189 protein-coding genes, 1 tRNA gene and 11 pseudogenes (1 of these 201 only partly in view) are annotated in these 224,980 nt (G+C 67.4%); 102 read left to right on the forward strand and 99 right to left on the reverse strand.

Annotated features, from left to right (window positions below; translation table 11 throughout):
* Both ASD25_RS30725 and ASD25_RS30730 read left to right on the forward strand, forming a co-directional pair.
* Nucleotides 1-836, forward strand: partial view of a hypothetical protein gene (locus tag ASD25_RS30725; RefSeq protein ID WP_156389438.1) — the 3' portion only. 280 nt of this gene lie to the left of the window's left edge; only the last 836 of its 1,116 coding nucleotides appear in the window; the start codon falls outside the window, past its left edge; the stop codon is at nt 834-836.
* 287 nt (nt 837-1,123) lie between these two features.
* Nucleotides 1,124-1,276, forward strand: a complete 153-nt coding sequence (locus ASD25_RS30730; RefSeq protein WP_156389439.1) for a hypothetical protein — start codon at nt 1,124-1,126, stop codon at nt 1,274-1,276.
* A gap of 228 nt (nt 1,277-1,504) precedes the next feature.
* Here the strand turns inward: ASD25_RS30730 and ASD25_RS23565 are convergent, their stop codons facing one another.
* The 3 genes from ASD25_RS23565 to ASD25_RS23575 all read right to left on the reverse strand — a co-directional run bounded on the left by ASD25_RS23565 (nt 1,505) and on the right by ASD25_RS23575 (nt 9,034).
* Nucleotides 1,505-1,894: a hypothetical protein gene (locus tag ASD25_RS23565; RefSeq protein ID WP_235562855.1), complete on the reverse strand. Its 390-nt coding sequence runs from the start codon at nt 1,892-1,894 to the stop codon at nt 1,505-1,507.
* 14 nt (nt 1,895-1,908) lie between these two features.
* Nucleotides 1,909-2,376, reverse strand: a complete 468-nt coding sequence (locus ASD25_RS23570; RefSeq protein WP_156389440.1) for a hypothetical protein — start codon at nt 2,374-2,376, stop codon at nt 1,909-1,911.
* A 229-nt stretch (nt 2,377-2,605) separates the two neighbouring features.
* Nucleotides 2,606-9,034, reverse strand: a complete 6,429-nt coding sequence (locus ASD25_RS23575) for a putative Ig domain-containing protein (RefSeq protein WP_082572587.1) — start codon at nt 9,032-9,034, stop codon at nt 2,606-2,608.
* Nucleotides 9,035-9,276: 242 nt separating this feature from the next.
* On the opposite strand from ASD25_RS23575, the gene ASD25_RS23580 reads away from it, so the two are divergent.
* Nucleotides 9,277-10,380 carry a helix-turn-helix transcriptional regulator gene (locus ASD25_RS23580; RefSeq protein WP_056621004.1) on the forward strand — a complete coding sequence of 368 codons (1,104 nt, stop codon included), beginning with the start codon at nt 9,277-9,279 and terminating at the stop codon, nt 10,378-10,380.
* Between the two features lie 192 nt (nt 10,381-10,572).
* Here ASD25_RS23580 and ASD25_RS29765 read toward each other — a convergent pair whose 3' ends face one another.
* The 5 genes from ASD25_RS29765 to ASD25_RS23600 form a co-directional block, all read right to left on the reverse strand.
* Nucleotides 10,573-10,953 (reverse strand): RidA family protein, encoded by a 381-nt coding sequence (locus ASD25_RS29765; protein WP_082572588.1) that lies wholly within the window; start codon nt 10,951-10,953, stop codon nt 10,573-10,575.
* A 451-nt stretch (nt 10,954-11,404) separates the two neighbouring features.
* Nucleotides 11,405-12,814 (reverse strand): TolC family protein, encoded by a 1,410-nt coding sequence (locus ASD25_RS23585; RefSeq protein WP_082572589.1) that lies wholly within the window; start codon nt 12,812-12,814, stop codon nt 11,405-11,407.
* A gap of 100 nt (nt 12,815-12,914) precedes the next feature.
* Nucleotides 12,915-13,694 (reverse strand): hypothetical protein, encoded by a 780-nt coding sequence (locus tag ASD25_RS23590; RefSeq protein ID WP_056621010.1) that lies wholly within the window; start codon nt 13,692-13,694, stop codon nt 12,915-12,917.
* A gap of 89 nt (nt 13,695-13,783) precedes the next feature.
* Nucleotides 13,784-14,470, reverse strand: a complete 687-nt coding sequence (locus ASD25_RS23595; protein WP_056621012.1) for a response regulator transcription factor — start codon at nt 14,468-14,470, stop codon at nt 13,784-13,786.
* Complete coding sequence (locus ASD25_RS23600; protein ID WP_056621015.1) at nt 14,467-14,862, reverse strand: LysR family transcriptional regulator; 396 nt, start codon at nt 14,860-14,862, stop codon at nt 14,467-14,469. Before ASD25_RS23600 ends, ASD25_RS23595 begins: the two co-directional genes overlap by 4 nt.
* Before the next feature lie 194 nt (nt 14,863-15,056).
* Here ASD25_RS23600 and ASD25_RS23605 point away from each other — a divergent pair, with 194 nt between their 5' ends.
* Complete coding sequence (locus ASD25_RS23605) at nt 15,057-15,455, forward strand: hypothetical protein (RefSeq protein ID WP_156389441.1); 399 nt, start codon at nt 15,057-15,059, stop codon at nt 15,453-15,455.
* Here ASD25_RS23605 and ASD25_RS23610 read toward each other — a convergent pair.
* The 12 genes from ASD25_RS23610 to ASD25_RS23665 all read right to left on the reverse strand — a co-directional run bounded on the left by ASD25_RS23610 (nt 15,450) and on the right by ASD25_RS23665 (nt 26,103).
* A complete protein-coding gene (locus tag ASD25_RS23610) occupies nt 15,450-16,436 on the reverse strand; it encodes a hypothetical protein (protein WP_056621021.1) in 987 nt (328 codons plus the stop codon). The genes ASD25_RS23605 and ASD25_RS23610 overlap by 6 nt on opposite strands.
* Before the next feature lie 2 nt (nt 16,437-16,438).
* Nucleotides 16,439-18,871: a fimbrial biogenesis outer membrane usher protein gene (locus ASD25_RS23615; RefSeq protein ID WP_056621023.1), complete on the reverse strand. Its 2,433-nt coding sequence runs from the start codon at nt 18,869-18,871 to the stop codon at nt 16,439-16,441.
* A gap of 70 nt (nt 18,872-18,941) precedes the next feature.
* Nucleotides 18,942-19,712 carry a fimbria/pilus periplasmic chaperone gene (locus tag ASD25_RS23620; protein ID WP_200943700.1) on the reverse strand — a complete coding sequence of 257 codons (771 nt, stop codon included), beginning with the start codon at nt 19,710-19,712 and terminating at the stop codon, nt 18,942-18,944.
* Nucleotides 19,713-19,738: 26 nt separating this feature from the next.
* Nucleotides 19,739-20,299: a hypothetical protein gene (locus ASD25_RS23625; RefSeq protein WP_056621029.1), complete on the reverse strand. Its 561-nt coding sequence runs from the start codon at nt 20,297-20,299 to the stop codon at nt 19,739-19,741.
* Nucleotides 20,299-20,880, reverse strand: a complete 582-nt coding sequence (locus tag ASD25_RS23630; protein ID WP_056621032.1) for a hypothetical protein — start codon at nt 20,878-20,880, stop codon at nt 20,299-20,301. Before ASD25_RS23630 ends, ASD25_RS23625 begins: the two co-directional genes overlap by 1 nt.
* Before the next feature lie 10 nt (nt 20,881-20,890).
* Nucleotides 20,891-21,445, reverse strand: a complete 555-nt coding sequence (locus ASD25_RS23635) for a hypothetical protein (RefSeq protein ID WP_056621035.1) — start codon at nt 21,443-21,445, stop codon at nt 20,891-20,893.
* Nucleotides 21,445-22,008: a hypothetical protein gene (locus tag ASD25_RS23640; protein WP_056621037.1), complete on the reverse strand. Its 564-nt coding sequence runs from the start codon at nt 22,006-22,008 to the stop codon at nt 21,445-21,447. The genes ASD25_RS23635 and ASD25_RS23640 overlap by 1 nt, the downstream gene beginning before the upstream one ends.
* Before the next feature lie 2 nt (nt 22,009-22,010).
* A complete protein-coding gene (locus ASD25_RS23645; protein WP_056621040.1) occupies nt 22,011-22,526 on the reverse strand; it encodes a hypothetical protein in 516 nt (171 codons plus the stop codon).
* A gap of 47 nt (nt 22,527-22,573) precedes the next feature.
* On the reverse strand, nt 22,574-23,173 hold the full coding sequence (locus ASD25_RS23650; protein WP_056621042.1) for a hypothetical protein: 600 nt from the start codon (nt 23,171-23,173) through the stop codon (nt 22,574-22,576).
* Between the two features lie 38 nt (nt 23,174-23,211).
* Complete coding sequence (locus tag ASD25_RS23655) at nt 23,212-23,808, reverse strand: hypothetical protein (protein WP_156389442.1); 597 nt, start codon at nt 23,806-23,808, stop codon at nt 23,212-23,214.
* A 225-nt stretch (nt 23,809-24,033) separates the two neighbouring features.
* A complete protein-coding gene (locus ASD25_RS23660; RefSeq protein ID WP_056621045.1) occupies nt 24,034-24,708 on the reverse strand; it encodes a response regulator transcription factor in 675 nt (224 codons plus the stop codon).
* Nucleotides 24,709-24,711: 3 nt separating this feature from the next.
* On the reverse strand, nt 24,712-26,103 hold the full coding sequence (locus ASD25_RS23665; protein WP_056621047.1) for an ATP-binding protein: 1,392 nt from the start codon (nt 26,101-26,103) through the stop codon (nt 24,712-24,714).
* A gap of 43 nt (nt 26,104-26,146) precedes the next feature.
* Between ASD25_RS23665 and ASD25_RS30735 the strand changes: the two genes are divergently transcribed.
* On the forward strand, nt 26,147-26,512 hold the full coding sequence (locus tag ASD25_RS30735; protein WP_156389443.1) for a hypothetical protein: 366 nt from the start codon (nt 26,147-26,149) through the stop codon (nt 26,510-26,512).
* Between the two features lie 101 nt (nt 26,513-26,613).
* Complete coding sequence (locus tag ASD25_RS30740) at nt 26,614-26,877, forward strand: hypothetical protein (protein WP_156389444.1); 264 nt, start codon at nt 26,614-26,616, stop codon at nt 26,875-26,877.
* A 17-nt stretch (nt 26,878-26,894) separates the two neighbouring features.
* On the opposite strand, the gene ASD25_RS31070 is transcribed toward ASD25_RS30740, so the two are convergent.
* A complete protein-coding gene (locus ASD25_RS31070; RefSeq protein WP_056621049.1) occupies nt 26,895-27,311 on the reverse strand; it encodes a BLUF domain-containing protein in 417 nt (138 codons plus the stop codon).
* A 322-nt stretch (nt 27,312-27,633) separates the two neighbouring features.
* Here ASD25_RS31070 and ASD25_RS23675 point away from each other — a divergent pair, with 322 nt between their 5' ends.
* Entirely contained in the window at nt 27,634-28,431 is a 798-nt protein-coding gene (locus ASD25_RS23675; RefSeq protein ID WP_056621051.1) for a M48 family metallopeptidase, read from the forward strand.
* On the opposite strand, the gene ASD25_RS23680 is transcribed toward ASD25_RS23675, so the two are convergent.
* The 5 genes from ASD25_RS23680 to ASD25_RS23700 all read right to left on the reverse strand — a co-directional run bounded on the left by ASD25_RS23680 (nt 28,428) and on the right by ASD25_RS23700 (nt 33,116).
* The gene (locus ASD25_RS23680) at nt 28,428-28,832 is read right to left on the reverse strand and encodes a hypothetical protein (RefSeq protein ID WP_156389445.1); all 405 of its coding nucleotides are present in this window, start codon (nt 28,830-28,832) and stop codon (nt 28,428-28,430) included. The genes ASD25_RS23675 and ASD25_RS23680 overlap by 4 nt on opposite strands.
* A gap of 726 nt (nt 28,833-29,558) precedes the next feature.
* On the reverse strand, nt 29,559-30,305 hold the full coding sequence (locus ASD25_RS23685; protein WP_056621055.1) for an SDR family oxidoreductase: 747 nt from the start codon (nt 30,303-30,305) through the stop codon (nt 29,559-29,561).
* A complete protein-coding gene (locus ASD25_RS23690) occupies nt 30,302-30,817 on the reverse strand; it encodes a cupin domain-containing protein (protein ID WP_235562856.1) in 516 nt (171 codons plus the stop codon). The genes ASD25_RS23685 and ASD25_RS23690 overlap by 4 nt, the downstream gene beginning before the upstream one ends.
* On the reverse strand, nt 30,814-31,893 hold the full coding sequence (locus tag ASD25_RS23695) for an alpha/beta hydrolase (RefSeq protein WP_200943701.1): 1,080 nt from the start codon (nt 31,891-31,893) through the stop codon (nt 30,814-30,816). Before ASD25_RS23695 ends, ASD25_RS23690 begins: the two co-directional genes overlap by 4 nt.
* Nucleotides 31,894-31,907: 14 nt before the next feature.
* On the reverse strand, nt 31,908-33,116 hold the full coding sequence (locus ASD25_RS23700; RefSeq protein ID WP_056621058.1) for an MFS transporter: 1,209 nt from the start codon (nt 33,114-33,116) through the stop codon (nt 31,908-31,910).
* Nucleotides 33,117-33,236: 120 nt separating this feature from the next.
* Here ASD25_RS23700 and ASD25_RS23705 point away from each other — a divergent pair, with 120 nt between their 5' ends.
* Nucleotides 33,237-34,133 (forward strand): LysR family transcriptional regulator, encoded by an 897-nt coding sequence (locus tag ASD25_RS23705; RefSeq protein ID WP_056621061.1) that lies wholly within the window; start codon nt 33,237-33,239, stop codon nt 34,131-34,133.
* Between the two features lie 79 nt (nt 34,134-34,212).
* On the opposite strand, the gene ASD25_RS23710 is transcribed toward ASD25_RS23705, so the two are convergent.
* A complete protein-coding gene (locus ASD25_RS23710) occupies nt 34,213-35,106 on the reverse strand; it encodes a LysR family transcriptional regulator (RefSeq protein ID WP_056621062.1) in 894 nt (297 codons plus the stop codon).
* A 174-nt stretch (nt 35,107-35,280) separates the two neighbouring features.
* On the opposite strand from ASD25_RS23710, the gene ASD25_RS32395 reads away from it, so the two are divergent.
* A complete protein-coding gene (locus ASD25_RS32395; RefSeq protein ID WP_235562857.1) occupies nt 35,281-35,943 on the forward strand; it encodes an alpha/beta hydrolase in 663 nt (220 codons plus the stop codon).
* Nucleotides 35,944-36,508: 565 nt separating this feature from the next.
* Here ASD25_RS32395 and ASD25_RS32400 read toward each other — a convergent pair.
* The 8 genes and pseudogenes from ASD25_RS32400 to ASD25_RS23745 form a co-directional block, all read right to left on the reverse strand.
* Nucleotides 36,509-37,345: pseudogene (locus ASD25_RS32400) on the reverse strand (recombinase family protein); the annotation flags it as partial.
* Nucleotides 37,332-37,760 (reverse strand): DUF2924 domain-containing protein, encoded by a 429-nt coding sequence (locus tag ASD25_RS29780; protein WP_082572592.1) that lies wholly within the window; start codon nt 37,758-37,760, stop codon nt 37,332-37,334. The pseudogene ASD25_RS32400 and the gene ASD25_RS29780, both read right to left, overlap by 14 nt.
* 187 nt (nt 37,761-37,947) lie before the next feature.
* A complete protein-coding gene (locus ASD25_RS23725) occupies nt 37,948-38,856 on the reverse strand; it encodes an ROK family protein (protein WP_056621068.1) in 909 nt (302 codons plus the stop codon).
* Between the two features lie 18 nt (nt 38,857-38,874).
* Entirely contained in the window at nt 38,875-39,027 is a 153-nt protein-coding gene (locus ASD25_RS29785) for an SDR family oxidoreductase (protein ID WP_082572594.1), read from the reverse strand.
* A 54-nt stretch (nt 39,028-39,081) separates the two neighbouring features.
* Nucleotides 39,082-41,430 carry a glycoside hydrolase N-terminal domain-containing protein gene (locus tag ASD25_RS23730; protein ID WP_056621071.1) on the reverse strand — a complete coding sequence of 783 codons (2,349 nt, stop codon included), beginning with the start codon at nt 41,428-41,430 and terminating at the stop codon, nt 39,082-39,084.
* 7 nt (nt 41,431-41,437) lie between these two features.
* On the reverse strand, nt 41,438-43,060 hold the full coding sequence (locus tag ASD25_RS23735; RefSeq protein ID WP_056621073.1) for a family 43 glycosylhydrolase: 1,623 nt from the start codon (nt 43,058-43,060) through the stop codon (nt 41,438-41,440).
* Between the two features lie 39 nt (nt 43,061-43,099).
* Nucleotides 43,100-44,224: a glycoside hydrolase family 43 protein gene (locus ASD25_RS23740; protein WP_056621075.1), complete on the reverse strand. Its 1,125-nt coding sequence runs from the start codon at nt 44,222-44,224 to the stop codon at nt 43,100-43,102.
* Nucleotides 44,221-45,870 (reverse strand): pectate lyase, encoded by a 1,650-nt coding sequence (locus ASD25_RS23745; protein ID WP_235562858.1) that lies wholly within the window; start codon nt 45,868-45,870, stop codon nt 44,221-44,223. The genes ASD25_RS23740 and ASD25_RS23745 overlap by 4 nt, the downstream gene beginning before the upstream one ends.
* A gap of 59 nt (nt 45,871-45,929) precedes the next feature.
* On the opposite strand from ASD25_RS23745, the gene ASD25_RS23750 reads away from it, so the two are divergent.
* The 10 genes from ASD25_RS23750 (at nt 45,930) to ASD25_RS23795 (ending at nt 58,666) form a co-directional block, all read left to right on the forward strand.
* Nucleotides 45,930-48,923 carry a DUF6298 domain-containing protein gene (locus ASD25_RS23750; RefSeq protein WP_156389446.1) on the forward strand — a complete coding sequence of 998 codons (2,994 nt, stop codon included), beginning with the start codon at nt 45,930-45,932 and terminating at the stop codon, nt 48,921-48,923.
* A 75-nt stretch (nt 48,924-48,998) separates the two neighbouring features.
* A complete protein-coding gene (locus ASD25_RS23755) occupies nt 48,999-50,003 on the forward strand; it encodes a LacI family DNA-binding transcriptional regulator (RefSeq protein ID WP_056621082.1) in 1,005 nt (334 codons plus the stop codon).
* A 64-nt stretch (nt 50,004-50,067) separates the two neighbouring features.
* Complete coding sequence (locus tag ASD25_RS23760; protein ID WP_156389447.1) at nt 50,068-51,198, forward strand: fumarylacetoacetate hydrolase family protein; 1,131 nt, start codon at nt 50,068-50,070, stop codon at nt 51,196-51,198.
* Nucleotides 51,195-51,953: an SDR family NAD(P)-dependent oxidoreductase gene (locus ASD25_RS23765; protein WP_056621083.1), complete on the forward strand. Its 759-nt coding sequence runs from the start codon at nt 51,195-51,197 to the stop codon at nt 51,951-51,953. The genes ASD25_RS23760 and ASD25_RS23765 overlap by 4 nt, the downstream gene beginning before the upstream one ends.
* 50 nt (nt 51,954-52,003) lie before the next feature.
* Entirely contained in the window at nt 52,004-53,437 is a 1,434-nt protein-coding gene (locus ASD25_RS23770) for a sugar porter family MFS transporter (protein WP_056621085.1), read from the forward strand.
* Between the two features lie 66 nt (nt 53,438-53,503).
* Nucleotides 53,504-54,946, forward strand: coding sequence for an aldehyde dehydrogenase family protein (locus ASD25_RS23775; protein WP_056621087.1), 1,443 nt, complete (start codon nt 53,504-53,506; stop codon nt 54,944-54,946).
* Nucleotides 54,947-54,948: 2 nt separating this feature from the next.
* The gene (locus ASD25_RS23780; protein ID WP_056621088.1) at nt 54,949-55,803 is read left to right on the forward strand and encodes an SMP-30/gluconolactonase/LRE family protein; all 855 of its coding nucleotides are present in this window, start codon (nt 54,949-54,951) and stop codon (nt 55,801-55,803) included.
* 26 nt (nt 55,804-55,829) lie between these two features.
* A complete protein-coding gene (locus tag ASD25_RS23785) occupies nt 55,830-56,684 on the forward strand; it encodes an aldose 1-epimerase (protein WP_235562859.1) in 855 nt (284 codons plus the stop codon).
* Nucleotides 56,681-57,748: a pectate lyase gene (gene pelA / locus ASD25_RS23790; RefSeq protein WP_056621093.1), complete on the forward strand. Its 1,068-nt coding sequence runs from the start codon at nt 56,681-56,683 to the stop codon at nt 57,746-57,748. Before ASD25_RS23785 ends, pelA begins: the two co-directional genes overlap by 4 nt.
* 39 nt (nt 57,749-57,787) lie before the next feature.
* Complete coding sequence (locus tag ASD25_RS23795) at nt 57,788-58,666, forward strand: rhamnogalacturonan acetylesterase (protein WP_056621095.1); 879 nt, start codon at nt 57,788-57,790, stop codon at nt 58,664-58,666.
* A gap of 15 nt (nt 58,667-58,681) precedes the next feature.
* Here ASD25_RS23795 and ASD25_RS23800 read toward each other — a convergent pair whose 3' ends face one another.
* Together ASD25_RS23800 and ASD25_RS23805 are read right to left on the reverse strand one after the other, a co-directional pair.
* Nucleotides 58,682-59,401, reverse strand: a complete 720-nt coding sequence (locus ASD25_RS23800) for a FadR/GntR family transcriptional regulator (protein WP_235562860.1) — start codon at nt 59,399-59,401, stop codon at nt 58,682-58,684.
* A gap of 140 nt (nt 59,402-59,541) precedes the next feature.
* Complete coding sequence (locus ASD25_RS23805) at nt 59,542-62,913, reverse strand: TonB-dependent receptor (RefSeq protein ID WP_056621102.1); 3,372 nt, start codon at nt 62,911-62,913, stop codon at nt 59,542-59,544.
* Nucleotides 62,914-63,146: 233 nt separating this feature from the next.
* Here ASD25_RS23805 and ASD25_RS23810 point away from each other — a divergent pair, with 233 nt between their 5' ends.
* Together ASD25_RS23810 and ASD25_RS23815 are read left to right on the forward strand one after the other, a co-directional pair.
* Nucleotides 63,147-64,943 (forward strand): IlvD/Edd family dehydratase, encoded by a 1,797-nt coding sequence (locus ASD25_RS23810; RefSeq protein ID WP_255356194.1) that lies wholly within the window; start codon nt 63,147-63,149, stop codon nt 64,941-64,943.
* 257 nt (nt 64,944-65,200) lie between these two features.
* Nucleotides 65,201-66,175: a YeiH family protein gene (locus tag ASD25_RS23815; protein ID WP_200943703.1), complete on the forward strand. Its 975-nt coding sequence runs from the start codon at nt 65,201-65,203 to the stop codon at nt 66,173-66,175.
* Nucleotides 66,176-66,198: 23 nt separating this feature from the next.
* Here ASD25_RS23815 and ASD25_RS23820 read toward each other — a convergent pair whose 3' ends face one another.
* Complete coding sequence (locus ASD25_RS23820; RefSeq protein ID WP_056621108.1) at nt 66,199-66,585, reverse strand: MarR family winged helix-turn-helix transcriptional regulator; 387 nt, start codon at nt 66,583-66,585, stop codon at nt 66,199-66,201.
* Between the two features lie 28 nt (nt 66,586-66,613).
* Complete coding sequence (locus tag ASD25_RS23825; protein ID WP_056621110.1) at nt 66,614-66,853, reverse strand: hypothetical protein; 240 nt, start codon at nt 66,851-66,853, stop codon at nt 66,614-66,616.
* Nucleotides 66,854-67,289: 436 nt separating this feature from the next.
* Between ASD25_RS23825 and ASD25_RS23830 the strand changes: the two genes are divergently transcribed.
* Nucleotides 67,290-67,736: a hypothetical protein gene (locus ASD25_RS23830; RefSeq protein WP_056621112.1), complete on the forward strand. Its 447-nt coding sequence runs from the start codon at nt 67,290-67,292 to the stop codon at nt 67,734-67,736.
* A 133-nt stretch (nt 67,737-67,869) separates the two neighbouring features.
* Here the strand turns inward: ASD25_RS23830 and ASD25_RS23835 are convergent, their stop codons facing one another.
* From ASD25_RS23835 to ASD25_RS23845, 3 genes are all read right to left on the reverse strand, one after another.
* Entirely contained in the window at nt 67,870-68,670 is an 801-nt protein-coding gene (locus tag ASD25_RS23835; RefSeq protein WP_200943704.1) for a LytTR family DNA-binding domain-containing protein, read from the reverse strand.
* Nucleotides 68,667-69,800 (reverse strand): sensor histidine kinase, encoded by a 1,134-nt coding sequence (locus ASD25_RS23840; RefSeq protein WP_082572596.1) that lies wholly within the window; start codon nt 69,798-69,800, stop codon nt 68,667-68,669. Before ASD25_RS23840 ends, ASD25_RS23835 begins: the two co-directional genes overlap by 4 nt.
* 103 nt (nt 69,801-69,903) lie before the next feature.
* The gene (locus ASD25_RS23845; RefSeq protein ID WP_162252097.1) at nt 69,904-70,569 is read right to left on the reverse strand and encodes a response regulator transcription factor; all 666 of its coding nucleotides are present in this window, start codon (nt 70,567-70,569) and stop codon (nt 69,904-69,906) included.
* A gap of 420 nt (nt 70,570-70,989) precedes the next feature.
* On the opposite strand from ASD25_RS23845, the gene ASD25_RS23850 reads away from it, so the two are divergent.
* The 12 genes from ASD25_RS23850 (at nt 70,990) to ASD25_RS23905 (ending at nt 85,202) form a co-directional block, all read left to right on the forward strand.
* A complete protein-coding gene (locus ASD25_RS23850; RefSeq protein ID WP_162252098.1) occupies nt 70,990-72,081 on the forward strand; it encodes a sensor histidine kinase in 1,092 nt (363 codons plus the stop codon).
* Between the two features lie 110 nt (nt 72,082-72,191).
* Nucleotides 72,192-73,607, forward strand: a complete 1,416-nt coding sequence (gene uxaC / locus ASD25_RS23855) for a glucuronate isomerase (protein WP_200943705.1) — start codon at nt 72,192-72,194, stop codon at nt 73,605-73,607.
* On the forward strand, nt 73,604-75,085 hold the full coding sequence (locus tag ASD25_RS23860) for a mannitol dehydrogenase family protein (protein ID WP_056621121.1): 1,482 nt from the start codon (nt 73,604-73,606) through the stop codon (nt 75,083-75,085). Before uxaC ends, ASD25_RS23860 begins: the two co-directional genes overlap by 4 nt.
* Entirely contained in the window at nt 75,082-76,581 is a 1,500-nt protein-coding gene (locus ASD25_RS23865; protein ID WP_056621122.1) for a UxaA family hydrolase, read from the forward strand. The genes ASD25_RS23860 and ASD25_RS23865 overlap by 4 nt, the downstream gene beginning before the upstream one ends.
* A 118-nt stretch (nt 76,582-76,699) precedes the next feature.
* Complete coding sequence (locus tag ASD25_RS23870; RefSeq protein ID WP_056621123.1) at nt 76,700-78,001, forward strand: MFS transporter; 1,302 nt, start codon at nt 76,700-76,702, stop codon at nt 77,999-78,001.
* Between the two features lie 140 nt (nt 78,002-78,141).
* Nucleotides 78,142-79,578 carry an aldehyde dehydrogenase family protein gene (locus ASD25_RS23875; protein WP_056621125.1) on the forward strand — a complete coding sequence of 479 codons (1,437 nt, stop codon included), beginning with the start codon at nt 78,142-78,144 and terminating at the stop codon, nt 79,576-79,578.
* A gap of 105 nt (nt 79,579-79,683) precedes the next feature.
* Nucleotides 79,684-80,073: a hypothetical protein gene (locus ASD25_RS23880; protein WP_056621126.1), complete on the forward strand. Its 390-nt coding sequence runs from the start codon at nt 79,684-79,686 to the stop codon at nt 80,071-80,073.
* A gap of 36 nt (nt 80,074-80,109) precedes the next feature.
* A complete protein-coding gene (locus ASD25_RS23885) occupies nt 80,110-80,919 on the forward strand; it encodes a hypothetical protein (RefSeq protein WP_056621130.1) in 810 nt (269 codons plus the stop codon).
* 140 nt (nt 80,920-81,059) lie between these two features.
* Entirely contained in the window at nt 81,060-81,548 is a 489-nt protein-coding gene (locus ASD25_RS23890) for a hypothetical protein (RefSeq protein WP_056621131.1), read from the forward strand.
* A 163-nt stretch (nt 81,549-81,711) separates the two neighbouring features.
* Nucleotides 81,712-82,761 carry an HlyD family secretion protein gene (locus ASD25_RS23895; protein ID WP_162252099.1) on the forward strand — a complete coding sequence of 350 codons (1,050 nt, stop codon included), beginning with the start codon at nt 81,712-81,714 and terminating at the stop codon, nt 82,759-82,761.
* 1 nt (nt 82,762) lies between these two features.
* Nucleotides 82,763-83,836 carry a DUF2955 domain-containing protein gene (locus tag ASD25_RS23900; RefSeq protein ID WP_056621136.1) on the forward strand — a complete coding sequence of 358 codons (1,074 nt, stop codon included), beginning with the start codon at nt 82,763-82,765 and terminating at the stop codon, nt 83,834-83,836.
* 97 nt (nt 83,837-83,933) lie between these two features.
* Nucleotides 83,934-85,202, forward strand: a complete 1,269-nt coding sequence (locus ASD25_RS23905; RefSeq protein ID WP_200943706.1) for a patatin-like phospholipase family protein — start codon at nt 83,934-83,936, stop codon at nt 85,200-85,202.
* A 62-nt stretch (nt 85,203-85,264) separates the two neighbouring features.
* On the opposite strand, the gene ASD25_RS23910 is transcribed toward ASD25_RS23905, so the two are convergent.
* The gene (locus ASD25_RS23910) at nt 85,265-86,101 is read right to left on the reverse strand and encodes a hypothetical protein (protein ID WP_056621140.1); all 837 of its coding nucleotides are present in this window, start codon (nt 86,099-86,101) and stop codon (nt 85,265-85,267) included.
* A gap of 404 nt (nt 86,102-86,505) precedes the next feature.
* Here ASD25_RS23910 and ASD25_RS23915 point away from each other — a divergent pair, with 404 nt between their 5' ends.
* Both ASD25_RS23915 and ASD25_RS23920 read left to right on the forward strand, forming a co-directional pair.
* Nucleotides 86,506-87,549 carry an AI-2E family transporter gene (locus ASD25_RS23915; protein ID WP_200943707.1) on the forward strand — a complete coding sequence of 348 codons (1,044 nt, stop codon included), beginning with the start codon at nt 86,506-86,508 and terminating at the stop codon, nt 87,547-87,549.
* The gene (locus ASD25_RS23920; protein WP_056621142.1) at nt 87,546-87,989 is read left to right on the forward strand and encodes a potassium channel family protein; all 444 of its coding nucleotides are present in this window, start codon (nt 87,546-87,548) and stop codon (nt 87,987-87,989) included. Before ASD25_RS23915 ends, ASD25_RS23920 begins: the two co-directional genes overlap by 4 nt.
* Nucleotides 87,990-88,275: 286 nt before the next feature.
* Here the strand turns inward: ASD25_RS23920 and ASD25_RS23925 are convergent, their stop codons facing one another.
* Nucleotides 88,276-88,911, reverse strand: coding sequence for a response regulator transcription factor (locus tag ASD25_RS23925; protein ID WP_056621144.1), 636 nt, complete (start codon nt 88,909-88,911; stop codon nt 88,276-88,278).
* Nucleotides 88,912-89,236: 325 nt separating this feature from the next.
* Between ASD25_RS23925 and ASD25_RS23930 the strand changes: the two genes are divergently transcribed.
* The 4 genes from ASD25_RS23930 (at nt 89,237) to ASD25_RS23945 (ending at nt 93,203) form a co-directional block, all read left to right on the forward strand.
* Nucleotides 89,237-89,872: a response regulator transcription factor gene (locus ASD25_RS23930; protein ID WP_056621146.1), complete on the forward strand. Its 636-nt coding sequence runs from the start codon at nt 89,237-89,239 to the stop codon at nt 89,870-89,872.
* A 229-nt stretch (nt 89,873-90,101) separates the two neighbouring features.
* Nucleotides 90,102-90,899, forward strand: coding sequence for a DUF2092 domain-containing protein (locus ASD25_RS23935; protein WP_056621151.1), 798 nt, complete (start codon nt 90,102-90,104; stop codon nt 90,897-90,899).
* An 8-nt stretch (nt 90,900-90,907) separates the two neighbouring features.
* The gene (locus tag ASD25_RS23940; RefSeq protein ID WP_056621152.1) at nt 90,908-91,639 is read left to right on the forward strand and encodes a hypothetical protein; all 732 of its coding nucleotides are present in this window, start codon (nt 90,908-90,910) and stop codon (nt 91,637-91,639) included.
* An 85-nt stretch (nt 91,640-91,724) separates the two neighbouring features.
* Nucleotides 91,725-93,203, forward strand: a complete 1,479-nt coding sequence (locus ASD25_RS23945) for a TolC family outer membrane protein (protein ID WP_056621153.1) — start codon at nt 91,725-91,727, stop codon at nt 93,201-93,203.
* A 109-nt stretch (nt 93,204-93,312) separates the two neighbouring features.
* Here ASD25_RS23945 and ASD25_RS23950 read toward each other — a convergent pair whose 3' ends face one another.
* Nucleotides 93,313-93,942, reverse strand: a complete 630-nt coding sequence (locus ASD25_RS23950; RefSeq protein ID WP_162252100.1) for an OmpA family protein — start codon at nt 93,940-93,942, stop codon at nt 93,313-93,315.
* 52 nt (nt 93,943-93,994) lie between these two features.
* Between ASD25_RS23950 and ASD25_RS31075 the strand changes: the two genes are divergently transcribed.
* Together ASD25_RS31075 and ASD25_RS31080 are read left to right on the forward strand one after the other, a co-directional pair.
* The gene (locus ASD25_RS31075; protein WP_162252101.1) at nt 93,995-94,219 is read left to right on the forward strand and encodes a hypothetical protein; all 225 of its coding nucleotides are present in this window, start codon (nt 93,995-93,997) and stop codon (nt 94,217-94,219) included.
* A 369-nt stretch (nt 94,220-94,588) separates the two neighbouring features.
* The gene (locus tag ASD25_RS31080; RefSeq protein ID WP_056621156.1) at nt 94,589-95,023 is read left to right on the forward strand and encodes a putative quinol monooxygenase; all 435 of its coding nucleotides are present in this window, start codon (nt 94,589-94,591) and stop codon (nt 95,021-95,023) included.
* A 9-nt stretch (nt 95,024-95,032) separates the two neighbouring features.
* On the opposite strand, the gene ASD25_RS23960 is transcribed toward ASD25_RS31080, so the two are convergent.
* The 4 genes from ASD25_RS23960 to kduD form a co-directional block, all read right to left on the reverse strand.
* On the reverse strand, nt 95,033-96,592 hold the full coding sequence (locus ASD25_RS23960; protein WP_056621157.1) for a carboxylesterase/lipase family protein: 1,560 nt from the start codon (nt 96,590-96,592) through the stop codon (nt 95,033-95,035).
* The gene (locus ASD25_RS23965; RefSeq protein WP_056621158.1) at nt 96,592-97,698 is read right to left on the reverse strand and encodes a sugar kinase; all 1,107 of its coding nucleotides are present in this window, start codon (nt 97,696-97,698) and stop codon (nt 96,592-96,594) included. Before ASD25_RS23965 ends, ASD25_RS23960 begins: the two co-directional genes overlap by 1 nt.
* 100 nt (nt 97,699-97,798) lie before the next feature.
* On the reverse strand, nt 97,799-100,768 hold the full coding sequence (locus ASD25_RS23970; RefSeq protein WP_082572620.1) for a TonB-dependent receptor: 2,970 nt from the start codon (nt 100,766-100,768) through the stop codon (nt 97,799-97,801).
* Nucleotides 100,769-101,067: 299 nt separating this feature from the next.
* The gene (gene kduD / locus ASD25_RS23975; protein ID WP_056621166.1) at nt 101,068-101,811 is read right to left on the reverse strand and encodes a 2-dehydro-3-deoxy-D-gluconate 5-dehydrogenase KduD; all 744 of its coding nucleotides are present in this window, start codon (nt 101,809-101,811) and stop codon (nt 101,068-101,070) included.
* A 234-nt stretch (nt 101,812-102,045) separates the two neighbouring features.
* On the opposite strand from kduD, the gene ASD25_RS23980 reads away from it, so the two are divergent.
* Nucleotides 102,046-102,708: an RpiB/LacA/LacB family sugar-phosphate isomerase gene (locus ASD25_RS23980; RefSeq protein WP_056621167.1), complete on the forward strand. Its 663-nt coding sequence runs from the start codon at nt 102,046-102,048 to the stop codon at nt 102,706-102,708.
* A 41-nt stretch (nt 102,709-102,749) separates the two neighbouring features.
* Here ASD25_RS23980 and ASD25_RS23985 read toward each other — a convergent pair whose 3' ends face one another.
* Nucleotides 102,750-103,529 (reverse strand): LytTR family DNA-binding domain-containing protein, encoded by a 780-nt coding sequence (locus tag ASD25_RS23985; RefSeq protein WP_056621168.1) that lies wholly within the window; start codon nt 103,527-103,529, stop codon nt 102,750-102,752.
* A 147-nt stretch (nt 103,530-103,676) separates the two neighbouring features.
* Between ASD25_RS23985 and ASD25_RS23990 the strand changes: the two genes are divergently transcribed.
* Nucleotides 103,677-104,606 carry a hypothetical protein gene (locus ASD25_RS23990; RefSeq protein WP_056621169.1) on the forward strand — a complete coding sequence of 310 codons (930 nt, stop codon included), beginning with the start codon at nt 103,677-103,679 and terminating at the stop codon, nt 104,604-104,606.
* 24 nt (nt 104,607-104,630) lie between these two features.
* Here ASD25_RS23990 and ASD25_RS30745 read toward each other — a convergent pair whose 3' ends face one another.
* Together ASD25_RS30745 and ASD25_RS23995 are read right to left on the reverse strand one after the other, a co-directional pair.
* Nucleotides 104,631-104,807 carry a hypothetical protein gene (locus ASD25_RS30745; protein ID WP_156389449.1) on the reverse strand — a complete coding sequence of 59 codons (177 nt, stop codon included), beginning with the start codon at nt 104,805-104,807 and terminating at the stop codon, nt 104,631-104,633.
* A gap of 151 nt (nt 104,808-104,958) precedes the next feature.
* The gene (locus ASD25_RS23995) at nt 104,959-106,002 is read right to left on the reverse strand and encodes a LacI family DNA-binding transcriptional regulator (RefSeq protein WP_056621171.1); all 1,044 of its coding nucleotides are present in this window, start codon (nt 106,000-106,002) and stop codon (nt 104,959-104,961) included.
* Between the two features lie 170 nt (nt 106,003-106,172).
* Here ASD25_RS23995 and ASD25_RS24000 point away from each other — a divergent pair, with 170 nt between their 5' ends.
* Together ASD25_RS24000 and ASD25_RS24005 are read left to right on the forward strand one after the other, a co-directional pair.
* Nucleotides 106,173-106,982, forward strand: a complete 810-nt coding sequence (locus ASD25_RS24000; protein WP_056621174.1) for a 2-keto-4-pentenoate hydratase — start codon at nt 106,173-106,175, stop codon at nt 106,980-106,982.
* Between the two features lie 59 nt (nt 106,983-107,041).
* Nucleotides 107,042-110,674, forward strand: coding sequence for a hydantoinase B/oxoprolinase family protein (locus ASD25_RS24005; protein ID WP_056621176.1), 3,633 nt, complete (start codon nt 107,042-107,044; stop codon nt 110,672-110,674).
* Here ASD25_RS24005 and map read toward each other — a convergent pair.
* Both map and ASD25_RS24015 read right to left on the reverse strand, forming a co-directional pair.
* Entirely contained in the window at nt 110,671-111,438 is a 768-nt protein-coding gene (gene map / locus ASD25_RS24010; RefSeq protein WP_056621178.1) for a type I methionyl aminopeptidase, read from the reverse strand. The genes ASD25_RS24005 and map overlap by 4 nt on opposite strands.
* The gene (locus tag ASD25_RS24015) at nt 111,435-111,647 is read right to left on the reverse strand and encodes a ParD-like family protein (protein WP_056621181.1); all 213 of its coding nucleotides are present in this window, start codon (nt 111,645-111,647) and stop codon (nt 111,435-111,437) included. Before ASD25_RS24015 ends, map begins: the two co-directional genes overlap by 4 nt.
* A gap of 155 nt (nt 111,648-111,802) precedes the next feature.
* Between ASD25_RS24015 and ASD25_RS24020 the strand changes: the two genes are divergently transcribed.
* The 3 genes from ASD25_RS24020 to ASD25_RS24030 are packed head-to-tail and all read left to right on the forward strand — an operon-like array spanning nt 111,803 to nt 114,499.
* Complete coding sequence (locus tag ASD25_RS24020) at nt 111,803-112,531, forward strand: DUF969 domain-containing protein (protein WP_056621184.1); 729 nt, start codon at nt 111,803-111,805, stop codon at nt 112,529-112,531.
* A complete protein-coding gene (locus ASD25_RS24025; RefSeq protein WP_056621186.1) occupies nt 112,528-113,493 on the forward strand; it encodes a DUF979 domain-containing protein in 966 nt (321 codons plus the stop codon). The genes ASD25_RS24020 and ASD25_RS24025 overlap by 4 nt, the downstream gene beginning before the upstream one ends.
* A gap of 1 nt (nt 113,494) precedes the next feature.
* Nucleotides 113,495-114,499, forward strand: coding sequence for a DUF2891 domain-containing protein (locus ASD25_RS24030; RefSeq protein ID WP_056621188.1), 1,005 nt, complete (start codon nt 113,495-113,497; stop codon nt 114,497-114,499).
* Here ASD25_RS24030 and ASD25_RS24035 read toward each other — a convergent pair.
* Nucleotides 114,496-114,849, reverse strand: coding sequence for a DMT family protein (locus ASD25_RS24035; RefSeq protein ID WP_056621192.1), 354 nt, complete (start codon nt 114,847-114,849; stop codon nt 114,496-114,498). The genes ASD25_RS24030 and ASD25_RS24035 overlap by 4 nt on opposite strands.
* A gap of 128 nt (nt 114,850-114,977) precedes the next feature.
* On the opposite strand from ASD25_RS24035, the gene ASD25_RS30750 reads away from it, so the two are divergent.
* Together ASD25_RS30750 and ASD25_RS24045 are read left to right on the forward strand one after the other, a co-directional pair.
* A complete protein-coding gene (locus ASD25_RS30750) occupies nt 114,978-115,145 on the forward strand; it encodes a hypothetical protein (protein WP_156389450.1) in 168 nt (55 codons plus the stop codon).
* A gap of 12,857 nt (nt 115,146-128,002) precedes the next feature.
* On the forward strand, nt 128,003-128,233 hold the full coding sequence (locus ASD25_RS24045; protein WP_056621196.1) for a hypothetical protein: 231 nt from the start codon (nt 128,003-128,005) through the stop codon (nt 128,231-128,233).
* Between the two features lie 98 nt (nt 128,234-128,331).
* On the opposite strand, the gene ASD25_RS24050 is transcribed toward ASD25_RS24045, so the two are convergent.
* The gene (locus ASD25_RS24050) at nt 128,332-129,312 is read right to left on the reverse strand and encodes a helix-turn-helix domain-containing protein (RefSeq protein ID WP_082572601.1); all 981 of its coding nucleotides are present in this window, start codon (nt 129,310-129,312) and stop codon (nt 128,332-128,334) included.
* Nucleotides 129,313-129,447: 135 nt separating this feature from the next.
* Here ASD25_RS24050 and ASD25_RS24055 point away from each other — a divergent pair, with 135 nt between their 5' ends.
* From ASD25_RS24055 to ASD25_RS24090, 9 genes and pseudogenes are all read left to right on the forward strand, one after another.
* Entirely contained in the window at nt 129,448-131,748 is a 2,301-nt protein-coding gene (locus tag ASD25_RS24055; RefSeq protein ID WP_056621198.1) for a bifunctional salicylyl-CoA 5-hydroxylase/oxidoreductase, read from the forward strand.
* Nucleotides 131,745-132,506, forward strand: coding sequence for an SDR family NAD(P)-dependent oxidoreductase (locus ASD25_RS24060; RefSeq protein ID WP_056621200.1), 762 nt, complete (start codon nt 131,745-131,747; stop codon nt 132,504-132,506). The genes ASD25_RS24055 and ASD25_RS24060 overlap by 4 nt, the downstream gene beginning before the upstream one ends.
* Nucleotides 132,503-133,000 (forward strand): MarR family winged helix-turn-helix transcriptional regulator, encoded by a 498-nt coding sequence (locus tag ASD25_RS24065; RefSeq protein ID WP_056621203.1) that lies wholly within the window; start codon nt 132,503-132,505, stop codon nt 132,998-133,000. The genes ASD25_RS24060 and ASD25_RS24065 overlap by 4 nt, the downstream gene beginning before the upstream one ends.
* On the forward strand, nt 132,997-133,809 hold the full coding sequence (locus ASD25_RS24070; protein ID WP_056621205.1) for an enoyl-CoA hydratase family protein: 813 nt from the start codon (nt 132,997-132,999) through the stop codon (nt 133,807-133,809). Before ASD25_RS24065 ends, ASD25_RS24070 begins: the two co-directional genes overlap by 4 nt.
* A gap of 3 nt (nt 133,810-133,812) precedes the next feature.
* On the forward strand, nt 133,813-134,919 hold the full coding sequence (locus tag ASD25_RS24075) for an acyl-CoA dehydrogenase family protein (protein WP_056621208.1): 1,107 nt from the start codon (nt 133,813-133,815) through the stop codon (nt 134,917-134,919).
* Nucleotides 134,919-135,988 (forward strand): annotated as a pseudogene (locus tag ASD25_RS31375) (AMP-binding protein); the annotation flags it as partial. The gene ASD25_RS24075 and the pseudogene ASD25_RS31375, both read left to right, overlap by 1 nt.
* 183 nt (nt 135,989-136,171) lie before the next feature.
* Nucleotides 136,172-136,477 carry a hypothetical protein gene (locus tag ASD25_RS31385; protein ID WP_200943713.1) on the forward strand — a complete coding sequence of 102 codons (306 nt, stop codon included), beginning with the start codon at nt 136,172-136,174 and terminating at the stop codon, nt 136,475-136,477.
* Complete coding sequence (locus tag ASD25_RS24085; protein WP_056621210.1) at nt 136,474-136,896, forward strand: thioesterase family protein; 423 nt, start codon at nt 136,474-136,476, stop codon at nt 136,894-136,896. The genes ASD25_RS31385 and ASD25_RS24085 overlap by 4 nt, the downstream gene beginning before the upstream one ends.
* Entirely contained in the window at nt 136,893-137,291 is a 399-nt protein-coding gene (locus ASD25_RS24090) for a RidA family protein (RefSeq protein ID WP_056621213.1), read from the forward strand. Before ASD25_RS24085 ends, ASD25_RS24090 begins: the two co-directional genes overlap by 4 nt.
* Here ASD25_RS24090 and ASD25_RS24095 read toward each other — a convergent pair.
* The 4 genes from ASD25_RS24095 to ASD25_RS24110 are packed head-to-tail and all read right to left on the reverse strand — an operon-like array spanning nt 137,284 to nt 141,879.
* Nucleotides 137,284-137,544: a SemiSWEET family sugar transporter gene (locus ASD25_RS24095; protein ID WP_056621215.1), complete on the reverse strand. Its 261-nt coding sequence runs from the start codon at nt 137,542-137,544 to the stop codon at nt 137,284-137,286. The two genes, ASD25_RS24090 and ASD25_RS24095, sit on opposite strands and share 8 nt — an antisense overlap.
* Nucleotides 137,541-138,044, reverse strand: coding sequence for a low affinity iron permease family protein (locus ASD25_RS24100; protein WP_056621220.1), 504 nt, complete (start codon nt 138,042-138,044; stop codon nt 137,541-137,543). Before ASD25_RS24100 ends, ASD25_RS24095 begins: the two co-directional genes overlap by 4 nt.
* Nucleotides 138,045-138,082: 38 nt before the next feature.
* The gene (locus tag ASD25_RS24105; RefSeq protein WP_082572602.1) at nt 138,083-139,687 is read right to left on the reverse strand and encodes an amidase; all 1,605 of its coding nucleotides are present in this window, start codon (nt 139,685-139,687) and stop codon (nt 138,083-138,085) included.
* Nucleotides 139,621-141,879, reverse strand: a complete 2,259-nt coding sequence (locus ASD25_RS24110) for a S9 family peptidase (protein WP_056621221.1) — start codon at nt 141,877-141,879, stop codon at nt 139,621-139,623. Before ASD25_RS24110 ends, ASD25_RS24105 begins: the two co-directional genes overlap by 67 nt.
* 106 nt (nt 141,880-141,985) lie before the next feature.
* Here ASD25_RS24110 and ASD25_RS24115 point away from each other — a divergent pair, with 106 nt between their 5' ends.
* Together ASD25_RS24115 and ASD25_RS24120 are read left to right on the forward strand one after the other, a co-directional pair.
* Nucleotides 141,986-142,801 carry a ferredoxin--NADP reductase gene (locus ASD25_RS24115; RefSeq protein WP_056621222.1) on the forward strand — a complete coding sequence of 272 codons (816 nt, stop codon included), beginning with the start codon at nt 141,986-141,988 and terminating at the stop codon, nt 142,799-142,801.
* Nucleotides 142,773-143,117 (forward strand): chorismate mutase, encoded by a 345-nt coding sequence (locus ASD25_RS24120; RefSeq protein ID WP_056621224.1) that lies wholly within the window; start codon nt 142,773-142,775, stop codon nt 143,115-143,117. Before ASD25_RS24115 ends, ASD25_RS24120 begins: the two co-directional genes overlap by 29 nt.
* On the opposite strand, the gene ASD25_RS24125 is transcribed toward ASD25_RS24120, so the two are convergent.
* On the reverse strand, nt 143,114-143,467 hold the full coding sequence (locus ASD25_RS24125) for an Hpt domain-containing protein (RefSeq protein WP_056621225.1): 354 nt from the start codon (nt 143,465-143,467) through the stop codon (nt 143,114-143,116). The two genes, ASD25_RS24120 and ASD25_RS24125, sit on opposite strands and share 4 nt — an antisense overlap.
* Entirely contained in the window at nt 143,467-144,918 is a 1,452-nt protein-coding gene (locus tag ASD25_RS24130) for an amino acid permease (RefSeq protein ID WP_056621227.1), read from the reverse strand. The genes ASD25_RS24125 and ASD25_RS24130 overlap by 1 nt, the downstream gene beginning before the upstream one ends.
* 149 nt (nt 144,919-145,067) lie before the next feature.
* Between ASD25_RS24130 and ASD25_RS24135 the strand changes: the two genes are divergently transcribed.
* From ASD25_RS24135 to ASD25_RS24150, 4 genes are all read left to right on the forward strand, one after another.
* Nucleotides 145,068-146,696 (forward strand): pectate lyase, encoded by a 1,629-nt coding sequence (locus ASD25_RS24135; protein ID WP_056621229.1) that lies wholly within the window; start codon nt 145,068-145,070, stop codon nt 146,694-146,696.
* Nucleotides 146,697-146,846: 150 nt separating this feature from the next.
* Nucleotides 146,847-146,922, forward strand: a tRNA-Lys gene (locus ASD25_RS24140).
* 218 nt (nt 146,923-147,140) lie between these two features.
* Nucleotides 147,141-148,919 carry a type I secretion system permease/ATPase gene (locus ASD25_RS24145; RefSeq protein ID WP_235562862.1) on the forward strand — a complete coding sequence of 593 codons (1,779 nt, stop codon included), beginning with the start codon at nt 147,141-147,143 and terminating at the stop codon, nt 148,917-148,919.
* Complete coding sequence (locus ASD25_RS24150) at nt 148,916-150,283, forward strand: HlyD family type I secretion periplasmic adaptor subunit (RefSeq protein WP_056621234.1); 1,368 nt, start codon at nt 148,916-148,918, stop codon at nt 150,281-150,283. The genes ASD25_RS24145 and ASD25_RS24150 overlap by 4 nt, the downstream gene beginning before the upstream one ends.
* Before the next feature lie 100 nt (nt 150,284-150,383).
* On the opposite strand, the gene ASD25_RS33390 is transcribed toward ASD25_RS24150, so the two are convergent.
* The 4 genes and pseudogenes from ASD25_RS33390 to ASD25_RS33405 all read right to left on the reverse strand — a co-directional run.
* Nucleotides 150,384-150,941 (reverse strand): calcium-binding protein, encoded by a 558-nt coding sequence (locus ASD25_RS33390; protein ID WP_369816684.1) that lies wholly within the window; start codon nt 150,939-150,941, stop codon nt 150,384-150,386.
* Between the two features lie 14 nt (nt 150,942-150,955).
* Nucleotides 150,956-151,170, reverse strand: a pseudogene (locus ASD25_RS33395) (calcium-binding protein); the annotation flags it as partial.
* A gap of 22 nt (nt 151,171-151,192) precedes the next feature.
* Nucleotides 151,193-152,047: pseudogene (locus tag ASD25_RS33400) on the reverse strand (cadherin domain-containing protein); the annotation flags it as partial.
* Nucleotide 152,048: 1 nt separating this feature from the next.
* Nucleotides 152,049-156,267 (reverse strand): annotated as a pseudogene (locus ASD25_RS33405) (cadherin domain-containing protein); the annotation flags it as partial.
* Between the two features lie 323 nt (nt 156,268-156,590).
* On the opposite strand from ASD25_RS33405, the gene ASD25_RS24165 reads away from it, so the two are divergent.
* The 3 genes and pseudogenes from ASD25_RS24165 (at nt 156,591) to ASD25_RS24170 (ending at nt 159,566) form a co-directional block, all read left to right on the forward strand.
* Nucleotides 156,591-157,049, forward strand: a complete 459-nt coding sequence (locus tag ASD25_RS24165; protein ID WP_056621239.1) for a hypothetical protein — start codon at nt 156,591-156,593, stop codon at nt 157,047-157,049.
* A 69-nt stretch (nt 157,050-157,118) separates the two neighbouring features.
* Nucleotides 157,119-157,795: pseudogene (locus ASD25_RS32410) on the forward strand (glycoside hydrolase family 92 protein); the annotation flags it as partial.
* Nucleotides 157,796-157,835: 40 nt separating this feature from the next.
* The gene (locus ASD25_RS24170) at nt 157,836-159,566 is read left to right on the forward strand and encodes a GH92 family glycosyl hydrolase (protein WP_235562881.1); all 1,731 of its coding nucleotides are present in this window, start codon (nt 157,836-157,838) and stop codon (nt 159,564-159,566) included.
* Nucleotides 159,567-159,570: 4 nt separating this feature from the next.
* Here the strand turns inward: ASD25_RS24170 and ASD25_RS24175 are convergent.
* From ASD25_RS24175 to ASD25_RS24240, 14 genes and pseudogenes are all read right to left on the reverse strand, one after another.
* Nucleotides 159,571-160,894 (reverse strand): annotated as a pseudogene (locus ASD25_RS24175) (glycoside hydrolase family 47 protein).
* A gap of 175 nt (nt 160,895-161,069) precedes the next feature.
* Nucleotides 161,070-161,846, reverse strand: a complete 777-nt coding sequence (locus ASD25_RS24180; protein WP_235562864.1) for a peptidase — start codon at nt 161,844-161,846, stop codon at nt 161,070-161,072.
* Between the two features lie 69 nt (nt 161,847-161,915).
* Entirely contained in the window at nt 161,916-162,743 is an 828-nt protein-coding gene (locus ASD25_RS24185; protein ID WP_056621242.1) for a transglutaminase family protein, read from the reverse strand.
* A gap of 2 nt (nt 162,744-162,745) precedes the next feature.
* On the reverse strand, nt 162,746-163,678 hold the full coding sequence (locus tag ASD25_RS24190; protein ID WP_056621244.1) for an alpha-E domain-containing protein: 933 nt from the start codon (nt 163,676-163,678) through the stop codon (nt 162,746-162,748).
* Nucleotides 163,678-165,090 carry a circularly permuted type 2 ATP-grasp protein gene (locus ASD25_RS24195; protein ID WP_056621246.1) on the reverse strand — a complete coding sequence of 471 codons (1,413 nt, stop codon included), beginning with the start codon at nt 165,088-165,090 and terminating at the stop codon, nt 163,678-163,680. The genes ASD25_RS24190 and ASD25_RS24195 overlap by 1 nt, the downstream gene beginning before the upstream one ends.
* Nucleotides 165,091-165,181: 91 nt before the next feature.
* The gene (locus ASD25_RS24200; protein ID WP_056621248.1) at nt 165,182-167,629 is read right to left on the reverse strand and encodes a prolyl oligopeptidase family serine peptidase; all 2,448 of its coding nucleotides are present in this window, start codon (nt 167,627-167,629) and stop codon (nt 165,182-165,184) included.
* Between the two features lie 67 nt (nt 167,630-167,696).
* Complete coding sequence (locus tag ASD25_RS31390; RefSeq protein ID WP_082572603.1) at nt 167,697-168,503, reverse strand: hypothetical protein; 807 nt, start codon at nt 168,501-168,503, stop codon at nt 167,697-167,699.
* Nucleotides 168,500-169,825 (reverse strand): tyrosinase family protein, encoded by a 1,326-nt coding sequence (locus ASD25_RS30765; RefSeq protein WP_056621253.1) that lies wholly within the window; start codon nt 169,823-169,825, stop codon nt 168,500-168,502. The genes ASD25_RS31390 and ASD25_RS30765 overlap by 4 nt, the downstream gene beginning before the upstream one ends.
* A gap of 43 nt (nt 169,826-169,868) precedes the next feature.
* Entirely contained in the window at nt 169,869-170,384 is a 516-nt protein-coding gene (locus ASD25_RS24215) for a hypothetical protein (RefSeq protein ID WP_056621255.1), read from the reverse strand.
* A 26-nt stretch (nt 170,385-170,410) separates the two neighbouring features.
* Entirely contained in the window at nt 170,411-171,349 is a 939-nt protein-coding gene (locus tag ASD25_RS24220; protein ID WP_235562865.1) for an MBOAT family protein, read from the reverse strand.
* Entirely contained in the window at nt 171,340-172,608 is a 1,269-nt protein-coding gene (locus ASD25_RS32415) for a GDSL-type esterase/lipase family protein (RefSeq protein WP_235562866.1), read from the reverse strand. Before ASD25_RS32415 ends, ASD25_RS24220 begins: the two co-directional genes overlap by 10 nt.
* 2 nt (nt 172,609-172,610) lie before the next feature.
* Nucleotides 172,611-173,510 carry a DUF459 domain-containing protein gene (locus ASD25_RS24230; protein WP_056621259.1) on the reverse strand — a complete coding sequence of 300 codons (900 nt, stop codon included), beginning with the start codon at nt 173,508-173,510 and terminating at the stop codon, nt 172,611-172,613.
* A gap of 92 nt (nt 173,511-173,602) precedes the next feature.
* Complete coding sequence (locus ASD25_RS24235) at nt 173,603-174,016, reverse strand: DUF2177 family protein (RefSeq protein ID WP_056621261.1); 414 nt, start codon at nt 174,014-174,016, stop codon at nt 173,603-173,605.
* A 13-nt stretch (nt 174,017-174,029) separates the two neighbouring features.
* Nucleotides 174,030-175,067: a cyclopropane-fatty-acyl-phospholipid synthase family protein gene (locus tag ASD25_RS24240; protein WP_056621263.1), complete on the reverse strand. Its 1,038-nt coding sequence runs from the start codon at nt 175,065-175,067 to the stop codon at nt 174,030-174,032.
* A gap of 117 nt (nt 175,068-175,184) precedes the next feature.
* Between ASD25_RS24240 and ASD25_RS24245 the strand changes: the two genes are divergently transcribed.
* The 6 genes from ASD25_RS24245 to ASD25_RS24270 all read left to right on the forward strand — a co-directional run bounded on the left by ASD25_RS24245 (nt 175,185) and on the right by ASD25_RS24270 (nt 179,611).
* Nucleotides 175,185-176,555 carry an NAD(P)/FAD-dependent oxidoreductase gene (locus tag ASD25_RS24245; RefSeq protein WP_056621265.1) on the forward strand — a complete coding sequence of 457 codons (1,371 nt, stop codon included), beginning with the start codon at nt 175,185-175,187 and terminating at the stop codon, nt 176,553-176,555.
* Between the two features lie 51 nt (nt 176,556-176,606).
* Nucleotides 176,607-176,954: a GIY-YIG nuclease family protein gene (locus ASD25_RS24250; RefSeq protein ID WP_235562867.1), complete on the forward strand. Its 348-nt coding sequence runs from the start codon at nt 176,607-176,609 to the stop codon at nt 176,952-176,954.
* A 136-nt stretch (nt 176,955-177,090) separates the two neighbouring features.
* A complete protein-coding gene (locus ASD25_RS24255; protein WP_056621424.1) occupies nt 177,091-177,879 on the forward strand; it encodes a DUF1365 domain-containing protein in 789 nt (262 codons plus the stop codon).
* 171 nt (nt 177,880-178,050) lie between these two features.
* Nucleotides 178,051-178,755, forward strand: a complete 705-nt coding sequence (locus ASD25_RS24260) for a CoA transferase subunit A (RefSeq protein WP_056621268.1) — start codon at nt 178,051-178,053, stop codon at nt 178,753-178,755.
* The gene (locus ASD25_RS24265; RefSeq protein ID WP_056621269.1) at nt 178,755-178,982 is read left to right on the forward strand and encodes a hypothetical protein; all 228 of its coding nucleotides are present in this window, start codon (nt 178,755-178,757) and stop codon (nt 178,980-178,982) included. Before ASD25_RS24260 ends, ASD25_RS24265 begins: the two co-directional genes overlap by 1 nt.
* Nucleotides 178,982-179,611: a 3-oxoacid CoA-transferase subunit B gene (locus ASD25_RS24270; RefSeq protein ID WP_056621270.1), complete on the forward strand. Its 630-nt coding sequence runs from the start codon at nt 178,982-178,984 to the stop codon at nt 179,609-179,611. Before ASD25_RS24265 ends, ASD25_RS24270 begins: the two co-directional genes overlap by 1 nt.
* Here the strand turns inward: ASD25_RS24270 and ASD25_RS24275 are convergent, their stop codons facing one another.
* Entirely contained in the window at nt 179,612-180,784 is a 1,173-nt protein-coding gene (locus ASD25_RS24275; RefSeq protein WP_162252102.1) for a DUF418 domain-containing protein, read from the reverse strand. It lies immediately after the preceding gene.
* 255 nt (nt 180,785-181,039) lie between these two features.
* Here ASD25_RS24275 and ASD25_RS24280 point away from each other — a divergent pair, with 255 nt between their 5' ends.
* Nucleotides 181,040-181,891, forward strand: a complete 852-nt coding sequence (locus ASD25_RS24280; protein WP_056621275.1) for a hypothetical protein — start codon at nt 181,040-181,042, stop codon at nt 181,889-181,891.
* Here ASD25_RS24280 and ASD25_RS24285 read toward each other — a convergent pair.
* The 8 genes from ASD25_RS24285 to flgK all read right to left on the reverse strand — a co-directional run bounded on the left by ASD25_RS24285 (nt 181,888) and on the right by flgK (nt 191,262).
* A complete protein-coding gene (locus ASD25_RS24285; protein ID WP_056621278.1) occupies nt 181,888-182,502 on the reverse strand; it encodes an ABC-type transport auxiliary lipoprotein family protein in 615 nt (204 codons plus the stop codon). The two genes, ASD25_RS24280 and ASD25_RS24285, sit on opposite strands and share 4 nt — an antisense overlap.
* The gene (locus tag ASD25_RS24290; RefSeq protein ID WP_056621280.1) at nt 182,499-183,437 is read right to left on the reverse strand and encodes an MlaD family protein; all 939 of its coding nucleotides are present in this window, start codon (nt 183,435-183,437) and stop codon (nt 182,499-182,501) included. The genes ASD25_RS24285 and ASD25_RS24290 overlap by 4 nt, the downstream gene beginning before the upstream one ends.
* A gap of 13 nt (nt 183,438-183,450) precedes the next feature.
* Nucleotides 183,451-184,251 carry an ABC transporter ATP-binding protein gene (locus ASD25_RS24295; protein ID WP_056621285.1) on the reverse strand — a complete coding sequence of 267 codons (801 nt, stop codon included), beginning with the start codon at nt 184,249-184,251 and terminating at the stop codon, nt 183,451-183,453.
* Nucleotides 184,248-185,363 carry an MlaE family lipid ABC transporter permease subunit gene (locus ASD25_RS24300; RefSeq protein WP_056621288.1) on the reverse strand — a complete coding sequence of 372 codons (1,116 nt, stop codon included), beginning with the start codon at nt 185,361-185,363 and terminating at the stop codon, nt 184,248-184,250. The genes ASD25_RS24295 and ASD25_RS24300 overlap by 4 nt, the downstream gene beginning before the upstream one ends.
* Nucleotides 185,364-185,481: 118 nt before the next feature.
* Nucleotides 185,482-186,912 carry a UdgX family uracil-DNA binding protein gene (locus ASD25_RS24305; protein ID WP_056621289.1) on the reverse strand — a complete coding sequence of 477 codons (1,431 nt, stop codon included), beginning with the start codon at nt 186,910-186,912 and terminating at the stop codon, nt 185,482-185,484.
* Nucleotides 186,913-188,154 carry a putative DNA modification/repair radical SAM protein gene (locus tag ASD25_RS24310; protein ID WP_056621291.1) on the reverse strand — a complete coding sequence of 414 codons (1,242 nt, stop codon included), beginning with the start codon at nt 188,152-188,154 and terminating at the stop codon, nt 186,913-186,915.
* 64 nt (nt 188,155-188,218) lie between these two features.
* Entirely contained in the window at nt 188,219-189,148 is a 930-nt protein-coding gene (locus ASD25_RS24315; RefSeq protein ID WP_056621293.1) for a flagellin, read from the reverse strand.
* Nucleotides 189,148-191,262, reverse strand: a complete 2,115-nt coding sequence (gene flgK / locus ASD25_RS24320) for a flagellar hook-associated protein FlgK (protein WP_056621296.1) — start codon at nt 191,260-191,262, stop codon at nt 189,148-189,150. Before flgK ends, ASD25_RS24315 begins: the two co-directional genes overlap by 1 nt.
* Nucleotides 191,263-191,656: 394 nt before the next feature.
* Between flgK and ASD25_RS32420 the strand changes: the two genes are divergently transcribed.
* The 6 genes from ASD25_RS32420 (at nt 191,657) to ASD25_RS24350 (ending at nt 197,663) form a co-directional block, all read left to right on the forward strand.
* Nucleotides 191,657-193,129 (forward strand): flagellar hook-length control protein FliK, encoded by a 1,473-nt coding sequence (locus tag ASD25_RS32420; protein ID WP_235562869.1) that lies wholly within the window; start codon nt 191,657-191,659, stop codon nt 193,127-193,129.
* Between the two features lie 3 nt (nt 193,130-193,132).
* Entirely contained in the window at nt 193,133-193,816 is a 684-nt protein-coding gene (locus tag ASD25_RS24330) for a flagellar hook assembly protein FlgD (protein ID WP_056621297.1), read from the forward strand.
* A 49-nt stretch (nt 193,817-193,865) separates the two neighbouring features.
* On the forward strand, nt 193,866-195,323 hold the full coding sequence (gene flgE, locus ASD25_RS24335; protein ID WP_056621298.1) for a flagellar hook protein FlgE: 1,458 nt from the start codon (nt 193,866-193,868) through the stop codon (nt 195,321-195,323).
* Nucleotides 195,324-195,486: 163 nt separating this feature from the next.
* The gene (locus ASD25_RS24340) at nt 195,487-195,774 is read left to right on the forward strand and encodes a DUF1153 domain-containing protein (protein WP_055831520.1); all 288 of its coding nucleotides are present in this window, start codon (nt 195,487-195,489) and stop codon (nt 195,772-195,774) included.
* Nucleotides 195,775-195,889: 115 nt separating this feature from the next.
* Entirely contained in the window at nt 195,890-197,101 is a 1,212-nt protein-coding gene (gene mnmA, locus ASD25_RS24345) for a tRNA 2-thiouridine(34) synthase MnmA (protein WP_056621299.1), read from the forward strand.
* Nucleotides 197,094-197,663, forward strand: a complete 570-nt coding sequence (locus ASD25_RS24350) for a hemerythrin domain-containing protein (protein WP_056621300.1) — start codon at nt 197,094-197,096, stop codon at nt 197,661-197,663. The genes mnmA and ASD25_RS24350 overlap by 8 nt, the downstream gene beginning before the upstream one ends.
* 146 nt (nt 197,664-197,809) lie before the next feature.
* Here the strand turns inward: ASD25_RS24350 and ASD25_RS24355 are convergent, their stop codons facing one another.
* Nucleotides 197,810-198,643 carry an acyl-CoA thioesterase II gene (locus tag ASD25_RS24355; RefSeq protein ID WP_056621302.1) on the reverse strand — a complete coding sequence of 278 codons (834 nt, stop codon included), beginning with the start codon at nt 198,641-198,643 and terminating at the stop codon, nt 197,810-197,812.
* A gap of 167 nt (nt 198,644-198,810) precedes the next feature.
* Between ASD25_RS24355 and ASD25_RS24360 the strand changes: the two genes are divergently transcribed.
* The 4 genes from ASD25_RS24360 to ASD25_RS24375 all read left to right on the forward strand — a co-directional run bounded on the left by ASD25_RS24360 (nt 198,811) and on the right by ASD25_RS24375 (nt 202,396).
* Nucleotides 198,811-199,308 (forward strand): helix-turn-helix domain-containing protein, encoded by a 498-nt coding sequence (locus ASD25_RS24360; protein WP_056621305.1) that lies wholly within the window; start codon nt 198,811-198,813, stop codon nt 199,306-199,308.
* Nucleotides 199,309-199,311: 3 nt separating this feature from the next.
* Nucleotides 199,312-200,061, forward strand: coding sequence for a glutathione S-transferase family protein (locus tag ASD25_RS24365; protein ID WP_056621307.1), 750 nt, complete (start codon nt 199,312-199,314; stop codon nt 200,059-200,061).
* A 79-nt stretch (nt 200,062-200,140) separates the two neighbouring features.
* Nucleotides 200,141-201,322, forward strand: a complete 1,182-nt coding sequence (locus ASD25_RS24370; protein WP_056621309.1) for an acetyl-CoA C-acyltransferase — start codon at nt 200,141-200,143, stop codon at nt 201,320-201,322.
* A gap of 72 nt (nt 201,323-201,394) precedes the next feature.
* Nucleotides 201,395-202,396 (forward strand): alpha/beta hydrolase, encoded by a 1,002-nt coding sequence (locus ASD25_RS24375; RefSeq protein ID WP_056621311.1) that lies wholly within the window; start codon nt 201,395-201,397, stop codon nt 202,394-202,396.
* A gap of 175 nt (nt 202,397-202,571) precedes the next feature.
* On the opposite strand, the gene ASD25_RS30775 is transcribed toward ASD25_RS24375, so the two are convergent.
* From ASD25_RS30775 to thiE, 3 genes are all read right to left on the reverse strand, one after another.
* Nucleotides 202,572-203,483 (reverse strand): hypothetical protein, encoded by a 912-nt coding sequence (locus tag ASD25_RS30775; protein WP_156389452.1) that lies wholly within the window; start codon nt 203,481-203,483, stop codon nt 202,572-202,574.
* 62 nt (nt 203,484-203,545) lie between these two features.
* Nucleotides 203,546-205,222, reverse strand: a complete 1,677-nt coding sequence (locus tag ASD25_RS24385; RefSeq protein ID WP_235562870.1) for a HAMP domain-containing sensor histidine kinase — start codon at nt 205,220-205,222, stop codon at nt 203,546-203,548.
* A 74-nt stretch (nt 205,223-205,296) separates the two neighbouring features.
* Nucleotides 205,297-205,956 (reverse strand): thiamine phosphate synthase, encoded by a 660-nt coding sequence (thiE, locus tag ASD25_RS24390; protein WP_056621316.1) that lies wholly within the window; start codon nt 205,954-205,956, stop codon nt 205,297-205,299.
* Between the two features lie 118 nt (nt 205,957-206,074).
* Here thiE and ASD25_RS24395 point away from each other — a divergent pair, with 118 nt between their 5' ends.
* Both ASD25_RS24395 and bfr read left to right on the forward strand, forming a co-directional pair.
* On the forward strand, nt 206,075-206,260 hold the full coding sequence (locus tag ASD25_RS24395; RefSeq protein WP_056621319.1) for a bacterioferritin-associated ferredoxin: 186 nt from the start codon (nt 206,075-206,077) through the stop codon (nt 206,258-206,260).
* A 159-nt stretch (nt 206,261-206,419) separates the two neighbouring features.
* Nucleotides 206,420-206,920 (forward strand): bacterioferritin, encoded by a 501-nt coding sequence (gene bfr, locus ASD25_RS24400; protein WP_056621321.1) that lies wholly within the window; start codon nt 206,420-206,422, stop codon nt 206,918-206,920.
* Here the strand turns inward: bfr and ASD25_RS24405 are convergent.
* From ASD25_RS24405 to ASD25_RS24415, 3 genes are all read right to left on the reverse strand, one after another.
* On the reverse strand, nt 206,917-207,807 hold the full coding sequence (locus ASD25_RS24405; protein WP_056621323.1) for a CPBP family intramembrane glutamic endopeptidase: 891 nt from the start codon (nt 207,805-207,807) through the stop codon (nt 206,917-206,919). The genes bfr and ASD25_RS24405 overlap by 4 nt on opposite strands.
* Before the next feature lie 83 nt (nt 207,808-207,890).
* Nucleotides 207,891-208,622 (reverse strand): ABC transporter permease, encoded by a 732-nt coding sequence (locus tag ASD25_RS24410; RefSeq protein ID WP_056621325.1) that lies wholly within the window; start codon nt 208,620-208,622, stop codon nt 207,891-207,893.
* A complete protein-coding gene (locus ASD25_RS24415; RefSeq protein ID WP_056621326.1) occupies nt 208,622-209,572 on the reverse strand; it encodes an ABC transporter ATP-binding protein in 951 nt (316 codons plus the stop codon). The genes ASD25_RS24410 and ASD25_RS24415 overlap by 1 nt, the downstream gene beginning before the upstream one ends.
* 107 nt (nt 209,573-209,679) lie before the next feature.
* Here ASD25_RS24415 and ASD25_RS24420 point away from each other — a divergent pair, with 107 nt between their 5' ends.
* From ASD25_RS24420 to ASD25_RS24440, 5 genes and pseudogenes are all read left to right on the forward strand, one after another.
* The gene (locus tag ASD25_RS24420) at nt 209,680-210,180 is read left to right on the forward strand and encodes a DUF2975 domain-containing protein (protein ID WP_056621327.1); all 501 of its coding nucleotides are present in this window, start codon (nt 209,680-209,682) and stop codon (nt 210,178-210,180) included.
* On the forward strand, nt 210,180-210,422 hold the full coding sequence (locus tag ASD25_RS24425; protein WP_056621328.1) for a helix-turn-helix transcriptional regulator: 243 nt from the start codon (nt 210,180-210,182) through the stop codon (nt 210,420-210,422). The genes ASD25_RS24420 and ASD25_RS24425 overlap by 1 nt, the downstream gene beginning before the upstream one ends.
* Before the next feature lie 55 nt (nt 210,423-210,477).
* Complete coding sequence (locus ASD25_RS24430; protein ID WP_056621330.1) at nt 210,478-211,026, forward strand: tryptophan-rich sensory protein; 549 nt, start codon at nt 210,478-210,480, stop codon at nt 211,024-211,026.
* 91 nt (nt 211,027-211,117) lie between these two features.
* On the forward strand, nt 211,118-211,651 hold the full coding sequence (gene efp / locus ASD25_RS24435; protein ID WP_056621332.1) for an elongation factor P: 534 nt from the start codon (nt 211,118-211,120) through the stop codon (nt 211,649-211,651).
* A gap of 104 nt (nt 211,652-211,755) precedes the next feature.
* Nucleotides 211,756-212,501 (forward strand): annotated as a pseudogene (locus ASD25_RS24440) (inositol monophosphatase).
* A 13-nt stretch (nt 212,502-212,514) separates the two neighbouring features.
* Here the strand turns inward: ASD25_RS24440 and ASD25_RS24445 are convergent.
* The 3 genes from ASD25_RS24445 to ASD25_RS24455 form a co-directional block, all read right to left on the reverse strand.
* A complete protein-coding gene (locus ASD25_RS24445; protein ID WP_082572606.1) occupies nt 212,515-213,360 on the reverse strand; it encodes a 2OG-Fe(II) oxygenase in 846 nt (281 codons plus the stop codon).
* Between the two features lie 61 nt (nt 213,361-213,421).
* Nucleotides 213,422-215,122, reverse strand: coding sequence for a DNA repair protein RecN (gene recN / locus ASD25_RS24450; RefSeq protein ID WP_056621335.1), 1,701 nt, complete (start codon nt 215,120-215,122; stop codon nt 213,422-213,424).
* Nucleotides 215,123-215,266: 144 nt separating this feature from the next.
* Nucleotides 215,267-216,124, reverse strand: coding sequence for an outer membrane protein assembly factor BamD (locus ASD25_RS24455; protein ID WP_056621337.1), 858 nt, complete (start codon nt 216,122-216,124; stop codon nt 215,267-215,269).
* 206 nt (nt 216,125-216,330) lie between these two features.
* Here ASD25_RS24455 and ASD25_RS24460 point away from each other — a divergent pair.
* The 9 genes and pseudogenes from ASD25_RS24460 to ASD25_RS24495 all read left to right on the forward strand — a co-directional run.
* Nucleotides 216,331-217,271: pseudogene (locus ASD25_RS24460) on the forward strand (ribose-phosphate pyrophosphokinase).
* Between the two features lie 69 nt (nt 217,272-217,340).
* Nucleotides 217,341-218,561, forward strand: a complete 1,221-nt coding sequence (locus ASD25_RS24465; RefSeq protein ID WP_200943709.1) for a hypothetical protein — start codon at nt 217,341-217,343, stop codon at nt 218,559-218,561.
* A 122-nt stretch (nt 218,562-218,683) separates the two neighbouring features.
* On the forward strand, nt 218,684-219,769 hold the full coding sequence (locus ASD25_RS24470) for a hypothetical protein (RefSeq protein ID WP_056621339.1): 1,086 nt from the start codon (nt 218,684-218,686) through the stop codon (nt 219,767-219,769).
* Between the two features lie 141 nt (nt 219,770-219,910).
* Nucleotides 219,911-220,403: pseudogene (locus tag ASD25_RS24475) on the forward strand (50S ribosomal protein L25/general stress protein Ctc); the annotation flags it as partial.
* 215 nt (nt 220,404-220,618) lie between these two features.
* Entirely contained in the window at nt 220,619-221,179 is a 561-nt protein-coding gene (pth, locus tag ASD25_RS24480) for an aminoacyl-tRNA hydrolase (RefSeq protein WP_056621341.1), read from the forward strand.
* A gap of 41 nt (nt 221,180-221,220) precedes the next feature.
* On the forward strand, nt 221,221-221,607 hold the full coding sequence (locus tag ASD25_RS29805; RefSeq protein WP_082572607.1) for a DUF2946 family protein: 387 nt from the start codon (nt 221,221-221,223) through the stop codon (nt 221,605-221,607).
* A 75-nt stretch (nt 221,608-221,682) separates the two neighbouring features.
* Nucleotides 221,683-223,743: a TonB-dependent receptor domain-containing protein gene (locus tag ASD25_RS24485; RefSeq protein ID WP_056621343.1), complete on the forward strand. Its 2,061-nt coding sequence runs from the start codon at nt 221,683-221,685 to the stop codon at nt 223,741-223,743.
* A 6-nt stretch (nt 223,744-223,749) separates the two neighbouring features.
* Entirely contained in the window at nt 223,750-224,235 is a 486-nt protein-coding gene (locus ASD25_RS24490) for a copper chaperone PCu(A)C (RefSeq protein WP_156389453.1), read from the forward strand.
* A gap of 124 nt (nt 224,236-224,359) precedes the next feature.
* Nucleotides 224,360-224,980: pseudogene (locus ASD25_RS24495) on the forward strand (GTPase); the annotation flags it as partial.

Below are 224,980 nucleotides of genomic sequence, written 5' to 3' on the forward strand. Positions count from 1 at the left end.
TGTGCCCGCGAACAGGAGAGAATTGCTATGATCTGTATCTTTGGCGTGGGCGCTGGGCATCGGCGGAAGGCCACGGACTGCTGCACGCGACACGGCACGGTAGCCGACTGGACCGACGTCGGGCGAAGCTTCAGAGCATCAATGCGAGACTTGAGGGGCTGGAGGGTCTGCCAAAGGCGCGCGGGGCCACCCGCGCGCGCCTCGTGGACCGGGCTCTCACAGTCCCCTACGCCACCCACCTTGTAGGGGACCTACAGTCCTCCTGCGCGTCTGAAGACCGCAAACGTCAGAAGGCAGCCGCCCGCCGTTTCCGATCCACCCGCAAGCGGGGGCCGTGTTCTACCGAAGCCGCCGCGGCAGGCGGCGAAGCACAGCCCTACCGGGGCGTCTGTTCAAACGATCCAAGAGGAATGCTGGCGATCATTCGAGGGCACCGGCACCAGGCCCCCGACCGTGCAGCACTGTCTGCACGTCCGCTTCTCAGGCTGGAAGATCGACCCGCGTTGGATGCGCGCGTCGTGAGCAGGACCTGGGCAACTGCGAAATCTACGCTCACCACACTGGTATGGCCGATGAGCATGGAGGGCGCTCGGCAGTTCGTGCTCGCCGCGGACTTCTCCGACCCGTCAGCACCGTCAGTAGGTCTCTGCAGACTGTCGCCAGACGGTCCCGGCTTCCAATCACTCACTGTCGAGGCAGCCGGGCCCTACAAGCCTGGCAACTGGGTATTCGTGTGCCCCGTCTTGGGAACGCGGCACGACATGCTCTTCCTTCGGGATGGGCTTTTCGCTTCGGCCAAGGCCCAGCGATTGGTCCACGCATCACAGCGCCGCTGATCCGTCGAGGTCCCAGTAATCTTCACGGAGCTCAGGAATGAACTTCGCGAACTCCCGCATACGCCGAGCCGCCTCTGCCTCATCCACCTTGTTGCAAGCAGCGCGACTGTGGCCATACCCCCGTTCCGCCCCGAAGCGCTCCAGCCACCAGAAGCACGCTTTGGTGTCGCCCGCCGTCACACGCCGAATGACGGCGCCGAGCGCCTGGTCTGTAATGCCTTCCAGGATGTGGAACTGCGTAAGTCGCAGGTCCGGGTTGGCGCACCAAGCCGATGGAGGAGGAGCAGTTGATCTACGTCACCCACCTCATCCTGCCCAACCGCATCGCCAAATACGTGGAGCAGCTGCTCCTCGACCTGTACGACTTCCCCTACAACAAGCGAGAGAACTACGGCTCAAAACGACTGTGCACCCACCTCGACCAATTCGAGGTGGACTGACGTCTCCATGAATCCGCGGCGCGAGAGAAAGCCAAAGAGCTCAGCCGTCAGAGAACGGGCCGATGGAACTCTCCGGGTCAAACGGACGCCCGATTGCTGCTGCGCGCCAGAAGCGGACATTCGTGCCGCGCCCGGGAGCAGACCTTGGCGGCTGATTGGCTGAGGTCTGCTACGTCCCGCGGACAATCCCTCAAGCTGCCGTTTCACGCCTGCAGCGGCTCTACTGGCTCATTGCTGATACGGATCAGTGGGTGCGGGGATACAGAAGCGCCGCAGCCCGGTCCCGATCCCGCTCGGCACTACGATATCCTTCGAAATGCCCCCGGCCCGCTCGCATTCCTCCCCAGGCGCCAAGTCGTAGTGCACGATTCGCTTTGTGTAGTTTGGACAGACATCCGAGCAGGTGTAGCTCACGATCACAGGCACACCGTGATGCGTTCCGAGCGCCCGCGGCCACCTCGCTTCGTCGCTCATCGGATCGAAGGGTCGCCGGACGAAGTCGATCAGTTTCGCGTCGTTTAAAGGATTGAGCGCCTGTCGGACGCCTAGCTCCGGCCGCGCTGGCGTCACTTCCCCAGGTCGTTGCAGCGCGACCACCAGAGCCAGTACGATCTCCATCATTACACCGTCCCCTACCAGCCGCTCTGATGGCCGGCGTAGGTGAGGCAGGCCGCCGCTTGATGCAGGACCTCGCTTTCGCCGTCGCGGTAAAGGTCCGCAAGGGGTCCCAAGGCTACCGACTGCCGCGACCCCGTGAAGGGCCTCCCGCTCTTGCCGACGCACAGCCAATGCAGAATGCCATCCCTTTCCCAAAACGCCAGAATGACTTCCCCGGTCTGCGCCCCGGCCCGGTCCAGGGCACGCGCCAAGCAGGCTTCGGTCGCCGGCTGCTGCGTCCAGCAACGGCCAAAATCTTCCGTCGGAAGTGTGCTCGGCCGGACCACCAGATATGCAGGCTGAAGCTTGTCGAGGATCGTCCGGGTCGCCATGCGGCCTTCAACCGACACATTATCTCCGGGCAGCTGGATAAGTGTGATTTGCGGCGGCGGCGGAGCGAGCTGCACGATGACAGCCGTCAGAACGGTTGCGAAAAAGGTCATGCCCAACTCCATCGGCGGCTGGATGAGTCCTGGATCAAGGGTCGGTGTCCAATGCAAGGGCGGCAGGTTGTTGAGACCCTGCGGACCTCGCCGACCTCGCGCTGCCTGCAGCCCCTTCGCGCCAACGCCGGACATTCGGGTCGATCCCTGAAGCGGACCCCAATATGGGCGAGTCGGATGCCCCGCCTCCACGAAGAAGCGGTGGCCCGCCTTCGCGGGCCGCCGCTGATCAGAAGAGCTTCATCAGCCTGAGTTTCAGGCCCTGGCTCGAGAGATCCGAACCCAGCTGGCCCTGGTAGTCGGCGCCGAAGGTCCAGCCGGACACCCCTCTCCACTGGAGGCCGAGGCCGAGGCTGACGCTGTCCCGAGCCCAGCGTTCCAGCCCGACGACATAGTCGGGGCTCGCCAGCCAGTCCGCGTAGGAGACGATCTGGTCCTGCGAACCCTCGAACTCGTGCCGCCATTCCATGCGGAGGCTGGGCGCGAGGACGCCGTCGCGACGCTCAAGGGTCCAGTCGAAGCTGGCCCCCAGGGTCGAGGCCAGCATATCCGTCTCCAACGCCTCGTACCGCAGGGCAAAGACGTCGGACCCGGTCTCGGTAAACCCATCCAGCTCAACCGAACCGAAGCTCAACCGGGCGTAGGGCGACCAGCTGAGACTGCGGCGCGTGCGCTCCAGCGCTACCGAGACTGAACCGAAGAGCATCGACCCCGAACGCTCGCCGAACAGATAGTCGCCCTCGTCCGAGGACCAGCGGCGGCTGTTGTATTCAAGCGAGCCGTAGCCGAGCACGCCGTCGAGGACGAGGCCCTCGGCCGCGCGCCAGCTGCCGTAGACGGCGCCGAGATAGCTGTCCGCCTCGGACAGGGTCGCGTTGTCGCCGACCTTGGTCCGATCTTGGCCATAGCCGACGCCCGCACCCAGCACCACGCCGTCAGAAACCGCCGCATCCAACCCGGCGCTCAGGCCGGAGGTGGTGAAACGATAGTCGCGCTGCCCGTCGGCGTCGCGGCGCCCCCAATCGACCGCGCCGGCGGTCCAGACGCCGACGGGGCCGGGCTTGTCCTGGCCGCTGGCAGGCGGGGCTTCAGTAGTGGTCGGCATCGGCGCCAGGGGGGCGGCGCCCAAAACGGGTTCCTCGGTGAACGGCGATGCTTCGTCCGAACGTTGGCCGAGCTGCTGGCGCAAGGCTTCGCGCGGATCGGCGCTCAAGGGGTCGGCGCCGAAGTTGAGGCTGACGCTATTGCTGACGCCGCCTGAACCCCCGCGGCGCACCTGCTCCAGACGACGATGGAAGTTGTCCGTCTGCGCGCGTGTGAAACGACGGGCCGTATCGACCTGCGCCGAGACGAGACCCCGCACCTCCGGGTCCGCCGACGGGTCGGGGCGCGCGTTGACCGTGACGACCAACTGCCCCTGCGTCGCCCCGCCGGCATTCGACAGGGTGTAGGTGACGACCGCGACCCCCGTGAAGTCGCCGCTCGGGGTGAAGGTCAGGTCGTAGGTGCGCGGGCCGGTCGCGCCGCCCTGCTGGATCGTGGCGGATCCGCCCTCCGATACGCTCACCACAGCCGCGCCTGTGAAGGGCCCGCGCGTGGCGGTGTCGGTGAGAGAGACGGTTACCGGGCGGCCGGCGAGCGTCGCGGCCGTCAGCGGCGTCAGCTCCGGCGTTGTCTCGACGGCGTTGACCGCGATGGCGCCAGGCTGGGACTGGCCGAAGGGTAGCACCACGACGTACTCGATAGACGATCGCCCCACCGCGCTTGGAGAGGCGGCGGAGGCGGCGCGCAGGCGCGTGGGCGCCGTGGCGTCGCGGGTGTACACAATCGTCAGACCGACGACCTCGGCCGATCCGATCTCCGGCTGTTTGATGATCACCAGACCTTGGAACGGGCCGCCGACCAGGCCGGCTGTCGGTTCGAAGGTGAGCGTCTCGCCATCGGTGGATGTCCCCTCCAGATCCGGAGCCTTGCCCCGGACGCGGAAGGTGAACTGCGCCGGCGCGGAGTCGCCGCCGGGACCCTCGGCGACGAGAGTGACGTGGTCTTCACCCATGAAATTGGGAGCCGGCGTGTAGGCCAGGCGCCAGCCCGTCGTTCCCCCTGCGGGCGGAACAAGGGAAACCGACCCGCCCGAAGGCGCGTCTTCGACCCGGAAGTCTGTAACCACGCCCGAACTGATCGCCGAGAGATCGACCGAGGTCGTCCCGGGCCCCTCCGTCGGTTCGACGACGACCGGAGCTGGCGCGTCCACCACCGGCGGGGGCGGCGTGGCGACCGTCAGGCCGACGGCGGCCGGCGACGAGGTTCCGCCAGGACCGGTCGCGGTATAGGTGAAGCTGTCCGCGCCGTAGTAGTCGGACGCCGGCGTGTAGGTGATCACATCGCCCGCGATGCTGGCCGTCCCATGCAGCGGGGCCGTCGCTACCGCGATCGACGAATGGACTCCGCTGATCGAAGGCGACAGATCGATGGCCATGCCCGCGCTGCCGTAGGCGACAGCGATGCCAGAGCGATCCGAGACGGTCGGGGCCGTCGGCGCGGCGACGGTCAGCGACACCGTAGCCGGAGCCGAGGTTCCGCCCGGGCCGGTCGCCGTCCAGGTGAAGCTGTCGGCCCCATAGTAGGTCGCCGCCGGCATGTAGGTGACCACGTCGCCGGCCACCATGACCGTCCCGTGCGCCGGGGCCGTTCCGATGGCGATCGAGGTATGGACGCCGCTGATGGACGCCGCCAGATCGATCGCGGTTCCGGCGCTGCCATAGGCCACGGCCACGCCCGTGCGATTCGAGACCGTCGGCGCGCCCGGAGCCTCCACCGTCAGGCCGACCGTAGCCGGAGCCGAGGTTCCGCCCGGGCCCGTGGCGACATAGGTGAAGCTGTCGGCCCCGAAATAGCCGGCGGCGGGGGTGTAGGTGACCACGTCGCCCGCCGCCGTGACCGTTCCGTGCGCCGGAGCGGCGACGATGGTGATCGAAGTATGGGCGCCGCCGGTCAGCGCGGCGGACAGATCGATGGCGGTCCCTGCACTGTTGTACGGGATGCTCACCCCCGGCACGTCCGCCGCAACCGGCGGATTCGCGGCGACGGCGAAGCTCTGCTGCACCTGGGCCGCGGCGGTCCAGTTGGAATCGCCGGGCTGGTTCGCGTTGATGACGCAGGTTCCGGGGCTGGTGAAGGTCACCGTTGCGCCCGCGATTGCGCAGCCCGTGCTGGCTCCATCGAGCGTGAAGACGGGAACCAGCCCCGAACTCGCCGTCGCCTCGACCGTGTAGGCCGGGCCGGCGACAACGGCGGATGGCGCGGTCGAGGTGAAGCCGAGGGTCTGGGAGCCCTTGCCGATGGTGACCGTGGTCACCGGGGTGTCGGCCGTGAAGGGCGTCGACTGACCGTCGCTGGCGCGGACGATGTAGCTGAAGGCGCCCGCCACGGTCGGCGTGCCAGAAACCACGCCCGTCGCCGCGTCCAGCGTGGTGCCGGGTGGGAACGCGCCCGCCGCCAGGGCGTAGCTGTAGGGCGCCAGGCCGCCCGAGGCGGTATTGGCTTGGCTATAGCTCGCTCCGACCGTGGTTCCCGCCGCCGCGCCCGCCGCGACGGTCAGGTTGGCCGGGGTGACGGTGAAGCTGCGTGAGATCGAGGGAGCAGCCGCCCAGGTCGAGTCTCCCGCCTGTTCGGCGCGGATGGTACAGGTCCCTGTCTGCAGCAAATTCAGGGTGACGCCCGAGACCGAACAGACAGCGGTCGTGTCCGAGAAGAAGGTGACGGTCAGGCCCGAGTCCGTCGTCGCGGACAGCGTCAAGGGCGAGGCCGAAAGGGAGGCGTCCGGTAGGGCGTTGAAGGTGATCGCTTGGGCGCCGAGCCCAATGGTGACGGCATAGGCGCGGGAGGCCATGAACGGCGCCCCTGCCCCGGTCGAACTGTCCGTGGCTGTCAGAGTGAAGTTGAAGGTTCCGGTCGTCGTCGGCGTGCCGCTGATCGTCCCGTTGGCGCTGTCCAAGGTCAGGCCCGGCGGCAAGGCGCCCGCCGTGTGCGAATAGCCGTAGGGCGTGGTGCCACCCGATGCCGTTACGGTCGTCGAATAGCCGGCGCCTACCGAGCCATTGGGCAAGGCCACAGGCGCCAGCGCCACTGCCGGCGCACTGACAGTAAAGTTGTAGTTACTGCCGACTCCGTAGGGAGACCCAGGCCCGCCGGTGGTGTCGCGGGCTATGACGGTGAAGTTGAACGTCCCGGCCGCCGTAGGCGTGCCCGAAAGAAGGCCGTTGGACGCCAAGGTCATCCCGGGAGGCAGCGTTCCGAACGACCGGACATAGGTATACGGCGCCGTGCCACCGCCGGCGGCGAAGGACCCCGCATAGGCCTGCCCCACCGTGGCCGGCAGGGTCGGCGGCGTCAGGGTGAAGTTGGGCGAACCCGTGATGACCGTGAAGCTGCGGCTGCCGCTGTAGGGCGCGCTGGTTCCGGTGGAGCTATCGGTAGCGGTGATGGTGAAGGTGTAGGAGTCCGACGAGGTGGCCGTGCCGGTCAGGGCGCCCGTCGAGGACAGGGTCCAGCCCGGCGGCAGGGCGCCCGCAGTGACCGCGAAGCTATAGGGACCGGTTCCCCCGGAGGCAGTCAGTGTCTGGCTGTAGGCCGTGCCCGCGGCGCCGTTCGGCAGGTTTGTCGGGGCCACGACCACGACCGCCGGAGCGACCGTCAGCACGTAGCCCCGGCTGCCGGTGAACGGCGCGCCGGCTCCGGTCGAGCTGTCGGTGGCGGTGGCGGTGAAATTGAACGTCCCGCCGGCCGTCGGCGTGCCAGTGATCGTCCCTGTCGCAGAGAGACTGAGGCCCGCCGGCAGAGATCCAGCCGTGATGGTGTAGGCATACCCCGCCGTGCCCCCGCTGGAGGTGATGGCGGCGTTGTAGGCGACGCCGACCGTGGCACCCGTCAGGCTCGGGCTGAGCGTGATGGTCGGCGCGCCGATGGTGACCGAATAGGCTTGGCTGCCGGTGTAGGGTGCGCCCGGCCCCGCCGTGGCGTCCGCCGCAGTGACGGTGAAGTTGAAGGTTCCCGCCCCCGTCGGCGTGCCGGAGAACGAGCCGTTGGCGGCCAGCGTCACCCCCGTGGGCAGAGCCCCGGCGGTGACCGCGTAGCTATAGGCGCCCGTGCCTCCGCTGGCGGCGACGGTCGGCGTATAGGCGGTCCCGATCGTTCCGTTCGCCAAGGTCGGGCTTAGCGCGATGACGGGCGGACTGACGGTGACGGAATAGGCGTTCGCCACCGTGTACGGCCCGCCGCTGCCGGCGGTGGAACTGTCCGTCGCGGTGATCGTGAAATTGAACGTGCCGACGGCGGTCGGCGTCCCCGACAGCGTCCCGCCTGTCAGCGTGAGTCCCGGCGGCAAGGCGCCGGCGGTGAGGCTGTAGTTGTAGGGCGCCGTGGCCGCGCCGGCCGTGAAGCTCTGCGAATAGGCCGCCCCGGCGGTGGCGCCCGGCAGGGCGCCCGACGCGGGCGACAGGCTGACCGTCGGCGCCGCGATCACGAGCGTCACGGTGCCGCTCGCGGCTGTGTAGGGCCCTGCCCCTGTCGAACTGTCCGTGACGTTGACGGTGAAGTTGAACGTCCCGCTGGCGCTTGGCGTGCCGGTGATCGTGCAATTGGAATTGATCGAAACGCCGGCCGGCAGGGCGCCAGAGGCGACCGAGGCGGCGCAACTATACGGCGCCTTGCCATCGCTGACGTTGATCTGGACGCCGGACAACGCCGCGCCGCGCGTGCCCGAGCCTGTCACCCAGGTCGACAGAGTTGGGTTGCCGATAGTGACGGTTGTCGTCGCCGGCGATGAGGTGCCATAGGCGTTGGTCGCGGTCCAGGTGAAGCTGTCGTTGCCACCGCGGAAGCCGACCGGCGGCGCATAGGTCGCCTGCCCGGCGTTGTTTACGCTGACTGAACCGCCTTGGGCGGTTGTAGCGCTGCCGACGGCGTAGGAGGTCGGATTGCCGGTGGTAGAGAATGACAGGTTCAGATTGGTCGTCTGGTTCGAACCTTCGTTGTAGGCGACGACCGAGCCATAGGTGAAGCTGGTGGCCACGGGCGGGCCCAGCACCTGCAGCGGCGACGACGTCGTCGCCGTCACGCCGGTATAAGTCACGCCGCCCGCCACGGCGGAGACGATGCCGCCGGTAAAGCTATAAGAACCGGTGGTCGAGGCCGTTACCGTCAGCGACAGATTGCACATCCCATCCGCTGGGAGAGTGGCTCCGCTCAATGAGATACGTCGGGTGCCCGCGTTGTAGCTCGGCGTTCCGCCGCAGGTCGAAGTAGGGTTGGAGCCCGTCAGACCGACCGGAAGCTGCGCGCTCGTGATCGTCAGCCCGGTCATGGCGACGGAACTGTTGTTGTTGAAGATGTTCATTCCCAACTGCGTCGATTGACCGACGGTCACAGTGCTCGGCGAGAACCAGGCATTGTACCAGGGCGCCTGCGTCTGGGCGGCGGCGGGCCCCGCCCAGCCGAGCGCCATCACCATGAGACAGACGATCGCCGAACCCGCGCCAGCGCGCCGTTGCACCCCCGGCAGCGCCGGATAGCCGCGTTCCAACCTCGCCGGAATGCCCATGAGCGAACTGTTCAGGTCCCGCAAAAGCGCCCGCACGCGATTGATCGACATACTCATCCCCCGCTCCGGGCACACCCGGATCCCATTGCCGCCCTACCGATCAGGCGGTCTGAACGCGCGGAATTCCCCCTCGGAGAGATCCGTCGAGTTCCGCGCCACGTTCACCTATCCGCAACCTGTTTTTGCCGCATCTACAATATTGTAGAGAGGGAGGCAGCGCGGGTGCGTCGGGGAGGACGAGCCTGCCGGGGAGGATTCATGATGCAAGTGTCGTGCATCTGCGGCGCTCCGGAGCGCCCTTGACCGAGGACGACGTTGCCCAGGTCGTGGCCAGCTTTCAGGCGGCGGGCCTGGGGGAAAACTCGTGGCTTTCCGCCTTGGATGATCTCGCGCGGGTCACGGGCTCGAAGGGCGGCGAACTCATCGGCCTCGGGGCCCAGGCGGCAGTTCCGTTTAACTGGATGACGGGCGTGGCGCCTGAAGCACCCGCGGAATTCGTCGCGGCGGGCGGCGGCGATCCCCGGGTCAACTCCCGCGTCCGCATTGGCATGGCGGCGCCTGAACTGGCGGTGCTGGACGAAAGCGCCTTCACCAGTGCGGAAGACGCGGTCCGCCATCCGGAATACGGGGCGTGGCTGCGCCGTCACGACCTCGGCTTCATCTGCCTGTCGCCGCTTCTGCGCCAGGACAGCTTGCTGGTGGGCCTGGCTCTTATGCGAGGCGAGGCCCAGGGCAATGTGACGACCGAGCAGCGCCGGGCGTTCGAGGTCGTTGCCCCCCATGTTCGCGCCGCCGTGCGGACGCAGATGGCATTCGACAGTCGGGCGCTGGGCTTGGCGTCTGACCTGTTGGACGCCCTGTCCAGCGCGCTGTTCGTTTGTGATCCGCAGGGGCGCGTTCTGTCGCTTTCGCCCGCGGCCGAAGCCATTGCCGTGTCCGGCAGCCCCCTGAGTATGGCGCGGGGGGTCCTGGCCGCATCCCGCGAGGCCGAAACCGCCCTCCTCCGCGCGGCGATCGCGCAGGCGGCGGCCAGTTGCGGATCGATCCGGGTGCCTCCTCGCCCGGTGGTGGTTCGGGACGGCGACGGTCAGCGCCCGGTGCTGGTCGAGGTCTGCGCCGCCCCAGGCGAATACGCCTTGCGCTTCGGGTCCGCCGCATTGGTCATCGTGCGCAGTCCAGCCCCTGATGATGCGCGCCTCGCCGAAGCCGCGCGAGCCCTGTTCCGCCTCACACCGGCCGAAGCCCACGTCGCCGCCAAGCTCGCCGCCGGACTGGGCCCACAGGCGATCGCCGAGGCCACCGGCGTCGCCGTCGGCACTGTTCGGACTCATGTGCGCCGCATCTTCGAGAAATCCGGCGTACGCACCCAGGTCGAATTAGTGGCTTTTCTGGCGCGACTCTGACTTGCCGGCACAAGCGCAGAGGAAACATGCAGCGCCTTCGACCGACCCGGCTTTGGCCCTGGTCACGCCGCTCCCGACGGGAACTCGAACGGGACCAAAGCGCCAGCAGCGGACATTGGCCTGCCGCCAGACTGATGACATTCGCTGCGAATGGATCGCTGGCGCGTGAATCTATGGGACGCACCCCGGGGCTCATGCCTCGGCGATCATAGCTATCGACACCCTCAGGCCGGGGATGCGGGCAGGCAGCTTGGCTCCCTGGCGCGCCGGCGGGTTGGTTGGAAACCACTTCAGCCATTCTTCGTTGACGCTTGCAAAGTCGCTCTCTTCGGAAAGGATTACGGTGGCGCTTAGCGCCTTATCGAGCCCTGACCCGGCCGCCTCAAGAATGGCTCGGATGTTTCGCAAACACTGCGCTGTTTGCTCGGCCGCTCCCCCTTCCACAAAACGGCCAGTGGCTGGATCGGTAGGGGCCGTGCCGGAGACGAACACCAGACCAGCGGCTTTAACTGCCTGGCTATAGGTGGGTGGCGGTTCCGGCGCCTCGGGCGTGTAAACTATCTCGCGCGGCATTCTTCACCCTTCAAGTCAGCAGATAACGGCTCACTGCAATGCGAGCCGTCAAGTCTGACGCTGAGCCAAGATGAGAGATTAGCTCGCTTTTAGAGCCGCTCTGCGCCAAGAGCGGACTTTGACCTTTGGCTGGGAAGCGGACGTTGGGGCGGATCTAAACCAGCCATAGGATTCGCGTCACATGCATTGGGCAATCAATGCTCACTGCCCGCTCCGACCCGTGCCGGCCTCCGTGGCGTCACGAGCGGACGCCGGAAGGCGTGGACATTCAGCCGGCTTGATCAGCGGGCCGCTCAGCTCCCACGGAAAACCTAAAGCAGGCTCTTGGGATCGCTCATCGGCGATCCGAGACCGCTGCTTGGAGCGTCCCTCATTGCACAGGACCTGTTGGAGTTCCGCCATTCGAGACTCGCATCGTGAGAGCCATTGGCGGTCCTGCGAGGCCCGTCGGTCAACTTATAGGTTCGAGGCCATCACTCCCGACAGCTCGCTGAAGGCGGTAGTAGCTCGTATAAAAATCAGTGAGCGCATCATTGCGACTGACGACAGCGGATCTCCAGTTCTGTCGCGCGTTGGTGACCTGTGCCACCAGACTCGGAGCATCGACGGCCGGCGCATTCAGGAGGAGTTCCTCGACCCGCCTGAGACCCAGCAGCGCCTGATCCGCGTCCGGAAGACTGCTCAGGCGCTGACGGGCGCGTATGAGGCTGATCATCACCTGATTGATTTCATTGGCCGCGCGCTCGATGCCTTCCTGACGATCCGCCACGGCCTGCTCGGCCTGGATTTCGGTGATCCGGCGCTGCTGCTGCAGGAAGCCGCCGTCATAGTAGGCGAGCGGAATCGTCGCACTGACGATGACCCCGCCGCTGGTGGTGCGGCCCTGCTGATCGTCATTGAAAAGCGGGGTCTCGGCGTTCAGGCGCTGCGAGCCGTAGGCCGTAAGCCGGAGGCTGGGTCGACGCGAGTCGCCGGCCTGAATCGCCSCCAGCCGGGCCTGACGCAGCCGGATGTCGGCCTGCTTCAGATCGATCCGATTCTGATCGGCGAGATCCAGCAGCGTTTCCGTGGCCGGAATCGGCGGCGGCGGTGGCAGCGTCGTCGTCAGAACAAGCGTGACTTCCCGACCCAGCCTGAGCAGTTGCAGAAGGCTAGATACCGCGAGGTCGCGGGATGTGCTGGTGCTGGCCAGCGACTGCAGGGCGTTGGCGCGTTCCGTCTGCAGAAACGGCACGACCGAGGGTTGCCGCGAGCGCGCATCGCCGATCAATTCGTCGAGCAGATCGAGATAGACCTGATCTGCATTGACCTGCTCCTGCGCCCGCAGCGCCGCCACATAGCTGGTCCGCACCTCGGTCGAGACATCGATTTCAGCCTGCCGCTGATCCAGCGTGATCAGGTCGTGCGAAAACTCGGATTGTTCGACCTGCCGCCTCGTCACGCCGGAAATATCGATCGGCAGGGAGGCCGAGGCGTAGGCATCGACGTAGAACTGGGGCTCGGCGCGGTTGAACTGGAGCGCCGTGCCCTCGAACTCATAATAGGACTGGTTCTGACTGGCGTTAATCGACAGATCGAAGCGCGGCCGGAGGTTGGCGCGAACGCCGCGAACGCGCGCTTCGGCGATATCCTCGTTCCGATTGCTTCGCTGCATCCGGAAGTTTTGTTGCAGGGCGCGCGAGACTGCGTCGTCGATGCCCAGAGCAAGGCTTGGCGGGCGCGCCATAACATCCGCGCTGTCCGGTGATGAGGTTTGCTGCGCCTGCGCACTGCTGAAAAAAACCGGCGGTTCGGCGTAGCCCGCCGGGAGCCCGGTCGTCGCCGGCGACGCGACCGCAACAAACGCCAAAAACAGATACATACGTCCCCCCCGGGACTCACTCTCGTTACTCAATCGAACATCCCCGACAGCTATCTGCGATAGCCGTCGGGGACGCCGATGACGGGATGTTCAGACCGGGCTAGATCGAGCCGTCCGAGTTTTCGGGGTCGGTCTCGGTGACGGTCGGCGGCAGGCTGAAGCCGCTCGCGCCGCCCGTGCTGTGATCGGCCTGGGCGTTGATGGGCGGCAGGCCGGGCACCGAGTTGGTGTGGACGAAGGCCGTGCCGAGCGACAGGTAACGCTCGGTCGAGCAAACGCCACCGTAGCCGTTCTGGGCGCGCCATTCGCCGCGCTTGCTTCCCGGCGAGATGCAGATCGCGCCCTCGGTGAAATAGTCCGTCGTCACGTTGGGCGCGCTGACGCTTTCATACTCGGTGCGCGTGACATTGGTGACGACGAAGAACAGGCCGGTCACCTGCAGGCCCGGAGGCGTGGTGATGTTGCCGTTCGGCTGGGTGCGCGTAACCAGGCAGCCATAGTTGTTGGTGGTGTCCTGGGCGTAGACGACCGTTTGCGAGAGCGAACCGCCGGAATAGGTGGCCGTGCTCTTGAACTCGCCATGGATGTTCGGGCTGCCGCCGTTGCGGCCTTCGCTGCCCGGGACGAACTGCGCGGGCGTCGTGCCCAGCAGGACGCCGCCCGGAGTGCTGGCCGTGGTGGTCCGGCTTTGCTCGTACTCAGGGCCGGTCGACGCGATAATGGCGGTCGGCACGCTGGTGTAGGTCGAGTTGGGATTGGGGTTGACGATGTTGATCGCGGAGCAGGTCGCGACGGGATCAGACTGGGCGCTGGCCGACGTTGCGACGGCGCAGACAGAGATCGCGGCAAGAAGAGCGGATGCGAGAATTTGGTGTTTCATTTGAAGGCCCCTAAACAGATGCCACCGTTATATGACCGCTCGAAAATGGCCGACAGTTACTCGTCGTGGCATTCGTCATATAACTTTAGTTACATCCGGGCTGGCGGCTCGATTTGACGATCAGGATCTGTCCCCGACTTGGCTTCGTCTGACAGTGAACTATCCCGCATCAACATCGCCAGTTCGACGCGATTGTCGATGTTGAGCTTGGTGAACATCCGGTTGAGCGTCACCTTCACCGTGCCTTCGACAATACCCAGTTCCTCGCCGATTTCGCGGTTCCGGAGCCCCCGCGTCACAAGGTAGGCGACGGCCCGCTCGCGCAGCGTAAGGCCACTGTTTCGCATCGGCTTCGTTTCGCCGGCGCGGGCGATGGAGAAGGCGCGTTGCATCAGCGACCTCTCGATCCATTGCCGTCCTTGACTGACTTCTTTCAGACAGGACATCAACAGGAGGTGCTCGCCCTCCTTGGGAACCAACCCCTGTACCTTCAGATCCAGGGCCTCCAGCATTTCCGCATCGGTGATGCCAGCGGTCAGCAGAACAACGCAGCGGCCATCGTCCCTCGACCGCAGGGATCTCACCACCTCGATTCCCGAGCGAAGCGGAAGCGCGGCGTCGAGAACCACAATGTCCGGCTGTCGAGATTTGACGGCCGCCATGGCGGCGATGCCATCACGGACCTTGCCCACGATTTCGAAGTCGCTGCCGCGCAACAGCGCTTCAATTCCCAGAATCACGAGCGGGTGACTGTCCGCGATCAGGACCCTGGTCATGATCCGGCGCTCATCGTCGCGCCGTGCGGCTCCACGCCGGCAGAGCGACGTGCTTCTAAACATGCGGGCTCCGCCGCGTCGCCAAACCCGACGGCGACATCCTTCATCACCCGCTCCAGAACGCCGATGGCATTGCGGCTGCCGGCGAACAGGACCTTTCCCGGCTCGGTGAGGCGCATTTTCCCACTCGTTCTTTCGAAGAGAACGACACCCAGATCATCTTCCAGCTCGAAAACCCGTCTCGACAGGGTGGATTTGGATCTGCCGGTCGCCCGGCTCGCCGCCCCCAGGCCGCCGGACCGGACAATCAGGCCAAAGTCGTAGAGCGCATCAAGACGCATCCCGCCCTCCCCGCATGGGCCATCCGACGCATTGCCGTGCTCGCGCGTCATGGGTTCTCGAGCACGCCGCCCCCCCGCTGGGCGACCAGAGCTTCAGGATCTGCGCAGCGCCGGGAGAGTTACTAATCATAAAGGATAACCGATGAGAGAGCGTTCACTCTGTCTCGTGACGAAATGTTCGGGCCTTTCGCAGAAGATGTACTCAACAAGAGGAACTCGTCATGCGAATAGCTGTAGCAATCTCTGTGTCGGCCCTTCTCTCGCTTTGCTCCACATCTGCGTTCAGCGGTGGCGCAGTTGGTGTATCCGATGAATATACTTTGGCTATTCGCGGCTATGTTCCGGTAATCTGCCGGGCATCTGTCGAAGCCAACAATGTCGTCCCCGTCCGGGGCCAGGCGTCGCTCGGCCGGCTGCGGGAGTTCTGCAACAGCCCGAACGGCTATGAAGTCTGGCTGGATCACACACCCGGCCTGGCGGGCGCGGCGATGGTCGTCGACGGCGAGCGGGTCGAGTTTTCCCCCGGCTCGGCGACGCTGCTGAGCAAATCCACGCACGCCGCCGTCGCCAGCCGGAATCTCGCAATGGAGATGCCGCGGGACGGAATGGCTGGGCATATGAGCATCCGCGTCGTCGCCCTATAGGGCGGGACAGTTCTGGGCGGCTCCCGCGACGACCAGAGGCGTCACGGTCACGCTCAGGGTGTCTGAATAGTTTGGCGCGGGGATTTTCGCGGCGCCGCCTTCCTGCAGCCTGACGCTGAGGGGAAGGTTGACGCCCGAGATCCCCGCCCGGACACATTGCGTCGTACCGAACGAGGGCGACGCCGGCGACCGGGTCTGTCCGAGGAAGGTCGCCTGATACGCCACGGTGCTGGCGCCCGGTGCGGTCAGCACGTAGTTGTTCGCCGACGCCAGGGCGACGCTGTACGGACCCGAACTGGCGACACGGACATTGCCCGAACGGGTATAGGTCGCCGGAGCGCCCTGCACGGTCGGCGTGTCGATCGTTCCGACTTCACCAAAGTTGAGGGCCGGCCCCGAATAGCTCGCCTGCAGCGCGCTCAGCACCGTCACGTTCAGGGAGAACGCGTTCGGGATCGTCTGGGCCGTCGTCACGTTCGACAGACCGCCCGTCCCCTTGCAGACGTAGCGGATGTCGAAGGGGATGGTCCCGCCGGCCGAAAGGTCGGCCCCGGCCGGGACGGTGACCGTGAAGTTCACCGTCAGCGTGTCCGGCGCCGCGGCGCCGCCGAAGTTGACATAGACGAGGCCCGCCGCCTGGCTGGCGTTGTTCACGTTCAGGCTCGGAGCGCCAGCGTAGGTCGGCGCTTCGTAGAGGACGTTCGATCCGTTGTAGAGGATCTGGTAGGCGGGCGACCCCGCAGGCTTGGTGAAGTAGAAATTCACGTCCTGCGTTTTCTTGCCGCCCGTGCCTACGACGCGAGTCAGGGTGACGGAGGTGGTCACGCTGCTGATCGCGCTGGGGCTGAACGGATCGTAGTTGCCGATGGAGACTGAGTTGGTCCCGGTGACTCCGCAATTCTGGGCGGCGGCCTGTCCCGCGAAGAGCGCAGCAGCCAGCGCCAGAACGCCGCCGATAAAGCCGGATCGGATACGTGTCATCTCTACTCTCCCGCCACGGGGCGCAGGCCCTCAAGGCGGAGGACGCCGTCGGCATCCTCCGGTACGTCAATCAGGTAGGTCGCCGGGTTTTCACCGGTCATCTGCAGCTGCCAGCGGCCGGGCCGGAGCCCGACGAGGCTGAACCGCCCCACCCTGTTGGTGAAGATCACCGTCGGCTCGCTTTCGGCCGTCGCACCCAACTCGGTCAGCACGCCCGAGACCAGGCTCAGCGGCGCCCCGGTCTCGTCGAGCAGAGAACCCACGGCGCTGATGTTGTAGGCCGAGCCGACCTCGAGCAGATATCCACCGCGATACGGCGGGAAGACCCGGAACGAGCCCTGCCCCAGATCCGCGCCCATCGGCGCCTCGGGCGCATCGATGGTGATGGTCTGCTCGCTGTAGGCCGGCAGGTTGGGGGCGATCGCCGAACCGAACCGTCCGGTTTCCGCCAGATAGGAGTCCGGGGTCGGCTCGAGAATGACCGACGCGCCCTTGAGCGACTTGTGCGGCCGGACCAGCGCGAAGGCGTCGGTAATCGGCCTGCCGACCGAGACGGCGCCGTCGGCGATGGCCAGGGCGGCGCCAAGCCTTAGCGAGCTTCGCTCGTCGAGCGCCGAACCGAACATGTCTTCATAGGCGCCGAAGTGCGAGAAGCCGACCTCGGCCCGGTTGCCGATCCAGTTGCCCGAGGCGTTCAGGCCGCTTCCGCTGTCGGAGCGTTCCATATCGAAGGCGCCGCTGAAGGCATTGACGCCTTGGCCCCGGATGGTCTGGACGCCGACGCGCGCACGATTGTCGCGGGTGTCGTACTCGGCCCGGCCGCTGCTGAACTGGCCGAAGCGGACGTTGAGGGAAACAAGGCCCGACATGGACGAGCCGGTTGGCCCGTCTTCGTAGATGATGTCCGTGGTCAGGCTGGTCGACGGCGTCAGTCTCCAGCCGACAGTGCCTCGCGCTGTCGTATAGGACGGCAGGATGTCCCGCCCCTTGGAGAAGCGGACATCGAAGCCGGCGTAGACCTCGTCGCTGAACGCGTGGGTGTAGGCGGCGCCGGTCTCGTATTCGAACGGGTTGTTCGGAAGCACGCCGGCCGCCGCAAAGCTTTCCGACCGATGCTCGAAGAACATGTTGAAGGCGTCGGCCTGACCGTTCTCCCGCTGGATGACACGCTGGAAGGTCACGGTCGCGGCGGTTCCGAGGTCGGCATAGTCAGAATCCGAAACGCCGAACTGAAGCCCCACCGTACCCAGCGAGGTGCCGATCACCGCTTCGCCGCCCAGCATTCCCGAGCGCTCGTCCAGCTGGAAGTTGGCCCCCAGCGTCAGGCTGTCAGAGACACCGGCGCGATAGAAGCCGGTTGCGATCAGGTCGTCGGAGTAATCCGGGCCCGACACGTCGAGGCTGGATTTCACGCCGGCGTAGAAGCCGAATTCCGACAGGCCCTGCGCCAGTTGAGTCTGGTCGAAGAAGACGTTGAACCGTACGACTTCGGTTCGGCCCGCATCGTCTGTTATGGCGAGGCGCACATCGTTTGCGCCCTGGATGAACGGGAAATCGCTCAGGTCGTAGTTGCCGGGATTCAGCTGGAGGCGGCGAACGATCTGGCCGTTGATATAGACCTCGACCGTCGACGGCCGTTCCAGGGAGAAGCTTCTCGCGCCGCGAGGACGCGAGACGAGTTGCGGCTGCAACTGGCTGTAGGTGCGCAGAAGCGACAGGCCTGCGACGTTAGGAGACCCTTGGTAGCCGCGCACGACCGGACGCAGATCGCCGGCCGACCATCTGACGAGGTTGACCGTGTCGTCCCAGACCAGCCGCGTGTCCTGCCGCTGGAACTCGGTCTGGGCTCCGCCCGGCGACCAGATCCCCTGGCTCTCGAGCACGACCCCGCCCATGCGGGCGGCGAAGTCGAGGAACAGCAGAGGATCAACGAAGCCGTCGTTCACGCCCTCGTGGATGTATTCGAGGTTGGTCCTCGCGTTCAGATAGGCGGAGAAGCCGGCCGGCGTCGCGAAGTCACCGACCGTGTTGCGATCGAGGTTGGCGATGGAAACGCCCTGGGCAGCCCGGAACTCGGACGGGATCTGGAAGACGAGTTCCAGAACCTGCGGATTATAGACCGCGGAAATGCCCACGCGCTCGAGATCGGCCGGGGTGATCGAGGCCCGACCGGCGAATGACGCTCTCAGCGTCTCAAGCTGCACCGGCGCCAGGATGTTGGCCAGAAGGTCCAGAGTCCGGTCCGTGGCGAATGAAATTTCGTCGCGAGCCGAGATGTTGAGGATCAGGTCGCCGAGATACAGCGGCCCGTCCTTTGCCGGGACGGTCAGGGTGACGTCACGCCCGGTGGCGTTGAGCTGGACAGTCTGAGGATCAGCTTCGCCGATGGTGATGCTGCGCGGCGGCGTCTGGGGAATGACCCCGGCCTGCGCCATGCACAGCGTCGGAACGGTTGCAAAAACGCCCGCGGCCCCGGCCATCAGCCAGGCCCGTGCCGGGCGGGCCCTACCTCTGGGGCTCAGGTGTGAACTGCGCTTCAACGCGGACCCCCCCCTCAGGAAGTTCTAGCGGCATGACGATCCGGCGGGTTTGTTCCGCGCCGATGAGACCGAAGCCGATGGTTTGCTGGAGTTCCGGTCCCGGGATGGTCCGCCTCCAGACCTCCCGACCGGCAGTGTCGCGCGCGATCAGGCGCAGACGTCCCTTGGACACGTAGCCATGAGCCACGGAGCTGTTGCTGAACGTCACGGCGGGGAAGGACTTGCCGTCCTCGGACACGACATCCGAGCTGACGACGCGGATATCGGGACGCGCGCCGGCGGGCGCCACGCTCACCAGAACCTGGAAATTGTACAGGATCTGGATCGCAGACTCGCCTTCCGGCAACTGCACCGGCAGCTGCGCCACGGTGACGTAGTAGTGCTTGCTGCGCGCAAGCGCCGGATCGCCGACGTACTGGACGCGGAAAGACTGGGTCTGACCGGGCTGGATCAGGCTTTGCGGCGGGAAGACAAGGAGATCCCCCGCATCCACTCCCGTGCCTTTGACCCCGCCGTCGGCCCAGGCAAGATCTTCAACCCTCAGTTCCACCGGAAGGGGATTGGCGAAGGTGTTCTCGACCGTGATCACGCTGCTGCTGCCGCGGCCGCTTGCCGCGAGATCGACGACCACCGGCTGGACGGTCATCGCCCATGCGATCGACGCAGCCAGAACGACCATCAGGGCAAGCCCGAATACAAGAAGGCGCGCGACAGGCGCGCCGAGAACGCGACGCACGGCCGCGCCTTCGAAATACTGAGGCATTAGCTGGCCACCCGAAGCTCGATAACGACCTGATCCGAATAGGCGCCCGCGACGAGCGGGTCCCCTCCGGCCGGTATGGTGATGTTGAGTTGGACGCTGCCGGCCGCAGGGCCGGGGCGATTGATGGTGACGCCGGACGAGGTGCTCGACTGGGTCGATGCGGAGCCATCCCAGCTGACCGCCATGTCATAGGGGACCTGGTTCCGGAAACCGGGGGCGAGCGGCGCAACGGCGCCCTCACGGACCAGTCCACCCCGCGAGGTTCGCACGATGACCGCATGGCCCGCGTTGCAGACGACCGGCAAGGCCACGCTGATGGTTGTCGGAAGCACCTGCGCCGTCAGAGGGTCGACCAGTTGGACGATCCGCACCTGGCCGCTTCCGCCGCCAGCCGAAAAGGCGGCGTTCTGGCCGCTGGCCGCCGGGCTGCCGGTAATCACGCAGGCGTTCGGAGCTTCACCGGAGATCACCGTCTGGCTGCGGCCTTCCTGGGCGGTCTGGGCGGACGCGGCCGAAGCGAAGCTTCCGACCAGCGCTAGAATGAGGACAGAGGTTCTCATCACTGCGGCTCCAGCGTCACGGTAAGGATGTCGGAGTAGGCGCCGGCCAGCAGCGGGGCGTTGGCGTAGAGGTTCGATGCGCCCGGCTCGATGACCACCAGAAGGGTGAGGTCGCCGACGACCGGCTTGTCGATCAGGGTCGACCGTTGCCTCGGACCGCGAGACAGGGCGTCGACATCCAGCCGGTCGCGCACGTCGCCCCATTCGACATCGACCCGATAGGGCACGGCGCTTGTAAAGCCTGCGCCGCCGTTGACCGCGCCGCCCTGGGCGCGCCACAGGCCGTTGTTGCGGGACTGCACCGTCAGGCGATGCGGAACGGTGCAGACCGCCGTGAGGTTCAGCTCTGCGGTGGCCGCCGTGGTGGCCAGCGACTGGGGATTGACCAGGGATACGATCCGGATGCTCGAGCCGTCGAAGGCCTGAACATTCGAGACGCGATCGCCGAGGGTCGGGCTTTCGATGTTGCACACCTGGGGCGCCGATCCGACGACGTCGAACCCGCGGGACTGGGCTGACGCCTGTCCGGTGGAGACGGCCAGGACGAACCCGGCGATTGTCAGACTTGCGACCCGGTTCACGACATCGCTCCTAGTTGGCGGCCGCGAGCGTCACGGTGACGGTGCCGCGGTATTCCGGATCGGCGACAAGCCGCAGGGGCCCGCCCGCCGGAGCGAAGTTCGACAGCGAGACAACGATGTCTCCTGCGAAGGCCGTATCGCGGAGCTGGTTGGCTCCGGGGTTGGTTCCGGTCCCGGTGCTGGTGGCCGCAGCCGTCGGCGTCCACCCGCTGGCTGTGGCCGTGAAGTTCACAGCGTTGGTGAAGCCGGCCGGAGGCGTCGCCCCGGACGATTGCGCCGTCATCCGCGTGGCGGCGATCGCGATCGTGCTGCGGGTGTTGCAGAACGAGCCCGACAGGGTCTTTGCCGGCACCGACAGGGTGTTCAGCAGGAACCCCGTGCTCGTGTCGACCAGAACGCCGACCCCGAAAACGTTGCTGCCGCCGCTGATGGCGCCAGCGGTGCATACCGACGGCACATTGCCTGTAATCGGAAGCGGACCGGCGACTGCGGTCGTGCTTTGCGCAAACGCCGGCGCGCCGAACGAGGAGGCGACGGCAAGTGCAATAAACAGCGAACGCGTCATCACAGGCCTCCCACCGGTCCGAGCGTGATCGTGATCTGGCCGGCGTAGGCGCCGGACGTCAGAAGCGCATCGCTGGGAACGGAGAAACTATTCAGGCTCAGCGTCAGATCTCCGAGACGCGGAGTGGGTTGAACGCCGCCCGCAGCCGAGGCGGTTGGCGAGCCCCCGTTGGCCGTGGCCGAGGTGGCGACGGTGGTCGGGGCGCTGGCCCAGCCCGCGACGCCGGCCACATAGTTGACCGCCCGGGAGAAGCCGGGCTGTACGGCAGAGCCATCCGTGTTGATCACGGCCGTAGCCGAAACGCTGACGCTGGAGCCGGCGAAGTTGCAGAACGAGTTCGGCAGCGAGACGGACTGCGCGGGGATGGCTGCAAGCCGCCCCACACGCACGCCGCTCGTGTTGATCAGCTGACCGAGCGCGATCGACGCCTGGCTCGGCGCGCCGAGCGAACAGACCTGGGCGACGGTGCCCGTGATCGGAACGTCTGCGTCGTCAGAACTCTGGGCCATGGCCGGCGCCGCGAACGCGGCGGCGACCAGGGCGAAGGCGGCGATCGCTTTCATGATCAGGCCGCCGGAGCCAGGGTGACGACGACGTTGCCGGTGTACGAGCCGGCGATCAGCTTGCCGCCGTTGGTGCCCGAGGCCGACAGGGCGACGGTGATGTTGTTGCTGAACAGACCAACAGTCGCGGCGGGAGCGGCGGCGGCGACGGTGCTGTCCGTGACGGAAACCGAGCCGCCGGCAGCCGGGGCCACCGAAGCGGTCGCCGTGTACTGAATGGCGTCGGTGAAGCCGGGTTGAACGGCCGGTCCGCCCTGCAGGGTAATCGCCGTAGCGACGACGCTGATGGTCGAGGCGGCGCCGTTGCACCAGGCGTTCAGAGTGGCGGACTTGCCGTCGGCAGCGAGATTGTAGAGGCCGTCGGCGTCAGCCAACTCGTTCAGCGTGATGGTGGCCGAGGAGGCGATCACGCATTTGGCGGCGACCGAGCCGTTGATGTTGACGGTGCCGTCCTGGGCGAAAGCCGCGGCCGGCAGAAGCAGGGCCATGGCGGTCCCGGCGAGGAGATACTTGGTCATTGGTTTAGTCCTGAGATGAAGTGGAAACTTGACGGTTGTGGAAATGATCAGGTCGGAGACACGGTGATGATGATCCGGCCCTGGTAGGGGCCCGCGACCATGATCGCGCCGGTCGGCGTGGCGAAGCCGTAGGCCGAAGCCCGCAGATTGGCCGTGCTGTTGGCGAGGAAGTTGGAAGGTCCGGCCGAGGCCGTCGTCGCTCCGGCGACCGAAGAGCTGTCGTCGAGATTGAGCGTGCTGGTTCCGGCGGCCGGAGAAACCAGATCGAGCGAAACCCGGCCTGTGAACTCCGCGGCGCGGGTGTAACCGGCGGGCGCGGTCGCCACAGTGGTGTTGCCCAGCGTCTGCGCCTCGATCGAGACGCCGAAGTTCGAACCTGTGCAGGTCAGGCTGTACGACCGGCTGAAGGCCGGCGCGACCGCCGAACTCCCCGAGAGAGCGGTTTCCAGCAAGCCGTTGGCGTTGGCCAGTTCGCCAAGGCCGACGGTCTCCCCGAAGGTGGAGCCGTTGCCCGGCGTCGTGCCGCAGCGGGCGCTGACCGAGCCGTTGATGACGATTGTCCCGGTCGTGGACTGGGCGGCGGCGGGAACGGCTGACGCGGCGAGCAGGAGCCCGGAAGCGGCGGCCACGGCAAACAGACGTTGCATGGGCGATCTCTCCATTGAGACAGGCGACGGGAGCAGGGTCACAGCGAGGCTCCCAGGGTGACGATGAGGGTGTCGGTGTAGGCGGTGGAGGCCATCGGGACGGCTCCGCCAGCAAAGGCCGGGGCCGAGACGCGGATCCGTGAGCCGCCCTGGGCGACCGAGGCGCTGCCCAGTCGCAGACCGGTGGTCAGGCTGGCTGTGCCGCGGAATGAGCAGGGAGCGGCCGAGGCGGTCGTCAGGGACTCTGCCAGGCAGACCGCCGACGCAATGTCGCCGTTGGTGGCCGCCATCGTGACATCAACGCTGTAGGGCAGCGTCAGTGTATAGCCCGCGGGCGCCTGGCCCGCAGCGACGAGGCCGCCGTTCTGTGAAACCACCGCGATGCGCGACGGTCCGCTGCAGTTCAGCGTGAAGGCCGTGTCGCGAAGGAAGCCCTGATCGGCGTCCGCTACGGCGTGGACGGCGTTGGGCGCGGCGTTGGTCTCAAATCCACACGAACCGCCGATCGACGCAGTGACGGGAATGGCCAGCACGATGTTGTTCGGCGACCCCTGCCCCGCCGCAAATGCGGTGGTCTGGGCCTCGGCGGTTCCTGCGATCGCGCAGATCGACAGGCCGGCCAGAAGCCAATGCACGCGCTTGTTGTCCCCCACGTCGAAAGTCCCCCGAAAAATCTTGCAGGGGATCTCTATTCGCGCCGGGAGCCTGGCGTCTTTAATGCTTTCTTAATAATTTACACAATCTTCAGTATTAACTCTCATTTAGGTTTAACAGGGGGCCAACATGGTTATTTCGGGCGCGCGAAATCCCCTGACGCGAGAGTTTCCGTCCCGTCAGCGCATCTGTTAACTTGTGGAGGTCTAGTTTTCGAGTTGACCGTTCAAACTGTTGGTCAGCCGATAACCTATCCCGCGCTCGGACATTATGAAGTTCGGCCTCTCAAAATCGGGCTCGATCTTCTGGCGTAACTGGGAAATGAGCACCCGGAGCGCAGCAGCATCCTTGCCAGGCCCCTCCCAGACTTCGGCAATGAGCCGTTCATAGGTGACGGGGCGGTCGTACATATGAAGGAGCGCGCGGTAGAGCCGCGCCTCGAGCTTTGAGAGATGGATACGCTCCCGGCCGAGATACAGGCACCGGGCTTCACTATCGAACTGAAGCGGGAAGGTCCCGTTGTCGGGGGCCGCCACAGGCCGGACAACGGCCTTCATGCGCGCCAGCAGCTCTCCGACACGGAACGGTTTGCGTATGAAGTCACGCGCGCCGAGGTCGAGCAACTCCACGACATCAGCCTCTTCACCCAGGGCGGACAGCACGATCACCGGCGGGAGCCGGTGACCGGGATGGAGCAGGGAGCGGCCGTCACCGTCGGGGAGATGAAGGTCCAGCAGAACCAGATCGTAACGGGCTCCGACCAGGGCCCGCCGCGCGCCGGCCAGATCGCCGGCCCAGTTGACCTCCATGCCCGCCGCCGTGAGTGATGTCGCAATGACATCCGCCAATGGAGCCTCGTCCTCGACCAGTAGAACACGCATAGGTCAGGCTACTCCGATTGCGTGGACGGGAAACTGGGCGGTGACACGCAACCCGCCCCCCGGCCGATTGGCGGCGTCGACGGCGCCGCCCATTGCATTTATGTTGAACCGCGCAACGGTCAGACCGATCCCGTAGCCGTTCCGGCCCTTGCCCGGGCCGGCCTGAAAATACTGATCGAATATGCGGTCCAGATCGGCCTTCGGCACACCGGGTCCCCGGTCGTCGACAACGACATGGATTTTGTCTCCGACCCGACGCGCCCGCACCTTGACCGTCTCGTCCACGGGACTGTGCTTCACCGCGTTTTCGATGATGTTCGCAAAAGCCTGTGAGAAAAGGGCCTCCCTGACGGAAAGGCGGCACTTGGTTCCCGCGACCTCGACCTGCGCTCTCAGCAGGGGTGAGTTGAAGCGGTCAGCGAGGATCTGCAGCTGGGCGACGACCTCGAGCGGCTCGGTTTCGCGGGCCTCGGCATTGTCGTTGCGCATTGCGCCAAGAAGTTGATTTACAAACCGGTCGAGCCGCTCGGCCTCGTCTCTCGCTGAAGAGATCAGGCGCAGGCGGGTGCTCGAACTGAGCTGGTCATCGAGGTCGATCAACGACGACGTGGCGGCGATGATGGTCGCCAGCGGGCTGCGGAAATCATGGGATACCGACGCTAGAAGCAGTGTGCGGACGCGTTCCGTCTTCAGCCGATCAGCCAGATCGCGGCTTCGGATCACGCCAATCAGAACCGCGAGCCGATCAGCGAGGAGTTCCACAAAGCTGTCGAAATCCTTCGCGCCTGAACACCAGGAGAGAACCCCGACGACTTCCCCATCCGTAACCACTTCCCGCGTCAGCCGGCCGACCCTCGCGACTTCTGAGGCCGCAGGCGGCGCCTTTGGCGACCAAAGTTCGAACGCGAGAGATGGAAGGACCTCCCGGACCGTCTTCTCGACATTGGTCAGAAGCGACTCCTCGACCACGGCCGCGTCGCCCATTCGCTCTACAAGCAGCAGCGTCTTGAGAATATCCGCCCTCCGGGTGGCGGACTTTCGCGCGGTCCTCAACCGGGCGGTGAGCATTCCCGTCAGCACAGCCGCCGCGACGAACAACGCCATGTTGTAGAGTTCGTCATCCGTCGGGAACTGGAAACCGGTGCGGTTGCCGACAAGAAAATAATTATAGGACAGCGTACCGACCAGCGCCGCGAAGAGGCCTCCGGTCAGCCCGCGCGCCGCTCCCGACAACATCACCGCCGTGAGGAACAGAACGCCGACCCGGGGCGTGGCGAGAAAGACCGACAGGCCCGACGCCATGAGAGTCGCGATCGTCAGAATGACCAGCGGCACCAAAAGGTCGAGCGCCAGTCGTTCGCTTGAAGCAAGCGAGACCCGGAAGGGAAGCCGCATTAACTCACCCGGCTTTCAACCTGGAACGCTTCGTACAAGCAGCGTGACAAAACCTCTGCACACGAACCTTGTTTGCATCAAGGTCGTTGCCTGGTTGCGACGCAAGATGTCCGAAAGGCATGAAACTGATGTAACCGGGCATCTGCCCCCTCCCACGCCCGACGATACGGGTTCCCGGGGCGGGCGGATGATGCGCGGGATAGCCGCCGCTTGTCCGACAGACAGATCCATCGGCGTCGATATAGCCGAAAGCACCCCGACGCCCCCGCCGAATCCAGGGCGCAGTTTTATCGGCGCCGTCGCTGAAATCCTTTATGAAAACTTAACAATCATCGCTGCATGGCGTTCGCCAACCTCGCTCAACGGCTTTACCAAGGCGATAATTGCGGCGCTCAGTTATCGGTTCTGAGGTACATCCGGCAGAAATAACCTTTTGTTGCCAACAAGATACAACCAACACCAACAATGGCCATTTTAGCGGCTGATCGGCAACCGTGTTACCCGTTCGCCATGCAGCTTTATCTTGAAACCCTGCGGTCGGGGGGACCGGTTTATTCTGTCGAGCCGACTGCACGCGGGTTTTCCATCACCCGCCGCCAAACGGCTGATCCTGCGGATTTCAACTGGCTGGCCTCTGGCGTTATGGAAGCTGCGGGCGAAGCGTTTGTCGCCCTGCCCGAGCTTGACCAGGATTCGAATTATTTCCGGGTCCACATCACCGTTTGCGAGAAAGACCCGAGCTCGCTCCATGACGCTCACGACGACTTGCCCTAGGCTGACGGCAGGGCACGTCATCTAGAAGGTTGATCACCACTTACGAGGCGCAGAAGCGCGGCCGTGGCATCCACCGGCGAAGTCCGGCACTCGTTAATCAAGGTCCGCAGATCATCTGCGATGTCTGGTGTTACACGGGCGCTCTTCATCGACCAGCTTCCGAACAGTCGAGCAGCGACTCTGCTTCGGGCAAGAACGATCAGATCCTTGTGCCTGCGATCGGTCTCCAGCCGCCGCAACAATGCGTCCAGGGCGTCGGGTCGGCCTTCCAGCACCTGGAGGAACCAACCCTCACTGATGGCCAGAGCTCCGGTGACGCCGTCCCGGTCATTGTTGCGCTGGGACACGCTGAGGATGTCGGCGATCATCACGAGCGAGTCGGTCGGGACCGCGGCCGTGCTGCAGTAGACAAGCCGCTCCAGGTTTTCGGTCACGTGATCCTCCTCAACCCGTGCGTAAGTCTCGCATAACGGTGACGTTCCAAGAGCTGGACAAATAGGTCGCTGACTGCGCCAGAGTGCTGCATGGCTTACGACGACGCCCCGATCTATCCGCTGCTTGGTTTCACGGCAGGCATCCTTGAAGGGGCGGTGGCCTTGAGGTTCGACTTCGCGACTTGCAAGGCGGACTATGCGTCGGGGAAGAGCGAGAGCCAGCAGTTCGTCATGACCCCGGAGGCCGCAATCGAGATCGGCAAAGCGCTCCAGGACCGTGGCGTTTTGGCGCTTGGTGCAGCACCTACGCTGAGGCCCACTGATGGGCGTCGTCCGCATCGGCCAGACCGAGGTCGCCTACGAGCTTCGGCGTTCCGCCACCGCCTCGGAGCGACGGATCACGGTCACGCCCGGCCATGTGGAAGTGCTGGCCCTGACGACCGACGACGAGGCCGAGATCGACGCCTTCCTGACCCGCAAGCGGCAGTGGCTGTTCAACACCCTTCGCGAACTTGAGGCCAGGACCGCCAAGCGCGCCGTGGTGCCCCGGTTCATGACCGGTTCGAAGATTCCGTATCGTGGCCGGATGGCTCGCCTGACCGTGCGGCGCCACGACGGTCCCCATGTCGAGATCGACTACCGCAACGGCTTTCTCGTCGATCTTCCGTCATGGGTGCGCGACGAGGACCTGGACGGCATCGTCGCCACCGAGATCAAGCTCTGGCTCAAACGGCGGGTGCGCCGCGACGTGATGGAGATCGCGGCGGCCTACCGGAAGCGGTTTGACCTGAAGCCGCGCACGATCCGGGTCGCCGACATGAAGACCGGCTGGGGGTCATGCGGGCCGACCGGCGCGGTGCTGATCAACTGGACGCTCGTGCTCGCGCCAAAGGCGGTGCTGGAATATGTCGTGGCCCACGAACTGGCCCACCTGAAGGTGCGTTCGCACGGGCCGGAGTTCTGGGCGTATCTCGCGACGCTGATGCCGGACCACGAGCGGCCCAAAGGCTGGCTTGACAAGCACCAAGGATCGCTTGACCCGGGTTTTCTGCAGTTCGCCCCGGCGGTCCCCTCCGATTGCAAAGGAAGACCATCCAAACGGACGCTTCGTCCCACTTAAAGATCCAACGCACTCCTGCCGGCGATGCGCGCCATGTCCGGCCCGAAATCTGCGAGGTCCCGGTAGAGGTCAGTACCGTTGATATTCACGGCATGATGATCGTGGCCTTTGCCGGTCACCTCGGTCATCACGGCGTGCAGCGTGGTCGCCGGCATGTAGATGGCTGAAAAACCCATCCGCTTGTAAAGCGCCATCCGGCTGGGGCTCCAGAATTCCTCGGGTTCGTCGAAGAAGCCATACCCTACGCCCTCAATCGCGTTCGACGAGTAGAGCAGTCGCTCGCGCGCCTTCTCGCTCTTCACCGAGATGACCACATTTGTTGGCGCGCATGGCACGAGAATGTCGCCAAAGGCCTTGTGGGCTCGCATCCTGCCTTCGTTCAGTAGGATGTGGCCCGGCATCTTCCACACAGGCCAGCCCGCCCCGGGTCCGGCGGGCGCGGGCTCCATCCTTGCTACCCCAGCGGACACGAGCGCCTCGCTGCAGAGCATCTCCATGACGCCGCCACCATCGCTGCAATGCTTCAGGGGCTCGTACTTGAACGAAGGTCCCTTTTTCGGGTGCTGAACGAGGAAGGCGTCTGCGCGTTGGCTGAATCGATTTGAGCCCCCAGAGTCAGCTCGCACAGGTGCACGGTCGCCCTGGTCGTCGTGGGGACGTTTGTGTGTGGCGCCATTTGGGTAACAAGGCACGGACACCGCGCAATCAGGCGCCTCAACAAGGCGACATTGGTCGTAGGCGGTGGCGTCGGCCGGGCGTTCAGCCCGGGGGACAATGGGCCGAAACCCGTGCGCAGATTGGACAGCAGGGAGGCGCCCGCGGCGCCGCTTACGCCCAACGCGTGGACGACCAGAGCCCAGTCTCCAGTGATGGGCTGCATCGGGCAGTAGGGGTGCTGGCAGAACATCCCTGACCTTGGCCCGGACGGGCCAACGCTGGCAATGTGTCCCACCATCCGCGCTCACGCACGCAAGCGATGTTCCCGTCCCGTTCGCGAAATGCGCATAATCGGCATTCCTAGAACCGAAGGTCTGCTCGTGACCTCTCTGCGGCGGTTTGGCAGGTCCGCTCTCGGAGTACGGCATTGGGTGGTCCCGCGACTAACCGGCAACGCCTACTTTTGAAGCTCACAGTTCCTGGGCTGTCGGCCTGAAAAGGATCTCGTTGATGCCGACGTCCTCCGGTTCGTTGATGGCGAAGGCGACCAATCGGGCCAGCGTTTCCGCAGGTACGCCGACCGCGCCGACATAGTCCTGATTGGCCTGCTGGACGTCCTTCTCACTGATATGGTCGAGCAGTTCGGTCTTGACCGCGCCGGGCGAGATAATCGTGGTTCGGATGTTATGGGGGGCCATCTCCTGACGCAGGCCTTCGGACAGGGCGCGCACCGCGAACTTCGTCGCGGAATAGACGGCGGAGCCGCCGAACAGCTTATGTCCCGCCACCGACGAGACGTTGATGATGTGACCGGATTTCTGCGCGATCATGTGAGGGAGCGCAGCGGCGATGCCGTAGAGCACGCCCTTAAGGTTGACGTCGATCATCTGGTCCCACTCGTCGACCTTTACCCGTTCCAGGGGAGACAGCGGCATGATGCCGGCGTTGTTGAGGAGCACATCGATCCGCCCGTAGGCTGTGATCGCCGCCTCGGCCAGACGTTGCAGGTCGTCCCGCTTCGTGACGTCCGTCTCCACGGCGATGGCCTTGCCGCCGGCTTCGGTGATCTCGCTTACCAATGCCTCGATGCGGTCGGTGCGCCGAGCGCCGAGAACAACGGCCGCGCCTTTGGCGGCTAGGTGACGAGCAGCGGCGGCACCCATGCCGCTGGATGCGCCGGTGATTACGATGGTCTTGCCTGCGATGTTGTCGCTCATTGGTCTGCCTCTGCTTCGGTGGCCGACGGACCGGCCAGATATTGTTCGTCGGTCACATGCTCCATCCAGGTCACAGGCGATCCGTTCTGGCTTTCCTGAATGGCGATGTGGGTCATCGCTTCGTGCGGCGTCGCCCCGTGCCAGTGCTTGTGTTCAGGCGGGCACCACAGGACGTCGCCCGCGTGAAACTCGAGCTTCGGGCCGCCCTCGATCTGCGTCCAACCGACACCCTCGGTGACGATCAGGGTCTGACCGAGCGGATGGACGTGCCAGGCGGTGCGTGCGCCGGGCTCGAAGTGGACGATTGCTCCGCTCACGCGGGACGGGGCCTCGCGCTGGAACTGGCCAGTGATCGTGACCCGGCCGGTGAAGTATTCGGCGGGACCGTCAACGGTTTTCAGATCAGCCTTGCGGGTGATTTCCATAATCGGACCCCTGTGTTGCGCGTTTGCAGGAGCGGCGAGTAGGGCGAGCGCGGCCAAGGCCGCGCCTGCGGCTTGTGAGATGATCATGCCGTCAATGCTCCATTGAAGAACCCGGTCAGCCGATCGAACGGAATGAGCTCAACCCGGTCATACAGGTCGATGTGGCGGGCACCGGGGACGACGATCAGTTCGCTGCGCGGCGCCTGCTGGTGGATGGTCTCGCTCATGTAGCGGCTGTGCGCTTGGTCGCCGGTGATCACGAGCACCGGGCGTGGCGCGAGGTCGGCAAGGTGGCGCATCTGGCCGAAGTTGATGTGCGACATGCCGCTGGTGAGGGTGAACCCGCCGATCGACCGCGGATGATGGCCGCGCGCCTCGACGTAGTATTCCCAGAACTCGCGCGTGATCGGGTCAGGACCCGTGGCAGGCATGGTCGCCGGGAAGGTCGGCTGAAGTTGTGGGGAGCCCCGATCGACGTCGGCCCAACGTTGCGCGGCGAGGTCCTCCAGCGACTTGCGACGGTCTGCCTCGCTGGCGCTGTCTTCCCAGCCGTTCCGCATGACCCGGCTGATGTCGTACAAGGCGCTGGTCGCCACGGCCTTGATGCGGGTGTCGACAGCGGCTTGGCTGAGGGCGAAGCCGCCGCTGCCGCAGATGCCGATGACACCAATCCGGTCGCGATCCACCTCGGGCAGCGTCCCGAGGAAATCGGCGCCAGCGCTGAAGTCTTCGGCGAACAGTTCAGGCGAGGTTACGTGGCGCGGCTCACCGCCACTTTGGCCATTGTAGGAGGGGTCGAACGCCACGGCGACGAAGCCGCGCTTCGCCATCTCCTGAGCATAGATGCCGGCGCCCTGTTCCTTGACGCCGCCGTGGGGCGGGCCGACGACCAGCGCGCGGTGCTTTGTCGAGGTGTTCAGGTTCTTCGCCCGGTAGAGGTCGCCCGCGATCTCGATGCCGTAGCGGTTGCGATAACGGACGGGGGTCCGCGTCACATCGGCGGACAGAGGGAAGGTATAGCCGTCGTCTTGAAGAGGCATGATGACGCTCCGGTCGGTGGAATGGGTGGCCTGCGCGAACAGCGGCTGCGGCAGGAGGGTGGCGGCGAGGCCCGCGCCCAGAAGAGTCCGGCGCGTGCTGACGAGATTGGGTCTGTCGGTCATGACGATCCTTTGGGTCAGGTCGAGGGGATGGAGAGTGAGGTAGGCTTGAGAAGGCGACGGCCATTGCCGGTCAGGCCCACCGCTGCGACGGCCAGAGCCACGCTGCCCACGAAGGTTGCGGTGATCGAAAGCTGGTCGAGCAGCAGTCCGCCGATAACTGCCCCGAGGAGGATCGAGGCTTGGATGGCCGCGACCATCAGACTGCCGGCGGCTTCAGGCGCGTCGTCGGCATTCTGGGACATCCAAGTCATCCAGATCACCGACATGGCCGTGTTCATCGCGCCCCAGAGGGCCAGGAAGAGACCGGCCGCCACAGCTGAGCCGCCAAGGAACAGGAGGGCCAGGGTGCAGCCGCCCATCAGCAGGGCGGGCAAGCGCAGGAGCGGGCCTACATTGCCTTTGAGGAAGCGGCCCGAGGCCCAGGTGCCGATGAAGCCGGCGCAGCCCAGCACGAGCAGGAGGACCGACAGCAGGGTGACGTCCGCCCCCGTGACGCGCTCGAGGAACGGCCGCAGGTAGGTGAACATCGTGAAGGCTGAGCCCCACGACAGCATCGACGCCACAAGGCCGGTCAGAAAATAGCGTCGCTTCAGCAGCTCGATCATCACGCCGAGACCCTGCGCCTGACGTGCGGGCAGAGAGGGCAGCGCCATCACGAGCCAGACCAAGTTGATGGCGACGAGCGGAGTCAGCGCCCAGAACACCTCGCGCCAGCCGAACAGACCCCCGAGATAGCTGCCGATCGGCGCGGCGAAGGCGGCGGCGATGGCTTGTCCGCCATACATCAGTGACAAGGCGCGCGGCACGTCAGCGGCGGGGACCAGACGCATGATGACGGCGGTGGCCAAGGCCCAGAAGCCGCCGATGGAGACGCCCAGCAGGGCGCGGCCGACCATGAGGACAGAGAAGTTCGGCGCGGCGGCGACCAGCACCAGCGACGCCAGCATGGCGGCGGTCATGCCGACGAGGACCCATTTTCGGTTCAACCTGCCGGCAGCGGTGGTGATGATCATGCTGGCCGCGACCGCGAACAGGCCGCTGATCGAAATGGCTTGCCCCGTCTGTCCGACCGCCGCGCCGAGGCCCTCGGCCATGGGCGTCAGCAGGCTGACCGGCATGAACTCCGACGCGATCAGCAGAGCAACGCAGAGCGCCATCGACAGCACCGCGCCCCAGGCCGCGACTGGCGTCTGTTCTGCATCGCTCAGGGTCATCGCCTGCATCGTTCACACTCCTCGGGATCGTTGGAGGCGAAGTTAGAGGCCGGGCGACAAAACGATTAGCCATCCAGATCGGCATGAACTAATCGATCAGGACGAATAATCCGGAGGGAAGCGACAGCAATGCCGGCACCTGATCTGAACCAGTTGACGTGGTTCCAGGCCGTCGCCGAGGAGCGCAGCTTCACAAAGGCGGCGGCCCGGATCGGGGTAGCGCAGTCGACGCTCAGCCATGCGATCCGGCAGCTGGAGACCCGAATGGGCGTCCGGCTTCTGACACGCACGACACGCAGCGTCGCCCCCACGGCCGCCGGTGAACGGTTGTTGCAGACGATCACGCCCCGGATTGCCGAGATCCAGGAGGAGATCGCGCAGCTCACCAGCTTCGGCGAGAAGCCTGCCGGCTCGATCCGGCTGACCCTGTCGGATCACGCGCTGGAGAGTGTTGTCTGGCCGAAACTGAAGCCGGTGCTTAGCGCCTATCCCGACATCAGGGTCGAACTGGTCCTCGACAGCACCTTCCGCAACATCGTGGAGGAGCGCTTCGACGCGGGGGTGCGGCTGGGCGAGAGCGTCGAGAAGGACATGATCGCGGTGCGGATCGGACCGGACTGGCGGCTCGTGGCGGTCGCCTCACCCGCCTATTTCGCCGAGCGGGGCAAACCCGAGCATCCGCAGGACCTGATCCGGCACCGATGCATCAACATGCGCCATGAGACTTTCGGAGGGCTCTACGCTTGGGAGTTCGAAAAGGACGGGCAGGCGCTGCGCGTGCGGGTGGACGGCCAACTGACCTTCAACAACTCCTACGCCATGATAGACGCGGCCGTGAGCGGGCTCGGCGTTGCGTATGTGCCGGAAGACATCGTTGCAGCGAAGATTGAGTCAGGCGCTCTTGAACTGGCCCTCGACGACTGGTCGCCGCTGTTTGACGGCTATTTCCTCTACTACCCTAGCCGCCGGCACAATCTTCCGGCGTTCCAAGTGATCGTCGACGCCTTGCGGTTTCACAATCGCTGACGGCGCATTGTCGGGACGGCCCCGTATTCGCTTCTGCGCGTTCCCGACCCCGGGCGAAGGTGACCGTCAGTGGGCAGATCTATGCCCGATAACGAAGTGCTTCGACAAACAGGCCGAAGGCCCGCGCTGGCTGTCTCCGGCTTGGATAGTAGAGGTGATAGCCGGACGACGGAGGCGACCAGTCTGCGAGAACGCGCACCAAGCGCCCGACGGCGATATCTTCGCGAACGAGGTCTTCCGGGAGATAAGCGAGACCAACCCCAGTCAGGGCCATGTAGTGGCTCAGGCTGATGGTGTTGGCAGCGACCGGCCCGTCCGTCCGAACCTTCAGCTCCCGACCGTCCTTTGCGAACGGCCACGGCCACAAGCCCCCGGAAGTGGGTAGGCGAAGGTTGATACAGGCATGTGCCATAAGGTCGTGCGGCGTCACGAGTGGAGGGTGCGCCGCCAGGTACGCGGGTGAACCCACTACGGCCATGTCGAAATCCGGACCGATCCGGACGGCGATCATGTCTTGGTCAACCGACTCGCCCAGCCGAACCCCTGCATCGAATCGCTCAGCGACAATGTCCGTCAGCCGGTAGTCGTTGATGATCTCGACCTTCAGACCCGGATAGTCTGGCAACAGCTTGGCTAGTGCAGGAGCCAGGATCGTCATCGAGGCATGCTCCACCGAGGTGACCCGTATGCTTCCAGTTGGTTTGCCCCTCTGGTCGCTGAGCGCATCGAGGCTGTCGTCGAGACTGCGAAGCGCAGGAGACAGGGTCGCCAGTAGGCGCTCCCCGGCCTCGGTAGGGGCGACGCTACGGGTCGTCCGCACGAGAAGCGGCATGCCCAGGCTCTTTTCGAGCCGCCTGACGATCTGACTAAGCGCCGACTGGGACATCCCCATCTTTGCGGCCGCTTTGGTGAAGCTGCGCTCTTCTGCGACCACCACGAAGGCGGTCAGGTCAGCCATTTGCTCGCGCTTCATTCAGTTCTCCCTGTAATAAGTCCATGCAGAACTCAGCATCTAATCGCTGGCGTCCGCAAGCCCTACCTTGGTCTCGGAGGCGACTGAGCGAGCGCCTCGATCACAAGGGCGACCGGTATGCGAACTGAAACGAGCAAGTCAGCCGAAGTCAGCATGCCCCGTCGGAGGCTGCTGATGACCGGGGCGGTCGTCGCCGCGTCATCGGCCTTGCCGGGATGGGCCGCAGCCGCCGCCCGCACCCTGACACCCCAAGAAACAGGAGCGCCGACCATGCGCAGCGTGGAGTTCGACAACAACGGGATCACCATGGCGGGAAACATCTACTTCCCAGCTGGCTTCGACCAAGCTCGCCGGTATCCGGCGATTATCAGCATCCACCCCGGTGGTGGCGTGAAGGAACAGACGGCGGGGCTTTACGCGCAGCGTCTGGCCGAACAGGGGTTCGTCACGCTTGCATTTGACGCATCCCACCAAGGCGCGAGCGGCGGGATGCCGCGCTTCCTCGATGACCCGATGCGGCGGGTGGGGGACGTTTACAGCGCGGTCGATTACCTGACGACGCTGCCCTACATCGACGCCGGTCGGATCGGGGCGCTCGGCATCTGCGCGGGCAGCGGAGCCGCCATCAAGGCGTCGTCCACAGAACGCCGGATCAAGGCTGTCGCCACGGTCAGCGCGGTCGATGTCGGAGCTGCGAGCCGAAAAGGCTGGGACGGCAAGGGGAAGGCTTCGGACCAGATTGCGGGCCTCGAAGCGGCGGCTGCTCAACGCACCGCCGAGGCGGCGGGGGCGGCTCCCGTCTACGTCCCCTATCATGAGCCGCTCGAAGTCGCTTGATCGCATCCAGCCTTACGGCCTTGGCCTTGATGCCCGCTGTGGCTTCGCGATCTTCGAACCAGGTTCTGCCACCGCGCAATTTCATGCGGACCGGTATGGAGATGCGGACGTGGTTCAGGCGCGAAGTCTCGGCCACAACCCTGTCGCCCAATTGTAGCCTGGCCTCCAACTCGTTGACGTCCCTCAAACTCGCGTTGAGACGCCTGAGCTCGCTGAGCCTGAGAACCGCCTGGACCGCGTCGCTGTGAACCTCGACCCGCGTCACCACCTCTCTCAACATGCTCGTCGAGACTATTTCAGAATCCACGCCAGTCAGATCGATCAGCCGTCGACGAACCAGATCGTCCAACGGCCGACAGGGCACCCGCGTGAGCGAGTCGGTCGGTCCCGCGCCCGCCAGGCCAAGCGTGAGCTTGGGCGCTACGTAGTAGCCGTAGAGCCGGCCCTTTCGCCGGGCGAAGACCGGCTTCATGCCCTGTCCCAACCCATCAAAAAGCCGACCCTGCAGCGGCGCCCGTTCCAAGTCCGGAGCCCGTCGCTTCCAAGCCGCACTTCGATGACTGAGAAGCGCCTGGACGGCGTCGAATGTGGCACGATCAACGATAGCCTCGTGGCGGCCCTCGTAGGTCGTGCCCTTGTGGCAGATGAGCCCGAGGTAGGTCTTGTTCTGGAGGAGGTGACGCAGGGCGCCGCGACTGAACGGCACGCCTGCCCTCACAGCACCGCCGCGCGTTCGCCGGGACTTTGACCGGACGCCGTCTTCCATCAGCTGCTGCTGGAGGTCGTAAAACGACCGGCACTGTATGAGCCGCTCGAAGATCGAGCGCACCGCGACGGCCTCGGCCTCGTTCACCCGTAGTCTTCGATCACCAGAGTCGTCCGGCGGATCGTAGCCGAGCGGCACGACCCCACCCATCCACATCCCCTTGGCCTTGGAGGCCGCGATCTTGTCGCGGATCCGCTCGCCGGTCACGTCGCGTTCGAACTGAGCGAAAGACAGAAGGACGTTGAGCGTCAGTCGGCCCATTGAACTGTTGGTGTTGAACGCCTGGGTTACGCTCACGAATGCGACGCCCTGTTTGTCGAGCCGCTCCAGGATGCGAGCGAAGTCGGCCAACGATCGGGTCAGTCGATCAACCTTGTAGACGACGACGGCATCGATGAGTTTCGCACCAATGTCGGCTAGAAGCCTCTCGAGGCCGGGCCGTGCCATGCTGGCGCCAGAAAACCCGCCGTCCTCGTATCGCTGCCGAACAACCCTCCACCCCTCCCCGCCTTGGGACTTGATATAGGCTTCGCAGTATTCTCGCTGTGCGTGGAGCGAGTTGAAGGACTGGTTCAGCCCCTCCTCCGAGCTCTTACGTGTGTAGACGGCGCAACGGACCCGATTACGGTGCTCCATGGTCGGCACCTGTTCGAAGGCCAAAGAAGCGCGGCCCGTTCCAGCGCACCCCGGTGATCTCGCGCGCGATGGCGGAGAGGCTTCGATACTGGCGCTCGCGATATCGGAACCCGTCGCGTTCGGCGACCACCTCATGGATCACGCCGAGATATTCACGCGCGACACGGCTGCCTTCCTTGAGAGTTTGAAGGGTCGGCAGCGAGGCCGATTTTAAACGCCTTCGATCATCCCAAGTGAGGTCGCCGTATTCGGCGGCCTGAAGACGCCACGCGATCAAATGGCGGAGAAGGCGCGAGGATCGCAGCGCGTGGGGTGGTAGCCCCCATCGCTTTCGCCACTCAGCACGAAGCTCCACCAGCGGCATCGTCTCAAGGCGGACCAGAAACGACTCCAGCTCATCGTTGGCAGGCGTCATCACACTCTCCCGAGGGGGCAGAGGCACTTCGTTCTGACGACTAAACTATCACAAATGTCCAGTCATAAAATCCATATTTTGCAGATACTTACACTACAAAACTGGAGACTAGTTGTCGGATGACTGCCTGCACCGCCACCGACCGCCCGCTGCCGTCCTCCGGCGTCAGACCTTTCATCAAGACCTGTCAGATCGCTTGAGTCACCGCATCCTGCGCCAGCGCGATTGCGCCGAGCGGACCCGCGCGATCGCCGAGGGCCGGGGCTGTCACGAACCCGGTGTCGGCGTCGGTGACGCCTTGAGCCACGCCGTATCCGCCAAGGCTTTCGACAAGCGCCGACCGCACGCGCGGAAGCAGGAAGGGCCGTCCGCTGACCACGCCCCCGCCCATCAGGATTCTCTGCGGCGCGACGGTCAGGACGAGATTGTGCAGGAGCGCCCCCAAGGCGTGCACCACCTCGTCCCACGCCGGGTCGGAGGCCTCGAGTTGATCCCCCGGCCGACCTGCCCTCGCCTGGATGGCCGGCCCGGACGCCAGACCTTCGACGCAGTCGCCGTGAAAGGGACAGACCCCGGCCCAGCTCTGACCCGCCATGCGCGGAATGCGCAGATGCCCGGCCTCGGAATGGCCGAGACCGCGAACGGTCAGGCCGCGAACCACGGATCCGACGCCGACGCCGGTTCCGACGGTAATGTAGGCATAGCTGTCCAGACCACGCGCCCCGCCCCAACGCCCTTCGGCCAGCGCCGCGCCGTTGACGTCCGTGTCGAACCCGATCGACACGCCGAACGTTCGAAGCGGCGCCAGAATATCCGCTCCGCTCCAGAGCGGCTTGGACGTATTGACGATGCAACCGTACTGCGCTGACCGCGGATCGAGCTCCAGCGGCCCGAAACTGGCCACGCCGATGGCGGCGAACCCATGGTGCGCATGCCAGCGCGCCAGCACCTCACGGATCGCGGCGAGGGTTTCAGCCGGCGTGGTGGTGTCGATCCGGACCTGCTCCCGGATATCGTCGGGTCCGGACGCCAGCAGACAGACACATTTGGTGCCTCCCAGTTCGACGCCGGCCAGCAACGGCTGTTCCACTGACATCAAGTCCCCTTCAGTCCGTCACCAGCAGGAGGTGTAGCCGCCGTCCACGACCACCACGTCGCCGGTCATCAGACTGGCGGCGTCCGAGGCCAGGAACAACACCGCCGAAGCGACTTCCTCCGGCTCGCCCGGCCGCTCCATCGGCGTGGAATCGATCCACCGCTTGTACATCGGCGCGTCCCGATCGGCGAAGGGGGTCCGCCCTCGTTTACGGACGCGCCGTTCTCAGGAGGCGAATGGAGCCTGAACGAACGAGGCCGGGGTCAACGTCAGCCGCCCGCCTCGGGCGAGGTTCAGCCCGAGCGTAAGATCGCCGTAGCGGACCAAGCAGGGTTCTCCCAGATCGCTGACCAGGTCGGCCTGGACGAGACGGCCTTCCGCCCACCGAATCGACAGACCGAACCCGCCGCGGCACCGCAGGCCGCTGATCGCGCCGGACGGCCAGGCAGCCGGCAAGGACGGCAGCAGGATTATCTCGCCCGAATGGTCCTGCATCAGCATCTCGGTCATGCCCGAAACGCCGCCGAAATTGCCGTCGATCTGGAACGGGGGATGGGCGTCGAATAGATTGGGATAGGTGCGGTCCGGGCTGAGCAGATGCATCAGTATCCGATGCGCCCGGTCCCCGTCACCCAGCCGCGCCCATAGATTGAGCCGCCATGCGATGGCCCAGCCCGTCGAGATGTCGCCCCGCAGGCTCAAGGACATTTTCGCCGCTTCGGCGAGGGCGGGTGTCCTGCGCGTTGTGATCTGGTCCGATGGATACACGCCGTAAAGGTGGCTGACATGCCGGTGATGCAGGTCGTTGGCCTGGAGGTCCCAATCCTCGCGCCACTCCTTCAGCAGGCCCGTCGAGCCGATCTCGTTCGGAGCCAGATGGGCGCGCGCGGCCAGAATCTCGTCGCGCAGGGCGGGATCGACCTGCAGATGTTCGGCCGCCCGCGCTGTGTTGGCAAACAGGTCGCGGATGATCTGCTGGTCCATCGTCGGGCCCGCGCACAGCGACACTCCACCCGCGTGGGTGTTCTCGGGCGAGATCGACGGAGAGGAGATCAAATAGCCGGAGCCGGCCTCGACCTGCAGGGTGTCGAGGAAGAACAGACTGGCCCCCTTCAGCACCGGATAGATGTCAGCCAGATAGGCCGGATCGCGGTGATAGTCCCATCGGTCCCACAGGTGTTTGCACAGCCAGGCTCCGCCCGTCGGCCAGACGCCGTATTGCGAGCCGTCGATGGGCGCGGTCGCCCGCCAGACGTCGGTGTTATGGTGGCAGACCCAGCCGCGCGCGCCATACATCACCCGCGCCGTCCGGGCCCCCGTGATCGCCAGATCCTTGACCATGGCCACCAGCGGCTCGACGCATTCGCCCAGACCGGTGGGTTCGGCGGGCCAGTAGTTCATCTCCGTATTGATATTGATCGTGTATTTGCCGCCCCAAGGCGGCGAGTTATTTTCGTTCCAGACCCCCTGGAGGTTGGCCGGCTGGGTTCCGGGCCGCGAACTCGAGATCAGCAGATAGCGGCCGTACTGGTAGTACAGGGACGCCAGCGCCGGATCGTTCGAACTCTGGGACGTCGCGACCCGTTCGTCCGTCGGTCGGTCCGCCGCGTCAGTGCGGCCGATATCGAACGCCACCTTTCGGAACAGGCGGCGATGCTCGCGATGATGGTCGGCCTTCAGGGCGTCCCATCCCTTACCCAAGGCCCGGGCTATGGCCTGACGGGTCTTCGCGGCCGGGTCGCCGGATACATCCCGGAAGCTGCGATAGCTGGTTGCGGCGGCGATCAGCAGGATCGCTTCATCCGCCCCGGTGACGACTAGCCTGCCCCCATCGACCGATGTCCGTCCGCCCCTGCGGATGATGCGGAGCCGGCTCTCGTACTTCAGAGCGCCGTCCACGCCGTGCTGCGCCCCGTTGCGGCCGGCGAACACGAGGGTGTCGGTTCCTTCGGCCGTCGCGACAGCCGAAGCGCGCGGGGGATTGTCGAACCCGGCCGTGAAGCTCAGCCCACCGGGACCTGCCACGAGCCGCATCGCCACCACCTGATCGATGGCCGACACAAAGGCTTCGCGGACGTGGGGCCTCCCGCCCGCCTCGAAGGTCACCGAGGTCACGGCGCCGTCCAGGTCCAGTTCGCGCCGATAGTTCGCGGCCCCCTCGACGCCTGTGAAATCCAGATACAGATCGCCCAGGCTGTTGAACGACATCTGCCGGACCGGGGTCGCCATGATGGAGACGGTGGCGAAATCCCGCGCCTCGACCCAGCGTTCCTCGGCGATCAGCTGGCGAACCCGCGGTATGCCTTCCAGCGCCTTGGGATTGGCCGGATCGTAGGGGCCGCCGCCCCAAAGGGTGTCTTCATTGAGCTGGAGCCGCTCGCGCCCGACCCCGCCGAACACCATAGCCGCCAGCCGGCCGTTGCCGATCGGCAGGGCCTCGACCCACGTCGTCGCGGGCTGTCGGTACCAGAGCCTGAGATCGGGGAAGCCGGGCTCCGCGCCGGCGCGCGTCGCCGCGGCGCCGGCGAGGCCGACGCCGACCCCCGCCGCCATGGCTTCCCGTCGGGTCAGCATGCCGACGTCAGAGCGCGCGATAGGTGAAGTTGCGGAACCGGGCCTCGCCCTCGCCCGCCGCATAGAGGGCCGGACGCAGCATCATGAAGCCGCCGCGGACGTTCTGGTTATAGCCGGACACCTCCATCCCGCGGTCGAACCGCTTCCAGTTCACGCCGTCGCTCGAAGTGTCGAAATAGACGTTCTGGAAGGCGTTCGTCAGCCGCAGGTGCATCTTCGCGCCGTAGGCGTGAGCCGGGCGGCCGCGCTCGATCCCGTACTGGTGGGTGACGAATTTCTCCGGGTCGAAGCCCAGACCCGCATAGAGCTGTCGGTCGTAGAACAGGATGATCCCCGCGACCGCGCCCGGATCGATCTCGATCTCGCATTCCAGCACATAGCCCTGATCGCCCTGGACGAAGGTCAGCGGCGAACAGTTGCTGGGCGCCGTGCCCTTGGCCCGCATGTGGAGCACGCCGCCGGCGCGGCGCAGCCTCGCCTTCTCGTCCGCCTGCGGATCGTAGAAGCTCCACTGGATGCCGAATTTGTCGGTCGAGAAATCATCCGACAGCGCCATGCCGTGAGGCACGGCTTCACCACCCCGAGGCATCGGCAGGGGCGTCGCCAGATCGCCGCCGGTGGCGCGGAACCAGCCGTCTTCGGTCCATTCGACCGGGTCCAGCAGGGTCTGGCGACCGAGGCTCCAGTAGGCGTTCTCATAGCCGTGATAGACCATGTACCAGTCGCCGGCGGGGCCCTCGACGAGCGTCGCATGGCCGCGCGACCACCATTTCTCGGCGCCCGAGACGGTGCGCACGATCGGATTGTGCGGGCAGTTTTCCCACGGTCCATGGACGGAACGCGAGCGGGCCGCGATCACCATATGGCCCGTCGGCGGTCCGGCCGTGCCGCCCACGGCCGTGATCATGTAGAAATATTCGCCCCGCTTCATCAGCTTGGGGCCCTCGGGCGCAAAGCCTTCGACGATCCAGTCGTCCGGATAGCGCCAGGGGTCGTAGACGTGCTCCAGCGCGCCGTCGGTCGCCAGACCGTCGTCGGTCAGCCGGACCCGGTCGCCGCCGCTCATGAACAGATAGCGTTTGCCGTCCTCGCCGACGATGTGGCCCGGGTCGATCCGGTTCGGCAGTTTCAGATCGATCGGCTCGGACCACGGCCCCTCGATCCGGTCGGCCCAGATGACATAGCTGGAGCGATAGTCGGGGAAACGGGCGGGAATGTAGACGTAATACCGGTCGCCGTGCTTGCAGAGCTCGGGCGCCCAGACCGAGCCGATATTGGTGGTCAGGGCCGCGACCACCGGTCGCCAGTTCACCAGATCCCTCGAATGCCAGATGTGGATGCCCGGCACGGATTCGAACGACGAGAAGGTCATGTAGTAGTCGTCGCCGTCCTTGAGGATCGACGGATCGGGGTGATCGCCCGACATGATCGGGTTCAGGAAGGTCCCGTTGCCGAGGTCCGCCTTCCTCTGGTTCTCGATGCCCCGCGCCCAGCGCATATGCGCCCATTCGCGGCCCAGGGGCGCCGCCGCCTCATTGGACTGGGCCCGGACGGACCGGCCCCCGAGGGCGGCCAGGGCGACCCCGCCCAGAAGGCTGGAGAGAGCGGCGCGGCGGTGGATGGACTGCATGACGAACCTCGACGGATGAACGACTGAAGACGAAGGTGGCTAGCGGATGAAGGGGTCGATGGTCTGGATCGCGCCGTCCGGGTTGTGGACGAGATCGACGACCTTGGCGCTGCGGAAATTGTTGCGGTTCGACAGCTGGGTGTCGTGGAAAAAGAGCCGCCATTGGCCGTCGACCTCGACGATCGACTGGTGCGTGGTCCAGCCCTGCACCGGCAGCAGGATGTTTCCGCGCCAGGTGAACGGCCCGTACGGCGTGGCGGACGTCGCATAGGCCACATGGTGCGTGTCGCCGGTGGAGTAGCTCAGATAATAGAGCCCGCCGTGCCTGTGCATCCACGCCGCCTCGAAGAAGCGGCGGTCATGGTCGCCTCCGAGGATGGACGCTCCTGCCTCGTCGACGATCCGCAGCTCACGCGGCGGCTCGGCGAACTGCAGCATGTCGGCACTCATGCGCGCGATACGGGGCGACAGCGCCGGGGCGTCCGGTTGTTGCAGGTCGGTGTCGCCGGCCGAGGGATCGTAGGCGCCCGTCGCCCAGCGCTGCAACTGCCCGCCATGTATGCCGCCGAACAGCATGTACGCCTCACCGTCTTCGTCGACGAAGACTGCGGGGTCGATGCTGTACGCGTCCCGAATCGGTTCGGCCTCCGGCGTGAACGGACCTTCGGGCCGGTCGCCGGTCGCGACGCCGATGCGGAAGACGCCGCGAGCGTCCTTCGCGGGGAAATACAGGTAGTACCGGCCGTTCCGCCGGGCCGCGTCCGGGGCCCATAGCTGCCGGTCGGCCCACGGCACGTCGGCGAGCGCCAGAGCGACCGGATGGACCGTGACGGGTCCGCCGATTCGATCCATCGACAGAACGCGGTAGTCGTTCATCACATAGCCCTTGCCCGGCTGGTCATCCGCAGGCGGGCCGTCGATGTCGTGCGAGCCGTAGACATAGATCCGCCCGTCGAAGACGTGCGCGGCCGGGTCGGCGAGGAATATCTCGGTGGTCAGGGGCTGAGCCCGGTAAGCCAGACCTTGCGGCGACCGGTCCGGCGCCGGCAACGAGGGCGTATCGGCGGGGGACGCCGGCGGAACGGTCTGAGCCGCAGCGCAGCCGGTCGCCAGCAGGCCGAGGGCGACAGCGAAGGCGGGGCCATGACGCGTCCGGATTCTCACGCTTCCGTCTCACGCAGATAGCCGATCAGCCGGCTCATATTGTTGATGTAGGCGCCGGTGGAAATCCCGACGGGGCCGGACGGCAGGGTGAAGGGCGACGTGTCCCATGCGTCGCCGACCTGGCCCGGATCGACGAAGCCGGGCGGCGGTTCCGCCGGGCCGGGGCCCCGGTAGGGATGGCTGGTCGTCCGCAGTTCCTGCGGCCAGTAGCCCTCTTCGTTGAGCGCCCCGACCAGCTCCGCCGCCTGCATCTCGCGCGCCCGGGCCGCAGTCACATTCAGATCGGAGCCCCCGACGGCCCGGGTCACCACGAACTGCGGCAGGAGCGACGGACCGCGTCCCTGCAGGGGCGACGCCGCCGTGGCCTCATCCGGCGAGAGCGCCGAAAGCCGGTCATGACGCTGTCGCAACCGTCCCACATCGATGCGCTTCTCGGCGCGTTCGCCCGTCATGTCGTAGTCGCTGTAGAATTCGCCGTTCCGGGCGTTCGAGCCGCGTCGGTGAACAGCGATGAAGCGGTTGGTTCCGGGCTCGACGTAACGGAAATAGTTGAGCCCGTTTCGATGCGCCTCCGCCGGAGCCTCGACCGCGCGCAGCCAGTCGAGACCCTCCGGGATCCGCGCCAGAAACGTCCGGTCGCCCGTCAGTTCATAGAAATCCATCATCTTCGACAGCGCCGCCGCCGTGGTGTGCGGCGACAGGGCGCGCGGTTCATAGGTCCGGGCGCCGGCGGGCTGTAGATCCGGCGTGTACTGCAGCGCGAACCCCGGCGACGGCTGCGGCTGCTGCAGCCGTTTGTAGCAATCCATCGCCCGGCCGAGCGGCTCGCGGACCCGCTCCTCGTCCAGCTGCTGAAGCACCAGCAGCAGGAAGCCGATATTCTCCTCGGCCACCTCGTCGTTCAGGGTGATGTATCCCGTGTAGTCGGGTCGGCCGTGGTTCTCGAACGTCCCCGTGCGCGGCCAGCGCTGGGGCCAGCCGCCGACCGGATACTGGCTGTCCAGAATGAAGCCTGTCGTCTTGTCGACGGCGGCGCGGAACCGGGGTTCGCCCTTCTCCAGATGCAGCCGAAGCAGGAACCGCCCGCACTCGACCGTCGCGTGGTCGTCGAAGGTCGCATTGCCGTAGTAGTGCTGGAATTCTTCCAGCCGCCACCCGTTGCGGCCGATAGTTTCGTACCAGCGGCGCAGCGAGTCCTCGCCGTCGAAATCGATGATGTAGTTCCAGCCGCCGCTCTCGTGCTGGCCGGCGATCAGAGCGTCTCCGGCCTTTTCGGCGGCCTCATAATAGAGCGCCTCGCCGGTGGCGTGATACGCGTCGAGGAAGATCTGGCCCATCTCCGGCGTGCCCGGCGCCTGGGTCCAGATCATGCCGGGCCAAGCCTCCATCTCGCCCCAGCGGCGGGAAAAGTCGGCGAGGTAGGACCAGACATAGCCGCCCCGCGTCGCCACCTTGTCGGTCATGAAGGCGGTCGCCCGGCGCATGGTCGCGGCGACGGCGTCGCGGCCGACAGCCAGGGGCGACCACGCGCCGACCGCGCCCGCCAGCGGAGCGACCGAAGCGCCGACCAGCCAGGTCCGCCGCGTCAACATGCGAGATATTCTCCACCCTTGTTTGCCGATCTGCGCCGGCTCGAGATCGGGCATGGCCCCGCTCTCCATCGTAATATAATAATACTTTTAGCGTGAAATCTAGGGAGGTCAGGGTGGGACGTTGGGGATGGGCCGTGCTGGCGGCGTGCTGGATGGCGACCGCGGCCGGGGCGCAGACGTCGGATTCCCTGTCCGGCTGGCGTGCGCCGCCGATCGACTTTTCCCACGCCGGCTACCGCGGAGGCGGCGTCCCTCTGCCGCACGCGCCCGCGACGATTCTGGTCGCGCCCGGACCCGGCGACGACACGGACCGGGTCATGGCGGCGGTGAGAATCGTCGAGGGTCTGCCCGCCAGTGAGGAGGGTCAGCGCGGGGTCGTTCAGCTGGATGCGGGCGAGTTCCAGATCGCCGGACAGATCAGGCTCGGCGTCGGGGGCGTGGTCCTGCGGGGCGCCGGAAGCGATGGCGCTGGAACGCGCCTGATCGCGACGGGTCATGATCGCCGCGCCCTCATCCGCATCGACACTCCGACCCGGGAGACGCCCGGTGCGGCGGACGGCCGGCAGGTAGCCGGCGCGGTCCCGGTCGGCTCTTCACGCATTCCACTGGCGACCGTCGAGGGGTTGTCTGTGGGAGACTCCATCGTCGTGCGAAGGCCCAGCACGGCGGCGTGGATCGCGAGTCTGGGCATGGACGCCTTCGTCGGCTGGCGGCCGGAGGGGCGTCTGAACTGGACGCCGGGCTCGCGCGACATCGTCTGGGATCGACGGATCGTGGCCATCGACGGCGCCGCCGTCACCCTGGACGCCCCCCTGACCATGGCGATCGGCGCCGGCGAAGCGGTGCTGTCCCCGGGTCCTTCCGCAATCCGCCTGCGCGAGACCGGCGTGGAGCATCTGCGGCTGATTTCGCAGTCCGACCCCGCGCGACCGTCCGACGAGGATCACAGCTGGTTCGGCATCGCCATCGACAGCGTTGAGGACAGCTGGGTGCGCGACGTGGCGGCGGAGGGCTTCGTCAGCTCCGTCGTCGACCTCGGCGCAGCCAGCCGCCGGATCACCGTGCAGGACGTCTCCGGCTCGGCTCCCGTGTCGGAACTCGGCGGCCTGCGCCGACGGGTGTTCTACTCTGCCGGACAGCAGACCCTGTTCGTTCGCTGTCGCAGCCGGGACGGCATCCATGATTTCGGCCTCGGCCATGCGGCCGCGGGTCCGAACGTCTTGCTCGACTGCCTGTCGGAAGACGCCAACGGCGATAGCGGTACGCTGGAAAGCTGGGCGACCGGCGCGCTGTTCGACAGCGTCAAGGTGCGCGGCGGCGCCCTGAACCTGACCCACCGGGGCCGTGACGGACAGGGCGTCGGCTGGTCGGCGGCGAACTCCGTCCTGTGGAATTGCGAGGCGACCGATGTCGAGGTGAGAAATCCACCGGGTGCAGCGAACGCGGCGATCGGATGCCGGGGCGAACTGACCGGGGACGGCGCGCTGGAGGATTCCCGCGTCGTACCGGGCCGCGACTTCCACCGCGCCCAGCCGCAGACGCCGGCCAGCCTGTATCGCGCGCAGCTCGAGGCGAGGCTGGGGTCGGCGGCGCTCGCCGCGCTGGCGCCCTCGCCGGCGCCCGCCGTTCCCGCTTCGACTCCGAAGCTCTCCGGGGCCGCGCTCGCCGCCTATGTCGAGAGCCGGCGGGTGGCGGTCGAGAGCCACCCCCTCAAGCTGGTCGACGGTCAGTTTGTGATCGACGGGCAACCTGCCCTCCAGCGCCCGATCGGCTTCTCCTTCTTCCAGGCCCAGATGGTGCCCGCGCTGGCCCCGGCGGTCGGGCCGGCGCTGACCCGCTTCGCCCCCGGGCTCGAGGGGATCGGTCTGACGGACGACCTTGAACAGCTGGCGAACAGCCTCAACACCGGCGACTACGTCATTCACAACTATGGACTTTGGTACGACCGGCGCCGCGTCGATCACGACTTCTACGGCTCGCCGATGCATCGCACCGGCGAGGTCTGGGGACCCTTCATGGAGTTGCCCTGGGCGCGCAGCGGGGAAGGCCGGGCCTGGGACGGCCTCAGCAAATACGACCTGACCCGCTTCAATCCGTGGTTCTTCGACCGTCTGTCGACCTTCGCCGATCTGGCCGAACAACGCGGGATCGTGCTGTATCACAAGCTCTATATGCAGCACTGGCTGCTGGAGAGCCGCGCCCACTACGTGGACTTCCCATGGCGGCCCGTGAACGCCCTGCAGGCCACCGGAATGCCTGACGAGGTTCCGGCTTCGGAGACATTCTGGGATGTGTCGGACCCGGTCCGGCGCGACCTGCATCGCCTCTACATCCGGCACACGCTCGACGCCCTGAAAGGGCGCAGCAATGTGATCTACGGGCTCGATCCGGAATACACCGGCCCCCTGCCCTTCGTGCAGTTCTGGCTCGACACGATCGCGGAATGGGAACGCGAGACCGGCCAGTCCGTCCAGGTCGCGCTCGAGGTTCCCAAGGCCGGGATGGACTCCATTCTGGACGATCCCGTTCGCTCGCGGACGGTGGACGCCATCGGATTTCATCACTGGGTCTATCGCCCGGACGGGGCGCTGTTCGCCATCGAGGGCGGTCTGAACAAGGCGCCCCGCCAGCAGGTCGACGCCATCGCGACGGCGGATGATCTCGCGGGCGCGACCGACCCCGGCGCGGTTCGGCGGGCGTTGTGGCGGTCCACGCCGGCCATGCAGTACCGCGCCTGGCGCGAGTATCGCGACCGGGCGCCCGGCGTCGCCATCATCGGCGCTGAAGACGGTTTCCCCGACCTGAGCCGCCAGATCGAGACGGCCCTGTCGGCTGAATACCGCGCGACGCTCCGGCCCGCCTCCAGTCTCCTGAGGCCTACCGGGACCGCATGGGCCCTGTCCACGCCCGACGGAGCCACGCTCATCTTCAGCATGGACGGCCAGCCGCTGGTCTTCGATCAGGCCCCGGGCACGACCCTGACGGCGCGCTGGATCAGCGAGGCCGGAGCGGTCGAACAGACAGAGACGGTGGCGCCCGGGCAGACCCGTTTGTCGCCGCCTGCCCCCATCGCCGGGCGGCCGTGGGCCGTGCTGTTGCGCCCGTAGAAGGCTTGGCGCAGTGAAGCACGCGATCATTTCCGCGACTCGCGCGCTGCAGGATAACGTCCCGGTGGGGGAGCCATGAACGACGACGACCGCAAACCGACGATAGGAGATGTCGCCCGGCTGGCGGGCGTGTCGCCCATGACCGTGTCCCGGGTCATCAACGACAGCGCCAATGTGCGGCCCGAGACCCGCGCCAAGGTGGAAGCCGTCATCACCGCGACCGGATATGCGCCGGACCCGGCGGCGCGGATCCTGGCCCGCGCCGGAGCCGGCCGGATCGGCCTGCTCTACGCCAACCCCAGCAACGCCTATCTGGCCGAGGTTCTGGCGGGCGCCCTTTCCGGCGCGCGGGCGGCAGGCTTGCTGCTCATGATCGAACCATCCCAGGCCGGAGATCCCGCGGCCGAGCGGCTGGCGGTGTCGCGGCTCGTCGCGGGCGGCGCGCAGGGCGTGATCGTTCCCCCTCCGCTGGGCGAGTCGGCCGCGACCCTTGATGCAATCGCCAGAGCCGGCCTTCGCGCCGTCGTTCTCGCCGCTCCCAGCCGGAGCCCCGGGATCGTCAGTCTCAAGGTCGATGACAGGGCGGCGGCGCGCGAGGTGGTCGAATATCTGATCGAACTGGGGCACCGCCGTATCGGCTTCATCGAGGGCCGCGGCGACCAGAGCGCCAGCGCCGAACGCCGGCAGGGCGCCGAGCAGGCAGTGGCCAGCATCCCCGGTGCAAGCCTTTCGGTCGTGGAGGGTGACTTCACCTATCGCTCGGGCCTTGAGGCCGCGCGCCGGTTGCTGGCCGGAACGCCCCGCCCGACCGCCATTTTCGCCAGCAATGACGACATGGCGTCCGGGGCGCTCGCCGCGGTCCACGGCGCGGGACTGGACGCGCCCGGCGACGTATCCGTCGCGGGATTCGACGACACCTATATCGCGGCCAACTCCTGGCCAACGCTGACCACGGTACGGCAACCGGCCGCCGACATGGCCCATGAGGCCGCGATCCGTCTGGCCCGGCCCGGCGCGGAACCCGAGCCGATCCGCCACCACCTGATCACGCGCGACAGCACCGGCCCCGTCCCGCATTGACAGCCGGCTCTCAAGCTGATGATGTTAGCGCTACCACGTCATCAGAACGTGGACGGAGGGGCGCTTGAAACTGATTGACGACATGCCTGCGGATTGGCGCGAGGGCGTATTCCTCGGGCGCCTTCTGCTGCCCGAAGGCCCGACGCCGGTCGTGCTGCGGGGCGGCGAACTGTTCGACATCTCCGCGACCGCGCCGACCACCGCACAGGCCGTCGCGCTGGGCGATCCCGCGTCTTTGACCGGCAAGAGCCTGGGCGCACTCGAAGACCTCGCCTTGCAGGATTCCTCCACCCTTCCCCGCCTGCTCTCGCCGCTTGACCTGCAATGCGTGAAGGCGTCCGGCGTCACCTTCGCGGTCTCGGCCGTCGAGCGCGTCATCGAGGAGCGTGCGCGCGGCGACGCCGGCGCGGCGCAGGCGATCCGCACCGCCCTGGCCGCCCGGGTCGGCGCCGACCTCTCTTCGGTCAAGCCGGGCTCTGCGGAAGCCGGCGCCCTGAAGGTGGTCCTGATCGAGGAAGGCCTGTGGTCCCAGTATCTCGAGGTGGCGATCGGCAAGGACGCCGAGATTTTCACCAAGGCGCCCGTGCTGGCCTCCGTCGGCTGGGGCGACCTCGTCGGCGTGCGGTCCGACAGCGTCTGGAACAACCCCGAGCCGGAAGTCGTGCTGATCTGCGATCCGGCGGGCAAGGCCGTGGGCGCGGCCCTGGGCAATGACGTCAACCTGCGGGACATCGAGGGCCGGTCGGCGCTTCTGCTCGGCAAGGCCAAGGACAACAACGCCTCCGCCGCGGTCGGCCCGTGGATCCGCCTGTTCGACGACGCCTTCAGCATCGACGACGTCCGCAATGCGGTCGTGTCGCTGAGGGTCACCGGTGATGACGGGTTCGAGATGTCGGGCCAGTCGTCGATGCGTCTCATCAGCCGGGATCCGCTCGATCTGGCTGCCCAGACCCTGTCTTCCTCCCACCAGTACCCGGACGGGTTCGCCCTCTATCTCGGCACCATGTTCGCGCCGACCGACGACCGTGACGTGCCCGGTCAGGGCTTCACCCACAAGAGGGGTGACGAGGTCTGCGTGTCCTCGCCAAGGCTGGGCGTCCTGCGCAACCGGGTCGCATCGTGCGAGGAGGCGCCGCCCTGGACCTTCGGCATCTCAAGCCTGATGGCCAACCTCGCCGGAAGGGGTCTGCTATGAGCGGGGCCGTGTATCCCTCTTTGAAAGACCGCCTCGTCGTCGTCACTGGCGGCGGGACCGGCATCGGCGCCGCCTTCACCGAAGCCTTCGCGCGTCAGGGCGCCCGCGTCGTGTTTCTGGATGTCGCGGAAGAGGCGTCGATCGCGCTGGCGGCCAGTCTGTCCGACTGCAGCCCCCCGCCCGTCTTCCGGCCCTGCGATCTGCTGGACCTCGACGTGTTTCGCGGCCACCTGGCGGATGTGATCGCCGAGCATGGCGCCATCGACGTGCTTGTGAACAACGCGGCCAACGATGACCGGCATACCCTGGCCGAGGTGACGCCCGCCTATTGGGACGACCGCATCGGCGTGAACCTGCGCCACCTGTATTTCGCCGCCCAGGCCGTGGCGCCCGGCATGCGCGAGCGCGGCCGAGGCGTGATCCTGAACCTCGGCTCCATCAGCTGGCACCTGGGGCTTCCCGACCTGTCGATCTATGAGACGGCCAAGGCCGGCATCGAGGGGATGACGCGGGCGCTGGCGCGGGAGCTCGGCGTCGACGGCGTGCGGGTCGCCTGTATCGTGCCCGGCAATGTCAAAACGCCCCGGCAGATGAAATGGTACACGCCCGAGGGGGAGGCCGAGATCGTCGACGCCCAGTGCCTGAAGGGCCGGATCGAGCCGTCGGATGTCGCCGCCCTGGCCCTGTTCCTGGCCTCGGACGACGCCCGCTTCATCACCGGACATGAGTATTTCGTGGACGCCGGCTGGCGCTAGCCGGCCGTCACGACAACGGGCCGTCAGAGCCCAACGGAGGAGGATTGAGAATGGCAGGACCGACTGGCGTATCAGGCCCCGACATCGCCGGGGGCGACAAGGTCAACATGGCCTTCATCGCCCTGATCGTCGCCGTGGCGACGATCGGCGGCTTCATGTTCGGCTATGACTCAGGGGTCATCAACGGCACGCAGGACGGGCTGGAGAGCGCGTTCAACCTGTCGGCGCTGGGCACCGGATTCAATGTCGGCGCCATCCTGCTGGGCTGCGCCTTCGGCGCCTTCGCCGCCGGACGGCTGGCCGATCTGATCGGGCGCAAGACCGTCATGCTGATCGCCGCCGCCCTGTTCGTCGTCAGCGCCATCTGGGCCGGCGCCGCGGACTCCTCGGCCCACTTCATCATCGCCCGCTTCATCGGCGGCCTCGGCGTCGGCGCGGCCAGCGTGCTGACGCCCGCCTACATCTCCGAGGTCACGCCCGCCTCGATCCGCGGCCGGCTGTCCAGTGTGCAGCAGATCATGATCATCACCGGCCTGACCGGCGCCTTCGTCGCCAACTATGCGCTGGCGGCGAACGCGGGCGGATCGACAGCCGAGTTCTGGCTGGGGTTTCCCGCCTGGCGCTGGATGTTCTGGCTGCAGGTCGTGCCCGCCGCCATCTATCTGTTCGCCCTGCTGCTGATCCCGGAAAGCCCGCGCTACCTCGTGGTGAAGAACCGCGACGAAAAGGCTCTGGCCGTGCTCACCCGCCTGTTCGGCGCCGAAGCCGGGGCCCGCAAGGTCGCTGAAATCCGCGCCTCGCTGGCCGTGGACCACAAGCCCAGCTTCCGCGACCTGCTGGATCCCCTCACCCGCAAGGTCCGCCCCATCGTCTGGGCCGGCCTGATTCTGGCGGTGTTCCAGCAGCTGGTCGGGATCAACATCGTCTTCTACTACGGCGCCACCCTGTGGCAGTCGGTGGGCTTCTCCGAGAATGACGCCCTGCTGATCAATATCGGCTCGGGCAGCCTGTCGATCCTCGCCTGTCTGGCGGCCGTGGCCGTGATTGACCGGATCGGCCGCAAGCCCCTGCTGCTCATCGGTTCGGCGGGCATGTTCGTCACCCTGGCCGTCGTGGCCTGGTGCTTCTCGCAGGCCCAGACGATCGACGGCGCGGTGCATCTGCCGGGATCGGTCGGCCTGATCGCCCTGGTCGCCGCCAATGCCTATGTCGTCTTTTTCAACCTCAGCTGGGGCCCGGTCATGTGGGTCATGCTGGGCGAGATGTTCCCCAACCAGATGCGCGGCTCGGCGCTGGCGGTGGCAGGCTTCGCCCAGTGGATCGCCAACTTCGCAATCTCGGTCAGCTTCCCCGCCATGGCGGTTGGCCTCGGACTGCCCGTCACCTATGGCTTCTACGCCATCAGCGCACTGGTCTCGTATTTCCTCGTGCAGGCCTGGGTGAAGGAGACCCGGGGCCGCGAGCTGGAAGACATGACCGGCTGATCTGATCGACCTCCTCTTCCCCGGCGACGCTCCCCCGTCGCCGGCGCCATTCTCAAGGACTCCGCCATGACAGAGACACTGAACCTCAGCCACCTGATCGACGGCGAGCGTGTGGATGTGAGCCGGCCATCGGAGAGCCACAACCCCTCCAATACGAACGAGATCGTCGCCCGCACGCCCGACGGCGGTCAGGCCGAGGTCGACGCCGCGGTCGCAGCCGCCAAGGCCGCCTTCCCGTCGTGGTCGGAAGCCAGTCCCGAGGTCCGCTCCGACGTACTCGACCGCGCCGGCACCCTGGTCATGGAGCGCCGTGAACAGCTGGGCCGCCTGCTGTCCCGCGAGGAGGGCAAGACGCTGCCCGAGGGGATCGGCGAGACCGTCCGAGCCGGCCGCATCCTCAAATATTTCGCCGGCGAGGCGCTGCGCCGCCACGGCCAGAACCTCGACAGCGTGCGTCCGGGCGTGGAGATCCAGACCTATCGGCAGGCGGTGGGCGTCTATGGCCTGATCACCCCGTGGAACTTCCCCATCGCCATCCCGGCGTGGAAGGCCGCGCCCGCGCTGGCCTTCGGCAACACCGTGGTCATGAAGCCCGCCGGGCCGACCCCGGCCACGGCCTCGGCCCTGGCCGACATCCTCGTCGAGGCCGGCCTGCCCAAGGGCGTGTTCAACCTCGTCATCGGCCGCGGCGGCGTCGGTCAGGCCATCGTCGATCACCCGGACGTGGACGGCCTGTCGTTCACCGGCTCGCAGGGGGTCGGCGCCGGCGTCGCCCTGGGGGCCATCAAGCGTCAGGCCCGCGTGCAGCTGGAGATGGGCGGCAAGAACCCGCTGATCGTTCTCGACGACGCCGATCTGGACCGGGCGGTGATGATTGCGCTGGACGGCTCCTTCTTCGCCACCGGTCAGCGCTGCACCGCCTCCAGCCGCCTGATCGTGACGGACGCGATCCATGACCGCTTCGTCGCCGCCCTGGCGGAGAAGGTCGCCGCCCTGCGGGTCGGCGACGCCCTCGATCCGAACACCCAGATGGGTCCGGCGGTGTCCGAGGCGCAGATGGAAACCAGCTACAAATACATCGACATTGCGCGCGAGGCCGGCGGCCGCATCGTCACCGGCGGCGAGCGCCTGACGCTGGCCAACCCCGGCTGGTACGTCCAGCCCACCCTGATCGCGGACACCGACCCCTCGATGCGGATCAACGCCGAGGAGGTGTTCGGGCCCGTGGCCTCGACCATCCGGGTCAAGGACTACGAAGAGGCGCTCGCGGTCGCCAACTCGACCGAGTTCGGTCTGTCGGCGGGGATCGTCACCACCAGCCTGAAATACGCCCGCGACTTCCAGCGCCGCGCCCGGGCCGGCATGACCATGGTCAATCTGGCCACCGCCGGGGTGGATTATCACGTGCCCTTCGGCGGTTCGAAATCCTCCAGCTACGGCGCACGCGAACAGGGCTTCGCCGCCGTGGAATTCTACACCCAGACCAAGACCGCATACTCCTGGAGCTGAGGATGCCGGAGCCGGAACTGGTCTGGGACGTGCGGGCGGAACTGGGCGAAGGCCCGGTCTGGGACGCCGCCCGCCGGGCCGTCTGGTTCGTCGACATCAAGGGCCGCAAACTGCACCGCTATGGCGTCGATGACGGCGCAAGAGCCTCTTGGGACACGCCCGACCAGACCGGCTTCGCCCTGCCCGCCGACGACGGTTCGCTGGTCTGCGGCGTGCGGGGCGGGCTGTATCGCTTCGACCCGGACAGCGGCGTTTTCGACCTGATCATCCGCGTTGAGGAGGACCGTCCCCGGAACCGGCTGAACGACGGCTTCGTCGCCCCGGACGGATCGCTGTGGTTCGGCTCGATGGACGACAGCGAAGCGACGATCTCCGGCGCGCTGTATCGTTTTCACCGGGGCGCGGTCGTACGGCACGACGACGGCTATGGCGTCACCAACGGCCCGGCGATGAGCCCCGACGGGCGCACCCTTTATCACCACGACACGATCCGGCGTCGCATCTTCGCCTTCGACCATGCAGACGGCCAACTGACCAACAAGCGTCTGTTCGCCGAGACGACCGACGGGTTCGCCGACGGTCCCTCCGTCGACTCGGACGGGGTCCTGCACGTGGGCCTGTTCAACGGCTGGGGCGTGGCGCAATTCTCGCCCGGCGGCGAGCGGATCGGTACCATCCGGTTTCCCGTTCGGACGGTGACCAAGGCCGCCTTCGCCGGTGACGACCTGCGCGACCTCTATTGCACCACCGCCTGGCTCAACAATTCGGATGACCGTGCGGCATATCCTGCGCTCGGCGGCCTGTTCCGGGTTCGGGTGGAGACGCCGGGCCTGCCGCAGCATCGGGTGAAGCTGTGATCGAACTGGGGCGGGAGGACTGGTCGTTGACTCTGAGGCCCGAACTGGGCGCCGCCGTCACCCGGCTGACCTGGCGGGGCCGCGATATCCTGCGGCCCGCGCCGGACGGCGCGACGCATCCGCTTGAGACGGGCAGCTTTCCGCTGGTCCCCTATGCGAACCGGATCGACCGCGGCGCCTTTGTTTTCCATGGCCGGAGCGTGGCGCTGCCGCCGACGCCAGGGTTCGAACCTCACGCCCTTCACGGGGTTGGCTGGATGCAGGCGTGGACCGTGCTGCAAACCGGGCCGGCGTCCGTGGATCTCGGCCTGGCGGCTTACGCGACCGCCGACTGGCCCTGGGCGTGGACCGCATCGTGCCGTCTGGATCTTGAGGCTGACGGACTCAGGGTCGCGCTGTCGATCACCAATGACGACGCGGAGTCCATGCCGGCAGGCCTTGGCCTGCATCCCTATTTCGCCATCGAGCCCGGAACGGTACTGAGCGTGGCGACCGGGCAGGTCTGGCTGAACGACGACACGGAGATCCCGATGCGGCTCGCACCCGCGTCGACCGTGATGGACTGGGCCGATGGCGCAACGGTCTCGGCCGCGCCCTTCGTGGACAACGCCTACGCAGGCTGGGACGGGAGGGCCCTTCTGCGTCACGCCCGGCACGACGTGACCCTGACCGCATCCGCGAACACCGGCTGGATGCAGGTCTATGCACCGGGCGCGGGCGGCTTCGTCTGCCTGGAACCCGTCACCCACCGCCCGAACGCCCACAATGCGCCGTCGGGCGAAGACACGGGTCTGGCCGTACTCGCACCGGGCCAGACGCTTTCCATGTCCATGCAGATCACCGCGTCGGAACGGATCCCGACACCCGGAGAAGACAGATGATCGATCGCCGCTGGCTCGTCGCCGTTCTCACCGCCGCCCTGTCGCTTGCGTCGCCCGCTCTGGCCCAGACCTCGACGCCCGAATGGAACGGCGAGATCGTGAAGCGGGACGCCGACTGGTACGCCGGCCCGGAAGCCAGACGTATCGCCGACGCGGTCGTGCTGCATCAGTCGACCGAAGGCGGTTGGCCGAAGAACACTTCCCTGCTGGTTCCCCCGGACGCCGCACCGGTGGAGGCCAACCTGAAGAACACCTTCGACAACCAGGCGACGACCCTGCCCATGGCCTTCCTCGCGCGGGTCATCCATGCCGGCGAGCGACCGGGTGACCGCGCCTCATTCGACCGCGGGCTCGACTACATTCTGGCGGCCCAGTACCCGAATGGCGGCTGGCCCCAGTTCTATCCGCTGCGCCGGGGCTACTACACCCACATCACCTTCAACGACGACGCCATGGTCCGCGTGATGACGCTGCTGCGCGAGATCGTGGCCGGCGCCGGCCCCTATGACTTCGTCGATCCCGAGCGACGCGCGCGCGCCGCCGCGGCCGTCTCGAAAGGCGTGGAGGTGATGCTCGCGACGCAGATTCGTCAGGGCGGCGTCCCTACCGTCTGGTGCGCCCAGCACGACGAAACGACGCTCGCTCCCGCATGGGCCCGCGCCTATGAGCCGCCCTCGCTGTCCGGCAGCGAAAGCGTCGGCATCGTGCGCTTCCTGATGGCCATTCCCGATCCCTCGCCCGAGGTCGTCGCGGCTATTCAAGGGGCCATCCGCTGGTTCGAGGCCAGCGCCATCACCGGCGTCCGCTTTGAAACCACCACGGCCGGCGATGGGCGGGCCGACGCCCATGTCGTCGCCGATCCCGATGCGCCGCGGATCTGGGCCCGGTTCTATGAGCTGGAGACCAACCGGCCGATCTTCCTGAGCCGTGACTCGGTCGTCCACTACGACTTCGCCGAAATCGAGCGCGAGCGGCGGACCGGGTATCGCTACTACGGGACGTGGCCGGAACCCCTTCTGCGCGACGACTATCCGGCGTGGCGACGCCGCGTCGGTCTGTCCTGATCCCGTATTCCCCAATCCGATAACGAAAAGGGCCGGTCCATGATCGCATCCATCGCTGCCGCTCTGGCGCTGCAGGTCGCCACCCCCGCCCTGGTTCGGGCGGCCGACACGTCCCCACCTGTCCGGCCGATCTCGGCGTCCAAGATCATACTGATCGGCGACTCCACCACGGCGGTCATCGGAGGATGGGGCCCCAGCTTCTGCGCCGATCACGTGACCTCTTTCGTCGCCTGCGTGAACCTGGCGCGCGGGGGCCGCAGCAGCGGCAGCTATTTCGCCGAGGGGTCCTGGGATCTGGCGCTGGCGGAGATGTCCACGCCCGGGTTCGTCGCCACCTATGTGCTGATCCAGTTCGGCCATAACGACCAGCCGGGCAAACCCGGCCGATCCACCGATCTGGCCACGGAATTTCCGGCCAACCTTCGACGCTATGTCGCCGAAACGCGGGCGCGCGGCGCGATCCCGGTGCTGGTGACGCCGCTGGTGCGGCGCCAGTTCGTGGACGGCCGGCTTCAGAATGACCTCGAGCCATGGGCGGACGCCGTCCGGGCGGTGGCCATCGAAACCGGCGCTCCGCTCGTGGACCTCAACGCCGCCAGCGCCGCCGCCGTACAGGGCATGGGGCCGACGATGGCCGCGCGTTTCGCACAGTCGGCTCCGCCCGCGGACGTTTCGGCGGCGTTGCTGACCGGAACGACCATTCCCGCCAACAGCGGCGCGGCTCCGGCGCCCGCCGCGGGCGCAGCGACGCCGGTGAGCACGACACAGAACAACGCCGCCGTCGAACCTGTCGGGCAGGCCCGGACGTCATTCGACTACACGCATCTGGGACGGGCCGGCGCAGACTTCTTCGCCGCCCTGGTCACTCGGGACCTGATGATCGCCGTGCCGGCGCTGCGTCGCGGTCTCGTCCCCTGACAGACGCTTCGGCGGTCAGGACTTTCCGCCGGCGCGGCCGGGCGTAAGAGCGGCTTCGGTCGCGATGCGGGTCACGCCGGCGTCGATGACCGCCAGCATGGCCGCGGCCGCACCCGGCGCATCTCCGGCCTCGATGCGATCAACGATCCGGGCGTGGGATTCGACGGTTTCGCGATGCAGCTCGGCGCTCCGCACGGGCGGGCTGAGCGTGAAGGCTTCCAGCAAGGCGGTCTCGATCACGCTGGCCATTGACCGGATCATCGGATTTTTCGAGGCCGCGCCGATGGCGATATGCAGGTCCAGATCGGCGCGCGCGAAGCCGATGGCCGAAGCCGTCTGGGCGCGCATCGCTTCCACGCAGGCATGGAGCGCCGCCAGATCTTCCGGGGAACGGCGCGTCGCCGCGAGGCTTGCGGCGGTCGGTTCAAGGGCGCGGCGAACCTCTGTCAGACTCTCACGGAAGGCGGCGTCTGTCCCCGCCTCGACGCGCCAGGCCAGCACGTCGGGGTCGAAATAGTTCCAGCTGGCCGAATCGGCGACACGGGTGCCCACCCGCGTCTTGGCGATCAGAAGCCCTTTGGCTGACAGCGTCTTGATCGCCTCACGAAGCGCGGTTCGGGACACCCCGAACCGTTTGAGCAGATCGGCCTCCAGCGGCAGGTTGTCGCCCGGTCGATGAACGCCGCCCAGTATCTCGGTGCCGAGCGTGCGGACGATGTTGGAGTGTGTCGACATTCGCCCCTTGTTCGCCAGCATCGGAAGCTCTCAGGCTAAAGCGATTGGCGGCGTTTCAACAGAAAAAAGCAGGACGCCGGCCAGCGGCGTCCTGCGGAGTGACGACGGAGTTTCCCTTGGGAGGAGGACTTGCCGTCGGGTCAGAACCTCATGTTCACGCCGAGGAAGAACTGCCGTCCTGTCGACGCGTAGTTGGTGGTCACCGGATCCGCCGCGTAGGCGAAGCGGTCGGATGTCTGGTTGGTCAGGTTCAACGCTTCGGCGCTGAGCGAGAAGTTGTCGTTGATGTTGTAGCGGAACGACGCGTCCACGTTCATCGTCGCCTCGCTGCCGACGAAGTCGTTGACCAGCGGGGAGTCGCAGAAGCCCGGATCACAGGTGCCCGACGCAATCGGATACTGGGTGTAGTACTCGGCGCGATACGAGGTCGAAACGCGCGCGTTCCACTTGCTGGTCTCGTAGAAGACGGTGAAGTTGAACGCGTCGGGCGAGGCTCCGGTAAAGGGTCCCGGCGAGATCAGAAGCGGCTGCGGCGTCAGGATGTAGTTCAGCTCTGATTCCAGGTGGGTGTAGTTGGCCTGGACGCCGAAATTGTCAAACGGGGCCGGGAGGAAGGTCAGGTTCTGCTGATAGTTGACCTCGACACCGCGGATGAAGCCGCCGGGCGCGTCGCGGAACTGGCGAATGGCGAAGGGACTGCCGGCATCGATGTAGGCCAGCGCATTCACATTGGTCTGGGAGGCCCGCAGCTGGGCGATCGCATCGGCGTCGAGGATCGACGACAGCGGCCCTTCGGAGACGATGGTCTGCGGGAACGACGAGATGTCCTTGTCGAAGAAGGCGATCGAGAACAGGGCGTCCTGGGCGAAATACCACTCGAGGCTAAGATCCAGATTGACCGCCCGGAACGGGCTCAACCGGGTATTGCCCAGCGTGATCGATCCGCCCGTGACGGCGCCGGCGCCGGTCGGAACGCTGAAGGCGGTGACGCTGGGCGCCAGGTTGCCCAGCAGAGGCCGCGCCATGACCTTCGACGCGCCGAACCGGATGTAGAAGTCGTCCGAGACCTCCCAGGCGAGGTTGAGGGACGGCAGGGTGTCCAGATAGTCGTGGTCGTTGCTGACAGGACGCGCGGTGTTCGTCAGACCGTTGGCCTCGACATCGGTCCATGCCCAGCGAATGCCCACGTTGCCGCGCAACGGGCGTCCCAACACGTCGCCGTTCAGATCCAGCTGGACGTAGCCGCTGGTGTCTTCCTCGACGACGCTGAACTGGTTGGCGGCGTTGCTGAGTTTCGACAGCCGCCAATCGCCCCACTGGTTGACGCAGTTGCAGTCGAACTCGAACAGCTTCTGGAACGCGGCGAGATCGGGCACGAAGAAGCTGGTCGTCGTGCCGTCCGGCACGTTAAGCCCCTGCCCCCAGTTCACCACCCGGCCCATGTCGGCGATGTTCACCCCGGCCTCGCGCAGGCTGGGGTTCAGGGTCTCGTTGGTCAGACGCTGGGCCTGGCTGGTCGAGAACTCATAGGTCCTCCGGCTGAAGCCGCCCTTGAGGGTGTAGTGCTCGTTGATGTCCCAGGCGAGGTCGGCGCGGCCGCTCTCGTAGGTGTTTTCGACACTGCGCACGAAGTTTCTCAGGGCCGAGTAGTTCTTGACGAAGTCCCATGACGCCGGATTGGCCGCGTCGAACCCGAAGTCCAGCATCGGCATGTCGCCGCCGCCGCGCGCGTCGTAGACGAGGTACCCGTTGCCGGCGACGCCCTGACCCGAATCCAGCCGGATGAAGTCGACCAGCAGCCCCTGGCTGTCGTTCACCGAGCTGGAAAAGCCGTACAGGAAGGTGCCGCGCACGGTGTCGCTGAACTCGTGATCGATATTGATCGAGAACTGCTTGAACTCGGTCGTGTACTGCTGGGCGTCCGTCGCCGACCGCAGGTCCACATTGCCAATGACCAGGTAATCGGCGTTGGCGCCGTTGGCGCTAAGCGCCGCATCGATCAGCCGGGCGGACGGGCGGCCCACGAAGGCGTTCCGCATGTAGAGGCCGGCAGGGTCAAAGCCATACCCGGGAGAAACGGTGGCGTTATAGTAGTCGTACGGGTCAAGATTGAACGGATTGAAGCTGTTCGTCGTCCCCGGGACCAGACCGCCGCCATTCATCTGCTGGCCACAATCGATGGCGTCGCGGATGTCCGTCGCGGTCTGGGCGACGCAGGAGTTATACAGCCCTCGTTTGGTGGCCACGGGCGTCGCCGCGTTGGCGGTGTTCAGACCCGCGTTGGTGTTGTTGCGGTTCAGGCCGACGGTCTGGATTTGCAGGTTGACCGAGTTGTTGTCGAACTTTGAATAGACGCCGTCGACGCTGATGGTAGTCGATTCCCGCGGACGCCACTGGAGGGCCATGGTGGCGCCGAGGCGCTGCTGCTCCAGCTCCTGCTGGTTGAGGGTCGCGAGGGCGGGAATGCGCGCGAGCGGTCCTGCCGCAACCGTCGTCCCCGCCGCCGCAGCGCCCGAGGTGTTGTTGTTGCGCAGCGTCGATCCGATCGGCGTGTGCAGCAGGGCGTAGGCGGCGGGGTTCGACCCGCGCAGGGTGTTGCAGTATGCGGTGTTGGTGATGTTGACGCCGGGAATGACGCCGTTGTTGCAGGCGGTCCCCGCGGGGGCCGCAAAGCCCTGCCGGGTCTGGATAGAGGCGCCGGGCAGCAGGGTGGGCGAGCCCGCGAAGGTGGCCCCGCGATAGGTGTAATCGGACTGACCGGGCGACCGCAGATAGCTGTCGGTCGTCTGGTTGCGTTCGCTGTAGGCCAGCGAGCCCAGGACGCCGAAATCACCCCAGGCTGTATCCCAGCGGTTCGAATACAGGGCGGCGACGCGCGGGTTGTGATTGCCGCCGTTCTCGTAATAGGCGTCGGCCACCGAGAAGGCGACGCGCTGGTCGGAGAAGTCGAAGGGACGGCCGGTCTGAAGGTCGACCGTCGCGCCCAGCGCGCCCTCGTCGGTCACGGCCGAAGCCGTCTTCTGCACCTTGATGGAGTTGAACAGCTCCGAGGCGAAGACGTTGAAATCGAAGCCGCGGCCCCGGTTCGGACTGGTGCCGGAGTCGTTCGAACCGGCCGTCGAGAGGGCTTCCAGCCCGTTCAGACGAACCCGGGTGAAGTCGCCGCCCAGGCCGCGCACCACGATGGTCCGTCCTTCCCCGTTGTCGCGGTCGATCGAGACGCCGGGCAGACGCTGAAGCGATTCAGCAAGGTTGGCGTCAGGGAAGTCCGCGATGTCCTCGGCGTTGATGGCGTCCACCATCACATCGGCATTGCGCTTGGTATTCAACGCGCTGCGCAGGGCGCCCCGGATGCCGGTGACGACAACTTCGTCGACCTCTGTGGGGCTGTCGTTCGCCTGCGGCGCGGTTTGTGCGGACGCGGCCGTAGCGCTCAGGCCCAGAACCAGGGCGAACGTCGAGGTCGCCGTCATCAGAAAACGGGCGCGCGGGCGCCGGGTCGCGTTAATCATGGTCTTCCTCCCCTGAGTGAAACCTTCTGTGGCGCCTGAGCCGGTTTCTACTTCCTGCGACCATTGCGTTGGTCCCCATTAGTATGATCATATTATTTTTGTCCTTGGAAGCCCTTTTGGTAGCGCTACCGCATGCATGCTCATTCACTGGTCTCAGCCGGCCCGACACCGGCCCTCTCCGACGCGCGACCTGAAGGACCGGTGAAGGCCCAGTTGCCATCCAGGGCGGGACGATCGTGGTAAAGGCGCCCAAGCCCCTCCGTTCGCGGGCGTGGTTCGACAACCCCCAAAGCCCTGACATGACCGCGCTATATCTTGAGCGCTATCTGAACTATGGCCTGACCCTTGAAGAGCTACGATCCGGCAAGCCGATCATCGGCATCGCCCAGACCGGCTCCGACCTCAGCCCCTGCAACCGTCACCACATCGAACTGGCCAAACGCGTGCGGGAGGGCATTCGGGAGGCCGGGGGCATCGCCATGGAGTTTCCCGTTCACCCGATCCAGGAAACCGGAAAGCGTCCGACCGCAGGTCTGGATCGGAACCTCGCCTATCTCGGTCTGGTCGAGCTGCTTTACGGCTACCCCATTGACGGGGTCGTGCTGACGATCGGGTGCGACAAGACCACGCCGGCCTGCCTGATGGCCGCCGCGACGGTCGACATTCCGGCCATCGCCCTGTCCGTCGGCCCCATGCTCAACGGCTGGCACAAGGGCGAGCGGATCGGATCCGGCAGCATCATCTGGAAGGCGCGCGAGATGATGGCGGCGGGCGAGATCGACTATGAGGGCTTCATCAACCTGGTGGCCACGTCGGCCCCCTCGGTGGGCTACTGCAACACCATGGGCACGGCCTCGACCATGAACACCCTGACCGAGGCGCTGGGGATGTCCCTGCCCGGCTCGGCGGCGATCCCCGCGCCCTATCGTGAGCGCCCGCAGGTCGCCTATCAGACCGGTCTTCGTATCGTGGAGATGGTCCGGGATGATCTGAAGCCCTCGGACATCCTGACGCGCGAGGCCTTCGAAAACGCCATCGTCGTCAACTCGGCCATCGGCGGATCGACCAACGCCCCGGTGCATCTGACGGCTCTGGCCCGGCATGTCGGCGTGGACCTGCCGCTGCAGGACTGGCAGACCGTCGGTCACAAGGTGCCGCTGCTGGTCAATCTGCAGCCCGCCGGAACCTATCTGGGCGAGGACTTCCACCAGGCCGGCGGCGCTCCGGCCGTGGTCGCCGAACTGATGCGGCACGGGCTGATCCACGCCGACGCGCTGACCGTCAACGGCCGCACGATCGGCGAGAACTGCGCGGGCGCGGAGATCATCCTGCCCGACGTGATCCGCACCTTCGAGACCGCCCTTGTCGAGGACGCGGGCTTCCTGGTGATGACCGGCAATGTCTTCGAGACAGCGATCATGAAGACGAGCGTGATTTCCCCTGAATTCCGACAGCGGTACCTGTCGGATCCCGCCTCGCCGGATGTCATGAACGGCATCGTCACTGTGTTCGACGGGCCGGAAGACTATCATCGCCGCATCGACGATCCTGCCGAGGACATCACCGCGCAAAGCATTCTGGTCATGCGCGGCGCGGGGCCTGTCGGTCACCCCGGCGCGGCCGAGGTCGTCAACATGCGTCCGCCCGACTACCTGATCAAACAGGGCGTCAAGGAACTGCCCTGTGTGGGCGACGGACGGCAATCGGGCACATCGGGTTCTCCTTCCATCCTCAACGCCTCGCCCGAGGCCGCGACAGGAGGAAACATCGCGATCCTCAGAAACGGGGACCGGCTGCGCATCGATCTGGGGCGCGGTCGCGTGGACGTAGACCTGACAGATCAGGAACTCTCCGACCGGCGCCGCGAGCTGGAAAGCGCGGGAGGATACCGCTATCCGGCCTCGCAGACGCCGTGGCAGGAAATCCAGCGCGGTCTGGTCGGCGAACTCCAGACCGGCGCCGTGCTGGAAGGCTCAACCCGCTATTACCGGATCGTCGACACGCTCGGCCTGCCCCGCGACAACCACTGAGGCCCGGTGAGCGCGTGCTGCCCCGCGCTCGTCGATCCGACACCCGATCGAAAAAGATAAAACGCCGCGCGAAATCGCATGACCCCGCGGAGGTGTTCGAACGTGACATCTCCTGATAGGTCCTGTCCCTGGCGCGGCTGTTCACGGCCGCGCCTTCTTTTTGAAGTGACGCGAACCTGAAAGCCGCCCTGCCCTCGTCCGGTTTCCCGCCGCCCCTGGCCTCCGCCCTTGCGTTCGGGCGCAGGGTTCGGGCGGGGGTGCTGCTGTGCCTCGCAGTCACCCTGGCCGCTGTCTGCCTGGCCAGTCTCGAACAGTATCTGGCCGGCGATGTCTGGATAGAGACGCTCGTGCTTGCGATCCTGCTGGGCGCCGGGGTCCGGGCGGTCTGGACGCCCGGGCCGCGCTTCATCCCCGGTATCGCCTTCAGCGCCAGAACCCTGCTGGAAATCGCGGTGGTGCTGTTGGGCGCGTCTGTCAGCGCGGCGACGCTGTCGTCTCTGGGGGTGGCGTTGGTGTTCGGCATTTTCGCCCTTGTCGCGCTGACGATCATCGTCGGCTTCGCCATCGGGCGGCTGCTGGGGCTTAACACGCGCATGGCCCTGCTCATCGCTTGCGGCAACGCCATTTGCGGCAACTCGGCGATCGCCGCCGTCGCTCCGGTGATTGACGCCGACGGCGAGGAGGTCGCGACCTCCATCGCGTTCACGGCGGTGCTGGGCGTGGTGGTGGTGCTGCTGCTCCCGCTGCTGGGCGCCGCGCTGTCCATGACCGACATGCAGTACGGCGTGCTGGCCGGACTGAGCGTCTATGCGGTGCCTCAGGTCCTCGCAGCGGCCGTGCCGTTTGGTCTGACCGCCATCCAGACCGGGACCGTGGTCAAGCTGGTGCGGGTGCTGATGCTGGGGCCGGTGATCATGGCGCTGTCGCTTCTGTTCCGCGACCGCACCCGGCCGGCAGGGCGGCCGGGTCTGCATCGCCTCCTGCCATGGTTCATCGTCGGCTTCGTTCTGATGATCGGCCTGCGCTCGCTCAACCTGATCCCGCAAACCTTCCTGCTGCCGATCGCCGCCGCGTCCAGCCTGCTGACCGTCATCTCGATGGCGGCGCTGGGGCTACAGACGGATATCCGCGCCGTCGCCCGCGCCGGGGGCCGGGCCGCCGCAACGGTGACGCTGTCGCTGGCTGCCCTGATCCTGCTCGGCGTGATGTTGATCTGGCTGCTGAACCTGTAGGTTCGCCTACCGGTCCGGTAAACTCAGGCCGCCGCTACGTCCGATATCCCGCAGTCCGGCGTCAGGCGGGTGTCGAGGGGCACGAGCCGTGCCCGCGACGAATCCGATATCAGCGCGTCGAAGGTCTGGCAGAGGGCCCGGCCAGCCGGCGTCAGAAACACATAGCGGGAGCGATTGTCGTTCGGCGCACGGGCAAGCGTCACGAGGCCGCGCGCGGGGCGCAGCGCGCCCGGCATGTCGCTCGGGGCGAGACGCCGGATGGTTCTGGAGGCGGTGGCCTCGGTGAATCGGCAGACCCGCGCGACGCTGGTGACCGACAAGCCCTCATGCTCGCAGACCGCCAGCAGGGTCGCCAGTTCGTTGAGGCTGAAATCGCCATAGGCCTCGTCGAGCATGTCGACGATGGCCACGAGGGCGTTCCTGGAAGGCGCGAACTGACTAGCCGGCATAGCGGGCGCGGACGATCTCGAAACCGGAAGCCAGCACGGGCGGCGGCGCGGCGCGCGGAGCCCGGCGCGGTCGCCGCGCCTTGATATCCATATGCGCAGCGCCGTGACGCTCCTGCAGATCCGCCAGCAGCGTGTTCAGTTCCTGTCGATGCGCTTCAATGACGTAGGCGTCGGCGGCGTCGATGTTGATGGTGATGATCGCCTGAATCTTGAACGGCTCGGTTTTCATCGCTTGCTCCACCTGAACTGACCCCCCGAGTGCAAGGGAAGAGTCGTCGGATGACCGGTTGGGGCCAAGCCGTCCGACGACTCTGCGGAGACAGGGTCTCCATACTTCTCCGGGGGGGGAAGGCCACCGCCGCCAAGGAGGGAACCCGACGACAGGTGGCGAAGGTATCGAAGCACGAGCTTTCACCCGCGCGGCGGTGTCATCGACGCGACGCATCTTTCCAGCGACGAAATCGTGCTGGCTGCGACGAACTTCGCCATGACGGCGACCAACCGGGTCTCGATGCGGGGAATCACGCTTTTGCCGCCCCGGCGAACCGCCTTTGACGAGGCCTGACCGGCTGGTCGCTGGTCGGAAGGTGTTGATCGCAACGCTATGGATCGCCGTCCCTGACCACGCCACGTTCGGATCATCAGTTTTGCAAGGATGATCCGGCATGCATTTTCGTCTGTTTCTGAGCGCCGCCGTCGCGGCCACGTTAGCCGCGGGCCCGCTGCAGGCGCAGTCGGCGAATAACTATGAAGTCGTGCGTCTGAACGACAACGCCATGACCTGCGAAGCCCTGGTCGGCGAGATCAACGCCCTGTCCAACGAGGTGCGGCAGCAGACGGCGAATGCGGCGCGTGCAAGCCGTAATCGGCAGACGGCCGGCGCGGTCGGACGTGGATTGCTCAGTGGTCTCGCCCAGGGCGTCTCGATGTTCGGCGTCGGCGGCGACGGCATCGGCGGCGCGGTCGCCGCCAGCGCGATTTCGGGCCTCGCAAATCAGGCCGCGTCGGCCGCAGCAACCGCGCCGACCGAACAGCCCGAAGCCGCGCCCCCGTCGCCGCAGGCGGAACGCCTCGCGCATCTGAACAATCTGAACAGAAACCGGGGTTGCTAACCCCGGTATCGGCTTGGCCGCGCGTGATCCCTGAACCTGCCTCGGCCATGTTCGCGGCGGGGGCCGCGCCGCGGGTCAGCCCTGTCTGGACAGTTGCCTGAATCGCAGTCCCGCGAGAACGAACGCCGCCGTGTCAGCGGTGGCCGCGAGCGTTCAGCGCGTTGAGTACGCTCCGCGAATAGTTGGGGCCGACCGTCACCGCCTGGCCGTCGGAGAGGACGACGGCGATCTGGCCCTTGCCGAGGCGCTGGATGCTGGTCACCGCCGCGGGATTGACGAAGGCCGAGCGATGCACCCGCAGTGCTTGCGCGGGATCCAGCCGCTCCTGCATCCGCCCCATGGTTTCCCGGAGGATGAGGCTGCGCGCCGCGGTATGCAGAATGACGTAATCGCGTGCGGCCTCGATCCACACGATCGATGCGGTGGCGACCCGCACCACGCCGTGCAGGCTCGGGACCCACAACTCGCTTTCATACGGCGACGCCGCGTCGGTTCCGGTGCGCGTCTCCGAGCGCAAGGCGTCGACGACGCTCTCCAGCTCCTCAATCCGGGCGCCGGCGTCGCGCGCCGCCCGGCGGCGACGGGCGCGCTCTACAGCGACCCGCAGCCGGTCGAACCGGATTGGCTTCAGCAGATAGTCAGCCGCCTCGATTTCGAAGGCGCTCGGGGCGAACTGCTCATAGGCCGTGACGAAAACGACCTCGGGCGCGTCATCGCCGGTCAAGGTCCGGGCGACCTCCAGGCCGTCACGCAGCGGCATCTTCACATCGAGAATGACGACATCCGGCCGAAGCGAGCCGATCTGGGTCAGCGCCTCGTCGCCGTTCTGGGCGAAACCGACAACCGTGGTGTCGGGGATGTCCCGGAAGCCCACCTCAAGACGCGCCAGCGCCAGGGGTTCATCGTCCACCAGAAGCACGCGCAACGCAGTCATTGGATTTCTGCTCCAGCATAGTCGTCGCCCAGCGGCAGCCGGGCAGTGGCGGTGAACGCGCCGGCGTCGGACACGCCTTCAATCTCGGCCCGTTCGCCATATACGGCGGCCAGTCTGCTGCGCACGGTCGTGAGATCCAGCGGCGGAGGCTCTGACGACCCGGTTCCATCCGCGGCCTCGGCCCGGATAATCACCATCAGCCTGCCGTCCTCGTCCCGTGAGGCGTGAAGACGGACGATCACCCGTCGCCTCGGCGGGCTGACCGCATGCGCGATCGCCTGTTCCGCCAACGGCTGGAGGAGGAAGGTGGGCACCATGGCTTCATGAAGGGTTTCATCGCTGACGACCTCCGCCTCGAGCTGGCCATCGTATCGCAGGCTCTCGATGTCCAGATAGGCGCTCACGGCCGAGAGCTCCGACGCGAGGGACACCAGTTCGGACTCCCCCGGACCAAGCGACGCGCGGAGGAAGTCGGACAGACGCGACAGCATGCGCTCTGCGTCCGCATTGCGGCCGATCAGGATGAGACTGGAGATCGCATTCAGCGTGTTGAACATGAAATGCGGGCTGAGTTGCAGACGAAGCGTCGCCAGCTTCGCCTGATTGGCGGCCGCCCGCGCCTCGACGCTCGCCACCTCCTGCCAGCGGACCTTCATATTGAACTGGCTCAGCGCGCCCAGAGCCGTCACGCCCGCATGCACCCACAGCAGGGTGATGAAGTTCATCAGCACGTACCAATGCAAGGGAGCGGGCGTCATGCGTCCCTTGTCGTCAATGAACATCGCGCCCTTGACGTCCGGCTGGAACACCGACTTCAGGGTGTCGTGGACAACCGCATCGATAGCGGAATGGATCATGGCGACGACGGCCACCGCCGCCACGATCAGGACGAGACGAACCGGGCGTTTCATTCCGTGATCGGTAGCCCCCACGAGCCACAGAAGCGGAGGGGTGAGCACGAAGCCGGACAGGGCGACAAGCCCTTGGGCCAACCAGGCCCAGGCAGGGATCGGATTGGGCGAGGCGAACGACGGCGCCATGATCACCGGCACGCTGACAGACCAGATCACAAGCGCGATGACCAGGGCCTGACGGATTTCCGGCTCACGCAAAGCCTTCAATTGGGGCATGCCGGTTGTATCTCAGCCACGAAAAGGCCCTTTTTAGACGTCGCTGGCCCGTATGCGATCCCCTTTGTCGCGCTGACGGCCGTGTTCGTCGATAAGCGGGGGATCAGGCCGGCACAACCGGGGTGTCGAAAATGTAGCCTTGCGCGTGGACGGTGCGAATCGGATCCTGTCCGGACTCTGCCCGGAGACGACGGCGCAGGCGTGAGACCCTGACCGCCACATTGCGCGAGTTCAACCACTGTTCGCCCTTGCAGGCGGCCCGGATGTCGTCCGGCGACAGGACGCGGCCGGTATTACTCAGAAACAGGTGGAGCAGTTCAAGCTCGGACCGGGACAACGGCACCCGGCCTCCGTCGAGGCGGCGCAAATCGAGTTTCAACAGATCGAGGCGAAAATCGAGGAAGCGCAGGACGTGCGATCCATCGGCGGGACGGGGAGCGCGACGGGCGAGTGCGCGCATGCGCGCGGCCAGCTCGCGGTCGCCGCAACTGGGAGAAACACAGTCGTCGGCGCCCAGCTCCAGCGCCAGAACACGATCGACCTCGTCATCGGTGCCTGTGACCACGAGGACAGAGCCCACCCGAAGGGACGCCAGTCTCCGACAGGCGCCGAAGTCGATCTGGCCGCCATCAAGCACGATCAGATCGGCAGGTCGGTGGGACAGCATGACTTCCGCCGATGCAGCGTCGACGACGCGAACCGCCGCGAACCCGGCCCGCCGCGCAACATCTTCCACACCCGCCATCTCGGATGGCGCCCCGACAAACATGGCCAGCGACTGGCCGTGTTCGACGACAGCCGCGCTGTCACGGCCCGGCGACCGGACGGCCGGTGGAGGCGGGGCCAAGTCTAGGCAGTCCAACATGTCCTGGCATCCTGGCGACGGGGCGGTCCCGATCGGGACCTGACGAAATGAATCCGCGCCGCCCTGGGACGCCGCAGGCGAAAGGTCCGATTCCTGGAGGGTCTTCCGATGACGGGTGTGAGTAGAACCGCCCCTGCGGTCGATCACTGTCGGCGAGATGGGAACCGACGTTGTTGCGACGGAATTCCCGTCCGCGCTGCGAACGCCGCCCGGCTTGCGACCAAACCGGACCGTCGCGGCGTTTGGCTGGTTGAGTTCGCCAGTTTCATGGGGAAAGCTCGACCTCCCCCCCGGATGACGCCGTCCGCCCACCGAGTTCGCTCAATGTCCACCCTGCGCGCAGGCCTCCCTGCGGGACTCCCGACGTTACTCCTGGCCCCCCGGTGGAGCTCGATCATCCTGGCTTCGGCGTTGTGGGGTCTCGTGCTGGTCAGCCATCTGCTGCTGACCCTTTCCGTGAACCCCAGCCCCCTCCTCATGCTGTTTCCTTTCATCTGGACGGCGCACGGCCTCCTTCTGACCTGGCCGATGCACGAGGTCATGCGTCGCACCGAGGGTATGCAGGGCGCCGGACGATGGCTGCTGGCGGGGCTCGCCGTCACCGCCCTCGCAGGGCTCCAGACGCTACTCGATGTGCACATCTCCTCCTGGGTGGCGCGAAATTTTGTGCCGCCGGGCGAGTGGGCCGGCCTCGTTTTTCGAACCCCGCAAGGCGAGTCCGACGCAGGCCCGCGCATCAGTCTGATGATCTATTTCTGGGTGTTCGGCTGCTACGCCATGGCCGACAGCCTGCTGCTGTCCCAGCGCAGGCTGATCCAGGCCCAGGGCGCCGCGCAGCGCGCTGAACTGAATGCCCTGCGGCTGCAGTTGCATCCGCACTTCCTTTTCAACGCTCTGAATTCCGTCTCGGCGCTGATCGTCACCGGGAGGCTTGAGGAGGCGGACGCCACTGCGATGAACCTCGCCGCCTTCCTGCGCGCAGCGCTGCTGGCCGACCACGCCGCCGCTGTCACCCTCGCCGACGAATCCGAAGCGCTGCAGGCCTATCTGGACGTCGAGCGCGTTCGCTTCGGGGATCGCCTTGTCGTTGAGATAGACATTCAGGAGGGTCTTTATGACGTGCCAATGCCCGCCTTCCTCGTGCAGCCGCTGATAGAGAATGCGATCAAACACGCCGTCGCGCCGGTGGCCCGACCGGTCAATGTCACGCTTACGGCGCGCCGATCGGGCGACCATATGAAGCTGTCCGTAAGCGATGACGGCCAGGGCCGCCTGTCCGCCGCAACCGGTACCGGCACCGGCTTGCGCAATATTCGCGAACGTCTGATGGCGACCTACGGCGCCGAAGCCTCGCTGACGACCAGCAGAGGGTCCGAGGGCTTCACCGCGACGATCAGTCTTCCGATACGGCATTAGTTCGGCGCCACGCGCCGCAGAATGGTTGCGAGTCACGGTAACCGGTGTCTTTCTGCATCCGCCGATGCGGAACAGGGATGTTCACCGGCTTCAGTGACCGGGAACCAGACGTGACGCAGCCTCTCCATCTTCACCCCGATCGCCTGTTTCCGGCGGACGCCGAGACGCGCTCAGTTGCTCGACGGCTGCATGCCGAAATCCGCGACCTTCCGATCATCAGCCCTCACGGCCACACCGATCCGTCGTGGTTTGCTGACAACGCCCCGTTCGCCAATCCCGCCGAACTTCTGATCACGCCCGACCACTACGTCTTCCGCATGCTCTTCAGTCAGGGCGTGCCGATGGAGGATCTGGGCGTGCCCCGCGCGGACAGCGGGCCGGTGGAGGCCGACCCTCGCGCGATCTGGCGCCGGTTCGCAGAGAACTATCACCTGTTCCACGGCACCCCGTCCCGCATCTGGCACGACTGGGTCTACGCCGAGGCCTTTGGCATCGACGTTCGTCTGAGCGCCGAAACAGCGGACCACTATTACGACGTCATCGACGCCGCCCTGAAGACCGAGGCCTTTCGCCCGCGCGCCCTGTTCGAGCGTCACAACATCGAGGTCCTGACCACCACCGAAAGCCCGATCGATACGCTGGAGCACCATCAGGCGATCCGGGCGTCGGGCTGGAAGGGACGGGTTCTGACCGCCTATCGCCCGGACCCGGTGCTCGATCCCGACTACGAAGGATTCCACGCCAATCTGGCGACCCTGGCCGAACAGACCGGTCGCGACACACTCAGCTGGGCCGGCTATCTGGACGCGCATCGGGATCGGCGGGCCTTCTTCGCCGGCATGGGCGCCACTTCGACCGATCACGGCCACCCGACGGCCTTCACCGCCGACCTGTCCCGCACGGACGCCGAGGCCCTGTTCGCCCGCGTCGCCAGGGGGCCCGTCAGCGCCGCCGACGCCGAACTGTTCCGCGGCCAGATGCTGACCGAGATGGCGGCCATGAGCGTCGAGGACGGGCTGGTGATGCAGCTGCATCCCGGCAGCTTCCGCAACCACAACGCCGCGGTCTTCCGGCAGTACGGCCGCGACAAGGGCGCGGACATCCCGACCCGCACCGACTATGTCCGCGCGCTGAAGCCCCTGCTGGACCGGTTCGGCTCGGACCCGCGTCTGTCGCTGATCGTCTTCACCCTCGACGAGACGACCTACAGCCGCGAACTGGCCCCGCTGGCGGGCCACTATCCCGCGCTGAAGCTCGGGCCAAGCTGGTGGTTCCACGACAGCCCGGAAGGCATGCGGCGGTTCCGCGAACAGGTCACCGAGACGGCCGGCTTCCGCAACACCGTCGGCTTCAACGACGACACCCGCGCCTTCCTGTCCATTCCCGCCCGGCACGATGTAGCGCGGCGCATGGACTGCGGCTTCCTGGCCAGGCTGGTGGTCGAACACCGGCTGGAGGAGGACGAGGCGCATGACCTCGCCCGCGCCCTGACCTATGATCTGGTCAAGGCGGCCTACAAGCTATGACCCTGAGGCTCAGCTCCGGAACCCTGTCCGCCCTGCCCCCGCAGGTCGCGCGGCCGACGTACGACCGCAGCCGGGTCCGGATCGGCGTGGTGCATCTCGGGATCGGCGCCTTTCACCGGGCGCATCAGGCCGTGGTCTTCGATGACGCGCTGAACGCCGGGGACCTGCGCTGGGGCGTACTGGGCGCCTCGCTGCGGTCGCCCGATGTCCGCAACCAGCTGGCGCCGCAGGACGGGCTCTACACCCTGGTGATCGAGGACGGCGCCACGCAGTCGATGCGGATCATCGGCGCCGTGCAGGGCGTCATGGTCGCGTCCGAAGACCCGGGCGGCCTCGTCGAGGCCATGGCCTCGCCCGACGTCCACATCGTCACCCTGACCGTGACCGAGAAGGGCTATTATCTGGATCCGGCGTCGGGGACGCTCAAGCTGGAGGATCCGTCCGTTGCAGCCGACGTGGCCGACCTGTCGGCGCCGGTCACCGCACCCGGCTTCGTGACCGCCGCGCTTCGCCTGCGCCGCCGCCGGGGCCTGCCGCCCTTCACCGTGATCTCGTGCGACAACCTTCCGCACAACGGCGCGCGCATCCGCTCGGCGGTGCTCGAGATGGCGGGCCGGGTCGACCCGGAGCTGCGCGACTGGATCGCGGCCGAAGGGGCCTTTCCCCAGACCATGATCGACCGCATCGTGCCGGCCACGACGCCCGAAGACATCGCGGCGCTGGCCTCGGAACTGGGGGTCTCCGACCAAGGCATGGTCAAGACCGAGCCCTTCACCCAGTGGATCATAGAGGACCGTTTCGCCGGCGAGCGGCCCGACTTCGCCCGGTTCGGCGTCCAGCTGACGGAGGCCGTCGGTCCTTGGGAAGACGCGAAGTTGCGGCTGCTCAACGGGGCCCATTCGGCCCTCGCTTACCTCGGCGCCCTCGCGGGGCTGGAGTATGTGCATGAAGCCGTCGCCGTCCCCTCCCTGAAGGCCTTTGTCGAGCGGCTCTGGGGCGAGGCGGAAACTACGCTCACCCCCCCGCCCGGTCTCGACATCGCGGCTTATCGCGCCGAGCTGATGGCGCGGTTCTCGAATACGGCTCTGCGCCATCGGACGCGGCAGATTGCGATGGATGGATCCCAGAAGCTGCCGCAACGGCTCCTGGCCACCGCCCAGGCGCGTCTCGGGGCCGGCCAGCCCATTCTCGCCATCGCTCTCGGCATCGCCGCATGGATGCGGTGGCAGGAGGGACGGACCGAGGCCGGCGCGGTCGTCGCCGTCGAGGACCCACTGGCGGCCGAAACCGCACGCCGACTGTCCGCTGCGACTGACGACGCGGGCAAGGTCGCCGCCCTGCTCGATCTGGAGGCGGTGTTCCCGCGCGCCCTGTCCGGCGACCCGACGTTCCGTCGGGCTGTCACCGAGGCCTTCCTCGACCTGCGCCGCCTCGGCGCCGTCGGCGCGGCGTCCGCCCCTGTGGAGATCGCGGCATGACACGCGCCCTGACGCTGAACCCCGCCGACGATGTGGCGATCGTACTGGAGACCCTCGAACCGGGCGCCGTCGTCGAGAGCCTCGGCCTACGGGCCGTCGAAGCCATTCCCACCGGCCACAAGATCGCCCGCCACGCCATCGCCGCGGGTAGCGTGGTGCGCAAATACGGTCAGGTGATCGGCGAGGCGGTCAACGACATCGCCGCCGGCGCCCACGTCCACACCCATAATCTGGCTATGAGCGCGGCCCGGGCCGGCGCCTCGATCGGGGTCGATATTCAGGCCCCCAAAACGCTCTCCGGCGCGACCTTTCAAGGCTACGTCCGCGCGGACGGGTCGGTCGGCACGCGCAACTACATCGGCGTCCTGACCAGCGTGAACTGCTCGGCGACGGTCGCCCGCCGGATCGCCGACGCGTTCCCCGATGCGTCCCTGCCCGACGGCGTCGACGGGGTGGTGGCCTTCACCCATCAGGGCGGCTGCGGAGGCTCGTCCCTGAGCGTGGACACCGCCGTCCTGCAGCGGACCATGGCCGGCTACGCCCGGCATCCGAATTTCGCCGCCGTCCTCGTCGTCGGCCTGGGCTGCGAGGCGAACCAGATTCCCGACTGGCTGGCGAAGGGGGGTCTCCAGCCCGACGCCGACCTGCGCACCCTCACCATCCAGGAGGCCGGCGGAACCAGCCGCGCGATCGAGGCCGGGATCGCTGTCGTCCGCGAGATGATCGCCGACGCAGCGGCCTCGCGGCGCCAGACGGTGTCCGCCGGCCATCTGACTGTCGGCCTGCAATGCGGCGGTTCGGACGGCTGGTCGGGCGTAACGGCCAACCCCGCCCTCGGCGCCGCCGTGGACCTGCTGGTCGCCCATGGCGGCAAGGCCATGCTGTCCGAGACGCCGGAAATCTGGGGAGCCGAGCACCTGCTGCTGCGACGGGCGACGTCGCCCCAGGTCGCGGACCGATTGCTCGCAAGGCTGGACTGGTGGCGCGCCTATGCTGACCGGCACGGCATGGAGCTGAACAACAATCCCTCGCCCGGGAATCTTGCAGGCGGGCTGACGACCATCCTCGAGAAGTCGCTCGGCGCCGTCGCCAAGTCGGGCGCCACGCCGCTCAACGACGTCATCGGCTATGCCCAGCCTGTGACCGCACCGGGTCTCAGCTTCATGGACAGTCCCGGCTACGACCCCTGTTCGGCGACAGGCCAGATCGCCTCGGGCGCCAATCTGCTGGCCTTCACCACCGGGCGAGGCTCGGTCTTCGGGGCCAAGCCGGCGCCGTCGATCAAGCTGGCGTCCAACGCCCGCGTCGCCAGCTGGATGGACGAGGACATAGACATCGACGCCTCGCCGGTTCTGGACGGGGTCTCCCTGACAGCCATGGGCGAGATCATCTTCGCCCGCATGCTGGCGGTCGCCTCGGGCGAACAGTCGAAGTCGGAAGCGCTCGGAATCGGCGACAACGAGTTCGTCCCCTGGCAGGTCGGCGGATACCTGTAGGTTCCGCACGAACAGGCATTGACACCGGTTACCATGCGTCCGCATTCTGCGGTCTGACGTCGCCGACAACCGCCCGGGAACAGGGCGGACCGGCCGGAAACGAACGGGACGAGGGATCATGAGCAACGTTGCAGGGGCAACCGCGAACCAACCTGCGCCCGCGGGCAAGTACCGCTGGGTGGTTGTCTGGCTGCTGTTCGCCGCCATGGTGATCAACTACGTCGACCGTCAGGCGATCGGGGTGCTGAAGCCCACCCTGATGACCGAGTTCAGCTGGACCGAGGGCGACTTCGCCAACATCATCTTCTGGTTCCAGGCGGCCTATGCGGTGTCCTACCTGCTCTGGGGCCGGATCGTGGACCGGATCGGGGCCCGCTGGGGCTTCGGCATCGCCTTCATCATCTGGCAGATCGCCTTCATCGCCCACGCAGGCGTCCGCAGCCTGAACCAGATGATCTTCGCCCGACTGGCCCTCGGCATCGGCGAGGGCGGCGGCTTCCCGGCCGGCATCAAGGCCGTGACCGAGTGGTTCCCGAAGAAGGAACGCGCCTTCGCCGTCGGCCTGTTCAACGCCGGCACCAATATCGGGGCGATCGTCACCCCGTTGATCATCCCGCTGATCGCCTCGGTGTGGCTGGGCACGGCCGAGGATCCGAACTGGCGGATGGCCCTGATCATCGTCGGCGCCGCGGGCCTGATCTGGGTGCCGGTCTGGTTCATGGTCTACAAGCGCCCCGGCGAGCACAAGAAGGTCACGCCTGAAGAACTGGACTACATCGCCCAGGACGCGCCCGATCCCGCCCACAAGATCGGCTGGTTGAAGCTGCTGACGGTCAAGGAAACCTGGGCCTATGCGCTGGGCAAATTCCTGATCGACCCGATCTGGTGGTTCTTCCTCTTCTGGCTGCCCGGTTTCCTCGGGACCCAGTACGACCTCAACCTGCTGACGTTCGGCCCGCCGCTGATCGCGATCTATCTGCTCAGCGACGTGGGCTCGATCGGCGGGGGCTGGCTGTCCAGCCAGTTCCTCAAGCGGGGCATGAGCCTGAATGCGGCGCGCAAGCTCACCATGCTGATCTGCGCCCTCGCCGTCGTCCCGGTGGCCTTCGCCGGCATGGCGTCCAACGTCTGGACCGCCGTCCTGATCATCGGCATCGCCACCGCCGCCCACCAGGGCTTCTCGGCCAATCTCTACGCCATGCCGGGGGATGTCTTCCCGCGCTCGGCGGTGGGTTCGGTCGTCGGCATCGGCGGCATGATCGGCGGCTTCGGCGGCATGGCCATGGCCAAATACGCCGGCTACGTCCTCGACAAGATCGGCAGCTACACGCCCATCTTCGTGGTCGCGGCCTCGGCCTATCTGATCGCCCTGTTCGTCATCCACCTGCTGTCGCCGCGCTACGAGCCGGCCAAGGTCTGATCCGGTCCTGAGGTCGTCCGCCACCGCGCGTGACGACCTCAGTCCGGCGGCCTTCCGTCACGTAACCCTATGAATAACCACGTGCCTGATGCGCGTGCTGCGTTGTAGGCTGGTCGCAATCCCATCCCGGAGCGACCCTCATGCCGACCCTGAAGCCCTCGTATCCGCTGTACCTGGCCAATGAGGCGCTGACCCCCAATCAGGATCTTGCGGTCACCGACAAATACTCGGGCGAGGTGGCGACGCGGGTGGCCATGGCCGACGCCGCGACCATCGACAGGGCCATCGGCGCGGCGGTCGAGGCGACCCGTCCCATGGCCGAGATGGCGGCCTACGAGCGTCAGGCGGTCCTGGCCCACTGCGTCACCCGCTTTCAGGAACGGTCCGACGAACTGGCCTATGCCCTGTGCATTGAGGCGGGCAAGCCGATCAAGGATTCCCGCGGCGAGGTCAGCCGGCTGATCGACACCTTCCGCATCGCCGCCGAGGAGTCGGTGCGCATGACCGGAGAGGTCCAGCCGCTGGATATCTCCGCCCGCGCCAGGGGGTATCAGGGCATGTGGAAGCGGGTCCCGATCGGCCCCTGCTCCTTCATCTCCCCGTTCAACTTCCCGCTCAACCTCGCGGCCCACAAGATCGCTCCGGCGCTGGCCGTGGGCTGCCCGTTCGTGATGAAGCCCGCCTCGCGCACGCCGCTGGGCGCGCTGATCATCGGCGAGGTGCTGGCCGAGACGGACTTGCCCAGGGGGGCCTTCTCCATCCTGCCGGCCACGCGCGACGGGGCGGATCTGTTCACCACCGACGACCGGCTGAAGCTGTTGTCTTTCACGGGCTCGCCGGAAGTGGGCTGGGCGCTCAAGGCGAAGTCCGGGAAGAAGAAGGTGGTGCTGGAGCTCGGCGGCAACGCCGCGGTGATCGTCGACCGGGATACGGATCTGGACGACGCGACCGACCGGATCATCTTCGGGGCCTTCTACCAGTCCGGCCAGTCCTGCATCGGGGTGCAGCGCATCCTGATCCACGACGAGATCTATGACGCCCTGCGCGACCGGCTGGTCGCAAAGACCCGCGCCCTGATCTCCGGCGATCCGCAGGACGAGAACGTCTTCATCGGCCCCATGATCGACGAGGGCGAGGCCCGTCGGCTGGAGGACTGGATCGCCGAGGCGACCGCCGCGGGTGCGACCCTGCTGTGCGGCGGGCGGCGCGACGGCGCGATGCTGGAGGCGACCCTGCTGGAGGGCGTCGGCCGCGGCCTGAAGATCCGCGAAGAGGAGGCGTTCGGCCCCGTCGCCATCCTGTCGCGCTTCTCCGACTTCGAGGCAGCGCTGGAAGAGGTCAACGACAGCCGCTTCGGCCTGCAGGCGGGCATCTTCACCCGCGACATCCACAAGGCCATGCGGGCGTGGGAGGTGCTGGAGGTCGGCGGCGTCCTGATCGGCGACGTGCCCAGCTATCGCGTCGACAACATGCCCTATGGCGGCGTGAAGGACTCCGGTCTGGGCCGCGAGGGAGTCCGGTTCGCCATGGAAGACATGACCGAAATCCGCAATCTGGTGATCAGAAAGCGGCCCTGACGACGCCGCCTTCGCCCCGGCGCCGGATCGCGCCCTACCGGGGAAAGGCCTGATTGCCCGCCCTGCCCGCCCGCCTATCGTCGGCGGCAGGAACGAGGGGCGATCATGCGCATCCATCAAACTCTGTGCGGGGCGGCAGCTGCGTCCCTGCTGGCCTTTCCGGTCCTGGCGCAGGATAGCCAAGCCGCGGAGGCCCAGGGCGGGCAGTACGCCGAGGCCCTGACCCGGATCGTCACCGACGCCCGGACCGGGACCTGCTCCGAACTCATGTCCGCGGGCGTTCAGCTGGCGTGTCAGCGCCGGATCCAGCAGATCGCACTCACTCTTGAGCGTTTCGGCGACATCCAGAAAATCACCCTGCTGAAGGCGGAAGACCGGGGCGGCGTGCTCTACGAAACCTATGAGCTCGGGTTCGTTGACGGGTTCACGATGACCTGGATCATCGGCGGACTGCGCGACGGCCAGTTCAGCACGGCCTTCAGCGAAGACGGCTGAAACCGCCGGACGGGTCTCCGGAGGAGCGAGGTCGCCATGGACGGACTTACGGCCTTCATCAACGACGCCCCCCTGCTCCTCATCGCGGCGCTGCTGTTTCTGGCGCAATGCCTCATGCGGGAAGTCGGCGGCTGGTTGCGACGCCGCGTGTCCGCCGGAGCCGGCGACTCGAACGAGGAGACCTCTGACAAGGGGTTCCTTCTTTCCGGTGTTCTGGGCCTGCTGGCGCTTCTGATCGCCTTCACCTTCGGCCTTTCCGTCGACCGGTTTGAAGGGCGCCGCCATCTGGTGACAGAGGAAGCCAACGCCATCGGCACCGCCGAGATGCGGGTGCAATTGCTTAGCGGTCCGGACGGGGGGCGACTGGCCGACCTGCTGCGGGGCTACGCCCGGACACGCGCGGCCTACGGCCTCGCCGGGGCGGCGGACAGGCCCGCGCTGGCCCGTTCCTCGGCCGTTCAGCGCAGCGCGCTGCAGGCCGCGGCGCTTTCGTCCCTGACCCCGATCGCGCCCACGCCGCTGGCGGCCTTCGTAGGCGCCTCCATCAATTCCGTGCTCGACATCGGCGTCGAGCGGGAAGCGATGAACGATGCACGTGTACCCCTGACGATCCTGAGGGGCCTTGTCCTCTACACCCTGCTGACCGCGGCCGTACTCGGCTACGGGCTGACCGGAGCCCGGGCCCGTCACCGCGCGACCACGGTGATCCTGTTCACCCTGCTGACGCTCGCCATTCTGCTGATCCTCGACCTCGACCGACCGCAGGGCGGGACCATTCGCATCGACCAGACGCCGATGACCCAACTCGTCGCGGGTTTTCCACCGGATGGACGCGCAGGTCCCTAGCGCCTCAGGCCCGGTTCCTCGGCACACGGCGCGCCGCTTCTAGGGGTCAAACCTGATGTCTGGCGCCGTGAACACCCGGATAGATGGCGTCTCTGCTCGCGCGGCTTCGCGTCCGGGCGTCAGTGAACCAGAGGGGCAGCATGACAGCGACGAACGACAGCTTGATGCCAGCCACGGTGGAGGCGCCCTCCGACCGCCAGCGGACGTTCGCCCGCTATTTCACGGGGATGCTGATCGACCTGCTCGTCCTGGGCCTGTTCGACGAGTACTGGGACAAGGTTCACGTCGCCTCCTTCACCGTCATGGTGCTGGCCTCGGTGCTCCTTCAGATACTGCTGAAGGTGACCATCGCGATCGAGCATGTCGTCGCCAAATTCTTCAAGGCGCGCCCGGGCGGCTTCATGAAGTTCATGCGCTTCTTCGGCGCCTGGCTGGTCCTGTTCGGTTCGAAATTCGTAATCCTGGAGGCGCTTTCCCTCGCCTTCGGCGATCAGGTGCATTTCTCGGGAGTTTTCCACGGGATCATCACTCTCATCGTCGTCGTCGTCGTGATGCTGCTGGTGGAGGAGATCATCGTGCGCTTCTACCGCCGGCTCGGCGCGAAATCCGATGGCTCTGCGGCGGCGTGACAATGGCCGTCAGCGCGCGGCCCCTCCGGGTCCATGTGTGAGCGAGGCCTGAGCCATGGATGATGCGGTCAAGGCTCCTGCGCCCAAACCGGAACCGCCGGCGCCCCCGCCCGCGCAGGAGCCGCCCGCGCCCGAAAAGCCGCCGCGTCCGCCGGTGAGCCCCATGCGCAAGGTGACGGTGATCGTGCTTCTCACGGCGATCGTCATCTTCGTCTACGGCCTCTTCGCCGATCGATCGACGCCTTACACCGACCAGAGCGCCGTCCAGTCCAGCGTCATCATGATCGCCCCCGACGTGAGCGGCCGCGTCACCCATATCGGCGTGCGGGACAATCAGCTGGTCCGGGCCGGGGACGTCCTGTTCACGATCGACAACGAGCGATACGAGATCGCGGTCCAGGCGGCGCAGGCGCAGCTTTCCAACGCTGGCCAGTCCGTTGGAGCATCCACGGCGAATGTCGTCGCGGCCGAAGCCCGTCTCGCGGCGTCCGAGGCGACCCTGGTCAATGCGCGAGCACAAAGCGAGCGTGTCTTCGAACTCGTCAGACGGGGCGTCAGCAGCGCCAGCCGCGGCGACGACTCCAGAGCCAGCGTGCGCAACGCCATCGCCGACGTCGCGCGCAGCAGGGCGGAGCTCGAGCAGGCCCGCCAGAGCCTCGGCCCCACAGGCGCCGACAACCCCCAGATCCGTCAGGCCCAGGCCGCGCTGAGCTCCGCCCGCCGGGATATGGCTGACACGGTCGTGCGGGCGCCCTCGAACGGCAGGGTCACCAATCTTCAGCTGGCTCCTGGCCGGTTTGCCGCCGGCGGCCAGGCGGTCATGACGTTCGTGGAAAACGACGCCGTCTGGATCGAGGCCGAGTTCAGGGAAAACTCGCTCGAACACATCAAGGTCGGCGACCCCGTAAGCCTCGTGCTGGATGTGCGGCCGGGCCGTGTCTATCCCGGCAAGGTCGACAGCGTCGGGTGGGGCATCGACAACCGTGACACGGACCCGCAGACCGGCCTCCCCACCGTCACCAACGACAGCGGATGGGTGCGTGATCCCCAGCGGTTCGTGGTGCGCATCCGGCTCGATCCCGCGAAGCGCCCCGCGGACGTCCGCGTCGGATCGCAGGCGAGCGTCATCGTCTACACCGGACAGAACGGGCTGACAGACTTCATCGGCCGCCTGTGGATCTGGCTGGTGTCGTGGCTCGCCTACCTGAACTGACATGACGGCCGCCCAGCCAGGCGATATCGGAGCGGCGAGGACGGGTTTCACCACGACCGACCGCTTCATACTGCGGATGGCGGTCGGGGCGACCCTGGCCTTCGCCCTCTCCCTCATATTCGACCTGCCGCTCAGCTTCTTCGCGCCGTTGCTGGTTGTGAAGACGCTTCCCTCGATGCCGACGTTCCCCAGCCTCCTTCAGGGCGTTCTCATGCCGGTCGTGATGTGGATCGGAACGACCGCCGCCATGCTCATGGTTTCGCTGTTCGCTGACGCTCCGCTGGTGGAGCTGCTCATCATCACCCTCGTGCTCTTCTTCACCTACTACGCAAAGCGACGTGGAGCGCCGGGCGTCATTGTGCTGCTTCTGCAGATCGCCTTCTGCATCGTTCCTCTCTACGGAACGGTCTCGCTCGACATGGCGCACGGCATCGTCGACGTCCTTCAGGAGAGCACCGTCGTCCTGGCGGTGACGCTGTTTCTCAGCCACCTGCTTGTGCCGGCCCTGCCGCTTCCAGTGCAGGTCGCACCCGTCCCGCCGCCGGGTCTGCCGCCGGGCGCCGCCGCGCGTATCGCCCTCGCCGACATGCTGGTGCTGCTTCCGCTTCTGCTGAACCTCCTGCTGTATTCCGCCTTCCACAACTTCGTCATGCTGATGATGACGATCAATATTCTTAGCGATCTCGAACCCTCGCGCAGCCGGATTACCGGCCGGAATATGCTCTTCGGCAACTTCCTCGGCGGGTTGCTGGCCGTCGGAGCCCAGCAGCTCGTCTACCTCGCGGACTCGCTTGTCTTCTTCCTGCTGACGGTCTTTCTGGCGATCCTGTGGTTCGCCCGCGGACTGGCGCGCGGCGGCCTGTCCAACGACTTCTTCCGCATAGGGGCCGGAACCTTCATCCTGATTCTCGGGCTCGCCATCACCCCCGAACACGGAGGGTCGGAGATGTCCTATCTCCAGCGCATTCTCCATATCCTCGTCGCTACGGTTTATGCGTCCGCCGCCCTCCTGATCGTGTCGCCGCTTCGCCGGATCGACCCGGGGCCGGCGAACCCCGCGCCCGTTCAGGGCTGAGTCCCGAGTTCGCCCCACCCCCGTCCTGAGGGTTTTTCCTGATGGCGGCGCCCGTCCGTCACGGCGAGAGTGCGGGGCTCCAAGCGGGAGGATTACCTTGCGACATCTCACAATGGGCAAATCCCCGCCATCACGGGCCGGCGCAGCTCTCGCCGCGACGGCGGCGCTCCAGTTGGTCCTGTCCGCCTGCGCCACGCCGCAACGTCTGGAGGCGGTGCCCAGCGTCGATACCGCGCGGGCGATGACCTCAATCCCCGATGCCCGGTTCTTCCCTGACAGGGACCCGGAAACCTTCGTGCGGATCATGGCCGCCGCCGTCGAGAAGGAGCGTGCTGCACGCGCAAGCTTGCCGCCCGGCACGCCCTTCCCGCCCGTATCCTATCTGGCGGTGTCCGGCGGCGGCGGCGACGGGGCCTTCGGCGCCGGACTGCTTGTCGGATGGACCGAGGCCGGAACGCGCCCGACCTTCAAATACGTCACCGGCATCAGCACCGGCGCCCTGATCGCGCCGTTCGCCTTCCTCGGATCTGACTACGACCCCATCCTGCGGGAAACCTATACCCAGGTGACGGATGACAACATTTTCAAGAAGCGCGACATCACGGCGCTGATGTTCAGCGACGCCATGGCCGACACCGCGCCGATGGCGGAAATGGTCAGCCGGTATGTCACCCGCGACCTGCTCGACCGGATCGCCGCCGAATACGCCAAGGGGCGCATCCTGTTCATCGGCACGACCAATCTCGATGCGCGCGAGGCCGTCTACTGGAACATGGGCGCCATCGCGACCAGCCGGGATCCGGCCGCGCTTGAGCTGTTCCGGCAGATCACACTGGCCTCGGCCGCCATCCCCGGCGCCTTTCCGCCGATCATGATCGACGTCACGGTCGACGGTCAGCGATATCAGGAGATGCACGTCGACGGCGGCGCCAGCCGCCAGGTCTTCCTGTACCCCCCCACGGTTCACGTCGGAGACCTGTCGAGGGATGCGGGACTGATCCGGGACCGGCATCTCTACATCATCCGCAACTCGCGTCTGGACCCAGACTGGGCCAGCGTTGATCGCCGGCTCATGAGCATCGTCAACCGGTCGGTTTCTGCCCTCATCCAGGCGCAGGGCGTCGGCGACCTGAACCGCATGTTCCTGACATCCCGCCGCGACGGCATCGACTACAACCTCGCCTACATCCCGCGTGACTTCACCGTGGTGAAAAACAGCGAGTTCGACAGCCGGTACATGACCGCCCTGTTCGAACGCGGGCGGGCCATGGCGGCGAGCGGCTATGCCTGGGACAAATACCCTCCGGGCTATGCGCCGGAGGATGCCGTACGCGCGCCCCAGGCGGCGGTCAGACAGCCATCATAACGGGCAAGGTCGGACCCGGCGGCGACCGGGCCCGACTTCCGGCGCATGACAGTCTCGGAGCCCTAGAAGCTGATGCGGGCGAAAATCGACGGACCGTTGAAATTGTAATCGATGTCGGCGTTGTATTCGGTCTTCTCGACCTGCAGATCGTAGGCGACATATCGCCAGGCCAGTCCGGCGGAGAAATTCCGGCTGAACCGATAGGCTGCCGACGCCTGCACATTGGTGATGCCGCCGCCGTATTCGTCGACTTCCAGCGACAGGAAATCCACGCGACCGTTGAGGATCACCTTCGGCGAAATCTCATAGGTTCCGTAGACTCCGATGGTCGGCATGGGAGCAAGGAAGGTCCGGTTGCGGGTGACGACCTGGCGGACGGCAGGTCCGATCTGGGCCTCGCCGGTCAGTTCGATATCGAAGTCGGTGGCATGCAAACCGATCGACGCGCCCAGCTCGCTATAGTCGTTGCGAATAAACGAGTATCCGACCGTCGCCCGGTACACGTCCGAGGCAATCCTGGAATCGACACTGACCCCGATTGGATAGGTGGAGCCGTCGAACTCAATGGTCCGCCCCAATGTGACATTGGCTTCCCGATCGAGGGCGTAGAACTCACCCGTGAGAATCCACCGCGGGCTCATCCTCCATCCGGCGTAAACCGCCGGCAGGGTGTCCGTGTCTTCCATGCCAAGGTCGTTCTCGGCATCGATGTCCGTGCCCGGTTGGCCAGGGCGGGACACGTTGATCTTGGTTTCGATACCGGGGAAATACCCGGAGCCTTCCAGCCAGAACCGCTCGTCCAGCGCCTGGGCGCTGGCGGGCGTTGCGGCAAGGGAGGCGACGCCCACGACCGCCAGAGCGGCCAACAGCACGCCCTGATTCCCCACATGATTCGACATCGAGCTCTCCTGTGATGCTGGAGACAGTATTCGGGCCCTGCACCGCGCCTGCCATCGGGTCGAACCCCTAGCGGAGGCTTCCCGGAACGCGACGCTGACGATCGGCGACGGCGACCCGGACAACACCCGTCAGCAGGCGTTTCATCCCCGGTTCGCCAAGGTTTGCGTAAGGCCATTTCGACCGTTGCCTACGGGCTAGGCCTGATGCCGTCCCGACATCGGCCTCATAGGGTTGGCGCTCGCCCTTGCGGAGGGCGCGGTTTCGTCCGGGCGCTTATCCCGTCAGGCGGGACGTCCATCCGCCCCGCTGGCGCAACCCGCCTCTGGATCGGGAGACCCGCATGACCATAGCGTCTTCACAAACAGACCCGTCCGCGCGAACGCGCCTTGGCGTGCTTCAGCTCATGCAGCTGGGCCTGTTGGCGCTGCTCGTCTTTGCTTGCGCGCGCGTCATCGCGCCCTTCGTCGGCATTCTTGCGTGGGCGGCCGTTCTGGCCGTGCTGCTGTATCCGCTGCACCTCTGGCTGGCCCGCAGGATCGGCAAGACATGGTCGGCATGGCTTATCGGCATCGCGGGCGTGGTTCTGGCGGTCGCGCCCATGGTCATGCTCACAGCGTCTTTGTCCGCCGCCATCTCTTCGCTCATCACGGACCTGCAGAACCACACCCTCACCCTCCCGCCGCCGCCCCCGGGCCTTGCGGAGCTGCCGTTTGTCGGCGAGCGGATGTCGGCTTCCTGGGCCACAGCGGCGGAAAACGTTCCGGCGACGCTCGCCCAGCATCGATCGACCGTGCGTTCGTTCACCGCCTCTCTGGTGGCCTTCGCCGGCAAGATGGCGACGGCGGAACTGGCCTTCATCCTGTCGTTCGTAATCGGGACCATCCTGGTCGCCTATGGCGAAAGCGTCACCCGTTTCACCCGACGTCTCGCGCAGATCCTCACCCGCAGCGCCGACCAGGGAAGCCGTCTCGTCGGCCTAACGGTTTCAACGATCAGGGGCGTCGCGCTCGGCATTGTCGGCGTGGCGGCCATCCAGGCGGCGCTGCTCGGCGTCGGCTTCTTCCTGATTGGCCTGCCGGGCGCGATCCTTGTGACGCTTGTCGTTTTCCTGCTGGGGATCGTGCAGGTGCCGGCCGTCATCGTGAGCCTGCCCATCATCGTCTATGTGTTCATGAAGGAGCCGCTCACGCCGGCCCTGATCTTCGGGGTCTGGACCTTCGTCGCCGGACTCAGCGACAACTTCCTCAAGCCATTGCTGCTGGGGCGCGGATCGGAGGTGCCGATGCCGGTGATCCTGATCGGCGTCATCGGCGGCATGGTGGTGGACGGCCTGCTCGGCCTGTTTATCGGGCCGGTTCTGCTGGCCGTCGCCTATATGCTGTTCATGGAGTGGCTCCGGGGACAGCAGGTCCCGTCGTCGATCGACACGGAGAGCGCCCCGTCATGATCATCAGCATCGTCATGGGGCTTCTGGCGATGTCTGCATGTCTGGCCCTGCAGGCGTCGACGCTGACCTATGCCGTGCGGTACTTTGCCTGGGTGGGGACCCGCGACAAGGGCCGGAGCCCGTCGCACGTGGCGTTCATCCAGCTGTCGACCCTGATGGGCTGTCTGATGGTGGGCACCATGATCCAGATCCTGATCTGGGCTGTGCTGTATCGTGTGACCGGCCTGCTCGACGACTTCGAAACCGCCGCCTATTTCTCGGGCGTCACCTTCACGACATTGGGATACGGTGATGTCCTGCTCACAGGCCGGCTGCGATTTCTCGCTCCCTTCCAGGCCGCCAGCGGGGTCATGATGTTCGGACTCTCCACGGCCGCCCTGCTCGCCGCTGTGCAGCGAGAAATCGGAAAAAGGGGCGACGAGTTTCACCCTCTCAAATAGCGCCGTTGAGGTCCCGGGGTCCTGGTCCCTGAGGCCAAGGTGGCCCCGCGCTGTCGGGGGGGCGCAAGCGCGGGGCCGTTGTCGGCGGGTAGGTGGCCCGCTGAGCTCGACAAGTCCCAAGGCCTCTTGCTGAGCAGCCCCAATCTAGAAGAACGGGACCCGTCCGCACATCAGGCTCATGCCCTAGGCGCCCCCCGAACAGCCCCGATCGAGTCTCAACAAACCCGGAGGATTCCTTAAGCCGTTCAGCCCGAAGGGCCGGACAGCCAAGCTCAGGCCGATCCGCTCAGGCCTGGATAAGGTTGTTCCGGATAGCGAAGCGGACGAACTGGCCGGCAGTCCGCACCCCGGCCTTGCGCATGGCCGACGCACGATGGCTCTCGACCGTCTTGACCGCGATGTCGAGCAGGCTCGCCACGTCCCGGTTGGAGGCGCCCTCAGCGATCAACTGGGCGATCTGGAGTTCCCGCGGGGTGAACGCCTCGAGACTCGACCGCTTGCGATCGTTCACCGCGGCTTCCAGCAGCAGTTCCGCGACCACCGGCGAGAAATAGGGTTTCCCGACAGCCAGCGCCGCGAGGGCCGCCTCCAGATGGGGGCAGGTCTCTGACTTGAGGAGATAGCCGCGGGCGCCGGCCACCAGACAATTGCTGACGGTCTCGTCGTCGCTCGTCATGGTGAATATCAGAACGCGCGTGGCGGGCAGCACGCTACGCAGTCGCCGGGTCAGCAGGATGCCGCCCAGCCCCGGCAGGGAGATGTCGAAAATCGCGATGTCCGGACGTTCGCGAATGGCCATATCGAGGGCGGACTGACCATCCGCAGCCTCGCCGCAGACTTCCCAGCCGTCGTGCCCTTCGATGACGTGGCGCACGCCAAGGCGTACGATTTCGTTTTCGTCCGCGATCAAAATTCGCAGCATGCGCCCTCCAGCCGGAGCGGTAGCGGGCAACCTACGAACTCCTGGAAGTGAAAAAATCAGGTCCAGGCCTGAATGGGGCTCAGTGACTCCCTAGCCACCCGGAGCAAAAAATGAGATAGCTTCGCAATCCCGGCATCGAAACTACTCTTATCTATGATCGAATGATCATAGTAAATCGACCATTAACCCGAGAGCGTTACAATATCAGCGTACTTCTCAGGGTTTTTGCTGAGTAAAAAACAGACGTTTTATTTGAGCGGGTTTCTCTGGTTGTCTGATAGGGTTTGTTCAGGGTTGAAACGAACTCTTTAGCTGGGGGGCTGTCATGCTGCGCGTGTTGATTGCGGACGACCATGAGCTGATTCGACGGGGCGTCAGAAACGTCGTGGAGTGCCACCCCGGCTGGGAGGTTTGCGGCGAAGCCGACGACGGCCAGGCAGCCCTCGATCTTGCAATGAAGGAGCGGCCGGACGTTGTTGTCATGGACGTGTCGCTGCCGACCATGAACGGCGTTGGTGTCACGCGCAGACTGCACCAGGATCTCCCGGGCGCCAGCGTCCTCCTCTATACGATGCACGACGAGGACGACACGATCAGCGGCGGCCTGAGCGCCGGCGCGCGCGGCTACCTCCTCAAGACCGACAGTGCGGCCAGTCTTGAAGCCGCGATCTCCTCACTGGGCGCGAGGCGCACCTATTTCTCGTCCGCGGTCTCGGAGTTCCTGCTCGACGCGGCGGTCAACGACCGCAAGCGCTCGCGTCTGGAGAGCTTCACGATGCGCGAGCTTGAGGTGGCGCAGCTGATCGCCGAGGGCAATTCCAACAAGCAGATCGCCCGCAAACTGGTTCGCAGCATCAAGACCGTGGAATGCCACCGCGCCGCGGCGATGAGGAAGGCGGGTGTACGCACGGCCGCCGAGTTCGTGCGCTTCGCGATCAAACAGAACCTCATCCAGGCCTGACCTCGGGCGCGCGCCGGACGCCCGCTTTGGCGTCCGGTCAGGACCCTGTGGCCGATCGGCTCCATGAGGGCTGACGGCCAGCGCCTGCAACGCTTCTTCCCCATCCGCGGGCCTAGGCGCCCCGCGCAAAATCCTTCGGGGTTTCGCCCGATTTGGTTTGTTCGCTGAAAGGTGGAGCCTCTCCAACGGCCGCATTGCAGCGCGCCAATACAGCGTTGGAGATCACGGCATGAGTCCGCTTCGTCTGACCCTCGGCGCCAGCCTGGTGCTTGCGTTGGCGTCCGTCGCCGCCGCGCCCCTGGCGGCGGCCCAGACAGCACCCCCGCCGACGGAGGCCGCGCCATCAGCGCCCGACGTGGCGGTCGAGCCGGCGGCCCTCGAGACTCTCGAGCGCATGAGCAACTACCTGAAAACCCTCACCAGCTTCGAGATCGTAGCGCGCACCAGCCAGGATCTTGTCACCGCAGACGACCAGAAGGTGCAGATCGACGGGGTCAACCGCTACCTCGTCCGGCGCCCTGACGGGTTCAGGGTGGAAGTCGCCACCGACCATCGCGTGCGACAGCTCATCTACGACGGCAAGCAGATGACCCTGTTCGCTCCGGAACGCGGCGTCTACGCCACGGTCGACGCCCCGCCCACGGCGCGCGAGGCGCTCGACCTCGCGGAAGAGAAGTATGGCCTCGCCATCCCCCTGCAGGACCTGTTCGCCTGGACCGATCTGAGCCAGCACACCCGTCCGGGACCGGAAACCGCCTCGGTCATCGGCGTAACCCGGATCGACGGGGTCGACTGCGATCACCTGGCCTTCCGGGAAGGGTCGGTCGACTGGCAGATCTGGATCCAGCGCGGCGACAAGCCCCTGCCCCGCAGGATCGTCATCATCGACCGCGCCCAGACCTCGCTGCCCCGCTACGAAGGCCAGCTGACGTGGAATGAGCCCCCGCAGATTACCGCGGACACCTTCACCTTCACTCCCCCCACCGGCGCCATCCCGATCCGGATCGCGACGGTTGAACCCCTGTGAGAAGCGTCATGAAAACCCGCAAGGTCGCCCACGCCGCCGCGCTGATGATGGTGACCGTCATCGCCACGGTCGTCCCCACGATGGCGGAAGCCCAACGCCGCGGCGGAGGCGGCGGCGCCCGATCCAGTATCGGCGCATCGTCCCGCGGCGGCTTCTCCGGAGGCGGAATGAGCGCACGCTCCCATAGTGGGGGGTCACGATCCAGCAGCATGGGCTCGCGGTCGGCCTCGTCCGGCAATCGCGCGGCGACGAGACCGGGGGGCGGAGGCGCCGGCGTAAGCGACCGATCGGCTGGAGCGGGTAACCGCGCTGGAGCCGGCGATCGCGCAGGAAACCGCCCCGGCTCCGGCGACCGCGCCAACAACAGCGGCAACCGCATCAACAGCGGCGGGGACCGGATCAACGGAGGCGACCGGATCAACGGCGGCGACCGGATCAACACGGGCGACCGCAACAGCGGCAACCGGATCAATACCGGCGACATCAACATCGACGCTGACGGCGGCTGGGGCGATGGCGGCTGGGATTGGGATCACCCCATCGCCGGAGGCATCGCCGTGGGCGCGGCCATCGGCATCGGCGCCCGCATGTTCGCCCTGCCCTACGGCTGCTCGCCCTACTACGTGTCCTACTATTATTGCGGGGGGGTCTACTACCAGCCGCAGTACGAGGGCGACACGGTGGTCTACGTCACGGTCGATGACCCGGCGACGACGACGACGGTGGTGCAGAACCCCTGAAGCCGCGGGCCTTCGCATGGCGTGAGCGGGGAACGCGCAGAGGCGCACGGGGCGGCGCTGGCCGCTGTCATTCGGGACGCTGGTCATGAGGATACGCACACGCGCCCTGGTCTCGCTCGTCGTGGTGGCCATCACAGCGGGCCCGGGCGCGCCGGCGTGGGCGGATACGTTGCGCGAGGCGCTGGCGCTGGCCTACCGGACCAATCCGTCGCTGCTTTACCAGCGGGCCAACCAGCGGGCGCTGGATGAGCTGATCGTGCAGGCCCGCTCCGGTCTGCGGCCCCGGGTCGATGTGTCGGTGGCCGGCGCCTATTCGAAGGTCGAGTCCCCGCTCGGGTCCGAAGACAGCGACAGTGCGTCTGTCAGCATCGGCCTGTCGCAGATCCTGTATTCCGGCGGACGGATCACCCACAGCATCCGGGTCGCCGAAGCGACCATCCTGGCCGGTCGGGAAAGTCTGCGGGACATCGAGCAGCAGGTGCTGGCCTCGGTAATCCAGGCCTATGCGGACATCCTGCGCGACACGGAGATCCTGCGCATCCGGCAGGACAACGTCACGGTCCTGCGCCGCCAGCTGTACGACACCACATCCCGTTTCGAGGTCGGGGAGCTCACGCGAACCGAAGTCGCCCAGAACGAGGCCCGCCTGAGCCAGGCCGAAACCGACTTCACCGACGCGCAGGGACAACTGGGCATATCGCGCGCGGCCTATGCCGCGGTCGTGGGCCAGACACCGGGAGCGCTGGATCCCATGCCGCCGCTGCCCGGCATGCCGACGGACTTCGATCAGGCGCTTGATATCGCCAACCTGGACAATCCCGGGATCCGGGCGGCGGGCTACCAGCTGCAGGCGGCCGAGGCCACGGTCGCGGCGGCCAAGTCCGAGAACATGCCCTCAGCCCGGCTGACCGCGTCCTACGGCGGCGCAAACGACGACTTCGACCAGCTGGGCGACATCATCGACAACACCCAGTTCCTGGCGGGGGCGACCCTGTCCGTTCCCCTGTCGACCGGAGGCCTCAACGGTTCGCGGATCGCCGAAGCCTACGAACGCGCCAACGCGGCACAGATCAATGTGGAACGCGAACGGCGCAATACCCTCCAGCAGGTCAGCTCGGCCTACGCCCAGGCGCTGTCGGCCCGGGCGGCGCTGGGCACCGGCCGGGAGTCGGTGCGCGCGGGGACCGTCGCGGTCGCCGGGGTGCGGGACGAGGCGGATGTCGGTCTTCGAACCACCCTGGACGTGCTCAATCAGGAACTGGAACTGCGCAACGCCGAGATCGGCCTGGTCAGCGCGCGGCGCAACGAATACGTGGCCCAGGCGAACCTGCTGGCCGCCATGGGGCGGCTGGAAGGGCCCGATCTCGATCCCGACCTGATCCCCTATGATCCGGCCGCCAACTATCAGCGTATCCGCGGCCGGGGCGCCCTGCCCTGGGACGGGGCCGTGGAATCCCTCGACCGCATGGCCGCGCCCCCGATCGTGCCGGCGGACGACGCGCCCGATGCGCCGATCGATCAGCGGCTCAAATCCTACACGCCGGGAAGCGATCCACGGACCTGAGACTCCACGCCGCGAGCGCGGCCTCTCCGGAGTGCAAAAGAGGACGCGCGCCTTCAGGCCCGCGTCCTCCAGCCCGGCTCCCGGGCGCGCCGGGAGCCGGTTCGTTCGTTCAGGGCCGCCGGGCGGAGGCGCTTACCGCGAGCGTAACCGTCACGCGGCGGGCTTCGGCGTCGTTCTGCGGAACATCCGGATCATGCGCCACGGGGGCCGAGCCGAGGGCGGCGGGCAGCAGGAACTTGTCCGGGGTGATGCCGGCCGACCGCTCCAGATACCGGATGACGGCCTGGGCCCGGCGCTGGCTCAGACGTTCGTTGGCCGCCGCATTGCCCGTCGGATCCGCCCGACCGACAACGGCGAAGCGGTAGGCGGTGTTGAGCCCGCGGGCCTGTTCCGCGATCGCGTCGAGACTGGCGCGGCCTTCGGCAGAGAGTTCGGCGCTGCCGAGCGCAAAGAAGACCTTCGTCCGGCCCGCCTGGACCAGCTGGCCGATGTTGTCGATGCGCTCGGAATTTTCAGCTACGCGCGCCTCGGTTCCGACCAGTCCGCCGGCGATCGCGCGGGCGGTGCGAAGATCGCCCTCCTTGAACGTGACCTCTGCAGCGGTCAGGTCGGCCCCATCGCGCACGCCTTCGACTGACACCGTAAGGCCGGGGAGGAGATCGGCGGCCGGGTGGTCCTCACCGCGAACGTTCAGCAGGCCGGTCGTGCCGCGAATTCTGGTGGAGCCCGTCAGGTTCACCCGATGGTCTCCTTCGGCATTCCTGATCACAACCGTCGATCCATCGTTCGACGTGACCACGCCTCCGACCTCGGCGGGCTCCTGGGCAAAGGCCGCACCAGCGACGGCGCAGGATGCCGCTGCCGCCACCATCAACGCCGCGAATACATTCCTTGATCTTGTCATCGCCATGTCCTCGTCACGCGAGGCCGAGATGGCTCGCAGACTACCGGCGTACCGAAAGGACCTGAGGCTTGATATCAGGTCCGCACCTTATGATTTCTGGATCAAATCCTGATCCTTGTTACATTCCGACATTGTGGATACTTCGCGAGCGACCGAGCACTGCGGCAAATGCTGCAAGGTTTTGGAAAGCATGGGGTTCGCCGCGTGTCTCTTCGGGTCAATACCCGATGCCCAGACGCCGCCTTTCCGGGACAAATGGGGGCGTTCGGAACCCCTGACCCCGAACATTGGGCCTCACCGCCCAACCGTGGAGACGGCCCTGCGTGCATGCGCAGGGCCGTGGCCATGTCAGGAAGGCGCCTCGCAAATGCCCGCCGAAATAGGGGTTTCGCCCGGTGGTTCGGACTGCCGTTTCGAGGTTTCATGGATGCTTCGACCGGACGCAACTGTCCGGCCCCACGCGAGCCAGCAGAGACCTGCGATGGTCATCGTCACCGGAACGATCGACGTGGCCCCCGAGCGGCGGGAGGCCTTCATACACGACCAGCTGGATCGCATTCGCGAGACCCGCGCCGCCAAGGGCTGCCTGACCTGCGCCTACAGCCCCGACCCCCTCGATCCCGGGCGGGTATTGTTGATCGAGCGATGGGCCAGCCAGGAAGATTTCGACGCCCATGTCGCGTCCGCCCGGCCGTGCCCCCTGACCGTCCCCTCCGAAATCGTGACCAACGTCGTCTCTGTCTCCGTCTATGACGTGGCGAAGGAGCGCTGGCTTGGAGGATGGGACATCGACTTCCCTTCGACACCGGCCCTGCTGGGGCAGAAGCACGGCGGACTGCATATCGATCCGGATGTATGGAGCGCCCCCCTGCGCCGATGGGCGACGAGCGCGTTCGGTCTCCATCCAGCCCGCTAGACCGCGCCGTCAGGTCCCCGGCTGGACGTAGGGCGTTTGCGCGAAGAAACGGCGTTCGGCGCCCCGGGGATCGTTCTCGAGCCGGGTCTGAACGTCGAACACCATGGTCTCGCGGTTCATGAGCCCGTACGGCTTCCAGGCAGGAAGGGCGGGGTGGTTGGGATCGCCCGAGCGCGCGAACGCGATGAAGGCGTCGCTGAGGCGGGCGGCGACCTGCCGGGCGCCGGGGCCCGCGACGCGCGCGCCGGGGGCGTCCACATTGTCGAACGCCAGGGCGATGTCGACCGTGTGGTACGCGCCCGACCGGCCGTTCTCGAGGGTTCCCGGGAAATCCATCTGATAGACCCATGCCGGCGCGCCCTGGACCGCCCTCGCCTCGGCCTCGATGACCGCAGCGCGCCAGGACCGGCCGGCGGTGGAGGCGCCGATCAGCACCTGATCCGGCGTCCAGTCCGGATACAGGCGACGGTATTCGGCGATGACGACTTCCGGGGCCACGTCGATGCGCATGACGTCGGGCGCCATGCGGTCGGGCAGGGATTCCCACGTCAGGCCGGTGTTGGCGGGATTGCCGCCGAGGAAGGCCAGGGTCTCCTCGCGGGTATTGCCGATGATCATCGGCACGCCGGCGGACTGGTCCGGGGCGTCTGGATAGAAGGGGTGACGGAACAGGCTCTGGTGATCCACCACGGGGCCGAAATACAGGCTGCCGTAGCCGAGCACGGGATCGGGCGCGCGGGCGGCTTCAAGCAGGGCCTCGGCCGGCATGTCGAGCAGGTCGCGAACCCTGTCCGGCCCGACCCCGGCCGCCTCCAGCCATGCGCGTGTGCGACGCGTGGCGTTCAGCGGGCCCGACGCCGTCACCTGCTGACCGCTCATGGTGGCGGCGCGATGGAACAGGCCCTTGGCTGACGGCGTGGCCATCAGCGTCGCGATCTTGGCGCCGCCCCCTGACTGACCGAACACCATGACGCGATCGGGATCGCCGCCGAAGGCGGCGATGTTGTCCCGGACCCACTGCAGCGCCTGAATGATATCCAGCTGGCCGGCGTTGCCGGAATGGGGGAAGCCCGCATCGAGGCGGTGCAGATACGCATAGCCGAACAGATTGAGGCGATGGTTCAGCGTGACCACGACCACATCGCCGCGCGCGGCCAGCCGCGATCCGTCATAGATCGGCGAGGAGCCTGAACCGGTCGAATAGGCGCCGCCGTGGATGTAGACCATGACCGGTCGCCGCCCGGCGTCGAGCCCCGGCGTCCAGACGTTGAGGAACAGGCAGTCCTCGGACTGGTTGGCCTCTCCTCCTGACTGGGGCGAAGCAGCGCCGTAATCCAGAGCCTCGACCGGACGTGACCACGAAACGGGTATGCGCGGCGGCTGGAAGCGGTTGGGGCGGGTATCAGCGCCGTAGCGGACACCCTTGAACGACAGGATCCCGTGATCTCTCAAGCCGATGACGGGACCGTGCGCCGTCGTCGGGCGCGGGGACGTCGGCGCTGCACGGGCAGGCGTGGCGGCCAGCGCCGTCGCCGCGAGCGCGCCGAGCGTTTCGCGGCGCGTCAGCATCACCGGATCGAACGCCCGTCGCCGCCCGCCAGCAGGGCCGCGATCTCATCGCGCGACACCATGGAGGCGTCGCCCGGCGTCGTCATCGCCAGCGCCCCGTGCGCCGCGCCCCAGGCGACGGCTTCCTTGACCGAAAGGCCGTTCATCAGCGCCCAGGCGAGACCGGAGACGAAGCTGTCCCCGCCCCCGACGCGGTCGAGGATTTCCAGATCGGCCCAGACCGGGGCCGTATGCAGTTCGCCGCCGCTCCACGCGGCCGCCGACCAGTCGTTTCGACTGGCCGTCGAAGGGCGGCGCAGGGTCGCAGCCACGACCTTCGCCTGGGGGTAGAGACCGCTGAACGCCTCGGCAGCCGCGGCGAATGCCGGCGCCCCGAGGCCTGCGTCGCTCCCGCCCTTCGGCTGTTTCAGGTCGATGCCGAGACAGGTTTCGAAGCCGTACCCGTCGCCGATCATCACATCGACGGCGCCCGCGATGGCGCGGTTGACGCGACGCGCGGCGTCAGGATCCGGATGACTGTCCCACAGGCTGGCGCGGTAGTTGAGGTCATAGGACACGACGACCCCGTGCCGGCGGGCGGCCTCGACCGCCTCGATGGCGACCTCGGCGGTCGAGGTCGACAGGGCCGCGAAGATGCCGCCGGTGTGCAGCCAGCGCACGCCCTCGTCGCCAAACAGCCGATCCCAGTCGATCTCGCCGGGACGCATCTGGCTGGCGGCCGAGTTGGCCCGGTCGGACAGACCGCGCGCGGGCCGGACGCCGAACCCGCGCTCGGTGAAGTTCAGGCCGAGGCGGGTGTTGCGGCCCATGCCGTCGGCTTCGCGCCAGAGGATGTGGCTGCGGTCCACGCCGCCCTGGGCGATCAGGTCGTCGGCCAGCCGACCCAGATCGTTGTCCGGCAAGGCCGTAACGACCGAGCCGCGCATATCGAAGGTCCGCGCCATGGCCCGGACCACATTGTACTCGCCGCCGCCTTCCCAGACGTCGAAGGACCGCGCGTTACGGACGCGGCGCTCACCGGGATCGAACCGAAGCATGACTTCGCCAAGGGCGACCATGTCCCAGCGGCATTGTTCGGGCGGGCGGAGGTTCGGCAGGGCAGACATCCCGAAATCCTATACGCCGCCTTGTCACGGCGGTAGCGGCCAAAGAAAGGGCCGGCGACTTTCGCCGCCGGCCCAAGGTGACGTTCAGGAGAACGCGTTTCTAGAAGCGATAGCGGGCGCCGACGAACACCTGGCGGCCCGTGTGGTGGTAGACCGAGGTGCTTTCCCGATCGAGGCCGTCGCCGACGAACTGGTGGTTCGCCTCGTCGGTCAGGTTCAGGGCCTCCAGCGTGAGCTGGACCTGTTCCGTCAGCTGGTAGGAGGCGGAGGCGTCGAGGTTGAAGGTTTCCTTCTTGCCCTCGATCGCATTGCCGTTCCGGCCCGGGACGTTCTGGAGGTAGGAGTCGCGGATGGCCGCCGAGACCCGCGCCGAGAACTTGTCGTCCTCATAGTACAGGGTGGCGTTGTACGACTGGGGCGACAGGTTGATCAGGTCGGCCGTTACGAAGACCGAGCAGAGCGCGTCGTTGCAATAGTCGATCTCGGACTCGACGTGGGTGTAGTTCAGCTGCACCCCCGTGTTGGCCAGGAGGCCCGGCAGGAAGCGGAAGGGCTGCTGGTAGCTGACCTCGAAGCCGGACAGCGGGCCGCCTTCGGTGTTCACCGCTGCGGTCAGCTGGAAGATGGTCGAGGCCGTGCAGGTGCCGGTGCAGAAGGCCGGCGCGAAGGCGGACGGGTTGAGCAACGTCAGATCCGAATACGGCAGGTCCTGACGCACCAGCTGAATGTAGGTGTCGATGTCCTTGTAGAAGTAGGCGAAGGACAGCAGGCTTTCCGGCGCGAAATACCATTCGATGCTGAAGTCGTAGGTGTCGGCGCGGAACGGCTCCAGCTTCACATTGCCGATCGTGGCGGTGAAGTTGGGGCCGGTGGAAAGGGCCGTCGTCGGGACCAGGAAGTTGGTGCCGGCCAGGTTGTTGTTGATCGGCGGACGGGCCATCACCTTGGCCGCGCCGAAGCGGATGAACAGGTCCTCGACCGGCTCCAGCACAAGGTTCAGCGACGGCAGGGTGTCCGAATATTCGTTCTCGCCGGTCACCAAGGTGCCGCCGCCGGTCGAGCTGTAACCGACCGCTTCAAGCACGGTGTTCGCCTGACGCACGCCGATGTTGCCGCGCAACGGCATGTCGCCCAGCATCGTGTTGAAGTCGGCCTGGAGGTAGAAGGCCAGATCCTGCTCGTAGATCGACCGGTTGCCGCCGCGGGCGTTGCCGTTGGTGATGCTGGTCAGGCGGAAGTCGCCGCCCGGAACGCCGGTGTCGCAGTTGCAGTAGATGTTGAACAGGGTGGCGATCGCGTCCAGATCCGGCCGCAGCCAGCTCGTGTCGGCGCCGGTGGGGACGAGGTCCTTGCCGAAGCCCGTCAGCAGGTTCGAGATGCCGGCGACCGTCGTGCCGGCCGGCAGCTGGGGCACCAGGGTTTCATCGGCGCGGCGCGATTCATAGGAATCGGTGTCGTAGGTCTTGAAGTTGATCCCCGCCTTGATGGTGACGAACTCGCTGGCGTCGAACTCGATGTCGGCCTGGGCGGTCGTGAACAGGGTGTCGACCCCGTTGGGCCGCAGGCGGATTTCCGAACGCGGCAGCGCGCCGAGGCCGGTGCCCAGATTGGCGCCCCGCCACGCCCAGTTGGCCGGGTTCGTGACGTCGAAGCCGTAGCTGATCACCGGAGCATCGGGGTTGCCGCGGAAGTCCCACGAATAGCCCTGGGTGTTCTGGCGATCGAGGGTGACCGTGGTCTGGACCGGGTTCTCGAAATTCGATTCCGCCCGGCCATAGTAGAAGCTGCCGCGCAGACGGTCCGAGAAGTCGTGCTCGGCCGTGAAGCTGATCTGGGTGTACTCGGTCGAGAGCACGTCGAAGCGGCTCTCGGAGCGGATATCGACGTTGTCGAACACGCCGTAGACCAGCATGTTGTTCTCGACCACGGCTTCGCGCACGCCGATCTGCGTCTGGCCGCCGGCCGCGGCGTTGCGGCTGAAGGACAGAGCTTCGAGGAAGTCTTCCTGACGGGTGGCGTCCAGCTTGGAATACAGGATGTCCAGCGAGAACAGGGTAGTCTCGGCCGGCCGGTACTGGAAGGCGCCGGTGACGCCCAGACGTTCCTGCTCGTGGGTCAGGCGGCCGTAACGCGGCAGACGCGGAATGAAGACGCTGGCCTGGTTGGCCGTCGTGTAGGCGGCGTTGTTCGCGGCCGTGTTCGCCGGGCGCGCGACGCCGGTGGCGCAGTTGGCGGCCGTCGTGCCGTTCGCGGCGCTGTTGCCAGGGTTCTGGGGCGCGAAGCCGACCGGCGAGCAGAAGCCGCCGCTGTTCGTCGAGCCCGGCGCCGCGGCGGGCGCCCAGCGGACGGAACTGAAGCCCTCTTCAAGCAGGCTGCGCTCGCTGTAGGCCAGCGAGACCAGCGCGCCGAACTCGTCATTGGCGCCGAAGGTGTTGCTGAGCAGGAAGGCGTAGCGCGGGTTGTACTCTTCCGAGAGGTCGTTGTAGCCGACCTGGGCCGAGGCGGCGGCGGTGAAGCCGCGTCCGTCGAACGGGCGTGTGGCCATCAGGTCGACGGTGGCGCCGAGCGAACCCTCTTCGGTTTCGGCCGCGGCGGTCTTCCGCACGGTGATCGAGTTGAAGAGTTCCGAGGCGAAGACGTTGAAGTCGAAGCCGCGACCGCGGTTTGCCCCGCCCGAGGAGTCGGTGCCGCCGGCGGTGGCCTGGGCTTCCATGCCGTTGATGCGGGTGCGGGTGAAGTCGGGGCCGAGGCCGCGGACCGTAATCGTCCGGCCTTCGCCGGCGTCGCGGTCGATCGACACGCCCGGGACGCGCTGGATCGACTCGGCCAGGTTCAGGTCCGGGAAGTCGGCGATATCCTCGGCGACGATGACGTCCACCATGGTGTTCTCGCGCCGCTTGGCGTCGAGACCGGCGCTCAGGCTGGCGCGGAAGCCGGTGACGATGACCTCGTCGACTTCCGTGGCGTCCTGCGGCGCAGTCTGCGCGGCGGCGGCTCCAACCCCCAGCGAGAGGGCGACGGCCAGGCCGGACGCTCCCGCGAAAAGGCTACGGCGAAGGGCGCGGGTCATCCCCGGCTGAATGGCTTGCATAATATGCCTCCTCCCAATTGGGCATACAGAACGCCGGGGTGACCCCGGTCTATCGATTTTTGCGGGCGAACCTTGCTGGCTCGTCCCGGTTTGACACCGGTGTCATAGTTGCGCGGAACGCTTCCTGACACCGGTATCAATCGAAGCCTACCCCTATGATCCGCGTTTTGGGAAGCCCCCTTCTGCCGACCGGAATGGCAAGCGCGGCCATAACGCGGATCGGCGTGACTTTGGAGGCACACCGATGCGCGCGCCGGGGTCGAGACGCGGGTTGCGGGCTAGCGCGCCAGCCACCCGCCATCGACGGCCAGCACCGTGCCGTGGACATAGCTGGCGGCGTCCGACGACAGGAAGACGGCCGCGCCCGCGAGATCCGAGGGTTTGCCCCAATGGCCCGCGGGAATTCGCGCAAGGATGTCGCGGTTGCGCGTCTCGTCGGCGCGCAGGGCCTCGGTGTTGTTGGTCTCGAAATAGCCGGGCGCGATGCCGTTGACGTTGATGCCCTTCGACGCCCACTCGCACGCCAGAAGTTTGGTCAGACCCGCGAGGCCGCTCTTTGAGGCGGTGTAGGACGGCACCCGGATGCCGCCCTGGAAGGACAGCATCGAACAGATGTTGATGATCTTGCCGCCCCGGCCGTCCCCGACCCAGGTCCGGGCCACGGCCTGGCTGAGGAAGAAGGCTGTCTTCAGATTGGTGTCCATGACCGCGTCCCAGTCGGCCTCGCTGAAGTCGAGGCTGTCGGCGCGGCGGATGATGCCGGCGTTGTTGACGAGGATGTCGACCGGACCCGCCTGCGCCACCACATCCGCGATCGGCGCGATGGAGCCGAGGTCGGCGGAGATCGCCTTGAACGCCCGCCCCATGCCGGTGACCATGGCCTCCGTTTCGGTCGGCGCCGAACGGCCGACGGCGACGATGTCGGCCCCCGCCTGCGCCAAACCGACTGCAATAGCCTGGCCCAGTCCGGTGTTGGCGCCGGTGACGAGGGCCGTGCGGCCGGAAAGATCGAACGGGTTCATTTCAACAGGCCTCGAGATTGGCGAACACATCGCCGGTCCGGAGGATCTCGCATGGACGCGCGCTGGTCGACATGCTTTCCCCTCCCCGGCTTGTTTCATGCGGATTGAACGCATAGGTAACCGGTGTCATAAACTGATGCAAACGATGGGACGGCGACGCGATCGGATGCAGCCGATCAGTCCCCCCGAGGGTTGAACCCTCACGCCCACCATCACCACGCCCTGAGGAACGCCATGAAAATCGCCCTGATCATCGAGAACAGCCAGGCCGCCAAGAGCGAGACGGTCCACGCCGCCCTGACCGCTGTGGCCGAGCCCTTGGGCCACGAGGTTTTCCACTACGGCATGTACACGCCCGAGGACAAAGCGTCGCTGACCTATGTCATGAACGGCCTGCTGACGGGCATCCTGCTCAATTCGGGCGCGGCCGACTTCGTGGTCACGGGCTGCGGCACCGGCACGGGCTCGATGCTGGCCGCCAACGCCATGCCGGGCGTGTTCTGCGGCCTGATCATCGATCCCACCGACGCCTTCCTGTTCGGCCAGATCAACGACGGCAACGCCATCGCCATGCCCTACGCCAAGGGCTTCGGCTGGGCCGCCGAACTGAACCTGCAGGACGTCTATCGCAAGCTGTTCGAGGGCGAACGCGGTCTGGGCTATCCCAAGGAACGCGCCGAGATCATGCGCAAGAACCGGGGCATCCTGAAGGACCTCAAGGCCGTCACCTGCCACGACATGCTGACCGTCCTGAAGACCGTCGATCAGGACCTGCTCAAGGCCGCCGTCGCCGGCGAGCGCTTCCAGGAATACTTCTTCGCCAACGCCACGGACGAAGGCATCCGCGACTACATCAAGGGCCTCGTCGGCAGCCCCCGCGTGCTCGAGAACGCCTGAGCCCACCTCCAGCAACCCTGAAGCGCGGCTGATCACCCGCTTCAGGTCTCGCCGGCGGCCCTGCCATCCAGCCAGCCGGCTGACCGCAGGCGGGCCACGCTGGCGCGCGAAACGGGCGCCTCGATCCCGCCCTTGAGCCGAAGGCGAAGATTGCGGCCGTCCTCGATCACCGCATCGACGGCGCGGCGCGCGACCCACCACGAGCGGTGGACCTGGAGTCCGTCCAGGTCGCCCAGCTCGTCCAGCGCCTGACCCAGCGACATCAGGACCAGCACCGAGCCCCGCTCGGTGTGCAGTCGGACATAGTGGTCCTCCATCGACAGACACAGCAGATCGCTGCCGAGCCGCGGCGGCAGATGACGCAGGATATGCGGCGCCCCCGTCTTGACGGGCTGCGGGGACGCCGGGCTCTCAAGGCGGCGGACGAGGGTGGCGTGCAGGGCGCCGTAGATCAGGATGACCAACACCGTCTGGCCGTACCAGTCGACCGGACTGACGCCCTGACGGATGCCCGGCCAGATGGCGATGGCGATCATGCGGGTGATCCCCGCCAGCGGCAGTCCCAGCGCAAGCACCATCGCCGGCGCCCAGGCCCAGACCGGGACCCCGGCCCGCCGGGCGCGCGGCGCCAGCACGCGAATGGCGAGACGCAGGGTCACGCCGCAGATCAGGAAGACGCTGACCCAATAGGCGATCCTCACGGCAAGGACGTCGTTGAAGAAGCTGCCAAACGGGCCGATCACCCCCATCAGAGCGCCGGTCGCCAGACAGACAGCCAGTTCAATCGCCCAGACGCGGGCCGTGTTCGGTGTGTCGCTCATCGTTCCCCCGGGAGGACTATAGCCGCCCCGGCGATCGACGAAACCGTTGGCCGGGCCGCGAACCCGTTCGCCCGTTGACGAAGTGGCGCTGGCGCGAGCCGCGGCCGGGTCCGATCGAGGGCGCCTCACCGACCCGCAGGACCCGCCATGTCCCATCTTCGCACGTCCATCGCCTTGTTCGTCGCCCTCATCCTTGGGGCCGCCGCCGCATCGACCGCCGCTGCGTCGGCCCAGGATGCAGACCAGACCTTCCGCTTCGCCGATCCCGAAGGCGGAGAGATCGAAGCCGGCGTCTGGCTGCCCGCCGACAGCGACGTCTCCGGCCTCCGCCCCCTGATCGTGATCTCCCACGGAAACGGCGGAGGATTCACGGGTCACCATGACACCGCGGAGGCGCTGGCCGAGGCCGGGTTCGTGGTCGCCGCCCTGACGCATCCGGGCGACAACTGGCGCGACGACAGCCGCCAGACCCGGCTGTCGGATCGCCCGCGCCACATCAGCCTGTTGATCGACCATATGACCCAGGACTGGTCCGGCCCCGTGAGGATCGACACGGCGCGCATCGGCGCCTTCGGCTTCTCGGCCGGCGGCTTCACGGTCACGGCCCTCATCGGCGGGGTCAGCGACCCCCGGCTCATCCAGCGTCATTGCGAGGAGGAGCCGCAGATGTTCGCCTGCCGCCTGATCGCGCAGAGTCCGATCGATGCGGCGACGTGGCGGGCGGTCGGCCGTGATCCGCGCATCAGGGCCGCTGTCATCGCGGCGCCCGGCCTGGGCTATGCCTTTACCGACGAGAGCCTCGCGGCGGTGCGGATTCCGGTCCAGCTCTGGCAGGCGGAGGGAGACGAGATCCTGCCCGCCCCTTTCAATGTCGAGCCGGTCCGCGACCGTCTGGGCCGAACGCCCGAGTATCATCTGGTCGCCGGCGCCGGTCATTTCGACTTCCTGCCGCCCTGCACGGACGGGCTGCGGGCCGCGATACCGGTCCTGTGCCAGTCGCAGCCGGGGTTTGACCGGGCCGCCTTTCATCAGCTGCTCAACCGGGAGGTGGCGCGCTTCTTCCGCGAAACCCTTTGAGACTTCGGCGGGTCCGGCGGTCGGTCAGCCGGCCAGCGCCGAAACGACGGCCGCCATCATCTGGCCGATACCGAGAAACACGCCGGCGACGGCCCCGCCGCCCTTTATGACGACCAGGGCCGCCAGACCGACGATCAAGGAGGTTTCCACAGCATTCGCACGGCTGAGCTTGGAATCGGCGGCGGGCTTTGACGCGTGCATGTCGACAGTCCTTTCCCACATTCCGCGGCAGTGAGCCATGAAAGTTTACGGGCGTAAACCGCCTTGTTGCCGAAGCGGAATGTTCGTCGCTGACGTCAGAGCTGACTTTCGTTCGCGGCCGCCCCGGATCGGGATCGCATGGCGTGCAGATTTACCGCCCCGGGGCCGCCGTCGAATCCCGGACGACAAGAGACGGGTCGACCTCCGGCTGGACCATGGTCGCCGGGTCGAGCCCCCGGCTGCGCGCCGTCAGCTTCTCGGCCGCCATCCGGCCCATGTCGCGGATCGGCAGGCGGACCGTGGTCAGGTTGGGCCAGACGCGCGAAGCCATGGGCAGATCGTCGAAGCCGACGATGGACAGGTCCTCGGGCACGCGCAGCCCGGCGTCGCGGGCGGCCTTCATGACGCCGATGGCCATTTCGTCGTTGCCGGCGAAGATGGCGGTCGGCCGCTGCGGCAGGGCCAGCAGTTCAGTCGCCGCCTCAACCCCGGATTCAAACGTGTAGGCCCCGCGCCGGACGTAGGCCGGGTCTAGCGTCACGCCGTGCTCGGCCAATCCCTCGGCGAACCCCCTGCCCCGCTCGTGTGATGAGCGGAAGGTGTCGGGGCCGGAGATGAAGGCGATCCGCCGGTGGCCGAGCTCGGCCAGATGCCGCGCGGCCCGGGCCCCGCCGCGACTGTCGTTGGTCACGACCATGCGGGCAGGCTCGTCCAGCGAGACCGAAGCGATGCGCACATAGGGGCAATCGGCCTCGCGCAGGATGGCGACGACGCGGTCGTCCTCGGACACCGACGGCGGCATGACCACGCCGAACAGCTTCTGCCGGACGATGAAGGCCTGGACCTCGTGCAGGAATGTGTCCGAGCCGCGGTTGCAGGGGTGGACCAGCAGTTCGAGGCCCGAACCCCGCACGGCGTCCAGCACGCCCTGCTGCATGTTGACGACATAGTTCGGGCTGGGGTTGTCGTAGATCATCCCGACAAGGAACGAGCGCCGGAAGGCCAGCCCCCGGGCTTGGGGATCGGGGCTGTAGCCGTGCTCGGCGATCACGGCCTCGACCCGCTTGCGGGTGTCTTCCTTGACGAAAGGCGAGTTGTTGATGACCCGCGAGACGGTCTTCTTCGACACCTCGGCCAGCCGGGCGATGTCGTTGATCGTGGCGGGCTTTCCGCCTGTCCGTCGGGTTTCGTTCACGTCAGGATTCTCTCTGGCCGAACCTTGTCCTTAGCCTTTGCCGCCCCGTCTGTCAGCGGTCACGTCCCGCGGCGAAGCGCCGGGCGACAGCGCCACAGAACAAGCGTCGCCGGATTCAAATTGACACCGGTTTCCTTCCTGCGCAATGTCCGCGCCAAACGGGAGGCGGCGTGAGCCACGCATTCGATAAATCCAGTCCGTCGCCGATCGCGCGCGCCTTCGTCGATGCGCGGCGGGCGGGACGATTCCTGTCGCCCTATCCCGGTCCGATGCCCGCCACCATGGCCGAGGCCTATGAGATCCAGGACGAGGCGATCGCCGCCTGGCCGGACCGGATCGCAGGCTGGAAGCTGGGCCGGATCAAGGAACCGCTGGACCAGAAATACGGCGCAGGCCGGCTGGCGGGCCCGATCTTCTCGCGCAACGTCTGGCAGGCGGGCGCGGAGCCGACGCGTTTTCCTGTGATCGACAGCGGCTTCGCAGCGGTCGAGGCCGAGTACATCATCCAGATGGGCGTCGACGCGCCTGACCGGGGCGACTGGACGGTTGCGTCGGTGGTCCCGTTGATCGGACAGGTGTTCACCGGCGTCGAGATCGCCGGCAGCCCGTTCGCCGCCATCAACGAACATGGCCCGGCCGTCACGGCGTCGGACTTCGGCAACAACGCCGGGCTTATTCTCGGCGATGAGATCGCCGGCTGGCGGGACCGGCTGGCGGCGCTGACCTGCACGGTCGCGATCGACGGCCAGGTCATCGGCCGGGGCGGCGCCGTGGACATTCCGGGCGGGCCATTGGACTCACTGGCCTTCCTGCTGAACCTGCTGCATGCGCGCGGCCGGCGGCTTGAAGCGGGGCAGTTGATCTCGACCGGCGCGGCGACCGGGGTCCACCAGATCTTCATCGGCCAGTCCGCCGTCGCCGACTTCGGGTCGGACGGACGGATCGCCTGCGAGGCCGTCGCCGCGACGGCGACCGTCTGACGTAGACGGACGGCGCCGTCCCCGGCTATCTGCATCGCTCCTGCCGCCGGAGCGAACCCATGAGCGCGTCACCGATCCCTGCGCCCGCCGGCTGGCGCTTCTGGATCGATCGCGGCGGCACCTTCACCGACATCGTGGCCCGCGCGCCTGACGGTCGGCTGGAGACGCGCAAGCTGCTTTCCGACAACCCGGAACAGTACGCCGACGCGGCTGTGGAGGGGGTGCGCCGCATCCTTGGAGCCGCCCCGGGACTATTGCCCGCGGGTCGGGTCGACGCCATCCGCATGGGCACCACGGTGGCGACCAACGCCCTGCTGGAACGCAAGGGCGAGCCGACGCTGCTGGCAATCACGCGCGGCTTCGGCGACGCCCTGCGCATCGGCTGGCAGAGCCGGCCCGACATCTTCGCCCGCAACATTGTGCTGAACGAACAGCTGTACGACCGGGTCGTAGAGATAGACGAGCGAGTCCGCGCCGACGGGACCGTGGAACAGCCGCTGGACGAGCACCGGGTCCGCATCGATCTGACGGCGGCGCATGCAGCGGGGCTGCGCGCAATCGCCATCGTTCTGGTGCACGGCTGGCGGTTCACGGCGCACGAGACGCGACTGGCGGCGATCGCGCGCGAGGTCGGGTTCGAACAGGTTTCGGTCAGCCACGAGGTCGGGGCGCTGATCAAGCTGATCGGGCGCGGCGATACGACCGTGGCCGACGCATACCTGTCACCGATCCTGCGCGCCTATGTGGACCGGGTCGGCGCCGATCTGGGCGAGGCGACGCCGCTGCTGTTCATGCAGTCCAGCGGCGGACTGACGGCGGCGGGGGCCTTCCGGGGCAAGGACGCCATCCTCTCGGGACCGGCGGGCGGCGTGGTCGGCATGGCGGAGACGGCGCGCGCCGCCGGCTTCGACCGGGTCATCGGCTTCGACATGGGCGGCACCTCGACCGATGTGTCGCATTTCGCCGGGGACTATGAGCGCACTTCCGACGCCGTCGTCGCCGGGGTCCGGCTGCGGGCTCCGATGCTGGGCATCCATACGGTGGCGGCGGGGGGCGGCTCGATCTGCCGGTTCGACGGATCGCGGCTACGGGTCGGGCCGGAGTCGGCGGGGGCCGTGCCCGGACCGGCCGCCTATCGGCGCGGCGGACCGCTGACGGTGACCGACTGCAACGTCATGCTGGGCAAGTTGCGGCCGGACCAGTTCCCCGCCGTCTTCGGGCCGGACGGCGATCAGCCGCTGGACGCCGGGGCCGTGCATGAGAAGTTCGCGGCGCTCGCCGCCGAGGTTGCGACGGCGACGGGCCGCGAGACCACCCCGGAAGCGCTGGCCGAGGGCTTCGTCACCATCGCCGTGCAGAACATGGCCGAGGCGATCAAGTCGGTCTCGATCCAGCGCGGCTATGACGTGACCCGTTATGTGCTGAACTGTTTCGGCGGCGCAGGCGGTCAGCATGCCTGTCTGGTCGCGGATGCGCTGGGGATGACGCGGGTCATGCTGCACCCGTTCGCCGGGGTGCTGTCGGCCTACGGGATGGGGCTGGCCGACGTGCGGGCCATCCGGCAGGCCACGGTGGCGGCGCCGCTGGAAACGACGGGCGACGCAGCCCTGAGCGAACGGGCCGGCGCCCTGACCGCCGATGCGCGCGGCCTGCTGGTCGCGCAGGGGTTTGCTGACAGCGCGATCACCACCGTCGTTCGCGCCGAAATCAAATTCGCCGGGTCGGACACGCCGCTTTCGGTTCCGTTTGGCCCGGCCGATGAGATGCGGGCGGGGTTCGAAGCCCTGCACCGCCTGCGTTTCGGCTTCTTCGCCGAGGACAAGGCTTTGGTCGTGGAGACGCTGGAAGCCGAGGCGGTGGCCGCTTCGGATCAGGCCGCGTCCGCGCCGTTCACGACCGCGCTGCAGGACGCGCCGCCGGTTGTCGCCCGCGTGCCCGTACGGATGGCGGGCGCCGACCATGACACCCCGGTCTATCGCCGCGACGCCTTCGGACCCGACGCCGCCGTCGATGGTCCCGCCGTCATTCTGGAGGAGACCGGCACCACGGTGCTCGAACCCGGCTGGCGCGCCACGGCCGACGAGGCGCTGAACCTGATCCTCGCCCGCGTGACCGCCCTGCCCGCCCGCGCGGCCTTGGGCACCGACGCCGATCCGATCATGCTGGAGGTATTCAACAGCCGCTTCATGGCCGCCGCCGAGCAGATGGGCGAGGCGCTGCGGGCCACGGCCTATTCGGTGAACATCAAGGAGCGGCTGGACTTCTCGTGCGCCGTCTTCGACGCCACCGGCGCCCTGATCGCAAACGCGCCGCATATTCCGGTCCATCTCGGATCGATGGGCGAGAGCATCCGCACCGTGATCCGTTCGCGGGGAGACGCCGCCGACGGCCGGGGCATGCGGCGCGGCGACGTCTACATGCTGAACGCGCCTTACAACGGCGGCACCCACCTGCCCGACATCACCGTCATCATGCCGGTGTTTCTGGAGGCCGACGACGCGCCCGCCTTCTTCGTCGCGGCGCGGGGCCACCATGCGGATGTCGGCGGGACCACGCCGGGATCGATGCCGCCCTCCTCGAAGACGGTCGAGGACGAAGGCGTGCTGATCGACGACTTCCTGCTGATCGATGCCGGGCGGCTGAGGGACGCCGAGACGCGAGCGCTGTTCGCCTCGGGCCGCTATCCCTCGCGCAACGTCGGGCAGAACATGGCCGATCTGAAGGCCCAGGTCGCCTCCTGCGCCCGTGGCGCCGACGAGCTGACGCGGATGGTCGGCGAATTCGGCCGCGAGGTGGTCGCCGCCTATATGAGCCACATACAGGACAATGCCGAAGAAGCGGTCCGGCGCGCCATCGCGGCGCTGAAGCCGGGCGCGTTCGCGCTGGAGATGGACGACGGCGCGGTCATCAGAGTGCGCATCGATGTAGACGCCGCGACCCGCAGCGCGGTCGTCGACTTCACCGGGACCAGCGATCAGCGGCCGAACAATTTCAATTCGCCGCTGTCGATCACCCGCGCCGCCACCCTCTATGTCTTCCGCACGCTCGTGGACGACGCCATTCCTCTGAACGAGGGCTGTCTGAAGCCGATCCGGCTGATCGTGCCGGAGGGGTCGATGCTGAACCCCCGCTACCCCGCCGCCGTCGTCGCCGGCAACGTCGAGACCAGCCAGGCCGTGGTCGACTGCCTGTACGGCGCGCTGGGCGTGCTGGCCGCCAGTCAGGGGACCATGAACAACTTCACCTTCGGCGACGACGCCCGGCAGTATTACGAGACGATCGCCGGCGGCGCCGGAGCCGGGCCGGGCTTTGACGGCGCCTCCGCGGTCCAGACGCACATGACCAACAGCCGCCTGACCGATCCCGAGGTGCTGGAGACCCGATTCCCCGTATTGCTTGAAGAGTTCTCGATCCGGCGAGGCTCAGGCGGAGATGGCGCCAACCGGGGCGGCGACGGGGCCGTGCGGCGGGTGCGGTTCCTCCAGCCCCTGACGGCGGCCATCCTGTCGAACCACCGACGAACCGCGCCCTTCGGCGCCGCGGGAGGCGCGGACGGAGCGACCGGCGTCAACCGGATCGAGCGCGCCGGCGGCGGCCGCGAACTGCTGGCCTCAACCGCCGAGGTGCGTATGGAGCCCGGCGATGTCTTCGTCATCGAGACGCCGGGCGGCGGCGGGTTCGGACCGCGCTAGACCCGGCCGACCTCATCCGGCCGCAACGTCAGCACGCGAACCCCGTCCCGGGTGACGGCCACGGTGTGCTCGAACTGGGCGGAGAGCTTCCCGTCGGCGGTCGCCACGGTCCAGCCGTCGTCCTGCTCCACGACCGCACGGCCGCCCTGGTTGATCATGGGCTCGATCGTGAAGACCATCCCCTCCTTCAGGGTCAGGCCCGTGCCGGGCTTGCCATAGTGGAGCACCTGCGGAGCTTCGTGCATTTCACGACCGATGCCGTGGCCACAGTATTCGCGCACGACGGAATAGCCGGCCTGTCTCGCATGGCGCTCGATGGCATGGCCGATGTCGCCGAGGCGCGCGCCGGGGCGCACCGCGCGGATACCCTTCCACATCGCTTCAGAGGTCGTCCGAACCAGCCGCCGCGCTTGCGGTCCCACTTCGCCTATCAACCAGGTCTTGCTGGAGTCGGCGATAAAGCCGTTCTTCTCGAGGGTGATGTCGAAATTGACGATATCGCCATCCCGCAGCATTTCGCCCGCCGACGGCACGCCATGGCAGACGACGTCATTGCGGGAGCTGTTGAGGACAAAGCCGTAGCCGTACTGGCCCTTGCTAGCGGGCCGCGCCCCCAGCTCGTCGACGATATAGGCCTCCACGGCGTCGTTCACCGCAAGCGTAGTCATGCCCTTGAGGGGCTGTTGATCGAGCCAGCTGAACACCGAGGCAAGCAGACGGCCCGACTCCGCCATCAGCTCGAGTTCCTGCCCTGTCTTGATCATGCCGCCGCGGCCGTGCGCCCCGTCGCCTCGACGCCCGCGGCCCTCAGCTCGCGCGCGACCAGTTCCTGAAAGGTCAGGCCAGGGTTTAGTTCACAGAGCATGCCGAGCCTGATCCAGAAAGCGGCCTGGGCGTTGATCGACCGGCACGACGCCTTGCTGGCGCGGCGCAACTGCTCGTGCAGGTCGTCCTCGATATTGACGATGCCCATAGGTCTCTCCGGCGTATACGTTTCGTAGACGTTGTATATATTTCGGACTGAATCCGGGCAAGGCCGCCGGGCGTTCTGTCGTCGTTCGCCAGCAAGGCCTTTGCGAAGGCGGCGAAGCGCGCAACTCTCCAGCAGAACTTTGGGGGGATCGCCGGATGCTGGTGCTTCTGGGAATCGCGGTCGTGGTCGCGGGCTTTATCGCCCGTATCAATCCGCTGTTGGTCATTCTGCTTGCCGCGATCGTCACCGGCGTGGCGGCGGCGGTCGCTCCGGGGGTCGACGCCCGCGGGCTGGGGCTGGCGGCGGTCAACACGCTGGCCGCCTTCGGGGACGCCTTCAACGACAACCGGTATTTCCACATTACCTGGCTGATCCTGCCGGTCATCGGTCTGCTGGAACGCGCCGGGCTACAGGAGCGGGCGCGGCTCCTGATCGCACAGGTCAAGGCGGCGACCGCAGGCCGGTTGCTGATCAGCTATCTGCTGGTGCGTCAGGCGACCTCGGCCCTGGGCCTGACCTCGCTGGGCGGCCATCCGCAGATGGTCCGGCCTCTGGTGGCGCCGATGGCCGAAGGCGCGGCCGAGGTCCAGGCCGGCGGCTCCCTGCCCGACTCCGTGCGGTTCCGCATCCGCGGCATGTCCGCCGCCACCGACAATGTCGGCCTGTTCTTCGGCGAGGACATCTTCATCGCCATCGGCTCCATAGTCCTGATGGTCGGCTTCCTCGAGCAGGCCGGGATCATCGTCGAGCCGCTACAGATGTCGGTCTGGGCCATCCCGACGGCCATAGCGGCCTTCGCCATTCACGGCGCGCGCCTGCTGCTGTTCGACCGGTCGGTTAAGCGTGACATCGCGGCCGCCGCGGACGCGGGAGCGTCGCAATGATCACCCTGGACCACGCCTATGTGCTGACGGGGCTGATGTTCGCAGCCTTCGCCATCCTGACGCTCGGAGATCGGACGCATCCGACGCGCATTCGCAGCGCGCTCTTCTGGGGCCTGATCGCGGTGTCGATGCTTTTCGGCTCGTGGTTGGGCGGGCTCGGCAACGGCATTCTCGTGCTGGCGCTGGTGGCCGTCGGCGGGCTGAAGAAGCTGGGCGTCGGCCATCCGCCCACCACCACGCTTGAAGAGCGACGCGAGGGCGCGGTTCGATACGGGAACGCCCTGTTCATCCCGGCCCTGATCGTGCCGCTGGTCGCGGTCGGCGGGACGCTGGCGGCCAAGCACACGGGGGCCGGCGCCTGGCTGCTGTCATCGACCCAGACCACGCTGATCGCGCTGGGCCTCGGCTGCGTCATCGCCCTGTTCGCCGCCATGGCGTGGCTGAGGCCGCCGGCGATGGCCCCCGTGCAGGAAGGGCGGAGGCTGATGGACTCCATCGGCTGGGCGGCGGTCCTGCCGCAGATGCTGGCCTCGCTGGGAGCCGTCTTCCTGGCCTCGGACGTCGGAGGCGTGGTGGGCGAACTGGTCAGTCAGGCCGTGCCGCTGACCTCGCCGCTGATTGCGGTCGTCGTCTATTGCCTCGGCATGGCGCTGTTCACCGTGATCATGGGCAACGCCTTCGCCGCCTTCCCGGTGATGACCGCTGCGATCGGCCTGCCGTTCGTGGTCGTCCAGTTCGGCGGCGATCCGGCCATCGTCTGCGCCATCGGCATGCTGGCCGGCTTCTGCGGAACGCTGATGACGCCCATGGCGGCCAACTTCAACGTCGTGCCGGCCAATCTGCTGGAGCTGCCCGACCGGGACGCGGCGCTGAACGGGGTGATCCGGGCCCAGCTGCCGACGGCCCTGATCCTGCTCGTGGTCAATATGGCGCTGATGTACGCCTTCGCCTTCAGGTTCTGAGATGACCCAACGCCTCGACGCCACCACAGCCTCCCGCTTCGCCTCGGCGGCGCTGGGCCATGTGGTCCGCGAATATCCGAACAAGATGGATCACGTCCTGTCCGGACCGGAGGACGTGCAAGGACCGCGCGCCCTGCACCCTATCTTCTTCGGCAGTTTCGACTGGCATTCGTGCGTGCACGGCTGGTGGACGCTGTTCACCCTGCTGCGGCTGTATCCCGACATGCCGGAGGCGGCGCGTATCCGGGCGCTGGCCGATGAAATGTTCACGCCCGCCAACGTCGCGGCCGAGACGGCCTATCTCGACCGTCCCGGAAGCCGCGGCTTCGAGCGACCCTACGGCTGGGCATGGCTGCTGATGCTGGCCGCTGAACTGGAGCGGCACGAGGACGGGCGCGCTAACATGCTGCGCCCTCTAACCGAGGCCTTCGCGAAACGCTTCAGCGACTTCCTGCCGCTGGCGGACTACCCCGTGCGCGTCGGGACCCACTACAACACCGCCTTCGCCCTGCGGCTGACGCTGGACTACGCCGAGGGCGCGGGCGAGGCGGCCCTGACCGCCCTGTGCCGGGAGCGGGCGTTGCGCTGGCATTCGGGCGACCGCGACTGCCCGGCATGGGAGCCGTCGCAGGACGAGTTCCTGTCTCCAGCCCTGATGGAGGCCGTCCTGATGCGGCGGGTCATGACGCCGGACGCCTTCGCCGGCTGGTTCGACGCCTTCCTGCCCCGGCTGGACCGGCGCGAGCCCGTGACCCTGTTCCAGCCGGTCGGCGTCAGCGACCGGTCTGACGGCAAGATCGCTCATCTGGACGGGCTGAACCTGAGCCGGGCCTGGTGCTGGCGCGAGGTCGCGGCAGCCTTGCCGTCACACGATCCTCGCCGGGCCATCGCGCTCAAGGCCGCCGAAGACCACCTCGACGCCGCCATGCCGCATGTCACCGGCGACTATATGGGCGAGCACTGGCTGGCCAGTTTCGCCCTGCTGGCGCTGCTGGCCGAGGCCTAGAGCGGCCCGCGGAACACGAACCAGGCGCCCGCGAGGATCAGGGCGAAGCCGACCGCGTGGTTCATCGTCAGCTTCTCGCCGAGGAAGGTGATCGAGAAGACGGCGAACACGACCAGGGTGATGACCTCCTGCATCGTCTTCAGTTCGGCGGCCGAATAGACCTGATGCCCGATCCGGTTGGCGGGCACGGCCAGGCAGTATTCGAAGAAGGCGATCCCCCAACTGACGATCACCACCAGCCAGAGCGGCTTGGACCCGAACTTCAGGTGGCCGTACCAGGCGAGGGTCATGAAGACGTTGGACGCCGTCAGCATCAGGATCGGCGCGAGGTGGGCGAAGGAGATCGGCATGCAGGACCTGTCGTGGCGTCCCCTCATGCACCAGTCGGCGACAGACCCGTCAAGGTGCGCGGGCCGGCACAGGAACCCGGCGCGGCCTCAGTCCGTTTCCGGCGCAGGTCGCGCGCATGGACGCGCCCATGGATGACGTTGCGATGCGGGCTGTTCGTGAATTCTGGCCGGTTCTGATCGGGGCGGCGATCCTGTCGATCGCGAGCGCATGGGTCGTCGTCAAGCTGGACGGCGACGGCGCCTCGATCCGGCAGGACCGGTACGAGCGCTTCGTCAACGGAACGCGCGGCGTCTGAGGCGATCTCGCGCGGCGGACTACGCCCCCGACCTTGCGGACGGGGGCGCGTACCTGATGCTTACCAGCTGACGTTCAGCTTGATGCCGATCTGGTTGTCCTGGAGCCGTTCGCTGAACAGCCCGCGGTAACCGGCCGAGACCGTCACGCCCTCGCCGGCGCCGATCTCGACGCCGAAGTCCGCGAGCCCGGCCAGCGGCGGGGTTTCGGCGCCCTCGACGGYGAAGGTCCCGAAGCCGATCGGCGCGCCGGTRAAGCGCATGTCGCCCGTGGCCTGACGGTCGCCCGCCATGGCCATGACACCGGCGCCGCCGTAGATCCGGAAGCCGTGGCCGTTGACGCGATAGTCCTGCGTCCCGCGGGCGCTGNAAGCGCATGTCGCCCGTGGCCTGACGGTCGCCCGCCATGGCCATGACACCGGCGCCGCCGTAGATCCGGAAGCCGTGGCCGTTGACGCGATAGTCCTGCGTCCCGCGGGCGCTGAGCTGCAGCGTCTGCCAGTCGCGTTCCTGCCCCGAGGCYTGCAGCGACAGGCCGCCGGCGCCGGTTTCCGTGTAGCCGTCGACCGAGGCGTTGGATGCGGTGCCGATGGCGCCAAGGGCGATCATCGTATTGTCCGACACCTGGAAGCGGCGCGCCACGCTGGCCGAGAGCGCCTGGCCCTCGACATGGGTGTTGCCGATGGCCGTGCCTTTGAACGCGCCGACGGTGACGCCGCGACGGGTGTCCAGATCGCCGCCGTAGAACGCCAGATCGGAAGAGCANGTATTGTCCGACACCTGGAAGCGGCGCGCCACGCTGGCCGAGAGCGCCTGGCCCTCGACATGGGTGTTGCCGATGGCCGTGCCTTTGAACGCGCCGACGGTGACGCCGCGACGGGTGTCCAGATCGCCGCCGTAGAACGCCGCGGTCACGTCCGCGGCCCAGACGCCGTCGTCGTAGGCCACATAGCCCGCGGCGTGCGACAGGTCGCTTTCGTAGTGGCCCTGACGGGCTGCGACGTCGCCTTCCAGACGGGTGACCCCGCCGGCCGCGCCGATGCTCATGGCGCCGATGCGCGAGCCGTAGCCGCCGGCGAAGCCGTTCAGCGTGCTCTCGACCGTGGCCTGGCCCGGCTTGCCGTCCAGGGTCTGGTCTCCGGCGTAGGCCGAGACCCAGCCGCCTGCGCCGCGTTCCGCCGAAGCGGCGGGATCGAAGGCGCCGAGGACATCGCCCAGACGGTCGGCGCTGGTCTCACGACCGCCGACGAAGCTGAGGCGGTCGACGAAGTTCAGCGCCTCGCCGCCATCGTTGCGGCCGCCCATGCCGCCTTCGCGCATGGCGTTCAGGAAGCTGTCGTTGGCGCTGAACATCGAGGTCGTGACGTCCGCCAGCGGCTCTCCACTGATGCTGTCGAGGGCTGCGGCCCGGTCGGCGGCGCTGAGGCCGGCGATCAGGCCGATAACGGCCGCCCAGTCGTCCGAAGCTCCAAGCTGGCCGCCCGACAGGGCCTGACCGACCGCGCGCTGGTTGCCCGTTCCGCTGGAGCCCGGATCGAGGCTGACGAGCTTGCGCAGTTCCAGCACGGCCGCGTTCGGGGCCAGGTCGTAGCGGACCCGCCAGAACAGGCCTTCCTGGGCCGCGGCGGTGAAGGTCGCGCCGTTGGCGAAGGTCCCGACCAGGTTATTGGCCTGCAGGAACAGGTAACGGGTCGCGAAGTCGGTAGCCGCCGTCCCGTGGAAGGTCGGCGCCAGGATGCCCCCGGTCAGGGTCGCGGCGCCGTTGATGCGCAGCTGGTCGATCAGGTTGCCGCCCGATGCGCCCAGGACGTCGATGGCCAGGGTGGCGCCGTTCAGCGTCAGGCCGCCGGCGGTGAAGCCGCCGATGCCGTTTTGAACACCGGCCAGACCAGGTGACAGGACCGCGCCGTTGGAGGCCGTGAGAGCTCCGCCGATCGTGCCCGCTCCGGTCACGCTGCCGCCCGAGGCCGACAGGCTTCCGGTGGTCGTGCCGGCGAAGCGCAGTTCGCCGCCGGTGTTGCTGATCGATGCGATCGTGTGATCGCCCAGCAGGGTGAACAGGCCGCCGGTATGAACCACCGAGCCCGTCCCCGACAGACGCCCGCCGAAGGCCGACTCGACCCCGCCGAAGGTCAGACGACCCGCGCCGACAGCGACATTGCCCATCCCGTACAGGGCGCCGATGCGCTCGTTGAAGCCGTTGAGATTGAAGGTCGCGCCCGCGGCCACCGAGACGGTGGCCGCGTCGGACAGGCGCTCGTTGGCGCCCAGCCGCAGCGTACCGGCGTTGATCTGGACCGCCGAAGCCGCCGCTGTTCCGCTCAGGGTCGAGACCCCGCCGAGGTTGAACAGGGTTCCTGCGCCGAGGTTGGCGTTCACGGTGGCGGCGTTCAGCTGGTACTGGGTCGCCGTCAGCGTGCCGGTGCCCGCCAGCGTGCCGTTAAGCACGGCGAGGTTCACCGTGTCGTTGAAGGCGCCGAGGTTCAGCGTCGAACCCGAGGCGACCGAGACCGAGGCCGTATCGGCCAGTCGGTTGGAAGCGCCGAGCGTCAGCGTGCCCGCGAGAACCTCGACAGTGTGCGCGGCGCTGGTTCCGGTCAGCGTCGAGACGCCGCCGAGGTTAAACAGGCTGCCGGCGCCGAGGTTGGCGTTGATGGTTGCGCCGTTGAGGCCGTACTGGGCGGCGGTCAACGTGCCGGTTCCGGACAGGGCGCCATTCAGCAACGCCAGGCCGACCGTGTCACGGAAGGCGCCGAGGTCGAGCGTCGAACCCGAGGCGACAGCGACCGTGGCCGTATCAGCCAGACGGTTTGACGCCTCCAAGGCCAGCGTGCCCGCCAGCACCTCGACCGTGTTCGCAGCGCTGGTTCCCGTCAGCGTGGAAACGCCGCCGAGGTTGAACAGGCTGCCCGCCCCGAGGTTGGCGTTGATGGTTGCGCCGTTGAGAGCGTACTGGCCGGCCGTCAGCGTGCCGGTTCCGGCCAGGGCGCCGTTCAGCAACGCCAGACCGACCGTATCGCTGAAGGCGCCGAGATCGAGAGTCGAACCCCAGGCGACCGAGACCGTGGCGAAGTCGGCCAGTCGGTCAGAGCCGCCGAGCGTCAGCGTACCGGCCTGCACCCACACATTGGCGGAGCCGCTCGTCCCGTTCAGGGTCGAAACGCCGCTCGTGTTGAACAGATCGCCGGCGCCGAGGTTGGCGTTCACGATGGCGCCGTCGAGGTCGTATTCGCCCGCCGTCAGCGTGCCGGTTCCGGCCAGCGTTCCAGCCAGCGCGGCGACCGCGACGGTGTCGTCGAAGGCGCCGATGTCGAGCGTGGCTCCGCTGGAGACGCCGAGGATCGCCGCATCCGCAATGCGGTCGGATGCGCCCAGTGTCAGGGAGCCGCCGAGCACGGACAGCAGATCGGCGCTGGAAACGCCGTTCAGGGCCGTGTCTCCGCCGACCACATAGACGGAGCCGCCCGCCAGATTGGCGTCGATCATCGCGCCGTCCAGCTGATGCTGGACCGCCGTCAGCGTGCCGGTACCGGCGAGCGTGCCGTAGATTTCGGTCACATTGACCGTCTCGTCGAAGGCGCCGAGGTCGAAGGTTGCGCCCGGCAGGACCTGAAGGTCGGCCGTGTCGAGGATCCGGTTTGATGCGCCCAGCGCCAGCGTGCCGTCCAGAACGGCGACGAGGTTGGCAGCCGACGTTCCGTTCAGCGTCGAGATCCCGTCGATGTTGAACAGCAGGCCCGTCCCGAGGTTGGCGTTCACGGTCGCGTCGGCGAGTCCGTAGACCGAACCCGTCAGCGTACCTGTGCCGGCAAGCGTCCCCTGCAGGATCGCGACATCGACGGTGTCGCTGAACGCGCCGAGATCCAGTGTCGCGCCGAGGCCCACGCCCACGATGGCGGTGTCCGCCAGACGGTTCGAAGCCCCGAGAACCAAGGTTCCGGCGTCAACCGACACCAGATCCGCGCCGATCAGACCGTTCAGCGTCGAGACGCCGCCCAGATTGTACAGGACGCCGGAGCCGAGGTTGGCGTTCACGGTCGCGCCGTCCAGACCGTAGTCGAAGGCCGTCAGCGTGCCCGAGCCGTTCAGCACGCCCTCGATGAAGGCGTTGTCGACCTCTTCGTTGAAGGCCTGCAGGTCGACCGAACCGCCGGCAGCAATCAGCAGGCTCGAGGCGTCGGCCAGAACGTTCGACGCGCCGAGAGTCAGAACGCCGTCCACCACCGTCGCGCCGGTGTAGGTGTTCGCCCCCGTCAGGGTGAGGCCGTGGCCCGCGCCGATCACCAGATCGCCGAAGCCGCTGATGACGCCGGCGTAGAGGCTGTTCTGGGCGCCGCCGAGGGTCAGGACGCTGGAGCCCAGATCCACGGAGCCCGATCCAGCCAGAGACGCGATCGTTTCGTCGTCCAGCAGGGCGAGGGAGCCGCCGCCGGCGATCATCACGCCGGCCGCATCGTTGATGGCCGAACCGCCGGTAACCGCGAGCGTTCCCGAGAGCAGGCTCCAGCCCGCCGTCGAAACGTCAACGCCGGTCAGGGTCCAGACGCCCGCGCCGTTCATGGCGCGGCTTTCGAAGTTCACCACGCTGTCGATGGCCAGCGTTCCGTTGCCCGAACCGTCCAGCACAAAGGCGTCCACGCCGTCGCCGCCATCCAGGATCGAGCTGAAGCTGGCGGTGTCGAACAGGGTGACCGTGTCGGCGCCAGCGCCCGCATTGAGCACGCCGTTCAGCGCACCCGCCAGCGAGACCAGGTCGTCGCCGCCGCTGGTGAGGACCGCGCCGGTCGTGGTCGATCCGGCGAGGAAGGTCAGGCTGTCGTTGAAGACGCCGACGCTTTCGATGGCGTTCACCGTGCCGGAGATCGCGCCCGAGCTGGTGAGGTTGAGCGCGGCTTGCGAACGCACGCCGCTCTGCCCGCCGGTGATATCTCCGGTGTTGGTGATCGTTCCACCGGCCTGCAGCAGAACGCCCTGACCGGACGTGCCGGTAATCGAACCGTCGTTCGTCAAGGTTGCTGAACCGGTGACGATATTCACGCCGTTCGTCACGCCGGTGATCGAGCCGCCCGTCAGGTTGGCGATGGTGGTTCCGCCATTGCCGACAACGCCCGATGCGGTGCTGCCGATGAGGACGCCGTCATTGGTGAGAGAGCCGCCGCCGGTGACGAAGTTCACGGCGTTGCCGCCACGGATCGTGCCCGAGTTGACGACTGTCGCGCCGAGCCCGTCGAGGTACAGGCCCGCGCCCGTGCCGGTCGTCGTGATCTCGCCGCCCGCCAGGTTGGTGACGCTGGAGTTGGCGCCGAACAGCCGCACGGTGGACGCCGCCCCGCCGCCGCGGATCAGGCCGCTGTTGATCAGCGTGCCTGCGCCCTGGGTGTAGATGGCGTTCGACCCGGACGTGATCGTACCGGTATTGGAGATCGTCCCGGTCCCGCCCGCATAGATGCCCGAGCTGTTGAAGGCGGTGTTGGTCGCGGCGATCACGCCGTCATTGGTCAGATCGAGGTTCTGAATGGCGGTGACGGCGAAGACGGCGTTGATCGCGCCGGTCGCCTGGTTGGTCAGCGTCAGCCCGCCGTTCGCGAACACGCCGTTGCTTCCGGCTGTGATCGTTCCCGCATTATTCACCTCGCCGTTGGCTCCCGTCAGGAAGACGCCGGTTCCGTTCTGGCTCTGGATCGTCCCGCCGGCCGTCAGATTGACGACCGAGTTCAGCCCGCCAAAGACGGCGTTGCCGTTGACGATGCTGACGTTCGAGAGGGTCGCAGTCGAACCCGCGCTGACGCCGACGCCGTTGGTCGCGGTGATCGCGCCGCTCAGGGTCACGATCCCGTTGACGTTCACCGTTCCCGTTCCGCTGACGGCGTTGGTGAAATCGTGATCGTCGTTGCGTGCGAACGTAACCGACGCGCCGTTGGCCAGAACCACCGACCCGTCGATCGAACCCGCCGTCGCGCCGTCGCCGATCCGCAGCGTTCCGGCGTTGACGGTCGTGCCGCCCGTGTAGTCGCTGTCGCCCGCCAGAATGAGCGTGCCAAGGTCAGTCTTGACCAGACCGCCGGCGCCGGTCAGGGCCGAGGCAATGGTCGCCGTCCAGCCTGCGCCGGGCGCCGTGCCGTTGCCGACGCGGACGATCGTGCTGGCGCTAACCAGATCGATGGCGTCGCCCTCGATCCGGTAACCGTTGGCTGCGAACTGGATGCCGGTGACGCCGACATCGCCGAGGCTGTTGTCGACGGTCACCGTGCCGCCGGCGCCCTGGAAGATGGCGAAGCCGGGCTGGGGCGTCATGGCGCCGTTCGACAGGCCGCTGGCGTCGGTCCAGTTCGATCCGGCCGCGGTCCACACGCCTGCGCCGCCGTTGACGGCGCCGTTGTCATGCTGGGCGCCGTTGCCGCCGTCCCAGAAGAGCAGCTCGTTGGGGGCATGGACGATGTTGACCTGGCCCGCAACCGAGGTCTGGACCGACATCCGCTGGGTTGCGCCCGGCGTCGTGCCGATGACGAGACCGTTGTCGGTCAGCATGCCGCCGTAGGTCATCAGACCATACACCCCGAAGCCGAACGCTCCGGTGCTGGCGACATTGACCGTGCCGTCGAGGATCAAGGCATCGTCAACTGCGAACAGGGCCGAGCCGCCCGCGCCGCTGAAGGTCGCATTGATCGCCGAGCTCGCACCGAGCAGCAGGTCGCCCATCGTGAGAGTCGAGCCCTGCGCTCCGTTCAGAGAGGCGCCGTTGGCGACGGTGACCGCGCCCTGGACGTATCCGCCACCGCTCAGAGCGGCGCCCGCGGCCACGCTGAGGTCTGAACCGAGAACGCCGTTGACAATCAGCGAGCCGCCGGTGACCGAGGCCCCGCCGGAGAAGCCGGCGGTTCCGGTAAGCGTCAGCGCGCCCGACTGATGCGCGAAGGTCTCGAAGCTGAGCAGGTTGGTCAGATTGATGGAGGCAGACCCGCCGGCGAGGTTCGAGACGAAGCTGTCTGTGCCGCCCGCGCCGTAGACAAGCCCGCTGAACGAACCGCCCTGGTAGGTGAAGGAGTCGGCTCCGTCGCCCAGATCGGCGCTGGTCATCGAACCCGTACTCGCCAGGGTCAGGTTGTCGACGCCCGCGCTCGCAGTGGCCGTATAGGCTCCGTTCAGCACACCCCCGATATTGATGGTCTGCGTTCCGGTGGCCATGGAGACGATCTGGCCGTCGGCGGTCGATCCTGCCAGCAGGTTGACGGTCTTCGATCCCGCGCCGCTCAGCAGGATTGAACCGGTCGCCCCTGAGATTGTGCCGCCCGACTGGTTGGTGATCGTGCCGACGTCCGTCAGTTGCACGCCGTAGCCGACGGAGCCGTCGATCAGGCCGGCATTGGTGATCGTGCCGCCGGCAAACAGGCGCACGCCCGCCGCGCGTCCGGCCACTGCGCCGGCAGCGAGGTTGGTCAGGGAGCCGCCGGCTATGAGGTCCACGCCATAGGCGTTGGCTGCGGCGCCGCTGCGATCGACGCCCGAGAGCGACGTCGCTGCATCCGTTGTGGCGCCGGCCACGATGACGCCGGAGTTGGTGATGCTATGGGCGAAGCTCGAGCCCTGGAGGCCGTTCTGAAGACCGGCGATCACGCCGTTGTTCACGACCGTGCCGAGTCCGCTCTGGAGGGTCACGCCGTTGTATTGACCGGCGATGACGCCGCCGGCGTTGTTGGTGATCGATGAAACGCCGCTCGCCTCTACGCCCGTAGACGCCGCGCCTGCGCCGCTCGCGGAGCGGATGACGCCGCTGTTGGTCAGTGTGAGCGCACCGTTGGAGCTGACGCCATAGGCGGTCGTTCCGAGAATCACGCCGCCGGCGAGGTTGGACACCGTGCCGCCGCCGCCCAGGTGCACGCCGCGGGCTCCGGCGATCGTTCCGCCATTTGAGACGCTGGCTCCCGCAGCGCTTGTGTAGACGCCGCCCGCGGCGCCGAAGATTCCACCGCCCGACTGGTTCACAAGGGTCAGGGCGCCGGCGGTGAACAGGCCGTACCCGTTGACCGTGACGTCGCCCGCAATGTTGCGGCCGATCGTTCCGGCGTTGGTGACGCTGACGGCGCCGGCGGAGCCGCTGACGATGCCGTTGCCGTTGCCGCCGGTGGTGATGTAGCCGCCCGCGAAGTTGTTGACGGTCAGGGCGCCGGTCGAGTTCTCGATGCCATTGTACTGGTCGCCCAGGACCAGACCGTAGTTGTTCACGACCAGAAGCCCGCCGGTCGAGAGGTCGTGGCGAATGCCGGCGTTCCAGCCGCGAATGGTCGATCCGGCGCCGGTGTCGCTGGCTGAGCCGTTGTTGATCGTGATCGTCCCGCTGGTGGCCTGGACGTAGACTGCCGCGCCGATCGCATTGGCGACGCCGCTGTTTGTGACGGAGCCGAGATTGTTCAGGGTCGAGCCCACACCGGTCATGTGGACGCCCAGCTGTCCGCCGCCGACGATCGAGCCGCCGTTGGCGACTCCCAGACTGGCGCCGGAGCCGCTTACAACGACGCCGGTGCCGGTGGCTCCGCTGCGCGAACCTGCGATAACCGCCGCCGCACCATTCAGGACGGAGAACGCGCCGGTGCTCGTGACATTGCCCGCGAAGGTCACGGGAGCCGTCGATCCGATCTGGATTCCGCCCGAGCCCGAAATGTTCTGCGCCACCGTGCCCGCGGTGTTGTTCAGGTAGTAGAGAACGCCGTTGTTGACGATCGATCCGCCGGACAGGCCGTTCACGCCGCCCGATTGAATGAACACGACGGTGTTGTTGTTGACCGTGGTGACGCCGCCCCAGCTGTTGGCGTTATTGGTCAGATAGATATCGCCGCCGTTGAAGGTGACATACTGGTTCGCCCCGCCGACGCCTGCAGTCTCATAGATGCGGCCTGCCAGGGTGATCGAGCCGCCCGCCGTCTTGTTCAGAATCGTCGGGTCCGCCGCCTGCTGTCCGGCTGCCACTTCCAGCGAGATGTCGTTGCTGTAGGTCCCGCCCGCGGCGAAATCGATCTGCGGATCGATCAGGCGGATGACGCCCGTGCCGGCGGCGCTGGTGTGCGCCAGCCGCAGGATGCCCGAGTTGACGATGGTGCCGCCGGTGTAGGTGTTGTTCCCCGAAAGAATGAGCGTGCCCGGCCCGGTGAGGGTCAGGGCGCCAGCGCCGCTGATGACGCCCGACTGGGTCAGGGTCATGCCCGAGGCCACGCCGAGGCCGCCCGCGCCCGCCAAGGCGATGGTCCGGGTGTTGCTCATCGACGCCGTGGTCGTGATCGAACCGTTGTTCATCGTCAGGGCGGTGGCGCCCTGTAGCTGCTGGGTGTTGCCGATCGACAGGGCGGCGCCCCCCGTGATCGACAGGCCTGAGGTGAAGCTGGTCTGGTTGCCCGTGCCGGTGAGCGTCCAGGTTCCGCCCGTGAAGGCGCCGGTGTTCCAGCTGGTCAGGTTGTCGACGCTGAAGGTCCGCGAACCCGATCCGGTGAATGTCAGGGTGTCGGCGCCCGAACCGCCCTCCAGCAGGGTGTAGCCGGTGGCGCTGGTGTTCAGGGTCAGGTTGACGGCGCCGCTGTTGCCGCTGGCGTCGAGATTGCCGCTGAAGAGGCCGGCGAGCGTCACCGTGCGCGCGCCTGTCCCCGACAGATTCATGTTGCCGGTGGTGATGGAGCCGGCCTGAAGGTTGATCGTAGCCGTGCCGCTCGTGGCCGCCTGAATCGAACCGAGCGATCCGCCGGAGAGCGTGGCGCCCGACGCGTTGGTCAGGTTCAGCGAACCACCCGTGGTGTTGACGGCATAGCCGTTGCCGCTGATCGTGCCCCCGGAATTGTTGGCGATGGTGACAGTTCCGGCGGTCTGCGAGACGCCGAAGCCCGTGCCGACGCTCGACCCGTTGATCGAGCCCGTGTTGGTTACGCTGAAGTCGCCGGTCCCGCTCATGACGAAGCCCGCCGCGAGGCCCTCGAGGGACCCGGCGTTTGTCAGGCTGGATCCGCTGGCTCCGGTTCCGGTGTTGTTGAACGAAAGGGCGCTCGCGGTGGCGTTGATCGAGCCGTTGTTGATGATCGCCCCGCTCGTGCCGGCCCAGCCATAGCCCCCGCTGTTGCTGCCCGTCAGCGTCAGCGTGCCGCTGAGGTGACTGTAGGTCTCGAAATTCAACAGGTCGGCAAGGTTGAGAGACCCTGAGCCGCCGGTGCCGAGCACGCTGTTAAACGTGTCGCCCGCACCGGCGCCGCCATCGATCGCACCCCCGATCGAGCCGCCGTTCCAGTTAAAGGTGTCGTTGCCGCCTCCGAGGTTCACGGCGCCGCCGATGGAGCCCGTCGCCGCAAGCGTGAAGCTGTCGACGCCCGTGCCGCCGCCGGCGTTGTAGCCGCCGGTGACCGTACCCGCGAGCGAGACCGCGCGATTGCCGGAGCCGGTGGACAGGATCCCGCCGTTGACGGTCGAGCCCGCATTGAGGTTCAGCGTGGCCTGATCGTCCGAGATCACGCGAATCGCCCGCCCGCTGGCGAGCCCGCTCAGCCCGTTGATCTGCCCGCCGCTGTTGTTGGTGATCGTCGTGGCGCCGTCCTCGACGTTGATCGCATAGCCGAGGGTGGTGTCGGAACCGCCGGTGATCGTGCCGGTGTTGACGATCTGATAGGTCGAGCCCGCGGTGCGGCTCAGATAGACGCCAGCGGCCGTATTCGCGCTGATGGCGGCGCTGTTGGTCAAGGTGCCGGAGGTGTTGGCCCCGGTGAGGTTGATGCCGTCGACGACCCCGTTGATCACGCCGCCGGCGCTGTTGGTGATGTTGGCGGTCGTGGTGGTGTTGTTACCGGTGAGCCCTGTATTGCCGGTGATCGTGCCGCCGGTGTTGTTGACCGTGAACGTGTTGTTGACGTTGAGAATTCCGTGGGCGCCCCCATTGATCGCGCCGGTGTTGTTGACCGTGCCGCCCGACATCCGCACCGCCGCCTCGCTCGCGGCCGCGCCCGTGCCCGTGATCGTGCCCGCGTTGGTGACGGTCGAGTTGCTCGAGTTTAAAATGCCGGTCCGGCCGCTGATGATCCCCGTAGCCGTGTTGGTCGTCGCAGCGCCGCTGGCATTAATGATGCCGGCGTTGCCACTGTTCGCGCCGGTGGAGGTGATCGTGCCCGAGTTGGCCACGGTTGCGAGGCTGCTGTTGGTGAAAAGGCCCGCCGATCCAAAGCCGTGCAGGCCCGTGGTGCTGCTGCTTGTGCCGGTGACGGTCGCGCCTTGCTGAACCGTGTAGTTGGTAGTTCCCGCCGAGAAGCCGTCGACGCCCGTGCCGCCGGTCACGTTCGCACCGATCGTCACCGTGTTGGTGGGCGTTCCGGCCGCGCGGTTGAGCTGAATGCCGGCCGCGGTCCCGGTGACGGCCGCCGTGGTCGTGATCGACATGGCGCCCGTAGAGGTTCCGCTGGCGACGACCTGCACGCCATAGGCCCCTGCCGTGCTGGCCCCGATCGAGGCGCCCACATTGATCGCGATCGGTCCCGCCCCCGACGAGCTGGCGACCGAAATCCCGGTCCCGACGCCCGCCACATTTGCGTTGATCGTGCCGCCGCCGCTGGTCGTGAGGCTGATCGCGCCGCCGGTGGCGTTGATGCCGGTGGCAGCGGTGATCGCCGTCTGCGAGTTGACGTTGGCCTCGCCGCCCACTGCATCCGCGCGGATGCCGGTTCCCGTCGCGCTGATCGAGCCGCCGGTCGACGAAAACAACACATAGCCGCCGCTGGCCTGGGACTGGCTCAGTTGAACGCCGGTCGCGAAACCGCTGACGACAGATGTGCCGAAATAGACTTCGGGGTGCAGCAACGCCTGGACGTCGATCCCGATGAGGGCCGTTCCGTTTCCGGTGATCGTCTGGGTCTGGCCGGTGGAGTTGAAATTGATGAACCCGCCTGCCGCCAGGGCGCGGATGCCGTAGCTGCCCTGGAAGGTGTTGCTGCTGGTCGACAGGTTCACCCCAAGATTGAAGTTGCTCTGGACGTAGAGGCCCGAGCCGCCGCTCACATTTGTGCGGAGTGAGTTGACGCCAATCAGTTCGACGCCGCTGGTGCTCAGAAGACGGACGGCGTCTGCCGTTGGCACGCCGGTCGTGTTCAGAATGGACACGCCGTTGATCGTTGACTGATAGGGGCTGGCGTTCGTGATGCTGACGCCGTCAGAGGCGCCGGGCGTCGTGCTGCTGGCCGATCCCGGGGTGTAGGTGATCGAGCCGCCGCCCGCCGGGTTGACCGTCTGGGCGAAGGCCGGCGAGCAGGCCAGGCCCGCCGCGATCAGGGCCGTCGAGCCCAGCAGGCCCATGCGGATCCGACGCGAAGCGTCCTTGTCCGTCTTCGAGCGAGCAGGCGAACGCGAGCCCGCGACGGGACGCTTGTTGGAAACCGACATCTCTGAACCCACCCCGACCGGTCGGCTGCCGCCGACCCTCAAAATACAAATCACGCGCAGAGGCGGGTACACGTCCCCACTCCAACGACCGCCGGTAATACATTGGCAACCATAACGAAGGAACGACTCACGTAGCGACGTTCGTCCCAAAGTTGGGACAGCTCGCCCGCAGAGGGATTTTTGAAGGTCGTTCAAGGGTTTCCTCCCCGCATCGGCGAGGCGGCACCCCGGTCAAACTGTACAGTGCAAGGTCGATTTTAGACTTAAGGATGTGCAAACAACCTGTGATCGGTACTTGCAGTTGAGCCTTCCACGCCACAGTTCGAACGAATTTCCGCCCGGCGTCACTGGAAGCTGTGGCGCCCGTGCAATAGACGTGAGAGATAGCAGCCTAGCCTTGCAACCAACGCTCCAGCGTGGTGTTGTGTTGGCCGACGCTGTCAAATCATCACGGAGCCGACCCATGAAGAAAACTCTCGCTGCAATCGCCACCGGCGCCCTGCTGATCGCCGGCCAGGCCGTCGCCGCCAACCAGGTCTCGGCCGCACCGAGCGTCGCTGACCGCGTGGGCAGCACCGCTGGCGCCTCCGACGAGTTCGGTGGTTCGATCGCCCCCGGCCTGATCTTCGCCGTTGTGGCCATCGCCGCCTTCGCCGCCGTCACGGCCGCCGACGACGACGCTGAAAGCGACTGAGTCGACCCTCTGGCGTTTTCGTCAGACCAGATATCTACAGGAACGGCGGCTTCTTTCGAGGCCGCCGTTTTCTTTTGTGTGCTGTCAGCCCGTTGCCGTCAGGCGATTTCACCCATCCAGCCCGAGCGTCGCCGGCTGTCCCGCGGATCGCCGCCGGCAGCCGCAACACCGTCGCTGTAGGCCTGGGGCGAGATCTCATAGGCTTCGCTGAACACACGAGCGAGCTGGAATTCGTCCGGGAATCCATAGGCGCGAGCCAGATCCGACAGTCGCCTGTACTCCCCGTTGTCGAGCGCGCGCCGAACGCCCTCCAGTCGCCGCTTCTGGATCAGGCGGGCGACGCCGCCCTGATCCTCGAAAAGACGGTACAGAACGGAGCGGGACATGCCTGTCCTCCGGCTGAGGGACGCCACCGACAGGGACGGATCGGCGAGGTTCTCCAGTATCATCCGCTCGACAGAGTCCCGCCGAATATATTCCCGCTGCCGGGCCTCGTTGCTGGCTCGCACATCCTTGTCCTCGGCCGAGGCGAGGATGTGGATGAAGGCCCGTGAAAGCCCGGGCTGGGTCCCCGTCTGCATCGCATCGCCGTTGCGAGCGAGGGATTGCAGAAAATCAGCCAGAATCAGATTGCGCGGCGCGTTCAGGACAAGGCCGTGCAGGCCGGCCGTGGTCCCCCTCGCGGCCTCGATAATCCCCCGGGGTACGCTGGCGGTCAGCACATGGGCCTCGTCGAACTCGGTGCGCGAGGGGCGGGCGGTGTCGGTCACATAGATGTCGCTGGCGACCGCCTCCTCGAAGCCACTCTCCGGGCCGCCCACGACCCGGCCGGACACCACGAGGCTGAGCACGACGTGGTCAAAGCCGTCGTTCCCCGCCCGGGCGTTCCGGGAATGCACCACGCCGGAGAGACGTCGGTCGAACAACAGGAGGCTCTCAAGCCGCCATGCCCTCACCTCGGCGCGAAACTCTCCGGCGCCGCGCGTGATGTGCAGACCGCCGTCGTAGAGCAGCACATAGGCGGCGAAAGCGTCTTCCGGCGGCAGAGTTTGACTACTGAAGCTAAGACGCTCGGGCATACGGTACTGGGACGCTGCAATTCTGTAATTGTGATCCACAACACTGGGCTGATTGATCCGCGTTCGTCAAGAAATGGCGATTCCTTGGCTCGCCTTTTGATGGACGCTCGCCCGATTTTGCTTTAGGTTTAAAATATGTCTTCAGGCCGGGCTGTCGAAAGCATAGCGATTGCGGGTGCGGGCCCCGGCGGCCTGTACCTCGCCATATCGCTCAAGCTGCGAAATCCGGCGCTGGACGTGGTCGTCCATGAACGCAATCGCCCGGACGACACTTTCGGCTGGGGCGTGGTCTTCTCTGACCAGACCCTGGCGAATCTGAAGGCCAACGATCCCGAAACGGCGGCGATCATCGAGGCGGCCTTTGTTCACTGGGACGACATCGACGTCCATATTCGCGGCCGGACGGTCCGCTCGGGCGGGCACGGCTTCGCGGGCATCGGCCGCCAGAAGCTGCTGACGATCCTGCAGGAACGCGCCCGCTCGCTCGGCGTCGATCTGCGGTTCCAGGACGAGGTCGCCGACATCCGCGCCCTGCCCGCTGACGTGGTCGTGGCCGCCGACGGGCTGAACAGCAGGACCCGGAACGAGGCGCCCGAGGTGTTCGGTGTCGACATCGACGTGCGGACCAACAAATACATCTGGCTGGGTACGAAACAGGCGTTCGACGCCTTCACCTTCGCCTTCGTCGAGACCCCTTGCGGCTGGATCTGGGCCCATGCTTACCAGTTCGAACCGGGCGCCTCGACCTTCATTGTCGAATGCACGGAGGCGACCTGGCGCGGCCTCGGCTTCGACGAAATGGACACCGACCAGACCTGCCGCGCGGCCGAGACCCTGTTCGCCGACTGGCTGGGCGGCCACGCCCTGATGAGCAATGCCAAACACCTGCGCGGCTCGGCCTGGCTGAACTTCCCGCGCGTCGCCTGTTCGAACTGGCGCGACGGCAAGGTGGTGCTGCTGGGCGACGCCGCCCACACCGCCCACTTCTCCATCGGGTCCGGCACCAAACTGGCGTTCGAGGACGCCATCCGCCTGGCCGAGGCGTTGACCGACGGCGGCGACCTCGACAACGCCCTCGCCGCCTATGAGACAGAGCGACGGGTCGAGGTGCTGAAGCTGCAGAGCGCGGCCCGCAACTCCACCGAATGGTTCGAGACCGTCGACCGCTACCTCGGCCTCGACCCGCTGCAGTTCGCCTACAGCCTGCTGACGCGCAGCCAGCGGGTCAGCCACGAAAACCTGCGCCTGCGCGACCGCGACTTCCTGACCGGCGTCGAGCGCTGGTTCGCCGAAAGCGCCGGCGCTCCGCCCACGGACGATCCGCCCGCGCCGATGTTCGCGCCCCTGCGGCTGCGCGGCCTGACCCTGCCCAATCGTGTCGTGGTTTCGCCGATGTGTATGTATTCGGCCGAGGACGGGACGGTCGGCGACTTCCATCTGGTCCATCTGGGCGCGCGCGCGCTGGGCGGCGCCGGCCTGCTCTTCACCGAGATGACCGATGTCTCGGCCGACGCTCGCATCACGCCCGGCTGCGCGGGGATGTACCGGTCCGAACACCGCGACGCCTGGAAGCGGATCGTCGACTTCGTCCACGGCCAGGGATCGCGCATCGCCATCCAGCTGGCTCACGCCGGCCGCAAGGGATCGGTCGAACGGCCGTGGGGTCCGCGCGCCGACCAGCCCCTGACGGAAGGCGGGTGGGAGCTGATCGCCCCCTCCCCCATTCCGTGGTCGGACGAAGATCAGACCCCGCGCGAGATGACCCGCGGCGACATGGACCGCGTCCGCGACGACTTCGTCAGGGCGACCCGCTGGGCCGACGAGGCCGGCTTCGACATGGTCGAGCTGCACTGCGCCCACGGCTATCTGTTGTCGTCCTTCCTGACGCCGGTCTCGAACCATCGCACCGACGAATACGGCGGCTCCGTCGAAAACCGCCTGCGCTTCCCGCTGGAGGTCTTCGCCGCCATGCGCGCCGTCTGGCCCGACGACGGGCCCATGTCCGTCCGCCTGTCCGCCAGCGACTGGGTCGAGGAAGGCCTGACGCCCGAGGATTCCGTCGCCATCGCCCGCGCCTTCGCCGAGGCCGGCTGCGACCTGATCGACGTGTCCGCCGGCCAGACCTCCGAGGATTCGCGCCCCGTCTACGGCCGCATGTTCCAGACCCCGCTGAGCGACCGCATCCGCAACGAGGCGGGCGTCGTCACCATGGCGGTCGGCAACATCTACGAAACCGACCACGTGAACAGCATCCTCGCCGCCGGCCGCGCTGATCTGTGCGCCCTCGCCCGGCCGCATCTGGCCGATCCGAACTGGAGCCTGCGGGCCGCCGCCGAAACGGGCTGGCGCGGCATCCAGCCGCCGGTCCAGTACCGCGCCGGCTTCGCCCAGCTGGCCCGCAACCTCGAACGACAGCAGCAGGCGGGACCCGTATGAGCCTGAGCGGACATCACGCCGTGGTCACCGGCGCCGGCTCCGGCATCGGCCGGGCGACCGCCGAACGGCTGGCCGAGGCCGGCTGTCAGGTCACCCTGATCGGCCGCCACGTCGCGCGCCTGAACGAGACCGCCGACCGCATCGGGGCCCTGGCCTTCGCCGCCCCGGCGGACGTCACCGATCCGGACGCCCTCGCAGCAGCCATCGAGGTCGGCCGCGACCGGTTCGGCCCCGTCGACATCCTGATCAACAACGCCGGCGCCGCAACCTCGGCTCCCTTCCTCAAGACCGACGCCGACGCCTTCCGCGCCATGCTGGCCCTCAATCTGGAAGCCCCGGCGGAGGCCGCGCGGCTGGTCCTGCCCGGCATGCTGACGCGCCGCTGGGGCCGGATCGTCAACGTCGCCTCGACCGCCGGGCTGAAGGGCTACGCCTATGTCTCGGCCTATGTCGCGGCCAAGCACGGCCTCGTCGGCCTGACCCGCGCCATGGCGCTCGAGGTCGCCAGCAAGGGCGTCACGGTCAACGCCGTCTGCCCCGGCTTCACCGAAACCGAACTGGTCGCCCGATCGATCGAGTCGATCACGGCCAAGACCGGCCGCAGCGAGGAGGAGGCCCGCGCCGCCCTTGCCGCCTCCAACCCGCAGGGCCGGCTGATCACGCCGGACGAGGTGGCGATGACCATCGTCTGGCTGTGCGGCGAGGGCGCCTCGGGCGTCAACGGCGCGGCCGTCCCCGTCGCGGGCGGCGAACTGTGAGCCCCGCCGCCCTTCCCGACAGGCTGGGCGGCGCGCCTGACGGGAAGCGGTCGCTGCGCCTCTGGTTGCGCCTGCTGACCTGCTCCACTTGCATCGAGCAGACGGTGGCGCAGCGTCTGCGCGACGAGTTCGACACCACCCTGCCCCGGTTCGACATGCTGTCGGCGCTGGACCGCGCGGGCGAGGCCGGTCTCACCATGGGCGAGGCCGCGGGCATGCTGATGGTGTCCAACGGCAACATCACGGGGCTGGCGACGCGTCTCAAGGCCGACGGCCTGATCGAGGCCATGCCCGGCTCGGACCGACGGGTTCAGCGCGTGCGCCTTACGCCGCTGGGCCATACCCGGTTCGCGGCCATGGCCCGGGCCCACGAACGCTGGATCGAGGCCCTGTTCGCCGACCTCAGCGAGGCCGAGGCTGACGAGCTGACCCGCCTGCTGGAACGGACCAAGCGGTCCCTCCACGTCACCACCCATGAGGAGCTGAACGGATGAAGGCGCGCGACTACAAGGTGGCCCATTTCCTGTGGTCGGTCGACGACGACGGCGTCGCGACCCTGACGCTGAACCGGCCCGAGCGGAAGAATCCGCTGACGTTCGACTCCTACGCCGAGATGCGCGACCTGTTCCGCGCCCTGGTCCACGCCGACGACTGCAAGGTGGTGATCGTCACCGGCGCGGGCGGCAATTTCTCCTCAGGCGGCGACGTGCACGAGATCATCGGCCCGCTGACCGAAATGGACATGCCGGCCCTGCTGAACTTCACCCGCATGACCGGCGATCTGGTCAAGGCCATGCGCGGCTGCCCCCAGCCGGTCATCGCGGCGCTGGACGGCGTCTGTGTCGGCGCCGGGGCCATCATGGCCATGGCCTCGGACCTGCGCATCGCCACGCCGCGGACGAAGACGGCCTTCCTGTTCACCCGTGTGGGTCTGGCGGGCTGCGACATGGGCGCCTGCGCCATCCTGCCCCGCCAGATCGGTCAGGGCCGGGCGTCGGAACTGCTGTTCACCGGCCGGGTCATGACTGCCGACGAGGGCGAGCGCTGGGGCTTCCACAACCGCGTCGTCGAGGGCGAGGCCCTCATGGAGACGGCAATGGAGATGGCCCGGTCGCTGGCCAAGGGGCCGACCTTCGCCCACGGGATCACCAAGAACCAGCTCAACGTCGAATGGGACATGAGCCTGGACGCCGCCATCGAGTCCGAGGCCCAGGCCCAGGCCATCTGCATGCAGACCAACGACTTCCGCCGCGCCTACGAGGCCTTCGCGGCGAAACGCGAGCCGGTGTTCGAGGGGAACTGAGTCATGGCGGACCGCACCTTCCTCGACTGGCCCTTCTTCGACGACCGCCACCGCGCCTTCGCCGCCGACATCGACGCGTGGGCCGAGGCCAACGGTGAGGCGCTGCACCTCCACGGCGACCACGATCTCGATGGCGACTGCCGTACGATCCTGAAGGCGCTGGCCCAGGGCGGCTGGCTGAACAACGCCGTCCCTGACGCGAACGGCAAACTCGACGTCCGCACCCTGTGCCTGACCCGCGAGACCCTCGCCCGCCATTCCGGCCTCGCCGACTTCGTCTTCGCCATGCAGGGCCTCGGCTCGGGGCCCATCAGCCTGTTTGGGACGGACGACCAGAAGGCCCGCTGGCTGCCCGGCGTGGCCTCGGGCCAGACCATCGCCGCCTTCGCCCTGTCCGAACCCGACGCCGGCTCTGACGTCGCCGCCTTGTCCACCAGCGCGCGCCGCGACAGCGACGGCTGGGTTCTGGACGGGACCAAGACCTTCATTTCCAACGGCGGCCTCGCCGACCGCTACACCGTCTTCGCCCGCACCGGCGAGGGGACCGGCGCCAAGGGCATCAGCGCCTTCGTCGTCGACGCCGCAACGCCCGGTTTCGAGATCGTCGAGCGCATCCCCCTGATGGCGGCCCACCCGCTGGCCACGATCCGGTTCAACGCCTGCCGCGTCGACGCCGACCGCATCCTCGGCGCGCCGGGCGACGGCTTCCGCATCGCCATGGCCACGCTGGATGTGTTCCGCTCGACCGTGGCCGCCGCCGCCCTCGGCTTCTCGCGCCGCGCGCTGCAACTGGTGCAGGCCTCGCTGGCCGACATGGCTCTGAAGATCGACGCCTCGGCCCTGCTGATCTACCGCGCCGCCTGGCTGAAGGATCAGGGCGTGCCGCGCGTCACCCGCGAGGCCGCCATGGCCAAACTCTACGCCACCGACGAGGCCCAGCAGGTCATCGATCAGGCCGTCCAGCTGTTCGGCGGCCTCGGCGTCGTCTCGGGCCATCCGGTGGAGCGGCTGTACCGCGAAATCCGCGCCCTGCGCATCTATGAGGGGGCCTCGGAGGTGCAGAAGATCGTCATCGCCCGGCAGGTGCTTGCCGGCATGGGAGGCGCCTGATGGGGAGCAGCGCGCATCTCGACCGGTTCGTGCTCGACCATCTGCCGCCGGCGGATCAACAGCCGGAGCTGGTCTTCGACCTGCCGGAACTGGCCTATCCCGAGCGGTTGAACGCCGGCGTGGAACTGCTGCGCCGCGCCATCGAAGCCGGCGGCCCGGACGGCCGCGCCCTGATCGACTTCGACCACGAATTCTCGTGGTCCCGCGTCGACGCCATCTCGGGCCGGATGGCGCAGGTGCTGGTCGAGGAGATGGGGCTGGTCCCTGGAAACCGCGTCCTGCTGCACGGCCCCAACTCCAGCTGGACCGTCCTTGCATGGTTCGCGATCCTGAAGGCCGGCGGCGTGGTCGTCGCCACCATGCCCATGCTGCGCGCGGCCGAACTGGCCACCGTCATCGACAAGGCGCGGATCAGCCACGCGCTGGTGTACACGGCCCTTGCCGAGGCCGTGACCGAGGCCCGGGCGAGCGCGACCTCGCTGACACATGTGATGGACTCCGGCGCCCTCCAGAAGGCTGCCCAGTCCCTGCCCGCCGGTTTCCGATTCGACGCGGTGGACACGGCCGCCGACGACCCCGCCCTGATCGCCTTCACCTCGGGCACCACGGGCAAGCCCAAGGGCTGCGTCCACTTCCATCGCGACATCCTCGCCATGGCCGACACCTTCGCCAGGCACATCGTCAGCCTGACGAAGGAGGACGTCGTCGTCGGCACCCCGCCCATCGCTTTCACCTTCGGCCTCGGCGGACTGGTGGTCTTCCCGGCCGCTGTCGGAGCCGCCACAGCTTTCGCCAACCGCCCCGGCTTCGACGCCCTGGCCGAGACCGTCGCCCGCCATCGCGCCACCGCCCTGTTCACCGCTCCCACCGGCTACCGCGCCCTGCTGAAGCTGGCCGGCGACCACGACCTGTCCTCCCTGCGCACCTGCGTCTCGGCCGGGGCGTCCGCATCATCGACGGCATCGGCTCGACCGAGATGATCCACGTCTTCATCTCGGCCCGCGGCGACGACATCCGCCCCGGCAGCACCGGCAAGGCCGTGCCCGGCTATCAGGCCCGCATCATCGACGCCGACGGCCGGCCCCTTCCTCCCGGCGAGACCGGCCGCCTCGCCGTGCGCGGCCCGACCGGCTGCCGCTATCTCGATGACGACCGTCAGGCCGCCTATGTCCAGAACGGCTGGAATCTGACGGGCGACGTCTACCGGCTGGATGAGGACGGCTGGTTCTGGTTCGTGGCCCGGTCCGACGACATGATCATCTCGTCCGGCTACAACATCGGCGCGCCCGAGGTGGAGCACGCCCTGCTGCGCCACCCCGCCGTCGCCGAGGCCGCCGTCATCGGCGCGCCCGATCCCGAGCGCGGCCAGATCGTCCAGGCCTTCGTCGTGCTGAACGAGGGCCACACCCCGTCCGACGCCCTGCGCGCCGAGCTCCAGACCTTCGTGAAGGGCGTCATCGCCCCCTACAAATACCCGCGCGGCCTCGATTTCGTGGACGCCCTGCCCAAGACCCAGACCGGCAAGCTGCAGCGCTTCCGGCTGAAGGAGCCGACATGACCGGCCAGGTATTCACGGTCCAGCGACGCGTGCGCTTCGCCGACTGCGACGCGGCGGGGATCGTCTTCTTCCCCCGCTATTTCGAGATGCTGAACGGGGTGGTCGAGGACTGGTTCGCCGGGCCGCTCGAGGCCTCGTTCCGCGAACTGCACGTCGAACGCCACGTCAGCGTCCCCACCGCCGCCGTCGAGGCCCGGTTCATTGCCCCTTCGCGTCTGGAGGACGAACTGACCTTCGAACTGACGGTGACGAAGCTGGGCGGGGCCTCCTGCGGCCTGCGCCATCGCATCAGCGCAGGCGGCGAGCTGCGCTTCGAGGCGACCCAAACCATCGTCTACGTCGGCGCCTCGCTGAAGCCCGAGCCCTGGCCCGAGGCCCTGCGCGCCCGCATCGCCCCCTTCGTGGAGACCGCCCCATGAACCGCGTCCTGCTGCCCGAAGGCTGGCCCCGGCCAAAAGGCTATTCCAACGGCGTCGAGGCCAGCGGCCGGATGGTCTTTGTCGCCGGCCAGATCGGCTGGACGCCCGAGGGTGTGTTCGCCGAGACCGGTTTCGCGGGCCAGTTCCGCCAGACGATCGAAAACACCCTCGCGGTCCTGACCGAGGCCGGAGCCGGGCCTGAACACATCGTCCGCATGACCTGGTACGTGGTCGACAAGGCTGAATACCTGTCCGCCCTGCGCGAGATTGGGGCGGTCTGGCGCGAGCTGATCGGGCCGAACTATCCCGCCATGGCCGTGGTCGAGGTCAAGGGACTGATCGAGGACGCTGCCCGCATCGAGATCGAGACGACCGCCGTCGTTCCTGTCAGCTGAACCGCCACTTCATCGCCAGCACGCCCGACGCCATCACCAGGGCGCAGGCGTTGGCTATGACGATCGGCCAGGCCGTCGTCAGGACACCATAGGCGGTCCACAGGACGAAACAGGTCACCGTCAGGGAATAGGTCTTCAGCGAGACGGAGGAGGCGTCGCGTTCCTTCCAGATCTTGATCATCTGCGGGGCGAAACTGGTGATCGAACACAGGGCGGCTGCTGTGCCGACGATGTTCGCGGCCAGATCGCTCACGCCCGCGCCTTCCGCGCCACCTTGGTCCCTGTCTCGGCACGGGCCTTGGTCCTGACCTTTGGTTTCGGGTCCGGTTGTCGGCGGGCGCCCGAGGTGTCTTCAGCCCGTGTCGCCACGACTGGAAGCGCCTTGGCCCCCTCTCCGTGGATCCGCTCCGCTCGCTGCTCCACCTGCCCGAGAATCTTGTCGAGGTCCTTTTCCGTCAGATGCTCGATGCCGATGAACCGCTCGTCGGCGGCGCGGATGGCGTGGATCAGTTCGTCCAGCTTGGCCTGCATGGCCGCGCCGTCGCGGTTCTGGGTGTTCTGGATAAGGAACACCATCAGGAAGGTGATGATGGTCGTGCCGGTGTTGATGATCAGCTGCCAGGTCTCGCTGAATTTGAAGATCGGTCCGGTCGCGGCCCAGATCAACACGATCAGCACACAGCCGATAAAGGTCCAGGGCTTGCCGGCGATCCTGGCGGTGGCTGTGGCGAAGGAGACGAACAGCTTTTCCATGCCCGCTCCAAACCATCCGCTAGGTCAAAGGTTGCCGCCTACCGAGCCGCCAGCGCGGGCGGCCGCCGCTCATGCGTCCGCTGCTCATAGGCGTAGCCCAGCGACAGGATGCGGGCGTCGTCCCACTTGCCGCCGATGAAGCTGATCCCCACCGGCATGCCGCGGTCGAACCCCATCGGCACGGTGAGGTGCGGATAGCCCGCCACGGCCGCCAGCCGGCTGGCCGAGCCCTGCGCATTGTCGTCATCCTCACGGTCATTGGTCCAGGCCCGCGAGGTTGTCGGCGCGATCAGGGCGACGACGCTGTTGTCCGCCATCATCCTGTCGATGCCCTCGGGCCCGGCGGCGCGCAGGGAGTTTGCGCGCGCCTCGACATACACCGGATCCTCCAGCCCCGTCGTCGCCTCGGCGCGCAGGAAGAGCTCCTGCCCGAACAGCGCCGTCTCGCGCGGCTCGGCCTCGTTGAAGGCGATCAGGTCGGCCAGCGTCCGCGTCGGCACCTGCGCCGGATTCGTCGAGGCCAGATAGGCGTTCAGGTCGTGCTTCAGCTCGCTCATCAGCACCTGGATTTCCCAGCCGCCAAGGGCGCGGAAGTCCTTTGGCGCCTCGGTGATCTCGACCAGTTCGGCCCCGGCGTCCCGCAGGGCCTGCAGCGCCCGCTCGAACTCGGCCTGCGCTTCCGCGGAATAGTTTGAGACGATGAACCGCATCACGCCCAGCCGCGTCCCGCGCAGGCTGTTCGCGTCCAGCGCGGCGCGATAGTCGACCCTGCGGGCATCGGCCTCGACCGTGGCGGGGTCCAGCGGGTCGGAGCCGGCGATGACTGACAGCACGATGGCCGCATCCTCGACCGTCGTCGTGATCGGGCCCGCGGTGTCCTGCGAGTGGCTGATCGGCACGATATGGGTGCGCGACACCAGACCGACGGTGGGCTTGAACCCGACCACGCCGTTGACCGAGGCCGGGCAGGTGATCGAGCCGTCCGTTTCGGTGCCGATCGCCGCCGGCGTCAGGCCGATGGCCACCGCCACCGCGCTGCCCGACGACGAGCCGCACGGCGTGCGCTCGAGGTCATAGGGATTACGGGTCTGGCCGCCGACGGCGCTCCAGCCGCTGATTGAATTGCTCGACCGGATGTTGGCCCACTCGGACAGGTTGGCCTTGCCGAGAATGAAGGCGCCGGCGTCGCGCAGGCGCGTGACCAGCGGCGCATCCCGACCGGGCGCGTTGGCGATCATCGCCAGCGATCCGGCCGTCGTCGGCATGTCGCGGGTCTCGATATTGTCCTTCAGCAGGATCGGCAGGCCGTTCAGACGGCCGGACGGGACGCGGATCTCTTCCTCCAGAGCGACGGGCGTCAGGGCGATGACGGACGCCAGCGGCTGCGCGGCCGCGTTCTGCTCGCTCATCGCCAGCTGGATGGAGCCCTCGATCGCCCGGCGCGCGGGGTAGGTCCCGTCCACGACCGCCCCGGCCGTCGGCGGCTGGTAGATCCGCCCGCCGTCGTCCCCCGGTGTCGTCCAGCTGCCGTCGCCGTTCGGCGTGGCGCAGGCGGCGAGCGAGAGCGCCGCCGCGATCAGTCCCGCGCGGCGGGCGCCCTTGTACCGATCGTCCGGTCGAGGAAGTCCAGATAGGTGCGCCATTGCTGCAGCTGCCTTTCATTGCCCCGCACGCCGTGGCGCTGGCCGGGGAAGAGCATCAGTTCGAACGGGACGGACGAGGCCTGCAGCGCGTCGATGACGCGGGTCGAGTTCTCGAGGATGACGTTGTCGTCGGCCATGCCGTGCATCAGCAGCAGCCGCCCGGTCAGGTTCGGCAGGCGCGGGATGGCGTCCGAGGCCGCATAGCCGTCGGCGTTAGCCTGCGGCGTCGACATGTACCGCTCGGTGTAGTGGGTGTCGTACAGGCTCCACTCGGTCGGCGGCGCGCCGGCGATCGCCGAGGCCAGACCCATGTCCGGCTCGGTCAGCGCCATCAGGCTCATGAAGCCGCCGTACGACCAGCCCATCATGGCGATGCGGCTGTCGTCGACGTACGGCAGCGACCGCAGATAGTTCGCCGCCAGCACCTGATCCTCGATCTCGGGCTGGCCCATCCGCAGATGAAGCGCCTGTTTGAACGCCGCCGACCGGTCGCCCTCGCCGCGGTTGTCCAGCCGGAAGACGATATAGCCCGCCTCGGTCAGCAGCTGGTTCGTGGCTCCTTGCCAGCCGCGTTTGACGCCGCCGCCCGACGGGCCGCCATAGACCTGCATCACCACCGGATAGGTCTTCGACGGATCGAAGCCGGGCGGCGTGGTCATCTGCCAGACGAGGGTCTCGCCATGGCTCGGCAGGGTTCCGAAGGTCACATTCCCGCGGCGCGAGATGTACGGATACATCGGATGACTGGCGTCCAGCCGGTTCTCCTCGATCCACCGCACGAAGGTCCCGTCGGCGCGATACAGGCCCGACTGCGTCGGCGTGCCCAGGTCCGTGTAGTTGCCCACGTAGGCCGTGCCGGTCCTGTTGAGCGAGGCGCTCCACCAGCCGCCCCCCGGGGTCACCGCCACCGGGGCCACGGTCCGGCGCAGCGAGGCGCGGAACATCTGCTGCTCGATCGGCAGCTCTTTCCCGTCGCGCATCGAGGCGGTGAAGAAGACGTCGCCCGTCGTCTGGTTGACGCCGTTCAGCGATTTGACCGGATAGTCCCCGCGCGTGATCGCCCGCAGGCGACGGCCCTCGCGGTTGTAGAGATACAGGTGCTTCCAGCCGGTCTCCTCGGACGACCAGATGAAGTTGCCGTCGTCCAGCGCCTTGAAGTCGTTGTTCAGCGCGACCCAGGCGTTCGAGCGCTGGGTCGAGATCACGCGAGAGGCGCCGGTCGCCGGATCGACGCTCAGCAGGTCCAGCGTCTTCTGGTCCCGGCTTTCGCGCTGGACGTACAGGGTGCGGCCGTCGGCCGACCAGTTCACGCGCGCCAGATAGATGTCGGTGTTGTCGCCCAGATCGACCTTGACCCGGCCGCCGCCGACGATGTCGCGCACATACAGTTCGACCACGGCGTTCGGCCGGCCCGAACGCGGATAGCGCTGCTCGACCACGCTCGCCCCGCCGCCGGTGATGTCCAGCCGCGGCACGATGTCGACGGTGCTTTCGTCGGTGCGCTGCAGGGCGATGTAGCGTTCGTCGGGGCTCCACCAGTAGCCGGTGTCGCGGTCCATCTCCTCCTGGGCGATGAACTCGGCGGTGGCCCAGGTGATCAGGCCCTCGCCGTCGTCGGTGATCGGCGTCTCGGCGCCGCTGGCCAGATCGACCACGACGAGATCCTGATCGCGCACGAAGGAGACATAGCTGCCCTTGGGCGAGACCTTGGCGTCGATCTCGTCGGCCTCGGTCTCGGTCAGGCGGCGCACCGTCCCGCCCTCCCGGCTGGCCAGGAAGATGTCGCCCTCCAGCGGGGCCAGGATATAGCGGCCCTGTTCGTCCCACGAATATTCGACCACGCCGCGGGCGCTGATCCGCATCCGCTCGCGCCGCGCCTTCTCGGCCTCGGACAGTTCTCCGGCGTCGGGAACCAGCGCCCGGGCATCGATCAGCTTGAACGGCTCGCCGGCGCCGATCGGCGCGGCCCACAGGTCCTGAACGTCCACGTCGTCCTCGCGCGACCGCAGGAAGGCGACCAGCTCGCCGTCCGGCGACAGGCTGACCGACTTGGCCACGGGCCCCGACAGGGACGGATTGGCGAACACCCGCTCGGGCGTCAGGATCGCCGGGTCCGGCGTTTGCGCCATCGCGGCGGTGAACGGCGACAACGCCGCAAGGAACAGGGTGGAGGCGAGAAGTTTGTTGCGCATGGCCGGGACGCTAGAGGGAGAAATCGTCGCCGTCATCCCCCCGGGATCGCATCGGAACATCCGCGCGGCTTCCCCCTCGCCGCCGCACCGCCTAATAAGCACCCGAATGACCGACGCCGCCCTCTCCTCCCCGCCCGCCAAGCCGTCCGCCTTCCATGAACTGGAAGTGCTGTGGGTGCGCCACTGGACCGACCAGCTGTTCAGCTTCGCCATCGCCCGCCCCGCCGACTTCCGCTTCCGCTCCGGCGAGTTCGTGATGATCGGTCTTCCCGGCGAGGACGGCGGAAAGCCGATCCTGCGCGCCTATTCCATCGCCAGCCCGCACTGGGACGAGCAGCTGGAGTTCCTGTCGATCAAGGTCCCCGACGGCCCCCTGACCTCGCGCCTGCAGAAGATCCAGCCCGGCGACACGGTGCTGATGGGCAAGAAGCCGACCGGCACCCTGGTGCTGGACGCCCTGACCGGCGGCGAGCGGCTGTGGCTGATCGGGACCGGCACTGGACTGGCGCCGTGGATCAGCGTCGCGCGCGATCCCGACACCTACGCTCGCTTCGGCCAGGTCGTGGTCTGCCACACGGTGCGCAACGTCGCCGACCTGACCTACCGCGACTTCTTCACCTCGGGCATCCACGATGACCCGCTGATCGGCGACGAGGCGAAGGCCCAGCTGGTCTACTACCCCACCGTCACCCGCGAGGCCTTCGAGACCCCGGGCCGGATCACCGACCGCATCAAGTCCGGCGCCCTGTTCGCCGACCTGGGCTTGCCCGCGGGCTTCTCGCCCGAGCGGGACCGGGTGATGCTGTGCGGCTCCATGGCCATGATCAAGGAAACGGGCGAACTGCTCGAAACCTTCGGCATGAAGGAGGGCTCGAACGCCGAGCCGGGCGACTATGTGCTGGAGCGCGCCTTTGTCGGATAGCGTCACGATCGACCCGCGCACCGCGCCGGAAGCCTGCAAGTCCATGGCCGAGGTCCGTCAGGGCGTCGACGCCCTCGACCGCGCGCTGGTGACCCTGCTTGCCGAGCGCCAGCGCTATATGGACGCTGCCGCCCGCATCAAGCCGGACCGCAGCGTCGTGCACGACGACGCCCGCATCGAGGATGTGGTGCAGAAGGTGCTGGCCGCGTCGGGTCCCGCCGGCCTGTCGCCCGCCATCGCCGAGCCTGTCTGGCGCACCCTGATCGACCGCTGCATCGCCCACGAGTTCGAGACCTTCGACCGCACACGCGGCTAGGCCCTGAGCGACCTCAGCATCAGTTCGTGGCGGTAGGCCGCCACGTCGGCGAGGGCCATTTCCAGCGCATCATGCACGCGCTCCAGCAATGGAGAAGCCGAAGCCTTTTCGGCCGTCTCCGCCTTCTCACAGGCTGAAGCCAATGCGCCCGCTCCGATCCCGGCCGCGGCGCCGCGCAGCGTGTGCACGGCGTCGCGCCAGCCCTCGTTCCGCGCATCCAGCATCGGCGACCACAGGGCCGCCTGCTGGGCGAACAGGCCGAGGACCTCCTCGCTGATCCCGTCGTCGCCGCCGGTCGTCGCCTCGAGGACGGCGAAATCGACGGCGCCGGAGAGATCGCGAAGCGCCATCAGCCTTCCTGCTCCTCGCCCTTGGCCAGACGCGAGTTGCGCGAAGACCAGACGAAGTAGATGACCAGGCCGATCACGTTCCAGATCAGGAACCACATCTGGGTCGAAGGCCGCAGGCTGAAGAAGAAGACGACGCAGCCGACGATGGTGATCGCTCCGACCAGCCACCACAGCGGGGCCCGGAACAGTCGCGGCCGGTTGGGATCGCGGACGCGCAGCACGATCAGGCAGACGCCGACCGCCGCGAAGGCCGCCAGCGTCCCGGCGTTGGCCAGCGAGGCCAGCTCGTCCAGCCGCATGACCCCGGCCAGCGCCGCCACCACGATGGCGGTGAAGATGGTCACCACCGCCGGCACGCCGCGGACCGACACCTTGGCCAGACGGCGCGGCAGCAGGCCGTCGCGCGCCATGCCGAGGAAGATCCGGCTCTGGCCGAACAGGAAGGCCAGAAGCACCGTCGGCAAGGCGACCACCGCCGAAACCGCGATCCACTGGGCCGCCGTCCCCTGCCCCATCTCGCGCAGGATCAGGGCCAGGGGCTCGGGGCTCTCGGCGAAGCTGGCCACCGGCCGGGCGCCGATCGCGGCGGCCGCGACGACCAGATACAGTGCCGTGCAGATGACCATCGAGCCGACGATCCCGATGGCCAGATCGCGTTCGGGCCGCTTGGTTTCCTCGGCCGCGGTCGAGATGGCGTCGAAGCCGTAGAAGGCGAAGAAGATGATCGCCGCCGCCGCCATGACCCCGGTCTGGACCACGGGCTGACCGGTGATCTGCCCCATGAACGGCAAGGCCGGCGAGCCGAAGCCGTTGGGCATGAAGGGCGTGAAGTTGGCGCTGTTGAAGCTCGGCAGGGCGATGGCCACGAAGGCGATCAGGGCGACGACCTTGATGACCACCAGCACCGCGTTCAGCGTCGCGCTCTCACGCGTGCCCAGCAGCAGCAGCCCGGTCACCACGGCGATGATGAAGACCGCCGGCAGGTTGATCAGCCCGCCCTCGACGTGGGGTCCCGCCGCCAGCATGGCCGGCAACTCCACGCCCATCCCGGCAAGGAAGCCGGTGGCGTATCCCGACCAGCCCACGGCCACCGCCGACACGACCAGCGAATATTCCAGGATCAGGCTCCAGCCGACGATCCAGGCGATCAGTTCGCCCAGCACGGCGTAGGAATAGGTGTAGGCGCTGCCCGCCGCCGGCATCATGGTCGACAGCTCGGCATAGGCCAGGGCGGCGCAGGCGCAGACCAGACCCGCCAGGGCGAAGCTGATCATCACCGCCGGCCCGGCCAGCCCGGCGCCCACCCCGATCAGGGTCAGGATGCCGGTGCCGACGATGGCCCCGACGCCCAGCGCCATCAGGTGCGGCCAGCTCAGTGTCTTCTTCAGCGCATGTCCGCTGTGCGGGGCCAGCATGGCGTCGATCGAGCGCCGGCGGTTCCAGAAGGCCATGATATGCGTCTCCCCCACGCCGCTCCCCGGCGGCTGATTTGCGCGGAGCCTAGCTTGCCCGCAGACAAACCGGAATGCCCCGTGACGGGAGTGCTTGCGCGCGGCGGTCTTCGTGCAATGATACCGGTGTCATCACCGCAGGAGTTCCCATGTCGATCCAGTTTTCCCGCCGCGGTCTGATGACGGCGGCGGCTGCCGCCGCCCTCGCCGGACCCGTGTTCGCGCAGACCGCTCCGGCCGGCCGCGCTTCGGTGCTGGACACGATGAGGCGGGCGACGCGGTTCATGGTCGACGAGGCCTCCGTGGGCGGCGGCTACGTCTGGTCGGCCCTGCCCGACTTCTCGCGCCGCTGGGGCGAGCTTGAGGCGTCGCCGACCATGATCTGGGTCCAGCCTCCCGGCACGGGCACTATGGGCCACCTGTTCCTCGACGCGTACCACGCCACCCGCGACGAGGCCTATTACGCGGCCGCCGTCAGCGCCGCCCGCGCCCTTGTGCGGGGCCAGCATCCCTCGGGCGGCTGGAACTACGTCATCGACACGGCGGGCGAGGACAGCCTGCGCCGCTGGTACGACACCTACGGCAAGAACGCCTGGCGGATGGAGGAATTCCAGCACTACTACGGCAACGCCACCTTCGACGACGCGGGCACGTCCGAGGCATCCCAGTTCCTGCTGCGGCTCTATCTCGAGAAGCGCGAGCGCGAATGGCGCGCCCCGCTGAACAAGGCCATCCAGTTCGTCCTCGACAGCCAGTATCCGAACGGCGGCTGGCCCCAGCGCTATCCGCTCAGCCACGACGCCGGACTGCACGGACGGCCCGACTACACCGGCTACATCACCTTCAACGACGACGTCGCCGGCGAGAACATCAAGTTTCTGATCTTCTGCTACCAGACCCTCGGAGAGCGGCGCCTGCTGGACCCGATCCGGCGCGCGATGGACTGTTTCCTCGCCTGTCAGCAGCCCGCGCCGCAGGCCGGCTGGGGCCTCCAGCACAATGTGGAAACGCTCAAGCCCTCGGCCGCCCGCACCTATGAGCCCGAGGCCTACGCCACCCACACCACCGCGGCCAACATCGGCCAGCTGTTCAGCTTCTACCGCCTGACCGGCGACCGGAAATACATCGCCCGCGTGCCCGAAGCCCTGGACTGGCTGGAATCCGTCCGCCTGCCGCAACGGCTCCAGCGTGACGGCCGCACTCACCCGACCTTCATCCAGCCGGGCACGAACAAGCCGCTGTACGTCCACCGCCGCGGCTCGAACGTCGTCAACGGCGCCTACTATGTCGACGGCAACCCCGAGGACACGGTCATCCACTACGGCTCGTTCCGCTCGGTGAACGTCGCAGGCATGCGCACTGAATACGACCGGCTGGCCGCCATGACGCCCGAGGCCGTCAGCGAGGGCTCGCCCCTGCTGGCGCGTCAGGGCTCGGTGGGCCTGCCAAAATACTTCACCCTGCAGGACATCTCGGTCTCGGACATGACCAGCGACGGCAACCGCCCGCCGGCCGAGCCCGTGGTCGTCGCCGGCCTGATCTCCGGCCTGAACGCGCGCGGCTACTGGCCCACGCCGCTGCGGGCGATCAGCAACCCGTACATCGGCGACGGCTCACCCGAGGTCGCTCCGGGCGAGTACCGCATCACCCGCGTCGGCGACGCCAGCGACACCTCGCCGTACATCACGGACTTCCCGGTAATGGGCGTCTCGACCGGCGAGTACATCAAGAACATGGGGGTCCTGATCCAGGCCCTGGAGGGCGCGCCCGCCGCCTGATCGCGGGCTGCGGCAAAGCGGCAGATGACGGCAAATCCCCTTGCGCGCGTGGGACATTGCCTTTATGTCCGCCCCCTCGCCGCGCCCGGTCCCTGATCGGCACGGCGAAAACGGCACGAGCCTTGCGTGGCTGTGCCGGACGAATGGTCCGGGTGATTAGCTCAGTTGGTAGAGCAGCTGACTCTTAATCAGCGGGTCGTAGGTTCGAACCCTACATCACCCACCATCGTCCTTCTCACTCAATAGAAATCAGGCCTTTGGCCGGACACGGCTTCGCGTTTCCACATACCCGGAGCCACCAGTCGGGGTTCAGAGATCTATCGCGTCAGCGCGTCGCCAACTTCTCTATCACTTCTGCAAGTGTTGGCCCCCGGTCTATCCTGTATTAACGCGTAGGGGACGATACTCCTGACCTGTGACTAGCGGACGCGTGGCCCGGCCTTGTTGAAACATCTGCTGCCCACCCGGCCGGGAACCGAACCCCTCGCCGACGCCCTGAGGGCATGTCGCCAGCACTTCGTATGGGCGGCGGTGTTTTCGGCGCTGGTGAACCTGCTGTACCTCACGCCGACCCTGTACATGATGCAGGTCTACGACCGGGTGGTCCCGACGGGCGGTCTGGTGACCTTGGCCCTTGTCACCGCTGTCGCGGTCTTCGCCCTGGCGGCGCTGGCGGCGCTCGACTGGCTGCGGGGGCGGCTGATGCTGCGCGCCGGGTTGAGGCTCGACCGGCTGCTCTCGGGAAAGATCCTGGCCCGGGTCGTCGATCTGCAGGCGAGGGCGCCCAACACCCAGGCCTTGCGCGAATTCGATCACGTCCGCGGCGCCATCGGCGGTCAGGGAATGCTGGCGCTGTTCGACGCGCCCTGGACGCCCATCTACCTGCTGTGCTGCTTCCTGCTGCATCCGGCGATAGGTGTTCTGACCCTGCTCGGCGGCGGGGTGCTGTTCACCCTCGCCTGGCTGAACGAGCGCGACACCCGGCCGAGGCTGCAGAAGGCCATGCAGTCGCAGAATTCGGCCTATGCCGCGCAGGAGGGCGTCGCCGGGCAGTCAGAGGTGGTTCGCGCACTGGGCATGCGCCAGGCCTCGATCGCGCGGCAGATCGAGCAGCGCCGTCTGGCGACCGCCGCCCAGGCGGACGCCCAGCTGGCCGGGGGCCGCTATTCCGGGGCGATCAAATTCCTTCGCCTGGTGCTGCAGTCCGCCGCTCTGGGCCTTGCGGCTTGGCTCGCGGTCAGGAGTGAAATCTCGCCGGGCTCGATCATCGCCTCATCCGTGCTGCTCAGCCGCGCCGTGGCTCCGATCGAACTGCTGGTCGGCGTCTGGCCGGCGCTGGTTCAGGCGGTAAGCAGCTGGAAAACCCTGACCGACCTGTTCGCGGGAACCGCCTCGGTCGAGCGGGACCGGACCCTTCTCCCCGACCCCGCCGGCGCGCTTCAGGTCGAAGGCCTGTCGGTGAAATTCCCCGAGACGGAGCAACCCCAGCTGCGCGGCGTGGCCTTCAGCCTCAAACCCGGCCAGACCCTGGGCGTGGTCGGGCCCAGCGGTTCGGGCAAGACCACGCTGGCGCGCGTCATCGCCGGCGCCCTGCAGCCCCAGGCCGGTACGGTCAGGCTCGACGGCGCGGAATACAGCGCGCGGGAAGGCGACGAACTGGCGCGCTGGATCGGCTATCTGCCGCAGGTTCCCAGCCTGTTCGCCGGTTCGATCAAGGACAACATTTCCCGCTTCGCCACCTCGGCCGGCCTGGATCCGGCAGAGGCGGGCCGGGGCGCGGTCAAGGCCGCCATGGCGGCAGGCGCGCATGAGCTGATCCAGCGTCTGCCGCAGGGTTATGACACGGTGCTGGGCCCCTTCGGTCAGGGCCTATCTGCGGGTCAGGCCCAGCGCGTCGCTCTGGCGCGGGCCCTCTACAATGACCCGGTCCTGCTGGTGCTGGACGAGCCCAACTCCAACCTCGACCAGGAGGGTGAAGCGGCCCTGATGCAGGCCATCCTCGCCGCCGCGGGACGCGGAGCCGCCGTGGTCGTCATCGCGCATCGGGCGGGCGTTCTCGCAAGGGTGGACCGCCTGCTGGTGATGCGGGACGGCGCCATTCAGCTTCATGGACCGCGTGAGGAAGTCCTGGCGAAAATGCGCGCGGCGGCAGGCCGGCCCGACGACCTGTCCGCGCCGGCCATGGAAGCGACGCAGGGCAATACCGCGGGACGAAGCCAATGACAGACGCCGTCACCCCGCCCGCCTCCCCGCCTGAACCCGCGTCACCGACGGCGGATCCGCTGCTGGTGCCCGACACGCCTCGCCGGGAACTGATCGTTGGCGGCATCGTCATCGCCGCCTTCTTCGTCATCTTCCTAGGCTGGGCGGCCCTGGCGCCGCTGGACGCGGGAGCCTATGCCCAGGGGCAGATCTCCGTCTCGGGCAACCGTCAGGCGGTGCAGCACCGCGAGGGCGGCGTGGTCAGCGCCCTGCATGTGGCCGAGGGCGACACCGTGCGGCGCGGCGAAATCCTGCTCCAGCTGGCGTCCGGCGAGCTGCGGGCGACCGAGCGCGGCGTCACCGGCCAGGTTTACGCGCTGATCGCACAGCGGGCGCGCCTGACCGCCGAACGCGACCGGCTGGCCGCCATTCCCACGCCGCCCGAGTTCGCGGACCTGACCGGCGCCGACCTGGGCCTCGCGCGCGAGTCCCTGCGGATCCAGCAACTGCAGTTCGGGGCCCGGCGCAGCGGCCGATCGACCGAAACCGGCGTGCTGGGCCAGCGGGTGGCGCAGCTCAACGAACAGATCGCCGGCTATGAGCGGCAGGTCGCCGCCAACCTCGAACAACAACGGCTGATCCAGGAGGAGCTGGCCGGCATGCGCAGCCTGGCCGATCAGGGTTACGCCCCGCTGACCCGGGTCCGGGCGCTGGAACGCACCGCGGCCCAGCTGGATGGCGAACTCGGCTCGCTGCGATCGCAGATCGCCCGCTCCCGCGAAACCATCGGCGAAACCCGCTTGCAGGTCTCCGGCGTGTCCACCCGGATGAACGAGGACGTCGCCGACCAGCTGCGCCAGATCGACGTCCAGCTGAATGAGCTGCGCCCGCGGATGGCCGAGTTGCGGGCCCAGATCGCCCGCACCGAGGTGCGGGCTCCGGCCTCGGGCGCGATCGTGGGCCTGACCATCTTCACGCCCGGCGGCGTCATTCAGCCGGGCCAGACCCTGATGGAAGTGGTTCCGCGCGAGGCGTCGCAGGTCATCGTCGCCCAGATCAATCCCAACGATGTCGACAACCTGCGTGTCGGGCAGATGACCGAGGTGAAATTCCCCGGCCTGCGCGAACGGAACCCGCCGACGATCCATGGGCGCGTGACGCGGATTTCCGCTGACAGCTTCACCGTCGAGCAGACGGGCGCGACCTATTACCGGGCCGAGATTGTCGTTCCGGCGTCCGAACTCAGGACGTTGGGACGCGCGGCGGCTTCGCTGCGGCCGGGCGCGCCGGTGGAGGTGATCATTCTGCTGCGGAAGCGGACAGCGCTGGCCTATCTGCTCGAGCCCCTGACGAACAATCTCTGGCGGTCAGGCAGCGAACAATAGGCGGAGACATGGCCGCGCCGACGCTGGTCCGGGCCGGCGCCGGCGTTCGCCGCCCGCCGCCGCGGGCGGCGCTTTCCGACTCACAGCGCCTGCACCGGGGTCAGCAGACCATGGGCTCATGGGGTTCGATCAGCAGCCCGTGTGGGGACGACCGCTCCCACACCGGCCGGAGATAGTCCTCCAGACTGGGCCCGACCGGGTATTCGACCCCCAGCATGATGATGACGCCGCCGAGATTGGTGACGAGGACCGTATCGAGCACGCCGTCGCCGTTGTTGTCGCCGATCTCGTGGAACAGCACCTCGACGCCCTGGGTGAAGCTGAGGCTGTCCTTGCCCACCTCGAAGTCCAGGATCTTGTCGATGTCGCTGGCGATGCCGAAGACGAAAGTGTCCGCCCCCGCCCCGCCGGTCAGCAGGTCGTTGCCGCCGCCGCCCAGGATGAAGTCGTCGCCCGCGCCGCCCGACAACTGGTCCTGGCCGAGCCCGCCGTTGAGAGAGTCGTCGCCGGCTCCGCCGTCGAGCAGGTCGTCGCCGTTGGCGCCCGTCAGGGTGTCGATGCCGGCGCCGCCATACAGCTTGTCCGTCCCGTTGCCGCCGTCGAGGCGATCGGCCCCGTCGAGGCCGTACAGGATGTCATTGCCGTTCTCTCCGGTGATGACGTCTTCGCCCNTACAGCTTGTCCGTCCCGTTGCCGCCGTCGAGGCGATCGGCCCCGTCGAGGCCGTACAGGATGTCATTGCCGTTCTCTCCGGTGATGACGTCTTCGCCCGCCGTGCCGGTCAGGGTGTCCTTGCCGTTGCCGCCCTTGATCACGCGGCCGTCGGCGACGCCCCTCACGGTGAAGGTCACCGTCGCCGTGCTGGTCTCGCCGCTGGCGTCGGTCACCGTATAGGTGAAGCTGTCCGTNATCACGCGGCCGTCGGCGACGCCCCTCACGGTGAAGGTCACCGTCGCCGTGCTGGTCTCGCCGCTGGCGTCGGTCACCGTATAGGTGAAGCTGTCCGTAGCGGTCGCGCCGGTGGTCAGCAGATCGAACGCGTCCGCGTCCGCGACGTATTTGAGCGTTCGGGTCGCGGCGTCGAACACGATGCTCCCCTTTGTGCCGGTGGTGTTCACCGAGGCGATGGACAGACCCGCGCCGCCGGCGTCGTTGGCCAGCAGGAGCGACCACAGATTGGCCGAGGTCGCGTCCTCATCGATCTGCAAGGGGCCGTCATTGGTTCCGACCGGTCCCTCCTTGACGTCCTCGACGACGATGGCGGCCTCGCGATCGACCCAGGCCCCGGCCGCGTCCGTGGCGCGGATGACGATCCGCAGGCTCGGCGTGGCCTCATGATCGAGGGCGCGGGTCGTGGTGATGCGGCCCGTCGCCGGATCGATGCGGAACCGGCCTTCGGCGTCGTCCGTCAGCGAGAAGACGAGGGCGTCGTCTTCCGGATCCTCGGCCGAGGCCGTTCCGACCACGGCGCCCGCGGCGGCATTCTCCTTCACCCGGTCGCCGTCCAGGGCGATGGTGGCGGGGGCCTCGTTCACATCGCCGACCGTCACAGTCTGGTGGTGATCGACGAACAGCCCGCCGGCGTCCGTGACCCTGACGACAATGTCGAAGGCGGCTTCGGTCTCGTGATCGAACGGCCGTGTGGTGGTCACCACGCCCGTGTCGGGATCGATGACGAACAGGCCGTCCGCGTCGTCGACCAGGCTGTAGACGAGCGCATCGCCGTCGGGATCGGCGGCCGTGACCGTGCCGACCGCCGTCCCGNCGATGACGAACAGGCCGTCCGCGTCGTCGACCAGGCTGTAGACGAGCGCATCGCCGTCGGGATCGGCGGCCGTGACCGTGCCGACCGCCGTCCCGGCCACGGCGTTCTCGGCGACGACGGCATGGTCCATGGCGATGGAATGCGGCGCCTCGTTCACGTCACCGATCTGGATCACCAGGGTGCGCTCGATGTACAGGCCCCCGGCGTCCGTGGCCCGGACGACGAGGCTGATCGACTCTTCTGCTTCGTGATCGAACCCGGCGTCGGTGGTGACCACGCCCGTGGTCGCGTCGATGGAGAAACGCCCGTCCGCGTCGTCGGCCAGCAGATAGGTCACGGCGTCCCCGTCCGGATCGACGGCCGACACCACGCCGACGACGGTTCCGGCGGGCGCGTTCTCGGACACCGTTCCTCCGTCGATCGAGATGGACGTCGGAGCACCATTTTCCGGCTCCGGCTCGGGCGCTTTCGCGAACTTGAAATGCTCGGCCGTGAGGTCCTCGAGCTTCACGCCCTTGAGCGTGATGTAGCTGCGCCGCATGGCGTCCACGGTGATGCGAACATCGCCGGCGGCGTCGGTGCTCAGCCTGAAGGCCTGGAGATATTCGAAATCGAGTCCCTCCTGCCCCGACATGTCGATGACGTCGCCGCCCTCACCGAGATCGAAGTCCTCCACCACCGTCGTGGCCGTCGTGTAACGGGATGCCACAATGGTGTCCCGGCCGGCCCCGCCGGTAATCCGATCCTGTCCTTCGTCCAGCAGGAATCGGTCGTCGCCGTCGCCGCCGTTCAGGATATCGGTTCCCGAACCGCCTGACAGGATGTCGTTACCCGCGCCGCCATCCAGGGTGTCATTGTCGTCGCCGCCCGACAGCAGATCATCGCCGGCCTCGCCGCGCAGTTCGTCGCGGCCTTCGCCGCCGTTGAGATCGTCGTGACCGCCGCGACCCAGGATCAGATCGTCGCCGCCCAGACCGAGGATGGTGTCGTTGCCTTCGGTTCCAACCAGGGTTTCGGCGTCGTCGGTACCGCGGGTCAGTGACGTCCGGCGGGGATCCGCCACGATGCCGCCGAAGTCATCGAGCGTGATATTGGCCGAGGTCAGGGCGCCGGGCGCCACATTGGCCACCGTGACCACCTCGACGGCTTCGCCGGCCCCTTCATAGCCGTCCGCGTCAAAGAGCAGGACCGTATCGGCTCCCCGCGCCTCGAGGCGCATATGGCCGCTGGCGAAGGGATTGGTGTCCCCGTCCCAGCCGCTCATGTCCTGCCAGAAGTCCTGGATCATGATGACGTCGCCGCCAGCGCCGGTCTTCAGGTCCTGGATGACAGCGCCGTCGTCGTTCAGGTCGATGATGAAGGTGTCGGCGCCGGTTCCGCCGATGAGCTGCGAGTTCACGCCGGCGTGGAGGATGTCGTTTCCGTCTCCGCCGTCGAGGACGTCGCCGCCGACCGCGTCAGCTGCGGCGGTCGAAGGTCCGGACAGTCCGCGAGCGGCGGACACCACCGCGTCCTCCGCCATCAGGACGTCATTGCCGCCTTCACCCTTGAGGAGATCGGCGCCGAGCCCGCCGACGAGCAGATCACTTCCGCGCCCCCCGTACAGGGAGTCGTCGCCCTCCTCGCCGTAGAGCGCGTCATCGCCGCCTTCGCCGTCCTCACCGTCTCCATAGAGCAGGTCGTTGTCGGCGCCGCCCTCCAGATAGTCATGGCCGAGGCCGCCGATGAGATTGTCCTCGCCCGCGCCGCCATACAGGTCGTCGTCATCGTCTTCACCTTCAAGACGATCATTACCCCGGCCGCCGGTCAGGGAGTCGTTGCCGGTTCCGCCAGTCAGAAGGTCGTCGCCGCCCGGAGAGTCGCGCCCGGCGACGTCTCCGTAAATCACGTCATCTCCATCCTCGCCGTGGAGGACGTCATTGCCTGCGACAGCTCCAGAATCGTCGCCTTCCAGGAAGTCGTCGCCTTCTCCCCCGCGCAACCCGTCATTGCCTTCGCCGCCGAACAACTGGTCGGCTCCGCCTCCCCCTCTCAGCAGATCATTGCCTGCCTCGCCCCTCAGGACATCGTCCCCGCCGCCAGACCGTCCGCTGACAGCATCGCCGTAAAGATCGTCATCACCAGCGCCGCCCAGAAGGATGTCGTTTCCGGCGACAGAGGCTTCATACGAAGCATCGCCGATCAGGATATCCTCGCCAAAGCCGCCCTTGAGCGTGTCGTCGCCGTCGCCGCCATCGAGCTCGTCATTTCCCTGGCCGCCGTCCAGCAGGTCGTCGCCGGCCTGGCCACGGAGCTGATCATTTCCGCCGCCGAACCCGCCGCCCTTCACATCGCCATAGATCTCGTCGTTGCCGTCTCCGCCCTGAAGATCGTCGTCGCCTGCCTGACCGTGGTAGTCATCGCCCTCAAGGAGATCATCGCCCTCAGCGCCAAAGAGAAAGTCATTTCCATCGCCGCCAAAGAGGCCGTCATCGCCTTCGCCGCCGTTGAGGACGTCATCGCCGTCTTCGCCATTCAGCGAATCGTCGCCGTCGTCCCCTTCCAGCAAGTCGTTGCCCTCCCTGCCGATCAGGATGTCGTCCTCGGTTCCCCCGTACAGACGGTCGTCGCCTTCCCCACCCGTGAGGTGATCGGTTCCCCAGCTTCCGTGGAGGACGTCATTGCCCTTGCCGCCATCCAGAATGTCCCTTCCCGGCTCCAGCGCGCCTCCTTCAATGCCGTCGCCTTCGAGTTCGTCGTCGCCGTCTCCACCTTCGAGAATGTCGTCTCCTGACCAGCCGATGAGCCTGTCGTCGCCGGTTCCGCCGCGCAGGATGTCGTGACCTTCATCGCCGCGGAGATAGTCCTTACCTGCGCCGCCCGTGATCTCGTCATCGCCGTCCAGACCGAGGACAAGATCGTCGCCATCCAGCGCGCTGATGTGGTCATTCGCCGAGGAACCGACCAGTTCGTCGGCAAGCTCGGTGCCGACCATCCAGAGATCTCCGTCCGGATATTCTCCCTCGGTCCCGCCATGGACGACCCCGAGCGGGTTCCTGATCCGGTAGATGTCGGCCGCGCCGTTCGTGTCGCTTTCGATCATCGCAAGGCTGGTGGTGAACGTGATCCACTCGCCGTTCGCGGAGATGTCGATTCCGGTAAAGCCGCCGCCAGACTGGGCTACGGCGAGCGTAACCACCGTGCCGGTGACCATGTCCCACAGATACAGGTTGACGCCGGGCGTATTGACCTGCCCCTCGACATCGAAATCGGAGGTGTAGACGACGAAGCGCCCGTTGGCCGCCAGAACGATCTCCGGCGTCTTGCTATTGGGCGGACCCCGCCAGTCCGGTTGACGTTCGTCCCTGATCTCGGCCAATCGGCCGCCCGGTCCCGAGCCCCGGAGTTCAAACGGTCTGTCGGAGTTGGTCCAGTTGCCGGATCCTTGCTCGACGACATACTGGCCGTCTCCGCTGGTCCAGCGCATTGGGGCCGCATACGGATTGCCAATGCCGCCGCCGGCAGGCGTGTTGTAGCGATGCTCGACGATCCAGTCAGCGCCCGCATAAGGCTGATACACCGCATCCGTCGAATAGCTGGGAATGCCGTTTGCATCGACGGCCCAGACGGCGACGGCCTGGGTGATGCGCGTGTCGTTGCCCGAGGTGTAAATTTTCGTCTGGCCGGTGGTGGTGTCGAATACGAAGACGTCGCGAGCTACGCGGCCAAAAGCGCTTCCATCGTTTGTGTCGGCGTCATCGCTCTTTATGTCGTTCGCTTCACTGATGTAGGCGATGTAGCGCCCGTCCTCGGAGATCGCGCCAACGACCGATCGGCCTGTCGCCGTCGTGCCGTCATGGCCCATCGAGACGAGACGGGTTTCGCCGGTCTCGCGGTCGTAGACGTAGATGTCCGCCTTGTTGTTGTCGTCGATGCCGTCCCGCTGGATGTTCGTCGCCGTCGTGGAATAGGTGACGAACCGTCCGTCGGCCGAGATCTTCGCGCCAAACGACGTGCCGTTGACGGGCGCGCCATTAAAGGCCTTGTCGATCCGCTTGACCACGCCGGTGTCCGTGTCCAGCAGATAGATGCCCGGCCCCTGGCTCGCATGCCCGCCGACGACATCGGTGCCGTCTGAAGAATAGACGATGTAGCGCCCGGTGGCGGAAACGTCGCTCGACGTCGCGTTGCCTTGCGACTGGCCGCCGCCGTAGCTGTTGCTGACGCGTTCGAATGACATGGGGCGCTCCGGATCTGAACCGGACGGCGCCGTCGTCGGCCGCGCCGCCGGGAGTTGCGTTTAAGGACTGACAAGCCTTGCCCTGTCTTCAGCCCGCCGCAGGCCATTTGCGATGTACAGGAGTCAGTACGCGATAAAAACGGACTCGGTTTGACCCACTCGCGTTCGGGGTGATTATTCCCCGCATCGTCCCCTCCCGTGCGGACACCGACGTTTAAGGACTCATCCCTAGGGTCGAGCGTCGGAACGGTGCTGTGCGTCGGAGACGCCGCGGAAGGGACGCAGTGGGCGAGGTTTTCGGTCGGAATGGCTCTGCGCGGCGTGTGACGAGGCCGGGCGCCCGTCTGCGCCTGCTGACGTCCGATGCCCGAGGCAATGTCGCCGTTCGCCTCGCATTGATCATCCCCGGCCTGATCCTGCTGGGCGCAGGGGTCCTCGACCTGTTCGCCGTTCACAACGCCCATAACCACCTGCAGAGGATCGCCGAGGCTGGCGCGCTGGCGGCCGCGCCCGGTCTGGCGACCGACGCAGACGCAGCCCGGACGAGGGCCGCCACGTCCGTCGCCGACGCCATGCGCGACTGGCCGAACGCGCCGACCCTGGAAGACGCCTACGAAATCGTCCGTCATGGCGGCGAACCGGCCATCCGCATCCGGCTCAGGGGACATCGCCCCTCCCTCCTCGGAAACATGCTGCCGCCGGGTGGCTGGACTTTTTCAGGCGAAGCGACCGCCACCTCGCAGGGCCTCGTCCCCACCGACCAAAACCAGGCGCCGGGCTGACACCCCTTCGTCCTTCCCTCCCCCGCCCATCCTGAATAGGCTCCCTCCTTCTTCGCGGAGGGGCGTTTCATGCGACGGATCGGACAGGGGACGATTGTGGCGGCAGTGCTGGCCATCGGGCTGGCGGGATGCGCCACCGCGCAGGAGGCGCCGCCTCCGCTCCCCACGCCGTTCGAAGCCGTCGACCCCTTCATCGGCACCTCCGGCAAGGGGCACACCTTCCCCGGCGCCGTCGCCCCGTTCGGCATGGTCCAGCTGAGCCCGGACACCGACTTCCGCCCCTTCCGCCAGTCCTACGACTGGGCCTCGGGCTACCGCTACGACGATCCGACCATCATGGGCTTCTCCCACACCCATTTCTCGGGCACCGGCCACTCCGATCTCGGCGATGTGCTGATCACCCCGATCTCGGGTGAGGTCCGCTGGGATCCCGGCGCGGCCGACCAGCCCGGCTCGGGCTACCGCTCGCGCTACAGCAAGGCGTCGGAAACCGCCGAGCCCGGCTATTACGCCGTCAGCCTGACCGACTCGGCCGTACGCGCCGAACTGACCGCCGGCGTCCGCGTCGGCCTGCACCGCTACAGCTTCCCGCGCGGCGCCCCGGCGCGCGTCCTGCTCGACTTCCGCAACTCCATCTACGACTACCCGGGCAAGGTGCTGTGGTCGCGCATCCGCCTGCATCCCGACGGCACCGTCACCGGCTTCCGCGAGACGCGCGGCTGGGCCCCCGCCCGCCAGCTTTATTTNCGACATGCAGGGCCGCGACACCGGCGCTACCCGGGCAAGGTGCTGTGGTCGCGCATCCGCCTGCATCCCGACGGCACCGTCACCGGCTTCCGCGAGACGCGCGGCTGGGCCCCCGCCCGCCAGCTTTATTTCGCCATGCGCTTCTCGCGCCCCATGGTCGACCATGAACTGAAGGACCGCGACGAGGCCATCCCCTACAACGGCTTCCGCCAGCCGGGCCGCACCCCCGCCGACCGCGACCAGGTCCAGGGCCGCCAGCTGGAGGCCGCCTTCGACTTCGGCGAGATCGCCGGGCCGCTGCTGGTCAAGGTCGCCGTCTCGTCCGTCGACGAGGACGGGGCCATCCGCAATCTGGAGTCAGAGGGCGGCGATTTCGACTTCGACGGCCTCCGCGCCGCCACCCGCGCCCGATGGGAAGAGGCGCTGAACGTCGTCCAGATCGAGGCCACGCCCGAGATGCGGACAACCCTCTACACCGCCCTGTACCACGCCCTGATCGCCCCCTCGGTCCACGGCGACGCCGACGGCCGCTGGCGCGGGCCGGACCAGCAGGTCCACCAGTCGGACTTCACGGTGCACTCGACCTTCAGCCTGTGGGACACCTTCCGCGCCGAGCATCCGCTGCTGACCCTGGTCGCGCCGCCGAAACGCAACGCCGACATCGTCAACTCGCTGATCGCCGCCCAGCAGGTCAGCCCCTACGGCATCCTGCCCGTCTGGTCGTTCCACGGTCAGGAGACGTGGACCATGATCGGCTATCACGCCGTCCCGGTCATCGCGGATGCGTACCTCAAGGGCGTCCCCGGCATCGACGGCGCCGCGGCCCTGAACGCCATGACGGCCAGCGCCACCTACCGACCCTATGGCGGGCTGGGCGACTATATGGACCTCGGCTACGTCCCCATCGACCGCGAGCCCGAGGCCGCGTGGACCATCGCCCGCATGGCCGAGCGCCTCGGTCGTCGCGACGTGGCGGCGCAGTTCGACCGCCGCGCCGGCAACTGGCGCAACACCTTCGACCGCGACACCGGCTTCGTCCGCGCCCGTCTTGCCGACGGCTCGTATCGCACGCCGTTCGACCCGACCGCCATCAACTACGGATCGGACTACACCGAGGGCAACGCCTGGCAGTATTCGTGGTTCGCGCCGCAGGATCTGGGCGGTCTGGTCAATCTGATGGGCGGCGACGCGGCCACGGTGGCCAAGCTGGACGCCATGTTCGACTTCGACAACACGGGCCTCGACTATTCCCACGCCGAGGACATCGCCGGCCTGATCGGCCAGTACATCCACGGCAACGAGCCCAGCCACCACACCGGCTACATGTACGTCTACGCCGGCGCCCCGTGGAGGACGCAGGCCCGGCTGACGCAGATCGTGACCAGCCAGTACCACGCCCGCCCGGACGGCCTCGCCGGCAACGACGACGTCGGCCAGATGTCGGCCTGGCTGATGTTCACGGCCATGGGCTTCTATCCGGTCACGCCGGGCTCGAACCAGTACGTCATCGGACGGCCGTTTACCGACCGGACGGTGCTGAACCTGCCGGGCGACAAGCGGTTCGCCATCGTCACGGACGGGCTGGCGGACGACCACCCTTACATCCAGGCGGTCATGTTGAACGGCGTACCGCTGGAGCGCACCTGGATCGGGCACGAGGAGATCATGGCAGGCGGGGAGCTGCGGTTCCTCATGGGGCGGGAGCCAAACATGACCTGGGGCGTGGGCGCAGAGGCGCGGCCGTATTCGATGACGGCGTACGCTCCCTGAAGGGTCAGGGGCGCACAAACCCCCTGAGCACATTCGCCTCCGTGCTCAGCACCAGCCGGCTCAGGTCCACCCGCTTCGGCTCGGCGAACATCAGGAAGTAGTATTTCATCTGTGTAGCCGTACGCCGCCTTCGACGTCTCCTTCATCGCCCGGTAGTGCACCGCCGTCAGCGACCGGTATCGCTCGTCCCGGTCGCCCAGCCACAGGTTCAGGCAGGCGTCGGCGAACTCGGGCCGCAGGCCGGTGCGCTTTCCGCGCGCGGTGCCCGTTGTCACCTCGATCGATTCCGGGATGATCATGTAGCGCGCCTGCATCCCGGTATAGCTGGCGAGGAAGTCGTCACCCTCGGCCTTGCGGCCCACCTGACCCAGCAGCCCGGCCAGATAGCCGCCCAGCACCGTCTGCGATGTGCCCGTCACCTCGGCGGTCTCGTAATCCACCATCGGGAACCACAGCCGGCCCTCGTAGCGGCGGCCCTGATGGGCGATCATCGCGCCGGTGCATTCCTCGGCCCAGCGCTTCATGTCGGCGTCGCCGAACATCTCCCAGCTGTCCCAGAGGTATTCGTAGAAGCTGTCGGCATAGACGTCGATCGAGGCATTCCGGCTGGTGAACTGACCTGTCTCGGCGTGGATATTGGCCGCCATCAACCCCTTGTCTGACCGCATGTCGAGCGCGTGCTTCATCGCCCGCTTGGCCGCCGCATAGTATTTCGGTTCGCCCGTCAGCTGGCCCAGCAGGCCGAACTCGGTCGCATAGGTACCGATCTCGGCGAGGTTGGTCATGGGGTCGCGCACCGCCCCCGTCTTCAGGTTCACATAGCGGTACGGCAGGCCGTGCGGCGAGGCGTCAAAGGCCTTCATCAGCCGGTCGGCCAGATCCTTCGCCTTGTCCAGCAGCAACGGATCGCCGCTGGCCAGATGCGCCGACAGCAGGCCGCCGACCAGCCGGATGTTCGTCTCGAACACCTGGGCGAAGCCGTCGATGTCGAAGTCCAGCCTGGTCTTCACCCAGTCGACCCCGGCCTGGAATTCCTCGTCCAGTTCCATGATCCACAGCGTGTCCAGCGCCTCGACCAGCGACAGGCCCAGGTCATGGCCCTCGATGAAGAACGACTGGCTGGTCCCGCTGACCGGATTGATCTCGTCCTTTCCCCAAGCCCGGGCGACATAGTGGTCCCACGCCCATTTGAACTCGGACTTCACGTCGGCGCCCAGGGCGGCCCAGTCCTCCGTCTGCGCCAGCGCGGGCAGGCCGGTCAGTCCGGCGACGGCGGTTCCGCCCATCAGGGACAGGGCGTGGCGGCGGTTCAGGTTCGACAGGGTCATGGGCTGACCCTACCCCGGACGACAGATCACACAACTCCGCTCATCCCGGCGAAAGCCGGGCCCCGGTGCTTTGGGTGTTGCAGCGGAACGGGAGACCCCCACTCGCGCGTCCCGAAACGCCATCGTCAAGCTGGACAGGACTGGGTCCCGGCTTTCGCCGGGATCAGCGGAGAGATCAGCTCGAACTGACCGCCAGCCTCGGCCCGTTCATCCATGGCGGCTCTGGCATCGACCGACGCGCGGTCGTCTGGGCCCGCGTCCAGCGGTCGTGCAGGTCCGAGAAATACGGATCATCACCCTCGATCCGCCGCTGCTCGCCGCTGAGGAAATCCCGCCGCAGTGTGATCAGATCGAACGGCGCCCCGACGCCGACATTCGATCGCATGGTGGTCGAGAACGAGATCAGACCCAGCTTGACCGCCTCGGGAAGCGGACTGTCAAAGGCCAGACCGCTCTCCAGAATGGGCTTGCCGTATTTGGCCTCGCCGATCTGGAGGTAGGGCGTGTCGCGCCCGCATTCGATGAAATTGCCCTGGCTGTAGATCAGGAACAGCGCCATCTCGCCGCCCTTGATCTGGCCGCCCAGCAACATGGAGGCCGAGGTATTCAGGCTGTCGGCCTGCAGCGCCGGGGCGATCGACAGCCGTACGCTGCGCAGGGCGTGGCCGAGGATCTGCGCGCAGCGGAACATGGACGGCGCCGTCTCCAGCGTCTCGGCCGGATCGCCCACATTCAGGTGGACGCCCTCCTTCGCCATGGCGAGCGCGGTCTGGGTCACGGACAGGTTGCCGGCGGTGCACACGGCCAGAACCCGGTCTCCGGGACGGTCGACGACGTGCAGCTTGCGATAGGTCGAGATGCTGTCGACGCCCGCATTCGTGCGGGTGTCGGCGATCATCGCCAGACCCTCCTCGACCAGCATTCCCACGCAATAGGTCATGCGGCGCGCCATTCCCGAACGGCAATCATGACGATGACGGTATCAGATTCGCGCAACCGCGGCGCCCGCATCCGCGCGTCCCTACGCCTGCTGCTGGCTCTGTTGCATGTCCGCATCACGCACGTTCAGCCGCACGGCCAGCCGCTCGCCGCCGCCGCCGTAGCTGGTCCCGCGCACGGGCGCCGCGCCCAGATAGTCCAGCCCCGTCGCGACCCGCACATAACGCTCTGTCGCACAGATGCCGTTGGCGGCGTCGAAGCCGACCCAGCCCAGATCCTCGATCCAGGCCTCGGCCCAGGCGTGGCCTGCCTCCTGATCGTCCATGCCGTCCCGGCGCAGCAGATGGCCCGATACATACCGCGCCGGCACCCCCATCTGGCGGCAGCAGGCGATGAAGACGTGGGCGTGGTCCTGACAGACGCCCCGGCCCAGGGCCAGAACCTCGGCCGCCGTATGCGTCGGCGTGGTCACCCCGACCTCGAACGCCACCGAGCCATGGATGCCCGCCATCAGACGGTGCAGCCGCTCCAGCGGCGGATGGGCCGAGAACTCCGAGGCGAAGACCGAGATCAGCTTGTTCCGCCGGGTCAGCGCTGTGTCCCGCAGGAAGACCAGCGGGGACAGCGTCTCCTGATCGCGCGGCACCACCCCGGCGGTCTCGCTGGTCACCACCTCGCCCGACACCCGCACCGTCAGACTCTGGGTCGGCTGTTCGGTGTACAGGGTGTGGACGATGTTGCCGAAGGCGTCCTCGGACTTGCGCAGCCGGGCGTCGACGTCGGTCTCGACCCGCCAGTGCCGCACCTGCTGGGCCTCCGACGACCGGGGGGACAGCCGCAGCGTCTGGATGATGAACCGCGCCGCCCGGTCGTAGGCGTAGGTGGTCGCGTGATCGATACGAATGCGCACGGCTAACTCAGATACTGTTCGTGGATCGCCTGTCCCAGACGGCCGTTCTCGCCGAGGAAGGCCTGGATATATTCGTGCAGCCCCGACTGGAAGATGTCGTCCATCCGCGAGTTGTCGAAGGCCCGCATCCGGTCGGCCGCCAGCCGCTGCGCCGGTCCGCGCCGGCCATAGTCATTGGCCAGCCGCTCCAGATAGCGCACGATCGACGCCTGACAGCTGGCCAGCGACCGCGGCATCTGCCGGTTCAGCACCAGCAGATCGGCCACCAGCCACGGCTTGACGCTATCGCGGTACACCCACCGGTATGCCGTCAGCGCCGACACCTCGCGAAGCAGGGTGGTCCACTGGAAATAGTCCAGCTGCCCGCCGACCCGCTCGCCCTCGGGCAGCAGCAGGTGGTATTTCACATCCAGCAGCCGCGCCGTGTTGTCGGCCCGCTCGATCGCCGCGCCGAGGCGCAGGAAATAGTAGCCGTCGTTCCTCAGCATGGTCCGGCTGGTCGCGCCCTCGACCGACAGGGTCATGCTCTTCACCCACTCGAGGAAGCGGGCGAAGTCGTCGCGGCGGGTCGGCTGGCCCTGCTCCTCCAGCCCATTCCAGGCGCCGTTGATCGCTTCCCACAGCTCGACCGTCAGGGCCGTGCGCACGGACCGCGCATTGGTCCGCGCCCGGGTGATGCAGGCGGTGATCGACGAGGAATTGTCGGGCGCGAAGGCCAGATATTCCCGCACCGACTTCTCGGTCGGCGACCGGCCCAGCGCCTTGGGCGCGCCGGCCGAGGCCAGCGCGCTGGCCCACACGGTCTCTGCGTCCCCGTCGCCGCGCGTCGGAATGGCGGCCAGCCTCAGCGTGGCCTCCAGAATGCGCGCGAGAAAATCCGCCCGCTCGATATAGCGGCCGGTCCAGTACAGGCTGTCTGCGGTTCTCGAGAGCATCAGACGTCCAGCACCCAGGTGTCCTTGGTTCCGCCGCCCTGGCTGGAGTTCACCACCAGCGAGCCCGGCTTCAGCGCCACCCGCGTCAGCCCGCCCGGCGCCACCTTCACCCCCTGCGGCGACGACAGCACGAACGGCCGCAGGTCTACGTGCCGCCCGTGCAGCTCGCCCTTGTCCAGCGTCGGTGCGGTCGACAGCGCCAGCGTCGGCTGGGCGATGAAATCGTCGGGGTCGTTGACGAGCTTCTTGCGGAAGGCCTCCAGCTCGGTCTTCGACGCCGCCGGTCCCACCAGCATGCCGTAGCCGCCCGATCCGCCGACCTCCTTGACCACCAGCTGATCCAGTTTCGACAACACCTCCTTCAGCGCCTCCGGCTCGCGGCAGCGCCAGGTCGGCACATTCTTCAGGATCGGCTCCTCGCCGGTGAAGAAGCGGATGATCTCGGGGATGTAGGTGTAGACCGCCTTGTCGTCGGCGACGCCCGTGCCGACGGCGTTGGCCAGGGTCACCGTCCCCTCCTGATAGGCGGTCATCAGTCCGGGCACGCCCAGCGCCGAATCCGGCCGGAAGGTCAGGGGATCGAGGAAGTCGTCGTCAATGCGGCGGTAGACGACGTCGACCTGCTGCCGGCCCTGCGTCGTGCGCATGAAGACCTTGCCGTCGTCGACGAACAGATCGCGGCCCTCGACCAGATCCACGCCCAGCTTGTCGGCCAGGAAGCTGTGCTCATAGTAGGCCGAGTTGAACGGTCCGGGCGTCAGCACCACGATCGTCGGATCGCTGCCCGCCGCCTCGGGCGCGCAGGCTCGCAAGGACGCCAGCAGCATGTCCGTATAGGTCTCGACCGGCCGCACCGGATAGTCGGCGAACAGGTCGGGGAAGAGCCGCATCATCATCTCGCGGTTCTCCAGCATGTAGGAGACCCCCGACGGCGTGCGGCAGTTGTCCTCCAGCACGTAGAAGCCGTCCTCGCCCGTCCGCACCAGATCGACGCCGGCTATGTGCACCCACACCCCGCGCGGCGGCCGGCGGCCCTGCATCTCCGGCACGTACTGGGGATTGGTCAGCACCAGCTCCGGCGGCAGGATGCCCGCCTTCAGACACTCCTGCGGCCCGTAGACGTCGGACAGGAACATGTTCATCGCCGTCACGCGCTGGACCAGACCGGCCTCCAGCCCGGCCCATTCCGACGCGCCGATGATGCGCGGCACCACGTCGAACGGGATCAGCCGCTCGCTGGATTCCGCATCGCCATAGACGGCGAAGGTGATGCCCATCCGGCGGAAGAACAGCTCCGCCTGACGCGACCGCGCCTGCAACAGCCCGTCGGGCGCATCCGCCAGCCAGCGGGCGAGCCCGCGATAGCTGTCGCGGACACTTCCGCCGTCACCTGACATCTCGTCGAAGGCCATGCCGCTCCCGTTAGGCTGAAGATTCAGCGTGGCCCCACAAGCGTCGCTGAAGCAACAGGAATGTTGCGGCGCGCCAAGCGTTCCGTCGCCTTCAGGGGGCGGCGGACCGCGGCGGCGCGTTCTTCACATACTGGTCCAGCCAGCGGGTCATCTCCCACAGGGTATGGCCCACGGACTCCCGCGCGCGATAGCCGTGCGCCTCCAGCGGCAGGACGACATAACGCACCGTCGCCCCCTGCCCCTTCAGAGCCGCATAGAACCGCTCGGACTGGATCGGGAAGGTGCCCGAGTTGTCGTCCGCTTCGCCGTGGATCAGCAGGATCGGCTCGTTGACCTTGTTGGCGTAGGTGAAGGGCGACATCTCCGTATAGGTGTCGCCGGCCTCCCAGTAGGTGCGCTGCTCGGCTTGGAAGCCGAACGGCGTCAGGGTCCGGTTATAGGCGCCCGACCGCGCTATGCCGGTCCGGAACAGATCGGTGTGGGCCAGCAGGTTGGCGGTCATGAAGGCGCCGTAGCTGTGCCCGCCGACCGCGATCCGGTCGCGGTCCGCCACGCCCATGCCGACCACCGCCTCGACCGCCGCCTCGGCGCTGGCCTTCAGCTGCTGGATATAGGTGTCGTTCGGCTCGGCCCCGTTGACGCCGACGATCGGCATCGAGGGATCGTCCAGCACGGCGTATCCCTGTGTCAGCAGGAACAGATGGCTGATCCCGCCGGGCCGGGTGAAGCGGTTGGCCGTATCGACCACCTGACCGGCGACGGCGGCGTCGGTGAACTCGGCCGGATAGGCCCACATCACCAGCGGCAACGGACCGTCGCGGTCCTTGTCGTAGCCGGCGGGCAGGTACAGCGTCCCGGACAGGGCCACGCCGTCGGCGCGCGTATAGCTGATCGTCTGCTTGCTGACCCCGGCCAGTTGCGGCGCCGGATCGGGGAAGCTGGTCAGTGCGTTGGGTTGTCCGGCGGTCAGGTCGCGGACAAACAGGTTGGGCGGATCGTTGCGGGTCTCGCGCCGCGTCACCACCCGGCGGCCTTCTTCGTCGAGGAAGCCGACGACGGTCTCATAGTCGCCGCTGGCCGAGGTCCACAGCCGCTCGGACTGGCCATCGGCCAGGTTCATGGCGGCCAGGAACGGATATTCCCCCTCCCGCGTCGCGCCCGGCCCGGTCATCAGCACGCGGCCGTCCCGCGCGAAACGGATGACGGGGAAGCCCTTGTCGTTGGGCTCGGTCACCGGGAAGCCGGGGTCGTTGTACCGGTCCTGATAGTTGCGCTCCAGCAGGACGCGGCCCGATCCGGGGTTGGACGGATCGACGACATACCGGGTCTCGTGCCGGTTGTTGAACCAGCGGCTGTAGACGAGGGCGGTGTCCGCATCGCCCCAGGCCACCCCGGCGTAGCGCTCCTTCAGGTCGACCAGCGGAACCGGCCCGCCGCTGAACGGCGCGGCTAGGGTGAAGACGCGGTCGCGCACCTCGGCGGCCGTGCGCGGATCGCCGCCATCCTGGGCCTCGGTCCAGACGAGGGTCGCAGGGGCATCGGCGCGCCATTGCACCGAGCGCGGGCCGGGCGCCACGGCGTCGAACGGCGTCGGGATGTTGTCCCGCAGCGGCAGGTCGGCCACGCGGTGAACCACGCGACCGTTCAGGTCCGTGACGACCACGTCCGCGGGGAACAGGTTGGCGGGCACCACATAGCTGTAGGGCCGCTTGACCTTCGTCTGCAGCACATGGCGGCCGTCGGGCGACACGCTGGCGCCCAGATACACCGCCGGCTCGCCCAGCGTCCGGGCCGCACCGTTCAGAGGAACCAGCGTTAGCTGCGAGGTGAAATAGTGGTCGAACAGGGCCTCGTCGCCCGGATCGGTCAGCAGATCCTGATAGGTCCGCGCGGGAGCGGCCCGGCCCATGCTCTCGGCCACGGTCGGGCCGGCGGGCGGGCGCGTCACGTCGGGCGCAGCGCCGCGGCCCTCGGGCGTCATCCGCACCAGCAGGCCCGAGCTGTCCGGCAGCCAGTCGAAGGCGCCGCCGCCCGCGGCGTTGACCCGCGCGTCCGTCAGCTTGCGCGCACGGGCGCTGGCGACATCGACGGTCCACAGCTCCAGCCCGGTCGGCGCATCCATCAGCAAGGCGATGGACCGGCCGTTCGGCGACCAGCTCGGCGACAGGAAGCGGGCGCCGGCCGGAAGTTCGACGACGCGCGTGGCGCCGCCCGCGACCGGTTGAAGGCTCAATCCCGTCAGCCAGGTCACCCGGCTGTTGGCCAGGCCGTTGTTGCGCGGATTGATCCGGTAGCCCCCCAGCCGCAGCATCGGCTCGGCCAGCTCGGCGATCGGCGGCAGATTGGCCCGGTCGAACAGGGCCAGCGTCGTGTCGTCAGGCGACAGGCTCGGCGTCGGCGTGGGTTTGGTGTCGAGGATCTCCGCGATCGGCGACGGCGGCTGCTGATAGGTCAGGCCGTCCTGCGCCAGTGCGGGGCCCGCCACGGCGGCCAGCAGAACGAAGGCGGGCAGGGCCCGGGCCAGCAGATGACGACGCATAGTCTATTCCCTGAAACGACCGCCCCCTCCCGGGACGCGGCACGCTAGGGGTCGAAGCGAACAGGGGTCAAGGCCAGCGTCGCATCGTCGCCCCGACCATCGCATAGCAGCTGGCCCGGCTCGGCCGGTCTCCGTATGGCCCGCCATAGGCGGCGCTGATCGAGCAGATGTCGGCGGGGCTGAGCTGCCCTTTCCAACGGTCGGCGTTGCAGTAGTTCATGATCGACGCTGCATCGTAATACGGCTCGTCCTCGGCCTCGGCCTCTGGAGTGCGCTGGCGGGCGAGGCAGGCGGGCGCGCGCGGGCTGACGTGGTCGTGAGAAAAGCCGAGGGCGTGGCCGAGTTCGTGCACGGCGTCGGCGTAGAAGCAGCCCTCGCGCCCGACCGTCCCGCGTCGCCCGCAGATACGATTCGTGACCAGATAGTCGGCGTTCAGCGTGATCTCCCCGCCGCGCACCAGATTGACGCCCAGATGGCTGGATGAGGCGAACAGCTCCGGGTCGTGCTCGATCCGCACGGGAATGCGGCGCGGTCCTGACCCCGGCGGCGGGCAGGCGGCGAGGATGTCGAACTCCACCCGCGCCACGGCCTCCCACGCGTTCGCGGCGTCCATCACCTTCTCCCGCGCCCAGGCGTCGGCTTCGGCCGGAGCCTCGAAACACATCGGAACCCGCCCCCCGGGCCACAGGTCCGCTTCCGCCGGCGGCGGCGCCGCGGGCGGAGGGGGCGGTGGTGGCGGCGGCGGCGGCGGGGGCGGAGGCGGGGGCGGCGCCATCACCGGCGGCGGAAACCGGTCCTGAAACACAGAACAGGCGGCCATCGGAAGGCAAAGCGCCGTCAGCGCCAGCACCAGTACGATCCGGAAACGGTTCATGCCCAGCGGCTTTCGGTCAACGTCAGCGACAGGTCCAGCGCCACGGTCCGCGCCGGCGGACGACCCGCCCCGGGCGCCAGATCCTCGGCCTCGACGGTGACGGTCACGGGGGCGTCGCCCTCTCCGATCAGGTTCAGCACCTCCTCGCCGAAGCGGAAGGGCAGGATGTAGTCGCCCGCATGATGCGTATGCTCGCCCTCCCTCAGGTGCAGGAAGGTCGGCGACGAACCCAGTGATATCCGCCGCCCCGCGCACTGCATGCGGATCTCGATCGACCGGTCCAGCAGCCCCTCGTTCGCGGCGAACGCCACAGAGCCGGACCCTGCGATCATCAGCGTGTCGTCCGCCGCCCGCATACGCGCCACGGCCTCGGCCGGCAGGGTCACCGACAGGCCGCCCTGCCCCTCCGTACCCTCGGCGCGCATCGGATAGACCACGCTGCCCAGCGGCACGCGCCGCGTCGCTCCGGGCGGCCCCATCTCCGGCACGTTGAAGACCGGGAACGGATAGAGGTTGTCATAGCCATAGCCGAGCGGTCGGGTCTCAAGCACGCTGGCCACCCGCCATTCGCCCGTGTCCTCCCCCTGCCCCCCGACGAAGCCGTTCAGCGTCCGTGCGGTCCAGTCGGCGGGATAGACGCTCGCCGCCTGCCCCGCGTGCCATGTCGCCCAGACGCGGTCGACGTTGCAGTGGTGCAGCCAGAAGATCGGATCGCTGGCCGCCGTGGTCAGCCGCTTCATCAGCCCGCCGACCAGTTCGTGGATGTAGTTGTGGCCATAGCCCTCGACCATGCCGGCGCCTGTCGGCAGCTTGCCGGCGAAGGTCTCGAACCCGTCCGAGGTCAGCCGCGACATATAGGGCGACCGCGCCCAGCGGGCGGCGTTGAAATCCAGCGTGTCTACGCCCCGCGCCCGCTGCCGCTCGTACAACAGGGCGTCCTCGTCGGTGATCCACGGCGGCAGGGTCCGGTGCTCCTGCGCGTCCCAATAGGGCATGGCGAATGATGCGTGCCCCGTCAGCCCGGCGATGATCCGCTCCAGATGCAGCAGCTGCAGCCGGTGCCAGGGCAGGAACAGGCCGTTGTTGTGCTGGCCGTTGCGCGAATGGATCGTGTTCTGGCGGGCCCAGGACCGGTCGTCCCGCCGCCGCTTCATCAGCGCCAGACCTTCGCCGAAAGCCACGACATCATCGCTGGTCGCCGACAGGGTCCCCGCGCCGCGGCGTATCCGCTGCGTCTGCGCCCATGCCGACCCGGCCCCCGAAATCGAGCCGAGACCCAGCAGGGCGGCGCCGGTCAGCGCCTGGCGTCTGTCGATTTTCACCCATGCCCCCGCACGTCTTCCCGACGGCGAAGGTTCACCAATCTCAGGCCGGTGTCGACCCCGTGTCGTGCGCCGGCGCCTGGCCGATGAACCTCGCCCGCCGCGCATCGCTCCACATATCGCGCAGGCCCTGACGCGGCATGTCGACGCCGAACACGGCCAGCTGCGCGACCCAGACCTGTGACAGCTGCTCGACAGTTCCCTGCACCCAGCCCGGCGCCTGCTGCCGCGACCAGTTCAGCGGCGACACCGCGTTGAACACCATCAGGAAGGCCACGACGGTCAGAACGGCCCGGCTGGTCCAGCGTCGGTCCCGCGCGGCTACCCCCTCATCGTCCAGCGGGGGCGCGGGCGGAAAGGCGAACCGGCCCAGCGCCGTCAGCGCATTCTCCCGCGTCGGCAGGTCGTGGGCGTCGGCGGTCTCGATCCAGTCGCTGGGCGGATCGGGCGGGACAGGCAGACTCTCGGCCAGCGGCGGGAAGGGCGAATCCCCCTGCCGCTTCGGAAAGGGCTGAAGCGGGAACTTGCCGCCGAACTCTTCCTTGTCGTCGTATCTCATGATCCAGGTCCCTGCATCACAACGCCTCAGAACTGGAAATAGATGAAGGGGGCGACGCCTTCGGGCCGCACCGCCTCGATCAGCAGGAAGGCCGCCCCGACCAGCAGGCCGAGCGTGATCGACGGCGCCGTCTTCAGCCGCTCGGCCAGCCCCTCGACCGCGCGCGGCGGCAACCAGTGCATGGCCAGCCCGCCCACGATCAGCGTCAGCAACAGCGGCGTCAGCACCGTCACCGGCCCGATCCGCCCCAGCCCCTGCAGCATGGCCATGGCCAGCTCGAAATTCTCGGCCCGGAACAGGATCCAGCCCAGGCAAACGATGTGGAAGGTCACCAGCACCCCGACCACCGTCGGAATGACCTTGCGGTCCCCGAACGCCGCCCGTCCCAGCCGCTCGATCACCTGCACCCCGCCATGCAGCGCGCCCCAGGCCAGGAAGGTCCATGCCGCCCCGTGCCACAACCCGCCCAGCACCATGGTGATGAACACATTGATGCAGCTCGAGATCAGCCCCTTACGCCCGCCCCCCAGCGGCACATAGAGATAGTCCCTTAGCCAGCTGGACAGGCTGATATGCCACCGCCGCCAGAAGCTCTGCATCGAACTGGCCCGGTACGGCTGGTCGAAATTGCGGGGGAAGGAATAGCCAAGCAGGGCCGCGATCCCGATCGCCATGTCCGAATAGGCCGAGAAGTCGCAATAGATCTGGACCGCGTATCCATAGACCGCCGCCGCGATGTCGATCCCGCCGTAGGCCGACGGATCGAAGAACACCGGATCGACCAGATTCACCGAAATCTCGGACGCGATCACCGTCTTCTTGAACAGGCCCCAGACGATCAGCAGCAGGCCATGCGTCGCCATCTCCCGCGTCAGCCGCGGCGTCCGGTCGAACTGCGGCAGCAGGTCCGACGCCCGCACGATCGGCCCCGCCACCAGATGCGGGAAGAAGCTCATCAGCAGCATGACGTCCAGCGCGATGCACGTCCACGACGTACGAAATGCCCTGGAAGGTGAAGAACGAAATCCCCACCGGCAGCACGATCTGCAGCAGCGGCAGGTCCCGCTCCCAGCCGAACCGGGTCAGCAGGTCCCCCGCCTGTTCGACAAAGAAGCCGTAGTATTTGAAGAAGCCGAGGATCAGCAGATTGACCGCGACCCCCAGGCCGACCAGCCACGCCTTCCTCGCCCCCGGCTGCCGCGCGATCAGCGCTCCGACGCCCCAGTTCAGCACGGCCGATGCGATCAGCAGCCCGACGAACCGCCAGTCCCACTGGGCATAGAAGAACCAGCTGGCCAGCAGCAGGAACAGCTTCCGCCGCCCGTTCTCGCGATCCAGCGACCAGGCGGTGAAATAGACGAACAGGAAGAAGACGCCGAAGGCCCGCTTCCCGCCCGGCCTTCCAGGCGGCGTAGGCCGCCATCAGGTCGTCGCACAGCACGCCGCCGATCCAGTCAGCGCCGGCCGAGGTGAAATGCACCCGGTCGCCGCGCATGACGGGGTCTTCCCGCAACGCCAGCCGATCCGCCGAACAGTCGCCGCCCATCCGCCCGTGCCAGTCCCAGAACGCCACACCCATGTCGGCGGCGACCCGGCGTTGCACGTCCCGCACCACGGCCAGAGACGGCGGCGGCGCCCGCAGTCCGTCCGCGCTGCAGCCGCCCGCCACGCCGCTGCGCTGGGCGTCGGGCGCGCCGAGGATCAGCAGCGACCGCCCCGCCCCGCGCAGTCGCTCGACCTGCGCCCGCAGCAGGGTTTCATAGGCGGCGGCGTCCAGTCCGTCCTCGAACCCCTCGTTGACGCCGAACGCCAGTATGACGAGATCGGCCTCTGTCAGCCCCGGCGCGCCCGGCCAGTTTGCAAAGGCCTCCAGCGTGGCGCCGACGACCCCGACTTCCGTCAGCGCGACACCCCGCCCCTCCTCTGCGCCGACATAGCCGAACCTTCCCTGAAGGCCCGCGCGAACCCGTCCGGTGACCCGTCCGCCGGCTGTATGGCTGTCCCCGAACTGGACGACGCGCACGGGCCGGACGCGCTGCCCCGACTCGGTATCGGACAGGGAGCCGAAGAACGCCGCCAGCGCGTCAGACTGACACAGTCCGCCGGCGCAGACGGACACGCCGGGGGCCAGCCGCTGAAGCGACAGATACGGAATCTCCTGGGCTTCGACCCCGGTCGAAACCGCCCACAGTCCGGCCGCGATGATCGCCCCCCGGCGCTTCATTCTCAGCGGGCGGAGGCCGGCGCCGCGACCGCTGACACCGCCGGGGACCGGTCCAGCCCGGCGTCACGCTTCAGCCGCGCCGCCACAGGCGCGCTCATGCGCAGATAGCCGGCCATGGACATGTGGATTCCATCATTCGCCCGCATCAGGGTGCGGCGTCCGGTCTCCGTCGGCAGATAGGCCTCGTACCCGCCCTCGCCGTTCGAGGTCAGGGCCGTGGTCTCGATGTACGGCACGCCCAGCGCCGTCATCCGCGCCTCGACCACATCGTTGATCAGGCTCATTTTCGCATCGAACGTCGCCCGCTTCATGCGCGGCAGGCCGACCCAGTAGACGGCCACATCGCGGCTGCGCAGCAGGGCCACCAGATCGTCGACCCGCTTCGCATAGGCGGTCTTCCAGCCGTCCGAGCCGAACGGATGGATCTGCCCGTCCATCTCGATTCCCTGGGCGTCATTGGTGCCGAACAGCATGACGGCCACGTCCACCGGCTGCGCGTCCAGCTGACCGCGGGTCTTCGCCTGGATGTCCACGTAGTCGTACCGGCTGAGCCCCGTCGAAACCTGCGAGAACTTGCTCACCGTCACGTTCGGTGTCTGCTGCAGGTCGCGATACAGGCCCGCGTACAGACCGTCGGCCATCGAATCCCCGAACACGCCGATGCGCAGCGGTCCCGTCGTGATCCGTGCACCCAGCGGCGTCACCGCGGGCAGGACGGGCGCAGACACGGGGACAGCGGCCGGGGCTGCGGGCCCGGGCGCCGGCGGCGCGGAAGCCGCGGCCTTGTCGCCCAGCATGATCGTCGGATGGCGCAGCCACGCCCGGCCGTCGGGCGTCAGCACCAGCCCGGCCAGCACGCCGACCACGAAGGTCGCCGTCAGAGCATTTATGCCAGCGCGCAAACCCGTCCCCCGACTGAACCCTGTTCTGCCGGGTCTTTTACCTTATCGGGACCGGACCGCCACCTCGCGCCCGTGTCACGGGAAGAAAAAGGTTAACCGAAGCGGCCTTCCGCCCACCGCGCGGCGAAATATCCACCCAGCGCCGACACCGTCGTCAGCGTCGTCCCCCAGCACAGATCGATGATCGTCAGCCGCGTCGACCAGACGTTCAGCGTCGCCTGATTGGTCAGGTCGTAGGTCGCATAGGCCACGAACCCCAGCACCGCCCCGTTCAGCGCCGCGCGTTGCCACGCGCCCTCGCGCAACGCCGGCTCCACGGCGAGGAAAACCGTCCCGGCGATCGAGACCAGATAGAAGACCACGGCGGCCCTCATATCCGGCTTCTCCGCCAGGATCGGGCCCAGCACCGGCTTGTACAGCCGGTTCGTCATGGTCGTCAGCCAGACCGCGTCTATGGCCGCGAACGTCAGGCCCGCACCCAGATAGGCGGCGACATATTTGATCATTGTTTCAGCCCCTTCAGACCGGCTTCAGCAGGTAATGGCTGACCGCCCATGTATTTCCGTCGTCGTTTCCGAACAGCCCCGCCGTCGCCAGATAGAACCGGCGCCAGCGCCGCCGCCACAGGACCGCGTCCGCGCCGTAGGTCTCCTGCATCAGCTCCATCACTCTGTCGCCGTTCGCGTCCATGTTCGCCAGCCAGTCGTCGGCAGTGCGCTGGTAGTTGACGCCGCTCCACGTCCATTCGCGCTCCACCGAGACCAGGTCGGGAAACTGCCGGATCAGGTCGTGGCTCGGCATGATGCCGCCGGTGAAGAAATGCTGGGCGATGAAGTCTCCATTGTCGGTGTGGTCGAACCGGTACGGCGCCGCGCGATGGGTGAAGACGTGGATGAACATCCGCCCGTCCGCCTTCAGCCAGTCACGCGCCTTCGTCAGCAGCTCGCGCCAGTTGGCCATATGCTCGAACATCTCGACCGAGACGATCCGGTCATAGCCTTCGCCCATCGGCGTGGGCGCCTGAAAGTCGTTCATGTCGGCGGTGATGACCTTCAGATTGGTCAGCCCCCGTGTCGCCGCCTGCGCCTCGATATGCGCCCTCTGCCCGCGGCTGTTCGAAACCGCGGTGATCGAGGCGCGCGGATACCGTTCGGCCATCCACAGGCTCAGGCTGCCCCAACCGCAGCCCAGTTCAAGGATGCGCTGTCCGTCAGCCAGTCCCGCATGCTCGCAGGTTTCCGCCAGCGCGGCCTCCTCGGCCTCGTCCAGCGTCGTACCGGCGGCGGGGTAGAGGCAGCACGAGTATTTCAGCCGCTTGCCGAGACACAGCTCGAAGAACTCTGCCGGCAGTTCGTAGTGCTGCTCATTGGCGGCCCCTGCGTGCTCGGCGATGGCGCGTTTCGTCATATCGCGGGCAAAGGCCGCGGAGTCGTACGGCCCCTCGCGGTCCAGCCGTTTGCGCGCCTCGCTGACCAGGCTGTCGATCGCCGGCCGCGCGACGACGTCCGGGAACGGCGCGTCCTGAAGCCGGCGGATGGCAGCGGTAATGAGGTTCATGCGGAAGTCCTGACAGGCTGACGAGCCCCTCAGCTACGTTCCACTGTCGCATCCGGATGTACGGCATCCGCCACACGTCCCGGCTCGTAGCTTCGGGCGCGTTTCCCCGGAGCCGGCATGTCCCCTCATCTCGTCGCAGCCTCGTCCCCGCCCGCCGGCAAGCGTATCGCCGTGGTCGGCTCAGGTATTTCGGGCCTGTCCTGCGCGTGGTTGCTGTCGCAGTCGCACGACGTGACCCTGTTCGAGGCCGACGACCGGCTGGGCGGCCACTCCCATACCGTCGACGCCCCGGCCCCCAGCGAGCCCGTCGCCGTCGACACGGGCTTCATCGTCTATAACGAGGCCAACTATCCCAATCTGACGGCCCTGTTCAAACATCTGGACGTGCCGACCAAGCCCGCCATGATGTCCTTCGCCGTCTCCATCGACGACGGCGCCTTCGAATACTGCAGCCAGGGCATCGGCGCCCTGTTCGCCCAGAAGCGGAACTACGCCAGCCCGAAATTCTGGCGCATGATCGGCGACCTGCTGCGCTTCCAGAAACAGGCTCCGCGCGATCTCCCCGACCTTGAGCGGTCCGGCGAGACGCTCGACGCCTACCTGACGCGCGGCGGCTACGGCCCCCTGTTCCGCGAGGCGCATCTGCTGCCGCAGGCCGCCGCCATCTGGTCGTGCACCATGGGGCAGATGGCGGACTATCCGGCCGCCTCCTTCGTGCGCTTCTATATGAACCACAATCTGCTCAAGGTGGATCTGCGCCCGACCTGGCGCACCGTGGACGGCGGCAGCCGGTCCTATGTCGCCCGGCTGACTCACGCGTTCAAAGGCCGGGTCGTCACCAACGCCGGCGTCACCGGCGTCCTGCGCGGCCTCGACGGCGCCGCCTTGCGTTTCGACGATGGACGGCTGGAACGGTTCGACGCCGTTGTTCTTGCGACCCACTCCGATCAGGCCCTCGCCCTGCTCGAAGCGCCTTCCGCCGAGGATCGCCGCCTCCTGGGCGCGATCGAATACCGGCCCAACAAGGTCATCCTGCACCGCGACACGTCCCTGATGCCCAAACGGCGCAAGGCCTGGGCCGCCTGGACCCATCTCGGCTACTCGGACCGCGCGGGCGAAGGCGGCGTCACCTACTGGATGAACGAGCTTCAGAGCCTGCCCGGGCCGCCCTTGTTCGTCAGCCTGAACCCCGCGAAGACGCCCGACGCCGCACTGGTCATCGGCGAATGGGACTATGAGCATCCCGTCTTCGACGCCGCCGCCGTCTCCGCCCAGTCCGAACTCTGGTCGCTTCAGGGTCGCCGGAACGTCTGGTTCGCGGGCGCCTGGTTCGGCTCCGGCTTCCACGAGGACGGCCTGCAGGCCGGTCTCGCCGTAGCCGAACAGCTGGGCGGCGTGCGCCGCCCTTGGTCGGTCGCCAACGAAAGCGGGCGCATCCATGTGCATGCGCCGGCCGGCGCGCCCGATCGCCTGACCGAGGCGGCGTGACGCATTTTCTTCCGTCACCCTCGGGCTTGTCCCGAGGGCCTATCGCGCCGCATGCTCCGGCGTATGGGGAGAGAGCGTCCGCTGATCGCCGTCTACATCATGACCAACGGGCCATACGGCACGTTGTATGTTGGCGTGACGAGCGACCTTTATCAGCGTGTTCACCAGCACCGGGCCGGAACGTTTCCCGGCTTTACCCGCGAGCACGGTCTCAAGCGATTGGTCTGGTTCGAAACCTTCGAGTTCATGACCAGCGCCATAAAACGCGAGAAGGCGATCAAACGGTACCTCCGCGACTGGAAGATCAACCTGATCGAACGCGACAATCCGCACTGGACGGATCTTTCGCTCGACTGGAACCGGCCTGCGGTCTGGAAACACGGCCCAACAGACGAATAAGATCCCGTCACCCTCGGGCTTGGCCCCACGGCCCATCGTTCCGCGTGATGGGCTCTTCTCTTGATGCGGTGCAATGTGTCCGCGGAACAGGCTTGAGGCTCCCATGGGCCCTCGGGACAAGCCCGAGGGTGACGGGATGATAGGAGATTCACTCCAAAGCGCCCTTTACGTCGGCGAGGTCGTGCACCAGCGCGTCCGCACCTTCCGCCACCGCCTGCGCTACCGCCTCTGGATGGTGCTTGCCGACCTTGACGAGCTGGACTGGCTGCAGGACCGCCTGCGCCTGCTCCGCCGCCGCGCCTTCGGCCTGATCACCCTCAGAGCCGCCGACCACGGCGACCGGTCCGGTCGCCCGCTGCGCGTCCAGATCGAGGGCCATCTGGCCGAGGCGGGCGTCGACATCGCCGGCGGCCCCATCCGCCTGCTCACCATGCCGCGTATCCTCGGCTACGGCTTCAACCCGATCAGCGTCTTCTTCTGCCACACGCCCGACGGCGCCCTCGCCGCCCTGCTTTACGAAGTAACCAACACCTTCCACGAACGGCACAGCTATCTTGTGGCGGTGCCCGGCGGCCAGACAGGGCCCTTGCGGCAGACCGTCGAAAAGCAACTCTTCGTCTCGCCCTTCATGGACCGCGACCTGACCTACGACTTCACCGTTCATCCCCCGGGCGAGGGGGTGTCCGTCGTGGTCGCAGTCCGCCGCGGCGACACCCCCATCCTGACGGCCAGTTTCGCCGGCCGTCGCCGCCCGTTGACCGACGGCCAGCTCCTGCGCGCCTTCGTCACCCATCCGCTCCTGACGTGGAAGGTCACCTGCGGCATCCACTGGGAAGCCTTCCTCGGCATCCTTAAGGGGGCCCGCTACCGCGAACGCGGCGCCCCGCCGCCCCGGCCCGTAACTGTCGGCCACGTCCGATTCTGACGCAGGCGCGTGCCATACCGCCTGATCGGACCGGACGGGCGGCCACGGGATGAGACTCATGAGACTCATGAGACTGTTTTTTTCCGCTCGCCTTGCCCGTCCGGCCGCCTCACGTTAGGGACGAACCAAGACCGTCGATATTCATCAGACGGTGAAAATAATGAGGAAGCGATGCGGAAAATCTTCCCCGACGCGAAGGCGGCGCTGGAGGGCCTGACCTTCGACGGCATGACTGTCATGTCCGGCGGCTTCGGCCTGTGCGGCATTCCCGAGCACCTGATCGCGGCCCTGCGCGACAGCGGCGCCAAGGGGCTGACGGTCATCTCCAACAACGCCGGCGTCGACGGCTTCGGCCTCGGCCAGCTGCTGGAAACCCGCCAGATTGCGAAAATGATCTCGTCCTACGTCGGCGAGAACAAGGAGTTCGAGCGCCAGTATCTGGCCGGCGAGCTCCAGCTCGAGTTCAACCCCCAGGGCACGCTCGCCGAACGTATCCGGGCCGGTGGTGCGGGCATCCCCGCCTTCTTCACCGCCACCGGCGTGGGCACCCTCGTCGCCGAGGGCAAAGAGGTCCGCAGCTTCGACGGCCGTGACTACGTCATGGAAACCGGCCTCATCGCCGACCTTGCCATCGTGAAGGCGTGGAAGGCCGACGGCCGCGGCAATCTTCAGTTCCGCAAGACCGCCCGCAACTTCAATCCGATGATGGCCACGGCCGGCAAGGTCACCGTCGTCGAGGTCGAGCACATTGTCCCGACCGGAACCTTCGACCCCGACCAGATCCACACCCCGGGCATCTACGTCGACCGCATCGTCCTGACCGTGCCCCAGAAACGCATCGAACAACGCACTGTGCGTCAAAGGGAAACGGCGTGATGAGCGACAATCCCAAACCCGCACCAAACCGGGATGATTTGCTGAAGAGCATCGACGGCAAGCTCACTTGGGGCGTGATTTTGCTCTTCATAATCATGCTGAACACCTGCTCGGTCAGTGATGACGTGCAGGACGCCATCCGCGACAGCCGGCGCGCGGACCGCGCCGCGCCAGAGGCCGTGACGCCCGCCCCCGTAACCGCGCCCCCCGCTGAGGAACCCGCCTGATGGCCCGCACCCGCGAACAACTGGCCGCCCGCGCCGCGAAAGAGCTGCAGGACGGCTTCTACGTCAACCTCGGCATCGGCATTCCGACCCTTGTGGCGGTCACCCTCCAGTCCGAGAACGGCATGCTGGGCATGGGCCCCTTCCCCTATGAGGACGAGGTCGACGCCGACCTGATCAACGCCGGCAAACAGACCATCACCGAGATCGCCGAAAGCAGCTATTTCAGCTCGGCCGACAGCTTCGCCATGATCCGCGGCGGCCACATCAACCTGTCCATCCTCGGCGCCATGGAAGTGGCCGAGAACGGCGACATCGCCAACTGGATGATCCCGGGCAAGCTGGTGAAGGGCATGGGCGGGGCCATGGATCTGGTCGCCGGCGTCAAGCGCGTGGTCGTTGTCATGGATCACGCCAACAAGCACGGCCAGTCCAAGGTCCTGAAGGCCTGCACCCTGCCCCTGACCGGCACGGGCGTGGTCAGCCGCATCATCACCGACCTGTGCGTCTTCGACGTCAAGCCGGACGGCGCGGGGCTCGAACTGATCGAACTGGCCGAGGGCGTCACCCTCGACGAGGTCGCCAGCAAGACCGAGGCAAGCTACACGATCAGCCCCTCACTCAAGGCCTGATCACGCCGTCGCCGGCGGGTTCTGCTTCACCAGCGGGACCCACTGGCCGTGGGTCATGCACCGCCACAACCATTCGAACGGCCCCATCTCGAACCGCGACAGCCAAAGCGGCGACCAGATGAGTTGCAGGACCCAGACGGCGAACACCATGCCCCAGAGCACCGGCCGGTCCACCTCGCCCATCAGCCCGCCCCGGCCGCCATAGAAGATGCTGGTCATGATCAGCGACTGGGTCAGGTAGTTGGTGAAGGCCATCCGCCCCGCCGCGGCCAGCGGACGCAGCCTCGCGCCCGCCTTCACGATCAGGATCAACACGCTCGCATAGGCCAGTGCGATCACCGGAGCCAACAGTTCCACGGCCGTGTCGCCGCCCAGGACCGGCGCGCCCTCGATGTACGTGCGCCACGAAAGCCACGCCCCTGCCGCCAAAGCCGGAACGCCCGCGAGGATCATCGCTCCGTAGCGCCATGTGGAGGACCTTCCCGCCAGGAAGCCTGACTTGAACAGCGACAGGCCGATCATCATCAGGGCCAGCGTCGGCGCGATGAGGAAGGGGTTGCCCGACAGCAGCCGCAGATACTCCCCGGTGTTGACGCGATAGGCCCCCGCCCAGGATGCCTTCGCCTCGGCGGTCTCGGTCTCCGCCATGGCGCGCAGGGCCTTGATCTGGCCTTCGGGCGGAACCAGCGAAGCGGTCGCCGCGGCGCGCGCCTCGGGCTCGGCGTTCGGCAGAATCGCGGGATCCAGCCCCTTCAGCGCGATGAAGGCGTACAGCGCGACCCCGATGACCAGCAGCGTCCTTGGTCCCAACGAGCGGAAGAACAGCATGATCAGGCCCGTCACGGCATAGAGGGACAGGATGTCGCCCCACCACACTCCGAAACCGTGCAGCAATCCCAAAGCCAGTAGCGCCGCCAGCCGGCGCCACAGCAGCCGGCTCCGCGCCTTGTCAGACCATTCCCCGCCCACGAGGAACAGCGACACGCCGAACAGCATGCCGAACAGGGTCAGGAATTTGTGGTGGAAGAAGGCGTCCATCACCCAGAACGAGATCGCCGTCGCGCCCTCGTTCGGGAACGGCCACGTCGCGGGATTGAGCGCCGCAAACATGGGAACCGCGAAGCCGTCGGCATTCACCGCGAGGATGCCGAGGATGGCTAACCCCCGGATCACGTCCAGCGTCTGAACACGCGTTTTTGGCGGAACAGATCTATCCTCGCCTGTCCCGACCGCCTCCGTCGCAGCACTCATCTCGCGCTCCTGACCATTGCACCCACATAGTTAGGTCGGGCTCCTCGGCACGCAGGCACTATGCGGCGTACTTCGGCCCCCGCGCGACCAAGCCAGCTACACCGTTGCCCGCAAACCGAAGTCGTAGGCATACTCACGGTTAACCGGACGCAGAGCCGGTCTGGTGGGAGCATCGAGATGGCGGACGGAGCCTACCGCTGGCTGGGGAACGCACCCGCGCCCGACACGGCGCGGGTTGAAGGCATCGGCGCGGCATATGACGAGACGACCGCCCACGCCTTCGGCGAGCCCGTCCGCGCCGCGGCCGTCGAACGCATCGACCGCGCCCTGGCCACTGCCCGCGCCGAGGGCCTGGAGGTTGCGACCGCCGCCCTCTCCCAACTCCGCAACCGCATCGAGGCCCTGCGACCGGCTGCGCTCGAACCCCGCCGCGGCCTCCCCGGCCTGTTCGACAGCCGCGGCACACGGCTGAACCGTTTCCGCGAACAGTTCCGTGATGCGGCTGATCGCCTGACCGACAACAGCGCGACGCAAGCCGAACGCATCGAAGCGGCTGCACGTCGCGCGATATCGCTGGACGGCGTCTGGGCCGAGATCCGCGACGCCGTCGCCGACCTCGACGCCCACCTCGCCGCCGCCGCCCGCCGCCTGTCAGGCTACCCTCCCGGCGAAGATGGCGCCGACGATCCGCTGGAGGCCCGAAAGGCGACGCTGGAAGCCTGCCGATCCGCCGCCCTCCAGTCCCTGACACTGATCCGCGGAACCCAGAACACCGACGCCCGCACTTCAGAGGCGCTCAAATCCTGCACAGACGGGCTCGCCGCCTGGCGCGATGACTGGCGCGACGCCCTCGGCCTGTCGGGGAAGCGCCCAAGGCGCATCCGCCCCGACAAGGATCGTCTGGCCCGTAGCCGCGATCAGGCGCTGGCACGCGTCGATCGCACGCTGTCCGAACTGGCCACGCTCGGCGCCCGCCGCGACGATGTGAACCGCCGGCTGACGGCTGTGGGGTCCAGCCTCAAGCCCTAGCGGGCGTTGGCTTCCGTCCAGGCGACGATCTGGGTGTTCAGGTCTCGCGTGGCCATATCAAAGGCCTCGACGATGGCCCCGACGCGGTTTTCGGTCGCTGGCTGTTCGACGCTGAACATCCGCTCGGCCGACACCGTCCGCTCCGGCGAGGTCGTCACCCGCGCCCGCGCCGTGATCACCACGGTCGGAACCGCCCCCGGCGCGTCATAGCGGGCCTCGAAGGCGCGCATGTCGATGTCCAGACTGCGTCCGCTCCGCACAGCTTCTCGCGCCCCGACCAGCCGGACCCGCGTGGCCTGACCGGCGAAGGCGTTCTCGAGACTCTCCATGTAAAGGTCCGCCGCCGGCGAGACCCAGCGCGCGCCCTTGATGTAGGCCGTCTCGGTCCCCGTCACGCCCAGCAGGCGGTCGCCCTCGACCGCCTCCGGAAACTCGACCCGTCGCAGCGAGATCGAGGTCGCGTTCGAGCCAATGCTTTCGGAGACGACCGGGGCCGAACCGCCGAATCGGTAGCTCTGGACCGGCTCCGGCGAGCTGAGCAGGGCGCACCCGGCCAAGGCGGATGCGGCGACGCCGACGGCGGTCAGCCGGGTGAAGAACGAACGGATCACGGCTGGACCTCCATTTCCTTGGTCGGCGCACGGCCGATGAAGTCGCGCGGGCTGCGCCGCACCTCCTCGATCAGGCCTTCGAGGGCCTGGGTGGCGTCTTCCAGCCCCTGAATGGACTGCTGCAGCTGGGGCAGGCCCGTGGTGGCGAAATCGTTCACCGGCCGCTCCAGACCACTGATCGTGCGGTTGGCAGAGGCCGCCGCATCCGCGGCCTGGTCGGCCGCGCGGTTGATGTTGGCGATGGCCTCTCGGCCGTCTCCCTCGACAAGCTGACGCGCGCTGACGCCCAGCGCCTGGTACTCGCCGATGGCGGCGTTTGCCTTGGTCAACGCCTGCTCCAGCTGGGCGAACATTCCCTTGCGGGCCTCGAGCTCGCTGGACAAGGCCTCGACGTTCTTCACACTGGTCGAGAAGGAGCGGATGTTGTCGTCCGACAGCACCCGGTTGATCCGGTTCAGCGCATCCACCGTCTGCGCCAGCACCGTGCCCGAGCCGCTCAGCAGTTCGGCGATCGGCGACGGCTGGCTCTGGATCACCGGCACGACATTGTCCGGATACTGGGTCTTCAGGATCGCGCTCTGCGGATTGCCCGCGGTGATCTGGATATAATTCAGCCCCGTGATGCCCTGCGGCTCCAGCTGGGCGCGCGAGGTCACGCGGACCGGGGTCGTGCCGTCCACGCGGATGCGGGCGATGACCTGATCGCCTTTCTTCGGATCGAGATTCAGGTCGGTCACCTCGCCGACGCGGATGCCGTTGAAGTGCACCTCCCCGCCCTCCGAAAGCCCGCGCACAGGTCCATAGAAGACGATGTCATAGACGTCGTAGTCGTTGTTGAACTGCAGGCGGGCCAGCCAGATCGTGAACACCGCCAGGGCCGCCAGAAGGGCGATGGTGGCGATGCCGACGGCGGCGTAATGGGCGTCTCTTTCCATCTTTCGGCTCTCCTTAAGCCGCCTTGTCCGCAGCGCGACCGCGCGGACCAAGGAAGTATTCTCGTATCCAGGGGTGGTCGGAACGCTCGAGTTCCTGAACCGTGGCCCTGGCGACGACGTGCTTGTCGGCCAGCACCGCGACCTTGTCGGTAATGGCGTAAAGGCTGTCGAGGTCGTGGGTGATCATGAAAACGGTCAGGCCCAGATCGCTCGACAACTGTTTGATCAGCTCGTCGAAGGCGGCGGCCCCGATCGGGTCCAGGCCAGCTGTCGGCTCATCGAGGAACAGCAGTTCCGGATCCAGCGCCAGCGCCCGTGCCAGACCCACCCGTTTGCGCATGCCGCCCGACAACTCGGCCGGCTTCAGATGATGCGCCTCGGGCTTCAGACCGACCATAGCGATCTTCATCTCGGCCAGTTCCCGGATGACGTCGCGGGACAGCTCCGTATGCTCGACCAACGGCGAGGCGACGTTGTCGATAACGCTTAGCGACGAGAAAAGGGCGCCCTGCTGGAAAAGGATTCCGGTGCGCCGTTCGACGTCGGCCTCCTCGTCCTTGGTCATCGTGGCGCGGTCGTAGCCGAGGATGCTGACCGACCCGCCCTCCGGCTCTTTCAGGCCGATGATCGAGTTGAGCAGCACGGTCTTGCCGGTACCCGAACCGCCCACGACGCCGAGCACCTCACCCCGTTCGAGATCGAGATCGAGGTTTTCGTGAATGGTGCGCTCGCCGAACTGGCTCAGCAGGCCGCGCACCTCGATCAGGCGTTCGGGCTTTGCCGTCTTTCCGGTTTTCGGTTCGGCGGCGGTCACAGGTTCAGCTCCAGGAAGATCAGGGCGAAGACCGCATCCAGCAGGATGATGGCGAAGATGGCCTGAACCACCGCAGCCGTAACCCGCCGCCCGAGACTTTCCACGTCGCCGGCGACCGCCATTCCCTGCCGGCACCCGATCGCGGAAATGACGATGGCGAAGATCGGCGCCTTGATCATGCCGACCATCAGGTGCGTGCCCATGTTCGGATCTTCGCTGATGCGCTGGACGAAGAATGAGGGGCCGTAGCTGAGCTGGCTCCACGTCACCAGCAGACCGCCCAGCAGCCCGGCGAGCATGCCGATGAATGTCAGCAGCGGCATCATGACGACCATGGCCGCCAGACGCGGGATGACCAGCGCCTGGAACGGATTGACGCCCATGACCTGCATGGCGTCGACTTCCTGGTTCATCCGCATCGAGCCGATCTCGGCCGCGAACGAGGATGAGGACCGGCCCGCCAGCAGGATGGCCGTGATCAGGACGGCCAGTTCCCGCAGGGTCGCCACCGCCACCAGCTGCACGGTGAAGACGCCGGCCCCGAACTGGGTCAGCAGATTGGCGCCGAGGAAGGCGATCACCGCCCCGATGAAGAAGTTGGTCACCGCCACGATCGGAATGGCGTCCAGCCCGGCGCGTTCGCCCTGACTGAACCAGGCGGGCCACCGAACCCGCCCGGGGTGTTTGAGCGCCGTCCCGACCGAAACGATCAGCCGACCCAGGAAGGCCATGGAAAGGGTGGCCTCCTCGACGATGTCGCCGACCCCGCGCCCGACCTTGGCGAAACCGCGCACCCAGCCGGGAGATTGTTTCGGCGGGTCGGCGCTTTCGCGCTCCAGCTTCTCGACCACCGCATAGGTGCGGCCCGCCTCGGGCCGTTGCGTCCAGGCGGTTTTCGGCAGGACGACCCTCGAGGCCTTGACGATGGCCAGGGCGCCCGCGGTGTCGAACCGTCCCAGTCCGGACAGGTCGACCGCCTCGATCTCGCGTTGATGCAACTCCTCGTCGAGCCGATCCGAGATCCGGCCCAATTCGGTCGCGGTCCAGTCCCCGGTCAGACGCAGGGTCAGACCGGGTTTGCCGTCGTCGATCTGGAAGTCCGCTGCGGCCATGCCCCTACCTAGATTGCGCCGGTCGTTTTGCCTACGCCGCCCGAACGGCAAAGCTGGGGCAGACTTCACAACGCAGCCCGGCCGTATTCGTTCAGCCACGGTTTCAGATGTTTACCGGTCAGAGCAACCTGCGGACGCGTCTCAGGTCGTCGATGAACCGCCCCCGCTCGGACGCACGGCTCGCCTCGTCCGGCAGGCGCAGCAAATACGAGGGATGGACAGTCAGCAGCATCTTCGCTCCATCGGGCTGGGCGATCGCCTCTCCGCGCTCCTTTGTGACCGTGACCTTGCGGTTCAGCACCCCGAGCGCCGCCGTCGCCCCCATCGTCAGGATCACCTTCGGCTTCACCAGTCGCCGCTCGGCGTCCAGCCACCAGCGGCAGGCGCTGACCTCGCTGACCAGCGGCGTCTTGTGAATGCGCCGCTTGCCCCGCGGCTCGTGCTTGAAGTGTTTCACGGCGTTGGTGACGAAGACATCGTCGCGGTCAATGCCCGCTTCCGCCAGCGCAGCGTCCAGCACGCCGCCAGCAGGCCCCACGAAGGGTCTGCCCGCCAGATCCTCCTGATCGCCCGGCTGCTCGCCCACGATCATCAGTCGCGCCTGCCTGGGTCCCTCCCCGCAAACGCCTTGGGTCGCGTGGCGCCACAGCGGGCATCTGCGACAGGCCTGAACCGCCTGGCCCAGTTCCTCCAGCGTTGACGGGACGAAGCCTTCGTCGAACGAGTGATCGCGGTTCATCCGCGACAGCGTCTTCGCCAGACGCTGGTTCGGCTGGGCGGCGGGCGTGGCGACCATGGCGTCTGTCCGAACCGCCGACTGCGCCACCAGTTCCGGGATCAGCGCCGCCTCAGGCAGGTTCTTCCAGTACCGCTTGGGCATTTCGCCCTGCATGGTCTTCGTCTTCAACCGCGCAGGGTTGAAGGTCGATGCATAGTAGGTCTTCCAGAACTCCTCGATCTCGTCCTCGGCCGGCGCCATGTCACGCGTCGCGGGAGGGCCAGCGGTCAGGGCATCTCCGTCCCAGAACGCACTGCCGTCCGGGGTCAGGATGGACCACCGCATGCTGGTGTAGCGTCGGACAAAGAACGGCGCCGTCTTTTCCAGCACCCTGTGGGCGGGCTCGAACCAGGCCACCCACCGTTCGCCGTCGTGATCCTCGACCTGCCGGAACCGGACAAAGGCCTTCATCTTGTGGCTGGCCCGGCTGACATTCTTCGCCCGCTCGAGAGCGTCGGCCACGTCGATATCGGTGACGACCTTCATCAGGTCAGGCTCGTCCCGCAGCCGCCACAGAAGTCGGTACATCAGGTCGAAACGGTCGATCGACCGATGCAGGATCACCTCCCCGGCCAGATCCACAAACGCCTTGGGCACGCCGAACACGGGCTCCACTGCCGACGGAGGCAGAGCGTCGTCGAACAGGCCGCCGCCCGCGTCGCCAACCCGGAACACCGCGTCGCCCGGCGCAACGCCGGCCTGCCGGAAACCGCGCGCCGCCCGACGCCAGCCATCGAAATCCGTTTCGTGGGAAAGGACCGCCGCCTTCATTCAGAACAGGCTCAACTGGACGGGCTTCGGCGCGGGGGTGATCCGGGCGCGCAGGTCCGCCGCGTCGGTCATGCCGCCCGGTGTCCAGTCCAGCGCGGTGATGAAGGGCCGCACCTTGTGGATGCCCCTGCACAGCCGGCCGATGTCCTCCAGCCGGAGTGCTCGCCAGCGGCGCACCTGAAGGATCCGGTCGACCGACTTCACGCCCAGTCCCGGAACGCGCAAAAGCATTTCGCGCGGTCCCGTGTTCACATCGACCGGAAAGGACGCCCGGCTGTTCAACGCCCACGCCAGCTTGGGATCGATGGCCAGATCCAGCATGCCGTCCACGGTCGCCTCGCCTATCTCGGGCGGCGAGAAGCCGTAGAACCGCATCAGCCAGTCGGCCTGGTACAGCCGGTGCTCGCGCATCAGCGGCGGTTTTGACAGCGGCAGGACGCTGGAAGAATCCGGTATGGGGCTGAAGGCCGAATAATAGACCCGGCGCAGGCCGTAACCGCCATACAGCGACGCCGAGCGATCGATGATTTCTGTGTCCGGCGCTCCGTCCGCGCCAACGATCAGTTGGGTGGACTGGCCCGCCGGCGCGAACTTCGGCGGTTTGGCCCGATCCTTCTTCTGCGGCCGCGCAGCCTCCACGCCCAGCCGAACCTGCCCCATGGCCTTCTTGATGACGCCCACGTCCTTCTGCGGAGCCAGCCGCTGCAGGGCCTCATCGCGCGGCAGTTCGATATTGGCCGACAGCCGGTCGGCATAGAGGCCCGCCTCCTCGATCAGCTTCGGATCCGCCTCGGGGATCAGCTTCAGATGGATATAGCCGCGGAAGTCGTGCTGCTCGCGCAGCGTCTTCGCGACCAGCACCAGCTGTTCCATCGTGTAATCGCCCGAGCGAATGATGCCCGACGACAGGAACAGACCCTCGATGTAATTCCGCTTGTAGAAATTCAGCGTCAGCTCGACGACCTCGTCGACACTGAACCGCGCCCGCTGCACGTTCGAGGAGGCGCGGTTGATGCAGTAGGCGCAGTCGTAGATGCAGAAATTCGTCAGCAGAATCTTCAGCAGCGACACGCACCGGCCGTCCGGCGTGTAGGCGTGGCAGATCCCCATGCCTTCCGTCGACCCGACGCCCTTGCCGCCGACCGAGTCACGCTTCGAGGTGCCCGACGACGCGCAACTGGCATCGTATTTGGCCGCATCCGCGAGGATCGACAGTTTTCTGCGAAGGTCGATCTGAGCCATAGGTTCATGTTATGTTCCATGAACCTGCGCGCGTCCAGCGTAGCCATAAAGGCGATTTGTCGCGTCAGCTCAGATAGTTGAGCAGGGAGACCTGTCGTAGCTGGCCGATCACTTGAGCTGATGCCTGAATGGCAATCTGGGATAGCTGGAGATCGGTTACGGCCTTGGCCATGTCCGCGTCCGTCCGGTCCATCACCAGTTCATCCAGCGCATTTTTCTGCGCCGTGTGGCCGGTCGATATGCTTTCGACCTGTTTGGCCAGTGAACCGGTTCTCGCCATCTTGTCGATGACCCCCTGACCGGCCTGTTCCAGACGGGCCAGCTGCGCGCTGAGGAAGGTTTTCTGCGCCTCGGTCAGCTTGCCGTTCAAGGGCCCCTGCCCCGCAGTGGTGTGGAAATTCTGCACGTCGCGCAGGATGCTCAGCACGTCCGTGCCAAGCTCGTCTGCGAGGAAGCCGGTTTCCAGCGTGGTTCCGTCCGCAACGCGGCTGGCGGTCTTCAACGTGTCGTTCTGGAAGACGGACGCCACGCTCGGAGCCGCGGCCAGCTCGGTGAGATTTGTCGGAGTGAGCGGCGCGGTCGTCGTCGAAGCGCCGGCGAACAGATAGCCGCCGTGGTGCCGCGTATTCAGCCCCACCCGAACCGACTGGAACTGCCCCTCCATCTCAAGCATCAGCGAAACGGCGGAATCCGTGGACAAGGCATTGCCGATGGCCTCGCGCATCCTGCTGATGCCATCGTCGACCTGGGACATGGCCAGATCCTGGGTTGTCAGCCGCGAGGTCACCGCTTCGGCCGTGTCGATAAAGCCCTGGATCCGGCTCTGGGCGCCCATCAGCGCGGTCAGTGTCTCGGACTGGCGGCCGAAACCGGTGAGATCGGTCGCGTTCTTCTGGGTCGAGACCCGTTCCTGGGCCTCGGCCGAACGCATCTGGGTGTTCATCAGGTTCAGCAGGGCTGACTGATAGTTTCCAAAGGTGGCGACGCGGGTCATCAGATCATTCCAATCAGCGTGTCGTACATGTCCTTGCACGCCTGGATCAGGCGTGCGGAAGCGTTGAAGGCCTGCTGATAGGTCGTCATCAGCACCAGTTCCTCGTCCAGATTGACGCCTTCGTGCGCCGTCTGGCGCGACGCGGCCTCGGTATAAAGCGCCGCCGACGTCTCGTGACGGTTCTTCGCCGCCGCCGCTCGCCCGCCGATCTCACCGGACAGTTCCGATGCATAGCGCGACACCGAGATCGAACCGCCCGTCGATCCGCCAGCGGGCTGGAAGTTGGATGACCTTTCCCCGGCGTCGGCCAGCAGCAAGGCCCCGCGCCCGTCTCCAATGCTCAGCGCCTGCGCCCCCGCCGGGGCCGACAGATTAAGTTGGGCCAGCGCCAGCCTTGAAGGCGTCTGCCGGATATCCGACCGCAGCGAGAAGCCATCCGCGCGGGAGGAACGCCCCCCTCCGCCGATGCCGAACAGCTCGCTCACCGACACGCCCGACGGAACCTGGGTGGTGGTGTCCGAGAGCACGCTGAGGCTCGGAGCAGGGTTTCCGTAGCCGGTGAAGCTCAGGGTGCCGTCGGACGCCAAAGCGAAACTGCCGAACCGGCCGACGCCCAAAGCCGGATCGTTCAGCTGCGTGAGCAGGTCGCCCACCGTCCCGCCGGCGGGAATCTGGACATCCAGATCCCGCAGCCGCGCGCCGCTCTCGCCCGTGAACCGGAATGTCAGTTGCTCGCCGGGCGTGAAGCCGAGTACGGAATTGGTGGTCAATCCGTTGTCGTAGAAGGCCGGCCGGTCCGTCGAGATCAGGTCGTTCAGGCCGAAATAATGCGAGAAGCCGCGCCCCGTCTTGCTGGAAGGAGCGGCCGCATCATCAGCGATCGCAACGCCGTTCGGCGCTGTGGCGGCGATCGTCAGGCGACCGTTGGTGAAGCTGGCCGTGGCCGCTCCCCCCAGCTGGGTGTTCAGCTCTGTCAGGAAGTTGGCGGGCGTGGTGGTGACGCCATTCACCGTCATCGTCGCGCCCGAGAAGACGATATCCGCCCGGGTCTGGATGACGCCCGCTGCATTGGTGACCGCGACCGTCGTCCGGCCGGTGAAGCCGGCGATAGCGGTCGCGAACGTCTGCCCGACATTGCGGCCGGTCAGGCTGACGGGCGCGGGGACGGACGAGTTGGCGTTGTGGGCCCGGTTCAGTTCATCAGCGACATGGGACACCAGCTCCGCCAGCCGCTCGGCCGCCTCCGGCGCGTCGACATCGCGCAGTTCAACCAGGCCCTTGATCTCGCCCGAGCCGAGGGTGTCCAGCAAGGATCGCTTCTGGCCGCCCGGCTCGGTGATCCAGATTTCGTTGAAGGCGGTCTCGCCCGTGACAGTGCCGGCCCGGTTATACTCCAAAGTCGCCGCACCCTGTCCGGCCAGCAGGGTTCCCGCGCCCGTGCGGATCGACACCCCGCCGACCGCGCGGACCGAAACCCGGATATCGACCAGTTCGGCCAACTGTCCGATCAGGGCCGCCTGGGCCGTTTCCGCGCCCGAGGCGTCGCCGTTCACAGCGGTCGCGCGAGCGATTTCCAGGTTCAGGCTCTCGATCTGCTTGAGCAGGCCGTTGGTCTTTTCCACAGCGCTCTGGATGCGGCCGTCAGCGTCCTCGCGGACCGCCTGGATCTGTTTGCCAATGCGGCTCGCTTCGTCGAACAGGGCCTGGGTCTTGAACAGGGCGTCCTGACGCCGCGGCGACGACGTTGGATCCTCGGCGTTGGCGGCGAAGGCCGAGAACAGGCCGTCGACCTGTGAGAAAAAGCCCTTGTCACTGCCCGGATCGCCGAACAGCGACTGGATACGGTCGTACAATTCATAGCGCACGCCTTCGCGCGCGGCGCCGGCGCCCGCGTTAAGGCTGGCGGCCTGAAGGAACCGGTCCGTCGCAATGCGAATGCGCGAAACCTCGACGCCCGAGCCCATGCCCTGGCCCGTCAGAGTGGTCTGATCCGCGATCTTGCGGACATAGCCGGGCGTGTTGACGTTGGAGACGTTGTCGGAGACGACGCGAAGCTGGGTCTGGGCTGCGGCCAGTCCCGTGGTCGCAGTGTTCATGATGGCGTTCAGCGACATCCGGCGACCTCCATACCCATGGCGCCCGGCAAGCCCTGCCAGCCAATGAGCGTTTTTTGCCCGGCGCGCTGCGAGTGCGTGCTGAGCAAGTCCTTGATTTTACGCGCTATCGCGTTTCGCGCCTGGGCCATGACCGTTCAGGAGCGCAAGGCGCGGGCCATCGGCGTCCCCGCTGCTCCTGCAGGGCTGGCGCCGGGCAAGAAACGTCGGCACGCGGCAAGTTTCGACCGGACATGCCGGGCGTCGCTGAACCGACGCCAGAACTATTTTTCTATGTTTTCCGTATCTTGTGCCGGGCCACCCTCTTGGCCCGCGACTTGCGCGAGGGGGTCCGAATGTCCGGCGCAGCACGCGCCCAAGTCACCATCGCCATCGCGATCATCCCATCGGGACAATGTCCGCCCTCGCCCTGCCGCCCGTCACAGCGCCTGCCCAAGCCAGCGCCCCGCAAGGGTCGAACGGCGCCGCCGACGCGACCGGCTTCGAGAGCCTGTTGGCGGCCTGCCTGGAAGAGGACGCGGCGCCGGCCGAGGCCGAAGGGCCGACCCCTGCGAACGACGATGCAGACGCCGCTTCGGCGATGATCTCTGCGGGCCCACTGGTAGCGCCCCCGTCGCCCGTCGCAATGCCCGCGGCCCTGCCGGAACCCCCCGAAGCAGACGCGGCCGCTCCCACCGCCACTCCGGCGGCAGAGGCCGTGCCGGAGGGCGCCCCGATCCTGCCGCAGGCCGGCGGCGAGGCGTTGTCGGCCCGCCCCCCGGTCGATCCTTCAACGACGCACCAGGCCGAGGGCGACCAGCCGCCTGCCGCGCCCGCCGTCAAAGCCCCTGAAAACAACGGCGCGACGGAAATTGATCCGGCGCTGCTGCGGCAGGCCGCCAAATACACACCGCAGGCCGGCCGGGAGACGGGGGCAACCACGCCTGTCCCGGCGGAGGCCCGGTCGCCCGCCGCCGCCGCGCCCAAGTCGCCGAAGACCGCTACGCCCGCGCCGCCGGTATCCCTCGAAGCGGACACCCCGGCCCCGGAAGTTCCGGCCACGACGGCGACCGAAACGGTCGGCGGGAAAACCGCAACTGCGGAGGCCGTCGCCGGCGCGGCGCCGCCCGTCTCCCAACCCGCTCCCATGCGTGCGCTCGCAGAGCGAACGTCCCGGCCGCTCGACCCGCCTTCGGACAAGACCACGGACAAGGCCGCGCCCGCATCTGGCGTATCAGACGCCGCGGCCGGCGCACCGCAATCCGCAACGCCCGGCTCGCCCGTCGCCGCAGACCGAGTGGCCAGCCAGGCCGAGACCGCGCGGAATGCGGCGAAGGACATCGTCGACTCCGACGCCCCGTCCGTCGACGCCGCGCCGGGGGCGGAACACGCGGCCCCCTCCGTCTCGACCCCCGCACACACCCGGGACACCAGCCTGTCCGGCCTGTCTCGCGCCACGATCGACGCCACGGCCCAGATCGCCGCCCAGATTCTGCGCAAGCTTGACGGCCGTTCGACGCGGTTCGAAATGGCGCTGACCCCCGACGATCTCGGTCGCGTGGACGTCAGGCTGGATATCGACTCCGAAGGCCGCCTGGCCGCCCGACTGGCGTTCGACAACCCCTTGGCGGCCACCGACCTGCGCGGCCGGGTCGATGACCTGCGGCGTGAGCTGGAGGACGCGGGCTTCCAGCTCGCTGACGACGCCTTCGAGTTTGCGGAGCGCGACAGCGGGTCCAGCAGCTTCGACCGCGGTCAGGACGCGCGCAACGGTCAGAACCGCGCCTTCTCCGCCGCCGCCCGTCTGAATGACGAAATCGATGTCGCCCAGCCTCCCCGCTGGATGGCGCTCTCCCTCTCGCCTGCGGGCGTGGATCTGAAGGTCTGATCGATGGTCGACGCCGTCACAACCACCAACAACGCCGATGCCCGCATCAAGAGCGGCACCGGCATGCTGGCCTCCAATTTCGAAACCTTCCTGACCCTGCTGACCTCTCAGTTGAAGAACCAGGATCCGATGTCGCCGGTCGACTCCAACCAGTTCACCGCCCAGCTGACCCAGATGGCCGGCGTGGAGCAGCAGCTGCTGACCAACGACCTGCTTAAGAGTCTGGTCGCGGCCCAGGGCGGCGGCGGGCTGGGTGAGGCCGCGACCTACATCGGCAAGGACGCCACCGCGGCCTGGTCGGCGACCAAGATGGACGACGGCGAGGCGAGCTGGAGCTACGAGCTGGGCGCCAACGCGGCCTCAGCGACGCTGCAGGTGCTGGACGGGACCGGCAAGGTCGTATGGTCTGGCGACGCGCCGGCGAAGACCACCGGCCTGCACGACTTCACCTGGGACGGAAAGGCCACCATCGGCAACGATGGCGAGGACGGCGAGGTCTACTCGCTGAAGATCGTCGCCAAGGACGCGGCCGGCAAAGCCGTGGACGCCCAGGTTCTGACCCGCGGCCGCATCACCGGAGTCGAGATGTACGAAGGCGAGGCCTTCCTGACCATCGGCAAGTCGATCGTGCCGCTCTCCACCGTCATCGCACTTGAAGAATTCGAGGATCCGGCCTCCGCGGCCTGATCCGTCCCCCTGACCCGTTCAAACCGTTTTTCGTAAGGAGCCCCGCGCCATGAGCATCAACAGCGCCCTTCTCGCCGGCGTTTCCGGCCTGACCGCCAACGCCTCCGCCCTCGCGGCGATCTCTCAGAACATCGCGAACGTGAACACCGTCGGCTACAAGCGCACGGCCGGCGAATTCGCGACCGCCGTCAACAGCCAGTCCCAAGGCGCCGGCTATTCCGCCGGCGGCGTGCAGGCCAGCGCGCGCCACTTCACCAGCCAGAACGGACAGCTGCAGCGCACGACCTCCTCGACCGATCTCGGCATCGCCGGACAGGGCTTCTTCGTCGTTACGGAGAAAGCCGAGAATCTGACGCCGACCGACACCCGCCTGTTCACCCGCGCCGGCGCCTTCCGGGTCGACAATCACGGCTTCCTGAAAAACACGGCCGGTCTTTACCTGCAGGGATGGCCGATCGACAGCGAAGGAAACGTCCCCCTGGACCCGTCCGACCTGACGCGCCTGAAGACGATCAACGTCGGCTCCGTGGGCGGCACGGCCGAGGCCACGACGCGGATCGAGCTCAACGCCAACCTGCGCTCCAGCCAGACGATCTCTCCCGAGGCGGCGGACGCCGCCCTCTCGCCGGCCGGGCCGAACGCGTACAACCGCACCACCAACTCCATGTCCATGTGGGACCCCGACACCGGAGCCGGGGTGAAGCCTGACTTCGAACTCACCGTGCCGGTTTCGGACTCCAAGGGCGGTCAGCGCACGGTCGCCATCTCCTTCCTGAAAAGCTCGGTGCCCAATGAATGGTACGCCGAAATCCGCGCCGTGCCGGCCAGCGACGTCGTCACCGGCGCAGGCCTGACCAACGGCCAGCTCCGGACCGGCCGGATCGCCTTCACCCAGGACGGCCGTCTGGATGTCGCCGCCATGCAAGCCATGCCCGCCGGCGAGGCCCTGTTCCCGGACCCGTCCGCGGCGTCGCTGAGCTTCGGCGCCTCCGACGCGGGCGCTCCGGCGGCCGGACAGTTCAACTGGGCGCCCGGTTTGGGCATCGACAACCAGACGGTGTCGTTCGAACTCGGCAACGCCGCCGGCGGCCTGACCCAGTACGACAGCGCCTCGGTCGTTCAGGCGACGCTGACCAACGGCACCGCCTTCGGCAACCTGTCCGAGATCAAGATCGACGAAAAAGGCTACGTCACCGCCATCTTCGATAACGGCGTGACCCGCCAGATCGCCCTGGTCGCCCTTGCCACCTTCACCAGCCCGGACAGCCTGTCCGAGGCCAGCGGCAACGCCTTCCGCGTCACCCAGAGCTCCGGCACCTTCAACCTGAAAGGGGCCGGCAGCGGCGGCGCGGGCCTGATCGGGGCGTCGCAGCTGGAAGCCTCGACCGTCGACCTCTCGGCGGAGTTCACCGGGCTGATCACCACCCAGCGCGCCTACTCGGCATCCTCGAAGATCATCACCACGGCCGACGAGATGCTGGCCGAGCTGATCAGCATCAAACGCTGATCTCTGAGTAACGGGCCGTAAACCTCAATGAATCTTTTATTGAATATTGAGAGTGTGGACGGAGGGCATTTTAGGCTTTCCTTCACCACGACGCTTAAACGGCCCTTAGCCGGCGACCGCTACCGTTCACTCATAGTGGTGGTGGTCAATGAGGCATAAGCCCATGTTGCAAGAGCGACGTCTTAATAGCCGAGGCGAACAGTATGTGGTCGGTCCTACGGGCACGCCCCTGACGATGCACGATCTTCCCCCGGCCAATACGGACCGCTGGGTCATCCGTCGCAAGGCCGAGGTTGTGGCCGCCGTGCGTGGCGGCCTGATCAGCCTGGATGACGCCCTGGCGCGTTATCGTCTGACGGCCGAGGAATTCCTGGCGTGGCAGAAGGCCATCGACAAATGGGGCATGCAGGGTCTGCGCACGACGCGGATCCAGCACTACGGTCGCCCGTAAATCTTCTCCCCGAGCCAAGCGGCCGCTTCCGGAAACGGAGGCGGCCGTTGTCGTTTCCGGAGTCCTTTTCGCCGCGGCCTCGAAATCGAACGGGTTTCGCACTAGATAGCGCGCCATGACGCTCGCCGAGGACATCTGCCCGGTTCCGAACATCGCCCCCATGACCGGCCAGGCCGACATGGACGCGGCGATCGAGTCCGCGCGCGCGGCGGTCGGCCTGCCGGTCGGGTCGCGGGTGGTGGCGGCCATGTCGGGCGGAGTGGACTCCACCGTGGTCGCCGGCCTGCTGCACAAGGCCGGCTATGACGTCGTCGGCGTGACCCTGCAGCTGTACGACCACGGCGCGGCCCTGAAGAAGAAGGGCGCCTGCTGCGCCGGTCAGGACATCCACGACGCCCGGCTGGCCGCCGAGACGCTGGGCATCCCGCACTACGTCCTCGACTACGAAAGCCGGTTCCGGGACGCGGTCATCGACCAGTTCGCCGACAGCTACCTGGCGGGTCAGACGCCCGTGCCCTGCATCCGCTGCAACCAGACGGTCAAATTCCGCGACCTGCTGGATGTCGCCCGGGATCTGGGCGCCGAGGCCATGGCCACGGGACACTACGTCAAGCGCGCGGTCGTCGACGGCCGCTCGCAGATGCGCAAGGCGATCGACCATTCGCGCGACCAGTCCTACTTCCTGTTCGCCACCACGGCGCAGCAGCTGGACTATCTGCGCTTCCCGCTGGCCGATCTGGAGAAGCCGCAGGTCCGGGGCGTCGCCCTTGAGCTGGGCCTGCGCATCGCCGCCAAGCCGGACAGCCAGGACATCTGCTTCGTCCCCAACGGCGACTATCGCACCCTGATCGACAAGCTGCGTCCGCAGGGCCGCGAGGCCGGCGACATCGTGCACATGGACGGCCGGGTGCTGGGCGCGCATTCGGGGATCACCGACTACACCATCGGCCAGCGCCGGGGCCTGAACGTCGCCGTGGGCGAGCCCCTGTTCGTGACGAAGCTGGATCCGGCGAAACGCCACGTCATCGTCGGCCCGCGCGAAGCCCTGCTGACCGCCTCACTGACGCTGGACGAAACGAACTGGCTGGGCGACGAGGCGAGCATCGAGGCGGCGGCTGAAGCCGGGGTCCCGGTGCTGGCGCGCGTGCGCTCGACCCGTCCGCCCTCCCCGGCCCGGCTGGCTATGATGGACGGCGCTGTCGCGGTCCTGTTCGAGACCGGCGAGGAAGGCGTGGCCCCCGGTCAGGCCTGCGCCCTCTACGATCCGGCCGATCCCGACCGCCTGCTGGGCGGCGGCTTCATCAAGACGACCACCGCCGTTGTCTGAGGCCCCGGACGCGCTGGCGCTGACCACGCGCGCCGGCCTGCCGCCCGGGTTTCTGTATCTGCGCGAGGAATTTCCGCGCGACCGCTGGACTGCGAAGCTGGACGAGACGGCGGCCTTCTGGCTGCAGATGCACGCCAGCTTCCGGGGGCATCAGGCGCATATGGACGGGCTGGTCAGCCAGTGGCGCGCCAATGGCGACGCCGCGGCCCTGCATCGTCAGCTGATCCCGGCGCTACAGTCCTTCCTGCAGCATCTCGACGGACACCACCGCGTCGAAAGCGGCCAGTATTTTCCGATGATGCGCCAGATCGAGCCGAAGATCGGCGCGGGGATCGATCTGCTGGACCGGGATCATGACGCCATCCATGAGACGCTGGAGGCGCTGTTCCAAGGCGGGTTGGCCTTCCATCAGGCGGTGAATGCAAAGGCGACCGACGTGGCGGACAAGGCCCACCGGCTGTCCGATCTCATCGACGGAAACGCCCGCCCCCTGCTGCGCCACCTCGAGGACGAGGAGGACATCGTCATTCCCCTGATTCAGTTGCGGGGCCTGCACGGCTGAGGTCGGCCGGGCCGGAAAAAAACAGTCTCATGAGTCTCATGAGTCTCATCCGAGCTCCGGCGCCGTGAAGTTCAATTGTCAAAGACCGGACCCGAGCGGGTTGCGCGCAGGGAAACATGCGCATGCGTCAAATCCGGACGTAGCCGTCAGCGGGTCGGCATCAATTTCCGGCGCTGGCGGACCAGCGCCAGCGGCCGGCCGTCCGGGGCCCACGCCACCCCGTCTTCGACCGCCCAGCCGCTGCCCACGTCCCGGCTGGTGAAGTGGAAATAGGCCCAGCCTTCCGGCGAGGTGTCCGGCGTCAGCTCCGTCAGCAGGTCCGCGCGCAGATCGACGCTGGCGGAGATCGCCGGCGGCGCGGGGAAGGCCGTGAAATAGGTCGGATACAGGCCGTCCAGCAGGAACAGCAGCCGGGCCTCGTCCAGCGGGGCCGCGTCGACGGTTCGCATCCAGCAGCCGAGCTCGGGGCTCTTGCCGGCGTTCTCTCCGAACAGCTTCGGACCGGCGACGAAGCGATGGTCGATATGGCGTGTGAACCAGGGACCGAAGGTCGGGTCCAGCGGCGTCGGCTCAAGCTCCTCGACCGGTCGGGGCGAGGCCGTCAGCGGAGTCAGGACAGGTCCGTCGACATCGCGGCCGTATGTGCCCAGCGCCTGAACCGCCAGACGGTCGCCCTGACCGCCTGTGACCGAGGCGTAGGCGACGTTACGACCGCCGCGGTTCATCGTCGGGGTGAAGATCGCGTCCTCGAACCGCGCGGCGGCGAGGTACTGGATGGTGAGCGTCTGAAGCGGCGCCTCAATGCCCAGCCCCTGACGCATCGCCCCCGCCGCCAGCGCCGCCATGAGGCCGCCGAAGGGCGCGCCGCGTTCCTGCGGGACCGACTGCGGGGCGTTGGAGAAGCCGCCGTCCAGCCGCGCCGCCCAGCCCCCCGCACCATCGTCGGTCAGGGTCAGGGCTTCGGCCAGGGTCTGGGTCATACGTCTTGCTATCGTGGGGAAAGGGCGGGCGGAAGACGGGGAGCCTTCCGCCCGAAGTATCGGGAACGGGAATGCCGCAGCAAATCCGTAGCCAAAGAAGACTGACCCAGTCCGTCCAGATTGGCAACCCTCTTGCCAAAAGGCTGACGCGGGGTCACTTTCCCACCATGGGACGCACCGCAAACTACTCACGCCAGAGCTGTACGATCGCCGCGACGCTGGAAGTCATCGGCGATCCATGGACGTTGCTGGTCATTCGCGACGCTTTCAACGGCGTCAGCCGGTTCGAGCAGTGGCAGGAGCGGCTGGGCGTGGCCCGCAACGTTCTGGCCGCGCGTCTGAAAACCCTGGTCCAGCACGGCGTGCTTGAGCCGCATCTGTATTCCGAACGCCCGCCGCGCAACGAGTATCGCCTGACGGCCAAGGGCAAGGACCTGTACGCCGTGCTGGTCACCCTCCACGCGTGGGGCGCGCGCCATGTCTATGGCGAGACCGATTCCGGCCTGACCATGGTTCACAAGGAGTGCGGCCAGGACCTGTCGCCGCGCATCGCTTGCGGGCACTGCAACGCGATCGTCAAACCGCGGGACATCCAGCTGGTTCACGCAAAGGACTGCCCGACGGTCGGAGAGATGCTGCCCCGGATCGATGAAAAGGCGGCCTGAGTCATGGCCGCCGTCACGCTGATCGGCAGTCCGGTTTCGCCCTACGTCCGCAAGGTGCTGGCCGCCTGCGCCATCAAGGGCGTGGAGGTCGAGCTGGACCCGATCTCGCCGATGTACGGCAATGACGATTTCGAACGGATCAGCCCGCTGCGCCGCGTGCCGGTCTGGATCGAGGGCGATCTGGTGCTGTGCGACTCCAGCGTCATCGTCCAGTACATCGAGGAAACCCGGCCCGGCCCGTCGCTGTGGCCGGCCGATCCTGTGCAGCGGGCGAAGGCGCGCTGGATGGAGGAGTTCGCCGACACGCGCCTGTTCGATGTTCTGGGCTGGCGGCTGTTTTTCCAGATCGCGCTGAAGCCCCGCTTCTTCGGCACGGAAGCGGATCCTGACGTGGTCGAGAAGGCCCGCGACGTCGAACTGCCGCAGATCCTCGACTATCTGGAGAGCCAGACGCCGGAGACGGGCTTCCTGTTCGGCGACCTGTCGATGGCGGACCTCAGCGTCGCCCCGGCCTTCCTCAATGCGGGCGCGGTGCAGATCAACGTCGATCCCGGCCGCTGGCCCCGCGTGGCCGCCTGGCTGGACCGCGTGGACGCGGAAACGCCTCTGGGACCGCTGAACAGGATGGCGCGCACCCTGATGCGGACGCCGCTGGCCGCTCACCGCGATCGACTGTCCGAGTTCGGCGTGGCCCCGGCCAGCCGCAGCTGGATGGGTGAAGCGGCGCGTCGGGGTCCGATGACCCCGCAGTAGCCACGGCGCTTGCCCAACGCGTTCAATCGGCCCATTCACCCCTCCGAATTTCCTTCCCTACCCCTCCCAGGTTTTCGCCATGTCCGATCCCGTCGTCATCGTCTCTTTCGCCCGCACGCCCATGGGCGGCTTCCAGGGCGCCCTGTCCGGCGTGAAGGCCACGGAGCTGGGCGCGACGGCGGTCAAGGCGGCGGTCGAGCGCGCCGGGATCGCGCCGGAGAAGATCGAGCAGATCTATATGGGCTGCGTCCTGCCCGCCGGTCTGGGTCAGGCCCCCGCCCGTCAGGCTGCGATCAACGCCGGCCTCGGCCAGCATGTCGAGGCCACGACGGTCAACAAGATGTGCGGCTCGGGCCTGCAGGCCGTGATGATGGCCTCTGACAGCCTGTCCGCCGGCAGCGCCGACGTCATCGTGGCGGGCGGCATGGAGTCGATGTCCGGCGCCCCCTATCTGATGACCAAGCACCGCGGCGGCGCCCGCATCGGCCACGATGTCATCGTCGACAGCATGTACATGGACGGCCTCGAGGACGCCTACACGCCCGGCAAGCTGATGGGAGCCTTCGCCGAGGACTCGGCCCGCACCTACCAGTTCACCCGTGAAGCGCAGGACGAATACGCGCTGGAGAGCCTGAACCGCGCGCTGGCCGCCATCAGCTCGGGCGCCTTCAAGGCCGAGATCACCCCGGTCGAGGTCACGTCGCGCAAGGGCGTGGTGACGGTCACCGAGGACGAACAGCCCGGCAAGGCCATGCCGGAGAAGATCCCGACGCTGAAGCCCGCCTTCTCGAAGGACGGCACCATCACCGCGGCCAACGCCAGCTCGATCTCGGACGGCGCCGCCGCCCTGGTGATGACGCGCGAGAGCGTGGCGAAGGCCATGGGCCTGCCGATCGTTGCCCGTATCGTCAGCCATGCGGCCCACGCCCATGAGCCGGGCCTGTTCACCACCGCGCCTGTCCCCGCCATGCAGAAGGCGCTGAAGAAGGCCGGCTGGTCGGTCGAGGACGTCGACCTGTGGGAGGTCAACGAGGCCTTCGCCGTCGTCGCCATGATCGCGATGCAGGAGCTGGGCATCGACCACGCGAAACTGAACGTCAATGGCGGCGCGACGGCGCTGGGGCATCCGATCGGCGCCTCGGGCGCGCGGGTCCTGACGACCCTGCTGGCGGCGCTGCAGGCGCGCGGCGGCCGGAAGGGCATGGCCAGCCTGTGCATCGGCGGCGGCGAGGCCGTGGCGGTGGCGGTCGAGCTGGCCTGACGGGGCGGGGTGAGCTGGCGGGGTGACGGGGGCGGCGCCGACCGCTAGCCTGTGGTCACAGGAGCCCATCCCATGCTGTTGAACCGAAGAAGCGCGCTGGGCCTCGCCGCCCTGGCCGCGACGCCCGCCCCCGCTCTCGCAATGACACCGGTGTCGCGACAGGTTGCGCCGCCGGATCCGACCGAGACCATCCGGCTGTGGCCGGGCGCGGCGCCCGGCGGGGCGAACGTCACGGTGACGCCACAGGTGGTTGAACGCTCGACCGACCCGGCCTTCCACGACCGTTTCGCCCAGTACACCACCGACCCGATCCTGACCGTGCTGCGGCCTGAGCGGCCGAACGGCGCGTCGTTGCTGCTGATCCCGGGCGGCGGCTACCGCTGGGCGGTGGTGGATAAGGAAGGGCTGGACTGCGCCCGGCCGTTTGCGGCGGCGGGGGTCACCTGTTTTGTCCTGCGCTACCGCCTGCCTGCCGACGGCTGGGCCGCGGGTCCAGCGGCGCCGCTGCAGGACGCTCAGCGGGCCCTGCGGCTGGTTCGCCGGCAGGCGGCGGCGGAGGGACTCGATCCCGCCCGGGTGGCGGTGCTGGGCGCGTCGGCCGGCGGCCATCTGGCGGGTGCGCTGACCGCGAGCCGGGACGCCGTCTATGAAGCGGTCGACGCCGCCGACGGCCTGTCCTTCAGGCCCGACCTGTCGATCCTCATGTACCCGGTGGCGACCATGCAGGGACCCTTCGTCCACGCCGGATCGCGCGACAATCTGCTGGGCGCGAATCCGTCGCCGGAAGACCTCGCGCGATGGTCGCTGGAGCGGATGGACTGGAACGGCGCGGCGCCGACCTTCCTGCTGCATGCCATGGACGACGCGTCGGTGCCGGTGGAGAACAGCCTGCAGCTGCTGACCGCCATCCGCGCGGCGGGGGTGAAGGCGGAGGCGCATCTGTTCGAGGAAGGCGGCCACGGGTTCGGCGTCCGCCTGATCGCCGGAAAGCCCGCGTCGGTCTGGCCTGAACTGGTTCTGGCCTGGGCGGCGCGAAAGGGCTGGATCAGCCGGGTCGCGTCGTCGGGTTCGTAGGCCGCGATGCTGAAGGGACGGCGGGCCGCCAACGGCGCTCGCCGGCCATCAGGCGGATAAGGCCGGTCTGGCCGACGCCGAGCACGATCATCGCATCGCTCCTGTTTTGCGAACGATTCTCAGAGTTGCTCGTCAGCCGGCGTCTGGCAAGCCTGAAAGGGCGGGCGGCGACGCGTCAGGGCGCCGGACGCACGTCGACGGACTGGGCGATGCTCTCGGCCATGGCCCGGTCGGCGCCGTCCAGGCTCATGGTCCACACGTGGATTTCGCGAGGGGCCTCGGGCCGCTGGAACAGGTGCTCCTGGGCGTGGCGCACCCCGTCCTCGGTCGAGACCACAGACGCGCGGCCGCCCGCCTCGATCATCTGGCCGCTGTAGATGGGGAACTGCGAGGCCGGGCCGGTATAGACCATGACGAACGACTGCTCGCCGCGACGGATCGTATAGATGCGGAAGTCCGGGCCGGGGCGGCCGGTGACGATCTCGAAGCCGGCCGGCAGGGTGACCGTGAACGGCAGGGCCGCGCGGGCGGAGGCGTCCAGAACACTGAGGGTGGACACGGCCGGGGGCGGCGGGGGCGGAGCCGGCGTGGCCACGGGGGCCGCCGCCGGCAGCGACGAGCCGCCCACGGGAGCGGTGGCCAGCGGTTGGGTGCGGGGCGCAGGAGTCGCCGTCGGGGGTGTGATCGGAGCCGTGCGGGGCTGCGGCGCCGGAGCCGCCGGGATGGGCGTTGAGCGCGGCGGCGTCACAGTCGGCGTGGCGACCGGACCGGAAGGCGGCGGCGTTGTCGCCGGGGCGGACCGGACAACCGGAGCCGCCGTGGCCGGAGCCGTCGCGGACGGCGCAGGACGGGGCGTCGCAGTGGCGGGGGCTGCCGTAGCAGGAGCCGCCGTCGCCGGGGCGACAGCCCTCGGCGGAGGCGTCACCACGGGCGCGGGCGCGGGAGCGATATAGGCGGCGGGGACCGGCGGACCGCTATTCAGATCACGGGTCAGGTCGCTGGCCGGTGGGCTGGCCGGCGCCGTCTGGGCGTGGGCGGCGCCGGCCATGGCGAGAACGGCGGCGGCGGTAAACAGGCAGAGTTTCATGGACCGGACCTTCGCGCCTCGGGCTGCGAACAGCAAGGCCCTGAAGCGTCAGGTTTTCGCGATCAGGCGGCCGGGACCTCGACCCAGAAGACCGCGCCCTCGCCCGGCGTCGAGGTCACGCCGATGGACCCGCCCTGCAGCTCGACCAGGCGTTTGGCCAAGGCCAGACCGATGCCGTGGCCCTCGACCGTCGACCGCTCAAGACCCAGCCGGTTGAACGGTTCGAACAGCTGGGCCTGCTTCTCGGGCGAAAGGCCGGGGCCGCGATCGCAGACCTCGATCCGCACGCCGTCGTAGACCTTGCTGGCGCGGAAGGTGACGAGGCCGCCTGCTCCGCCGTACTTGACGGCGTTGGAGGCGAGGTTGGAAATGACCTGGGTCAGGCGTTGGGAATCGGCCAGGGCGATCAGTCCGTCGCCTTCGCTGATCACCTCCAGCCGCACGCCGTCGGACTCGGGGCGCAGGGCGACGGCCCGTTTCACGTCTTCGAGCACGCCGGGAACGTCAGTGGGGCGCAGCTCGACCTTCACGGCGCCGGACTCGGCGCGGGCGACGTCCAGCAGGTCGTGGGCCAGCGCCTCGACCTGACGCGCGGTCTTGACCAGCATTTCGGCCATCTCGCCCTGTGTGGGGGTGATGGGTCCAAGCTGGCCCGTCTTCCACAGCTCGCCGATGCCGATCACGCCGCCGACCGGGCTCTTGATCTCGTGGGCGACGTTGGCCAGCAGGCGGGACTTGGCTTCGGAGGCGCGTTCGGCGCGGACCTGGCCCACCTTTGCGCGATCCGACAACCGGTCCCGCTCTTCCAGCAGGGCCGCGACCAGCATGATCGGCAGGTAGCCGAACAGGATCAGAAGCTGCGCCATCATGGCCCGGTCCGGTCCCTCGAAGGCCGCGCCGTAGGGGCCCAGCCCCCGCATCGCTCCGCCGACGGCGAGGATGGAGATGATGACCAGGGCGGCGGTCACGCCGAGCATGCGGAGCCGGACGGCGATCAGCAGCAACAACGGCATGGTGACGAAGCCGATCGGCAGCTGCTGCGAAAAGACGACGAAGCACAGTCCCGCCAGCAGGCCGAGCAGGACCACCGCCTCGATGGCCCGGGCGGGCGCGCGGAAGCGGACGATCTCGCGTTTGGTGAGGGCCAGGCCGAAGCTGGACAGCACCGCGACGCCAAGGGCGTGGCCGAACCACCAAGTCTGCACGCTGTCGAGGAAGTGAGCCCCGTTCAACCACCACAGCATGGCCCCCGCGAACAGGGCGGCCGGCAGCGGTCCGAGCACGGCGGCGCTGACCAGAAAGCGGCATGCACCCTGAACCGAGGCGAGATTCAGCGTCGGCGCGAAACGGCGCGCCATCAGAACGCAGACATAGATTTCCAGCATGTTGGCGACGGTGAACATCACCGTCAGCCGGGTTGAATTCCCCGCCAGCAGCTCGCCGGCCGCTATTCCCATGGCGACGAGCGCGCCGAAGGACAGATCGTAGAGCGGGCCGCGCGAGGTCCGCAGCCAGACCGCGACGGCCAGACCGCCCGCGCCCCACAGGGCGGCGACCACGCCGGCGGACCGGGCGAAACTGAGAGCCAGGACGACGAGGACCATCACCGCCATCGCGGTGAAGATCGGCGCGAGCGGCGGACCCACTCCGCTTGTCGGACGCGTGCTTTCCCGGACGCGCGGAGCCGCCGGCGGCGTCACGCCGGATGCGGGCTCCGAGGGTTCGAGCGCGCGGCTCATCTGCATATTCGGTCCTGGAAACGACAGCCTTCTACAGGTTCCTTAGGCCCACGCTTCCTAATATCCCCTGAAGGTCAAGCGTTTGTCGTCAACACTTCCTTCAGCTCCCGCACGGCGGCCGCCGGACCGTCGGGATGCGTCCACACCGCCGAACTGACCGCCACGAAGTCGGCTCCGGCGCGCGCCAGCTCGCCGGCGTTCGCCGCGGTGATCCCGCCGATCGCGACACAGGGCACCTCGACCGTCTCCTGCCAGATGGTCAGGATTTCCGGGTCGGGCCGGTGAACCGTTTCCTTGGTCCTGGTCGGGAAGAAGGCCCCGAAGGCGACGTAGTCCGCTCCGGCCTCCGCCGCGTCCATCGCCAGTTCGCGGCTGTCATGGCAGGTGACGCCGATCATGGCGTTGCGCCCCATGACCGCCCGCGCCTCGGCCAGGGACGCGTCCCCCTGCCCCACATGGACGCCGTCGCAGCCCGAGCGGACCGCCAGATCGGGGCGGTCGTTGAGGATCACCGCGACGCCGCGCGCCTGCGCAATCGGCTTCAGCGCCGCGACCGCCGCCAGAACCGTCGCATCATCCACGTCCTTGAGCCGGATCTGCAGCGCCGCGACCTCGCCGGCGTCCAGCGCCGCTTCCAGATCCCGGGCGAACGCCGCCAGGTCGGGAATGGCGGGCGGCGTGATCAGATACAGCTCACATGGGGGACGCGGGGGGGCGGAAGGTTCTCTGGCCATGGCCGCGAAGTGCGACGGACGCGGGCCTGCGTCAACACCGCCGCTGCGAACGACTTGCATTCGCCACGATTGCCTTGTTAAGAAGAACCATTCGCAACAAACCTTTCGGGTTCGGTTCGTGTACGTCTGCAACTGCAACGGCCTTCGCAAACGGGATGTCGCCGCCGCCATCGAGGCTGGCGCCACGCGGCCGCGCGACGTCTTCGCCCGCAACCAGTGCGCCGCCCAGTGCGCCAAATGCGTCTGCGAAATGCGCGAGATGATTCAGGAAAGCCGCGAAACCTTCGCCATGGCGGCCGAATAGGGCCCTGCCCTCCCTCACGGGAGATTCATTCGCATTTTCAATGTCGTGAGAAGTGTTCGCATGTGACCACAAGGCGAGTTTGCGTGTTAAAACAGGCGCTCACAGCCGGCGATTCACGACGGTCGGGCTGACCGCGCGCCGCTGACAGGAAATACGACGATGAAGGGCGATCCCGCGATCATCCGCACGCTCAACGCGGTTCTCACCAACGAACTGACGGCGGTGAACCAGTATTTCCTGCACGCCCGGATGTTCGAGAGCTGGGGCCTGAAGCATCTGGGCCAGATCATCTACGACGAGTCGATCGGCGAGATGAAACACGCCGACAAGCTGATCAAGCGCGTCCTGTTCCTCGACGGCCTGCCGAACCTGCAGGACCTGCACAAGCTGAAGATCGGCGAGAACGTCTTCGAATGCTTCGGCGCCGACCTGTCGCTGGAGCTGGGCGGGCGCGACACCCTGATCGCCGGCATCGCCCAGTGCGAGGCGGCGTCCGACTTCATCAGCCGTCAGATCCTGACCGAGATCCTCGCCGACACGGAAGAGCACATCGACTTCCTCGAGGCCCAGCACAAGCTGATCGAACAGCTGGGCGAGCAGAACTATCTGCAGTCGGCCATGACCGAGATCGCGCCGGACCGGTCGGCGACGGGCAACTAGCCGTAGCTGAGCAAGCCAAATGCGAGGACATTGCCCACGTTCATGATCGCGTGGGTCAGGGCGATGAGCGTGATCGAGCCGGTTCGCAGCCAGAGCAAGCCCAGAACCAGGCCCAGCATTGTCTGCATGATGAACTGCGGCGCGTATTCGAAGGCGACTTGCGGAAGGTAAGCGAAATCACCGTGGAGGGCGGGATCAGCGAGGGCCCCGGGGACGTGCATCAATCCGAATGCGACGCTGGACAGGAACACGGCATTGAAGCGTGAACCGGACCGGTCCAGCAGAGCCGTCAAAAGCAGGACGCGGAAAATTACTTCCTCCAGCGTCGCGCCAATGATTACCGCGCCCATGCTCACGACCAGGTCGAGAACCGGAGGCAGTTCTGACCCGGCGGGAGCGCGTGAATAGGCGGCCCACGTCCATGCCGCCGCGATGCAGAGGGCAAATGCCGAGATGAGGAAAAGCCTGAGCATCCCGGGATAGCCTGATCGCGAGGGCCATGTGATCAGCCCGAACTGCAGGAATGCCGCCGGCACGAGCGTGCCGGCCAGCAGGAAGACGATGTACTGTGAGGCGGGATCAGCTCGGCCCATCTGGTGCAGGATCACGCTGGCAGCCAGCGTCACCGCCAATTCTGCGAGAATCATCCACACGATCGGGCGAACCTGATCGGTGCGCTTCGTGCTCCAGTAGGCCGCCGAGCCGCCGCTTGCGAACCGCAGGACGAGGAAGGCCAAGGCGAAGACGACCAAAACCACTACGGCGAAGGTGACGTGGAGTGCCACCGCGAATTCGGGGTCGATGACGTCAGGTCGCGAAATGAGGACCCACCATGTGAGCACAGCCAGCGCAAGGGCGAGGAACTGCGAAAACCGGCGCAGGGTCATGGACGTCTCCGACAATGGAGGGCCCGGAAACGTGCGCGTCCCCCGACTCACAACCTGATGTAAGCAGCGTCCGGCGCCGGGGGCTAGAGCACCTCGCGCCGGGCCAGATGGGCGATGGCGAGCGCCAGCACCACCAATCCGAGACCGCAGCCCAGACCGAGGGCGGTGGTCACCCGCCACGCCTCGTCCCCGGACGCCAGCATGTTGACCGGCATCTGCCACGGGAAGAAGACGCCCGCGCGGGCCGAGGTGGCGACGACGGAGAAGAAGGTCCCGCCGATGCCGACGACCAGGGCAGGCACAAAACTGGCGAAGCGCAGCGCGATCCATAGCTGGATGGCCGCCATCAGGATGGCCGCAAGGAAGACCTTGCCCATGGTCGTGGCGTAGAGGCCGACCTCCAGCGGTCCGGTGGGTGTCAGGTTCGGCTTTATGGCCGTCGCCAGCATCACCGCGCCCCACGTCATGAGCAGGGTCGCGGCGCTCATGACAGCCACCACCGCCAGCACCATCACCGCCTTCGCCGCATAAAATCGCCAGCGCGGCAGCGGCAAGGCGCGTAGATGGTCCCACGATTTCGGACCGTGCTCCATGTGCGCGACGAGCGCCGTCAAGGCCGTCACGCTCATCGGCAGCATGAAGAAGGACCAGATGCCGATCGCACTGACCATCCACATGTCCCACGGCATCGGCGTCTTGCCGCGCAGCAGGTTGAAGAAGGTGAAGATGGCGATCAGCGACGGCGCCGCGACGGCCAGCACGGCCGCCAGCGACCGGTTCAGCTTGCGGATTTCCACGGACAGGACGGCGAGCATCAGACGAACTCCGGCTTGGGGGCGGGGGCGGCAGCGGCGGCCGGGGCGGACGCGTCGCGGTAGATTCCTTCCAACGAGCGGGCGCGGGCTCCGATCGCGAAGACGGCGACCCCCGCCTCGACAAGGGCCCGGTTCATGGCCGGGACCGCTGCGTCGGGGTCGTCTCCGGGGTTGAGCCGGGCGACCAGGCCGTCGCCCGTCGCGGACAGGGCCAGATCGAACGGTTCGAGCACCGCCGAGGCGCGGGCGGGGTCGTCGACCCGCAGGGCGATCTCGGGCGCGAGGGCCGCCTTGATCCGCGCCAGTTCGCCCTCCAGCACCAGCCGGCCCTCGTGAACGATGCCGACGTGGGTGGCGATCTGTTCGATCTCGCCGAGGAGGTGGCTGGACAGCAGGACCGTGGCCCCCGTGCGGGCGGGGAGTTCCTTCAGAAAGCGGCGCATGTCGGCGATGCCGTCCGGGTCGAGGCCGTTGGTCGGCTCGTCAAGCACCAGCACCGGGGGCGCGCCCAGCATGGCGCGCGCGAGACCCAGCCGCTGGCGCATGCCCAAGGAATAGTCGGACACCCCGCGCTTGCCGTGCTCCGACATCTCGACCACCTCCAGCACCCGGTCGATTTCGGTCGGCGGCAGGTCCAGCAGGGTGCGCGTCAGGTCGAGGTTCTGGCGGCCCGTCAGATTGGCGTAGAAGCCGTGCGCCTCCAGCAGCGCCCCGACCTTGCGCGCCGCGCCGATGCGATCCCGGCCGACGTCAATTCCGGCGATCCGGGCCGAGCCCGAGGTCAGGCGGATCAGGCCCAGCAGCATCTTCAGCGTCGTCGTCTTGCCCGCGCCGTTGCGGCCGAGGAAGCCGTAGACGGCCCGGTCCGGCACGGTCATCGACACTGCGTCGACCGCTCTGTGGGAGCCGAAGCAGCGGGTCAGTGCGTCGGTTTCGATGGCGGCTGTCATGACGGCGGGGCTCGCATTCGTTTAAGTCCGATATAAAGTTGCGAACCTCGCGTCTTTAAGTCAAGATTAAAGATCAGACATCAAATCCGCACCCCCGGAGCCGCCGCGTGAGCCAGACCGATCTCGTCCGTTTCCGCCGTATGTGCGGTCAGTTCCGCTGGCTGGCGGTGTTCATGGTGGTCACCATCGGAGGCGGCCTGCTGCTGACCCTGATCGGAGCGCCGGTCATCTTCTGGCTGCGCGAGGGGCTGGCACCCTTGCGGCCGGGCACGCTCTCCGCCCTGATCTGGTTCAGCCCGGCCGTCTTCTATCTGTTCGGCGTCTGGTCGATCGGATCGGCCATGGGTCAACTGGCGAAGGGGCGGCTGATCCAGCCGACGCTGTCCTCGGCCCTCCGGCGGGTCGGGCTTTCGCTGGGACTGGGCGGCGTTCTCAGCGTGTTCGTCGTGTCCAACCTGATCCGGCTGGTCGAGAACGGGAGGGGCGGGTATCTGCATTTCGACGTGGCGGGGATGACGCTGGGCATGATCGGCGGGGCCCTGTTCCTGCTGGGCCGGGTCGTCGATCGGGCCGGCCGGATGCAGGCCGAGCTGGACGAGATGATCTGATGCCCGTCCGCGTGACGCTCGACGCCCTGATCGTGAAGAAGGGCCTCAAGGCCCGCGATCTGGCCGCCGAGGTGGGGCTCAGCGAGACCCAGTTGTCCCTGTTCCGCTCGGGCAAGGTGAAGGGCATCCGCTTCCGCACCCTGGCCCGCCTGTGCGCGGCGCTGGACTGCAAGCCGGGCGACCTGCTGGACTATGGCTTCGACCCCGCCGACCTGGCGCCGGTCAACGACGACGAGGTCTGACGGAACCGCAAAGCCGCCCCGCCATTGTCTGTCCGCAGACGCAGGAGAGCCGCGCGTGACCGATATCGACGACATCCTCGACGACGCGCGCGACGCCGCCGGCGACTTTCTGAACGCCAACGAGCGCGACATCGGCCACGTCATTCTCGGCGTGGCGGTGACGGTCGGCTTCGCACTGGGAGCCACGCTGCTGGCCCGGACCACGATCAAGCCGAACCCGCTGCATCTGGCGGATGATGACGCGCCGATCACCGAACGGCCGCGCGGACCGCTGAGCCTCATCCTGCCAGCCGTCTTTTCAGTCACCACCCTGTCGGCCGTGCGGGTGTGGAACGCCCCTGCCCGGCCGGAGCGAACCGCGGCCATGGGCCTGTGGGCGGCCGCACAGGCGCTGAACGCGGTGTGGATCGCCATGCGGCCCGCCAGCCGCAGCCTGCAGATCGCCGCCGCCATGTCCTCGGCCGGGATGGCCGCCGCCTTCGCCCACGAGGCGCGCAAGCTGGACAACCGCGCCGGCAAGCTGGCGGCTCCCAGCGGGGGTTCCGTGCATCTGGCCAATCTGGTTCAGGGCAAGTCACAGCCCCAGGGGCCGACGGTTCACTGACCCGCGCCTTGCCGGATCACGCCGCATCCTCTAGGGACTGCGCCCGTTCGCGCGCGCCACGAGGCTGCGCCCCATCCCTTCCAAGCCCGGCATGGTCCTTGAGCACAACAAGGGCCTGTGGGTCGTGACCAAGGCCAGCCACGTCAAACCGGGCAAGGGCGGCGCCTTCGCCAACATCGAGGCCAAGAACCTCGAGACGGGCAACAAGCTGAGCGAGCGCTTCCGGTCGGAAGACAAGGTCGAGCGCGTTACGCTCGAGCAGAAGGACTTCTCCTTCCTGTACGAGCAGGGCGACGCCCTGGTCTTCATGGACGACGCCACCTACGAGCAGACCGAGCTGCAGAAGGACTGGGTCGGCGAGGACCGCGTCGCCTATCTGCAGGACGGCATGAAGGTCGTCATTGAAATGCACGAAGAGCGCCCGATCGGCCTGACCCTGCCCGACCAGGTCACTCTGGAAGTCGTCGAGACCGAGCCCACCGTGAAGGGCCAGACCGCCTCGTCGTCCTACAAGCCCGCCATCGCCAACAACGGCGTGCGCATCATGATCCCGCCCTATATGGGCGTCGGCGAACGCATCGTCGTCGACACCACGACCGGCGAATACGTCCGCCGGGCCGAATAGGCCCGACCGACACCGCGACCCGGAGGCGCGATCCTGCGCCTCCATGACCTTCTCCGACTGTCCGGGCTGAACGCCTTGAAGGACTTTCGGACCAGGAGATCCCCATGGCCCTCGCCTCCGCCCTCGTTTCCGTCATAATCGACGCGGTCCGCAAGACCGCGCGGCCCATGCTGCGCGACTTCGGCGAGGTCGCCCAGTTGCAGGTTTCCCGCAAGGGCCCGGGCGACTTTGTCACCGCCGCCGACATCAAGGCCGAGGACACCCTCTACGAACTGCTGATGAAGGCCCGCCCCGGCTACGGCTTCCTGGGCGAGGAGCGCGGCATGATCGAGGGGACCGACAAGTCCCACATGTGGATCGTCGACCCGATCGACGGCACGACCAACTTCATGCRTCCGAGATCGTGGCGGGCGTGACCTACAACCCGGTCATGAACGAGCTGTTCTGGGCCGAGAAGGGCAAGGGCTGCTACCTCAACGACCAGCGTATCCGCGTCGCCGGCCGCCGCGACCTGTCGGAAAGCCTGATCGCCACCGGCCTGCCCTTCATCGGCAAGACCGGCCACGCCCAGTCGATCAAGGACATCCACGCCATCGGCCAGCGCGTCGCCGGCATCCGCCGGCTGGGCTCGGCGGCGCTGGACTTCGCCTGGGTCGCCGCGGGCCGGTACGACGCCTACTACGAACGCAATCTGAACCCGTGGGACGTGGCGGCGGGCATCCTGTTCGTCACCGAGGCGGGCGGCATCGTGACGACCATCGACGGCGAGGGCCGTCCGGAGTCGGGCGCGCAGATCCTGGCGTCGAACTCCGAACTGCATCCCCAGTTGCAGAAGGTTCTGCGCGGCTAGATCCGGTCGGGACTCAAGTCCCGGGCACGCGCCATTTGCCGGGAGGCTGCCATGCCCGGGCGTTGGCGGCGGCCGGGTTCAGTATGGCCAGCGGGGCGGGCGCCGGAGTCGTCGGGGCCGGGGCGTACAGCTCCGGATAGACACGCCGGTCGGCCTTGCGCTGATCGAAGGTGTAGAAGGCCGGCATGGTGATGCGGCGACCGCGCGTGACCTTCAGCACGCCGTGCTCGTGATGATAGCCGGCGCTGAACGCCACCAGCATGCCCCGCTTGGGCTTCAACACCCGATCCTGGGCGGTGAAATAGAGCTCCCCCCCCTCATAGTCGTCGTTGAGATAGACGATGCTGGAGAAGTCCCGCCACGGGGTGCTGTGGGCCGAGCCGTCAGGATTGCTGTTGTCGGTATGCGGGGGCAGGCATGAGCCCTTCTCCCACACGTTAAGCTGCACCGTGTCGGTCCACAGCGGGCGGGTCAGGGCGTAGAAGTCGCCCAGCAGGGCGGTGGCCCGCTTCTGGAAGTCGCCCATGATCGCGGCGGCCGAGGCGTTATGCTCGGCCACATCATCCATGTAGACGATCCGGCCTTCCCAGAAGTCGATGCCGATCCTGCGGTGCTTCACGAGACCATGCAGGCGGTCGAACATCGTCGTCAGGCGATCACATTCCTTCGACGTGAGGAAGCCCGGCATGACGATGAAGTCCTGCGCGCCGTATTCCGCCGGCGTGATCGGCGCGGTTGCCGCGGACGGGGTCAGGACGCCATCGAGGACCCGTTTGCGCCCCGCGAGGTTCGCCGGGGTCTGGCGCAAGTCGATTGCAGCCATCCGGCTGTCCGGCGCCCATGCCATGCGATCAACCATGTTCGCGCCCGCTCCTTGCTACCGACGGCATTGCGAGATGACATCACCGCCTCGCCGCCCGTCAACCGATCAACGACCGCGCCGCGGCGCGCGCCTCATCCGTGATCACCGCCCCCGACAGCATGCGGGCGATCTCCTCCCGGCGGGCTTCGTCGTCCAGCGTGTCGACGGTGGTCGTGGTCAGGCCGCCGGCGTCGGCCTTGCGCACCTTCCAGTGGGCGTGGCCGCGCGCGGCGACCTGCGGGCTGTGTGTGACGACCAGCACCTGCGCCCCGGTGGACAACCGCTCCAGCCGCGCCCCCACGGCCGAGGCCACGGCGCCGCCGACGCCCTGATCGACCTCGTCGAAGATCATCACCGGCTGGCGCTGGTCCTCGCGCCCGGCCAGAGCCGCCTTCATGGCGAGGGCGAAGCGGGCCAGTTCCCCGCCGGAAGCAATGGCGTCCAGCGGCCCGAACCCGGTTCCGGCGTTGGTGGCGATCTCGAACCGGGTCGTCTCGACGCCCAGCGGACCGCGTCGGCCCTCAGCCACCGGCTCAAAGGCGACGCGGAAGCGGGCGCGGTCCAGTTTCAGCGGCCCCAGCTCGGTCATGACCGACGCCGTCAGACGGTCGGCTGCGGCTTCCCGGGCCGAGGTCAGCAGCATGGCGGCGACGTCATAGGCCTCGCGGGCGGCCGAGGCGGCGCGTTCGGCGGCGGTGATGGCCTCGGCGCCGTCCTCTATCAGGCGCAGCTGGTCGCGGAAGCGGACGCGCAGCACCGGCAGGCTCTCGACGGAGGTGTTGAGCTTGCGCGCCGCGGCGCGCAGGGCGAACAGCCGCTCCTCGGCCTTGTCGAGCTTGCCGGGCTCGAAATCGAAGGCGTTGGCGGCGGCGTCGACGCAGGCGATGGCCTCCTCGGCCTCGACCATGGTGCGGTCGATGGCTTCGGCGGCGGCGGACAGTTTCTGCAGCAGGGGGTGTTCGGGATCGGTGCCCGCCTGCCCCGCCCGCGTACGCGCGTGTTCGACGGCGCGCAGGGCGGCCGACAGCTTCTGGGACAACTTGTCCCCGCCTAGCTGGGCGCGAGCATCCGCCAGATCACCGATGGCCTTTTCCGCCGCGCCGAGAATGGCGCGTTCGCCGGCCAGCTCGGTCTCCTCGTTGGCGCGCGGGTCCAGTTCGTCCAGTTCGGCGAGGTTTTGCGTCAGCTCCTCGGCGTGGGCGGCGGCGTCGGCGGCGGCGGCCTTCAGGTCGGAGACGGCGCGTTCGGCTGTCTTCAGCTTCTCGGCGGCGCCGGCGACGCCGTCCAGCTGGGGCTGCAGGCCGCCGTAGTTGTCCAGCAGGGCGCGGTGGGTCTTCCAGTCCAGCAGGCCAACGGTCTCGTGCTGGCCGTGGACCTCGACCAGGGCCTGGCCGATCTCGCGCAGGGCGGCGACGCCGGCGGGCTGGTCGTTGACGAAGGCGCGGCTGCGGCCGTCGGCGGCCACGGTGCGACGCAGGATCAGTTCCTCGCCCGGCGCGACCTCGAAGCCGCGCTCGGCGATCATCTCAAGCAGGGCGGGATCGTCGGGGGCGGTGAAGACAGCGGTGGCCGAGGCCTGTTTGGCGCCGGCCCGCACAAGACCCGCGTCGGCGCGGGCGCCCAGCGCGAGGCCCAGCGCATCCAGAATAATCGACTTGCCGGCCCCGGTCTCGCCGGTCAGCACGGTCAGGCCGCCCTCGACCTCGAGGTCGAGCACGTCCACCAGCACGATGTCGCGGATGGAAAGCGCGGTCAGCACGGGTCCGCTTCCTCCCGGTTCACGGGACTGACGGCGCAGGGATCAGGGTGAGGCAAAGCGAATCGATCTCTCTGGCGACGCCGGAGAATGCTGGCCTTTCGCCCCCCGGGTAAAGCCCGAGGTTAGCGGAACATATCGGAAACGTCAGCCCGGGATGATCCGACGCAGCCAGCTTTCGCGCTGGCCGGTCGGGGTGACGCCGGGCTGGCTGCCCTGCTCGGTCAGCAGGGCGTAGGCTTCGGCGTACCAGGGGCTGCCCGGATAGTTGAAGCCCAGCACGGCGCCGTTGCGGGTCGCCTCTTCCTTCAGGCCCAGCATCAGATTGACCTCGACCAGACGGTACAGGGCCTCGGGCGTGTGCGAGGTGCGCTGATAGGCTTCGTTGTCGATCACCGCCTTGTAGCGGTTGATCGCCGCCAGCGGCTGGCCGGCGCGCTGGTAGTAGCGGCCGATCGACATTTCCTTGCCCGCCAGCTGGTCGTTGACCATGTCGATCTTGACCGTGGCGTCGATGGCGTAGGACGTGCCCGGATAGCGGCGTTGCACATCGCGCAGTCCGTCCAGCGCCGCCTGGGCGTAGCCCTGGTCGCGGCCCACGTCGGTGATCTGTTCGAAATTGCACAGGGCCTTCATGTAGAAGGCGTAGGGCGCGGACGGATTGCCGGGGAACAGCTGGATGAAGCGGTCCGAGGCGGCGATGGCCTCGGCGTAATTGTTGTTCTGATAGTAGGCGTAGATCTGCATCAGGATCGCGCGGCGCGACCATTCCGAATACGGATGCTGACGCTCGACCTCCTGGAAATAGTCGACGGCGTCGGCCCAGCGGCTGCTCTGCAGGCGCTGGTAGCCGGTGTTGTAGAGCGCCTCGACCGGACGCTCCTCATAGGCCAGGCGGGGGCGATTGGTCCGGCTGCCACAGGCCGAGATCGTCAGGGCCGAAACAGCCACGGTGGCCAGGATCAGGCCGGCGCGGAATTTGGAAGCAGGCAAGGACGACCTCAAAATGCAAGCCGGCGAGCGCTAACCCGTCGGCGCCCCCGGAAACGAGACGCGATCTCTACACCAGCGAACTTGTCTGCGCCAATGCACGAAGAAGACCTGCAAAAAGACGCTCTGCGCCTTGCCGCGGGGCCATCCGCTGGTATGTAGCGCGCCAGCGCCACGGCGGCATTTTCAGCCCGGCGATGACGGCGAAAGGATGACCGGACATGAAGCTGCTCTCTGGCAACTCCAACCGGACCCTGTCCCAGGCGATCGCCGCCCACCTCGACACCTCGACATGCCCCTGACCAAGGCCCAGGTGAAGCGGTTCGCGGACAATGAGGTGTTCGCCGTCATCGAGGAAAACGTCCGCGGCGAGGACGTCTTCATCCTGCAGTCGACCAGCTATCCGGCCAATGACAACCTGATGGAGCTGCTGATCATGACCGATGCGCTGGTGCGCGCCTCGGCCAAGCGGATCACGGCGGTCATGCCCTATTTCGGCTACGCCCGGCAGGACCGGAAGACCGGCGGCCGCACGCCGATCTCGGCCAAGCTGGTGGCGAATCTGATTACGCGCGCCGGCGCCGACCGGGTGCTGACGATGGATCTGCACGCGGGTCAGATCCAGGGTTTCTTCGACATTCCGACCGACAACCTGCTGGCCACGCCAGTGCTGGCGCAGGACATTCGGGAAAACTATCCGCGCGGCGAACTGATGATCGTGTCGCCCGACGTCGGCGGCGTGGTGCGGGCGCGCTCGCTGGCCAAACGGCTGGATGCCGACCTGGCCATCGTCGACAAGCGCCGCGCCAAGGCCGGCGAGAGCGAGGTCATGAACATCATCGGCGACGTCGAGGGACGCCGCTGCATCCTGTTCGACGACATCGTCGATTCGGGCGGCACGCTGGTGAATGCGGCGCAGGCGCTGATGGACAAGGGCGCGGTCGAGGTCTCGGCCTACATCAGCCACGGCGTGCTGTCGGGCCCGGCGGTCCAGCGCGTGACCGACGGGCCGCTGAAGGAACTGGTGATCACCGATTCGATCGAACAGCCGTTCGAGGTTTCGAACTGCTCGAAGATCCGCACGGTCTCGGTGGCGCCCCTGATCGGCGAGGCCATCCGGCGAATCGCCAACGAGGAATCCGTCTCCAAACTGTTCGACTGAAAGATAGGGCGCCTCAAATTGGCCGGGAGCGCGTTCTCTGCTCCACGACGGACAGTTCGAGGAGATTTCATGCGTTCGGCAATGATGCGACGCGGCCTGACGGTGGCCGCCCTGTGTGCCGCTGCTGTCCTTGCGGGCTGCGCCTCGGGCAAGGCCGAGGCTGAAGCGGAGGCCGCGCGTCTGGCCGAAGCCGCCGCACTGGCCGCGCGGACGCCTCCGCCCATCAGCCTGTCGGAAAGCGTCGCCCAGGATGCGGCGGTGTATCTCGCCTTCTCGCGCAGCATCGCCGGCATCCGGGGCGGGTTCGAAAGTCCGGAGGCCATCCAGGCCGCCCTGCGTCAGGGCGCGGCCTATGACCCCGGCCAGATCTCCCGCGGCCTCGTCGCCTACGCCTCCATCGTAGCCCTGCAGTCCCCGGCGTTTGTCTCGGGCGTGAACCAGTACGGGATCAATCCGACGGGCCGGCAGAAGATGATCGCCGACATCGTCGCCGACCCACGCGTCGCCTCCTACATGCCGGGCGCCGAGGAAGCCGCCGGTCTGATCATGGCGGCCCTGAATACCGAGATCGACGCCCTGAGCGCCGCTGCCAACTCCGTCGAGAACGACGCCTACGCCGCCCAGGCGGACGGACGTCGGTCGTGGGCCATCGCGCATATCAACGACCGCGAGGCGCGTCTGGCCAGCGCCAAGGACCTGTCGGGCCAGACCATGCCGGCCCAGGCGTCAGAGTCGGCCCGCCTGTTCGCGGCGGCCACCAGCGGGGCCGGGCTTGGCGGCGCCAGCGGCCGCCGCCGCGACGAGCGGCCCTATCCGCCCGTGGTGACGAACGCCCTCGCCCTGGCGGCTCTGGCCGCGCTGGGCGCCGCCGGTGACGACGCGCGGGCCAATACCGCCGCCCTCCAGTCGGAGGGGACCAGCCAGAACTGCCTGAACGAGTCCAAGCTGAACCTTTACCAGTGTCTGGCCGCCTCGCGCCCCAGCTATGAGGACATGTTCTGCCTCGGCCGCCATATCGTGCGCGACCTCGCCACCTGCACCCGCAGTTCGGCCCTGCCCGCCGCGAGGGTCACGGTCTCCGCCCCGACTGTGACCGAAGCCCCGCCGCCGATCATTGTGACCGCGCCGCTCGTCGCGGCTCCGCCCCCTGCGCCCGGGCTGGCGCCGACGCCGCCGCTGCAACGGTCCACGCCGGCGCCGGCGCCCCAGCCTGCACCCACGACGCTGACGCCGACCCAGCAACTGAACACGGGGACTGGCGCGCCCGTCCGGACCACGCCCGGCGGCTGACGCGCGATCGACGCCGGTTCTGTTGGCGGATTAGTGATCGGCAAACAATTCGCGGAGCGTTATAAGGGGGTTGGAGTTTCGGCGCCCCGCGAAGGCGCCGCGCGTGTTCTGGGGAATCTCGCATGTTCATGGCCTATCCGCGCCGCGGCCTTTCGGTCGCCGCAGCCGCCGCCGCCCTCATTCTGGCCAGCTGCGCCACGCCCGAGCCCGAGCCTGCTCCGCCGCCTCCCCCGCCCCCGCCGCCGCCGGCCGTCAGCCTGAACGAGGGCGTGGCCCAGGCCGCCTCCATCTATGTTGCCTTCATGCGCGACGTCGGGACCATCAGCGCCGGCTTCGACAGCGCCGAGGCCATCCAGGCCGCCATCCGCAAGGGCGCGTCCTATGAGCCGGCCCAGCTGTCGCGTGGGATGATCGCCTATGGCTCGATCCTGGCGCTGCAATCGCCCGAGTTCGTCCAGGGCGTCCGCACCTACGCCGTCGATCCGGCCCAGCGGCAGCAGATGATCGCCCGCATCCTCGCAGACCCGGCGACCGCCGCCACCTTCCCGGGCGCCGACGCCGCCGCCGGTTTGATCGTCGACACCATCGGCAAGGATTCGGCCGCCATGTTGCTGATCGCCAACGCGGTCGAGGAAGACGCCTATACGATCCAGGGGCGCAGCGATCCGCGTCGCCGCTGGGCGACGGTCCACATCACCGACCGCGTCACCCGTCTGGAGGGCGCCAAGTCGCTGTCCGCCGTGACGATGCTGCCCTCGGCCGAGGAGTCCGCCCGTCTGTTCGCCGCCGCCAACAGCGGCACGGGGCTGGGCGTGGGCCCGGCCCGCTCGGGCCCGCCCTACACCGCCGCCGTCGTCCGCTCGCTGGCCGTGGCCGCCCTGGCCGCCCTCGGCGCCGGCGGCGAGGACGGTCGTGCGAATACCGAGGCCCTGACCGTCGAACAGAACAGCGAGTTCTGCCTCAACATGTCGAAGCTGATGCTGTTCCAGTGCCTTGCGGCCTCGCGCCCCAGCTATGAGGACATGTTCTGCGTCGGACGCCACGTAGCCCGCGATCTGGCCACCTGCACGGCCCAGAACATCACGCCCGTCCCGGTCGAGATCCCCCAGACCGCCGTGGCGGGCGGGGCGCCGGAACAGACGCCGATCGCAGCCGAGGCGGCCGCCGCCTCCACCGCGGCGACGGCGTCGCTGAACAACGGCGGCTGACTCCGTTCGCAAAGGGACGCCGCGGCCTGTTGCGTCGCGGGGTTCTTGCGTGTAATGACCCGCGCTCTTGAATTCAGGGTCCCTGACCCCGCCGCGAGGGCTGACTGGTCAGCGCGGCGTTTGTGTTGTTGAGGCGAGGCGATGGCCGAGATCATTCTGAACGTGGACGTCCGTGATGGCGTCCATCTCGGTGAACGAGCGCGACTTCCGCAAGTCGCTCTACACCGGCAAGCTGCTGGGCCACCTGGTGACCCTGAAGTACGGCAAGGAATCGCAGCCGGTCATCGCCCGCGATGTCCAGTTCGACCCGGTGTCGGACCGTCCGCTGCACTTCGACCTGATGCGGGTCGATGAAAAGCAGACCATCAAGATCGAAGTGCCGGTTCACTTCATCAACCAGGACCAGTGCGAAGCCTTCCGTCAGGGCGGTTCGCTGGAAATCGTCCGTCACTCGGTTGAAGTGAAGGTCCGCGCGGATCACATCCCGGAAGACCTGATCGTCGACCTGGCCGGCCACAAGATGGGCGACACCATCCGCTGGACCGACCTGAAGGGCACGGAAGACGTCGAGCCGACCATCACCGACCGGGATTTCGTGATCGCCTCCATCAAGACCTCTTCGGCCGCCAAGGCTGCTGACGAGATCGAGGAAGCCATCGCCGAGGAAGTCGCCGCCGCCGCCGAGGAAGCTGCCGCGGACGAAGTCCCCGCCACCGAACAGGCCGATGGCGAAGAAGCCGCCGCCGCCGAGGGCGAATCGACCGAGGGCTGATCGCCTTCTTTCGACTGTTTTGCGAAGCGGCCCCTTCCGGCTACGGATGGGGCCGTTTCCTTGTCTGGACCTGAGCCATGATCATCATCGCCGGCCTGGGCAATCCGGGCCCCAAATACCAGGGCAACCGCCACAACATCGGCTTCATGGCCGCCGACGAGATCGCCTCGCGCTGGAAGTTCGGGCCCGAACGGCTGTTGATGAAGCCCCAGACCTATATGAACGAGAGCGGCCGCGCCGTCGGCGAGGCCGCGCGCTTCTACAAGGTCCAGCCGTCCGGGGTGATCGTCTTCCACGACGAGATCGATCTGGCGCCGGGCCGGTTCCGCATGAAGACCGGCGGCGGGGCGGCCGGCCAGAACGGCGTGCGTTCCATGATCAGCCAGCTGGGCGCCGACTTCCGCCGCGGCCGCATGGGCGTTGGCCACCCCGGCGAGAGCCATCTGGTGATGCCGCACGTCCTCGGGGATTTCCACAAGGCTGACCGGGTCTGGCTGGACCCCATGCTGGCCGCCGTCTCGGACGCCCTGCCGTTCGCGCTTTCCGGCGACGATGAGCGCTATCAGGCCGAGGTCATGCGTCTGGCCCCCGCGCCGAAATTCAGCCCGCGCCAGGCCAGCCAGGCGCGGGACGAATAGTCACGCTTCCCCGCGCATGTCGTCCCCGCTAGAGCGGTGACGTGACCCGCTCGCAGTCCGATTCATGGTCGATCACGCGCTCGCTCGCCTTCCTGGCGGCGGTGTTCGCCATCGTGCTGAGTTCGCTGTTGCCGGTCGGGGCCATGGCCGCCACGCCTTCGGGGCAGGTCATGCTCTGCTCGGACGCCGCACGGATGGCGACCGGGGCCGGCGGGGATCAGGGGGATGGCGGCGGCAAGGCCTCGCCCGCCCACTGCCCGGCCTGCATCATGCCATTGACGGCAACGCTGCCGAACCCGCCTGTTCAACAGGCGGCGGCGATCCCCGATGCGGTTCGCACCGCAGACTGGACCGCTGGCTTCGCAAGCCCGCCTCCGCCCGCGCGCGGGCCGCCCCGTCCGCCTTCAACAGCCCCGCCCGCCGCCTGAAATACAGCTTCGACGACGCCTGACCGGCGTCCGTGTCCGCGCGCTTCCGCCGCGCCTTCTGTTTTCAGGAATCCCATGTCTCTCGATACCTTCGCGGCGCCTTGCGCGCTGCTGGTCGCCGCTGTGTCGGCCTCGCCTGTGCTCGCCCAGAGCGAACCCGTCATCCAGCTGGACACCGTCATCGTCACCGGCGCGCGCAATCACGAAGACCCGCCCGTCGTGGCCGAGACCCGCGCCCGCCTGTCCCGCACGCCCGGCGCCGTGGCGGTGGTGTCGGCCGAGTCCTATGAGGATCGCTATGCGCCGAACCTGGCCGAGGTGCTGCGCGACGTTCCGGGCGTCTACGCACAGAAGAAATGGGGCGGCGACATCCGGCTTTCGATCCGGGGCTCGGGCATCGGCAACTCCAGCCACAACCGCGGCACGCTGTTGGCGCAGGACGGCATTCCGTTCAATGAGGCCGACGGCTTCGGCGACTTCCAGCTGATCGATCCGCTGATCGCCCGCTACAGCGAGGTCTACAAGGGCGGCAACGCCCTGCGCTTTGGCGGCGCCCTTCTGGGCGGGGCGATCAATCTGGTGACGCCGTCCGGGCGGACGGCGGGTTCGGACGTCAACCTGCGACTGGACGGCGGATCATATGGCGCCTTGCGAGGGCATGCTGCGGTGGCGGGCGTTCGCGATGATCGGGACGGCTATGCCGCCGTCACCGGCCTGCGCGTTGACGGCTGGCGCGACCAGAGCGAGGGGCAGCAGCAGCACGCCACCCTGAACCTCGGCCGCCGCCTCGGCGAAGACCGCGAGGTCCGGCTGCTGGTTTCGGGCGGCTATGTGCATCAGGAGATCCCGGGCAGCCTGACCCTGACCCAGGCCCTGAATACGCCGCGTCAGGCCAATGCGGCCAACAAGGCGCTGAACTACCAGCGCGACATGGGCGCGTTGCGGACGGCGCTGCAGACCCGCTGGCGGTTCAACGATTCCACCGTCTTCGAGGGCGCCGTCTACGGGACGTGGAAGGACCTCGACCATCCGATCTTCGAGGTCGTCGACCAGCAGAGCCGCAACTACGGCGTCTTCGGTCGATTCGACTGGCAGGGGCAGGTCGGCGGGATGCGCGTCGACGCCTTCTACGGCGTCTGGTACCGGCAGGGCGACCTCGATGCGAAGCAATGGGTCAATCTGGCTGGCTCGCACGGCGCCCTTCGCGCCCGCAGCTTCCAGAACGCCTCCGGACTGGATGTCTTCGCCGAGGGCCGGCTGTTCATCACCGACCGGCTGGCCCTCGTGGCGGGCGGAACCTGGGGCCGGGCCGAACGCGACTATCAGAGCCACGCTGTTCCGGGGAACGCCGCCAGCTTCACCCTGAAGGCTGATCGAACCTTCGACTGGTTCGCACCGCGAATCGGCCTGTTGTGGGAGGGCGAGGACGGGGATCAGGTCTTCGCCAATCTCACACGCTCGGTGGAGCCGCCGAACTTCTCGGCGTTTTCGCCCTATGCCGGCGGGTTCCGGCCCGTGGTTCCGCAGGAGGCCGTCACCGTCGAAGCCGGCGCCCGCGGCCGCCGCGGCGCCCTGACATGGGACGTGACGGCATACCGGGCCGAACTGGACCACGAGCTGCTCAACTTCATCGTCGAGAACGGCATCCCCGCCGCGACCTTCAATGCGGGCCCAACGGTGCATCAGGGGATCGAGGCCGGGCTGGACTGGCGGATCACGCCATCCGTCCGCCTGCGCCAGACCTACGCCTTCTCGGACTTCTTCTTCGACGGCCACCGGACTTATGGCGACAACGATCTGCCTGTCGTGCCGCCCCACGTGTACCGGGCCGAGCTGCGGTACGACCATCCAGCGGGCTGGTTCGTGGCCCCGTCGGTGGAATGGTCGGTGTCCGACGCATGGGTCGACTACGCCAACACCCTGAAGGCGCCGGCCTATGCGGTGGCGAACCTGAACACGGGCTGGGAGGTGCGCAACGGGGTCTCGCTGTTCGCCGACGTCCGCAACCTGTTCGACGAAGCCTATGTCTCGAACTTCGGCGCTGTGACCGACGCAAGCCGCCCGGGCGTTTCCACCTCTGTATTCTTTCCCGGTGAAGGCCGATCGGTTTTCGCCGGCCTGCGTCTGGCCTATTGAGAGCGAATGAACCTCATGACCCGCATTTCCGCCCCCGCCGCCGCCCTGCTCATGCTGGCAGGCTGCAACTCCGGCGAGCCCGCGCCTGCGCCCGGCGCGCCGACGGTGACCGTCGCCGACGCCCTGTGCCGGCCCACGCCCAAGGGCCGCCAGACGACCGGCTGCTACATGACCCTGACGGCCAGCGGCGACGACCGGCTCGTCTCGGTCGAAAGCCCGGAGGCCAAGTACGTGCAGATCCATGAGAGCCGCATGGAGAGCAATATGATGATGATGCAGCAGATGCGGGACGGCATGCCGCTGGCGGCGGGTCAGGCCACAGCGCTGGCCCCCGGCGCCAATCACCTGATGATGCTGGGCGTCGAGGAGCCGCTGGTCACCGGGGACACGGTGACACTGAAACTGACCTTCGCTACGGCGGCGCCGGTCGAGGTGACAGCCCGCGTGGCCCAGCCGGCGGTCGGCGAATACGACCACGTGGCCGCGCAGTAACCGCTGAACCTGACAAACCGGGCGCGACCCGCTAAAGGCTCGCCTTCATCCCTTCGATTTTCCGCTTCTCGCGACCGGACGCCGCGTGCGTTCGCCCGGGAGGCTTCTGGAACCGCCCAAGCCCATGGCTCTTAAAGTCGCGATCGTCGGCCTGCCCAACGTCGGCAAGTCCACCCTGTTCAACGCCCTGACCAAGACGGCGGCGGCCCAGGCCGCCAACTATCCGTTCTGTCACCTTCGTGGATATCGCCGGTCTGGTGCGCGGCGCGTCCAAGGGCGAGGGTCTGGGCAACCAGTTCCTGGCCAATATCCGCGACTGCGACGCCGTGGCCTTCGTGGCTCGATGCTTCGTCGATGACGACATCACCCACGTCGAGAACCGCATCGATCCGATCTCGGACCTCGAGATCATCGAGACCGAACTGATGCTGGCCGATCTCGAAAGCCTCGAGAAGCGGGTCGTCAACGTCGAGAAGAAGGCCAAAGGCGGCGACAAGGAAGCCCAGACCACCCTGCGCCTGATCAACATGGCTCTGACCCCGCTGCGCGCCGGCAAGCCCGCCCGCGTGGTCGAGGTGTCGAAGGAGGACGAGAAGGCGTGGCACATGCTGCAGCTGCTGACCTCCCTGCCCGCCCTCTATGTCGCCAACGTCGACGAAGGCTCAGCCGACAAGGGGAATGAGCTGTCCGACCTGGTCGCCAAACGCGCCGCCGCCGACAACGCCAAGGCCGTGGTCATCTCGGC

It is taken from the genome of Brevundimonas sp. Root1423, assembly GCF_001426805.1.

Excerpts from the sequence above, each read along its gene's own strand:
- ASD25_RS24340 (WP_055831520.1), top strand. The coding sequence starts at position 195,487 with ATGTTGCAAGAGCGACGTCTTAATAGCCGAGGCGAACAGTATGTGGTC.
- flgK (WP_056621296.1), bottom strand. The coding sequence starts at position 191,262 with ATGTCGCTGAACGCCATCATGAACACTGCGACCACGGGACTGGCCGCA.
- ASD25_RS24280 (WP_056621275.1), top strand. The coding sequence starts at position 181,040 with ATGGCGGACGGAGCCTACCGCTGGCTGGGGAACGCACCCGCGCCCGAC.
- ASD25_RS23965 (WP_056621158.1), bottom strand. The coding sequence starts at position 97,698 with ATGTCTGCCCTGCCGAACCTCCGCCCGCCCGAACAATGCCGCTGGGAC.
- ASD25_RS23980 (WP_056621167.1), top strand. The coding sequence starts at position 102,046 with ATGAAAATCGCCCTGATCATCGAGAACAGCCAGGCCGCCAAGAGCGAG.
- flgE (WP_056621298.1), top strand. The coding sequence starts at position 193,866 with ATGAGCATCAACAGCGCCCTTCTCGCCGGCGTTTCCGGCCTGACCGCC.
- ASD25_RS24030 (WP_056621188.1), top strand. The coding sequence starts at position 113,495 with ATGACCCAACGCCTCGACGCCACCACAGCCTCCCGCTTCGCCTCGGCG.
- ASD25_RS24415 (WP_056621326.1), bottom strand. The coding sequence starts at position 209,572 with ATGACAGCCGCCATCGAAACCGACGCACTGACCCGCTGCTTCGGCTCC.
- ASD25_RS24365 (WP_056621307.1), top strand. The coding sequence starts at position 199,312 with ATGGCCGCCGTCACGCTGATCGGCAGTCCGGTTTCGCCCTACGTCCGC.
- ASD25_RS23780 (WP_056621088.1), top strand. The coding sequence starts at position 54,949 with ATGCCGGAGCCGGAACTGGTCTGGGACGTGCGGGCGGAACTGGGCGAA.
- ASD25_RS24470 (WP_056621339.1), top strand. The coding sequence starts at position 218,684 with ATGTTCATGGCCTATCCGCGCCGCGGCCTTTCGGTCGCCGCAGCCGCC.
- ASD25_RS24300 (WP_056621288.1), bottom strand. The coding sequence starts at position 185,363 with ATGGCCGCAGCGGACTTCCAGATCGACGACGGCAAACCCGGTCTGACC.
- thiE (WP_056621316.1), bottom strand. The coding sequence starts at position 205,956 with ATGGCCAGAGAACCTTCCGCCCCCCCGCGTCCCCCATGTGAGCTGTAT.
- ASD25_RS23925 (WP_056621144.1), bottom strand. The coding sequence starts at position 88,911 with ATGCTGCGAATTTTGATCGCGGACGAAAACGAAATCGTACGCCTTGGC.
- ASD25_RS31385 (WP_200943713.1), top strand. The coding sequence starts at position 136,172 with ATGATCATCTCGTCCGGCTACAACATCGGCGCGCCCGAGGTGGAGCAC.
- ASD25_RS29785 (WP_082572594.1), bottom strand. The coding sequence starts at position 39,027 with ATGTACAAGCGGTGGATCGATTCCACGCCGATGGAGCGGCCGGGCGAG.
- ASD25_RS23910 (WP_056621140.1), bottom strand. The coding sequence starts at position 86,101 with ATGTCGAATCATGTGGGGAATCAGGGCGTGCTGTTGGCCGCTCTGGCG.
- ASD25_RS24015 (WP_056621181.1), bottom strand. The coding sequence starts at position 111,647 with ATGGGCATCGTCAATATCGAGGACGACCTGCACGAGCAGTTGCGCCGC.
- ASD25_RS23575 (WP_082572587.1), bottom strand. The coding sequence starts at position 9,034 with ATGAGTATGTCGATCAATCGCGTGCGGGCGCTTTTGCGGGACCTGAAC.
- ASD25_RS23650 (WP_056621042.1), bottom strand. The coding sequence starts at position 23,173 with ATGCAACGTCTGTTTGCCGTGGCCGCCGCTTCCGGGCTCCTGCTCGCC.
- ASD25_RS23610 (WP_056621021.1), bottom strand. The coding sequence starts at position 16,436 with ATGACACGTATCCGATCCGGCTTTATCGGCGGCGTTCTGGCGCTGGCT.
- ASD25_RS24115 (WP_056621222.1), top strand. The coding sequence starts at position 141,986 with ATGACCGACGCCGCCCTCTCCTCCCCGCCCGCCAAGCCGTCCGCCTTC.
- ASD25_RS24180 (WP_235562864.1), bottom strand. The coding sequence starts at position 161,846 with ATGGCGCGCCGCATGACCTATTGCGTGGGAATGCTGGTCGAGGAGGGT.
- ASD25_RS24375 (WP_056621311.1), top strand. The coding sequence starts at position 201,395 with ATGCTGTTGAACCGAAGAAGCGCGCTGGGCCTCGCCGCCCTGGCCGCG.
- ASD25_RS23685 (WP_056621055.1), bottom strand. The coding sequence starts at position 30,305 with ATGAGCGACAACATCGCAGGCAAGACCATCGTAATCACCGGCGCATCC.
- ASD25_RS23915 (WP_200943707.1), top strand. The coding sequence starts at position 86,506 with ATGCAGCTGGGCCTGTTGGCGCTGCTCGTCTTTGCTTGCGCGCGCGTC.
- ASD25_RS24195 (WP_056621246.1), bottom strand. The coding sequence starts at position 165,090 with ATGGCCTTCGACGAGATGTCAGGTGACGGCGGAAGTGTCCGCGACAGC.
- ASD25_RS24035 (WP_056621192.1), bottom strand. The coding sequence starts at position 114,849 with ATGCCGATCTCCTTCGCCCACCTCGCGCCGATCCTGATGCTGACGGCG.
- ASD25_RS24290 (WP_056621280.1), bottom strand. The coding sequence starts at position 183,437 with ATGGAAAGAGACGCCCATTACGCCGCCGTCGGCATCGCCACCATCGCC.
- ASD25_RS23625 (WP_056621029.1), bottom strand. The coding sequence starts at position 20,299 with ATGAGAACCTCTGTCCTCATTCTAGCGCTGGTCGGAAGCTTCGCTTCG.
- ASD25_RS23725 (WP_056621068.1), bottom strand. The coding sequence starts at position 38,856 with ATGTCAGTGGAACAGCCGTTGCTGGCCGGCGTCGAACTGGGAGGCACC.
- ASD25_RS23640 (WP_056621037.1), bottom strand. The coding sequence starts at position 22,008 with ATGAAAGCGATCGCCGCCTTCGCCCTGGTCGCCGCCGCGTTCGCGGCG.
- efp (WP_056621332.1), top strand. The coding sequence starts at position 211,118 with ATGGTCCTTGAGCACAACAAGGGCCTGTGGGTCGTGACCAAGGCCAGC.
- ASD25_RS23960 (WP_056621157.1), bottom strand. The coding sequence starts at position 96,592 with ATGCTGACGCGCCGCGAAACGCTCGGCGCGCTCGCGGCGACGGCGCTG.
- ASD25_RS23770 (WP_056621085.1), top strand. The coding sequence starts at position 52,004 with ATGGCAGGACCGACTGGCGTATCAGGCCCCGACATCGCCGGGGGCGAC.
- ASD25_RS23970 (WP_082572620.1), bottom strand. The coding sequence starts at position 100,768 with ATGACCCGCGCCCTTCGCCGTAGCCTTTTCGCGGGAGCGTCCGGCCTG.
- ASD25_RS24130 (WP_056621227.1), bottom strand. The coding sequence starts at position 144,918 with ATGGCCTTCTGGAACCGCCGGCGCTCGATCGACGCCATGCTGGCCCCG.
- ASD25_RS23865 (WP_056621122.1), top strand. The coding sequence starts at position 75,082 with ATGACACGCGCCCTGACGCTGAACCCCGCCGACGATGTGGCGATCGTA.
- pelA (WP_056621093.1), top strand. The coding sequence starts at position 56,681 with ATGATCGATCGCCGCTGGCTCGTCGCCGTTCTCACCGCCGCCCTGTCG.
- ASD25_RS24305 (WP_056621289.1), bottom strand. The coding sequence starts at position 186,912 with ATGAAGGCGGCGGTCCTTTCCCACGAAACGGATTTCGATGGCTGGCGT.
- ASD25_RS23885 (WP_056621130.1), top strand. The coding sequence starts at position 80,110 with ATGGACGGACTTACGGCCTTCATCAACGACGCCCCCCTGCTCCTCATC.
- ASD25_RS24410 (WP_056621325.1), bottom strand. The coding sequence starts at position 208,622 with ATGCTCGCCGTCCTGTCCGTGGAAATCCGCAAGCTGAACCGGTCGCTG.
- ASD25_RS23805 (WP_056621102.1), bottom strand. The coding sequence starts at position 62,913 with ATGATTAACGCGACCCGGCGCCCGCGCGCCCGTTTTCTGATGACGGCG.
- ASD25_RS24355 (WP_056621302.1), bottom strand. The coding sequence starts at position 198,643 with ATGACCCAGACCCTGGCCGAAGCCCTGACCCTGACCGACGATGGTGCG.
- ASD25_RS23825 (WP_056621110.1), bottom strand. The coding sequence starts at position 66,853 with ATGAAAACCGAGCCGTTCAAGATTCAGGCGATCATCACCATCAACATC.
- ASD25_RS23645 (WP_056621040.1), bottom strand. The coding sequence starts at position 22,526 with ATGACCAAGTATCTCCTCGCCGGGACCGCCATGGCCCTGCTTCTGCCG.
- ASD25_RS23845 (WP_162252097.1), bottom strand. The coding sequence starts at position 70,569 with ATGTTTGTCGGGGCGCCATCCGAGATGGCGGGTGTGGAAGATGTTGCG.
- ASD25_RS24240 (WP_056621263.1), bottom strand. The coding sequence starts at position 175,067 with ATGAACCTCATTACCGCTGCCATCCGCCGGCTTCAGGACGCGCCGTTC.
- ASD25_RS24465 (WP_200943709.1), top strand. The coding sequence starts at position 217,341 with ATGCGTTCGGCAATGATGCGACGCGGCCTGACGGTGGCCGCCCTGTGT.
- ASD25_RS30775 (WP_156389452.1), bottom strand. The coding sequence starts at position 203,483 with ATGAAACTCTGCCTGTTTACCGCCGCCGCCGTTCTCGCCATGGCCGGC.
- ASD25_RS23700 (WP_056621058.1), bottom strand. The coding sequence starts at position 33,116 with ATGCAGGCGATGACCCTGAGCGATGCAGAACAGACGCCAGTCGCGGCC.
- ASD25_RS24485 (WP_056621343.1), top strand. The coding sequence starts at position 221,683 with ATGTCTCTCGATACCTTCGCGGCGCCTTGCGCGCTGCTGGTCGCCGCT.
- ASD25_RS24255 (WP_056621424.1), top strand. The coding sequence starts at position 177,091 with ATGATAGGAGATTCACTCCAAAGCGCCCTTTACGTCGGCGAGGTCGTG.
- ASD25_RS24250 (WP_235562867.1), top strand. The coding sequence starts at position 176,607 with ATGCTCCGGCGTATGGGGAGAGAGCGTCCGCTGATCGCCGTCTACATC.
- ASD25_RS24385 (WP_235562870.1), bottom strand. The coding sequence starts at position 205,222 with ATGAGCCGCGCGCTCGAACCCTCGGAGCCCGCATCCGGCGTGACGCCG.
- ASD25_RS23875 (WP_056621125.1), top strand. The coding sequence starts at position 78,142 with ATGCCGACCCTGAAGCCCTCGTATCCGCTGTACCTGGCCAATGAGGCG.
- ASD25_RS23860 (WP_056621121.1), top strand. The coding sequence starts at position 73,604 with ATGACCCTGAGGCTCAGCTCCGGAACCCTGTCCGCCCTGCCCCCGCAG.
- bfr (WP_056621321.1), top strand. The coding sequence starts at position 206,420 with ATGAAGGGCGATCCCGCGATCATCCGCACGCTCAACGCGGTTCTCACC.
- ASD25_RS24110 (WP_056621221.1), bottom strand. The coding sequence starts at position 141,879 with ATGCGCAACAAACTTCTCGCCTCCACCCTGTTCCTTGCGGCGTTGTCG.
- ASD25_RS24270 (WP_056621270.1), top strand. The coding sequence starts at position 178,982 with ATGGCCCGCACCCGCGAACAACTGGCCGCCCGCGCCGCGAAAGAGCTG.
- ASD25_RS23945 (WP_056621153.1), top strand. The coding sequence starts at position 91,725 with ATGAGGATACGCACACGCGCCCTGGTCTCGCTCGTCGTGGTGGCCATC.
- ASD25_RS24150 (WP_056621234.1), top strand. The coding sequence starts at position 148,916 with ATGACAGACGCCGTCACCCCGCCCGCCTCCCCGCCTGAACCCGCGTCA.
- ASD25_RS31080 (WP_056621156.1), top strand. The coding sequence starts at position 94,589 with ATGGTCATCGTCACCGGAACGATCGACGTGGCCCCCGAGCGGCGGGAG.
- ASD25_RS24260 (WP_056621268.1), top strand. The coding sequence starts at position 178,051 with ATGCGGAAAATCTTCCCCGACGCGAAGGCGGCGCTGGAGGGCCTGACC.
- ASD25_RS23755 (WP_056621082.1), top strand. The coding sequence starts at position 48,999 with ATGAACGACGACGACCGCAAACCGACGATAGGAGATGTCGCCCGGCTG.
- ASD25_RS23635 (WP_056621035.1), bottom strand. The coding sequence starts at position 21,445 with ATGACGCGTTCGCTGTTTATTGCACTTGCCGTCGCCTCCTCGTTCGGC.
- ASD25_RS23660 (WP_056621045.1), bottom strand. The coding sequence starts at position 24,708 with ATGCGTGTTCTACTGGTCGAGGACGAGGCTCCATTGGCGGATGTCATT.
- ASD25_RS24105 (WP_082572602.1), bottom strand. The coding sequence starts at position 139,687 with ATGGCGCACCTATCTGGACTTCCTCGACCGGACGATCGGTACAAGGGC.
- ASD25_RS24085 (WP_056621210.1), top strand. The coding sequence starts at position 136,474 with ATGACCGGCCAGGTATTCACGGTCCAGCGACGCGTGCGCTTCGCCGAC.
- ASD25_RS23675 (WP_056621051.1), top strand. The coding sequence starts at position 27,634 with ATGGGCGTCGTCCGCATCGGCCAGACCGAGGTCGCCTACGAGCTTCGG.
- ASD25_RS30750 (WP_156389450.1), top strand. The coding sequence starts at position 114,978 with ATGGATGACGTTGCGATGCGGGCTGTTCGTGAATTCTGGCCGGTTCTG.
- ASD25_RS23565 (WP_235562855.1), bottom strand. The coding sequence starts at position 1,894 with ATGGAGATCGTACTGGCTCTGGTGGTCGCGCTGCAACGACCTGGGGAA.
- ASD25_RS24360 (WP_056621305.1), top strand. The coding sequence starts at position 198,811 with ATGGGACGCACCGCAAACTACTCACGCCAGAGCTGTACGATCGCCGCG.
- ASD25_RS24490 (WP_156389453.1), top strand. The coding sequence starts at position 223,750 with ATGAACCTCATGACCCGCATTTCCGCCCCCGCCGCCGCCCTGCTCATG.
- ASD25_RS30740 (WP_156389444.1), top strand. The coding sequence starts at position 26,614 with ATGCAGCTTTATCTTGAAACCCTGCGGTCGGGGGGACCGGTTTATTCT.
- ASD25_RS23795 (WP_056621095.1), top strand. The coding sequence starts at position 57,788 with ATGATCGCATCCATCGCTGCCGCTCTGGCGCTGCAGGTCGCCACCCCC.
- map (WP_056621178.1), bottom strand. The coding sequence starts at position 111,438 with ATGATCAAGACAGGGCAGGAACTCGAGCTGATGGCGGAGTCGGGCCGT.
- ASD25_RS29765 (WP_082572588.1), bottom strand. The coding sequence starts at position 10,953 with ATGCCGCGCGAGATAGTTTACACGCCCGAGGCGCCGGAACCGCCACCC.
- kduD (WP_056621166.1), bottom strand. The coding sequence starts at position 101,811 with ATGAACCCGTTCGATCTTTCCGGCCGCACGGCCCTCGTCACCGGCGCC.
- ASD25_RS32420 (WP_235562869.1), top strand. The coding sequence starts at position 191,657 with ATGTCCGCCCTCGCCCTGCCGCCCGTCACAGCGCCTGCCCAAGCCAGC.
- ASD25_RS24265 (WP_056621269.1), top strand. The coding sequence starts at position 178,755 with ATGAGCGACAATCCCAAACCCGCACCAAACCGGGATGATTTGCTGAAG.
- ASD25_RS23705 (WP_056621061.1), top strand. The coding sequence starts at position 33,237 with ATGCCGGCACCTGATCTGAACCAGTTGACGTGGTTCCAGGCCGTCGCC.
- ASD25_RS32415 (WP_235562866.1), bottom strand. The coding sequence starts at position 172,608 with ATGAAGCGCCGGGGGGCGATCATCGCGGCCGGACTGTGGGCGGTTTCG.
- ASD25_RS24215 (WP_056621255.1), bottom strand. The coding sequence starts at position 170,384 with ATGAGATACGACGACAAGGAAGAGTTCGGCGGCAAGTTCCCGCTTCAG.
- ASD25_RS24425 (WP_056621328.1), top strand. The coding sequence starts at position 210,180 with ATGCCCGTCCGCGTGACGCTCGACGCCCTGATCGTGAAGAAGGGCCTC.
- ASD25_RS23940 (WP_056621152.1), top strand. The coding sequence starts at position 90,908 with ATGAAAACCCGCAAGGTCGCCCACGCCGCCGCGCTGATGATGGTGACC.
- ASD25_RS23930 (WP_056621146.1), top strand. The coding sequence starts at position 89,237 with ATGCTGCGCGTGTTGATTGCGGACGACCATGAGCTGATTCGACGGGGC.
- ASD25_RS23900 (WP_056621136.1), top strand. The coding sequence starts at position 82,763 with ATGACGGCCGCCCAGCCAGGCGATATCGGAGCGGCGAGGACGGGTTTC.
- ASD25_RS23745 (WP_235562858.1), bottom strand. The coding sequence starts at position 45,870 with ATGCCCGATCTCGAGCCGGCGCAGATCGGCAAACAAGGGTGGAGAATA.
- ASD25_RS24060 (WP_056621200.1), top strand. The coding sequence starts at position 131,745 with ATGAGCCTGAGCGGACATCACGCCGTGGTCACCGGCGCCGGCTCCGGC.
- ASD25_RS24245 (WP_056621265.1), top strand. The coding sequence starts at position 175,185 with ATGTCCCCTCATCTCGTCGCAGCCTCGTCCCCGCCCGCCGGCAAGCGT.
- ASD25_RS23615 (WP_056621023.1), bottom strand. The coding sequence starts at position 18,871 with ATGGCGCAGGCCGGGGTCATTCCCCAGACGCCGCCGCGCAGCATCACC.
- ASD25_RS23935 (WP_056621151.1), top strand. The coding sequence starts at position 90,102 with ATGAGTCCGCTTCGTCTGACCCTCGGCGCCAGCCTGGTGCTTGCGTTG.
- ASD25_RS23570 (WP_156389440.1), bottom strand. The coding sequence starts at position 2,376 with ATGACCTTTTTCGCAACCGTTCTGACGGCTGTCATCGTGCAGCTCGCT.
- ASD25_RS24125 (WP_056621225.1), bottom strand. The coding sequence starts at position 143,467 with ATGGCGCTTCGCGATCTCTCCGGCGCCGTCGATTTCGCCGTCCTCGAG.
- ASD25_RS24405 (WP_056621323.1), bottom strand. The coding sequence starts at position 207,807 with ATGACCCTGCGCCGGTTTTCGCAGTTCCTCGCCCTTGCGCTGGCTGTG.
- ASD25_RS29780 (WP_082572592.1), bottom strand. The coding sequence starts at position 37,760 with ATGACGCCTGCCAACGATGAGCTGGAGTCGTTTCTGGTCCGCCTTGAG.
- ASD25_RS24045 (WP_056621196.1), top strand. The coding sequence starts at position 128,003 with ATGAAGAAAACTCTCGCTGCAATCGCCACCGGCGCCCTGCTGATCGCC.
- ASD25_RS24120 (WP_056621224.1), top strand. The coding sequence starts at position 142,773 with ATGTGCTGGAGCGCGCCTTTGTCGGATAGCGTCACGATCGACCCGCGC.
- ASD25_RS24200 (WP_056621248.1), bottom strand. The coding sequence starts at position 167,629 with ATGCGTCGTCATCTGCTGGCCCGGGCCCTGCCCGCCTTCGTTCTGCTG.
- ASD25_RS31390 (WP_082572603.1), bottom strand. The coding sequence starts at position 168,503 with ATGAACCGTTTCCGGATCGTACTGGTGCTGGCGCTGACGGCGCTTTGC.
- ASD25_RS32395 (WP_235562857.1), top strand. The coding sequence starts at position 35,281 with ATGACCGGGGCGGTCGTCGCCGCGTCATCGGCCTTGCCGGGATGGGCC.
- mnmA (WP_056621299.1), top strand. The coding sequence starts at position 195,890 with ATGACGCTCGCCGAGGACATCTGCCCGGTTCCGAACATCGCCCCCATG.
- ASD25_RS24090 (WP_056621213.1), top strand. The coding sequence starts at position 136,893 with ATGAACCGCGTCCTGCTGCCCGAAGGCTGGCCCCGGCCAAAAGGCTAT.
- ASD25_RS24050 (WP_082572601.1), bottom strand. The coding sequence starts at position 129,312 with ATGCCCGAGCGTCTTAGCTTCAGTAGTCAAACTCTGCCGCCGGAAGAC.
- ASD25_RS23600 (WP_056621015.1), bottom strand. The coding sequence starts at position 14,862 with ATGACGCGCGAGCACGGCAATGCGTCGGATGGCCCATGCGGGGAGGGC.
- ASD25_RS23890 (WP_056621131.1), top strand. The coding sequence starts at position 81,060 with ATGACAGCGACGAACGACAGCTTGATGCCAGCCACGGTGGAGGCGCCC.
- ASD25_RS24220 (WP_235562865.1), bottom strand. The coding sequence starts at position 171,349 with ATGCTGCTGATGAGCTTCTTCCCGCATCTGGTGGCGGGGCCGATCGTG.
- ASD25_RS24005 (WP_056621176.1), top strand. The coding sequence starts at position 107,042 with ATGAGCGCGTCACCGATCCCTGCGCCCGCCGGCTGGCGCTTCTGGATC.
- ASD25_RS23665 (WP_056621047.1), bottom strand. The coding sequence starts at position 26,103 with ATGCGGCTTCCCTTCCGGGTCTCGCTTGCTTCAAGCGAACGACTGGCG.
- ASD25_RS23850 (WP_162252098.1), top strand. The coding sequence starts at position 70,990 with ATGTCCACCCTGCGCGCAGGCCTCCCTGCGGGACTCCCGACGTTACTC.
- ASD25_RS23870 (WP_056621123.1), top strand. The coding sequence starts at position 76,700 with ATGAGCAACGTTGCAGGGGCAACCGCGAACCAACCTGCGCCCGCGGGC.
- ASD25_RS23800 (WP_235562860.1), bottom strand. The coding sequence starts at position 59,401 with ATGTCGACACACTCCAACATCGTCCGCACGCTCGGCACCGAGATACTG.
- ASD25_RS23985 (WP_056621168.1), bottom strand. The coding sequence starts at position 103,529 with ATGAGCGACACACCGAACACGGCCCGCGTCTGGGCGATTGAACTGGCT.
- ASD25_RS23595 (WP_056621012.1), bottom strand. The coding sequence starts at position 14,470 with ATGACCAGGGTCCTGATCGCGGACAGTCACCCGCTCGTGATTCTGGGA.
- ASD25_RS24020 (WP_056621184.1), top strand. The coding sequence starts at position 111,803 with ATGCTGGTGCTTCTGGGAATCGCGGTCGTGGTCGCGGGCTTTATCGCC.
- ASD25_RS23835 (WP_200943704.1), bottom strand. The coding sequence starts at position 68,670 with ATGACTGCGTTGCGCGTGCTTCTGGTGGACGATGAACCCCTGGCGCTG.
- ASD25_RS23880 (WP_056621126.1), top strand. The coding sequence starts at position 79,684 with ATGCGCATCCATCAAACTCTGTGCGGGGCGGCAGCTGCGTCCCTGCTG.
- ASD25_RS23830 (WP_056621112.1), top strand. The coding sequence starts at position 67,290 with ATGCATTTTCGTCTGTTTCTGAGCGCCGCCGTCGCGGCCACGTTAGCC.
- ASD25_RS24190 (WP_056621244.1), bottom strand. The coding sequence starts at position 163,678 with ATGCTCTCGAGAACCGCAGACAGCCTGTACTGGACCGGCCGCTATATC.
- ASD25_RS23730 (WP_056621071.1), bottom strand. The coding sequence starts at position 41,430 with ATGCTGACCCGACGGGAAGCCATGGCGGCGGGGGTCGGCGTCGGCCTC.
- ASD25_RS24075 (WP_056621208.1), top strand. The coding sequence starts at position 133,813 with ATGGCGGACCGCACCTTCCTCGACTGGCCCTTCTTCGACGACCGCCAC.
- ASD25_RS24055 (WP_056621198.1), top strand. The coding sequence starts at position 129,448 with ATGTCTTCAGGCCGGGCTGTCGAAAGCATAGCGATTGCGGGTGCGGGC.
- ASD25_RS24370 (WP_056621309.1), top strand. The coding sequence starts at position 200,141 with ATGTCCGATCCCGTCGTCATCGTCTCTTTCGCCCGCACGCCCATGGGC.
- ASD25_RS23775 (WP_056621087.1), top strand. The coding sequence starts at position 53,504 with ATGACAGAGACACTGAACCTCAGCCACCTGATCGACGGCGAGCGTGTG.
- ASD25_RS24235 (WP_056621261.1), bottom strand. The coding sequence starts at position 174,016 with ATGATCAAATATGTCGCCGCCTATCTGGGTGCGGGCCTGACGTTCGCG.
- ASD25_RS23990 (WP_056621169.1), top strand. The coding sequence starts at position 103,677 with ATGTCCCATCTTCGCACGTCCATCGCCTTGTTCGTCGCCCTCATCCTT.
- ASD25_RS23735 (WP_056621073.1), bottom strand. The coding sequence starts at position 43,060 with ATGCAGTCCATCCACCGCCGCGCCGCTCTCTCCAGCCTTCTGGGCGGG.
- ASD25_RS24330 (WP_056621297.1), top strand. The coding sequence starts at position 193,133 with ATGGTCGACGCCGTCACAACCACCAACAACGCCGATGCCCGCATCAAG.
- ASD25_RS30745 (WP_156389449.1), bottom strand. The coding sequence starts at position 104,807 with ATGCACGCGTCAAAGCCCGCCGCCGATTCCAAGCTCAGCCGTGCGAAT.
- ASD25_RS24025 (WP_056621186.1), top strand. The coding sequence starts at position 112,528 with ATGATCACCCTGGACCACGCCTATGTGCTGACGGGGCTGATGTTCGCA.
- ASD25_RS23680 (WP_156389445.1), bottom strand. The coding sequence starts at position 28,832 with ATGCCGGGCCACATCCTACTGAACGAAGGCAGGATGCGAGCCCACAAG.
- ASD25_RS24135 (WP_056621229.1), top strand. The coding sequence starts at position 145,068 with ATGTCGATCCAGTTTTCCCGCCGCGGTCTGATGACGGCGGCGGCTGCC.
- ASD25_RS23765 (WP_056621083.1), top strand. The coding sequence starts at position 51,195 with ATGAGCGGGGCCGTGTATCCCTCTTTGAAAGACCGCCTCGTCGTCGTC.
- ASD25_RS23895 (WP_162252099.1), top strand. The coding sequence starts at position 81,712 with ATGCGCAAGGTGACGGTGATCGTGCTTCTCACGGCGATCGTCATCTTC.
- ASD25_RS24100 (WP_056621220.1), bottom strand. The coding sequence starts at position 138,044 with ATGGAAAAGCTGTTCGTCTCCTTCGCCACAGCCACCGCCAGGATCGCC.
- ASD25_RS24445 (WP_082572606.1), bottom strand. The coding sequence starts at position 213,360 with ATGGTTGATCGCATGGCATGGGCGCCGGACAGCCGGATGGCTGCAATC.
- ASD25_RS24315 (WP_056621293.1), bottom strand. The coding sequence starts at position 189,148 with ATGACCCGCGTCGCCACCTTTGGAAACTATCAGTCAGCCCTGCTGAAC.
- ASD25_RS24310 (WP_056621291.1), bottom strand. The coding sequence starts at position 188,154 with ATGGCTCAGATCGACCTTCGCAGAAAACTGTCGATCCTCGCGGATGCG.
- ASD25_RS23920 (WP_056621142.1), top strand. The coding sequence starts at position 87,546 with ATGATCATCAGCATCGTCATGGGGCTTCTGGCGATGTCTGCATGTCTG.
- ASD25_RS23710 (WP_056621062.1), bottom strand. The coding sequence starts at position 35,106 with ATGAAGCGCGAGCAAATGGCTGACCTGACCGCCTTCGTGGTGGTCGCA.
- ASD25_RS24070 (WP_056621205.1), top strand. The coding sequence starts at position 132,997 with ATGAAGGCGCGCGACTACAAGGTGGCCCATTTCCTGTGGTCGGTCGAC.
- ASD25_RS23590 (WP_056621010.1), bottom strand. The coding sequence starts at position 13,694 with ATGAAACACCAAATTCTCGCATCCGCTCTTCTTGCCGCGATCTCTGTC.
- ASD25_RS23840 (WP_082572596.1), bottom strand. The coding sequence starts at position 69,800 with ATGCCCCAATTGAAGGCTTTGCGTGAGCCGGAAATCCGTCAGGCCCTG.
- ASD25_RS23695 (WP_200943701.1), bottom strand. The coding sequence starts at position 31,893 with ATGACCGACAGACCCAATCTCGTCAGCACGCGCCGGACTCTTCTGGGC.
- ASD25_RS23690 (WP_235562856.1), bottom strand. The coding sequence starts at position 30,817 with ATGATCATCTCACAAGCCGCAGGCGCGGCCTTGGCCGCGCTCGCCCTA.
- pth (WP_056621341.1), top strand. The coding sequence starts at position 220,619 with ATGATCATCATCGCCGGCCTGGGCAATCCGGGCCCCAAATACCAGGGC.